Annotated in this window: 200 protein-coding genes, 3 tRNA genes and 3 pseudogenes; 103 read left to right on the forward strand and 103 right to left on the reverse strand. The window is 62.0% G+C overall.

The window, feature by feature from the left end; all coding sequences use genetic code 11:
* The first annotated feature begins 270 nt into the window (after window positions 1–270).
* The 16 genes from aceA (at window position 271) to FW796_RS18560 (ending at window position 18,042) form a co-directional block, all read left to right on the forward strand.
* Entirely contained in the window at window positions 271–1,596 is a 1,326-nt protein-coding gene (gene aceA / locus FW796_RS18485) for an isocitrate lyase (protein ID WP_025126589.1), read from the forward strand.
* Between the two features lie 619 nt (window positions 1,597–2,215).
* Window positions 2,216–2,629, forward strand: a complete 414-nt coding sequence (locus FW796_RS18490; RefSeq protein ID WP_011062185.1) for an NADH-quinone oxidoreductase subunit A — start codon at window positions 2,216–2,218, stop codon at window positions 2,627–2,629.
* A gap of 10 nt (window positions 2,630–2,639) precedes the next feature.
* Window positions 2,640–3,314 carry a NuoB/complex I 20 kDa subunit family protein gene (locus FW796_RS18495; protein ID WP_011062186.1) on the forward strand — a complete coding sequence of 225 codons (675 nt, stop codon included), beginning with the start codon at window positions 2,640–2,642 and terminating at the stop codon, window positions 3,312–3,314.
* 70 nt (window positions 3,315–3,384) lie between these two features.
* A complete protein-coding gene (nuoC, locus tag FW796_RS18500; protein WP_346635089.1) occupies window positions 3,385–5,166 on the forward strand; it encodes an NADH-quinone oxidoreductase subunit C/D in 1,782 nt (593 codons plus the stop codon).
* Between the two features lie 2 nt (window positions 5,167–5,168).
* Complete coding sequence (gene nuoE, locus FW796_RS18505; protein ID WP_011062188.1) at window positions 5,169–5,666, forward strand: NADH-quinone oxidoreductase subunit NuoE; 498 nt, start codon at window positions 5,169–5,171, stop codon at window positions 5,664–5,666.
* On the forward strand, window positions 5,663–7,018 hold the full coding sequence (gene nuoF, locus FW796_RS18510) for an NADH-quinone oxidoreductase subunit NuoF (protein ID WP_253164795.1): 1,356 nt from the start codon (window positions 5,663–5,665) through the stop codon (window positions 7,016–7,018). The genes nuoE and nuoF overlap by 4 nt, the downstream gene beginning before the upstream one ends.
* Before the next feature lie 137 nt (window positions 7,019–7,155).
* Entirely contained in the window at window positions 7,156–9,870 is a 2,715-nt protein-coding gene (gene nuoG, locus FW796_RS18515) for an NADH-quinone oxidoreductase subunit NuoG (protein WP_446439737.1), read from the forward strand.
* Complete coding sequence (nuoH, locus tag FW796_RS18520; protein ID WP_346635091.1) at window positions 9,867–10,874, forward strand: NADH-quinone oxidoreductase subunit NuoH; 1,008 nt, start codon at window positions 9,867–9,869, stop codon at window positions 10,872–10,874. Before nuoG ends, nuoH begins: the two co-directional genes overlap by 4 nt.
* 11 nt (window positions 10,875–10,885) lie before the next feature.
* A complete protein-coding gene (gene nuoI, locus FW796_RS18525) occupies window positions 10,886–11,434 on the forward strand; it encodes an NADH-quinone oxidoreductase subunit NuoI (protein WP_003223795.1) in 549 nt (182 codons plus the stop codon).
* A gap of 9 nt (window positions 11,435–11,443) precedes the next feature.
* A complete protein-coding gene (gene nuoJ / locus FW796_RS18530) occupies window positions 11,444–11,944 on the forward strand; it encodes an NADH-quinone oxidoreductase subunit J (protein WP_011062192.1) in 501 nt (166 codons plus the stop codon).
* 4 nt (window positions 11,945–11,948) lie between these two features.
* On the forward strand, window positions 11,949–12,257 hold the full coding sequence (gene nuoK / locus FW796_RS18535; protein WP_077934490.1) for an NADH-quinone oxidoreductase subunit NuoK: 309 nt from the start codon (window positions 11,949–11,951) through the stop codon (window positions 12,255–12,257).
* Window positions 12,254–14,107 (forward strand): NADH-quinone oxidoreductase subunit L, encoded by a 1,854-nt coding sequence (gene nuoL, locus FW796_RS18540; protein ID WP_253164798.1) that lies wholly within the window; start codon window positions 12,254–12,256, stop codon window positions 14,105–14,107. Before nuoK ends, nuoL begins: the two co-directional genes overlap by 4 nt.
* 39 nt (window positions 14,108–14,146) lie before the next feature.
* Window positions 14,147–15,679: an NADH-quinone oxidoreductase subunit M gene (gene nuoM / locus FW796_RS18545; protein WP_011062195.1), complete on the forward strand. Its 1,533-nt coding sequence runs from the start codon at window positions 14,147–14,149 to the stop codon at window positions 15,677–15,679.
* Window positions 15,680–15,686: 7 nt separating this feature from the next.
* Window positions 15,687–17,150, forward strand: coding sequence for an NADH-quinone oxidoreductase subunit NuoN (nuoN, locus tag FW796_RS18550; protein ID WP_015636299.1), 1,464 nt, complete (start codon window positions 15,687–15,689; stop codon window positions 17,148–17,150).
* Window positions 17,151–17,387: 237 nt separating this feature from the next.
* Window positions 17,388–17,738 (forward strand): toxin, encoded by a 351-nt coding sequence (locus FW796_RS18555; protein ID WP_446439738.1) that lies wholly within the window; start codon window positions 17,388–17,390, stop codon window positions 17,736–17,738.
* Entirely contained in the window at window positions 17,725–18,042 is a 318-nt protein-coding gene (locus FW796_RS18560) for a helix-turn-helix domain-containing protein (protein ID WP_346635093.1), read from the forward strand. The genes FW796_RS18555 and FW796_RS18560 overlap by 14 nt, the downstream gene beginning before the upstream one ends.
* 72 nt (window positions 18,043–18,114) lie before the next feature.
* On the opposite strand, the gene cysS is transcribed toward FW796_RS18560, so the two are convergent.
* Together cysS and FW796_RS18570 are read right to left on the reverse strand one after the other, a co-directional pair.
* Window positions 18,115–19,497, reverse strand: coding sequence for a cysteine--tRNA ligase (gene cysS / locus FW796_RS18565; RefSeq protein WP_092313045.1), 1,383 nt, complete (start codon window positions 19,495–19,497; stop codon window positions 18,115–18,117).
* Between the two features lie 18 nt (window positions 19,498–19,515).
* Complete coding sequence (locus FW796_RS18570; protein ID WP_346635094.1) at window positions 19,516–21,216, reverse strand: glutamine--tRNA ligase/YqeY domain fusion protein; 1,701 nt, start codon at window positions 21,214–21,216, stop codon at window positions 19,516–19,518.
* Window positions 21,217–21,486: 270 nt separating this feature from the next.
* Between FW796_RS18570 and FW796_RS18575 the strand changes: the two genes are divergently transcribed.
* Complete coding sequence (locus tag FW796_RS18575) at window positions 21,487–21,990, forward strand: peptidylprolyl isomerase (RefSeq protein WP_346635095.1); 504 nt, start codon at window positions 21,487–21,489, stop codon at window positions 21,988–21,990.
* Window positions 21,987–22,739: a UDP-2,3-diacylglucosamine diphosphatase gene (lpxH, locus tag FW796_RS18580; protein ID WP_404937309.1), complete on the forward strand. Its 753-nt coding sequence runs from the start codon at window positions 21,987–21,989 to the stop codon at window positions 22,737–22,739. The genes FW796_RS18575 and lpxH overlap by 4 nt, the downstream gene beginning before the upstream one ends.
* Window positions 22,740–22,884: 145 nt before the next feature.
* On the opposite strand, the gene FW796_RS18585 is transcribed toward lpxH, so the two are convergent.
* The 7 genes from FW796_RS18585 to FW796_RS18615 all read right to left on the reverse strand — a co-directional run bounded on the left by FW796_RS18585 (window position 22,885) and on the right by FW796_RS18615 (window position 33,961).
* The gene (locus FW796_RS18585) at window positions 22,885–24,414 is read right to left on the reverse strand and encodes a DHA2 family efflux MFS transporter permease subunit (protein ID WP_346635097.1); all 1,530 of its coding nucleotides are present in this window, start codon (window positions 24,412–24,414) and stop codon (window positions 22,885–22,887) included.
* Window positions 24,415–24,482: 68 nt separating this feature from the next.
* Entirely contained in the window at window positions 24,483–25,682 is a 1,200-nt protein-coding gene (locus FW796_RS18590) for an efflux RND transporter periplasmic adaptor subunit (RefSeq protein WP_346635098.1), read from the reverse strand.
* A gap of 15 nt (window positions 25,683–25,697) precedes the next feature.
* A complete protein-coding gene (locus FW796_RS18595) occupies window positions 25,698–27,167 on the reverse strand; it encodes an efflux transporter outer membrane subunit (RefSeq protein ID WP_446439739.1) in 1,470 nt (489 codons plus the stop codon).
* The gene (locus tag FW796_RS18600) at window positions 27,164–27,637 is read right to left on the reverse strand and encodes a MarR family winged helix-turn-helix transcriptional regulator (RefSeq protein WP_346635100.1); all 474 of its coding nucleotides are present in this window, start codon (window positions 27,635–27,637) and stop codon (window positions 27,164–27,166) included. Before FW796_RS18600 ends, FW796_RS18595 begins: the two co-directional genes overlap by 4 nt.
* A 206-nt stretch (window positions 27,638–27,843) precedes the next feature.
* On the reverse strand, window positions 27,844–31,521 hold the full coding sequence (locus FW796_RS18605; RefSeq protein ID WP_404937311.1) for a translocation/assembly module TamB domain-containing protein: 3,678 nt from the start codon (window positions 31,519–31,521) through the stop codon (window positions 27,844–27,846).
* Window positions 31,518–33,245, reverse strand: coding sequence for an autotransporter assembly complex protein TamA (locus tag FW796_RS18610; protein ID WP_446439740.1), 1,728 nt, complete (start codon window positions 33,243–33,245; stop codon window positions 31,518–31,520). The genes FW796_RS18605 and FW796_RS18610 overlap by 4 nt, the downstream gene beginning before the upstream one ends.
* A gap of 65 nt (window positions 33,246–33,310) precedes the next feature.
* Window positions 33,311–33,961, reverse strand: a complete 651-nt coding sequence (locus FW796_RS18615; protein WP_346635103.1) for a GNAT family N-acetyltransferase — start codon at window positions 33,959–33,961, stop codon at window positions 33,311–33,313.
* 175 nt (window positions 33,962–34,136) lie between these two features.
* On the opposite strand from FW796_RS18615, the gene xthA reads away from it, so the two are divergent.
* Window positions 34,137–34,949 (forward strand): exodeoxyribonuclease III, encoded by an 813-nt coding sequence (xthA, locus tag FW796_RS18620; protein ID WP_346635104.1) that lies wholly within the window; start codon window positions 34,137–34,139, stop codon window positions 34,947–34,949.
* A 48-nt stretch (window positions 34,950–34,997) separates the two neighbouring features.
* Here xthA and FW796_RS18625 read toward each other — a convergent pair whose 3' ends face one another.
* Complete coding sequence (locus FW796_RS18625) at window positions 34,998–35,330, reverse strand: DUF1508 domain-containing protein (RefSeq protein ID WP_123727914.1); 333 nt, start codon at window positions 35,328–35,330, stop codon at window positions 34,998–35,000.
* A 292-nt stretch (window positions 35,331–35,622) separates the two neighbouring features.
* Here FW796_RS18625 and FW796_RS18630 point away from each other — a divergent pair, with 292 nt between their 5' ends.
* Window positions 35,623–37,005 carry a substrate-binding domain-containing protein gene (locus FW796_RS18630; protein WP_446439741.1) on the forward strand — a complete coding sequence of 461 codons (1,383 nt, stop codon included), beginning with the start codon at window positions 35,623–35,625 and terminating at the stop codon, window positions 37,003–37,005.
* 55 nt (window positions 37,006–37,060) lie between these two features.
* Here the strand turns inward: FW796_RS18630 and FW796_RS18635 are convergent, their stop codons facing one another.
* Window positions 37,061–38,290 carry an acyl-CoA dehydrogenase gene (locus FW796_RS18635; RefSeq protein ID WP_346635106.1) on the reverse strand — a complete coding sequence of 410 codons (1,230 nt, stop codon included), beginning with the start codon at window positions 38,288–38,290 and terminating at the stop codon, window positions 37,061–37,063.
* Between the two features lie 180 nt (window positions 38,291–38,470).
* Here FW796_RS18635 and FW796_RS18640 point away from each other — a divergent pair, with 180 nt between their 5' ends.
* The 3 genes from FW796_RS18640 to FW796_RS18650 all read left to right on the forward strand — a co-directional run bounded on the left by FW796_RS18640 (window position 38,471) and on the right by FW796_RS18650 (window position 40,897).
* The gene (locus FW796_RS18640) at window positions 38,471–39,406 is read left to right on the forward strand and encodes a LysR family transcriptional regulator (RefSeq protein WP_221811545.1); all 936 of its coding nucleotides are present in this window, start codon (window positions 38,471–38,473) and stop codon (window positions 39,404–39,406) included.
* Between the two features lie 124 nt (window positions 39,407–39,530).
* Window positions 39,531–39,935: a MerR family transcriptional regulator gene (locus tag FW796_RS18645; protein WP_102864696.1), complete on the forward strand. Its 405-nt coding sequence runs from the start codon at window positions 39,531–39,533 to the stop codon at window positions 39,933–39,935.
* 62 nt (window positions 39,936–39,997) lie between these two features.
* Window positions 39,998–40,897: a hydroxymethylglutaryl-CoA lyase gene (locus tag FW796_RS18650; protein WP_346635107.1), complete on the forward strand. Its 900-nt coding sequence runs from the start codon at window positions 39,998–40,000 to the stop codon at window positions 40,895–40,897.
* Window positions 40,898–41,518: 621 nt separating this feature from the next.
* Here the strand turns inward: FW796_RS18650 and FW796_RS18655 are convergent.
* Entirely contained in the window at window positions 41,519–43,222 is a 1,704-nt protein-coding gene (locus tag FW796_RS18655) for an AMP-binding protein (RefSeq protein ID WP_346635108.1), read from the reverse strand.
* Between the two features lie 227 nt (window positions 43,223–43,449).
* Between FW796_RS18655 and FW796_RS18660 the strand changes: the two genes are divergently transcribed.
* From FW796_RS18660 to FW796_RS18675, 4 genes are all read left to right on the forward strand, one after another.
* On the forward strand, window positions 43,450–44,613 hold the full coding sequence (locus tag FW796_RS18660) for an isovaleryl-CoA dehydrogenase (protein WP_346635109.1): 1,164 nt from the start codon (window positions 43,450–43,452) through the stop codon (window positions 44,611–44,613).
* A 106-nt stretch (window positions 44,614–44,719) separates the two neighbouring features.
* The gene (locus tag FW796_RS18665; RefSeq protein WP_446439742.1) at window positions 44,720–46,324 is read left to right on the forward strand and encodes a carboxyl transferase domain-containing protein; all 1,605 of its coding nucleotides are present in this window, start codon (window positions 44,720–44,722) and stop codon (window positions 46,322–46,324) included.
* A gap of 17 nt (window positions 46,325–46,341) precedes the next feature.
* Window positions 46,342–47,157, forward strand: coding sequence for a gamma-carboxygeranoyl-CoA hydratase (locus FW796_RS18670; protein WP_446439743.1), 816 nt, complete (start codon window positions 46,342–46,344; stop codon window positions 47,155–47,157).
* Window positions 47,157–49,103 carry an acetyl/propionyl/methylcrotonyl-CoA carboxylase subunit alpha gene (locus FW796_RS18675; RefSeq protein ID WP_446439744.1) on the forward strand — a complete coding sequence of 649 codons (1,947 nt, stop codon included), beginning with the start codon at window positions 47,157–47,159 and terminating at the stop codon, window positions 49,101–49,103. Before FW796_RS18670 ends, FW796_RS18675 begins: the two co-directional genes overlap by 1 nt.
* Before the next feature lie 54 nt (window positions 49,104–49,157).
* On the opposite strand, the gene FW796_RS18680 is transcribed toward FW796_RS18675, so the two are convergent.
* On the reverse strand, window positions 49,158–49,823 hold the full coding sequence (locus FW796_RS18680) for a LexA family protein (RefSeq protein WP_346635113.1): 666 nt from the start codon (window positions 49,821–49,823) through the stop codon (window positions 49,158–49,160).
* 133 nt (window positions 49,824–49,956) lie between these two features.
* Between FW796_RS18680 and FW796_RS18685 the strand changes: the two genes are divergently transcribed.
* From FW796_RS18685 to FW796_RS18695, 3 genes are all read left to right on the forward strand, one after another.
* Entirely contained in the window at window positions 49,957–50,304 is a 348-nt protein-coding gene (locus tag FW796_RS18685; protein WP_346635114.1) for a DUF6124 family protein, read from the forward strand.
* A 156-nt stretch (window positions 50,305–50,460) separates the two neighbouring features.
* Window positions 50,461–50,664 carry a hypothetical protein gene (locus FW796_RS18690; RefSeq protein ID WP_346635115.1) on the forward strand — a complete coding sequence of 68 codons (204 nt, stop codon included), beginning with the start codon at window positions 50,461–50,463 and terminating at the stop codon, window positions 50,662–50,664.
* 114 nt (window positions 50,665–50,778) lie between these two features.
* Window positions 50,779–51,933, forward strand: a complete 1,155-nt coding sequence (locus FW796_RS18695; protein WP_446439745.1) for a M14 family metallopeptidase — start codon at window positions 50,779–50,781, stop codon at window positions 51,931–51,933.
* A 46-nt stretch (window positions 51,934–51,979) separates the two neighbouring features.
* Here the strand turns inward: FW796_RS18695 and FW796_RS18700 are convergent, their stop codons facing one another.
* A complete protein-coding gene (locus FW796_RS18700) occupies window positions 51,980–52,426 on the reverse strand; it encodes a winged helix-turn-helix transcriptional regulator (protein ID WP_446439746.1) in 447 nt (148 codons plus the stop codon).
* 103 nt (window positions 52,427–52,529) lie between these two features.
* On the opposite strand from FW796_RS18700, the gene FW796_RS18705 reads away from it, so the two are divergent.
* Window positions 52,530–53,750 (forward strand): MFS transporter, encoded by a 1,221-nt coding sequence (locus FW796_RS18705; RefSeq protein ID WP_404937317.1) that lies wholly within the window; start codon window positions 52,530–52,532, stop codon window positions 53,748–53,750.
* Window positions 53,751–53,779: 29 nt separating this feature from the next.
* Here FW796_RS18705 and FW796_RS18710 read toward each other — a convergent pair whose 3' ends face one another.
* Together FW796_RS18710 and FW796_RS18715 are read right to left on the reverse strand one after the other, a co-directional pair.
* Complete coding sequence (locus FW796_RS18710) at window positions 53,780–54,319, reverse strand: cytochrome b (protein ID WP_102881811.1); 540 nt, start codon at window positions 54,317–54,319, stop codon at window positions 53,780–53,782.
* Window positions 54,316–55,401 carry a catalase family peroxidase gene (locus FW796_RS18715; RefSeq protein ID WP_446439747.1) on the reverse strand — a complete coding sequence of 362 codons (1,086 nt, stop codon included), beginning with the start codon at window positions 55,399–55,401 and terminating at the stop codon, window positions 54,316–54,318. Before FW796_RS18715 ends, FW796_RS18710 begins: the two co-directional genes overlap by 4 nt.
* A gap of 167 nt (window positions 55,402–55,568) precedes the next feature.
* Between FW796_RS18715 and FW796_RS18720 the strand changes: the two genes are divergently transcribed.
* Window positions 55,569–56,075: a sigma-70 family RNA polymerase sigma factor gene (locus FW796_RS18720; protein ID WP_346635120.1), complete on the forward strand. Its 507-nt coding sequence runs from the start codon at window positions 55,569–55,571 to the stop codon at window positions 56,073–56,075.
* Entirely contained in the window at window positions 56,072–56,797 is a 726-nt protein-coding gene (locus tag FW796_RS18725) for an anti-sigma factor family protein (RefSeq protein ID WP_446439748.1), read from the forward strand. Before FW796_RS18720 ends, FW796_RS18725 begins: the two co-directional genes overlap by 4 nt.
* A gap of 4 nt (window positions 56,798–56,801) precedes the next feature.
* Here FW796_RS18725 and FW796_RS18730 read toward each other — a convergent pair whose 3' ends face one another.
* From FW796_RS18730 to FW796_RS18760, 7 genes are all read right to left on the reverse strand, one after another.
* Entirely contained in the window at window positions 56,802–57,791 is a 990-nt protein-coding gene (locus FW796_RS18730; protein WP_446439749.1) for a Csu type fimbrial protein, read from the reverse strand.
* A gap of 32 nt (window positions 57,792–57,823) precedes the next feature.
* A complete protein-coding gene (locus tag FW796_RS18735) occupies window positions 57,824–60,181 on the reverse strand; it encodes a fimbria/pilus outer membrane usher protein (RefSeq protein ID WP_446439750.1) in 2,358 nt (785 codons plus the stop codon).
* A 119-nt stretch (window positions 60,182–60,300) separates the two neighbouring features.
* The gene (locus FW796_RS18740) at window positions 60,301–61,071 is read right to left on the reverse strand and encodes a fimbrial biogenesis chaperone (protein ID WP_404940062.1); all 771 of its coding nucleotides are present in this window, start codon (window positions 61,069–61,071) and stop codon (window positions 60,301–60,303) included.
* Between the two features lie 67 nt (window positions 61,072–61,138).
* Window positions 61,139–61,639: a Csu type fimbrial protein gene (locus FW796_RS18745; protein WP_346635125.1), complete on the reverse strand. Its 501-nt coding sequence runs from the start codon at window positions 61,637–61,639 to the stop codon at window positions 61,139–61,141.
* A gap of 4 nt (window positions 61,640–61,643) precedes the next feature.
* Window positions 61,644–62,180 carry a Csu type fimbrial protein gene (locus FW796_RS18750; protein ID WP_346635126.1) on the reverse strand — a complete coding sequence of 179 codons (537 nt, stop codon included), beginning with the start codon at window positions 62,178–62,180 and terminating at the stop codon, window positions 61,644–61,646.
* 20 nt (window positions 62,181–62,200) lie between these two features.
* Window positions 62,201–62,740 (reverse strand): Csu type fimbrial protein, encoded by a 540-nt coding sequence (locus tag FW796_RS18755; RefSeq protein WP_346635127.1) that lies wholly within the window; start codon window positions 62,738–62,740, stop codon window positions 62,201–62,203.
* Window positions 62,741–62,844: 104 nt separating this feature from the next.
* On the reverse strand, window positions 62,845–63,345 hold the full coding sequence (locus FW796_RS18760) for a Csu type fimbrial protein (RefSeq protein ID WP_346635128.1): 501 nt from the start codon (window positions 63,343–63,345) through the stop codon (window positions 62,845–62,847).
* Between the two features lie 240 nt (window positions 63,346–63,585).
* Between FW796_RS18760 and zapE the strand changes: the two genes are divergently transcribed.
* From zapE to FW796_RS18780, 4 genes are all read left to right on the forward strand, one after another.
* Window positions 63,586–64,716 carry a cell division protein ZapE gene (zapE, locus tag FW796_RS18765; protein ID WP_404937322.1) on the forward strand — a complete coding sequence of 377 codons (1,131 nt, stop codon included), beginning with the start codon at window positions 63,586–63,588 and terminating at the stop codon, window positions 64,714–64,716.
* Window positions 64,713–65,327, forward strand: a complete 615-nt coding sequence (locus FW796_RS18770; protein ID WP_346635130.1) for a hypothetical protein — start codon at window positions 64,713–64,715, stop codon at window positions 65,325–65,327. Before zapE ends, FW796_RS18770 begins: the two co-directional genes overlap by 4 nt.
* On the forward strand, window positions 65,314–65,682 hold the full coding sequence (locus FW796_RS18775; RefSeq protein ID WP_207166242.1) for a hypothetical protein: 369 nt from the start codon (window positions 65,314–65,316) through the stop codon (window positions 65,680–65,682). Before FW796_RS18770 ends, FW796_RS18775 begins: the two co-directional genes overlap by 14 nt.
* Window positions 65,683–65,771: 89 nt before the next feature.
* Complete coding sequence (locus tag FW796_RS18780; protein WP_346635131.1) at window positions 65,772–67,085, forward strand: leucine-rich repeat-containing protein kinase family protein; 1,314 nt, start codon at window positions 65,772–65,774, stop codon at window positions 67,083–67,085.
* A 66-nt stretch (window positions 67,086–67,151) separates the two neighbouring features.
* On the opposite strand, the gene FW796_RS18785 is transcribed toward FW796_RS18780, so the two are convergent.
* The 3 genes from FW796_RS18785 to FW796_RS18795 all read right to left on the reverse strand — a co-directional run bounded on the left by FW796_RS18785 (window position 67,152) and on the right by FW796_RS18795 (window position 70,791).
* Window positions 67,152–67,856, reverse strand: a complete 705-nt coding sequence (locus FW796_RS18785) for a YebC/PmpR family DNA-binding transcriptional regulator (RefSeq protein ID WP_011062247.1) — start codon at window positions 67,854–67,856, stop codon at window positions 67,152–67,154.
* A 118-nt stretch (window positions 67,857–67,974) separates the two neighbouring features.
* The gene (locus tag FW796_RS18790) at window positions 67,975–69,366 is read right to left on the reverse strand and encodes an FAD-dependent oxidoreductase (RefSeq protein WP_446439751.1); all 1,392 of its coding nucleotides are present in this window, start codon (window positions 69,364–69,366) and stop codon (window positions 67,975–67,977) included.
* Between the two features lie 99 nt (window positions 69,367–69,465).
* Window positions 69,466–70,791: an MFS transporter gene (locus FW796_RS18795; RefSeq protein WP_446439752.1), complete on the reverse strand. Its 1,326-nt coding sequence runs from the start codon at window positions 70,789–70,791 to the stop codon at window positions 69,466–69,468.
* Window positions 70,792–71,072: 281 nt separating this feature from the next.
* Here FW796_RS18795 and FW796_RS18800 point away from each other — a divergent pair, with 281 nt between their 5' ends.
* Window positions 71,073–71,960: a LysR substrate-binding domain-containing protein gene (locus FW796_RS18800; protein WP_346635134.1), complete on the forward strand. Its 888-nt coding sequence runs from the start codon at window positions 71,073–71,075 to the stop codon at window positions 71,958–71,960.
* Between the two features lie 113 nt (window positions 71,961–72,073).
* Here the strand turns inward: FW796_RS18800 and FW796_RS18805 are convergent, their stop codons facing one another.
* Window positions 72,074–72,931 carry a LysR substrate-binding domain-containing protein gene (locus tag FW796_RS18805; protein WP_446439753.1) on the reverse strand — a complete coding sequence of 286 codons (858 nt, stop codon included), beginning with the start codon at window positions 72,929–72,931 and terminating at the stop codon, window positions 72,074–72,076.
* Between the two features lie 110 nt (window positions 72,932–73,041).
* Between FW796_RS18805 and FW796_RS18810 the strand changes: the two genes are divergently transcribed.
* The 3 genes from FW796_RS18810 (at window position 73,042) to FW796_RS18820 (ending at window position 75,834) form a co-directional block, all read left to right on the forward strand.
* Window positions 73,042–74,151, forward strand: coding sequence for a 2-aminoethylphosphonate--pyruvate transaminase (locus FW796_RS18810; RefSeq protein WP_446439754.1), 1,110 nt, complete (start codon window positions 73,042–73,044; stop codon window positions 74,149–74,151).
* Window positions 74,152–74,254: 103 nt separating this feature from the next.
* Window positions 74,255–75,082 carry a phosphonoacetaldehyde hydrolase gene (gene phnX / locus FW796_RS18815; protein WP_404937329.1) on the forward strand — a complete coding sequence of 276 codons (828 nt, stop codon included), beginning with the start codon at window positions 74,255–74,257 and terminating at the stop codon, window positions 75,080–75,082.
* A 197-nt stretch (window positions 75,083–75,279) separates the two neighbouring features.
* Window positions 75,280–75,834, forward strand: coding sequence for a cytochrome b (locus FW796_RS18820; protein WP_346635138.1), 555 nt, complete (start codon window positions 75,280–75,282; stop codon window positions 75,832–75,834).
* Here the strand turns inward: FW796_RS18820 and FW796_RS18825 are convergent.
* Both FW796_RS18825 and FW796_RS18830 read right to left on the reverse strand, forming a co-directional pair.
* Window positions 75,825–76,754, reverse strand: a complete 930-nt coding sequence (locus tag FW796_RS18825; RefSeq protein ID WP_446439755.1) for a 1-aminocyclopropane-1-carboxylate deaminase/D-cysteine desulfhydrase — start codon at window positions 76,752–76,754, stop codon at window positions 75,825–75,827. The two genes, FW796_RS18820 and FW796_RS18825, sit on opposite strands and share 10 nt — an antisense overlap.
* A 75-nt stretch (window positions 76,755–76,829) precedes the next feature.
* On the reverse strand, window positions 76,830–78,869 hold the full coding sequence (locus tag FW796_RS18830; RefSeq protein WP_446439756.1) for an oxidoreductase: 2,040 nt from the start codon (window positions 78,867–78,869) through the stop codon (window positions 76,830–76,832).
* Between the two features lie 209 nt (window positions 78,870–79,078).
* Here FW796_RS18830 and FW796_RS18835 point away from each other — a divergent pair, with 209 nt between their 5' ends.
* Window positions 79,079–80,209 (forward strand): nitrilase-related carbon-nitrogen hydrolase, encoded by a 1,131-nt coding sequence (locus FW796_RS18835; RefSeq protein WP_446439757.1) that lies wholly within the window; start codon window positions 79,079–79,081, stop codon window positions 80,207–80,209.
* Window positions 80,210–80,212: 3 nt separating this feature from the next.
* A complete protein-coding gene (locus tag FW796_RS18840) occupies window positions 80,213–81,253 on the forward strand; it encodes an AraC family transcriptional regulator (RefSeq protein WP_446439758.1) in 1,041 nt (346 codons plus the stop codon).
* Between the two features lie 347 nt (window positions 81,254–81,600).
* On the opposite strand, the gene FW796_RS18845 is transcribed toward FW796_RS18840, so the two are convergent.
* Together FW796_RS18845 and FW796_RS18850 are read right to left on the reverse strand one after the other, a co-directional pair.
* Complete coding sequence (locus FW796_RS18845) at window positions 81,601–82,452, reverse strand: DUF2242 domain-containing protein (RefSeq protein ID WP_346635143.1); 852 nt, start codon at window positions 82,450–82,452, stop codon at window positions 81,601–81,603.
* A gap of 92 nt (window positions 82,453–82,544) precedes the next feature.
* Complete coding sequence (locus FW796_RS18850; protein ID WP_346635144.1) at window positions 82,545–83,444, reverse strand: LysR family transcriptional regulator; 900 nt, start codon at window positions 83,442–83,444, stop codon at window positions 82,545–82,547.
* A gap of 124 nt (window positions 83,445–83,568) precedes the next feature.
* Here FW796_RS18850 and FW796_RS18855 point away from each other — a divergent pair, with 124 nt between their 5' ends.
* Window positions 83,569–84,774 carry an MFS transporter gene (locus FW796_RS18855; RefSeq protein WP_404937333.1) on the forward strand — a complete coding sequence of 402 codons (1,206 nt, stop codon included), beginning with the start codon at window positions 83,569–83,571 and terminating at the stop codon, window positions 84,772–84,774.
* Window positions 84,775–84,887: 113 nt separating this feature from the next.
* Here the strand turns inward: FW796_RS18855 and FW796_RS18860 are convergent, their stop codons facing one another.
* The 37 genes from FW796_RS18860 to FW796_RS19040 form a co-directional block, all read right to left on the reverse strand.
* Window positions 84,888–86,759, reverse strand: coding sequence for a SurA N-terminal domain-containing protein (locus FW796_RS18860; RefSeq protein WP_346635146.1), 1,872 nt, complete (start codon window positions 86,757–86,759; stop codon window positions 84,888–84,890).
* Window positions 86,760–86,985: 226 nt separating this feature from the next.
* Window positions 86,986–87,258 (reverse strand): HU family DNA-binding protein, encoded by a 273-nt coding sequence (locus FW796_RS18865; protein ID WP_011062271.1) that lies wholly within the window; start codon window positions 87,256–87,258, stop codon window positions 86,986–86,988.
* A gap of 148 nt (window positions 87,259–87,406) precedes the next feature.
* Window positions 87,407–89,803, reverse strand: coding sequence for an endopeptidase La (lon, locus tag FW796_RS18870; RefSeq protein WP_102864652.1), 2,397 nt, complete (start codon window positions 89,801–89,803; stop codon window positions 87,407–87,409).
* Window positions 89,804–89,965: 162 nt separating this feature from the next.
* A complete protein-coding gene (gene clpX, locus FW796_RS18875) occupies window positions 89,966–91,249 on the reverse strand; it encodes an ATP-dependent Clp protease ATP-binding subunit ClpX (RefSeq protein ID WP_102864651.1) in 1,284 nt (427 codons plus the stop codon).
* Between the two features lie 112 nt (window positions 91,250–91,361).
* A complete protein-coding gene (gene clpP / locus FW796_RS18880) occupies window positions 91,362–91,997 on the reverse strand; it encodes an ATP-dependent Clp endopeptidase proteolytic subunit ClpP (RefSeq protein WP_011062274.1) in 636 nt (211 codons plus the stop codon).
* Window positions 91,998–92,089: 92 nt separating this feature from the next.
* The gene (gene tig / locus FW796_RS18885) at window positions 92,090–93,400 is read right to left on the reverse strand and encodes a trigger factor (RefSeq protein WP_346635147.1); all 1,311 of its coding nucleotides are present in this window, start codon (window positions 93,398–93,400) and stop codon (window positions 92,090–92,092) included.
* Between the two features lie 651 nt (window positions 93,401–94,051).
* Window positions 94,052–95,536 carry a hypothetical protein gene (locus FW796_RS18890; RefSeq protein ID WP_446439759.1) on the reverse strand — a complete coding sequence of 495 codons (1,485 nt, stop codon included), beginning with the start codon at window positions 95,534–95,536 and terminating at the stop codon, window positions 94,052–94,054.
* Window positions 95,537–95,637: 101 nt separating this feature from the next.
* Window positions 95,638–96,126, reverse strand: a complete 489-nt coding sequence (locus tag FW796_RS18895; RefSeq protein ID WP_446439760.1) for a hypothetical protein — start codon at window positions 96,124–96,126, stop codon at window positions 95,638–95,640.
* Window positions 96,127–96,168: 42 nt separating this feature from the next.
* The gene (locus FW796_RS18900) at window positions 96,169–98,733 is read right to left on the reverse strand and encodes a hypothetical protein (RefSeq protein ID WP_446439761.1); all 2,565 of its coding nucleotides are present in this window, start codon (window positions 98,731–98,733) and stop codon (window positions 96,169–96,171) included.
* On the reverse strand, window positions 98,730–100,508 hold the full coding sequence (locus FW796_RS18905; protein ID WP_446439762.1) for a hypothetical protein: 1,779 nt from the start codon (window positions 100,506–100,508) through the stop codon (window positions 98,730–98,732). The genes FW796_RS18900 and FW796_RS18905 overlap by 4 nt, the downstream gene beginning before the upstream one ends.
* A complete protein-coding gene (locus FW796_RS18910; RefSeq protein ID WP_446439763.1) occupies window positions 100,505–102,910 on the reverse strand; it encodes a hypothetical protein in 2,406 nt (801 codons plus the stop codon). Before FW796_RS18910 ends, FW796_RS18905 begins: the two co-directional genes overlap by 4 nt.
* 9 nt (window positions 102,911–102,919) lie before the next feature.
* On the reverse strand, window positions 102,920–103,483 hold the full coding sequence (locus FW796_RS18915) for a virion core protein, T7 gp14 family (RefSeq protein WP_446439764.1): 564 nt from the start codon (window positions 103,481–103,483) through the stop codon (window positions 102,920–102,922).
* Window positions 103,484–103,485: 2 nt separating this feature from the next.
* On the reverse strand, window positions 103,486–103,953 hold the full coding sequence (locus tag FW796_RS18920) for a hypothetical protein (protein WP_446439765.1): 468 nt from the start codon (window positions 103,951–103,953) through the stop codon (window positions 103,486–103,488).
* The gene (locus tag FW796_RS18925) at window positions 103,940–106,282 is read right to left on the reverse strand and encodes a hypothetical protein (RefSeq protein WP_446439766.1); all 2,343 of its coding nucleotides are present in this window, start codon (window positions 106,280–106,282) and stop codon (window positions 103,940–103,942) included. The genes FW796_RS18920 and FW796_RS18925 overlap by 14 nt, the downstream gene beginning before the upstream one ends.
* Window positions 106,279–106,878 carry a hypothetical protein gene (locus FW796_RS18930; RefSeq protein ID WP_306408478.1) on the reverse strand — a complete coding sequence of 200 codons (600 nt, stop codon included), beginning with the start codon at window positions 106,876–106,878 and terminating at the stop codon, window positions 106,279–106,281. The genes FW796_RS18925 and FW796_RS18930 overlap by 4 nt, the downstream gene beginning before the upstream one ends.
* Window positions 106,879–106,937: 59 nt before the next feature.
* Window positions 106,938–107,306 carry a hypothetical protein gene (locus FW796_RS18935; RefSeq protein WP_446439767.1) on the reverse strand — a complete coding sequence of 123 codons (369 nt, stop codon included), beginning with the start codon at window positions 107,304–107,306 and terminating at the stop codon, window positions 106,938–106,940.
* Window positions 107,299–107,691 (reverse strand): Bbp16 family capsid cement protein, encoded by a 393-nt coding sequence (locus FW796_RS18940; protein ID WP_446439768.1) that lies wholly within the window; start codon window positions 107,689–107,691, stop codon window positions 107,299–107,301. Before FW796_RS18940 ends, FW796_RS18935 begins: the two co-directional genes overlap by 8 nt.
* Window positions 107,692–107,726: 35 nt before the next feature.
* Window positions 107,727–108,722, reverse strand: coding sequence for a major capsid protein (locus tag FW796_RS18945; RefSeq protein ID WP_446439769.1), 996 nt, complete (start codon window positions 108,720–108,722; stop codon window positions 107,727–107,729).
* Between the two features lie 29 nt (window positions 108,723–108,751).
* Entirely contained in the window at window positions 108,752–109,480 is a 729-nt protein-coding gene (locus FW796_RS18950) for a hypothetical protein (RefSeq protein WP_446439770.1), read from the reverse strand.
* Entirely contained in the window at window positions 109,477–109,812 is a 336-nt protein-coding gene (locus FW796_RS18955; RefSeq protein ID WP_306408473.1) for a Bbp19 family protein, read from the reverse strand. Before FW796_RS18955 ends, FW796_RS18950 begins: the two co-directional genes overlap by 4 nt.
* The gene (locus FW796_RS18960) at window positions 109,812–111,506 is read right to left on the reverse strand and encodes a portal protein (RefSeq protein ID WP_446439771.1); all 1,695 of its coding nucleotides are present in this window, start codon (window positions 111,504–111,506) and stop codon (window positions 109,812–109,814) included. The genes FW796_RS18955 and FW796_RS18960 overlap by 1 nt, the downstream gene beginning before the upstream one ends.
* Window position 111,507: 1 nt before the next feature.
* Entirely contained in the window at window positions 111,508–111,825 is a 318-nt protein-coding gene (locus FW796_RS18965; protein WP_446439772.1) for a hypothetical protein, read from the reverse strand.
* Window positions 111,826–111,827: 2 nt separating this feature from the next.
* A complete protein-coding gene (locus tag FW796_RS18970) occupies window positions 111,828–113,336 on the reverse strand; it encodes a terminase (RefSeq protein ID WP_446439773.1) in 1,509 nt (502 codons plus the stop codon).
* Window positions 113,308–113,847, reverse strand: coding sequence for a terminase small subunit (locus FW796_RS18975; RefSeq protein ID WP_446439774.1), 540 nt, complete (start codon window positions 113,845–113,847; stop codon window positions 113,308–113,310). The genes FW796_RS18970 and FW796_RS18975 overlap by 29 nt, the downstream gene beginning before the upstream one ends.
* Window positions 113,848–113,862: 15 nt before the next feature.
* Entirely contained in the window at window positions 113,863–114,102 is a 240-nt protein-coding gene (locus FW796_RS18980) for a hypothetical protein (protein ID WP_446439775.1), read from the reverse strand.
* A 2-nt stretch (window positions 114,103–114,104) separates the two neighbouring features.
* Window positions 114,105–114,557 carry a lysis system i-spanin subunit Rz gene (locus FW796_RS18985; RefSeq protein ID WP_446439776.1) on the reverse strand — a complete coding sequence of 151 codons (453 nt, stop codon included), beginning with the start codon at window positions 114,555–114,557 and terminating at the stop codon, window positions 114,105–114,107.
* 12 nt (window positions 114,558–114,569) lie between these two features.
* The gene (locus tag FW796_RS18990) at window positions 114,570–114,926 is read right to left on the reverse strand and encodes a crAss001_48 related protein (protein ID WP_446439777.1); all 357 of its coding nucleotides are present in this window, start codon (window positions 114,924–114,926) and stop codon (window positions 114,570–114,572) included.
* A complete protein-coding gene (locus FW796_RS18995; RefSeq protein WP_446439778.1) occupies window positions 114,923–115,324 on the reverse strand; it encodes a Gp49 family protein in 402 nt (133 codons plus the stop codon). The genes FW796_RS18990 and FW796_RS18995 overlap by 4 nt, the downstream gene beginning before the upstream one ends.
* A gap of 27 nt (window positions 115,325–115,351) precedes the next feature.
* On the reverse strand, window positions 115,352–115,879 hold the full coding sequence (locus tag FW796_RS19000; RefSeq protein WP_446439779.1) for a glycoside hydrolase family protein: 528 nt from the start codon (window positions 115,877–115,879) through the stop codon (window positions 115,352–115,354).
* Window positions 115,876–116,160 carry a holin gene (locus tag FW796_RS19005; protein WP_233322102.1) on the reverse strand — a complete coding sequence of 95 codons (285 nt, stop codon included), beginning with the start codon at window positions 116,158–116,160 and terminating at the stop codon, window positions 115,876–115,878. Before FW796_RS19005 ends, FW796_RS19000 begins: the two co-directional genes overlap by 4 nt.
* Window positions 116,161–116,334: 174 nt before the next feature.
* Window positions 116,335–116,709, reverse strand: coding sequence for a gas vesicle accessory protein GvpU (gene gvpU, locus FW796_RS19010; RefSeq protein WP_446439780.1), 375 nt, complete (start codon window positions 116,707–116,709; stop codon window positions 116,335–116,337).
* Between the two features lie 54 nt (window positions 116,710–116,763).
* Window positions 116,764–117,393: a hypothetical protein gene (locus FW796_RS19015; RefSeq protein WP_446439781.1), complete on the reverse strand. Its 630-nt coding sequence runs from the start codon at window positions 117,391–117,393 to the stop codon at window positions 116,764–116,766.
* Window positions 117,394–117,424: 31 nt separating this feature from the next.
* The gene (locus FW796_RS19020; protein ID WP_446439782.1) at window positions 117,425–117,868 is read right to left on the reverse strand and encodes a RusA family crossover junction endodeoxyribonuclease; all 444 of its coding nucleotides are present in this window, start codon (window positions 117,866–117,868) and stop codon (window positions 117,425–117,427) included.
* Window positions 117,861–118,457 (reverse strand): hypothetical protein, encoded by a 597-nt coding sequence (locus tag FW796_RS19025; protein ID WP_446439783.1) that lies wholly within the window; start codon window positions 118,455–118,457, stop codon window positions 117,861–117,863. Before FW796_RS19025 ends, FW796_RS19020 begins: the two co-directional genes overlap by 8 nt.
* Entirely contained in the window at window positions 118,429–119,313 is an 885-nt protein-coding gene (locus FW796_RS19030) for a DUF1376 domain-containing protein (RefSeq protein ID WP_446439784.1), read from the reverse strand. The genes FW796_RS19025 and FW796_RS19030 overlap by 29 nt, the downstream gene beginning before the upstream one ends.
* Window positions 119,314–119,315: 2 nt before the next feature.
* Window positions 119,316–119,624, reverse strand: coding sequence for a CII family transcriptional regulator (locus FW796_RS19035; protein ID WP_183001669.1), 309 nt, complete (start codon window positions 119,622–119,624; stop codon window positions 119,316–119,318).
* 2 nt (window positions 119,625–119,626) lie between these two features.
* On the reverse strand, window positions 119,627–119,887 hold the full coding sequence (locus FW796_RS19040) for a helix-turn-helix domain-containing protein (RefSeq protein WP_183001670.1): 261 nt from the start codon (window positions 119,885–119,887) through the stop codon (window positions 119,627–119,629).
* 116 nt (window positions 119,888–120,003) lie between these two features.
* On the opposite strand from FW796_RS19040, the gene FW796_RS19045 reads away from it, so the two are divergent.
* From FW796_RS19045 to FW796_RS19100, 12 genes and pseudogenes are all read left to right on the forward strand, one after another.
* Window positions 120,004–120,639, forward strand: a complete 636-nt coding sequence (locus FW796_RS19045; protein ID WP_446439785.1) for a LexA family protein — start codon at window positions 120,004–120,006, stop codon at window positions 120,637–120,639.
* Between the two features lie 9 nt (window positions 120,640–120,648).
* The gene (locus tag FW796_RS19050) at window positions 120,649–120,879 is read left to right on the forward strand and encodes a hypothetical protein (RefSeq protein ID WP_446439786.1); all 231 of its coding nucleotides are present in this window, start codon (window positions 120,649–120,651) and stop codon (window positions 120,877–120,879) included.
* A gap of 425 nt (window positions 120,880–121,304) precedes the next feature.
* A complete protein-coding gene (locus tag FW796_RS19055; protein ID WP_446439787.1) occupies window positions 121,305–121,568 on the forward strand; it encodes a hypothetical protein in 264 nt (87 codons plus the stop codon).
* Between the two features lie 203 nt (window positions 121,569–121,771).
* Window positions 121,772–121,912: a hypothetical protein gene (locus tag FW796_RS19060; RefSeq protein WP_220223001.1), complete on the forward strand. Its 141-nt coding sequence runs from the start codon at window positions 121,772–121,774 to the stop codon at window positions 121,910–121,912.
* Between the two features lie 22 nt (window positions 121,913–121,934).
* Window positions 121,935–122,189: a hypothetical protein gene (locus FW796_RS19065; protein ID WP_446439788.1), complete on the forward strand. Its 255-nt coding sequence runs from the start codon at window positions 121,935–121,937 to the stop codon at window positions 122,187–122,189.
* Window positions 122,186–122,632 (forward strand): hypothetical protein, encoded by a 447-nt coding sequence (locus tag FW796_RS19070; protein WP_446439789.1) that lies wholly within the window; start codon window positions 122,186–122,188, stop codon window positions 122,630–122,632. Before FW796_RS19065 ends, FW796_RS19070 begins: the two co-directional genes overlap by 4 nt.
* Entirely contained in the window at window positions 122,629–122,802 is a 174-nt protein-coding gene (locus tag FW796_RS19075; protein ID WP_220223004.1) for a hypothetical protein, read from the forward strand. Before FW796_RS19070 ends, FW796_RS19075 begins: the two co-directional genes overlap by 4 nt.
* Before the next feature lie 286 nt (window positions 122,803–123,088).
* Window positions 123,089–123,334: pseudogene (locus FW796_RS19080) on the forward strand (hypothetical protein); the annotation flags it as partial.
* Window positions 123,335–123,341: 7 nt separating this feature from the next.
* Window positions 123,342–124,118: an ERF family protein gene (locus tag FW796_RS19085; RefSeq protein WP_446439790.1), complete on the forward strand. Its 777-nt coding sequence runs from the start codon at window positions 123,342–123,344 to the stop codon at window positions 124,116–124,118.
* Window positions 124,102–124,719, forward strand: coding sequence for a lambda exonuclease family protein (locus tag FW796_RS19090; protein ID WP_446439791.1), 618 nt, complete (start codon window positions 124,102–124,104; stop codon window positions 124,717–124,719). The genes FW796_RS19085 and FW796_RS19090 overlap by 17 nt, the downstream gene beginning before the upstream one ends.
* Window positions 124,716–125,231 (forward strand): hypothetical protein, encoded by a 516-nt coding sequence (locus tag FW796_RS19095; RefSeq protein ID WP_446439792.1) that lies wholly within the window; start codon window positions 124,716–124,718, stop codon window positions 125,229–125,231. Before FW796_RS19090 ends, FW796_RS19095 begins: the two co-directional genes overlap by 4 nt.
* 81 nt (window positions 125,232–125,312) lie before the next feature.
* Window positions 125,313–125,624: a hypothetical protein gene (locus FW796_RS19100; protein ID WP_446439793.1), complete on the forward strand. Its 312-nt coding sequence runs from the start codon at window positions 125,313–125,315 to the stop codon at window positions 125,622–125,624.
* A 52-nt stretch (window positions 125,625–125,676) separates the two neighbouring features.
* On the opposite strand, the gene FW796_RS19105 is transcribed toward FW796_RS19100, so the two are convergent.
* The gene (locus FW796_RS19105) at window positions 125,677–126,369 is read right to left on the reverse strand and encodes a hypothetical protein (RefSeq protein ID WP_446439794.1); all 693 of its coding nucleotides are present in this window, start codon (window positions 126,367–126,369) and stop codon (window positions 125,677–125,679) included.
* Between the two features lie 95 nt (window positions 126,370–126,464).
* Between FW796_RS19105 and FW796_RS19110 the strand changes: the two genes are divergently transcribed.
* Window positions 126,465–126,710 carry a hypothetical protein gene (locus FW796_RS19110; RefSeq protein ID WP_446439795.1) on the forward strand — a complete coding sequence of 82 codons (246 nt, stop codon included), beginning with the start codon at window positions 126,465–126,467 and terminating at the stop codon, window positions 126,708–126,710.
* Window positions 126,707–127,465, forward strand: coding sequence for a hypothetical protein (locus tag FW796_RS19115; RefSeq protein ID WP_446439796.1), 759 nt, complete (start codon window positions 126,707–126,709; stop codon window positions 127,463–127,465). Before FW796_RS19110 ends, FW796_RS19115 begins: the two co-directional genes overlap by 4 nt.
* Here FW796_RS19115 and FW796_RS19120 read toward each other — a convergent pair.
* On the reverse strand, window positions 127,433–127,741 hold the full coding sequence (locus tag FW796_RS19120; RefSeq protein ID WP_446439797.1) for a hypothetical protein: 309 nt from the start codon (window positions 127,739–127,741) through the stop codon (window positions 127,433–127,435). The genes FW796_RS19115 and FW796_RS19120 overlap by 33 nt on opposite strands.
* Before the next feature lie 84 nt (window positions 127,742–127,825).
* On the opposite strand from FW796_RS19120, the gene FW796_RS19125 reads away from it, so the two are divergent.
* On the forward strand, window positions 127,826–128,590 hold the full coding sequence (locus tag FW796_RS19125; protein WP_446439798.1) for a hypothetical protein: 765 nt from the start codon (window positions 127,826–127,828) through the stop codon (window positions 128,588–128,590).
* 95 nt (window positions 128,591–128,685) lie between these two features.
* Here the strand turns inward: FW796_RS19125 and FW796_RS19130 are convergent, their stop codons facing one another.
* A complete protein-coding gene (locus FW796_RS19130; RefSeq protein ID WP_446439799.1) occupies window positions 128,686–129,141 on the reverse strand; it encodes a hypothetical protein in 456 nt (151 codons plus the stop codon).
* A 54-nt stretch (window positions 129,142–129,195) separates the two neighbouring features.
* On the opposite strand from FW796_RS19130, the gene FW796_RS19135 reads away from it, so the two are divergent.
* From FW796_RS19135 to FW796_RS19155, 5 genes are all read left to right on the forward strand, one after another.
* Complete coding sequence (locus FW796_RS19135) at window positions 129,196–130,599, forward strand: DNA cytosine methyltransferase (RefSeq protein ID WP_446439800.1); 1,404 nt, start codon at window positions 129,196–129,198, stop codon at window positions 130,597–130,599.
* 349 nt (window positions 130,600–130,948) lie between these two features.
* Entirely contained in the window at window positions 130,949–131,416 is a 468-nt protein-coding gene (locus tag FW796_RS19140) for a hypothetical protein (protein WP_446439801.1), read from the forward strand.
* 85 nt (window positions 131,417–131,501) lie between these two features.
* Complete coding sequence (locus FW796_RS19145) at window positions 131,502–131,819, forward strand: hypothetical protein (RefSeq protein ID WP_446439802.1); 318 nt, start codon at window positions 131,502–131,504, stop codon at window positions 131,817–131,819.
* Window positions 131,820–132,171: 352 nt separating this feature from the next.
* Complete coding sequence (locus FW796_RS19150) at window positions 132,172–132,354, forward strand: hypothetical protein (protein ID WP_246881513.1); 183 nt, start codon at window positions 132,172–132,174, stop codon at window positions 132,352–132,354.
* A gap of 163 nt (window positions 132,355–132,517) precedes the next feature.
* Window positions 132,518–132,739 carry a helix-turn-helix transcriptional regulator gene (locus FW796_RS19155; RefSeq protein ID WP_446439803.1) on the forward strand — a complete coding sequence of 74 codons (222 nt, stop codon included), beginning with the start codon at window positions 132,518–132,520 and terminating at the stop codon, window positions 132,737–132,739.
* On the opposite strand, the gene FW796_RS19160 is transcribed toward FW796_RS19155, so the two are convergent.
* From FW796_RS19160 to FW796_RS19175, 4 genes are all read right to left on the reverse strand, one after another.
* Window positions 132,675–133,997 (reverse strand): tyrosine-type recombinase/integrase, encoded by a 1,323-nt coding sequence (locus FW796_RS19160; RefSeq protein WP_446439804.1) that lies wholly within the window; start codon window positions 133,995–133,997, stop codon window positions 132,675–132,677. The two genes, FW796_RS19155 and FW796_RS19160, sit on opposite strands and share 65 nt — an antisense overlap.
* A 163-nt stretch (window positions 133,998–134,160) precedes the next feature.
* A tRNA-Leu gene (locus FW796_RS19165) sits at window positions 134,161–134,245 on the reverse strand.
* Between the two features lie 57 nt (window positions 134,246–134,302).
* Window positions 134,303–134,378, reverse strand: a tRNA-His gene (locus FW796_RS19170).
* Between the two features lie 32 nt (window positions 134,379–134,410).
* A tRNA-Arg gene (locus FW796_RS19175) sits at window positions 134,411–134,487 on the reverse strand.
* A 280-nt stretch (window positions 134,488–134,767) separates the two neighbouring features.
* Between FW796_RS19175 and folD the strand changes: the two genes are divergently transcribed.
* On the forward strand, window positions 134,768–135,622 hold the full coding sequence (gene folD, locus FW796_RS19180; RefSeq protein ID WP_102864649.1) for a bifunctional methylenetetrahydrofolate dehydrogenase/methenyltetrahydrofolate cyclohydrolase FolD: 855 nt from the start codon (window positions 134,768–134,770) through the stop codon (window positions 135,620–135,622).
* Between the two features lie 293 nt (window positions 135,623–135,915).
* Entirely contained in the window at window positions 135,916–136,854 is a 939-nt protein-coding gene (pbpG, locus tag FW796_RS19185) for a D-alanyl-D-alanine endopeptidase (RefSeq protein ID WP_346635148.1), read from the forward strand.
* A gap of 50 nt (window positions 136,855–136,904) precedes the next feature.
* On the opposite strand, the gene FW796_RS19190 is transcribed toward pbpG, so the two are convergent.
* Window positions 136,905–137,579, reverse strand: coding sequence for a PA2778 family cysteine peptidase (locus tag FW796_RS19190; protein ID WP_346635149.1), 675 nt, complete (start codon window positions 137,577–137,579; stop codon window positions 136,905–136,907).
* A gap of 224 nt (window positions 137,580–137,803) precedes the next feature.
* Between FW796_RS19190 and FW796_RS19195 the strand changes: the two genes are divergently transcribed.
* Window positions 137,804–137,974, forward strand: coding sequence for a hypothetical protein (locus FW796_RS19195; protein WP_346635150.1), 171 nt, complete (start codon window positions 137,804–137,806; stop codon window positions 137,972–137,974).
* A 79-nt stretch (window positions 137,975–138,053) separates the two neighbouring features.
* Here the strand turns inward: FW796_RS19195 and FW796_RS19200 are convergent, their stop codons facing one another.
* A complete protein-coding gene (locus FW796_RS19200) occupies window positions 138,054–138,809 on the reverse strand; it encodes a TerC family protein (protein ID WP_446439805.1) in 756 nt (251 codons plus the stop codon).
* 30 nt (window positions 138,810–138,839) lie between these two features.
* Entirely contained in the window at window positions 138,840–139,088 is a 249-nt protein-coding gene (locus tag FW796_RS19205; RefSeq protein ID WP_123727868.1) for a hypothetical protein, read from the reverse strand.
* Between the two features lie 134 nt (window positions 139,089–139,222).
* Here FW796_RS19205 and nhaR point away from each other — a divergent pair, with 134 nt between their 5' ends.
* Window positions 139,223–140,128 (forward strand): transcriptional activator NhaR, encoded by a 906-nt coding sequence (gene nhaR / locus FW796_RS19210; protein ID WP_346635152.1) that lies wholly within the window; start codon window positions 139,223–139,225, stop codon window positions 140,126–140,128.
* Here the strand turns inward: nhaR and FW796_RS19215 are convergent, their stop codons facing one another.
* On the reverse strand, window positions 140,129–141,286 hold the full coding sequence (locus FW796_RS19215) for an MFS transporter (RefSeq protein WP_446439806.1): 1,158 nt from the start codon (window positions 141,284–141,286) through the stop codon (window positions 140,129–140,131).
* A gap of 349 nt (window positions 141,287–141,635) precedes the next feature.
* On the opposite strand from FW796_RS19215, the gene sstT reads away from it, so the two are divergent.
* Window positions 141,636–142,868 (forward strand): serine/threonine transporter SstT, encoded by a 1,233-nt coding sequence (gene sstT / locus FW796_RS19220; protein WP_346635154.1) that lies wholly within the window; start codon window positions 141,636–141,638, stop codon window positions 142,866–142,868.
* A 91-nt stretch (window positions 142,869–142,959) separates the two neighbouring features.
* On the opposite strand, the gene FW796_RS19225 is transcribed toward sstT, so the two are convergent.
* Together FW796_RS19225 and FW796_RS19230 are read right to left on the reverse strand one after the other, a co-directional pair.
* Complete coding sequence (locus FW796_RS19225) at window positions 142,960–143,469, reverse strand: DUF1993 domain-containing protein (RefSeq protein ID WP_346635155.1); 510 nt, start codon at window positions 143,467–143,469, stop codon at window positions 142,960–142,962.
* A gap of 71 nt (window positions 143,470–143,540) precedes the next feature.
* Entirely contained in the window at window positions 143,541–144,569 is a 1,029-nt protein-coding gene (locus FW796_RS19230; RefSeq protein WP_446439807.1) for an AraC family transcriptional regulator ligand-binding domain-containing protein, read from the reverse strand.
* 177 nt (window positions 144,570–144,746) lie between these two features.
* Between FW796_RS19230 and FW796_RS19235 the strand changes: the two genes are divergently transcribed.
* Window positions 144,747–147,266: a flavin-containing monooxygenase gene (locus tag FW796_RS19235; protein WP_446439808.1), complete on the forward strand. Its 2,520-nt coding sequence runs from the start codon at window positions 144,747–144,749 to the stop codon at window positions 147,264–147,266.
* 222 nt (window positions 147,267–147,488) lie between these two features.
* Complete coding sequence (locus tag FW796_RS19240; protein WP_346635158.1) at window positions 147,489–148,139, forward strand: YceH family protein; 651 nt, start codon at window positions 147,489–147,491, stop codon at window positions 148,137–148,139.
* A gap of 39 nt (window positions 148,140–148,178) precedes the next feature.
* Here FW796_RS19240 and FW796_RS19245 read toward each other — a convergent pair whose 3' ends face one another.
* Entirely contained in the window at window positions 148,179–148,997 is an 819-nt protein-coding gene (locus FW796_RS19245) for a shikimate 5-dehydrogenase (protein ID WP_346635159.1), read from the reverse strand.
* Window positions 148,998–149,252: 255 nt separating this feature from the next.
* Here FW796_RS19245 and FW796_RS19250 point away from each other — a divergent pair, with 255 nt between their 5' ends.
* The 3 genes from FW796_RS19250 to FW796_RS19260 all read left to right on the forward strand — a co-directional run bounded on the left by FW796_RS19250 (window position 149,253) and on the right by FW796_RS19260 (window position 150,345).
* Window positions 149,253–149,612, forward strand: a complete 360-nt coding sequence (locus FW796_RS19250) for a hypothetical protein (protein ID WP_346635160.1) — start codon at window positions 149,253–149,255, stop codon at window positions 149,610–149,612.
* 247 nt (window positions 149,613–149,859) lie between these two features.
* Entirely contained in the window at window positions 149,860–150,054 is a 195-nt protein-coding gene (locus FW796_RS19255) for a hypothetical protein (protein ID WP_123727999.1), read from the forward strand.
* Window positions 150,055–150,162: 108 nt separating this feature from the next.
* Window positions 150,163–150,345 (forward strand): hypothetical protein, encoded by a 183-nt coding sequence (locus tag FW796_RS19260; RefSeq protein WP_346635161.1) that lies wholly within the window; start codon window positions 150,163–150,165, stop codon window positions 150,343–150,345.
* Here the strand turns inward: FW796_RS19260 and FW796_RS19265 are convergent.
* Window positions 150,342–151,403 (reverse strand): AI-2E family transporter, encoded by a 1,062-nt coding sequence (locus FW796_RS19265; RefSeq protein WP_446439809.1) that lies wholly within the window; start codon window positions 151,401–151,403, stop codon window positions 150,342–150,344. The two genes, FW796_RS19260 and FW796_RS19265, sit on opposite strands and share 4 nt — an antisense overlap.
* A 159-nt stretch (window positions 151,404–151,562) precedes the next feature.
* Between FW796_RS19265 and trhP the strand changes: the two genes are divergently transcribed.
* A complete protein-coding gene (trhP, locus tag FW796_RS19270; protein WP_446439810.1) occupies window positions 151,563–152,888 on the forward strand; it encodes a prephenate-dependent tRNA uridine(34) hydroxylase TrhP in 1,326 nt (441 codons plus the stop codon).
* Between the two features lie 48 nt (window positions 152,889–152,936).
* Here trhP and FW796_RS19275 read toward each other — a convergent pair whose 3' ends face one another.
* From FW796_RS19275 to FW796_RS19285, 3 genes and pseudogenes are all read right to left on the reverse strand, one after another.
* Window positions 152,937–153,758, reverse strand: coding sequence for a methyl-accepting chemotaxis protein (locus FW796_RS19275; RefSeq protein WP_372242094.1), 822 nt, complete (start codon window positions 153,756–153,758; stop codon window positions 152,937–152,939).
* An 84-nt stretch (window positions 153,759–153,842) separates the two neighbouring features.
* Window positions 153,843–154,616: pseudogene (locus FW796_RS19280) on the reverse strand (cache domain-containing protein); the annotation flags it as partial.
* A gap of 190 nt (window positions 154,617–154,806) precedes the next feature.
* Window positions 154,807–156,123, reverse strand: a complete 1,317-nt coding sequence (locus tag FW796_RS19285; RefSeq protein ID WP_346635205.1) for a Na+/H+ antiporter family protein — start codon at window positions 156,121–156,123, stop codon at window positions 154,807–154,809.
* Window positions 156,124–157,526: 1,403 nt separating this feature from the next.
* On the opposite strand from FW796_RS19285, the pseudogene FW796_RS19290 reads away from it, so the two are divergent.
* A pseudogene (locus tag FW796_RS19290) lies at window positions 157,527–157,673 on the forward strand (HAMP domain-containing protein); the annotation flags it as partial.
* A gap of 102 nt (window positions 157,674–157,775) precedes the next feature.
* Window positions 157,776–158,531, forward strand: a complete 756-nt coding sequence (locus FW796_RS19295; RefSeq protein WP_404940064.1) for a methyl-accepting chemotaxis protein — start codon at window positions 157,776–157,778, stop codon at window positions 158,529–158,531.
* A 121-nt stretch (window positions 158,532–158,652) separates the two neighbouring features.
* Here the strand turns inward: FW796_RS19295 and FW796_RS19300 are convergent, their stop codons facing one another.
* The 4 genes from FW796_RS19300 to FW796_RS19315 are packed head-to-tail and all read right to left on the reverse strand — an operon-like array spanning window position 158,653 to window position 161,265.
* Window positions 158,653–159,966 carry a sensor histidine kinase gene (locus FW796_RS19300; RefSeq protein ID WP_446439811.1) on the reverse strand — a complete coding sequence of 438 codons (1,314 nt, stop codon included), beginning with the start codon at window positions 159,964–159,966 and terminating at the stop codon, window positions 158,653–158,655.
* Window positions 159,963–160,631, reverse strand: a complete 669-nt coding sequence (locus tag FW796_RS19305; RefSeq protein WP_123727854.1) for a response regulator transcription factor — start codon at window positions 160,629–160,631, stop codon at window positions 159,963–159,965. Before FW796_RS19305 ends, FW796_RS19300 begins: the two co-directional genes overlap by 4 nt.
* Window positions 160,631–160,933, reverse strand: coding sequence for a PepSY domain-containing protein (locus FW796_RS19310; RefSeq protein WP_402887585.1), 303 nt, complete (start codon window positions 160,931–160,933; stop codon window positions 160,631–160,633). Before FW796_RS19310 ends, FW796_RS19305 begins: the two co-directional genes overlap by 1 nt.
* Window positions 160,934–160,944: 11 nt before the next feature.
* Window positions 160,945–161,265, reverse strand: a complete 321-nt coding sequence (locus tag FW796_RS19315) for a PepSY domain-containing protein (protein WP_346635168.1) — start codon at window positions 161,263–161,265, stop codon at window positions 160,945–160,947.
* A gap of 161 nt (window positions 161,266–161,426) precedes the next feature.
* Between FW796_RS19315 and FW796_RS19320 the strand changes: the two genes are divergently transcribed.
* The 15 genes from FW796_RS19320 (at window position 161,427) to codA (ending at window position 175,087) form a co-directional block, all read left to right on the forward strand.
* Window positions 161,427–162,506, forward strand: coding sequence for a patatin-like phospholipase family protein (locus FW796_RS19320; protein ID WP_346635169.1), 1,080 nt, complete (start codon window positions 161,427–161,429; stop codon window positions 162,504–162,506).
* Between the two features lie 130 nt (window positions 162,507–162,636).
* Window positions 162,637–162,993 (forward strand): 6-carboxytetrahydropterin synthase QueD, encoded by a 357-nt coding sequence (gene queD / locus FW796_RS19325; RefSeq protein ID WP_011062303.1) that lies wholly within the window; start codon window positions 162,637–162,639, stop codon window positions 162,991–162,993.
* 34 nt (window positions 162,994–163,027) lie between these two features.
* Window positions 163,028–163,534, forward strand: a complete 507-nt coding sequence (locus FW796_RS19330; protein WP_346635170.1) for a nucleoside 2-deoxyribosyltransferase — start codon at window positions 163,028–163,030, stop codon at window positions 163,532–163,534.
* 146 nt (window positions 163,535–163,680) lie between these two features.
* A complete protein-coding gene (locus tag FW796_RS19335) occupies window positions 163,681–164,535 on the forward strand; it encodes a MurR/RpiR family transcriptional regulator (RefSeq protein ID WP_446439812.1) in 855 nt (284 codons plus the stop codon).
* Between the two features lie 32 nt (window positions 164,536–164,567).
* Complete coding sequence (ddpX, locus tag FW796_RS19340) at window positions 164,568–165,125, forward strand: D-alanyl-D-alanine dipeptidase (RefSeq protein WP_123727847.1); 558 nt, start codon at window positions 164,568–164,570, stop codon at window positions 165,123–165,125.
* Window positions 165,126–165,276: 151 nt separating this feature from the next.
* On the forward strand, window positions 165,277–166,854 hold the full coding sequence (locus tag FW796_RS19345) for an ABC transporter substrate-binding protein (protein ID WP_346635173.1): 1,578 nt from the start codon (window positions 165,277–165,279) through the stop codon (window positions 166,852–166,854).
* A gap of 118 nt (window positions 166,855–166,972) precedes the next feature.
* Window positions 166,973–167,989: an ABC transporter permease gene (locus FW796_RS19350; protein WP_346635174.1), complete on the forward strand. Its 1,017-nt coding sequence runs from the start codon at window positions 166,973–166,975 to the stop codon at window positions 167,987–167,989.
* A 1-nt stretch (window position 167,990) separates the two neighbouring features.
* Complete coding sequence (ddpC, locus tag FW796_RS19355; RefSeq protein WP_446439813.1) at window positions 167,991–168,890, forward strand: D,D-dipeptide ABC transporter permease; 900 nt, start codon at window positions 167,991–167,993, stop codon at window positions 168,888–168,890.
* The gene (locus tag FW796_RS19360; protein ID WP_346635176.1) at window positions 168,887–169,882 is read left to right on the forward strand and encodes an ABC transporter ATP-binding protein; all 996 of its coding nucleotides are present in this window, start codon (window positions 168,887–168,889) and stop codon (window positions 169,880–169,882) included. The genes ddpC and FW796_RS19360 overlap by 4 nt, the downstream gene beginning before the upstream one ends.
* Complete coding sequence (locus FW796_RS19365; RefSeq protein ID WP_346635177.1) at window positions 169,879–170,850, forward strand: oligopeptide/dipeptide ABC transporter ATP-binding protein; 972 nt, start codon at window positions 169,879–169,881, stop codon at window positions 170,848–170,850. Before FW796_RS19360 ends, FW796_RS19365 begins: the two co-directional genes overlap by 4 nt.
* Window positions 170,851–170,951: 101 nt before the next feature.
* Complete coding sequence (locus FW796_RS19370; RefSeq protein ID WP_346635178.1) at window positions 170,952–171,575, forward strand: NUDIX hydrolase; 624 nt, start codon at window positions 170,952–170,954, stop codon at window positions 171,573–171,575.
* A gap of 84 nt (window positions 171,576–171,659) precedes the next feature.
* Entirely contained in the window at window positions 171,660–172,034 is a 375-nt protein-coding gene (locus FW796_RS19375) for a hypothetical protein (RefSeq protein WP_123727841.1), read from the forward strand.
* Window positions 172,031–172,228, forward strand: a complete 198-nt coding sequence (locus FW796_RS19380) for a helix-turn-helix transcriptional regulator (RefSeq protein WP_346635179.1) — start codon at window positions 172,031–172,033, stop codon at window positions 172,226–172,228. Before FW796_RS19375 ends, FW796_RS19380 begins: the two co-directional genes overlap by 4 nt.
* Before the next feature lie 159 nt (window positions 172,229–172,387).
* Window positions 172,388–173,659 (forward strand): cytosine permease, encoded by a 1,272-nt coding sequence (gene codB / locus FW796_RS19385; protein WP_346635180.1) that lies wholly within the window; start codon window positions 172,388–172,390, stop codon window positions 173,657–173,659.
* 171 nt (window positions 173,660–173,830) lie between these two features.
* Window positions 173,831–175,087, forward strand: a complete 1,257-nt coding sequence (gene codA, locus FW796_RS19390) for a cytosine deaminase (RefSeq protein ID WP_404937340.1) — start codon at window positions 173,831–173,833, stop codon at window positions 175,085–175,087.
* Window positions 175,088–175,100: 13 nt separating this feature from the next.
* Here codA and FW796_RS19395 read toward each other — a convergent pair whose 3' ends face one another.
* From FW796_RS19395 to FW796_RS19405, 3 genes are all read right to left on the reverse strand, one after another.
* A complete protein-coding gene (locus tag FW796_RS19395; RefSeq protein WP_404937341.1) occupies window positions 175,101–175,760 on the reverse strand; it encodes a hypothetical protein in 660 nt (219 codons plus the stop codon).
* Between the two features lie 109 nt (window positions 175,761–175,869).
* On the reverse strand, window positions 175,870–176,865 hold the full coding sequence (locus FW796_RS19400; RefSeq protein ID WP_446439814.1) for a diaminopimelate epimerase: 996 nt from the start codon (window positions 176,863–176,865) through the stop codon (window positions 175,870–175,872).
* Between the two features lie 120 nt (window positions 176,866–176,985).
* Window positions 176,986–177,984 (reverse strand): cyclase family protein, encoded by a 999-nt coding sequence (locus FW796_RS19405; protein WP_346635184.1) that lies wholly within the window; start codon window positions 177,982–177,984, stop codon window positions 176,986–176,988.
* A 98-nt stretch (window positions 177,985–178,082) separates the two neighbouring features.
* Here FW796_RS19405 and FW796_RS19410 point away from each other — a divergent pair, with 98 nt between their 5' ends.
* Complete coding sequence (locus FW796_RS19410; protein ID WP_446439815.1) at window positions 178,083–178,973, forward strand: LysR family transcriptional regulator; 891 nt, start codon at window positions 178,083–178,085, stop codon at window positions 178,971–178,973.
* 3 nt (window positions 178,974–178,976) lie between these two features.
* Here FW796_RS19410 and FW796_RS19415 read toward each other — a convergent pair whose 3' ends face one another.
* Window positions 178,977–179,447, reverse strand: a complete 471-nt coding sequence (locus FW796_RS19415; RefSeq protein WP_346635186.1) for an Lrp/AsnC family transcriptional regulator — start codon at window positions 179,445–179,447, stop codon at window positions 178,977–178,979.
* Window positions 179,448–179,689: 242 nt separating this feature from the next.
* Here FW796_RS19415 and FW796_RS19420 point away from each other — a divergent pair, with 242 nt between their 5' ends.
* The 4 genes from FW796_RS19420 to FW796_RS19435 all read left to right on the forward strand — a co-directional run bounded on the left by FW796_RS19420 (window position 179,690) and on the right by FW796_RS19435 (window position 183,686).
* Window positions 179,690–180,841: an MFS transporter gene (locus FW796_RS19420; RefSeq protein ID WP_446439816.1), complete on the forward strand. Its 1,152-nt coding sequence runs from the start codon at window positions 179,690–179,692 to the stop codon at window positions 180,839–180,841.
* A gap of 354 nt (window positions 180,842–181,195) precedes the next feature.
* Entirely contained in the window at window positions 181,196–182,572 is a 1,377-nt protein-coding gene (locus FW796_RS19425) for a hypothetical protein (protein WP_346635188.1), read from the forward strand.
* A gap of 177 nt (window positions 182,573–182,749) precedes the next feature.
* On the forward strand, window positions 182,750–183,190 hold the full coding sequence (locus tag FW796_RS19430; protein WP_346635189.1) for a hypothetical protein: 441 nt from the start codon (window positions 182,750–182,752) through the stop codon (window positions 183,188–183,190).
* 49 nt (window positions 183,191–183,239) lie between these two features.
* A complete protein-coding gene (locus FW796_RS19435; protein ID WP_346635190.1) occupies window positions 183,240–183,686 on the forward strand; it encodes a GNAT family acetyltransferase in 447 nt (148 codons plus the stop codon).
* Window positions 183,687–183,696: 10 nt separating this feature from the next.
* Here FW796_RS19435 and FW796_RS19440 read toward each other — a convergent pair whose 3' ends face one another.
* The 3 genes from FW796_RS19440 to FW796_RS19450 form a co-directional block, all read right to left on the reverse strand.
* Window positions 183,697–184,113: a hypothetical protein gene (locus tag FW796_RS19440; RefSeq protein WP_123727826.1), complete on the reverse strand. Its 417-nt coding sequence runs from the start codon at window positions 184,111–184,113 to the stop codon at window positions 183,697–183,699.
* Between the two features lie 234 nt (window positions 184,114–184,347).
* Window positions 184,348–185,163 (reverse strand): AraC family transcriptional regulator, encoded by an 816-nt coding sequence (locus FW796_RS19445; protein WP_446439817.1) that lies wholly within the window; start codon window positions 185,161–185,163, stop codon window positions 184,348–184,350.
* Between the two features lie 13 nt (window positions 185,164–185,176).
* Entirely contained in the window at window positions 185,177–186,052 is an 876-nt protein-coding gene (locus tag FW796_RS19450) for a LysR substrate-binding domain-containing protein (RefSeq protein WP_346635192.1), read from the reverse strand.
* 226 nt (window positions 186,053–186,278) lie between these two features.
* Between FW796_RS19450 and ampC the strand changes: the two genes are divergently transcribed.
* Window positions 186,279–187,451: a class C beta-lactamase gene (ampC, locus tag FW796_RS19455; RefSeq protein WP_346635193.1), complete on the forward strand. Its 1,173-nt coding sequence runs from the start codon at window positions 186,279–186,281 to the stop codon at window positions 187,449–187,451.
* Window positions 187,452–187,771: 320 nt separating this feature from the next.
* Window positions 187,772–188,494, forward strand: a complete 723-nt coding sequence (gene pcsA, locus FW796_RS19460) for a phosphatidylcholine synthase (RefSeq protein WP_446439818.1) — start codon at window positions 187,772–187,774, stop codon at window positions 188,492–188,494.
* 13 nt (window positions 188,495–188,507) lie between these two features.
* On the opposite strand, the gene FW796_RS19465 is transcribed toward pcsA, so the two are convergent.
* Window positions 188,508–190,955 (reverse strand): PAS domain-containing protein, encoded by a 2,448-nt coding sequence (locus FW796_RS19465; RefSeq protein ID WP_346635195.1) that lies wholly within the window; start codon window positions 190,953–190,955, stop codon window positions 188,508–188,510.
* Between the two features lie 206 nt (window positions 190,956–191,161).
* On the opposite strand from FW796_RS19465, the gene FW796_RS19470 reads away from it, so the two are divergent.
* Window positions 191,162–191,782, forward strand: coding sequence for a LysE family translocator (locus FW796_RS19470; RefSeq protein ID WP_446439819.1), 621 nt, complete (start codon window positions 191,162–191,164; stop codon window positions 191,780–191,782).
* A 21-nt stretch (window positions 191,783–191,803) separates the two neighbouring features.
* On the opposite strand, the gene FW796_RS19475 is transcribed toward FW796_RS19470, so the two are convergent.
* Window positions 191,804–192,586 (reverse strand): sulfite exporter TauE/SafE family protein, encoded by a 783-nt coding sequence (locus FW796_RS19475; RefSeq protein ID WP_446439820.1) that lies wholly within the window; start codon window positions 192,584–192,586, stop codon window positions 191,804–191,806.
* A 298-nt stretch (window positions 192,587–192,884) separates the two neighbouring features.
* Between FW796_RS19475 and FW796_RS19480 the strand changes: the two genes are divergently transcribed.
* Window positions 192,885–195,515, forward strand: a complete 2,631-nt coding sequence (locus FW796_RS19480) for a hypothetical protein (protein WP_446439821.1) — start codon at window positions 192,885–192,887, stop codon at window positions 195,513–195,515.
* Between the two features lie 27 nt (window positions 195,516–195,542).
* Here the strand turns inward: FW796_RS19480 and FW796_RS19485 are convergent, their stop codons facing one another.
* From FW796_RS19485 to FW796_RS19500, 4 genes are all read right to left on the reverse strand, one after another.
* Window positions 195,543–196,073: a DUF3087 family protein gene (locus tag FW796_RS19485; RefSeq protein WP_446439822.1), complete on the reverse strand. Its 531-nt coding sequence runs from the start codon at window positions 196,071–196,073 to the stop codon at window positions 195,543–195,545.
* Window positions 196,074–196,220: 147 nt separating this feature from the next.
* On the reverse strand, window positions 196,221–197,705 hold the full coding sequence (locus tag FW796_RS19490) for a PepSY-associated TM helix domain-containing protein (protein WP_346635200.1): 1,485 nt from the start codon (window positions 197,703–197,705) through the stop codon (window positions 196,221–196,223).
* 53 nt (window positions 197,706–197,758) lie between these two features.
* Window positions 197,759–199,927 (reverse strand): TonB-dependent receptor, encoded by a 2,169-nt coding sequence (locus FW796_RS19495; RefSeq protein ID WP_446439823.1) that lies wholly within the window; start codon window positions 199,925–199,927, stop codon window positions 197,759–197,761.
* A gap of 118 nt (window positions 199,928–200,045) precedes the next feature.
* A complete protein-coding gene (locus tag FW796_RS19500) occupies window positions 200,046–200,429 on the reverse strand; it encodes a DUF2946 family protein (protein ID WP_346635202.1) in 384 nt (127 codons plus the stop codon).
* Between the two features lie 523 nt (window positions 200,430–200,952).
* Here FW796_RS19500 and FW796_RS19505 point away from each other — a divergent pair.
* Together FW796_RS19505 and FW796_RS19510 are read left to right on the forward strand one after the other, a co-directional pair.
* Window positions 200,953–201,471, forward strand: coding sequence for an Hcp family type VI secretion system effector (locus tag FW796_RS19505; protein WP_025129830.1), 519 nt, complete (start codon window positions 200,953–200,955; stop codon window positions 201,469–201,471).
* Between the two features lie 196 nt (window positions 201,472–201,667).
* Window positions 201,668–201,875 (forward strand): hypothetical protein (locus tag FW796_RS19510; protein ID WP_446439824.1); only part of this gene is annotated, 208 nt, incomplete at its 3' end.

Consider the following 201,875-nt stretch of genomic DNA (forward strand, 5'->3'; position numbering starts at 1 on the left):
GGAAGCGTAATTAGGTCGATCGGCAACACACTGATGGAACGCACCAAGGCCCACGACGCCCGCATGCGCACCGCAGCTCGCCTTCACCTGCTCACTTTCCCCTCGAGCCCATCGTTCACCCGTCGCCATCCCCGCCAGACCCGACTTGACCACCTAAGCTTCCTGGTCAGCGAGCAGCCTTCCACGCAACGTTATGCTGCGTGATCGGCGGAGCCGGAATTCTCCAACCAAGAACGACTTTTTACACAAGACGCGACGAGGTTTATCTCCATGGCACTGACACGCGAACAGCAAATTGCAGCCCTTGAAAAAGACTGGGCTGAAAACCCGCGCTGGAAAGGCGTGACTCGCACTTACTCCGCTGCCGACGTGGTCCGTCTGCGTGGCTCGGTCCAACCCGAGCACACCCTGGCACGCATGGGCGCCGAGAAGCTCTGGAACCTGGTCACCCAAGGCGCCAAGCCGTCCTTCCGTCCTGAGAAAGATTTCGTCAACTGCATGGGCGCCCTGACCGGCGGCCAGGCTGTACAACAAGTCAAAGCGGGGATCCAGGCGATCTACCTGTCCGGCTGGCAAGTGGCTGCGGACAACAACTCCGCCGAATCCATGTACCCCGACCAGTCGCTGTACCCGGTGGACTCGGTTCCGACCGTGGTCAAGCGCATCAACAACTCGTTCCGTCGTGCCGACCAGATCCAGTGGAAAGCCGGCAAGAACCCGGGCGACGACGGCTACATCGACTACTTCGCACCGATCGTGGCTGACGCTGAAGCCGGTTTCGGCGGCGTGCTGAACGCTTACGAGCTGATGAAGAGCATGATCGAAGCAGGCGCCGCTGGCGTTCACTTCGAAGACCAGCTGGCTTCCGTGAAGAAGTGCGGCCACATGGGCGGCAAGGTACTGGTTCCGACTCAGGAAGCCGTACAGAAGCTGACCGCTGCCCGTCTGGCGGCCGACGTTGCCGGCGTACCGACCATCATCCTGGCCCGTACCGACGCCAACGCTGCTGACCTGCTGACTTCGGACTGCGACCCGTACGACCAGCCGTTCGTGACTGGCACCCGCACTCAGGAAGGCTTCTACAAAGTAAAAGCCGGCCTGGATCAAGCGATCGCCCGCGGCCTGGCTTACGCTCCGTACGCCGACCTGATCTGGTGCGAAACCGCCAAGCCGGACCTGGACGAAGCCCGTCGTTTCGCCGAAGCGATCAAGAAGGAATACCCGGACCAGATCCTGTCGTACAACTGCTCGCCTTCCTTCAACTGGAAGAAGAACCTGGACGACGCAACCATCGCCAAGTTCCAGCGCGAACTGTCCGCCATGGGTTACAAGCACCAGTTCATCACCCTGGCCGGCATCCACAACATGTGGCACAGCATGTTCAACCTGGCGCACGACTACGCCCGCAACGACATGACCGCCTACGTGAAACTGCAAGAGCAGGAATTCGCTGACGCCGCCAAAGGCTACACCTTCGTGGCTCACCAGCAGGAAGTGGGCACCGGCTACTTCGACGACATGACCACCGTGATCCAGGGTGGTTCGTCCTCGGTAACCGCTCTGACCGGCTCCACCGAAGAAGAGCAGTTCCACTGATTCCAGGCCTCGTGCCTTGATCGAGCGGCCAATGCAGACCCGCTAAAAACAACTGCATTGCTGTAAAGCTGACGCCCCGACCTGGTTCGGGGCGTTTTTTTTGCACCCCCACCCGTAGGAGCCGGCTTGCCGGCGAAGCGGGCTCCCCGCAACACCCACCCTCCCACTGGCCGGAAAATTCAGCGTCAAGCCGACTGCTGCGCAAAAGCCGACAAAAAATTGATCCAGAGCGGTGTTACCCGTAGCGAAACAGGTTAAAAGGTGCGCCCCTGCTACTTGCAGTAACAGGGATATAACAAGCAACTTTCCCACTCCCCGAAGGAAAGCAGATTAAAACAACCTCCAAACAATATTGATTATCATTTAGACGCTGTAACTTTCGTTGCAGCAGCAACAAAACATAATTAACAAAACCTCCCCTAATGCCCACAGGCCGCGGCTTACGGGGCTACAGGGGTGAGCTATGTCCTTATTACGATAAACAATTTCGCTTTAGAAATTTTACTTGCCCGGTGTTTAGCCATAAAATCAGCGCGATTGATTGCGCTGCGACATATCGTCACTGCTTTATTTCTTTATCAAGCTCAGAGACTCTTGCTCTCTGTTAAGGATTACCAGCATGCCCGAAGCGACAGGACTCATGGCCCACAACTGGGGCTTTGCCATTTTCCTTCTGGGTGTTGTCGGCCTTTGCGCCTTCATGCTCGGCGTCTCCAGCCTCCTCGGGTCAAAAGCCTGGGGCCGCAGCAAAAACGAACCGTTCGAGTCCGGCATGCTACCTACCGGTGGCGCCCGCTTGCGGCTCTCAGCCAAATTCTATCTGGTCGCGATGCTCTTCGTGATCTTCGATATCGAAGCCCTATTTCTCTTTGCCTGGTCTGTGTCCGTCCGCGAAAGCGGCTGGACCGGATTCGTCGAAGCTCTCGTTTTCATAGCAATTCTGTTGGCAGGTCTTGTCTACCTTTGGCGAGTGGGGGCTCTTGACTGGGCTCCGGAAGGTCGTCGTAAGCGGCAGGCGAAGCTAAAACAATGAGGCTTTGGCGATGCAATACAATCTCACCAGGATCGACCCCGATGCTCCTAACGATCAGTACCCGATCGGCGAACGGGAAACCGTTTCCGATCCGTTAGAGGATCAGGTCCACAAAAACATCTTCATGGGCAAGCTGGAAGACGTGCTGAGCGGCGCGGTCAACTGGGGGCGTAAGAACTCCCTGTGGCCGTACAACTTCGGTCTGTCCTGCTGCTACGTGGAAATGACCACTGCCTTCACGGCGCCCCACGACATCGCGCGCTTTGGCGCCGAGGTTATCCGGGCATCGCCGCGTCAGGCAGATTTCATGGTTATTGCCGGCACCTGCTTCATCAAGATGGCGCCGATCATCCAGCGTCTCTATGAGCAAATGCTCGAGCCAAAATGGGTTATCTCCATGGGTTCGTGCGCCAACTCCGGCGGCATGTACGACATCTACTCCGTAGTTCAGGGGGTGGACAAGTTCCTGCCCGTGGACGTCTACGTACCTGGCTGCCCGCCCCGCCCTGAGGCATTCCTGCAAGGCTTGATGCTCTTGCAAGAGTCCATTGGCCAGGAGCGTCGCCCACTTTCCTGGGTCGTCGGTGATCAAGGCGTGTACCGCGCCGAAATGCCGTCGCAAAAGGAGCAGCGCCGCGAACAGCGTATTCAGGTCACCAACCTGCGCAGCCCTGACGAAGTCTGATCCAGATCTGTTCTCACGAAGAAACGACACTGGTTTCACTCTTTACGTTGACCGAAAGCGATAAAAAACCATGACTACAGGCAGTGCTCTGTACATCCCGCCTTATAAGGCTGACGACCAGGATGTGGTCGTCGAACTCAATAACCGTTTTGGCCCTGAGGCGTTCACCGCCCAGGCCACCCGCACCGGCATGCCGGTGCTGTGGGTTACTCGCTCCAAACTCGTTGAAGTCCTGACCTTCCTGCGCAACCTGCCCAAGCCGTACGTCATGCTCTATGACCTGCATGGCGTAGACGAGCGCCTGCGCACCAAGCGCCAAGGCCTGCCGGGTGCCGATTTCAGCGTGTTCTACCACTTGCTGTCGATCGAACGTAACAGCGACGTGATGATCAAGGTGGCCCTGTCCGAAGGCGACCTCAGCCTGCCGACCGTGACCGGTATCTGGCCCAACGCCAACTGGTACGAACGTGAAGTCTGGGACATGTTCGGCATCGACTTTGCCGGCCACCCTCACCTTTCGCGGATCATGATGCCGCCGACCTGGGAAGGTCACCCGCTGCGCAAGGACTTCCCGGCCCGCGCCACCGAGTTCGACCCGTTCAGCCTGACCCTGGCCAAGCAGCAGCTGGAAGAGGAAGCCGCGCGCTTCCGTCCGGAAGACTGGGGCATGAAGCGTTCCGGTGCCAATGAGGACTATATGTTCCTCAACCTGGGCCCGAACCACCCTTCGGCCCACGGTGCCTTCCGCATCATCCTGCAGCTGGACGGTGAAGAGATCGTCGACTGTGTACCGGACATCGGCTACCACCACCGTGGTGCCGAGAAAATGGCCGAGCGTCAGTCCTGGCACAGCTTCATCCCTTACACCGACCGTATCGATTACCTCGGCGGGGTGATGAACAACCTGCCGTACGTGCTGTCGGTCGAGAAGCTGGCCGGCATCAAGGTACCGGAGAAGGTCGACGTCATCCGCATCATGATGGCCGAGTTCTTCCGCATCACCAGCCACCTGCTGTTCCTGGGTACCTACATCCAGGACGTCGGTGCCATGACCCCGGTGTTCTTCACCTTCACCGACCGTCAGCGTGCCTACACCGTGATCGAAGCCATCACCGGCTTCCGTCTGCACCCGGCCTGGTACCGCATCGGCGGCGTCGCCCACGACCTGCCCCGCGGCTGGGAAAAACTGGTCAAGGACTTCGTCGAATGGCTGCCCAAGCGCCTCGACGAGTACACCAAGGCTGCCCTGCAGAACAGCATCCTCAAGGGTCGGACCATCGGCGTTGCCGCCTACAACACCAAGGAAGCCCTGGAGTGGGGCGTCACCGGTGCCGGCCTGCGTTCCACCGGTTGCGATTTCGACCTGCGCAAGGCTCGTCCGTACTCCGGCTACGAGAACTTCGAGTTCGAAGTGCCGCTGGCTGCCAACGGCGACGCCTATGACCGCTGCATGGTTCGCGTCGAAGAGATGCGCCAGAGCATCAAGATCATCGACCAGTGCCTGCGCAACATGCCGGAAGGCCCGTACAAGGCGGATCACCCGCTGACCACGCCGCCGCCGAAAGAGCGCACCCTGCAGCACATCGAAACCTTGATCACGCACTTCCTGCAGGTTTCGTGGGGCCCGGTGATGCCGGCCAACGAATCCTTCCAGATGATCGAAGCGACCAAGGGCATCAACAGTTATTACCTGACGAGCGATGGCGGCACCATGAGCTACCGCACCCGGATTCGCACCCCAAGCTTCCCGCACCTGCAGCAGATCCCTTCGGTGATCCGCGGCAGCATGGTCGCGGACTTGATCGCGTACCTGGGTAGTATCGACTTCGTTATGGCCGACGTGGACCGCTAAGCATGAACAGCACGCTTATCCAGACAGACCGTTTCGCCCTGAGCGAAACCGAGCGCTCGGCCATCGAGCACGAGATGCATCACTACGAAGACCCGCGCGCGGCGTCGATCGAAGCCCTGAAGATCGTCCAGAAGGAACGTGGCTGGGTGCCGGACGGCGCGGTCTACGCCATCGGCGAGATCCTTGGCATCCCCGCCAGCGACGTTGAAGGTGTGGCGACGTTCTACAGCCAGATCTTCCGTCAGCCAGTGGGCCGCCACATCATTCGCGTCTGCGACAGCATGGTCTGCTACATCGGCGGCCACGAGTCCGTGGTCAGCCAGATCCAGAGCGAGCTGGGCATTGGCCTCGGCCAGACCACCGCCGACGGCCGCTTCACCCTGCTGCCAGTGTGCTGCCTGGGCAACTGCGACAAGGCCCCGGCGCTGATGATCGACGACGACACTTTCGGCGACGTGCAGCCTGCTGGCGTGGCCAAACTGTTGGAGGGCTACGTATGACCCTGACCTCTTTCGGCCCTGCGAACCGCATTGCGCGCACCGCAGAAACCCACCCCCTGACCTGGCGCCTGCGTGACGACGGCGAGCCCGTATGGCTCGACGAGTACCAGGCCAAGAACGGCTACGCGGCGGCCCGCAAGGCCTTCGCCGACCTGTCCCAGGACGACATCGTCCAGACCGTCAAGGATGCCGGCCTCAAGGGTCGCGGCGGTGCGGGCTTCCCCACCGGCGTGAAGTGGGGCCTGATGCCCAAAGACGAATCCATGAACATCCGCTACTTGCTGTGCAACGCGGACGAAATGGAACCCAACACCTGGAAAGACCGCATGCTGATGGAGCAACTGCCCCATCTGCTGATCGAAGGCATGCTGATCAGTGCCCGCGCACTGAAAACCTACCGCGGCTACATCTTCCTGCGCGGCGAGTACACCACCGCCGCCAAGCACCTGCGGCGTGCCGTGGAAGAAGCCAAGGCCGCGGGCCTGCTGGGCAAGAACATCCTGGGCAGCGGCTTCGATTTCGAGCTGTTCGTCCACACCGGCGCCGGGCGTTACATCTGCGGTGAAGAAACCGCACTGATCAACTCCCTGGAAGGCCGTCGCGCCAACCCACGCTCCAAGCCGCCCTTCCCTGCCGCCGTGGGCGTATGGGGCAAGCCGACGTGCGTGAACAACGTCGAGACCCTGTGCAACGTGCCGGCGATCATCGGCGACGGCGTGGAGTGGTACAAATCTCTGGCCCGCGAAGGCAGCGAAGACCACGGCACCAAGCTGATGGGCTTCTCCGGCAAAGTGAAGAACCCTGGCCTGTGGGAGCTGCCCTTCGGCGTGACCGCACGCGAGCTGTTCGAAGACTACGCCGGCGGCATGCGCGACGGCTTCAAGCTCAAGTGCTGGCAGCCAGGCGGCGCCGGTACCGGCTTCCTGTTGCCAGAACATCTGGATGCGCAAATGTATGCCGGCGGCATCGCCAAAGTGGGCACCCGTATGGGTACCGGCCTGGCCATGGCGGTGGACGACAGCATCAACATGGTGTCGCTGCTGCGCAACATGGAGCAGTTCTTCGCCCGTGAATCCTGCGGCTTCTGCACCCCTTGCCGCGATGGCCTGCCATGGAGCGTCAAGCTGCTGATGGCCCTGGAGAATGGCCAAGGCCAGCAAGGCGACATCGAGACCCTGCTGGGTCTGGTGGGTTTCCTCGGCCCAGGCAAGACCTTCTGTGCTCACGCACCGGGTGCCGTGGAGCCTTTGGGCAGTGCCATCAAGTATTTCCGTCCAGAGTTCGAAGCCGGCATCGCGCCTACCAGCGCCGCCGTCCCGCCTCTGGCCCGACCGATCGTAGTCGGCGCGTAACGCTTAGATGAGGGTGCAGGGTCCGTGCCCTGCGCTCGACGTGCGATGACGCCGTGAACGGCTGTGTTGATTCGCACGCATAACAAGATTCCATTAGCCACGCCCGCTGACACCGGGCCAACGAAGAACTTTGAACCATGGCCACTATCCACGTAGACGGCAAAGCGCTCGAAGTCGATGGGGCGGACAACCTGTTACAGGCTTGTCTGTCACTAGGCCTCGACATCCCTTATTTCTGCTGGCACCCCGCTCTCGGTAGCGTCGGTGCCTGTCGCCAGTGCGCGGTCAAGCAGTACACCGACGAGAACGACACCCGTGGTCGTATCGTCATGTCCTGCATGACCCCAGCCACCGACAACACCTGGATCTCCATCGACGATGAAGAATCCAAGGCCTTCCGCGCCAGTGTTGTCGAGTGGCTGATGACCAACCACCCCCACGACTGCCCGGTCTGTGAGGAAGGCGGTCACTGCCACCTGCAAGACATGACGGTGATGACCGGCCACAACGAGCGCCGTTACCGCTTCACCAAGCGCACCCACCAGAATCAGGACCTCGGCCCGTTCATTTCCCACGAGATGAACCGCTGCATCGCCTGCTACCGCTGCGTACGCTTCTACAAGGACTACGCCGGCGGTACCGACCTGGGCGTCTACGGCGCCCACGACAACGTGTACTTCGGTCGCGTTGAAGACGGCACCCTGGAAAGCGAGTTCTCCGGCAACCTCACCGAGGTCTGCCCGACCGGTGTGTTCACCGACAAGACTCACTCCGAGCGCTACAACCGCAAGTGGGACATGCAGTTCTCGCCGAGCATCTGCCATGGCTGCTCCAGCGGTTGCAACATCTCCCCGGGCGAGCGCTACGGCGAGCTGCGGCGCATCGAGAACCGCTACAACGGTTCGGTGAACCAGTACTTCCTGTGCGACCGTGGCCGTTTCGGTTATGGCTACGTCAACCGCAAGGACCGTCCACGCCAGCCACGCCTGGCCGACGGCACCAAGCTGACCCTGGACCAGGCTCTGGACCAGGCCGCCGACCTGCTGCGCGGTCGCAACATCGTCGGTATCGGCTCGCCTCGCGCCAGCCTGGAAAGCAACTACGCCCTGCGTGAGCTGGTAGGTGCCGAGCACTTCTACAGCGGTATCGAAGCTTCTGAACTGGAGCGCATCCGCCTGGTTCTGCAGGTTCTGAACGACAGCCCGCTGCCGGTTCCGAACCTGCGCGACATCGAAGACCACGATGCCATCTTTGTCCTCGGCGAAGACCTGACCCAGACCGCCGCACGCATGGCCCTGGCCCTGCGCCAGTCGGTCAAGGGCAAGGCCGAGGAAATGGCCGATGCCATGCGCGTCCAGCCTTGGCTCGACGCTGCGGTGAAGAACATCGGCCAGCACGCGCTGAACCCGCTGTTCATTGCCAGCCTCGCTGAAACCAAGCTCGACGACGTGGCCGAGGAGTGTGTACACGCCGCTCCGGACGACCTGGCGCGCATCGGTTTCGCCGTGGCCCACGCCATCGACGCCAGTGCCCCGGCCGTAGAAGGCCTGGACAGCGAAGCCCTGGAACTGGCCAAACGCATCGCCGATGCTCTGCTGGCGGCCAAGCGGCCACTGATCATTGCCGGTACCTCCCTGGGTTCCAAGGCACTGATCGAAGCAGCGGCGAACATTGCCAAAGCCTTGAAGCTGCGCGAGAAAGCCGGCTCCATCAGCCTGATCGTGCCAGAGGCCAACAGCCTCGGCCTGGCCATGCTCGGTGGCGAATCCGTGGACGCGGCCCTGCAGGCGGTGATCGACGGTAAGGCCGACGCCATCGTGGTGCTGGAAAACGACCTGTACACCCGCACCGACGCAGCCAAGGTGGATGCCGCGCTTAATGCAGCGAAGGTGGTGATCGTTGCCGATCATCAACAGACTGCAACCCTCGAGCATGCACACCTGGTGCTGTCGGCGGCCAGCTTCGCCGAAGGCGACGGCACCCTGATCAGCCAGGAAGGCCGCGCCCAGCGCTTCTTCCAGGTCTTCGATCCGACCTACCTGGACGCCAGCATCATGGTTCACGAAGGCTGGCGCTGGCTGCATGCCCTGCGCAGTACCTTGCTGAACCAGCCGGTGGACTGGACCCAGCTGGACCACGTGACCGCTGCCTGCGCCGCGAGCACCCCGCAACTGGCCGGCATCGTTGACGCCGCGCCATCCGCCGCGTTCCGCATCAAGGGCCTGAAACTGGCTCGCGAACCGCTGCGCTACAGTGGCCGTACCGCCATGCGCGCCAACCAGAGCGTGCACGAACCGCGTACTTCGCAAGACCCGGATACTGCCTTCGCCTACTCCATGGAAGGTTACTCGGGCTCCGCCGAACCGCGCTCGCAAGTGCCGTTCGCCTGGTCGCCGGGCTGGAACTCGCCGCAAGCCTGGAACAAGTTCCAGGACGAAGTCGGCGGCCACCTGCGTGCCGGCGACCCGGGTACCCGCCTGATCGAAAGCCAGGGCGACCGCCTCAACTGGTTCGCCAGCGTGCCGCGGGCCTTCTCCCCGGCTCAGGGTACTTGGCAAGCGGTGCCGTTCTACCATCTGTTCGGCAGCGAAGAGAACTCTTCAAAAGCCGCTCCAGTGCAGGAACGCATTCCGGCGGCCTACGTGGCCCTGGCCAAGTCCGAAGCCGATCGCCTGGGTGTCAACGACGGTGCCTTGCTCACAGTGAACGTAGCCGGCCAGACCCTGCGTCTGCCACTGCGCATCAACGAAGAGCTGGGTGCTGGCCTGGTGGGCCTGCCTGCCGGCCTGGCGGGGATTCCTCCGGCGTTCTTTGGCAAATCCGTTGACGGTCTGCAGGAGGCGGCGCAATGAGTTGGTTTACCCCTGAAGTGATCGACGTGATCCTGACGGTCGTCAAAGCCATCGTGATCCTGCTGGCCGTGGTGGTCGCCGGTGCGCTGTTGAGCTTCGTCGAACGTCGCCTGCTGGGCTGGTGGCAGGACCGTTACGGTCCGAACCGCGTTGGCCCGTTCGGTATGTTCCAGATCGCCGCCGACATGCTGAAGATGTTCTTCAAGGAAGACTGGACTCCACCGTTTGCCGACAAGGTGATCTTCACCCTGGCACCGGTGGTCGCCATGAGCGCCTTGCTGATCGCCTTTGCGATCATCCCGATCACCCCGACCTGGGGCGTCGCGGACCTGAACATCGGCCTGCTGTTCTTCTTCGCCATGGCCGGTCTTTCGGTCTACGCGGTGCTGTTCGCCGGCTGGTCGAGTAACAACAAGTTCGCCCTGCTGGGCAGCTTGCGTGCCTCGGCCCAGACCGTGTCCTACGAAGTGTTCATGGGCCTGGCGCTGATGGGCATCGTGGCTCAGGTCGGTTCGTTCAACATGCGCGACATCGTCGAGTACCAGGCGCAGAACCTGTGGTTCATCATTCCGCAGTTCTTCGGCTTCTGTACGTTCTTCATCGCTGGCGTGGCCGTGACTCACCGTCACCCCTTCGACCAGCCGGAAGCGGAACAGGAACTGGCCGACGGTTACCACATTGAATACGCCGGTATGAAATGGGGCATGTTCTTCGTTGGCGAGTACATCGGCATCATCCTGATCTCGGCACTGCTGGTCACCCTGTTCTTCGGTGGCTGGCACGGTCCGTTCGGCATCCTGCCGCAACTGTCCTTCGTCTGGTTCGCCCTGAAGACCGCGTTCTTCATCATGCTGTTCATCCTGCTGCGCGCCTCTATCCCGCGCCCGCGTTATGACCAGGTGATGGACTTCAGCTGGAAATTCTGCCTGCCGCTGACCCTGATCAATTTGCTGGTGACCGCAGCGCTTGTGTTGTTGAACACGCCAGCGGGCGCGGTTCAGTGAGGATTTGACCCATGTTCAAATATATTGGCGACATCGTTAAGGGTACTGGTACCCAGTTGCGCAGCCTGGTGATGGTGTTCGGTCACGGCTTCCGCAAACGCGACACCCTGCAATACCCCGAAGAGCCGGTGTACCTGCCGCCACGCTACCGTGGCCGTATTGTCCTGACTCGCGACCCCGACGGCGAAGAACGTTGCGTTGCCTGCAACCTGTGCGCCGTGGCCTGCCCTGTGGGTTGCATCTCGCTGCAGAAAGCTGAAACCGAAGACGGTCGCTGGTACCCGGACTTCTTCCGTATCAACTTCTCGCGCTGCATTTTCTGCGGTCTTTGCGAGGAAGCCTGCCCGACCACCGCAATCCAGCTGACACCGGATTTCGAGATGGCCGAGTTCAAACGTCAGGACCTGGTTTACGAGAAAGAGGATCTGCTGATCTCCGGTCCCGGAAAGAACCCTGACTACAACTTCTATCGTGTTGCAGGTATGGCCATTGCCGGTAAGCCAAAAGGCTCCGCGCAGAATGAAGCCGAGCCGATCAACGTGAAGAGCTTGCTGCCTTAAGGAAGAACGATGGAATTCGCTTTCTATTTCGCATCAGGTGTTGCCGTTGTTTCCACGCTACGCGTGGTCACCAACACCAACCCTGTGCACGCCCTGCTCTACCTGATCATTTCGTTGATCGCCGTGGCCATGACCTTCTTCAGCCTCGGCGCGCCGTTCGCCGGCGCCCTGGAAGTGATCGCCTATGCTGGCGCCATCATGGTGCTGTTCGTGTTCGTGGTGATGATGCTCAACCTCGGCCCGGCCGCGGCTCAGCAAGAGCGTATCTGGCTCACGCCCGGCATCTGGATCGGCCCGGTGATTCTCGCCGCGCTGCTGCTGGCTGAACTGCTGTACGTATTGTTCAGCCACCAGAGCGGTGCCGGTATCGGTCAAACCACCGTCAGCGCCAAGGCCGTGGGCATCAGCCTGTTCGGTCCTTACCTGCTGGTGGTCGAACTCGCCTCGATGCTGCTGCTTGCCGCAGCCGTCACGGCGTTCCACTTGGGCCGCAACGAGGCGAAGGAGTAATACCATGCCTGTTATCCCTCTCGAGCACGGTCTGGCGGTTGCCGGCATCCTGTTCTGCCTCGGTCTGGTCGGCCTGATGGTCCGCCGTAACATCCTCTTCGTATTGATGAGCCTGGAAGTGATGATGAACGCCTCTGCACTGGCCTTCATCGTTGCGGGCGCCCGCTGGGCGCAACCGGATGGACAAGTGATGTTCATCCTGGTGATCAGCCTGGCAGCCGCCGAGGCCAGTATTGGCCTGGCGATCCTGCTGCAGCTGTACCGCCGCTTCCACACTCTCGATATCGATGCAGCCAGCGAGATGCGCGGATGAACCTTCTCTTTCTGACTTTCGTATTCCCCCTGATCGGTTTCCTGTTGCTGTCGTTCTCCCGGGGACGCCTCTCGGAAAACCTCTCGGCCCTGATCGGCGTCGGCTCCATTGGCCTGTCGGCCATCGTGGCCGCCTACGTGATCTGGCAATTCAACGTCGCGCCGCCCGCGGGTGGTCACTACACCCAGGTGCTGTGGCAGTGGATGTCGGTGGACGGTTTCGCACCGAACTTCGCCCTGTACCTGGATGGTCTGTCCGTGACCATGCTCGGTGTAGTAGTGGGCGTGGGCTTCCTGATCCACTTGTTCGCGTCCTGGTACATGCGTGGTGAAGCCGGCTACTCGCGCTTCTTCGCCTACACCAACCTGTTTATCGCCAGCATGCTGTTCCTGGTGCTGGGCGATAACCTGTTGTTCCTGTACTTCGGTTGGGAAGGCGTGGGCCTGTGCAGCTATCTGTTGATCGGTTTCTACTACAGCAACCGCAACAACGGTAACGCCGCACTCAAGGCCTTTATCGTCACCCGTATCGGCGACGTATTCATGGCCATCGGCCTGTTCATCCTGTTCCAACAGGTGGGCACGCTGAACGTCCAGGAACTGCTGGTGCTGGCACCGCAGAAGTTCCAGGCCGGCGACTTCTGGATCACCCTGGCGACCCTGATGCTGCTGGGCGGCGCCGTGGGTAAATCCGCGCAACTGCCGCTGCAGACCTGGCTGGCGGACGCGATGGCCGGTCCGACCCCGGTTTCGGCACTGATCCACGCCGCGACCATGGTGACCGCTGGTGTCTACCTGATCGCCCGTACCCACGGCCTGTTCACCCTGGCGCCGGAAGTCCTGCACCTGGTAGGCCTGGTCGGCGGCGTGACTCTGGTTCTGGCCGGCTTCGCCGCGCTGGTGCAAACCGACATCAAGCGGATCCTCGCCTACTCGACCATGAGCCAGATCGGCTACATGTTCCTGGCCCTGGGCGTTGGCGCCTGGGACGGCGCGATCTTCCACCTGATGACCCACGCCTTCTTCAAGGCCCTGCTGTTCCTTGCTTCCGGTGCGGTGATCGTTGCCTGCCACCACGAGCAGAACATCTTCAAGATGGGCGGCCTGTGGAAGAAACTGCCTCTGGCCTACGCCAGCTTCATCGTTGGTGGCGCAGCCCTGGCAGCCCTGCCTCTGGTAACCGCGGGCTTCTACTCCAAGGACGAGATCCTCTGGGAAGCCTTCGCCAGCGGCAACCACGGCCTGCTGTACGCCGGCCTGGTGGGTGCGTTCATGACCTCGCTGTACACCTTCCGCCTGATCTTCATCACCTTCCACGGTGAAGCCAAGACCGAAGCCCACGCCGGCCACGGGATCTCCCACTGGCTGCCGCTGGTGGTGCTGATCGTGCTGTCCACCGGGATCGGCGCGATGATCACTCCGCCCCTGCATGGTGTACTGCCGCTGAGCGCCGGTCATGCCGGTGGCGAAGCCAAGCACAGCCTGGAAATCGCCTCGGGCGCCATCGCCCTGGCCGGTATCCTGCTGGCCGCCCTGTTGTTCCTTGGCAAGCGTCGCGTTGTGACCGCCATCGCCAACAGCGGCATCGGGCGTCTGCTCTCGGCCTGGTGGTTCGCCGCCTGGGGCTTCGACTGGATCTACGACAAACTGTTCGTCAAGCCATACCTGGCCATCAGCCATGTACTGCGCAAGGACCCGCTCGATCAGACCATCGGTTTGATCCCGCGTATGGCCAAAGGGGGTCACAACTCCCTGAGCCGTACCGAGACCGGTCAACTGCGTTGGTACGCCGCCTCGATGGCAGCCGGTGCCGTGCTGGTCATCGGCGCCATTGTGCTGGTAGCGGTCTGATATGAACCTTGCGAACTTGCGAAAGGAATTGAGCCCGTCATGATTCTGCCTTGGCTAATCCTGATCCCCTTCATCGGCGGCCTGCTGTGCTGGCTGGGTGAGCGCTTCGGCGCCACCCTCCCCCGCTGGATTGCGCTGTTGACCATGACCCTGGAACTCGCTCTCGGCCTCTGGCTGTGGGCCCACGGTAACTATTCATTTGCTCCGGCGCCTGGCGCCGATCCAACTTGGGCCATCGAGTTCAAGCATGTCTGGATCGAGCGCTTCGGCATCAACGTGCACCTGGCGCTGGACGGCCTGTCGCTGTTGATGATCCTGCTGACCGGCCTGCTGGGTATCCTCTCGGTACTCTGCTCCTGGAAAGAGATCCAGCGTCACGTGGGCTTCTTCCACCTGAACCTGATGTGGATCCTGGGCGGTGTGGTCGGCGTGTTCCTGGCGCTGGACCTGTTCATGTTCTTCTTCTTCTGGGAAATGATGCTGGTGCCGATGTACTTCCTCATCGCGCTCTGGGGTCACAGCTCGGCAGACGGCAAGAAAACCCGGATTTACGCGGCGACCAAGTTCTTCATCTTCACTCAGGCTTCCGGCCTGATCATGCTGGTGGCGATCCTGGGTCTGGTGCTGGTCAACTTCAACAACACCGGGGTCATCACTTTCGATTACGCCCAGTTGCTCAAGACCAAGATGTCCACCGCCACCGAGTACATCCTGATGCTCGGCTTCTTCATCGCCTTTGCGGTGAAGCTGCCGGTGGTGCCGTTCCACTCCTGGCTGCCTGACGCTCACGCCCAGGCACCGACCGCCGGTTCCGTGGACCTGGCGGGCATCCTGCTGAAGACCGCGGCCTATGGCCTGCTGCGCTTTGCCCTGCCGTTGTTCCCCAACGCCTCGGCCGAGTTCGCACCGATCGCCATGACCCTGGGCCTGATCGGGATTTTCTACGGTGCCTTCCTGGCGTTCGCCCAGACCGACATCAAGCGCCTGATCGCCTTCTCCAGCGTTTCCCACATGGGCTTCGTGCTGATCGGTATCTACTCCGGCAGCCAGCAGGCCCTGCAGGGCGCGGTGATCCAGATGCTGGCCCACGGTGTTTCGGCAGCCGCGCTGTTTATCCTCAGCGGCCAGTTGTACGAGCGCACCCATACCCGCGACATGCGTGAAATGGGCGGCCTGTGGTCGCGTATCGCCTACCTGCCGGCCATCAGCCTGTTCTTTGCAGCAGCTTCTCTAGGCCTGCCGGGCACCGGTAACTTCGTCGGCGAGTTCCTGATCCTGATCGGCACCTTCGTCAGTGCGCCATGGATCACCGCGATCGCGACTTCCGGCCTGGTGTTCGGCTCGGTCTACTCGCTGATCATGATCCACCGTGCCTACTTCGGCCCGTCCAAGTCGGACGCGGTACTGCACGGTATGGATGCTCGCGAACTGATCATGGTGCTGGGACTGGCGGTCCTGCTGATCTACATCGGCGTGTACCCGCAACCGTTCCTCGATACCTCTGCCGCCACCATGCATGGTGTGCAGCAATGGCTCAGCACCGCCTTCACTCAACTCGCTTCGGCCCGGTAAGAGCGCTATGGACTTTACGATTCAACACTTTATAGCCCTGGCGCCGCTGCTGATCACCAGCGCCACCCTTGTGGTGGTGATGTTGGCGATCGCCTGGCGGCGCAACCACGCCCAGACCTTCCTGCTGTCGGTGGCCGGTCTGAACCTGGCATTGCTGTCGATCTTCCCGGTGCTGAAAGTGGCACCCCTGGCGGTCACCCCGCTGTTGCAGATCGACCAGTTCGCCTGCCTCTACATGGCCCTGATCCTGGTGGCCACCCTGGCCTGCGTCACCCTGGCCCACGCCTACCTGGGCGACGGCAGCAGCGGTTACCCGGGTAACCGAGAAGAGCTGTACCTGCTGATCCTGCTGGCCGCCGCCGGTGGTCTGGTACTGGTCAGCGCGCAGAACCTGGCTGGCCTGTTCATCGGACTGGAGCTGCTTTCGGTACCGGTCTACGGCCTGGTGGCCTATGCCTTCTTCAACAAGCGCTCCCTGGAAGCCGGCATCAAGTACATGGTGCTGTCGGCCGCCGGTTCGGGCTTCCTGTTGTTCGGCATGGCCTTGCTCTACGCAGAAGCCGGTAGCCTGAGCTTCAGCGGCATCGGTCAGGCCCTGGCCGCCACTGGGCTGCCAAGCCCGCTGGCGCAACTGGGCCTGGGCATGATGCTGATCGGCCTGGCCTTCAAACTGTCGCTGGTACCATTCCACCTGTGGACTCCGGACGTCTACGAAGGCGCCCCGGCGCCGGTCGCCGCCTTCCTGGCCACCGCCAGCAAGGTGGCAGTGTTCGCCGTACTGGTGCGTCTGTTCCAGCTGTCTCCAGTGGCCAGCAGCGGTGTCCTGAGCAACGTGCTGACCGTGATCGCCATCGCCTCGATCCTGGTGGGCAACCTGTTGGCGCTGACCCAGAGCAACCTCAAGCGTCTGCTGGGTTACTCGTCCATCGCCCACTTCGGTTACCTGCTGATCGCCCTGGTGGCAAGCAAGGGTCTGGCCATGGAAGCCATCGGCGTGTACCTGGTCACCTACGTGATCACCAGCCTCGGCGCCTTCGGCGTGATCACCCTGATGTCCTCGCCGTACAAAGGCCGTGATGCCGACGCCCTGTACGAGTACCGCGGCCTGTTCTGGCGCCGTCCGTACCTGACCGCCGTGCTCACCGTGATGATGCTGTCGCTGGCCGGTATTCCGCTGACCGCGGGCTTCATCGGCAAGTTCTACATCATCGCTACCGGTGTCGAAGCGCACCAATGGTGGCTGGTCGGTTCCCTGGTAATGGGCAGCGCCATCGGCGTCTTCTACTACCTGCGAGTGATGGTCACCCTGTACCTGATCGAGCCGAACCTGCGTCGCGTCGATGCCCAACTGCACTGGGAACAAAAAGCCGGTGGCGTCATGCTGCTGGCCATCGCGGTCCTGGCGTTCTTCCTCGGCGTATACCCACAGCCGCTGCTGACCCTGGTCCAGCACTCCGGCCTGGCGGGTTGATCACTTAGGTTTCAACGCAACAAACAGAACGGCACCTTCGGGTGCCGTTTTGCATTTCAGGCCCCTGCCCTCCCCTCTTCCCAGCGAAACTCGGAATCGCCCTTCCTGTCACGTCGGCCCGGTCCGACATTCAGCCCACTGCCGCGGGCATAGACTGTTGCCAGATCAAACGCGGCGCTCAACGGGCCTTGACCAAAGCTGCAGCGTCATCCAGTCTATACGCAGGAAGCGTATGAAATGAATGCTCTGTTTGTTGAACTACCGGCATTTGCACGATACCGAAAGGACTTCCTTGACGACGAGTTGTTCTGCGAACTGCAGATCGAGTTGCTGCGCCACCCGCACGCGGGTGTTCTGATTCAGGGCACTGGCGGCTTGCGCAAGATGCGTTTCGTCGATGAGCGACGCAACAACGGCAAGCGTGGCGGGCTGAGGGTGATTTATTACTGGTGGTCCGGGGGAGCGCAGTTCTGGCTCTTTACCTTGTTCGACAAGGAGCAGATGGACGACCTGCTACCGCAGCAGCGACAACAGCTCAAACAACTGCTGGAACGTGAAATCGAGGCCAGAAGACATGACCAAACGTGACATCTTTTCCGAACTGCTAGAAGGCGTCGATGCCCTCACCCAGGAACGTCAGGGCAAGATCACCCTGCGTAGCCATAAAGTGAAGCTCGACAAGCTGCCGCCCATCACCGCCGCCGAGGTGATGAACATCCGCCAGCAACTCAACCTCTCGCGCTCGGTATTCGCCATGTACCTGCGCACCAACACCCGCACCCTGGAAAACTGGGAACAGGGCCGCGCCACCCCCAATGCCCAGGCCACAACCCTGATACGCCTAGTGGAACGCTACCCGGATACCGTAGAGCGCCTGGCCTCGCTGGCCTGAGCGAGCCTGAGCTTTGCAATGGGCAACAAAAAACCCGCACCAGGCGGGTTTCTTGTTGCTGCGAACCTAGGCCTAGTCAGCCAGACGCCAGGTAGTGCCGCCCTTGCCGTCTTCCAGAATCACGCCCATGGCGGTGATCTGGTCACGGATCCGGTCGGACTCGGCCCAGTCCTTGTTGGCACGGGCCGCCAGGCGAGCCTGGATCAGCGCCTCGACTTCGGCCGCATCGACCCGGCCTTCGGCACCGGCTTGCAGGAAGTCGTCGGCTTCCAGTTGCAGCACACCCAGTACGCTGGCCAGCTCTTTCAGGCGCGCCGCCAGACCGGCCGCCGCATCGATATCGCTCTCACGCAGGCGGTTGATCTCGCGCACCATCTCGAACAACACGGCACAGGCTTCCGGAGTACCGAAGTCGTCGTTCATCACCTGGGTGAAACGTTCGACAAAAGCCTCGCCACCGGCCGGCGCCACTTTCGGCAGGCCCTTGAGTGCGTGATAGAAACGCTCCAGGGCGCCCTTGGCGTCCTTGAGGTTGTCTTCCGAGTAGTTGATGGCGCTGCGGTAGTGGCTGGCCACCAGCAGGTAACGCACCACTTCCGGATGGTACTTGTCGAGCACATCGCGAATGGTGAAGAAGTTGTTCAAGGACTTGGACATCTTCTCGCCATTGATGCGGATCATGCCGCAGTGCATCCAGGCGTTGGCGTAGGGCTTGCCGGTGGCGGCCTCGCTCTGGGCAATCTCGTTCTCGTGGTGCGGGAACTCCAGGTCGCTGCCGCCGCCATGAATGTCGAAGGTCTCGCCCAGGCAGCAGGTGGACATCACCGAGCATTCGATGTGCCAGCCCGGACGACCGTCACCCCAAGGCGATGGCCAGCTTGGCTCGCCCGGCTTGGTGCCTTTCCACAGAACGAAGTCCAGTGGGTCCTGCTTCGACTCGTCGACTTCGATCCGCGCGCCGATGCGCAGGTCTTCGATCTTCTTGCGCGACAGCTTGCCGTAGCCCATGAATTTGCCGACGCGGTAGTACACGTCGCCATTGCCCGGGGCATAAGCGTAACCCTTGTCGATCAGGGTCTGGATCATCTTCAGCATGCCCGGAATATGATCCGTGGCACGCGGCTCCATGTCCGGCTTGAGGATGTTGAGGCGTGCTTCATCCTCGTGCATCGCCGTGATCATACGTTCGGTCAGGACATTGAACGGCTCACCGTTCTCCTTGGCCCGGTTGATGATCTTGTCTTCGATGTCGGTGATGTTGCGCACATACGTCAGGTCATACCCGCTGAAACGCAGCCAGCGGGTAATCAGGTCGAAGGCCACCATGCTGCGGCCATGGCCCAGGTGGCAGTAGTCGTACACGGTCATGCCGCACACGTACATGCGCACCTTGTTGCCATCCAGAGGCTTGAAGACTTCTTTGCTCTTGGTGAGCGTGTTGTAGATCGTTAGCACGTTAGTTCCTTGACTGAATCACTGACCCCAGGAGTCGCGCAGGGTCACGGTACGGTTGAATACCGGAGCACCTGGTTTCGAGTCCTTGATATCCGCGCAGAAGTAGCCTTCGCGCTCGAACTGGAAACGGTCTTCCGGCTGTGCGTTGCCCAGCGAGGGTTCAGCACGACAACCAGTGAGCACTTGCAGGGAGTCAGGGTTGATGTTGTCCAGGAAACTCGCGCTGTCTTCGGCCTTCTCCGGGTTCGGAGAGCGGAACAGACGATCGTACAGACGCACTTCGCACTCGACGCTAGCCGCAGCCGGCACCCAGTGGACCACGCCCTTGACCTTGCGGCCTTCAGGGTTCTTGCCCAGGGTGTCCGGATCGTAGGAGCAACGCAGCTCGACGATATTGCCCTCAGCATCCTTGATCGCTTCGTCGGCACGGATCACGTAGCTGCCGCGCAGGCGCACTTCGCCGTTCGGCTCCAGGCGCTTGTAGCCTTTTGGCGGCTCTTCCATGAAGTCGTCACGGTCGATGTAGATTTCACGGGCGAATGGCAGCTTGCGCACGCCAAGTTCTTCTTTCTGCGGATGACGCGGCAGTTCGAGGTTCTCGACCTGGTCTTCCGGATAGTTGGTGATCACGACTTTCAACGGACGCAGCACGCACATGGCGCGCGGGGCATTCGCGTCGAGGTCCTGGCGGATGCTGAATTCCAGCATGCCGTAGTCGACCACGCCGTCGGAGCGGTTGGTGCCAACCATCTCGCAGAAATTGCGGATCGATGCCGGGGTGTAGCCGCGGCGGCGGAAGCCCGACAGGGTCGACATGCGCGGGTCGTCCCAACCATTCACGTGCTTCTCATCCACCAGTTGCTTGAGCTTGCGCTTGCTGGTGATGGTGTAGTTCAGGTTCAGGCGGCTGAACTCGTACTGGCGCGGGTTGGCCGGCACTGGCAGGTGCTCGAGGAACCACTCGTACAGCGGACGGTGGCTTTCGAACTCCAGGGTGCAGATCGAGTGGGTGATGCCTTCGATGGCATCCGACTGACCGTGGGTGAAGTCGTAGTTGGGGTAGATGCACCACTTGTCACCGGTCTGGTGGTGATGGGCGTGGCGGATGCGGTACATGATCGGGTCGCGCAGGTTCATGTTCGGCGAGGCCATGTCGATCTTGGCCCGCAGTACCCGTGCACCGTCCGGGAATTCGCCGGCACGCATGCGGGCGAACCAGTCCAGGTTCTCTTCTACCGAACGCTCGCGGAACGGGCTGTTCTTGCCCGGCTCGGTGAGGCTGCCGCGGTATTCCTTGGCCTGCTCGGGGGTCAGGTCGCAGACGTAGGCTTTGCCTGCCTTGATCAGTTCCACGGCCCAGTCGTGCAACTGGTCGAAATATTGCGAGGCATAGCGCACTTCACCGGACCATTCGAAACCCAGCCACTTGACGTCGCTTTCGATGGCGTCGATGTACTCCTGGTCTTCCTTGGCCGGGTTGGTGTCGTCGAAGCGCAGGTGGGTGACACCCCCGAACTCCTGGGCCAGACCGAAGTTCACGCAGATCGACTTGGCGTGACCGATGTGCAGGTAACCGTTGGGCTCCGGAGGGAAGCGGGTCACGATCTGTGTGTGCTTACCCGAGTCCAGGTCCGCCTGGATGATCGGGCGCAGGAAGTTGACCGGTACGGCCGGTCCAGTCTTGGAATTCGAGGTAGGGTCGACAGTGGGCTTGCTCATAGGATCCTTGAACGTACAAGTGCGCGGCCAGGTGCGGCCTGATAAATCAAAACGGATATCATAGCCGATGCTGTCAAGTGCCTGACAGAGCGCAGCTTTAAAACTGCGGCTATTAATGGCACCCAAGTGAAAAAACAGCCTCGAAATTCGTGGCGGTCACGCTAAACTGCGCTCCTTGGCTGCAGGATGGCCAAATCGGTGCGGACCCCATGCGTGCCCCGCCACCCAGGATTTTCTTGAAAACGCTTCTCCTTATACAGAGTACCGACCATGACCCAAGTCAAACTGACCACCAACCACGGCGAGATCGTGCTGGAACTGAACGCCGAGAAAGCCCCGTTGACCGTGGCCAACTTCGTCGAATACGTGAAAGCCGGTCACTACGAGAACACCGTATTTCACCGCGTCATCGGTAACTTCATGATCCAGGGCGGCGGCTTCGAACCTGGCATGAAAGAAAAGAAAGACAAGCGTCCAAGCATCCAGAACGAAGCGGACAACGGCCTTTCCAACGACAAGTACACCGTCGCCATGGCCCGTACCATGGAGCCGCATTCGGCCTCCGCGCAGTTCTTCATCAACGTCGCTGACAACAGCTTCCTCAACCACAGCGGCAAGACCGTTCAAGGCTGGGGCTATGCCGTATTCGGTAAAGTGATCGCCGGCACTGAAGTGGTCGACAAGATCAAGGGCGTGGCCACCACCATGAAATCCGGCCACCAGGATGTACCCGCAGAAGACGTGATCATCGAGAAAGCCGAGATCGTTGAGTGATACTGCTGATTTCAGATTTGCATCTGGAAGAGGAACGCCCGGACATTACCCGGGCGTTTCTGGATTTACTCGGTGGGCGCGCTCGCGCCGCCGAGGCGCTGTACATACTCGGGGACTTCTTCGAGGTATGGATCGGCGACGATGCCATGACCCCCTACCAGCTTTCCATTTGCCAGGCACTGCGCGAGCTCAGCGACAGCGGCACGCAGATCTTCCTGATGCACGGCAATCGCGACTTCATGCTCGGCCAGGCCTTCTGCAAGGCGGCGGGCGCCACCCTGCTCAAGGACCCCAGCGTCGTCGACTTCTACGGTGAACCGGTATTGCTGATGCACGGCGACAGCCTGTGCACCCGCGACGAAGCCTACATGCGCATGCGCCGTTACCTGCGCAACCCGTTGAGCCTGTGGATTCTGCGGCACCTGCCCTTGCGCACCCGGCGCAAACTGGCACGCAAGCTGCGCAATGAAAGCCGTGCCCAGACCCGCATGAAAGCCAACGACATCGTCGATGTGACCCCGGACGAAGTGCCGCGGGTGATGCAGGAACATGGCGTGCACACCCTGGTACACGGCCATACCCACCGCCCGGCGATTCACAAGTTGCAGATTGGCGAGCAAGCCGCCAAACGCATCGTGCTGGGGGATTGGGACCGTCAAGGTTGGGCGTTGCAGGTCGATGAGCAAGGCTTTCAGTTGGCGGCATTCGATTTCGTACCGGCTCAGTTGGCGCTGCCCGGTTCGTCTTGAATTTCGCGTCTTTCGCTGGCAAGCCAGCTCCTACAACGATTCCTCAACCGTAGGAGTCGGCTTGCCGACGAAGAGGGCCCTGGGCCTTGCATTAGCCTTGAGGACGCCTTCGCTGGCAAGCCAGCCCCTACAAGGGAGCTGGGCATCAATGCCCCGCCGACGCCGGGCCGGCCTTGGCGGCGAACGGCGGCTTGGCCAGCCAGACCAGCAGAATCAGGCCCATGAACACCCAGCCCAGCAAGGTGAAATAGTCCACCGTCGAGAGCATGTACGCCTGGCTGGTGAGCACTTGATCCAACTGCGCGTAGGCCTTGGTGCTGGCACCGCCGAGGTTGTTCAGTGCATCCCGGGTGACCGGATCGAAGGTGCTCATGCTTTCGCTCATGTAGGCATGGTGCTGATCCGCCCGACGTATCCAGATCCAGGTTGTCAGCGACGCGGCAAAGCTGCCTCCCAGGGTCCGCAGAAAGGTCGCCAGGCCAGCGCCGTCGGCGATCTGGTGCGGCGGCAGATCGGACATCAGGATGCTCAGGGTCGGCATGAAGAACAGCGCCACGCCAATCCCCATGAACAACTGCACCAGGGCGATGTGCTGGAAGTCCACCTCATTGGTGAAACCGGCACGCATGAAGCAGCTCAGGCCAATGGCCAGGAATGCCAGGCCAGCCAGTAGGCGCAGGTCGAACTTGTGGGCGTACTTGCCGACAAAGGGCGACATCAGCACCGGCAGGATGCCAATCGGTGCCACGGCCAGACCGGCCCAGGTGGCGGTATAGCCCATCTGGGTCTGCAACCATTGCGGCAGGATCAGGTTGATCCCGAAGAACCCGGCGTAGCCGCCCACCAGCACAATGGTGCCGATGCGGAAGTTGCGATGGGCGAACAGCCGCAGGTTGACCACCGGATGACGATCGGTCATTTCCCAGATCACGAACACCGCCAGGGCAATCACCGAGATCAGCGTGCCGACGATGATGAAGTTGGACTCGAACCAGTCCAGGTCGTTGCCCTTGTCGAGGACGATCTGCAAGGCACCAACCCCGACAATCAGGCTCAGCAGGCCGATATAGTCCATCGGCTGACGACTGGTCACCACCGGCCGCGCTTTCATTTGCTGCTGCACCACCCAGGCGGCAAACAGGCCGATCGGCACGTTGATAAAGAAGATCCACGGCCAGCTGTAGCTGTCGGTGATCCAGCCACCGAGTATCGGCCCGGCAATCGGCGCCACCACCGTGACCATGGCCAGCAGCGCCAGGGCCATGCCCCTCTTCGCGGGCGGGTAGACGGCAATCAGCAGGGTTTGGGTCATGGGATACAGGGGACCTGCTACCACCCCTTGCAGCACCCGAAAGCCCACCAATTCCGGCATGGAGGTGGAAATGCCGCAGAGAAACGAGGCCACCACGAACAGCAGCGTGGCCCAGATAAACAGCTTCACTTCACCGAAACGCCGGCTCAGCCAGCCGGTCAGCGGCAAGGCAATGGCGTTGCTCACGGCGAACGAGGTAATGACCCAGGTGCCCTGTTCCGAACTCACCCCGAGGTTGCCGGAGATGGTCGGCAACGCCACGTTGGCGATGGTGGTATCGAGCACCTGCATGAAGGTCGCCAGGGACAGGCCGATGGTACTCAGCAGCAGGCTGGGAGGCGTGAAAGACGCATTATTGCTCATCGCGAATCCTTTGGAACTGGGCTGGCACCCTGGCCTCTAGACGAAACCAGGGTTGACGGATTGGCGAATCAGCGCTGGGCAGTCTTGCCGATGGTCGCGCTGTTGTCGTGGATCAGGCGGGCGATCAGGGCGTCGGCCTCACCCAACTGACGGTCATAGACGTTGGTGCTCAAAGAAGCCTTTTGCGGTGGTTGCTGGGCCAGTACCGGACCGCTCTGATCTCGCAGGTTGACGTTCACCAGGGTCGACAGGCCGACCCGCAGTGGGTGCTTGGCCAGCTCATCGGCGTTGACGTGGATACGCACCGGTACGCGCTGCACGATCTTGATCCAGTTGCCGGTAGCGTTCTGCGCCGGCAACAGGGCAAAGGCGCTACCGGTACCGGCGCCGAGGCTATCAATGGTGCCACTGTATTTCACATCGCTGCCATAGATGTCGGCCTCGATATCCACCGGCTGGCCAATGCGCATGTCCCGCAGCTGGGTTTCCTTAAAGTTGGCGTCGATCCACAGCTGGTCCAGGGGAATCACCGCCATCAGTGCAGTACCCGGCTGGACCCGCTGGCCCAGTTGCACGGTGCGCTTGGCCACATAACCGGTCACCGGCGCGATCAGCGTGCTACGGGCGTTGGTCAGGTAGGCCTGGCGCAACTGCGCAGCGGAAGCCTGCACATCCGGGTGATTGGAGACTACGGTGTCGTCTACCAGAGCATTGGTGGTATTGAGCTGCTGCTGGGCATTGGCCAAGGCATTTTGCGCCGAGGTCAGGTCATCGCGAGCGTGGGACAGTTCTTCCTGGGAGATCGCACCGCTGGCCGCGAGGTTCTTGCGGCGATTGAAGTTGTCCTGGGCTTTCTGCACTTCGGCCTTCTGCGCCGCCACCTGGGCCCGCATGCCATCGACGTTGCTGTACAAGCCGCGTACCTGGCGCACGGTGCGGGCCAGATTGGCCTCGGCACTCTGCAGGCCGACCTGGGCATCGTTGGGGTCGAAGTTGATCAGCACCTGGCCTTCATGCACCAGGTCGCCATCATCAGCGCCGATGCTGACCACGGTGCCGGTGACCAGCGGGGTGATCTCCACGACGTTGCCGTTGACATAGGCATCGTCGGTGCTTTCATTCCAGCGTCCATAGAGTTCGTGCCAGGCGAACACGCCCAGGCCGCCGAGGATGACGATGGCCGTCAGCCCCAGGAGCATGACTTTGCGCTTGCGGGAGTTGCTGGCGTCCGGGGTGTTTTCGGTTGTTTGAGTGTCGGCAGTGGCCATGACAAATACCTCGAATTATTTGGTCTGAGGGGCTGGGGCTGGGTTGGCCGAAGCCAGGTTCTGGGCGCCGAAGCCGCCCCCCAACGCCTGCATCAATTGAATCGACAGGTCGATCTGCTGAGCATTCAGCGTGGCCAGCTGGCGCTGGGCCTGCAGCAATTGCTGCTCGATGCTCAGCACGTCCAGGTAGTTGCCGATCCCGGAACCGAAACGCTGGACCACGGTGTTGTAGGAATCCTGAGCGATGTCGGTGGCGTGCTGCTGGGCGACGATCTGCCGTCCGATATCCCGCAGTTGAGAGATGCTGTCGCTGACATCCCCCAGGGCGGACACCAGGGTCTTGTTGTATTGCGCGACTGCCAGGTCGTAGTCGGCATCCCGAGCGTCCAAGTCGGCCCGCAGTCGCCCACCGTCGAAAATCGGCAGCGAAACGGTCGGCGCAATACTGAAGAAGCGACTGGCGGAACCGAACAGCGCATCGCCCAGCAACGCCTCGGTGCCCGCTCGCGCACTGAGGTTGAGGTTGGGATAGAAACGGGTCTTGCTGGCATAGATGTTCTTGCTCGCCGCTTCCACTCGCCAGCGAGCCGCCACCAGATCCGGCCGGCGTCCCAGCAGTTCAGCAGGCAGCGTCGAAGGCAGGGCTACGGCGCTGGCTTGCAGGACCTTGGGCCGGGAGATGTCATCGGCCCGATCCGGAACTTTGCCCAGCAACACGGCCAGGGCGATCTTCGCGCTCTGCAATTGCTTCTCGGCGTCGATCAGGCTGGCCTGGGAGCTGGCCTCCAGACTTTCGGTCTGCTGGTACTGGTACTGACTGTCGATCCCGGAGTCCAGGCGACGGCGGCTCAGGTCGAGCATCTGCCGGGTACGCTTGAGGTCCTCGTTAGCCAGGTCGTAAACGATATGCGCACGCCCCAGGTCGCTGTAGGCACGCGCCACATCGGCGGCCAGGGTCAGGCTTGCTGCCTGGCGATCGACTTCAGCGGCTCGGGCCTGCCCCAGCGCCGCTTCCCAGGCCGCGCGCTGGCCGCCCCAGAGATCGAAGTTGTAATTGAAGCTGGCGCCAACATTGCGCACCGTGGAATAGGCCCCGCCCTGCCCCAGCGGGTCCTGGTCACGGGCCAGGCGCGAACGGCTGATACCTGCGCTGGCATCCAGGGTTGGCATCCGCTCGGCATCCGCGGCATAGGCCGCAGCACTGGCCTGATGGGCACGGGCACTGGCGATCTGCATGTCCGGGCTGTCCCGCAGGGCTTCCTGGATCAGACCGTCAAGCTGGGTATCGCCCAGGCTTTTCCACCAGTCGCTTTGCGGCCAGGCGGCCGGCGACAAGGTCACGCCGTTGAGAGACTGGCCAGTTGCGAGGCTTTTTGCCTCAAGGCTTACGCCGGAGGTATCCAGGCCGCTGTAATTGGCACAACCGGCCAGACTCATGGCCAACAGCACCAGGCTGAGGCGAGTACGCAAGGATTTACTGCTCATTTATCACCAATGCGCAGGACGGTGATCGGGTCACCGGCTGCCAGCAAAATTTTCTTGAGAATCTGTTCCAGGGTGCGCAACTCCTCGGGAGAGATGGCACCGGCAAGCTCGTTCATCGCATTGGCGCCGATGTAGGGCAGCCGATCGGCGAGCTTCTGCCCCTCTTCGGTCAGCACCAGCTGCACTTGGCGGCGATCACCTTCCGAACGCTTGCGAGCGAGAAAATCCTTCTGCTCCAGGCGATCGAGCATGCGGGTCATGGAACCGCTGTCCAGGGACAGGTGGCGACACAACTCGGCCGGCGTATCGACACCGAACTGGGCCATGATGATCAGCACCTTGAACTGCGCGGCGGTGATGCCGTGGGGTTCCATATGGGTGTCAATGATCCGGTCCTTGAGCAAGGCGGCACGCCCCAGCAGCAGGCCGAGATGGCAATTGTGAAAGTCGTCGGGTTCGAAATGCTTCATCTGACCACCAATTAGCTGCCTAGGCAGAGAGTGTGTGTCGAGATGTTACTGCCTAGGCAGCCAATGTCAACGCAATAATTAGCTTGCTCTTTATTTGCTTGATAAACGGTGCAGCGCCGCCGGTTTGAAACCGGCGGGCGTCTTGTTCTGTGGGAGAAAGGTAGTGTGGACAAGAAGGGGGTCATCCCCCCCTCTGACGGCGAGCCTTAGAAGTCGCGCTTGTAGAAGATGTCCAGGGAGCTGGCAAAACCGCTGGCCGCTTCCAGGTAGACCTTCTTGCTCAGTTTGTAGCGCAAGGCAATGGTGCTGGCAGGTTCGAAGACCCCGACGCCATAACGCAGGCTGAGCTTCTCGGAGATATTGCCGCTGGCCACCACGCTGGTGCTGTTGCCGCTGCCTTGGGTATCGAGCTGGAAGTCCTGGATGCCCAGGTTCTTGGCAATGCCGCCGGTAAGCTCGGAACTGCCCATCAACCCCAGGCCCAGGGCGGCCTGGGCCAGCATGTTGTTGTCTTCACCGGTGGAGCTCAGCGGCCGCCCCAGCACCAGATAGGACAAGGCCTGTTCCTGGCTCATGGCCGGCTCGGAGAAGATCTGCGTCGCCGGTTGCTCGGCGCTGCCACTCAAGCGGATGCCGGCAATCACGTCGTCGGTCTGGCGCACCGCTTCGATATCCAGGTACGGCTGGTCGATGGGGCCGGCAAACAGCAACCGTGCGCGACGCACCGTCAGGCGCTGGCCATAGGCTCGGTAACGACCGTCGTTGAGCCACAGCTCGCCACGGGTATCCATGTTGTCGCCAATGTGCACATGCCCCTGCAGGTTGGCGGTGAGGCCGAACCCGGCAAAGCTGAGCTTGTCCTGGCCCACTTCCACATCGATGTTCATCGCCATGGCCATGGGCTTCTTACCCTCGTCGGTCTGCTGGCCGACGATGACCGTGTCATCGGAAACCTTGACCGTCGACGGCGGCAGTTCACGTACGGTGATCTGCCCCTTGGGGATCAGCACTTTGCCGTCGATTGCCAGTTTGTCGTCCTGCAGTGAGATCTTCAGGTCCGGAGCCATTTCCAGCGCCGCATAGGGCTCGACAGTGACGGGTAACTGCGTGCCCTTGAGGCTCAGGTCCACCGCCAGGGCGCGCCCCCAGGCGATATTGCCGTTGAGGCTGCCCTGCCCGGCCTTGCCGCTTTTCCAGCCGCCGTTGAGTTGCACGCTCTCGCCCATGATCTGCGCGCTCAACTGCAAGTCTTCAAGGCTGATGGGCAGCTCGGAACCGGAGACCTGACCGCCACTGAGTTGCAGATTGCCGTTGACCTGGGGCGCTAGCAGCCCACCAGACAAGCGACCACTGCCGTTCAGATTGCCGCTGAGTTTCTCCACCATGGGCACAAACGGCCGCGCCACGGACAGATCAAGACCACTGAGGCGGAACTCCCCGGACAACGGTTTGCTCTTGGGCAACGGATTGATCTGTGCCTGAACCATCAGTTCTCCCAGCTTGCCGCCGTCGAACTGCAGCTGAGTATCGATGCGTCGCGGGTTGAGGCGGGTGTCGAGCTTCAACGCCTGATAGGGGAAGTCCAGCCACTGCCCCTTGTCCTTGACCCGCAAGGTGCCACCACTGGCATCCAGCAGGATCTGGCCTTTGGGACCACTGGCCGGCAGGTCCAACTGCACCTCGGCATTGAGAATGCCCTTCCAGGCGAAGTCCTTGGGCAGCCATTGAGCCAGGCTGTCGATGGGGAAACGCTTGAGGTGATAACGCAGCTTCGGATCAGGCATCAATCGCTGGTCTTCGCCGCACAGACTGGCATCACCGCTGGTCCAGCAATGGGCGCCAAAGTTGAGGGTGCCATTGGCCAGCCGCTCCAGCTTCGCCGGGCTCTGCAGTTTCCAGTCCTGGCCGCCGGTCTGTACATCGCCACTGGCCAGGCGTCCCCGCCAATTGCCCTGATCCAGCGCGCCGTCCAGCCCCAGGGCCAGTTTCAACAGCGGGCCTTGCAGGTCCAATTGCAGTTTCTGTTTCTTGATATCGCCCTGGCCGGCCAGGGTCAGGGTGCCAAGCTGGGTGTCTCCCGCCTGAATCTCACTGCCCTTGAGTTCCACCTGAGCCTGTTGTGCGCTGTCGAGAGTGGCTTCCAGCTTGAGGCTTTGCAGACGGTTGTCGGCAAAGGCCAGTTGCTGCCCCGAGAGGTCCACCTTGCCCTGTGGCGCCTTGAGCGTGCCTGCCAGGTCTACCCGGCCATTGAGTTGCCCGCGCAACTGCGGCCAGAGCTGGCCCAGGCGCGGCAGCTTGATGTCCAGTTGGCCGGCGATTTTCTGCTGCAGGCTGCCGGAGCCGTTGATGCGGTTGTCCCCCAGGCGGATATCCAGGGCACTCAGGTTCCACTGCTCCCCTGCCCCGTCGGCCTTGGCCAGCAGCACGGTTGGCTGCCCCCGCAGGCGCCCCTTGAGGTCGAGGTCGGCCGTGACCTTGAGCTGTTCATTCTTCATTTCACCCTGGCTGCGCAAAGGGCCGGCCAAGGTGCCGGGCAACTCGGCCAGCCAATAGGCCGGGTTGATGGCCGACAACTCCAGGGCCGTATCCCAGGCCACACCGTCGGCAAATTGCAGGTTCAGGTGCCCCTGGGCCTTGCCTTGTCCGGCCGTGAGCTGAAACTGCGGCAGGAAGATCTTGCTCAAGTCGCCGCTGAATGGACTGCTCAGGCTGAAGGCGCCTGCCGGGCCATCCAGATCACCCTTGAAGTTGCCCAGGTAATTGCCATCCCGATACGCCACTTCTGCATTGAAGCTGCGCAACGCCACGGCCGGTTCTTCGATCAATGGGTAAAGGCGATGCCAGGGGAAATCCAGCCAGGCAAGCTTCGCCTCGGCCGAAAAGCCTTGGCTCCAATCAAGCTGACCGCTGAGATTGAGGCTTTGCTTGTCGTTGGCCCGCAGGTCCAGCGTGGCGATCTGCGCGCCCTTGGCGTCGACCTTGCCTTGCAACCGCAGAGCCACCGGCCCTTGCTCCGCCGGCAGACTGGCCTTGCCGTTGAGCTGGTAGCCGTTTTTCAAGTCCCCCTTGCCGGTCAATTCCAACTGGTCCAGTTGCAGGGTATCCGGCAAGTCGGCGCTGGCCTTGAAGCCATCGGCAATGATTCGCACCTGCGCCGGCAGGTTCTCCACCAGGGGTTGCAGCTCACCGCTCAACTGCCCTTGCAGATAACCACTGCTGTCGGCCTTGAGTTTCAAGGTCTTGAGCAGATCGCCTTCGATCTTCATAGCCAGGGCCCAGGGGCCACCGCCAGGAGCGGGCAAACCGAGGGTACCCTGAGCCGTCAGAGGCCAGTCGCCACTGGGTTGCAACAGGCCGGACAGGTCGAGGCTCAGGTCATCGCGCTGCAGGTGCACCGAGTCGATCTGCAAGCCCTGAGCGGTCCAGTGCGCCGCCAGTTGCAGCCCCTTGAGTTCTTCACTGCCGTTGAACAACAGACGGCCAACCCGTACCTGTCCAAGCTCGATGGCCACGGGCAGACGCAGTTCCGGCAGGCTGATGGGCCCCGTGCTTTCTTCGGCATCGTTGCCGGGAGCGAACTGAAGGCTGACCTGATCGGCCTCCAACTGCTCGATGCACAGGGTCATGCGCAACAGGCAGGCAGGAGACCAGGCAAATTTCACCGATTCGAGCTCAACCCGGCTGCCGTCCTGCTGCCAGAGCAGATGGTCTGTGCTCCACTGGCCGCCCAGATGCCCCTGGAAATTGTCCAGGGTCAGTCCCGGCACCAGGCCCAGGGCCCAGCGGCTGCCGGCCTGGGTCCCCAGAACCGTGGTCAGGGCCAGGAGGGTGAGGATCACCAGCGCAAGAATCGCCAGCAGCGTTATCTTCAAAGCGCGCTTCAAAGCTCTGGCCCCATGGAAAAGTGCAAGCGAATACCACCGTCATCATTCATTGCGTGGGCCAGGTCGACCCGGATCGGTCCTACCGGCGAAACCCAGCGCAGCCCTACACCGACCCCGGTCTTGAGGTTCGGCAGTTCCAGTTTGTTGAACGAGTTGCCCTGATCGACAAAGGTCGCGATCCGCCATTTCTCGGCGATGGAATACTGATACTCGACACTGCCCGCCACCATGTAACGCCCCCCGATACGATCGCCGTCGGAGTTCTTCGGGGACAGGGTCTGGTAGTCGTAGCCACGCACGCTCTGGTCGCCACCGGCGAAGAAGCGCAAGGACGGCGGAATGGATTTGTAACCGTTGGTGGCGCTGCCTCCAAACTGCACACGACCGAGAAAGCGATGATTGTCCCAGGCTGTGGTCAGGCCTTTGAGCAGGACCGTTCCGTACAACAGGTTGGTGTCGGAACCCACGCCTTCCTTGGCCAGCTTGGTATCGAATTGAATGCGATAACCGTTATGCGGATCGATGCGATTGTCGCTGCGCAGGTAGGAATAGGTCAGGCCAGGCATCAGCAGATTACTCAGGCCCGAGTCGTCCCCAAGGCGATACTCCTCACGCTGATACTTCAGCGAGACCACGCGCTGCCAGCCGCTGGGCAGCTTGCTGTGCCACTCGGGGCCCACTGTGAGCAACTTACTCAGGGTATCGGTGCCGGAGATTTCTTCGTTCTGATAACCACCGGCAAAGCGCAGCTTGTCGGTCAGGGGCGGGTCCAGAGGAATGTCGTACCACAGACCGACGTTCTGCCGCGGCGCCGAGACTTCCGCCTCCCAGCCATAACTGTGGCCCTGGGGATTGACCCAGTGCCGGGTCCAGTTGGCCTTGACCCGGGGGCCGACGTCGGTGGAGTAACCCAGGCCAAGTCCCATGGTCCGGGGCTTGCGGGTTTCCAGCAGGACCGCTACCGGAATCACCTCATGCTCGGCAGCAGTGGGCGCCGCATCTACCCGAACACCCTCGAAATAGCCACTGGACTGCAGCGCCTGATTGAGTTCGGCAATCAACTCGGAGTCGTAGGGGGCGCCGTTCTTGAAGGGCACCATGCGCCGCAACAGGTCTTCGTCAAACAACGAGTCCCCGGTGAAACTGACCTTGCCCAGTGCGTAACGCGGACCGCTTTCATAAACCAGTTCGATGTCCGCCACCCCGGCCAGGGGATCTACCGACAATTGCTGGCGGGTAAAACGCCCGCTGAAAAAACCATAGCGCGAGGCCTGATTCTGGATCAGGCGCTTGGCATCTTCATAACGGCCATGATTGAGCACAGCGCCAGGCTTGAGCTGGTCACTGTCGGGGGTGCGGAAGGACTTGAGGGAAGCCGCCGGGCCTTCGACCCGGATCGTCACATTGCGCAGATGCACCGGCTCGCCGGGGTCGATACGCAACAACAGGCGGGGTTTCTCGCCGCCACGTACTTCGCTTTCGATATGGGGCTGGTAGTAGCCCAACGCCTGGGCGGCTTTCTTCGCCTGCTCCTCGGCGCCCCGGCTGAACCGCAGCAGGGCTTCTTCATCGCGATCACCGACACCGCCAATGTAACCCTCCACATTGGCCTTCAGCTCGTCGTTGGCGGGCTTTACCCTGACATCCAATTCGCTCTGCGCCAGCGCCGCACAGCTTGTGAACAACAGCAAAAAGCCGCTGGTAAATCTTCCTGGAAACTTCATAGGCGCGGATGCTATCACGAGCTTGGGGGGGCGATAGAGCGCTCAAGTGCTAGGAAAGTTCTATATCAGGCTGTTGCTCTTTGTAAGAGCTGCGGGTTCGCATGAAAGAAAACGTGCTCACGGACCGGCCCTACCGCGATCTCCCCGATCTCCTCATAACCCTGACGTTTATAGAACTCCAGATAGCGCGGATTGCCCGTATCCAGGACCACGCCCTGGGAATGTTCATCCACTGCACACCAATTGTGAACCGCCTGCAGTAACTGTTCGCCGAAATGCTGCCCCTGAAATTGCGGGTGCACCCCCAGCAGCGGCAGCACATGAACCGCATCGCCGGGTAGGCAAGCCTGCACCGCTTCGTGGTACTCCAGATACCGCCGCGTACACCGGAACCCCGTGCTCAGGACCATGCGCAGCCGCCAGGCCCAGCTTTCGGTAATGCCCAGGCGGCGTTGCGGCGGGGCGATCAGGGCAATGCCAATCAAGCGGTCATTGACGAGCAGGCCGATGGCCGGCAGGTCTTGCAGAAAATGTTGCTTTACCAGCTCGCGCACCGTCGCCCGCACCCGCTGTTCATAACCGGCGCGCTCGGATTCGAAAATGAAACCGAACGTCGGTTCATGGCGATAGGCCTGGTACAGCAGCGACCGCGCTTCGCGGGAATAGCCGCTGTCGAGCATATGGATATCGGCGATGGCGTTGGAGGTATCAGGCATGTCGGTCACTCTCCCCTGGACCCGGCTCGAATGGCCGCGCTCTTGTTATTACGAACCTGGCGCGGCGCTGATCGTTCCCACGCTCAAGGACATTAGCAGCGCATTCGCGGGGCTGCCATGCTGGTCGACCCGGGCGTAGTCAGCTAGCATCGCTGTTTTGCCAGGACCGCCGACCATGAAGATCGTCTCGTTCAATATCAACGGGCTGCGCGCCCGCCCCCATCAGTTGGCGGCGCTGATCGACAAACACCAGCCGGACGTGATCGGCCTGCAGGAAACCAAGGTCGCCGACGAGCAGTTTCCCCTCGCCGACATCCAGGCCCTGGGCTACCACGTGCATTACCACGGCCAGAAGGGCCATTACGGTGTCGCCCTGCTCTCGCGCCAGGCGCCACTGGCCCTGCATAAAGGCTTTGAAGGCGATGACGAGGACGCCCAGCGGCGTTTTATCTGGGGCACCTTCGCCGATGCCAACGGCACGCCGGTGACCATCATGAACGGCTACTTCCCCCAGGGTGAAAGCCGCGACCATCCCACCAAGTTCCCGGCCAAGGAACGCTTCTACAACGACCTGCAACACCTGCTGGAAAGCCGCTTCAGCAACGACCAGCCCCTGGTGGTCATGGGCGATGTGAATATTTCCCCGCAAGACTGCGACATCGGCATCGGCGCCGAAAATGCCAAGCGCTGGCTCAAGACCGGCAAGTGCAGCTTCCTGCCGGAAGAGCGCGAGTGGATGGCACGCCTGAAGAACTGGGGCCTGGTGGACAGCTTCCGTCACCTGAACCCCGAGGTGAACGATCGCTTCAGCTGGTTCGACTACCGCAGCCGCGGCTTCGAGGACGAACCCAAGCGCGGCCTGCGCATTGATCTGATCATGGCATCCCAAGGGCTGCTGCCCCGGGTCAAGGACGCTGGTGTCGACTATGAGCTGCGGGGCATGGAAAAGCCTTCTGACCATGCGCCAATCTGGCTCGAGTTGAGCTGATCGACAGGCACAAAAAAGCCCATCACTAGATGGGCTTTTTTCTACTGCTTACAGATGGACCACTTCAACCCGCTCAGTGGTGCCGGCTGCTGCAATGGCGCTGATCGCGCTTTCAAGGGTGGCTTCCGAATCGTACAAGTGACTGACCAGAATCACTTCCTTGCCAGACTTGAGCTTGAAAAAAGGTTTACCGCCCGATGAAATTTTCTTGACGTAACGCTCGGGAGAAGAGCAGTGTGCGCGGAACAGGCCGAGAGCTGCCTCGGCACTGTCCCGGCAAGGGAATCGGTCGCTTTGAAGCATGGTCTGCGCCTCCTTTGTCTTCAGCAAGAATCTGCATGCACCACTGCCATACTGCTTCAGCTCGAACCAGGCACTCATTTGTAACTCCTTTGCTTACTACGAAATAGCAGCACAACACTGCCGAGGCATCCGCGGGGGGATGACGCGTTGGCAGTCGCCCCAATCCCCGCCAGACAAAGTTGCCCACTCTACGCAGCCTTCGAAGACTGGTCTCTAGGACAAGTCTCAAAAAATCTAGAGAAAACAGCTATTTACGATGTAGGACTTTCGCCATTTGTGGTCAGAAAGTGCCACCCGTCACATCCCTGTCACCTCCCTGACTTAATCTCACCAGCACTCTCCTCTTTCTCAATAGAAGGCCAGTGCCGCCATGCCCCGCGCTTCCACCGTCAGCGAACGAGATATCTGGTGCCGGACCATCAGCCTGTTTCTGATCGGCTTCGTTTGCTATGCCCTGCCTTGGTCGGTGTTCGCCGCCTTGCCCCTGGCACCTGAAAATACCGCTGTGTTGCACATCCAGGGCTCCAACACCATCGGTGCCCAACTTGGCCCGGCGCTGGTCAAGGGTTTGCTCGAACAGCAGGGTCTGCGCGACGTCAGGATCGAGGCCGGCGACAAGGACAATGAGAAACGCGTTCTGGGACAGAGCGCCCAAGGTCGGACAGTCAGAGTCGATGTCGCCGCCCACGGTTCGAGCACCGGCTTTGCCGCGCTGAAAAACGCCCAGGCCGATATTGCAGCCGCCTCCCGACCGATCAGGGACAGCGAACTGGTGGAGCTGGAAAACCTGGGAGACCTGAAAAGTCCCGGCGCTGAACAGGTCATCGCCATCGACGGACTGGCAATCATCCTTCATCCACACAACCCGCTGAGCCAGCTAAGCACCGAACAACTGGCCCGCCTGTTCAGCGGCGAGATCAAGACCTGGGAAGAACTGGGGAGCACGGGCGGACCGATCCACCTGTATGCCCGGGATGACCAGTCCGGCACCTACGACACCTTCAAGGAGCTGGTACTCAGCCGTCGCGGCAAGACACTGAACCCCGCCGCCAAGCGTTTCGAGTCCAGCGAGCAGCTGTCCGACGCGGTGAGCCGAGACCCTCAAGGCATCGGCTTCATCGGCCTGCCCTACGTACGCCAGGCCAAGGCCGTGGCGATTATCGACGGCGACTCCCAACCCATGCCGCCCCTCAACAGCCTGATCGCCACCGAAGACTACCCACTGTCGCGGCGCCTGTACCTGTACCTGCCGCCCAATGGGCAGAACCCCTGGGCCGACGCTCTGGTCAGTTTTGCTCAGAGCGCCAAGGGCCAGGCCATCGTCGCCGCCAACGGTTTTATCGCCCAGACCGTACAGGCCATGAAAGTGGCACCCAGTGCGCAGATGCCCAAGGCCTATCAGGCGTTGAGCCGAGAGGCCCAACGTCTGACGGTGAATTTTCGCTTTGAAGAAGGCAGCGCCAATCTGGACAACAAGGCACGCCAGGACCTGAATCGCGTCCTGGATTACCTGCGCCAACACGGCAAGATGAACCGGCAAGTCACTCTGGCCGGATTCGGTGATGCCAAGAGCGACCCGGCACGCGCTGCGCTACTGTCCAAGCTGCGGGCCATGACCGTGCGCAGGGAACTGGTAAAAAGCGGGGTAGTGTTTCGCGAGATCCGCGGTTTCGGTGCTGAACTGCCAGTGGCAGCCAACAACGCCGACGAGGGCCGGATCAAAAACCGGCGCGTGGAAGTCTGGGTGTACTGAATACACAGCAATCGGCCTGCCACAGGCGTCGCCCGGCAGGCCGGCTGCATGACCATCAATGGCCGCTGCGCAGCATTTCCTTCGGCACATACTTGCCGATTTCGTACTTGCCGATGGCCGCGCGGTGCACTTCATCCGGGCCGTCCGCCAGGCGCAAGGTGCGCTGCATGGCGTACATGTAGGCCAGAGGGAAGTCATTGGATACCCCGGCCCCACCGTGAATCTGGATCGCCCGATCGATCACCCGCAGGGCCACGTTCGGCGCCACCACCTTGATCTGGGCAATCTCGCTCTTGGCCACCTTGTTACCCACGGTGTCCATCATGTAGGCCGCCTTGAGGGTCAGCAGCCGAGCCATGTCGATCTCCATCCGCGAGTCGGCGATCTTGTCGATGTTGCCACCCAGGCGAGCCAGCGGCTTGCCGAACGCGGTGCGATTCACCGCGCGCTTGCACATCAACTCCAGGGCTCGCTCGGCCATGCCAATGGAGCGCATGCAGTGGTGAATGCGGCCCGGGCCAAGACGGCCCTGGGCAATCTCGAAACCACGTCCCTCTCCCAGCAGCACGTTCTCATAAGGCACTCGAACGTTGTCGAACAGCACTTCGGCGTGACCATGAGGCGCATCGTCGTAGCCGAACACCGGCAGTGGACGAACGATTTTCACCCCAGGGGTATCCACCGGCACCAGGATCATCGAGTGCTGCTGGTGACGCGGCGCATCCGGGTTGCTCAGGCCCATGAAGATCAGGATCTTGCAACGCGGGTCACAGGCGCCCGAGGTCCACCACTTCTTGCCGTTGATGACCCACTGGTCGCCATCGCGTACCGCGCGGGCCGCCATATTGGTGGCGTCGGACGAAGCCACATCCGGCTCGGTCATGGCGAATGCGGAGCGGATCTCGCCCCGCAGCAGCGGCTCCAGCCAGCGCTGCTTCTGTTCTTCGCTGGCATAACGCACCAGCACTTCCATGTTGCCGGTATCCGGCGCCGAGCAGTTGAACGGCTCGGGGCCCAGCAGCGAACGGCCCATGATCTCCGCCAATGGAGCATATTCAAGGTTGGTCAGGCCGGCACCCAGTTCCGACTCAGGCAGAAACAAATTCCACAGCCCTTCAGCCTTGGCCTTGAGTTTCAGCTCTTCCATGATGGCGGTCGGCTGCCAGCGATCGCCTTCGGCAACCTGACGCTCGAAGACCGCTTCAGCCGGATAAACATAGGCATCCATGAACGCGGTGACGCGCTCACGCAGTTCCTGAACCTTGGGGGAATAGGCGAATTCCATGGGCAGTTCTACCTTTGTGAAGAACGGGTGTTTGGGGACTGAAATCGATGCTAGATCAGCTACGAAAATTTACCTAGCCTATTCTCGGCGTGTATTAACATTCATCACCGATATATGATCGGCTGATCCGAAAGGCTTCCGAGCCTCCCTCACAGGCCCTAACAATAAGAGTGCAGCGCCATGAATCTGAGCAAGGTCGACCTCAACCTCTTCATCGTTTTCGACGCGATCTACACCGAAGCCAACCTGACCCGCGCCGGGCAGATCGTCGGCATCACCCAACCGGCCGTGTCCAACGCGCTGGCGCGTCTGCGCGAGACCTTCAACGATCCGCTGTTCGTCAGGACCGCCCAGGGCATGGTGCCCACGCCCATGGCGCAAAACATCATCGGCCCGGTGCGCAACGCGCTGTCGCTGCTACGGGTTTCGGTGCAGGAAAGCCGCATCTTCAACCCCCTGCAAGCGGTCAAGACCTATCGCATCAGCATGACCGACCTGACCGAGGCGGTAATCCTGCCGCCACTGTTCCAGCGCCTGCGCCGCCTGGCGCCAGCGGTGATCATCGAGAGTTTCCTCTCCAAGCGCCGGGAGACCACCAAGGAACTGGCGGCCGGACGTCTGGACTTTGCCGTGGATGCCCCCCTCAACACCGACCCTCAGGTGCGCCACGTCAAGCTCATGGAAGACCGTTACGTGTGTGCCATGCGCAAGGGCCATCCCCTGGCGGGCAAGGAAAAGTTTACCCTGGACGACTACCTGTCCCTGACCCACATCCATATTTCCAGCCGCCGCAGCGGCCTGGGCCATGTCGACCTGGCGCTGGGCAAGATGGGCATCCAGCGCAAGATTGCCCTGCGCTCCCAGCACTACCTGATGGCCTCGCAAGTCCTGCAACAGACCGACATGGTCATGACGGTGCCGGAACGTTTTGCCCGACGCCATGAACTGCATGCCTTCAATCTGCCGGTCAATGATGTGCCACCGGTGGAAACCCACCTCTATTGGCACGAAAGCACCGACCAGGACCCGGCCAACCGTTGGATGCGCGAGCAGATGATCGAGCTGTGCCAACAGGTTACCGCCTACGAAAAGAAGCTCGACCAGCAAACAGCCTGACCCCTTCGCCGGCAAGCCCTCTCTGTAGGAGCCGGTTTGCCGGCGAACGGGATCGACTCGGATTGCTTGACGTATACGTAAACCTGCCTTTAGCTTAGCGCCAAGTCCCACCTTGAGCGCCTCCATGAGCAGCCAGACCTACAGCATCTCCGACCTCGCCCGCGAGCTCGACATCACCACCCGGGCCATACGCTTCTATGAAGAACAGGGCCTGCTGGCCCCTGAGCGTCGCGGTCAGGAACGCATCTACTCTCCCCGGGACAAGGTCAGCCTGAAGCTGATCCTGCGGGGCAAGCGCATCGGCTTTTCCCTGGCCGAATGCCGTGAACTCATCGAGCTCTACGACCCCAGCAGCGGCAACCTGAAGCAGTTGCACAGCATGCTGGCGAAAATCGGCGAGCGGCGTGAGCAGCTCGAACAGCAGTTGCTCGACATTGAACAGATGAAGCTGGAACTGGACACCGCCGAAGAGCGCTGCACCCAGGCACTGGAACAAACCATCCAGAACCAGAAAAGCACCGCACAATAATCCTTGGGACACCTGCGCCGCTCGCGCCGGCATCCGCCATCCCTCATAGAAGGTGAACCTGAATGTCACTCCCCAGCCATGTACGCCTGATCGAAGTCGGCCCCCGCGACGGTCTGCAGAACGAAGCCCAGCCCATCAGCGTCGAAGACAAGGTGCAGTTGGTCGATGCCCTGACGGCGGCAGGCCTGGGCTATATAGAAGTCGGCAGTTTCGTCTCGCCCAAGTGGGTGCCGCAGATGGCCGGCTCGGCCGAGGTCTTCGCCCGCATTCAGTGCAAGCCGGGGGTGGTCTATGGCGCGCTGGCGCCGAACCTGCGGGGCTTCGAGGACGCGCTGGCGGCGGGGGTCAAGGAAGTCGCAGTGTTCGCCGCCGCGTCGGAGTCCTTCTCCCAACGCAACATCAACTGTTCCATCAGCGAAAGCCTGCAGCGCTTCGTGCCGATCATGGAAGCCGCCAAACAGAACGGCGTCAGCGTGCGCGGGTATGTGTCCTGTGTGCTGGGCTGCCCTTACGAAGGTGAGGTAGCCCCGGAGCAAGTGGCCCTGGTGGCCCGTGAGCTGTACGCCATGGGCTGCTACGAAGTGTCCCTGGGCGACACCATCGGCACTGGCACCGCCGGCGCCACCCGCAGAATGTTCGAAGTGGTGGGCGCCCAGGTGCCACGGGAGAAGCTCGCCGGCCACTTCCACGACACCTATGGCCAAGCCTTGGCCAACGTCTACGCCAGCCTGCTGGAGGGCATCGCGGTGTTCGACAGTTCGATCGCCGGCCTCGGCGGCTGCCCCTATGCCAAGGGCGCCAGCGGTAACGTCGCCACTGAGGATGTGCTGTACCTGCTCAACGGCCTGGGCATTCACACCGGTATCGACATGGATCGCCTGATCGACGCTGGCCGGCAGATCTGCACGGTACTGGGACGCCCCAGCGGTTCTCGTGTGGCCAAGGCACGTAACGCCGGGTGAGCCAATGTGCGGCCGGGTGTTACCGGCCGCTCTAAACGGCGGCGGGAACGAGTAACACGGAAACAGTTTGTCGATTTTCTTGCGATACAGATTGTCCTACAAAAACATCAAGTCGTTGAATTTAAAGGATTTTAAAAAGTTGGCACGGCTTCTGCTATCTCTATGGCATAACAAGAATAAAAAGCAGCAAACCTAATAAGAATAAGACGTAACGACTCTGACATAACAAAAACAACACGGCAGAGACGCAGCTAACAGATTTTTTTGGAGAGGATGTAATGTGCAGGAGGGCTTGCAAGAGCCACCCGCAACCGGTCAGAGAACAATAAAACTACCCTGAGGTAGCTCCCGAACTGGTTGGATCGCCCTGGCGACACGTTAGATCAGCGCTCAAAAAAATACGTTTGCTCTTGATCCCGGATGGGGATCGCCAAAAACAGCAGTAAAGGGCCACGGTTGCCAAAAACAACAATAGACCGCCCCTCAATAATAAAAAAAGAGCACGCAACGACAAATTAAAGGGGAGCTTCGGCTCCCCTTTGTGCTTTCTGCGATTCGGCTTTGGCCTGCCCTTCTCGCCCATAAAGCGTGCCCCCGTCCCGATGCACGCTCCAGCAATGCTCACACTCTGCCCACCTGCTCGCGCAGCTCCTCAATGCTGATTTCGCGCATGCGGAATTTCTGGATCTTGCCGGTCACCGTCATCGGAAACTCCTCGACGAACTTGAAGTAGCGCGGCGTCTTGAAGTGGGCGATGCGCTCCTTGCACCAGGCTTGCAGTTCCAGCTCATTGGCGCATTGCCCAGGGTGGAACTTGATCCAGGCGACAATCTCCTCGCCGTACCTGGCACAGGGAATGCCGATCACCTGCACATCGGCCACCGCTGGATGAGTGAAGAAGAACTCTTCCAGCTCCCGCGGGTAAATATTCTCGCCACCGCGGATGATCATGTCCTTGTTGCGCCCGGCGATGCACACGTACCCCTGCTCGTTCATGGTGGCCAGGTCACCGGTGTGCATCCAGCCGGCCTGATCGATAGATTCGCTGGTGCCCTGGGGGTTGTTCCAGTAACCGAGCATGACGCTGTAACCCCGGGTGCAGAGTTCACCGATGGTGCCCCGGGGCACCAGATTGCCGGCCTCGTCGATGATCTTGCTCTCCAGATGCGGCTGGGTCCGACCCACTGTGGTGACGCGCAACTCCAGATCGTCGGCAGGACCGGTCTGCAACGATACCGGACTGGTCTCCGTCATCCCGTAGGCGATCTGCACCTCGCTCATGTGCATCTCGCTGATGACCCGGCGCATCACCTCGATCGGACACGTGGCACCAGCCATGATCCCGGTGCGCAGGCTCGACAGATCAAACTCGCCGCGCCTTGGCTGGTCGAGCATGGCGATGAACATGGTGGGTACACCATACAAGCCGCTAGCCCGCTCCTCGGCCACGGCGCTCAGCGTCAGCAACGGGTCGAAGGCATCGTTGGGGTAGATCATGGTGGTGCCGTGGGTGATGCAGCCCAGGTTGCCCATGACCATGCCGAAGCAGTGATACAGCGGCACCGGGATCACCAGCCGATCTGCCGCGGTGAGGCCCAGGCTCTCCCCCACCATGTAACCGTTATTGAGGATGTTGTAGTGACTCAGGGTCGCGCCCTTGGGGAAACCGGTGGTGCCGGAGGTGTACTGGATATTCACCGGCTGATCGAAATCCAGGCTGTCCTGGCGCACCTGCAATTGCTCGGCGGTAGCTCCAGCGGCAAGGGCCGTCAGTTGCGACCAGGGCAGAAAACCGGATGGGGGCTGAGCATCCAGACTGATCACCCCACGCAACTCGGGCAGGCGCTCGCAATGCAGTTGACCGATGGATTGCTCCGCCAATTCGGGGATCAGCCCCTGCAGCATGCCGTGATAGTCGGAAGTCTTGAACGCCCCGGCACAGATCAGCCACTGACAGCCGGATTGCTTGAGCACATATTCCAGCTCGGAACTGCGATAGGCCGGATTGATGTTCACCAGAATCGCGCCGATCTTGGCACTGGCGAATTGGGCGATGCACCACTGGGCGCAGTTGGGGGCCCAGATCCCCAGACGATCACCCGTCTTGAGACCCAGGGCCAGCAGCGCCCTGGCATGCAAGTCGACGGCCTCACGCAGTTGCTGCCAGCTGTAGCGCAACTGCTGATGACGCACCACCAGGGCTTCACCCTGGGGATAGGCAGCGACGGTGTTGTCGAAGGCCTGGCCGATGGTCAGCGCCAGCAATGGCTTGTCTTGCATACCACGGGTGTAACTGCGATCCGGCTGGAAACCCGAGTGTTCCATGACGACCCCTATTGTCTTTATTAGTGGGTGTTCAGGAGCCTGGCCGATGGTGCGAAAGAGCCTGGCTCCAATCGAAAGCCCTGCTACTCTGGCGCAAGTTGACGTTTACGTAAAGGGCGATTGACAGCCATCGGTCGCAGGTTTACGTTAACGTAAAGGTGAGAGCCCGACAGCCCGTTCTCTTCCGCCTATTCCCTCAATAAAAACAAGTTTGAAGGTGCCCCGCCATGAGTTACCCGACCCTGAACTTCGCCCTCGGTGAAACCATCGACATGCTGCGCCAACAGGTCCAGGCCTTCGTCAGGGCGGAGCTGGCACCTCGGGCGGCACAGATCGATGTCGACAACCTGTTCCCCGCCGACATGTGGCGCAAGTTCGGCGACATGGGCCTCCTGGGCATTACCGTAGCGGAAGAATACGGCGGCGCCGGGCTGGGTTACCTGGCCCACGTAGTGGCCATGGAAGAGATCAGCCGCGGATCGGCCTCGGTGGCCCTGTCCTATGGTGCCCATTCCAACCTCTGCGTGAACCAGATCAACCGCAACGGCAACCATGAACAGAAGAGCAAATACCTGCCCAAGCTGATCAGCGGTGAACACATTGGCGCCCTGGCCATGAGCGAACCCAATGCCGGTTCCGATGTGGTGTCGATGAAGCTGCGCGCCGACAAGCGCGGTGACCACTTCGTACTCAACGGCAGCAAGACCTGGATCACCAACGGCCCCGACGCCAACACCTATGTGATCTACGCCAAGACCGACCTGGAAAAGGGCCCCCACGGCATTACCGCATTCATCGTCGAGCGTGACTGGAAAGGCTTCAGCCGCAGCAACAAGTTCGACAAGCTGGGCATGCGCGGCTCCAACACCTGTGAGCTGTTCTTTGATGACGTCGAAGTCCCGGAAGAAAACATCCTTGGCGTGCTCAACGGCGGAGTCAGAGTGCTGATGAGCGGCCTGGACTACGAGCGCGTGGTGCTCTCCGGCGGCCCGACCGGGATCATGCAGGCCTGCATGGACCTGGTCGTGCCCTACATCCACGACCGCAAGCAGTTCGGCCAAAGCATCGGCGAGTTCCAGCTGATCCAGGGCAAGATCGCCGACATGTACACCCAGCTCAACGCCAGTCGCGCCTACCTGTATGCCGTGGCCCAGGCCTGTGAGCGTGGCGAAACCACCCGCAAGGACGCCGCCGGGGTGATTCTCTACAGCGCCGAGCGCGCGACCCAGATGGCCCTGGATGCGATCCAGATTCTGGGAGGCAACGGCTACATCAACGAATTCCCCGCGGGCCGCCTGCTGCGTGACGCCAAACTCTACGAAATCGGCGCCGGCACCAGCGAGATCCGCCGCATGCTGATCGGTCGCGAACTGTTCAACGAAACCAAGTAAGAACAGCCGCAAGTTGCGAGCTACAAGCGGCAAGCCACAACTGCCGTAACACCGACTTACTCTTGCAGCTTGAAGCTTATGGCTTCGAGCTGCGCTGGGAGCACCGATGATTCTGAAGTCTCAGCTCAACCCTAAATCACCCGAATTCGCGCAGAACGCTGCCAGCATGCTGGCCCAGGTCGACGCCTTGCACACCCTGCTCGCCCAGATCCAGCAAGGCGGCGGCGCCAAGGCCCAGGAACGCCACACGTCCCGGGGCAAACTGCTGCCTCGAGAACGCATCAACCGCCTGCTCGACCCTGGCTCGCCATTTCTCGAAGTCAGCCCCCTGGCCGCCTACGAGGTCTATGGCGAAGACGTGCCCGCCGCCGGCGTGATTGCCGGCATCGGCCGGGTAGAAGGCATCGAATGCATGATTGTGGCCAACGACGCCACGGTGAAAGGCGGCTCCTACTACCCGCTGACGGTAAAAAAACACCTGCGGGCCCAGACCATCGCCCAACAGAACCGCCTGCCCTGCATCTACCTGGTGGATTCCGGCGGCGCCAACCTGCCCCGCCAGGACGAAGTATTCCCGGACCGCGAGCACTTCGGCCGGATCTTCTTCAACCAGGCCAACATGAGCGCTCAGGGTATCCCGCAGATCGCCGTGGTCATGGGTTCCTGCACCGCCGGCGGCGCCTACGTGCCGGCCATGGCCGACGAAGCCATCATGGTCCGTGAACAGGCCACCATCTTCCTCGCCGGCCCACCCTTGGTGAAAGCCGCTACCGGCGAGGTGGTGAGTGCCGAAGAGCTGGGCGGTGCCGACGTGCACTGCAAGATTTCCGGCGTTGCCGACCACTACGCCGACAGCGACGAACATGCGTTGGCCCTGGCCCGACGCAGCGTGGCCAACCTCAACTGGCACAAACAGGGCCAGTTGCAGCAACGCCCCCCGATCGCCCCGCTGTATGCCCGTGAAGAGCTTTACGGCGTGGTGCCGGCCGATCCCAAGCAACCCTTCGATGTACGCGAAGTCATTGCCCGGTTGGTGGACGGCTCGTTGTTCGATGAGTTCAAGGCCCTGTTCGGCACCACCTTGGTCTGCGGCTTCGCCCACCTGCATGGCTACCCAGTGGCCATCCTCGCCAACAACGGCATCCTCTTCGCCGAAGCCGCGCAAAAAGGCGCGCACTTCATCGAACTGGCCTGCCAGCGCGGGATTCCCCTGCTGTTCCTGCAGAACATCACCGGCTTCATGGTGGGCCAGAAATACGAGGCAGGCGGCATCGCCAAGCACGGCGCCAAGCTGGTCACTGCGGTGGCCTGCGCCAAGGTGCCGAAATTTACCGTGATCATCGGCGGCAGCTTCGGCGCCGGTAACTACGGCATGTGCGGCCGCGCCTACGATCCACGCTTTCTGTGGATGTGGCCCAACGCGCGGATTGGCGTGATGGGTGCCGAACAGGCGGCCGGGGTGCTGGTACAGGTCAAGCGCGAGCAGGCGGAACGCGGCGGACACCCTTTCGACGCCACCCAGGAAGCCGAGATCAAACAGCCGATCCTCGATCAGTACGAGCACCAGGGGCACCCTTACTACTCCAGTGCGCGGCTGTGGGACGACGGCGTCATCGACCCGGCACAGACCCGTGACGTCCTGGCCCTGGCCCTGTCCGCGGCCCTCAATGCCCCCATCGAACAGAGCCGCTTCGGCGTGTTCCGCATGTAATCCTGCGCGAGAAGAACATGAGCGACTTCAATACCCTGGAACTGCTGCATGACCCTCGTGGCTTCGCCACCCTGTGGCTCAGCCGTGAAACCAAGAACAACGCCTTCAACGCCGAGATGATCCGCGAGCTGATCCTGGCCCTGGATCAGGTGCAGGGCGACCCGAGCCTGCGTTTCCTGCTGCTGCGCGGACGCGGCAAGCATTTCAGCGCCGGCGCCGACCTGGCCTGGATGCAGCAGTCCGCCGAACTCGACTACCAGACCAACCTCGACGATGCCCGGGAACTGGCGGAGTTGATGTACAACCTGGCCAAGCTGAAGATCCCGACCCTGGCCGTGGTGCAAGGTGCAGCATTCGGTGGCGCCCTGGGCCTGATCAGTTGCTGCGACATGGCAATCGGTACCGACGACGCCCAGTTCTGCTTGTCGGAAGTACGCATCGGCCTGGCGCCGGCGGTCATCAGTCCCTTTGTGGTCCAGGCCATTGGCGAGCGCGCCGCCCGACGTTATGCCCTCACCGCGGAACGCTTTGGTGGCCAACGGGCACGGGAAATCGGCTTGCTGGCGGAGAGTTACCCGGCTGCCGAGCTGGAACAGCAAGTGACCCAATGGATCGACAAGCTGCTGCTCAACAGCCCGCAGGCCATGCGTGCCAGCAAGGACCTGCTGCGAGAAGTGGGCAACGGCGCCCTCACCACGGCCCTGCGCCGCTACTGCGAAAATGCTATCGCGCGGATTCGGGTCAGCGCCGAAGGCCAGGAAGGCCTGCGGGCCTTCCTGGAAAAACGCCCGCCCAGTTGGCAGTCCGAGACCGCGACCAAGGAGTCCCGCTGATGAACGCCCCTGTTCTAGACACTTTGCTGGTGGCCAACCGTGGCGAGATCGCTTGCCGCGTGATGCGCACCGCCAAGGCCTTGGGCCTGACCACCGTGGCCGTGCACAGCGCCACTGACCGCAATGCCCGGCACAGCCGCGAGGCAGATATCCGCGTCGACCTGGGGGGTAGCAAGGCCGCCGACAGCTACTTGCAGATCGACAAGCTGATCGCTGCGGCCAAGGCCAGCGGCGCCCAGGCCATCCACCCCGGTTACGGCTTTCTCTCGGAAAACGCCGGTTTTGCCCGAGCCATCGAAGCGGCGGGCCTGATCTTTCTCGGTCCGCCCGCCTCAGCCATTGACGCCATGGGCAGCAAGTCGGCGGCCAAGGCACTGATGGAAACCGCCGGCGTTCCTCTGGTGCCGGGTTATCACGGCGAAGCCCAGGACCTGGAAACCTTCCGCAGTGCCGCCGAGCGCATCGGCTACCCGGTGCTGCTCAAAGCCACCGCTGGTGGCGGCGGCAAGGGCATGAAAGTGGTCGAGGAGGTCAGCCAGTTGGCCGAAGCCCTGGCTTCGGCCCAGCGTGAAGCCCAATCGTCCTTTGGCGATTCACGGATGCTGGTGGAAAAATACCTGCTCAAGCCCCGTCACGTGGAGATCCAGGTGTTCGCCGACCAGCACGGCAACTGCCTGTACCTCAACGAGCGCGACTGCTCGATCCAGCGGCGTCACCAGAAGGTGGTCGAGGAAGCCCCCGCTCCCGGCCTCAGCCCCGAGTTGCGCAAGGCCATGGGCGAAGCCGCTGTGCGCGCGGCCCAGGCCATCGGCTACGTCGGCGCCGGCACCGTGGAATTTCTCCTCGATGCTCGCGGTGAATTCTTCTTCATGGAAATGAATACAAGGCTGCAGGTGGAACACCCGGTTACCGAAGCCATCACCGGGCTCGATCTGGTGGCCTGGCAAATACGCGTGGCCCAGGGTGAAGCCCTGCCCATCAGACAGGAACAGGTCCCGCTGCTGGGGCACGCCATTGAAGTGCGCTTGTATGCCGAAGATCCGGGCAACGACTTCCTTCCCGCGACCGGGCGCCTGGAGTTGTATCGCGAATCCGCCGCCGGCCCGGGCCGTCGGGTGGACAGCGGGGTCGAGGAAGGTGATAGCGTGTCGCCCTTCTACGATCCTATGCTGGGCAAGCTGATCGCCTGGGGCGAGAACCGCGAGCAGGCTCGTCTGCGCCTGTTGAACATGCTCGACGAGTTCGCCATCGGTGGCCTGAAAACCAACCTGGCGTTCCTGCGGCGCATCGTTGCCCATCCGGCGTTCGCCGAGGCGCAACTGGATACCGGATTTATCCCACGCTATCAGGAGCAATTACTGCCAGCGCCCAGCGAACTCGGCGCGGACTTCTGGCAGGCAGCTGCACAGGCATTCACACAAAGCCAGCCAGAGCGGGTGCGCAGCGACGACCTGCAGTCCCCCTGGTCGGCAGTCAATGGCTGGCGCAGCGCGTTGCCGGCCCAGACCAGCCTGCACCTGAGCTGTGCCGGACAGGATCAGGCCATCAGCCTGGGCGCTCGCTCGCCGGCCTTCCAGTTGCAAGGTGAACGCCTGTGGGTAGAGCAACAGGGGCTGCGCCGTGAACATCGCGCCATCCGCCGTGGCGACACCCTCTACCTGCACTGGCAGGGCGAGATGCACAGCGTCACGGCTTACGACCCGATTGCCGCAGCCGATGCCAGTCACAGCCAACAGGGCGGGCTTACTGCGCCCATGAACGGCAGCATCGTGCGGGTGCTAGTCAGCGCCGGGCAAAGCGTCGAAGCCGGTGCGCAACTGGTGGTGCTGGAGGCGATGAAGATGGAACACAGCATCCGCGCGCCCCAGGCAGGCGTCATCAAGGCGCTGTATTGCCAGGAAGGCGAAATGGTCAGCGAAGGCAGTGCATTGGTGGAGTTGGAATAAGTCCACCAATAAGAAAGCCCCTTCCTAACTGTAGGAAGGGGCTTTTCAAGGAAGTTAAAACTTCGCAGTAGCTTGTACGACTACACCAATAACCCGGCACTCATCGCTGTAGAGCATCTTCGGATAGGTGGGATTGAGGGGAACCAGATAATGCTGACTACCCTCTTTCACCCACTTGCGAAAGATCGCCTCGGCATTACCGGGACACTGTACGACCACCAACTTTCCAGGTTCGGCGGTAATAGCCGGATCCACCAGAATCAGCATGTCCTGACTGATGCTCAAGCCGCTGGGCGCGATCATTGCGTCACCCACTACCACCAGCCAGAACGCCGCGCCTTGAGCCTGATAATCGGAAAGCTCATAGCGCTCCGGCACATAGGCTGACTGGCCATCTTCACGCACTTCCCCTGCAACCCGCCAATCGCTCACCGGGTAACGGAAATACGGATTGTACTTGTGCAACAGTGAAGGCTCGTTCACCAGGGGTTCGCCATCGTCACCCAGCATGGGCTTTTCGCGAACCACCAGGGCGACTTCCAGAAAGCCCATGCCGATCTCTTCAAGCACCCGGTTCATGTCTTCGATCTTTGGCTGACGGCGTTTGCTCAACCAATGACCGATACCACCCTGAGACATGCCCAGACGCTCGGCGAGTTTTTCCTGTGTGACCTTGCGGCCTTTCATGTTGGCTTTGACCAACTCGATCCATTTGTCCATGGACTGAACAATACGTTGTGTATTTCCCGCCTCAACACACAACTTGTAGTATTTGAAATCTCGTCACAATTACAATACGTATTAACCTAGTTCATACCCCTCTTTCCTTTTCTCAAACAGGACGGAACACTTTATGAACGCAAGCAGCAAGGACGTGCCGGAGCTCGATACAGAGACCACATTGAATTCACTCAAGGGCAGCCACGCAGCACGACGGGCGATGGACTATTACTTGAAGCCCGCGCTGACCGCATCGGACAAGGAAGAGAAGTTCTTCGAGGTCAGGCGCAACCTCAGCAGCGAGGAAGCCATGATCCATGCATCCGATCTGCTGCGCTGTGCAGCAGCCACCGCCTATGACGCGGCCGACAATCTGCGGGGGGCCAATCGCGACCTGGCTTTTTCCGTGGTGCACATGATCGACCTGGCCAAAGCCCTGGTGGACAAGTCACTGGAAAGTCAGCGCTTTGAGTCCAGCTGAGACGCTGGCAAGGAATAAACAGCGGAAACAGGAGAAATGGAAAAATATTTTCCAAAGGGCGGGGAAAAACATTTGACTTGCAAATGATAATGATTATTATTGCAAGCAACTGGTCGCGAGATCAGTCGATAGCCCAAAGGACCTTAGGTCGGACCTTTGGATTATCTCCTCATCAGGCTAATCACGGTTTTTGACCCGGCTTTTTGCCGGGTCTTTTTTTTTGCCAGTTTTCTGGCTTGGCTTCAGGCTAATGAAGACGTGGGTGCTGCTAAAAATAATGGCGGCGATGATAGCAAAAGAATGTCCTTTTGCAAGGGAACACCCGTGGTAAAAGGCCAGGAAAGACAAAGTAGCGCTTGAGAATCAATCGCATAGCCACTAAGCTTCGTCTGCGTCAAGGACGACGCCCCCCCTTCTATTACCCCCCTCAGTGTGTAGAGTAGCGGTCATAACAATCCTATACAGGGACCGACCATGACCGTGGGCAATCACACTTCGTTTCAAATTACTGCCGACTTCGACAGCGGCAATATCAACGTACTGGACATCAGCAATCCGCTGCAGGCACTGCTGGCCATCCGCCCGGATACCCAGAGTCCGCATTTCCAATGGTTTCACTTCAAGGTCAGCGGCCTGCATGTCGGCCAGGAACATTGGTTCCGCCTGACCAACGCCAGCCAGTCCTCCTACAACAAAGCCTGGACCGGTTACCAGGCCGTCGCCTCCTATGACCATGTGAACTGGTTCCGCGTGCCGACGATCTTCGAAGGCGACGCCCTGCGCTTCAATCTGGAAGCCACCCAGACTCACGCCTGGTTCGCCTACTTCGAGCCCTACAGCCGCGGGCGCCACGACTGGCTGATCGATCAGGCCCTGAGCAAGGCCGACACCGAACTGCTGGCGGTGGGCAAAAGCGTCGAAGGCCGAGACATCCAGCTCCTGCGCAAGGGCAACGGCAAGGAAGGCCAGCGCAAGATCTGGATCATTGCCCAACAGCATCCCGGCGAGCACATGGCCGAATGGTTCATGGAGGGCGTGATCGAACGCCTGCAGCACCGCGATGACCCAGAGCTCAACTCGCTGCTGGCCAAGGCCGATCTGTACCTGGTGCCCAACATGAACCCGGACGGCGCGTTCCACGGCCACCTGCGCACCAACGCCAAGGGCCAGGACCTGAATCGCGCCTGGCAGAACGCCAGCCAGGAGCTCAGCCCGGAAGTGCTGTTCGTCCAGCAGCAGATGGAAAAGTACGGCGTCGACCTGTTTCTTGATGTGCACGGCGATGAAGAGATTCCCCACGTGTTCACCGCCGGCTGCGAGGGCAACCCGGGCTACACACCACGCCTGGCGGGACTCGAAGAACATTTCCGCAGCCACTTAAAGCGCCAGACCCGGGACTTCCAGACCACCCATGGCTACGCCCGGGACAACCCCGGAGAAGCCAACATGACCCTGGCCTGCAACGCCGTCGGGGAAAAGTACGACTGCCTGGCATTGACCCTGGAGATGCCCTTCAAGGACCACGACGACGCGCCCAATCCGCTAACCGGCTGGTCCGGAAAACGCTCCATGCAACTGGGCAAGGATGTGCTGAGCACCCTCGCCGACCTGGTGGACAGCCTGCGCTGAGCCCAGGCAACGACTGCGGGAGCCGATCCCGCAGTCGTCCCCCTGCTCACGAAGCCGGTACCCGCAGGCAATCCTCCGGGCCCAACAAACGCCCGTCCGCCGTACGCAGTTCCAACGCAGGCAGCGGCTGCCCGGTTTCCCGGTCCAGCATGCGCGAATGCGCCTCACCCTCTTCGTAGAAAAACGCCTCGCCCCATTGGCGCAAGCCGATGATCAGGGGAAACAGCCCCTTGCCCTTTGGCGTCAGCACGTACTCCTGATAGGCACTGCCATCAGAGGCCGGCACCACTTCAAATACCCCATGCTCCACCAAGGTCCGCAAACGTGTGGCAAGAATGTTCTTGGCCATGCCGAGGTTGCGCTGGAACTCGCCAAAGCGACGGATACCGTCGAAGGCATCCCGCACAATCAGCAGCGACCACCAATCGCCTATAGCGTCCAGTGAACGGGCCACCGGGCACTCGGCATCTTGCAGGCTGGTGCGTTTAACCATGCTGGGCATTCTCCGTTCGGGTCACAGGAAAGTGGTTGCAATATAAAACCATGATCCTTACCGTACAACTGGTTTCATAACGAAACCATAATCGGAGCCCGACATGTCACACGATCCTTCCCCTCCTGCCACATCGACTCTTTCACCACGGGTGGTGCTGCTGTTCGCCATCGCCTGTGGCCTGGCGGTGGGCAACGTCTACTACGCCCAGCCGCTGCTGGACGCCATGGCCCGGACCTTCGACCTGCCGCCGGCCACGGTGGGCATCGTCATCACCCTGACCCAGGTGGGCTACGGCCTGGGGCTGCTGTTGCTGGTGCCCTTGGGCGACCTGCTCAACCGCCGGCGACTGATCGTCACCCAGACCCTGCTTTCAGTGCTTGCCTTGCTAATGGTGGCCCTGGCCCCCAGCAGCGCCTGGCTGCTGTTGGGCATGGCCAGCACCGGCCTGCTGGCAGTGGTGACCCAGATTCTGGTGGCCTATGCCGCGAATCTGACGCCCACAGCCCAGCGTGGACGGGTGGTAGGCATGGTCACCAGCGGCATCGTGGTGGGCATTCTGTTGGCCCGCACCGTGGCCGGGACCATGGCCGATCTGGCAGGTTGGCGCTCGGTCTATCTGTTGTCGGCCGGCTTGACTCTGCTGGTGGCCCTGAGCCTGTGGAAAGTGCTGCCGAGGGTTGAACAGCCACCCGCAGTGCAACGCTACGGGCAATTGCTCGGCTCGCTGCTGCAACTGTTCAGGGAAGAAAAAGTGCTGCGCGACCGTGCAGTGCTGGCCATGTTGATCTTCGCCGCGGGCACCGTCTTGTGGACCCCATTGGTGCTACCTCTGAGCGCCCCGCCGCTGTCGCTGTCTCACACCGAAATCGGTCTGTTTGGCCTGGCCGGGGCCGCGGGCGCCCTGGGCGCAGCACGAGCCGGGCACTGGGCGGATCGCGGCCTGGCGCAGTGGACCAGCGGCCTGGCCCTGGCGTTGATGTTGCTGTCCTGGCTGCCCATCGCCTTTACCCAATCGTCCTTGTGGGCCCTGTTACTGGGGGTGATCACCTTCGACCTGGGCCTGCAGGCCGTTCACGTCACCAGCCAGAGCCTGATCTACAGCGTGCGCCCGCAAGCCCAGAGCCGCTTGGCTGCCGGTTACATGCTGTTCTACTCCCTGGGCAGCGCCGGCGGCTCGATTGCCGCCACCGCCACCTACGCCTGGGCCGGCTGGAGCGGGGTCTGCCTGCTGGGAGCCGCTATCAACAGCCTGGCACTGGTCTATTGGCTGTGGAGCCTGAACCCCGTAAAAACCCGGGCCGAGGCTCGCTGTGTCACTTGAGCGACACAGCAGGCTCGCTTAAGGGGGACTCAACCACGCCCCCGCAGCATGCTCTGCAATACCCCGTCTCGGCGGACCCAGCCATGGAACAGTGCCGCCGCCAGATGCAGCAACACCGTCAGGAACAGCAGATAAGCCAGGTAGCCATGGGCCTTGCGCAAGAGAGCGAACACCTGGGCATTGGCCGGCAGGATCGCCGGCAACTGCAACGAACCGCTCAGCATCACCGGGTCCCCGGCCGCCGAAATCATTGCCCAGCCCAGTACCGGCAAGCCCAGCATCAGGGCATAGAGCAGCACATGGGAGGCTTTGGCCGCCAGCACCTGCCAGCCCGGCAAGTCTGCCGGCAGCGGCGGTTGCCGAGTGGAAAAACGCACAAACAGGCGCACCGCCGCCAACAGCAGAATGGCGATGCCCAGCGGCTTGTGCAGGTGGATCAGCCACTCATGGCGGGCGGACACCGAGGTCACCATGCCGGCACCGATAAACAGCATGGCAATGATCATCAGCGCCATCAGCCAGTGCAGCAGACGCGCCAGCGGGGCGAAGTGTTGAGGTTGGCTATTCATGGACGCGGTTCCTGGGCGGAGGGCAATTGACTGACTTCACTGGTGCGACGCAGGTAGGAACTGGCGTAGGCGGCAGAGCGTGCGGCCAGCAAGGGATCATCGGAGGCCTGGATGCCATTGGGCAGGATCAGCGGGTCGTAATTGATGTCCCGGCACTGGCCACTGCTCTGCGGCTGGGTGCCTTGCAGCACCAGGGTCCCGGCATTGATCACCGGACGCTCTGCGGGCCAGGCCTTGCTGGCGTCATTGGTGGGATCTCCCGGTGCCGCCAGGGTGATCTGCAAGCGCCAGCGCAAAGGCCCTTCGGCCAGCCGCCGGAGCAGATCCTGCTCCAGGTAGTCGGCACCCGCTGCGGCGCTGCCGACGGCCTGGGCATCCTGTACTAGCGGCACCACCCCCCAACGCACCGCCTGGCGCTGGCCACTGGCGTTGACCAGGTAGAACGCGTTGATCCCGTTGTAGCTTTCACTGGCGTAGCTGGTTGAAGGCTTGGCGCTCTTGACCCATTGCAGGAAGGGCCCGGCCTCGGGGTGGGCGGCAAAGAACGCCGGCACCTTGGTCGGGTCCGGCTTGCCCGTGGACGGATCGGGGGAACTGGCCTGCTGCAGTTGATAGAACGCTTCGGGAGTGCCCACCGGAAACACCGGCATGCTGTTCATTCCCGTGCGCCACTGCTGGCCGTTGGCCTGGAGGAAACGCAACGCCAGGCTGCGGATCGGCACGCTGCTGTCCGGCGCATAGGGGTTGCCGCTGGGCAGGGCAAAACGCCCCACCACCGGCGTTTGCGCCTCGCTGAACACCTGCGCCGTGGAGTAGGCCCGGGCCTCGCCACTGCTCTGGAAGTAACCGATGACACACACGCCCTTGGCGTGGTTACGGCGAAAGCCCGGATGCACGCCGTTATTGGTCTCCAGCACATCCACCAGGGCCTTGGGAGTCAGGCGTTGCGGGTCGAAATTGCCGTGCACGTAGGCCAGCGCCGCAGCAGCGGCGGCCACTACCCAGGCAATGGCCCCCAGGCGCAAGGTCAGGCTGACAGCACTCAAGGGCGGACGATCGGGTGGCGAGGATGGGGCAACCATGGACATCTCCAGTACGCGGGGCCACAAGGACCAGGATCAGTCAGACGTAGCCCGGTACCGGTTATTCCAGACCCCGATATTTATTTTTCCGCGACTGGAATAACCTGCAGCACGGCGCGTCTTCCTAGTCCCAAGCCTAGTGACTGGCCCAGCACCTGCAGGACTTCATGAACGATTTCGACGAACAGCTACGCCTGCTGCTCCCCCGCCTCAGGCGCTTTGCCCTGTCCCTGACACGCCAGCCCAGCAGCGCCGACGATCTGGTGCAGTCCTGCCTGGAGCGCGCCTTGTCGAGTCGGGCCCATAAACGCCCCGGGGGCGATCTGCGAGCCTGGCTGTTTGCCATCCTCTATCGGCAGTTTCTCGATGCCCACCGACGCTCCCGGCGCTACGCACGCATGCTCGAATTCTTTACCGGACGTGACGACGCCCAGCCTTCGGTGGAGCGCACCGTAGTCGCCCAGTCGACCCTGGCAGCCTTCGACCGCCTGAACGCCGAGCAACGCGCCCTGCTGCTCTGGGTCTCGGTGGAGGGCTTGAGCTACAAGGAAGTGGCAGAGATCCTCCAGGTCCCCGTCGGCACCGTGATGTCTCGCCTGTCCAGGGCCCGCCAGGCGCTGCGCCAACTCAGCGACGGCGAAATCAACAGCCCCTCTCTACGGATACTCAAATGATCAGCCTGCCCCCCAGCGACAGCGACCTGCACGCCTACGTCGATCACCAACTCAGCGAAGCGGACCGCCGGGTGCTGGACAGCTACCTGGCCAACCATCCGCAAACGGCGGCCCAGGTCCAGGCCTGGCAGCAGGATGCCCAGCACCTGCGGGCCGCCCTGGGTGGAGCCCTGCTGCAAGCGACCAACCCGGCGCTGGAGCCGACCCTGATCCGTGCGCGCCACAAGCAGCGGGGCTTGCGGCGCCTGGCCAGTGCCGCGGCGCTGCTCGTGGCGGTCGGGGTTGGCGGTCTGAGCGGCTGGCAGGCCCGGGAACTGACCCTGGCCGGCAACACCGTGCTGCCGATGACCGATGCCCTCCAGGCGTATCGCCTGTTCGCCGAGCAAGGCATCCTGCCCGCGGACTTCAAGGTCCAGGACAACGACGCCATGCAAGCCTGGCTGGATCGCTACTTCACCCAGGCCAGCCCACTGCCGGACCTGCACGACGCTGGCTTCAAAGCGGTCAGCGGGCGCCTGTTGAGTACCGAGCAAGGGCCTGCGGCAATGGTCCTGTACCAGGATCGCGAGGGGCGCAAAGTCAGCTTCTACATCCGCCCGCCAGGACCGCAGAACACCCTGCTGCCTCGTGGCAGCCGCCGTGACGGCTCATTGCAGACACAGTACTGGTCCGGCGGGAACTACAACTACGCCATGGTCGGCCCGGCGGAAATTCCCCTGTAGGTCTTCAGAACCCCACGTCCAGCACCACGTTGTCGATGTAGGTGCCCGCTGGCGGCGTGTTCTGGTCGGTGTAGATCCTGGCGTTGTAGTTGAAGATCTGGCTGCCGGTACCCAGGCCATTGCCCGGGTTCACTTCGGCATCGGTGCTGGAGCGCCGGGCACTGCCGACGCTGCCCCAACGGGTGTTGCCGGCACTTTTGAAGATGTCGTAGGCCAGGTAGTTGCTGCCGGATATCATCTGCCGTCGCCCTCCTGCGCTCACGGGGTGCTGGCCGTCGCTCAAGCCCACGGTATAGGCGCTGCCCTTGGTGCAGGACAGGTTGATGGTCTGCCCGGTGACCGTGGCGAATGCGCTGACCACCGGCGCGCTGCCGAAACTGATGTTCGGCGCGGTGATCACGCAATCGTTGGACACCATCATGTTCACCGTGAGGGCCTGAGTGCCGCTGCCGATGTCCCGTCCCAGGCAGATCCCCAGGGCGCCGATCCCGGCGCAATAATTCCAGCTCCAGAAGATGCTCAGGTTCTCGGTGTAGACCCCTGCCGCTACGTTGCTGCCGGTGATGGTCCCCATGTAGATAGGCACGGTCTTGGCCACGGTGGAACTGCCCAGCAATCCCAGGACATCGATGATCGAGTTGCGGGCGAAGTCGAACTGCACCCCCCGAGTGATCGGATAGCTGGTGCTGTTGTTGGCGTACAGGGTGTAGCCGATGACATCGCCCGTGGGGCCAACCATGCCGCTGGTGCTGGAAGTGATGGTGGCGTAGAAGTGGTCGTTGCTGGCCAGCAGGCTCAACAGCGAGCCGGTGCAACTCAGGCCCGCATTGGTGGTGGAAGCCGGCTGCGAAGTGGTACGCACCAGGATCGAGCTGACGGTGCCGAACCCCGCCGGTGCGGTGCTGACGGCGTTGCACAGCGCCTGAGCCTGCAGCGCCAGCAGACTCGCCAGCAACCCCACTATTGCCTGTCGCCATCCCTTGAAGCTGTCCACCCTCAGCACTCCCTTGCCTCGTGACGCCACGACTACTGGCAGACCAGCGGGCCGATCAACGGCACCTGCTGCTGTTGCAGATCCATGTCGAACTGCGCACGGCAGCTCTGGCCATCGGCCAGGCTGACGTGCAGGCTGTTGTGTTGCGAAAGGTTCTCCAGATACACCAGCCCATCCCAGCCGACCACCGCCCGAGCCCCACTCTGCTGATGGGTCACGGTGCTGCCCAGGGGCAGTTCCCGTTGCTGGGCGTCCACCAGCACCACGCTGGCGGCGACGATCCGGGTCAGTGGGAACTCCAGCAAATAGCCACTGCCGCGACGCACCGCCACTCGCTGCTCCACATTCGGGGTCTGGACGTTGGCCGGCAGGTTCAACGGATCGATCTCGTACTTGCCCCGGTAATAGGCACTGCTCCACGGCACCAGCAAGTGTCCGTTCTTGTCGGTCTGCCCCACCAACTGGTTTTCATAGCGCACCGGAATGTCCTGATAGCCATCGGTGCTGACCACCACGAAGGCATCGTCAATCTGGTTGGCGGCGAACACCTGACGGTCCATCCACACCAGCGAGCCACTGGCATCGGCCCAGCGGGTCTCGGCATCGCGGGAGCCATAGACCCCGGCCTGCAGGCGCACCGACTGCAGGCGCCAGGTGACATCCGCCTGACGATAGTCGGCGCCGCTGCCCGTGGCATAACCCAGGTTGTAGCCAACCCCGCCCTCCAGGGGCACCGAGCGACTGAAATTGAGCCGCTGGCGGTTTTCCCCCGTCTTGCTGCGTTCGTTGCTCAGGCTCAGGCTGCCGTGCAAGTCGAAGGGAATCACCAGCTGCGCCTGCATCGCCCACTGGCTGTCGCCGATCTCCCGGTTGGCCGACAGGTAGAAGCTGCTGTTGTGCCACAACGGCTTGCTCCAGGTCAGGTTCAACAACCGGGTGCGGCTCGAGTCGGCGGCACGCACATCGAAATAGCCGGCCCCCAGGCTACCGTAGCGGTCCAGGTTGAGGCTCAGGGTCAGTTGCTCGCTGCGCTGGCTGAGGCTGATGTATGGGCTGTCGACCACCGTCAGGTCGGCATACTGGTCACGACGTTGCATCCGTTGGTACGCCAGGCTGAAGCGCTGGTTGTTGTACTGGTAGCCAAAGCTGAACTGCTGGCCGCCGCTGCCGTCGAAACGGCTCTGGCTGAGCGCCGTGTTGAGCACGCCAAAGTTGCCCAGGCGCATATTGCCGCCCACCCCGCCCAGTGTCAGGGAGTCCGAGGCTTCGGCATGCGCTTCCAGGGTCAGGCTGTCGCTCAGGCCATGGCGCAGGCTACCGGAGGTGACACCCGGGCCATAGCCAAAATCACGCAGGGTGTAGTCCCGGCGCAGGTTTCCCGCGGCCACCGAGAAGTCCGTCAGGCCCTTCTGCAGCAGGCTGCTGGTGACGTAGAACGGCACCGTGGTCGACACTTGTCGCCCCAGGGCGTCCGTGGTCACCACCACCGCCTCCCCGGCCCCGTTGATAAAGGGAATGTTGGTCAGGGTATAAGGCCCCGGCTGCAACTCGCTGCTGCTGGACTTGTAGCCATTGATGAACAGGTCCAGGGACGAGGGCACCGCCGCTTCACCGGCAAACTGCGGCAAGGGATAGGTCACCAGATCCGGACGCACGGCAAAATCCCGAGACAGCTGGACCCCACCCAGACGCACCGAACTGCTCCAGGGCAAGGCGCTGCTCACCACGTCACCCGCCTCATAGGTCAGCAGGCGTTCTTCATCGGAAAAACGCCAAGTGGTGTCATAGCGCCGATACCCATTGTTCAACGAGCCGCTGGCAACGCCGGACAAGGTCCGCCGGTACTGCCCGGTATTGGACAAAGTGCCCCAGGTGTCAAACAGCCGCACTTCATTCCAGGCCGCCAGGTAGGTGCCGCCGTCGTCGGTGTCATTGAGGTACAGATCGTAGTTGAGCAGCGCGCCAAAACTGCTCAGGGCCGGCGTCCGCGGATAGGCCTGGCGACTGCCGATGAACTGCTCCGGCAGCCAGTCCGGCGGCACATCAATCAGCAGGCGCTGGCCCTGACTGTCGTAATCGCTGTGCAGGCCCGGCAGGCTGTCCAGATCGACTTCGCTGCCCAGCCCCTCCGGCAACTTGATGCCGGTTTCCCGCAGCGCCTGCACCGGCATGAACAATCGTCCGGCACGCTGATCCACCGCCACCACCTTCCCTGTGTTCATCTGATTGATCACCAGCTCCAGAAACAACTGTGCATCGGCCAGCGACTCCAGGCTGCTGGGCGGTGGCGGCAGCTCGCCAGCCTGGGAGAGAGGGGCCAACAGCAAACCGCACAGGCCGGCCATCAGCCCTTTCCAGCAGCACAAACGACGAGCCGCGTCCTGGCTCATGGCGGGTTCAAGTCCATCTATGGACATCTCCATCCCAAGGCGGATGCGCCACCGCGCTCACATCCGTCCGTACCTCTTCCCGACCGCCACCTGGCAGGCGCCTGCCTGACGCCTCTGGATCAGTGCGCAGGCGCCAGACTCTGCACCTGCGGCGCCCCATTGACCCGCAGTTGCAGGGTCGAATCCATCGTCAGGGGGTCCGTCACCGGCCAGCGCATGACCGCCCCGGGCAGCACGTAACCGAGCAAGCCCGGCGCCAGCGGCCGAGTCTGCCCGCCCTGCTTGAACGCCACATCGGTCAGGCGCGCATGCACCGCCCCCTGGTTACGCAGCTCGAAAAACGTCTTGCCGTCCACCGCCACTTTGCGCCAGCTGAGGTCCGGCACCCCGGCGCCCTTGGGATCGCGAGGGCGGGAAGTGTCTTCCTTGCTCCAGAGCCCGGCGCCATAGGCGAACAACGGCACCGAGTAACGCATCTGGAAGCGAATCGCCGCCGCGCTCTTGGCCCCCTCTTCCGGGGTGATGGGCTTGGCCGAAGGAATCTCGTCGATGATGATCCGGTACGCCAGCTCCTGCCCCGGCGGCACCTCACGGGTTCGGGTCAGACGCACCAGTTGCTTCTGACCGGGTTCGATCTTCGCCACTGGCGGGCTGCCGATAACGTCGCGCTGGTTCTGGTACTGGTCGGCAAAACCGCTCTGGCTCCAGGCGAACACCCGGATCTGCAGGTTGGCGGTTTCCGTGCCGCGGTTTTCCAACCACAGTGCGCTGGCTTGCTGATCCGCCTCCAGAACCGGGTCGATTGGCCAGATCAGCACCGAACTGGCGGCCTGGACCCTGGGTGCAACCGACAACAGCCCCAGCACCATCAGATATCCAATCCCCCGCATGCCTCGCAAAGGTAAATGCATACTGCTACTCCTTGTCCGCCTGCCGACTGGTTGTCGACTCGCCCCATCACCACGACAGCTGCACTTGCAGCACATCGCTGTACGTCCCCCCAGGCTGATTGCCCGGCAACTGCACCTGCCCGTAGATCGGCAGGCTGATGTTATTGGCATCGCTGTAAGCCACGGCCACGCTCTGGCCTATGCCCAAGCTCTGGCTGTATGCCGCATCGCGAAACAACTGATAGGCCACCCGGGCACTGCCGCTATTGAGCTGCATATGTCGCCCGCTGCTGTTGTACTGGCCTCCGTCCACGGTCATGTTCAGGGCCACCCCCGGCGTGCACTGCAATTGCACGCCCCCGGTCAACGCCACTTTCACGGTGCTGGTGGACAGCGCCGACTGGCTGCCGAACGCCAGGCTGCCGTAGTTGCTGACACCGCCCACCACCAGGCACCCGGCGGTGATGGTGGCGCTGACCTGGAAGCTCTGGCTGGTGGCCGCCGCGATCCACGCCGGCCAGGCACTGGCGCAGATCAGGGCGAACAGCGCAAAACCTTGGCTGGCCATGACATCAGAAGGTCAGCTGCACCGACACCGTATCGGTGTAGGTACCGGCCGGTAGCCCTGCCTTGCCCACCGCCTGGCCATAGAGGTTCACCGTCTGTGCAACGCCGGTGCTCGGCGCCAGGTTGATCACCCCGTTGATCGCCACAATTTGCGAGTGGCCGGAGTCGGTGTACAAGTCGTAGGGCACATAGTTGGCCACCCCGTCGAACAGTGCCCGAGTGCCGCCGGTGGACTTGCCGTCATTGGCGCCGCCCTGAATGGTCAGCGAGGGCGTGGTGCCCGAGGAGCAGAGGATCGACAGCGCGCCGCCTCCGCCCCCCAGCACCTGGCCAGTGGCGGTGGTGAACAGGCTGTTGGTGGTGCCGAAGTTCAAGGCGCCGAAGTTCAGGCCGGTGCTGCCGCCCACCCCGTTGACCTGACAACTGCTGGTGAGAATCAGGGTCGAGCTGATCTGACCGGTGACCGTAGTGGCAGCGTTGGCCGTGGAAACCATGACCAGTCCCAACAAGGGCCAGCCAATCCTGGATACAAGCGCGTGCATGATGTGCGTCCTCTCGTGATTTACCAATCCAGCGTGATGGTCAGGGTGTCGGTGTAGACCCCTGCCGGAACCGCGCGGGTATTCGCGACCACAGAGCCGAACACCGGAATGGGAATCCGCCTGGCGCTGCTCACTGCGAAATTGCGCTGCTGGCCGATGCTGTAGCTGTCGCTACCCGATGCATCGACAAACAATCGATAGGGAATGGTCTGGCGTCCGTTGCTCAAGCGTCGGGTCGTACCGTCGCCGTTGAGGCCGCCATTGATGGTCACGGTGAAGCCGGTGACCGAGGGATTGCAGGCCACCTGCAGCTGGCCTTCGGCGCTGTCGGTGAGGCTGGCCTTGATCGGGTTGACCCAGGTCGGGCCCTGTTGCCCGAAGTCGAGCATGCCCAGGTCGCTGATCGGGCTGGTGGAGGGCGCGCTGCCGCCACTGCTCACCTGACAGCTGGCAGTGATCACCAGACGCGCCTGGATCTGCCCGCTAATCGCTGCCTGGGCATCCTCCGCCAGCAGACACAGCGAGCCCAGAGCGACGATCGTCCAGGTCCTGCCTTTCATTGCACCCATCCCGGTTCCATCAGGACTCCTACGTGAGCCGTTCACCATGAGCGGCTGTCCCTGCTCTGCCCGGGTCCCCCGTGGCAGCTGTCATGGCCCCGACCTCACCAGGTCAGGGTCACCTTCAATACATCGGAATAGCCCCCGGCCCGGGGAATCTCGGCCAGGGGTTCAATACGTCCGTACAAGGGCAGATCCACGGTGCCGGAGTTCGGCACCCGGCCACTGACCGGAACATTCACTGGCAGCGCAATGCGCCGGGCCGGGTCCTGGTAGAGGCGATAGGGAATAGGCTTGCCCAACGAGTTGTTGCTGGCCAGATAGCGCACTTCGCCGACACCGCCGTGCAGGCCGCCATCGATGCGCATCTGATAAGGGGTATCGGGATTGCACTCCAGGCGTGGCTGACGACCACTGACCAGTGCCGCAGCCAAAGGCCCGGCCGGATCATTCAGGCGCGCGGTACTGCCGAAGTCCAAAGTACCGAGTTGCTCGATACCTGCCTCCCGCTGCTGACCCACCAACTGGCAGCCGCGCTGCACATCGACCCGGACCTGCACCTGCAAATCCGCAGCCCCTGCCGTCGCACTGAGCAACGCGCTCATGACTGCCAAACCCTTATATCCATTCAAGGCCTCAATCCTTATGAGGAGCATTCGCTGAAATCAGGTTAGCAACCGCGGGCGAAACCGCCAGTTAGCGTATTAATCGGCCTGCCCGTTGTGAATGACCGTCCATCGCCGCCGCCATGCTTTTTCGAGATCACTGGTCGTTGGGTTTTCTATTGGTTAAATTGTCGCGCCGCTTTTAAGGTAGGCGGCCTGGAATCATCGGGGTAACCACCATTGGCCGCTTTACCGCCAACACCTGCACAGACTCGATCATCCTGGCGACGCCTGTTCGCCCGAGCCTTGCGCCGCCCGAACAGCGGCGCCGGCGTGATCCATGACTACTTTCGCCACAAGGCCCTGGAGCTGGGATACACCCTCAGCCACAGCCAATTGCGGGTGATCGACTGCATGGCCCGGCAGGCCGATGACCTGACGCAATCCCCCGGCAAGGCCCAGAGCCTGTACCTGCACGGCGCCGTCGGCCGGGGCAAGAGCTGGTTGCTGGACGGTTTCTTCCGCGCCTTGCCCATCGCCGAAAAACAGCGCCTGCACTTCCACGACTTCTTCGCCCAGTTGCACCAGGGCATGTTCCGCCATCAGCAGCAAGCCGACGCCCTGGAAGCCACCCTGGATGAACTGCTCAACCAGTGCCGGGTGCTGTGCTTCGATGAGTTCCATGTCCATGACATTGGCGATGCGATGCTGATCACCCGACTGTTCAAGGCCCTGTTCAAACGCGGCATCACGCTGTTGTTGACCTCCAACTACGCCCCCGAGGGCCTGCTGCCCAACCCGCTGTACCACGCCCGCTTCAAGCCGGTGATCGAACTGATCAACGGGCGCATGCAGGTGATGGAGGTGGGAGGCCCCCACGACTACCGGAGCCAGGCCCGCACCCACGATCAGCAGCTCTTCACCCAGGGTCACTATGTGTGGCCCGGTACCCAGGCCCAGCGCCACGCCCTGGAACTACCCGAGCGCCATGCCGCGGCGGCGCAACTGACAGTGGGCGCCCGACAGTTGACCGTGCGGCAGATTCAGCAGCGCAGCATTCGTTTCGAATTCAGCGATGTGTGCGAACAGCCCACGGCGGTCATGGACTACCTGGAACTGAGTCGCCGCTTCGACACCTGGATCATCGACGAACTGCCGGAGCTGGGAGAGTGCTCGATTGCCGCCCAACAACGCTTCATCAACCTGATCGACGTGCTCTACGATCAGGACAAGCGCCTGCTGCTGATCGGCCAGCGCCCGCTGCACGAGTGCCTCGGCGGCCACGCCATCGACCTGGCCCGCACCCGCAGCCGCCTCGGGCAGTTACAGGAAATCGGCCCCGAGCACCCGCTTGAGCGAGTAGCCACATGAGTTCGATCAGCTTTTGCGAGCTGGTGTGCCTGCACCTGCAAGATTCAACCCTCAAGCACTCCCGGCTATTTGGCCTGGAGAGTTTCTCGGCAGCCGAACTGGCGGCCAAAGGCTATGAGCGGGTCGGCGAGCCCCAGGACTTTCACCAGTATGAAAAAAGCTGCACGACGCGCTACCACCAGCGAACCCTGGAGGTGCTGTTCAAGTGCTACTTCCTTGACCGGCAACGGGTCGGCAGTGGCTTCAGCCTGGCCCCTGGGGCCCGCCTGACGTCCGTGCTCAAGTACAGGAAACGCCTTGCGGCCCAGCAAAACCTGCCCCCTTCGCAGTTGGCTTTCCATTTCTCGGATGACAAGCAGGAAGGCGCGGTGATTCTGGATGACCGCCACGTCATGCGTTTCAACCAATGGAGCCGCCAGGGCGCCTACTTGCTTGCAACCCTGGAGAGCGACTTCGACCTGGAAAACCCGCTGGGCAGAGCCGCCACCGGATCGGTAAAATACACCTTGGAGCACCACAGCCTGGAGTCGATGCTGGCTGAAGCCAGGAACCCCAGGCACCCCGCGGCATTTCGCCGGTTAGCTGAAGCACTGCAAGATGCAAGAATTTGACCGCAAAGAGATTTATCGACTGGCAGCGGCGCTCTTGCGCGCTATTGAAAATGCCCAGCCAACGGTATTGGCGGCATTTGGCGTAAGCCCGGCCATTTATGCAGAAATCCTCGAAGAGCTGGACAGCTCGGGAGAACAGGCCGTGGACCTGGCCCTTGCGCCCTATGATCGGGCATTCCAGCCGGACCGCAGCGGCCGGGTCGCCCTGGACCTTTACCCGCTGGACACCGAGCCATCCGTCATGAGAGTGGCCTGCCAGCTGTGGTCCAAAGGCCGCAAGACCGACCTTACCCTGATTGCCGACTACGTACAGGGAGCGGGCGCGTTGACCTTCAGGTTGCTGGAAACCCAATAGCACTCATCCCATGGCCGCTCAGGCAGCCAAAACCACCGAACTGCTTTATTCTGCCCGCCTTTTTCTTCTTTCGAGTACTGACGCTGTTCATGGATACCCTTGCCCAACTGCGGGCCGGCCAATTGGCCGGCATCAAGCGCCTGGACCTGTCCTGCGGGCTGACCGAGTTCCCCCGGGAGATCTTCGATCTGGCCGACTCGCTGGAAATCCTCAACCTCAGCGGCAATGCACTGAGCAGCCTGCCCGACGACCTGCACCGGCTCACCCACCTGCGCATCCTGTTCTGCTCGGACAACCAGTTCAGTGAACTACCGGCCTGCCTCGGCCATTGCGCGCAACTGAGCATGATCGGCTTCAAGGCCAACCGCATCGAACGGGTCCCGGCCGCCGCCCTGCCGCCGCAGTTGCGCTGGCTGATCCTCACCGACAACCGCATCAGTGAACTGCCCGAAGAGCTGGGCAAGCGCCCGCTCCTGCAAAAGCTCATGCTGGCCGGCAACCGCCTGACCGCCCTGCCCCAGAGCCTGGGCCAGTGCCAGCGCCTGGAGCTGCTGCGGGTCGCCGCCAACCGGCTGCGCGAACTGCCGCCGTTTCTCCTGGCCCTGCCACGCCTGACCTGGCTGGCCTATGCCGGCAATCCACTGGAATCCGAGGCCGACGCCCAGGCCCTGGAGTCCACCCGCACCATCCCCTGGCACGAACTGCGCCTGGAGCAACGCCTGGGCGAAGGCGCCTCCGGGGTGATTCACCAAGCGTGGTGGCAGCCGACGGGAGAACCCGCCCGCGCGGTGGCGGTCAAGCTGTACAAGGGCGAGATGACCAGCGACGGCTCGCCGCTGCATGAAATGAACGCCTGTATCAGTGCTGGGCTGCACCCGAACCTGATCCGGGTCGAGGGTCGCATTGTCGATCACCCCCAGGGCCAGAACGGACTGGTGATGCAACTGATCGACCCCAGCTACCGCAACCTCGCGGCGCTGCCGAGCCTGGACTCCTGCTCCCGGGATATCTACCCGGACAATGCGCACTACAGCGCCAACGTGACGCTGCGGATCGCCCGCGGCATCGCTGCGGTAGGCGCCCACCTGCATGCCCAGGGCATTACCCACGGCGACCTCTACGGCCACAACACCCTGTGGAATGAACAAGGCGACTGCCTGTTGGGGGATTTTGGCGCGGCGTCCTTCCATGCCAAGGACGACACCCTACAGAGCCGGGCGCTGCAACGCCTGGAAGTACGTGCTTTCGGTGTCTTATTGGAAGAATTGCTGGAGCGTGGGAATGGCTCGCTGAGCCCGGGGCAGCGGCAAAAACTGGCGGCGCTGGTGCAGCGCTGCTGCCAGCCGGAGGTGCTGGCGCGACCGGATTTTGTTCAGGTCTGCGAGGAATTGGCGGGGCTTTAAAACAGCTTCGCCCACCAGCCGGCTCCTACAGAGGTATGCAGGAGCCGGCTGGCCGGCGAATCGCGCTTAGCCCGCCAGGCCGACGAACATGTCCTGCACGTCGTCATGGTTGTCCAGGCCTTCGAGGAAGGCCTCGACTTCAGCCATCTGCTCATCGCTCAGGCCGCTCACCGGGTTCTTCGGCTGATAGCCCAGCTTGGCCGACAACACAGTGAAACCTTGCTCGGGCAATGCCTTTTGTACGGCATCCAGGTCCGCAGGCTCGGTCAGGAACAGGGTCGCGCCCTCTTCGCCCGGCTCGAAATCCTGGGCACCGGCCTCGATGGCCGCCAGTTCCGGGTCGGCGTCCGGGCTGTCCGGCGAAGCTTCGATCATGCCCACGTGGTTGAAATCCCAGGACACCGAACCCGAAGCGCCCAGTTGGCCCTTGCGGAACGCCACGCGGATTTCCGCCACGGTGCGGTTGATGTTGTCGGTCACGCATTCAACGATCAGCGGTACCTGGTGCGGGGCAAAACCTTCGTAGGTCACGCGGTGGTACTGCACGGTCTCGCCCAGCTGACCCGAGCCTTTCTTGATGGCACGCTCAAGGGTCTCGCGAGGCATCGAAGCCTTTTTCGCCTGCTCCACCACCAGCCGCAGGTGGGCGTTGGTGGCGGTGTCAGCGCCGTTACGTGCGGCAATGGTGATCTCTTTCACCAGCTTGCCGAAAATCTTGCCCTTGGCGTTGGCTGCCGCTTCTTTGTGTTTAACCTTCCACTGTGCGCCCATTACTCACTCTCTTGATCTATGGCGTCGAGTTGGATTTGGCCGACGCGATGGGCAAGTTTATACGTCCTCAGGGCCCTGATCGACCAAAAAGTCAGCGACAGTCCTACCCCGCCAGGCTTCAGCCCTTGTCGGCCTTGCCAGCGGCCGCGGCGAACCGCGCCAGACGCACATCCAGATGCCGCGGCCGACGCCCATGATCCTCGGCCCGCTCCTTGCGGCGAATGGCGTTGCGCACCATCAACGAACCCAGGTAGCGGATCGGTTCCGGCGGGAAGTAACCCAAGGGACCGTTGACCAGGGGCGAGCGGGTCCAGGGGTTGTCCAGGCCCTGGACCAGGGAGGCGAGGATCTGCCCTCCCATGTGACAGGGGCCCACACCGCTGCCGGAATAGCCGAACCCATAGAAGAGGTTGCCGGCGCGGCTCATCTGGCCGAAGAACGGCAACCCGGTGACCGAGCGATCCGACGGACCGTTCCAGGTCGCGGCCACCGGCACCTCGGCAAAGGCCGGGAAGAACTGCCCCAGGCTCTTGTGCAGCAACCCGGCATAGGGCGACGGTTGGTCGAACACCGGCAACATGCGCCCGCCGTAGGCAAAGGTGTTGCCGCCCTTGCCGAGCATGATCCGGCCGTCCGGAGTGTTGTGGTAGTAGTGCACGAAGATCCGCGAATCCAGCACCGTCACCCCGCTGGTCAAGCCGATCTGCTGCAGCAACTGCGGACGCGGCTCGGTGATCAGCATGTCACTGGACACAATCGCCACACTGCGTTCGAACTGCGGGAAGGCCCGGGCCATCCAGGCGTTCATCGCCAACACCACGCGCTGGGCACGAATCTGTCCCAAAGGTGTGCGCAACAACGCCGGGCGCCCCTCTTCCAGTCCGGTCATGGCGCTGTGCTCATGGACTCTGACCCCCAATTGCAAGGCCACCCGGCGCAAACCTCGCACCAGCAACCCCGGCTGTACACTGGCGGCGGCTGGCGAATACCAGCCTTCCAGGTGCTGGCTGGAACCGGCCATGCGCTGCACATCGGCCAAGGGGCGCTTCTCGAAGGAATTGATGCCCCGGCGTTCCAGGGCCGCGATCACTCCATCGGTGGAACCGACCTGGGCCTGGTTGGTGGCGGTGTACAAAGTGCCGTCGAGGCGGTACTGGGCATCCACGCCATAACGCTCGCAGAAGGCGCCGATGGCATGGATGCTGCGCTCCGACTCCTTGACCAGGCGCACCGCCTCCTCGATGCCAAACAGACGCTCCAGGGTGAAGTACTTGGCCGACCAGGACAGCGCACAGCCGCCATTGCGCCCACTGGCACCGGCGCCGCAGATATCCGCCTCGATCAGCAGCACATCCAGCCCGGGGTTCTGTTCCTTGAGCATGATGGCCGTCCACAAACCGGTGTAGCCGCCGCCGACAATGGCCACCTCGCAGGTGGTATCGCCTTGCAGTGGCGGACAAGGATCCGGGGTTTCCTGTTGCAGGGCCTGTTCCAGCCAGAAAGGTCGCATGGGTGAGTCTCCAGGGAAAAAACGGCGAGTGGGTTTGCCAGCCAACCAGCGCCTACAACACTGCGTAGGAGCCGGCTGGCCGGCGAAGAGGCCGGACAGTCAGGAACGCAATGGCTTGATCAACAAAGGTCCATTGGGAACGAGCCCGCGCACCGGCTCGACCCCATGGGGCCGGCTGTTCCAGAACGGCATCAGCAACAGCGCCGAGACCAGGACGCAGCCGGCAAACACGATGAACACCGTCACCGTGTCGAAATAGCCCGGCAACAAGCCCCCCAGTACCGCTCCCACCGAGCCGCAGCCATTGACGAACCCTGCCGCCGTGGCCCCGGCCTTGGCCGAACCGAAATCAATGGCCGCCGCGCCGCTGATCATCGAGTCAGGCCCGTACAAGGTCAGGCCCATGAAAAACAGCAGCAGCATCACCAGCAGCACGCTGCCGGTGTGCAGCGCCCCCATGAACAGCGCCAGGGACACTGTCAGCGCCAAGAGGCTGAGGACACAGGCCGGCATGCGCCGGGCACCGAACAGTTTGTCCGAGGCCAGGCCGATCATGATCGGCCCCAGCAGCCCGGCCAGCTCGAAGGTGGTGGGCACGATCGCCGCCCCCACCTTGCCCACCGACGGCATCTGCTCATAAACGATCACCGGTCCCCACAGCAGAATCGCGTAGCGCGCCGGTTTGAGCAGGAAGTACGACAGGCCGAGGACCAGCACCGTGCGATTGCGCAGGATCTCCCGCAGCGGCTCCCAGACACTCAGGCGGCGCTCGGCGGCCTCCTCTTCGGCACTCTGTTGCGCCAATGCCTCCACCGCCGGCAAACCCACGTCCTGCGGGGTGTTGCGCTGGAAGACAAAGAACAGCACCGCCGTCAGCCCCACCACCACGGCGCTGGAGATGAACGCCGCATGCCAGGTGCCGATCAGGGTATAGGCCCACCAGCCGGCAAAGGGCGACGCCACCAGCCCGCCAAAAGCGTAGCAGGAACTCCATAGCCCCAGGACCCGGCCACGCTCGCGGGCCGGAAAGAAACTGCCCATGTTCTTGCACAGCCCGGACCAGCCGGTGGACTGCGCCAGCCCCTGGATCAGCATGCAGGTGGCGAACACCGGCAAGGTGGCGAAGCTGCCCATGACCAGGGCCGCGGCCGCGGAGATCAGCAGGCCGCCCAGCACTCCCACTCGCGGGCCGAAACGGTCGGCGAAGATCCCCCAAGTGAACTGGCCCACGGCATAGGCCGCCAGATAGATGGCGTCGAGGTTGGCCATGGCCATCTTGTCGAGGGTGAAATCGGGATCGTCGGCGATCCCCAGTTTGGCCACGGAAAAGGCTTTGCGGGTGAAGTAGAACGCCGCGTAGGCGATCCAGGTGATGGCGAAAATCTGCACGCGCCAACGTTTGATGGTGCCGTTGTGCTTGTTCATTGTGGTTCTGACCTCAGGGTGAGTGTGCCGGCAGAATGAGGAGCAAACGCCTGTGTTTTTTATTGTTGAGCACTGCAGCAGAGCCCTTGAGGCAGGCACTGCTGGTCAGATGAGTCCTGTTGCTTTCCCTGTTTCGGGATTTGCAGGTGCACGCACAGGCATCAGGGCCGGGTCGACTGACGGGTCACCCGGCCTTGAAAGATGGAAGCAATTACCAACTAATAAATGAAATCGATTTATCGTATTTCAAATATAAGTTCAGCTTGTAAGAGGATCTGCCCATGTCGGTTTCCCACGCACAGTTGAAGGCCTTTCATGCGGTGGCCGTGCACGGCAACTTCACCAAGGCCGCCGAACGCCTGTTCCTCACCCAGCCGGCGATCTCCGATCAGGTGCGCAAGCTCGAAGAGCGCTTCGGCGTCATCCTGTTCCACCGCAACAAGCGCTCGGTACGCCTCACGGATCTGGGAGAGCGCCTGCTGGCCATCACCCAGCGCCTGTTCGTGGTGGAGGCCGAAGCCAAGGAACTGCTGCAGGATTCCCAGGCCTTGCAGACCGGCAGCCTGGTACTGGCGGTGGATGCCCCGGTGCATGTGCTGCCGCAGATCGCCCGGTTCTGCGAGCTGTACCCCGGGATCAACGTGAAGATCGAGACCGGCAACACCGATGAATCCCTGCTACGTCTGTTCAACTACCAGGCCGACCTGGCCCTGCTGGGACGCGAGGTCGACGACGAGCGCCTGCTGTCCTTGACCCTGCGCAACGACCCGATGGTGGCCTTTGTCTCGCGCAATCATCCCTGGGCCGATCGCCAGTCCATCCGCCTGGCCGAACTGGATGACACGCCTCTGGTGCTGCGGGAAGTCGGCTCGGTGACCCGCCAGACCCTGGAAGAGGAAATGAATCGGGCAGGCCTGCGGATTCGCCCGACCATTCAGGTGGAGGGCCGGGAAGCGGCGCGCGAGGCGGTAGTGGTGGGGATTGGTGTGGGGGTGGTCTCGGCGGCGGAGTTCGGCGCCGACTCCAGGGTCTGCGCCCTGCCGATCGTCGACTGCCAGCGGCGTCTGACCGAAACCCTGGTGTGCCTGCGCGAACAGAGTTCACGGCGGATCGTCGCGACCTTCCTTGAGCTGGTACGCGAAAGCCTGGCCTCCCCCACCGCCCCGTAGGAGCCGGCCTGCCGGCGAAAGCAACCTCCAGGCACCACTACCGTAGGAGCCGACTTACCGGCGAAGGCAATCTCTCGGGCCTCTTCGCTGGCAAGCCTGCTCCTACGAGGTGGTCAAGGAGCCAGGGCGAAAAACGCCTGGATCAAGCGCAGGTCACGGCGCCGTTCCATGCAACCGATCATGTGCCGGTTGATCAGACCAGCGCCACGAATCGGCACGGTGCACACCCGCGGGTCGTGCCCCACCTCCACCGAACTGACGATCCCGACGCCCAACTGCGCCGCCACCGCTTCGGTCACCGCCTCGCGGCTGTCCAGCTCCAGCAGCACCCGGGGCTGGACCCTGGCGAGCACGCAAGCCTCATCGAAGGTGCGCCGGGTGATGGAACTGGGTTCGCGCAGCACCATGATCACCTGATCCAGTTGTTCGATGGCAATGCCTTCAGGCAGCTCCAGCCAGGGATGCCCCTGGGGCACCAGGGCACACATCCGCGACTCCCCCAGGCTTTGCAGGTGCAGGCCCTTGCGCGGCTCGACTTCGGTCAGCACCGCCACGTCGGCGTGTTCCGACAGCAGCGCCGCCAGGGTTTCCTGGGCATTGCCCAGGCGCAGATTGACCGTCACCCCCGGATACTTCGCCCGCAGGCGGGCCAGCATCGGCATCACCATATGCGGGCCGTCCGCCGCCACTTCCAGACGCCCGGTCAGCAATTGCCGGTTGGCCTCGAGCATGGCCTGGGCCTCTTCCGCCAGGCCGAACATGGCCCGGGTGATGGCCGCCAGCTTGATGCCTTCCTCGGTCAGCTCCACCCGGCGTGCGGTGCGCCGCAGCAGGGTGATCTGGTAATGCTCTTCCAGGGCCTTGATATGCCCGGTCACCGCCGGCTGGCTGATAAACAGCCGCCCGGCGGCCCGGGTGAAGCTGCCTTCACGGGCCACGGCGTCGAATGCGCGGAGTTGGAACAGGTTCATAGCTATCGGCCTCACTGATGACTGGCATAACAACAAACAATTTGATTGATGACAAGGCAAACTGCAATTTAGTCCCCGTAGCTTCATCCCATCATTTTCGAGGACACAGCATGAGCATCGCCGAGCCAATCCTGCTTACCCCCGGGCCCCTGACCACGTCCGCCCGCACCCGCCAGGCGATGCTGGTGGACTGGGGTTCATGGGATGAGCGCTTCAACCAACTGACGGCCAGCCTGTGCCGGCAACTGCTGGCCATCGTCAACGGCGCCGACAGCCACCACTGCGTCCCCCTGCAAGGCAGCGGCACCTTCGCCGTGGAAGCCGCCATCGGCACCCTGGTGCCCCGCAACGGCAAGGTCCTGGTACTGATCAACGGTGCCTACGGCAAGCGCCTGGCGAAAATCTGCGAAGTGCTCGGCCGCGACTTCAGCACCTTTGAAACCGCCGAGGACCAACCCACCACCGCTGCCGATGTCGAGCGCCTGCTCCAGGCCGACCACCGCATCAGTCACGTGGCCCTGATTCACTGCGAGACCAGCACCGGCATCCTCAACCCGCTGCAGGACATCGCCCAGGTCATCGCCCGTCACGGCAAGCGCCTGATCATCGACGCCATGAGCTCCTTCGGCGCCCTGCCCATCGATGCCCGGGAAATCCCCTTCGAGGCGCTGATCGCCGCCTCCGGCAAATGCCTGGAGGGCGTGCCCGGCATGGGTTTTGTCTTCGCCCGCAAGCAATCCCTGGCCCAGGCTGCGGGCAACGCCCATTCCCTGGCCATGGACTTGCACGATCAGCACAGCTACATGGCCAAGACCGGCCAGTGGCGCTTCACCCCACCGACCCACGTGGTCGCCGCGCTGCATGAAGCCCTGCTGCAATACAACGAAGAAGGCGGCCTGCCGGCACGCCATGCGCGCTACGCCGACAACTGCCGGACACTGCTGGAAGGCATGGGGGAATTGGGCCTGCGCAGCTTCCTGCCGGAAGCGATCCAGGCGCCGATTATCGTCACCTTTCATGCCCCGCAGGACCCGCGTTACCAGTTCAAGGACTTCTACGAGCGGGTCAAGGCCAGGGGCTTCATCCTCTACCCCGGCAAGCTGACCCAAGTTGAAACCTTCCGCGTGGGCTGCATCGGCCACGTCGACCGCCGCGGCATGCAGGCCGCTGTCGCCGCCATCGCCGAAGTGCTGCAGGAAATGGAAGTCCTGAACCTCTGACGCCCCACCCTGCCTGTAGGAGCGAGCTTGCTCGCGAAACAGGCGACACGACCCCCGAACCCTTTTTTGCGAGCAAGCTCGCTCTTACACAGGCATTGAAACCATGAACTACAACAACCCTACGCAGCTGCAAGCGGCGATCCTCGACTGGGCCGGCACCGTGGTGGACTTCGGCTCCTTCGCTCCGACGCAGATCTTTGTCGAAGCCTTTGCCGAGTTCGATGTCCAGGTGTCCATCGAAGAAGCCCGCGGCCCAATGGGCATGGGCAAGTGGGACCACATCCGCACCCTGTGCAACCTGCCGGAGGTGGCCGAGCGCTACCGCAAAGTCTTCGGCCGTACGCCCACCGACGCCGACGTCACAGCCATCTACGAGCGCTTCATGCCGTTGCAGATCGAGAAAATCGCCGAACACTCGGCACTGATTCCCGGTGCCCTGGAAGTGATTGCCAAGCTGCGCGGGCAGGGCATCAAGATCGGCTCCTGCTCCGGTTACCCCAAGCAAGTGATGGACAAGGTCGTGGCCTTGGCCGCCACCAACGGCTACGTCGCCGATCATGTGGTGGCCACCGACGAGGTGCCCAACGGTCGCCCCTGGCCGGCCCAGGCCCTGGCCAATGTGATCGCCCTGGGCATCGACGATGTCGCCGCCTGCGTGAAGATCGACGACACCGTGCCGGGGATTCTCGAAGGTCGGCGCGCCGGCATGTGGACCGTGGCCCTGATCTGCTCGGGCAACGCCCTGGGCCTGACCTATGACGGTTTCCGTGCTCTGGCCAGCGACACCCTGGCCAGCGAGCGCAAGCGCATCCACACACTGTTCGAGGCTTCGCGCCCGCACTACATGATCGACACCATTGCCGATCTGCCCCAGGTGATCGCCGACATCAACCAGCGCCTGGCCCGGGGAGACATGCCCCAGAGCCATTGATCAGGCCCCTGGCCGAAGAAAAACGGCGGTGCCACTGGCTCCGCCGTTTTTTTATCGAGCATTGGCCCACCAGGGCCCTGGCACGGGCGATAAAAGCCCCTGGCGGCTCAGGCAAACCCGAGGAAAGCGGATTACAGTTACAGCACTCCGTCATTCAAGAACGGAGGCTTCAGACCTGATGACCGAGGATGGCCCGTATGCCCTGGAAAAACACTGAGTCTCGCTACAGCACCATGACAATCACCCTGCACTGGTTAACGCTGGTGCTGCTGGCGGTGGTTTACGCCTGTATCGAATTTCGCGGCATCTTTCCCAAGGGCAGCGGCGGTCGCACCCTGATTGTCGAAGCCCACTTCATGCTCGGCCTGACAGTGTTCGTGCTGGTCTGGCTGCGCCTGTTCGCGCGCACCCAGGGCGTAGCACCGAAGATCGTGCCCAACCCGCCTCAGTGGCAAAGGCTGCTGGCGACGCTCATGCACTGGGCGCTCTACCTGTTCATGATCGCCATGCCGCTCCTCGGTTGGCTGACCACCAGCGCCAAGGGCCATCAAGTGATGTTCTACGGTTTCGACCTGCCGCTGTTGGTGGCAGAGGACAAAAGCCTGGCCAAGCAACTCCAGGGCTGGCACGAACTGCTGGGTACCTTCGGCTACTGGCTGATCGGTCTGCATGCCCTGGCCGGGCTCTATCACCACTACGTGATGCGCGATAACACCCTGCAACGCATGTGGCGCAAACCGGGTCAGGCCTGATCGGCGAATCCACGGCGGCCCTGCAAGCCGCCGGTATGCACGAAGATCAACCGTGTACCCGCGGCAAAACGCCCGGCCAGGACCTGCGCCTGCAACGCCAGCAGGGCCTTGCCGGTGTACAGGGGCTCCAATGGCAAGCCGCTGTGTCGCTCGCTCAGTTGGATGAACTCCCGCAGTCCTGCATCGACCTTGGCAAAACCGCCACGACTGCTGTCCAGCAGCTCATAACGGCCACTGTTCAGCCCGGCTTCCTGCAAAATATCCGCGACCTGCTGCGCCACCCCGTGATCCGTGGGCACCGCCAGTGCGCCATACACCGGGTGCGCGCCAGCCTCCGCCAGCACCAGTCCGGCCAAGGTGGTGCCGGTACCGGCGGCCAGCCACCAAGCGTGATAGTCGCTCCAGCCCAAGGCCGGCAATTGTTGCAGCACCTGCTGTAGCAACGGCCGGCAGCCTGACGCCCCCGCCAGGCCACCGCCCCCCTCGGGCACCGGATACAGCTCGGGGTACTGCGCTTGCCAAGGCGCCCAGAAGCCGGGGGCATGGCGCTCCCGGTAACCGGCGTAACCCAGCCAGTGCACCTGCATACCGAAACGCTGCAGGTCGAGCACGGTCGGGGTGTCTTGTGGATGGCCGCGCAACAGCCCGACCGTGGGGAAGGCAAAACGCCGACCGGCAGCGGCCAGGGCATGCAGATGATTGGAATGGGCACCGCCAAGGCTGATGATGCCCGCGGCGCCGCGCTGGCGTGCGGTTGCCAGGTGTTCGGTCAGCTTGAACCACTTGTTGCCGCTGATCAGCGGATCGATCAGGTCCAGGCGCAGCACCGCCACCTCGACCCCGGCTCGGGACAGCCAGTCCAGGTCCAGCCGTTGCAGCGGGGCCTGGGGCAGCCAATCAAAGGAATCGGGAAAGGACATCGGCGTCAGGTTCACAATGCAAAGAGGCGCAGTCTACCAGTGCGCCTCTTTGCTCGCCGTGTGCCGCTGACGCCGTTACAGCTGTGCCGCCAGGCGCGAGCCCTGGTTGATGGCACGCTTGGCGTCGAGCTCTGCGGCCACGTCGGCACCGCCGATCAAGTGCACATTCTGTCCCGCCGCCAGCAGGCCGTCCTGCAGCTCACGCAGCGGGTCCTGACCGGCGCAGATGACGATATTGTCCACCGGCAGCACCTGGGGTTCCCCTGCCTCGCCGATGCGGATGTGCAGGCCGGCGTCGTCGATCTTCAGGTATTCGACGCTGTTGAGCATCTGAACCTGCTTGTTCTTCAACCCAGTGCGGTGAATCCAGCCGGTGGTCTTGCCCAGACCGTCGCCGACCTTGGTTTTCTTGCGTTGCAACAGGAACACCTGACGGGCCGGTGCATGGGGTTCAGCTTTGATTCCCGCCACGCCGCCACGGGCTTCGAGCTGGGTGTCGATGCCCCACTCCTTCCAGAACGCTTCACGGTCCTGGCTGGTAGCCACGCCCTGGTGCACCAGGAACTCGGAGACGTCGAAGCCAATGCCGCCAGCGCCGATCACCGCCACGCTCTTGCCCACCGGCTTGCGCTCCAGCAGCACGTCCAGGTAACTCAGGACCTTGGAATTCTCCACCCCGGGAATCGCCGGCAAGCGCGGGGCGATACCGGTGGCCAGGATGATTTCGTCAAAACCGCCGGCCACCAGTTGCTGCACATCCACCCGAGTGTTCAGGCACAGCTCGACATGGCTGGTCTGCAGCTTGCGCTTGAAGTAACGCAGGGTCTCGAAGAACTCTTCCTTGCCCGGCACCCGCTTGGCGATGTTGAACTGGCCGCCGATCTCGCTGGCGGAGTCGAACAGGGTCACCTGATGGCCACGTTCGGCGGCCACGGTGGCAGCGGACAGGCCCGCCGGGCCGGCTCCCACTACGGCAATCTTCTTGATCTGCGTGACCGGCAGGTAGTTGAGCTCGGTCTCGTGGCAGGCACGGGGGTTGACCAGGCAGCTGGTGAGTTTGCCGCCAAAGGTGTGGTCCAGGCACGCCTGGTTACAGCCGATGCAGGTGTTGATCTCGTCGGCGCGGCCGGCAGCGGCTTTATTGACGAAGTCCGGATCGGCGAGGAACGGCCGAGCCATGGAAACCATGTCGGCATCACCCTCGGCAAGAATCTGCTCGGCGATTTCCGGGGTGTTGATGCGGTTGGTCGTGATCAGCGGAATGCTCACCGAACCCCGCAGCTTGGCCGTGACTTTGCTGAATGCGGCGCGAGGCACCTTGGTGGCGATGGTGGGAATCCGCGCTTCGTGCCAGCCGATGCCGGTATTGATGATAGTGGCGCCGGCCTGTTCGATGGCCTGGGCCAGTTGCACGATTTCTTCCCAGGTGCTGCCGCCTTCCACCAGGTCAAGCATCGACAGGCGGAAGATGATGATGAAGTTCGGACCTACCGCCTCACGCACCCGGCGAACGATTTCCACTGGCAGGCGCATGCGGTTTTCGTAGCTGCCGCCCCAGCGGTCGGTGCGGTGGTTGGTGTGGGCCGCCAGGAACTGGTTAATGAAATAACCTTCCGAGCCCATGATTTCGACGCCGTCGTACTCGGCTTTCTGAGCCAGGGTCGAGCAGGTGACAAAGTCGCGGATCTGCTTCTCGATGCCCTCCTCGTCCAGCTCCTTGGGCTTGAACGGGTTGATCGGTGCCTGGATAGCGCTGGGGGCGACCTGCTTGGGGCTATAGGCATAACGCCCTGCGTGGAGAATCTGCATGCAGATCTTGCCGCCCGCCTCGTGCACCGCACGGGTGACGATCTGGTGCTTGAGGGCCTCATCCTCGGTGGTCAGCTTGGCGGCGCCGGAATACACCCCGCCCTCATCGTTGGGGCCAATGCCGCCGGTGACCATCAAGCCCACACCGCCACGGGCACGCTCGGCAAAATACGCCGCCATGCGCTCGAAACCGCCGGGCTTCTCTTCCAGACCGGTGTGCATAGACCCCATCAGGGTGCGGTTGCGCAGGGTGGTGAACCCCAGGTCGAGGGGGGCCAGCAAGTGCGGGTAAGGTGCGGCAGCCATGGTGTCACTCCAGATCGGGCAATCACGGAAAATGTGGAAGCTCTGCGTCTTCCATCGGTAGTGCTCCACAGACTAAGAGCACAGTACCCGGCGCTCAATGACCGTAACTGACAACTTATTGATCCAAACGCACAGCGCCCCTTGGCAAGCGTCGGCCCGGGCCCTACCCTAGTCGACGAATCCTGCACACGGCCCCTGACTGTTTTCCCATGCGCAAACTTCTCTACATCACCCTCGCCCTGGCCCTGCTTGCAGCCACCACCCGCTACGCAATCTGGACCCGCGACCGTCCAGGGGCGCACTACCTGTCGGACCTGCGCATCCAGCTTGCGGTGGATCAAGGCGTCCCAGCCGATCATGGCAACCTGTTGGCGATCCAGCCCGAACTGTTTCCTACCGACTACCAGAACATCGAACGCCTGCATCGCAAACTGGCGGCCTACTTGCAGCAAGCCACTGACAAAGGCCTGGTCAACGCCAAGACCATCGTCGTGTTGCCGGAACATATCGGCACCTGGCTGATGGTCAGTGGTGAAAAGAACGAGCTGTACCAGGCCACTTCCTTGAAAGAAGCGATGAACTGGCTGGCCGTGAGCAACCCCCTGCTGTTTCTCAAGGCGTTGATCAGCGCCAGGGGCGAAAGCCGCCTGGACGATGCCTACTTGCGCATGAAGGCGAAGAAAATGGCCAGGGACTATCAGTGGCTGTTCGGCGGCCTGGCCAAGGAGTTCCAGGTGACCCTGGTGGCCGGCACCATCATTCTGCCGGAGCCCAGTGTCAGCCAGGGCAACCTGCAGATCGGTAGCGGCGCCCTGTACAACAGCAGCCTGGTGTTCGGCAGCGATGGCCTGCCCATGGGCCAGCCCCAGCGGCAGATCTACCCGACCTATGCCGAAAGCGGCTACCTAAAGGGCGATACCGATAAAGCGCTACAGGTGATCGATACCCCCGCCGGACGGCTCGGCGTACTGATTGGCAGCGACAGCTGGTACCCGGAGAACTATCGCAAGCTCAATGAGCAGAGCACTCAATTGGTGGCCGTTCCGGCCTTTGTCATGGGCCGCGACGGCTGGGACAAACCCTGGCGCGGCTACAAGAGCATCGCCACACCCAGTGAAGTCAGCCTCAAGCCCGAGGAAGCCAGCGAAGGCGAGGCCTGGCATCGCCTGACCCTCACGGCCCGCCCCCCCAGCAGCCAGGCCAGTGCCGGGGTCAGCGTGTTCCTGCGGGGTCAGTTCTGGGATCAACGCAGCAGCGGCCAGAGCTTCATCAACAGCAATGGCCAGACCTTTGCCGACGAGGGCACCCGGGGTGCTCGCTTGCTGAACATCTGGTTGTAGTCGATGAAGACGTCGACGATGCGCCTGGGAGACCTGTCGGTGGGGTTCGTCCACAGCCTGGCGGACGCAGTGCGCAGCTATGGGCTGGATCCGGCACCGTTGCTGGAACAATACGCACTGGATGCCGCCCGACTGGGGGAAGCCGGGGCACGATTGTCGATCCCCCGCTACATGCGCCTGGGCCACGGGGCGATCCAGCTGACCGGTGATCCGGCACTGGGCCTGCGCATGGGCCGTCTGAGTCGCCTGAGCCAGGCGGGCCTCGCCGGGGTGACTGCCGCGCAAGCCCCCACCGTGCGCGAAGCAGCTCGCTGCCTGACCCGTTTCGAGGCCTTGTACGGCTCCAACTATCGCGGCCAGTCGAGCTTTCACGAGGACGCCAACGGTGCCTGGTTGCGCTTTTATTCCATCAGTCCCTACAACGCCTACAACCGCTTCGTAGTGGACTCGATCATGTCTGGCTGGCTTCAACAGCTGTCGAGCCTTTGCGGCCAGGCCATTCATGCCGAGCAGATCGACATCGAGTTCGAGCGCCCGGACTATCACGACGCCTATGCCCTGCTCGGCCCAACGCCCATACAGTTCGGCGCTGAACAGAACCAGCTGCGCTTGAGCCAGGCCAACCTGGCCCTACGCAACCCGGAGCATTGCCCAAGCACCTGGCGGCATCTGCTGCAGTTATGTGAAAGAGAACTGGAACAACTGACCCGGACCCGCAGCCTGCGCGAACGCATCATTCAGTTGCTGGGCCCCCTGCTCAACGGTGGCCGAGAGCCGGACCTGGAAGAAGTGGCGATGCGCCTGAAGCTGCCGACCTGGACCCTGCGGCGCAAGCTGGCGGAAGAAGGGACGCAGTTTCGGGCGATTCTCAACGACACTCGCCGCGACCTGGCCATGACCTATATCCGCGATACCGAACTGGCATTCGGCGAGATTGCCTATCTGTTGGGCTTTGCCTCAGCCGAGGCATTTCAGCGGGCTTTCAAGCGTTGGAACGGGCAGACCCCGGGGGAATTCCGGCGTAGCCACCGACAATTCGGCTAAAAAAAACGCCACCGGCGTTACAGCTCGGTGGCGTCTTCTGCTGGTTCCAGGGGATCGAGCTCAAAAGCTTGATACTCCAGCAGTTCCTCTTGGTATTCGTCCATGGCGGACTCCTTTTCCGTTGATTGAATAACCCTGTGCCTAATGACTATCGGGACCAGCATAAAGTGCCGGGATGACAGAAAAAATACTACCCCCCCGGTCAAGATTTATGTCGTTAAAACGTAACAGCCCGTGAGAAATTTAAACGGTGGATACCCATACAACGGCAACGATTGCAGTCGAGGCCAGCGCGACGTAAATGTCGGGCCGACTTTAAAGAGTCGACCCGAGCGCCCTCGAACCGATCAGTGCCCGCTGCCCGGCAGAGCGGGAATCGGCTCGGTCGGCGGCGGCAGACTGCTGGCGGGGGGTGGAGTGACGGCTTGATTGGCAGGCGCCAGCTCACTGCTGGCAGCCGGCACAATCGGCGCGGCCTCCGCCGGTGGAGCCAATGGCTGGGAGAGCGTCGGCTCAGGCTCGCTGGCGGGCACCAGCGGCGCGGCCGCCGCACTCGGCTCGATCACAGCGCTCTGTGGCTTGGATTCGGGAGTGGGTTGCGCCTCGGGCTTGTTTTCGGGAACGCCCAGATCAGCCTTGGGCTTCTCTTCTATATGTGCGGCCTTCTTCACTTCCTGGGGCAAAAACAGCTCGACCAGGGCGAAGTAGCGTTCATAGAACTTGGCGGACGACACCGTCTCACTGGCCACCTTGACCATGGAATCGTCGGTGGAACCGATCGGCATCGACACCGAACCCAGCACACCCACGCCAAGGCTGGCCGAGTTGTTCACCTTCTTCAGTGCATAACGGTCCTGCAAGGCGTTGGCAAACACCGTCGAACGCTGGTCGCCGCTGCCGTCCTGGGCACAGACCACATTGAAGCTGATCTCCAGATGGGTCTCACCGGTCTGCTGGAAGCTCTTGTGGCCACTGACCAGCTTCGGGTCGTTGCTGGTGATGATGTAGCCCTGGCTCAGCAGAGCCCGCCGTGCGGCCTCACAGGAAGCGGCATCACTTACCGGGTAATTGCGCGAAAAAGTGCCGGAATCATCGAAGCTTTCATGCTCGTAGATGGCGGTCTTGTGCGACGAACAGCCGGCAACAGCAGACAACAGCAACGCCGCGGCTGCGGCACGCAGATGAAATGATCTAAACATCGAAAATCCTGAGGAAAACGCTCCGGCGCATATTGTGCAACAGATCAACGCCGCACCGCGCAGGTAATTGGTGTCTTAAATTTCACACAAGTTTACTGACCGCTGTTTGCCGGAAAAAGTCGCTCGCTCAAGTGCTCGATCAACACCCGCAGCTTCGCCGCCGCGTGCCGGCTCGATGGCCACAGCACCCAGAACGTGCCGTTGTGTTCCAGGTACTCGTCGAGCACGGTCTGCAACGCTCCCCGGCGGACCGCCGCCTGCACCATGAAATCCGGCAGACAGGCGATACCCAGGCCGCTGCGGGCGGCGTGTTCCACGGCCTCGATGGAGCTGCTGGTCAAACGGGTCGGCAGCAGCGGTTCAGGCACGTGGGCCTGGGGCCTGAACGGCCACGGCTCAAGTTTTCCGGTGTGGTGAAAGGTGTGCCGCAGGCAGGCGTGCTCGCGCAGTTCCTGGGGAGACTGCGGCAAGCCCCGCTGCTGGAAATATTCGGGACTGCCCACCAGCACCATGCGAAAGCGCCCCAATTGTCGGGCCAGAAGCCGGGAGTCCTTGGGATTGCCCGTGCGCACCACCAGATCAAACCCCTCCTCCACCACATCCACCATGCGATCGGAAAGGTCGACGTCCAGCTCGATCTGCGGATAACGCTGCATGAACTCCGCCAGCACCGGCATCAACAGTCCGTGAACTTGGGGAGCACTGATTCGCAACTTGCCTACGGGCGCACTGGAGGAATCGCACAGCTGAAACTCTGCGGCCTCCGCTTCGGTGGCTATCCGGCGGCAGCGTTCGAGGAGCCCGGCCCCCTCCGCGGTCAGGCTGATACTGCGGGTGGTGCGGTGGAACAGGCGTGTCTCCAGACGCTCCTCCAGCCGCGCGATGCTCTTGCCCACGGCTGAGGAAGACACTCCCAATAGACGCCCTGCTTCGGTAAAGCTACGCGTCTCGGCCACCTGCATGAACACCGGAATACTGCCCAGCCAGTCCATTCTGTCCTCCTGCAATTAAGGACTTCTATGTCCGATAAGTTCGGAACCTTAGCCTATTTTTCCGCCATGCGCAGAGCCCTACCCTGTGAGCTTCATTTCTGCCCCTGCGCAACGGTGCCCGACCATGAGCAACTCCGCCAATACCTGCGAACTGTTACAAGCGCCCGTCGAGACCCGCGAACGCCTGCCTGTCGGCGGCCTGCTGGCTCTCGCCAGTGCCGGTTTCATTACCCTGATGACCGAGACTCTGCCGGCCGGCCTACTCCCACAAATGAGTGCCAACCTTGGCGTCTCCCCCGCACTGATTGGCCAGCTAGTGACCTTCTATGCCCTGGGATCGCTACTGGCCGCCATTCCGCTGATCATCCTCACCCAGGGTTGGCGGCGGCGCCCCTTACTGTTGCTCGCCATTGCCGGCTTTGCCGTGGTCAATAGCGTTACTGCCCTCTCCAGTGACTACAACCTGATCCTGGTGGCACGCTTCTTCGCCGGGGTCTTTGCCGGCCTGCTCTGGGCCTTGCTGGCCGGATATGCCAGCCGCATGGTGGCGCCCCACTTGCAGGGCCGGGCAATCACGCTGGCCATGCTCGGCGCGCCGGTGGCTCTGTCAGTGGGAATGCCCGCCGGAACCTGGCTGGGCAATCTGGTGGGCTGGCGCATGAGCTTTGCAGTCATGACGCTGCTGACCCTGGGCCTGATAGGCTGGGTGCTTGCGCAGGTGCCCGACTTCCCCGGTCTGCGTGCGCAGAAACGCTTGTCGCCACGTCGAGTCCTGGCCCTGCCAGGGATCAAGCCAGTGCTGTTCGTGACCTTTGCCTATGTGCTGGGGCACAACATTCTCTACACCTACATCGCCCCCTTTCTCCAGCCCCTGGGACTTGCCGGACAGATCGAACAAATCTTGCTGGTGTTCGGCCTAGCGGCGCTGCTGAGTATCTGGATCGTCGGTCTGCTGATTGACCGCTGGTTGCGTCGACTGGTGCTGCTCAGCTGCCTGCTGTTCATGGCGGCAGCGCTGCTGTTGGGGTTCCTCAGCCAGTGGCCGATGGCAACCTATGCCGCGACAGCGATCTGGGGATTGTCTTTCGGTGGCATGGCCACCCTGCTACAGACCGCGCTGGCCAAGACTGCCGGCGATCATGCCGACACGGCGCAATCGATGCTGGTCACTCTGTGGAACCTGGCCATCGCCGGAGGTGGCCTGGCCGGCGCCCTGCTACTGCAGGGACCGGGCGTGGCCACCTTCCCCTGGGTCGTTGGGGTCTTGTTGCTGATGACCTTGCTGGTGGCGTCCTGTGCCAGGCGCCAGGGTTTCCCTTCCAGCTACTGAGGCCCTGCGCACCAGGCTGCCGACGCCCCCTGGCCAGGGGCCGATGCAACCAGCAATGCAAAAAAAGACCCCGGCGTTTCGGCCGGGGTCTTTTCAACACTGCGGTTCAGGCATTAGTAACGCTTGATGTCCGCCTGGTTCTCCAACTGCTTGCGGTAGGCGGCAAAGTCTTGCTGCCCTACACGCGAGGCCAGGAAGCGACGGTATTGAGCCTTCTCTTCCTCGGTCGGCGCAGCGGCTTCATTGACGCCATTGAGCTGCAGCACCAGCAGATTGCCGTTAGGCAGGGTCACGCTGGTGAAGGTCGGCTTGTCCTTGGACTCCGGCTTGTTCATGCGGAACAACGCCTGCAGAACAGCCGGGTCGATACCGTCCTGACCACGGGTCACAGCTTGTGCGACTTTCCAGTTCTGGCCATCAACCGGCTTGTTCAGCGCGGTCTTGCCATCACGCAGGCTGGCAATCAACTCTTCAGCCTTGGTCTTGGCTGCAGCACTGGCGTGCTCCTTGGCCAATTGCGTGCGAATGGCGCTGGCGACGCTTTCCAGCGGCAGCTGCTCAGGCTTGCGGTGCTCTTTGGCACGCAGCACCACGACAGTTTCCGGGTCCAGTTCAATGGCGGTGCTGTTGGCACCCTCGTCGAGGACTTCAGTGCTGAACGCGGCTTGCACCACTGCACGGTTGGCGGCGATGCCGTCGCCACCCTCACGACCAAATGGCGCGGAGGTGTGAACAGTCAGCTTCAGGTCCTGAGCCGGTTGTGCCAGATCGGAGGCCTCGAACGACGAGTCCTCCAACTGCTTGGTCGCCTCGACAAAACGCTGCTCGACCTGCTGAGTTTTCAGGTCGCGGGTCAGCTTGTCCTTGAGACTGGCAAAGCTCGGTACTTCCGGAGCTTCGATACCCAACAGTTTGATCAGGTGGTATCCGAAGTCAGTACGCACCGGTGCCGAGACCTGATCCTTGTTCAGCGCATACAGCGCCTTCTCGAAGGTTGGGTCATAAACACCTGGACCGGCATAGCCCAAGTCACCACCGTTATTGGCCGAGCCTGGATCCTGGGAGAACTCCTTGGCCAGTGCCTCGAAGCTTTCGCCCTTGGCCAGACGGGCCTGGATCTCTTCGATCTTGGCCTTGGCCTGAGCCTCGTTCACCTTATCGTTGACTTCGATCAGGATGTGCGCGGCACGACGCTGCTCGGACAGGTTGGCAATTTCTTTCTGATACAGCGCTTGCAGGTCCTCGTCCTTGACACTGACCTGATCAAAGAAGGCGGCCTTCTTCAGCTCGATGTAATCAATCACCACTTGGTCGGGAGTCATGAACTCCTTGGCGTGCTGATCGTAGTAGGCCTTGACCTCGTCATCGGTCAGTTTGACCGCTGCCGGATCGGCCTTGATGCTCAGCGAAGCGAAATCACGGGTCTGTTTTTCCAGACGAGCGAACGCCAGTACCTGAGCGTCGGTGACGAAACCACTGCCCGCCAGACCGGCACGCACTTGGCCGATCAGCATTTCCTGAGCCAGCATCTGACGGAATTGCAGACGGGTGTAGCCCAGCTGACGAATCACTTGATCGAAACGCTCAGGGCTGAATTTGCCTTCAACCTGGAACTCCGGCGTCTGCAGGATCACCTGGTCCAGCGCGCCTTCGGAGAAGGCAAACTTGGAATCCTGTGCACCTTGCAGCAACAGCTTGCGGTCGATCAGCCCTTTCAGAGCGGCTTCGCGCAGCATCTTCTCATCCAGCAGGGAGGCATCGAAGTCTTTGCCCAACTGTTGCATCAGTTGACGACGTTGCATGTCGACGGCCTGGCTCAACTCGTTCTGAGTGATTTCCTCGCCGTTGACCTTGGCCGCGTCCTGGTTATGGGTAGTGGCCTTGAAAATGGCATCGAAACCGGTCAACGCCAGCAGTGCGACGATGACCCCGATGATGGTTTTGGCAATCCAGCCTTGTGAATTGTCCCTGATATTCTGCAGCATGCGTCCCCCAGAAACGGCTGTACTTCAATTTAAGCAACCGTGGAGCGTGGGTAGAGTCCGGATAGAAGAAAGGCGCATCCGAGGATGCGCCTTCTCGTAACTGGCGGAGCGGACGAGAGCTGAACCTGCGACCCTCGGCGTTGGCCGGTGATGCACCGGCCTACTGGCGCCCCGCTGCCAGATCAGGCATGACCCCGACCCGGATGGGCAAAGACCCTGAAGAAACTTAGTTTACGGCTTCTTTCAGTGCTTTACCGGCTTTGAAACCTGGCTTTTTAGCGGCAGCGATTTCCAGAGTCTTACCGGTCTGTGGGTTACGACCGATACGAGCTGGACGATCAGTTACGGAGAAAGTACCGAAACCAACCAGAACAACAGAGTCACCGGCCTTCAGAGCGCCAGTAACGGATTCGATTACTGCGTCCAGCGCACGGCCAGCAGCAGCTTTCGGGAGATCAGCAGATGCAGCGATAGCATCAATCAGTTCCGACTTGTTCACTCTAAGTCCCCTTATATATCTATGAGTATGATTCTAAGTTTTTTGGTGAAAGCAAAAACGAGTGCTGAATGGCCTACAGACACTTAAGAGCCGCTTTATAACAAGGGCTCTAAAAAGCTGTCAAGGAAGCCCCCCAGGCTAATGCGTACTAATGCGTGCTAATTCTTTCCTTAGAGTCAGACTCGCGTTTTTCGTCCTTTGCAACTATCTCGGGAGCCACATCCGGCAAGGGCTCCGGCGCGTATTGCAGCGCAATTTGCAGGACTTCGTCAATCCATTTAACTGGTTTAATCTGCAGATCCTGCTTGATATTGTCAGGAATTTCTTTCAAATCGCGAACATTCTCTTCAGGAATGATCACCGTCTTGATTCCACCCCGATGAGCTGCGAGTAATTTCTCTTTCAGCCCGCCGATGGCCAATACCTGACCACGCAAGGTGATTTCCCCCGTCATCGCCACATCAGCCCGCACCGGAATGCCGGTCAGCGCTGAAACCAACGCCGTGCACATGCCTATGCCCGCGCTAGGACCGTCTTTAGGGGTGGCCCCTTCAGGCATGTGGATGTGGGTGTCGCGCTTCTCGTGGAAGTCCAGGGGGATGCCCAAGCTCTTGGCACGACTGCGGACCACGGTCAGCGCCGCAGTGATCGACTCGACCATGACATCTCCGAGGGAACCGGTCTTGATCAACTGGCCCTTGCCTGGAACCACAGCGGCTTCGATCGTCAGCAACTCACCACCTACCTGAGTCCAGGCCAGACCGGTCACCTGACCGATCTGATCCTGCTGCTCAGCCAGACCGTAGCGGAATTTACGCACACCCAGGAAGTGCTCCAGCAGGTCGGAAGTGACCTTCACCGAGAAGCGCTTTTCCATCGCATGCTCTTTCACCGCCTTGCGGCAAACCTTTGCAATCTGACGCTCCAGGCCCCGTACACCGGCTTCGCGGGTGTAGTAGCGGATGATGTCGCGAATCGCATCAGGGTCGAATTCCAGCTCGCCTTTCTTCAGCCCGTTGGCCTGAATCTGCTTGGGCGACAGGTACTTGACCGCGATGTTGATCTTCTCGTCCTCGGTGTAGCCCGGCAGACGAATCACCTCCATCCGGTCCAGCAACGCTGGAGGAATATTCATCGAGTTGGAGGTGCAAAGGAACATCACATCAGAGAGGTCGTAATCGACTTCCAGATAGTGATCGTTGAAGTTGTGGTTCTGCTCAGGGTCCAGGACCTCCAGCAACGCCGACGCCGGATCACCGCGCATATCACTGCCCATCTTGTCGATTTCATCGAGCAGGAACAGTGGGTTGCGAACGCCAACCTTTGTCATCTTTTGAATCAATCTTCCTGGCATCGAACCGATGTAAGTCCGACGATGCCCACGGATTTCCGCTTCATCACGTACGCCACCCAGAGCCATACGCACAAACTTACGGTTGGTCGCGTTGGCGATCGACTCTGCAAGGGAGGTCTTACCCACCCCAGGAGGACCAACGAGGCACAACACCGGACCACGAATCTTCTTAACGCGCTTTTGTACGGCGAGGTATTCGAGAATCCGCTCTTTGACCTCTTCCAGACCATAGTGGTCGGCATCGAGAATATCTTCGGCGCGGGCCAGGTCGAGACGCACCTTGCTCTGGGCCTTCCAAGGCACCTGAACCAGCCAATCGATATAGGAGCGAACCACAGTCGCCTCGGCAGACATCGGCGACATCTGCTTGAGCTTGTTGAGCTCGGCCTGAGCCTTGGTCATGGCGTCTTTTGGCAAGCCGGCGGCATCGATGCGCTTCTTCAGCTCTTCGATTTCATTGTGACCTTCGTCACCATCGCCCAGCTCTTTCTGAATGGCCTTCATCTGCTCATTCAGGTAGTACTCGCGCTGGCTGCGTTCCATTTGCTTTTTGACGCGGCCACGAATGCGTTTTTCCACCTGCAGCAGATCGATCTCGGCATCCAGCAATGCCAGGACATGCTCGACCCGAGCAGACAAATCGATGATCTCGAGGATTTCCTGCTTCTGCTCGATCTTCAACGCCATATGCGCGGCCATGGTATCCACCAGGCGGCTTGGCTCGTCGATGCTGTTGAGGGAGGACAACACCTCGGCAGGAACTTTCTTGCCCAGTTGCACATATTGTTCGAACTGGGACAGCAAGCTACGAACGAACACTTCCGACTCACGATCAGGAGCATCCACTTCATCAATCAGGGAGACTTCTGCGCGGCAATGGCCATCAACTTCGCTGAAGCGCTCTACAGCACCGCGCTGTTCACCTTCAACCAACACCTTGACGGTGCCGTCAGGCAGCTTGAGCAACTGCAAGACAGTCGCAATGGTACCTACGCGATAGAGTGCATCTTCACCGGGATCGTCATCAGCAGGGTTTCTCTGTGCCAGCAAGAGAATCTGCTTGTCGCCCGTCATCGCTGCCTCAAGGGCTTCGATAGACTTCTCGCGCCCCACAAACAGCGGGATAACCATGTGCGGATAAACCACAACATCACGCAATGGCAGGAGAGGCAATTCGATGGTTGTCTTCATGATTTCGCCTCTACGGCGGCCGTACGGCCGTAAACAGATGGAAGTAAGCTTGAAACCAAGATGGGGGCTGCCTGTAAAAAAAACAAGCTTAAAGACAGCACTTTAAGACGCTAAAAGCAAAGGGGCCCGAAGGCCCCTTCTTTCAATCCAACAGCGCAACGCTTACGCGTCTGGCGCCGCCTTGGCCGTCGGCTCACTGTTTTCATAGATGTACAGTGGCTGGGACTTACCTTCAATAACGCTTTCGTCGATCACTACTTTACTCACCTCGGATTGCGAGGGGATCTCATACATAGTGTCGAGCAGAACACCTTCGAGAATCGAACGCAGGCCACGAGCGCCTGTCTTGCGTTCAAGTGCGCGTTTGGCGACCGACTTCAGGGCGTCGGTACGGAACTCCAGGTCGACACCTTCCATCTCGAACAACTTGGCGTACTGCTTGGTCAAGGCATTCTTCGGTTCAGTGAGGATCTGAATCAACGCTGCTTCGTCCAACTCATCAAGGGTTGCAAGAACCGGCAGACGGCCGACGAATTCCGGGATCAGACCAAACTTGACCAAGTCATCAGGTTCGACTTCACGCAGGGACTCACCAACTTTCTTGCCCTCTTCCTTGCTGCGCACCTCGGCATTGAAACCAATGCCGCCACGGGTGGAGCGGTTTTGAATAACCTTTTCCAGCCCGGAGAACGCGCCACCACAGATGAACAGGATGTTGCGAGTATCGACTTGCAGAAATTCCTGCTGCGGGTGCTTGCGACCACCTTGCGGCGGAACGGAGGCAACCGTGCCTTCAATTAGCTTCAACAGGGCTTGCTGAACACCTTCCCCGGAAACGTCCCGGGTGATCGAAGGGTTGTCAGACTTGCGGGAGATCTTGTCAATCTCATCGATATAGACAATGCCCATCTGGGCTTTCTCTACGTCGTAGTCGCACTTCTGCAGCAACTTCTGAATGATGTTCTCGACGTCCTCCCCCACATAACCGGCTTCGGTCAGGGTGGTTGCGTCGGCGATAGTGAACGGTACATTCAACAGACGAGCCAGGGTTTCCGCCAACAGCGTCTTACCCGAACCTGTAGGGCCGATCAGCAAGATGTTGCTCTTGCCAAGTTCGACGTCGTCACTCTTCTTGTCACGCTGGTTCAGACGCTTGTAGTGGTTGTACACCGCTACCGCCAGAACCTTTTTTGCACGCTCCTGACCAATCACGTATTGATCAAGGATGCCGCTGATTTCTTTAGGCGAAGGCAATTTATGCGCGCTGCTCTCGGCCTGTGCTTCCTGCACCTCCTCACGGATGATGTCATTGCACAAGTCGACGCACTCGTCGCAGATAAAGACCGAGGGGCCGGCAATCAATTTGCGTACTTCATGCTGGCTTTTGCCACAGAAGGAGCAATAAAGCAGTTTGCCGTTGTCCTCGCCGTTGCGGGTGTCAGTCATTCGTTCGATCCAAATCCGATAGGCTTGCAACACAAGATGAAGGCTATTGCGGGCTTTTTCAAGCCCGCCACTGATCAGAACAACTGACCAAGCCTATTTTGAGCTGCTTATTTTAAGCGGGGCGCTGGTTGATTACTTCATCGATCAACCCGTACTCACGCGCTGCTTCGGCGCTCATGAAGTTATCGCGATTGGTATCGCGCTCAATTTCTTCCAGAGTACGCCCGCTATGCTTGGCCATCAGCGTGTTAAGACGCTCACGGATGAAGAGGATTTCCTTGGCATGGATTTCGATATCCGACGCTTGGCCTTGGAAACCGCCCAGTGGCTGGTGAATCATCACTCGGGAGTTTGGCAGGCAGAAACGCTTGCCAGGGGCACCGGCCGTCAGCAAGAACGCGCCCATGCTGCATGCCTGACCAATACAGGTGGTTGAAACGTTAGGCTTGATGAACTGCATGGTGTCGTAGATCGACATGCCAGCCGTCACCGAGCCGCCCGGGGAGTTGATATAGAGATGGATGTCCTTGTCCGGGTTTTCCGCTTCAAGGAATAGCAGTTGCGCACAGATCAGGTTGGCCATGTAGTCTTCTACGGGACCTACCAGGAAGATCACTCGCTCCTTGAGGAGGCGCGAGTAGATGTCGTAGGCGCGCTCGCCACGAGCAGACTGCTCGACAACCATCGGGACCAGACCGCCTGCGGCCTGGATATCAGAGTTCTGCTGAATATACGAATTACGGAACATGCTCTGCAGTCACTCCCAAATAGTCACGTCTTGAATACGCATAAGCCAGCGCGAAGGCTGGCTTATGGTGTGTGCTTCGAACGAGAAGAAAATCAGTCGGCTTGAGGTGCTTCTACCGGCTTGACCGCTTCTTCGTAAGAGACCGATTTGTCGGTCACGCTAGCTTTCTGCAGAACAGTATCCACAACTTGTTCTTCCAGCACAACCGAACGGACTTCGTTCAATTGCTGCTCGTTCTTGTAGTACCAGGACACGACCTGCTCAGGCTCTTGGTAAGCCGAAGCCATTTCCTGGATCAGCTCGCGAACACGGTCTTCATCAGGCTTCAGATCGAATTGCTTAACAACTTCAGCAACGATCAGGCCCAGCACTACGCGGCGCTTGGCTTGCTCTTCGAACAGCTCGGCAGGCAGTTGGTCCGGCTTGATGTTGCCACCGAATTGCTGGACAGCCTGAACGCGCAGACGGTTAACTTCGTTTTCCAGCAGTGCCTTCGGCACTTCGATCGGGTTGGAGGCCAGCAGACCGTCCATAACCTGATTCTTCACCTTGGACTTGATGGCCTGGCGCAGTTCGCGCTCCATGTTCTTGCGAACTTCGGCACGGAAACCTTCCAAACCGGCTTCCTTGATACCGAATTGAGCGAAGAACTCTTCAGTCAGCTCTGGCAGCTTAGGCTCGGAAACGCTGTTAACAGTCACGGTGAACTCGGCAGCCTTGTTGGCCAGATCCAGGTTCTGATAGTTCTCAGGGAAGGTCAGGCTCAGAACACGCTCTTCACCGGCCTTGGCGCCGACCAGACCGTCTTCGAAGCCAGGGATCATGCGACCGGAACCCAGTACCAACTGGGTACCTTTAGCCGAACCGCCTGCGAAAGCTTCACCGTCAACCTTACCTACAAAGTCGATGTTCAGTTGATCATCGTTCTGCGCAGCGCGATCAGCAACTTCGAAGCGAACATTCTGCTTACGCAGGATTTCCAGCATGTTGTCCAGATCAGCATCAGCCACGTCAGCGCTCAGACGCTCAACAGCGATGTTTTCGAAACCGGCAACCGTGAACTCTGGGAAAACTTCGAAAGTGGCAACGTATTCCAGATCCTTGCCCTTCTCCAGCACCTTAGGCTCGACCGAAGGAGCGCCAGCCGGGTTCAGCTTCTGCTCAACAACGGCCTCATAGAAGGAAGCCTGGATCACATCACCTACTGCTTCTTGACGCGCATCAGCCTCATAACGCTGACGAATCACGCTCATTGGAACCTTGCCAGGACGGAAGCCCGCAATTTTGGCCTTTTGGGCAGTCTGCTGCAGACGCTTGTTGACCTGGCTCTCGATGCGCTCAGCCGGCACGGTGATGCTCATGCGGCGCTCAAGAGCAGAAGTATTTTCAACAGAAACTTGCATGGATATTCCTCGTTGCACAGACGTTAGCCGGCCGTTTTCCGACCCCAGAATCAAGGGCATGCATTCTAGTGGGTCAAACTCAAGAAGTCACCCTACTGAAAACGGGTAAAAAACAGCCGACAATGTGAAGGCGAGGACAAAGGGTTGAGCCTCGCCATGAGAGCAAATACTACGAATCCAACCAGAGCCTCTACACCAACCCTTCTATATATAGAAGGAGTCGCTCAGAGCACCCCTGACAAACACCAACCAATAGCCAAGATCCGAGCACCCGGCGACCAAAGGCCAACCATTGCCCAGCCCAGCCACCCCATTATTTGCGGAACCACTGGACATACCGGACCCAGAAACGAAAACGGCGCAGCCCTTTTCAGGTGCTGCGCCGTAATCTGCTATTAACTAGCTACTTTATTGGTGCGGACGAAGAGAACCGAATCTGATCCGGAAACTCCCGCCACACAAGGGCTGATCGATAGTGATCCCACCCAGCGTACTAATAGCTGTACTAATCCTGTGACGCTGGACCAGTACCGATAGCTTCAAACGGGCGGCGATTCTACACTGCTTCGAATCTGACGCCCGCATTTTTTGCCTTCTCGATCAATGACCTATCTTTTTCTGCATCCTGCCGATTCGCCCCGGCTCAAGTGATCACCCGATGACTGTTACAGTCGCAGAGGCCTGTGATGTGTTGAGAACGACGTTTGCTCCCGCAGTGTTGAGGATTACACCGGCAACGCCTGAACTGTTGATCTTGATTCGGAATGAGTTCACCGCGTTGTTGAGCACTTGGATGCCACGGGAATAGTTGGTCTCCGTGATGTTTTCCATCACAAGCACCGTTCCCACCGGCCAGCCACCGACAGACGCATTTAGAGTCCACTCCCAATGGAAGCTAATGGCCTTCTTACCCATGTTGTGGGTGATGTCCGTTTCCGAGCTCGCAGCAAGTGACATGGGAGCACTTGTCCATCGCCTGGTAACTGCCTGGTTCCCTTCGACAATACTGAGGCGGGACGCAAGCGAGGCATATGCGGTTGCAAGGGATGAGGCCTCAGCAGAGCCCAGTGGAGTAATCAAGCCATATAGCCGCGTCATCCAGGCGCCGAGAGCAGCAGGTATCCCACCTGTATAGTCGAGCGCCATTACACGCGTCAGCTCCTGGCCATACGGCGGCTTTGATCCGAGCTGGAACGCTGCACCAAAAGTACCGACAGACCCGCCATTAAGATCGCGCATCCGGAACTTGCCGGCCGACGATAGCGCAACGAAGCAGGCCCGCTTAGAAGGGGTTGATTGCCATACAGCTTCGGACACGACCGGGAGCAGGCCAGCATCCAGAGCAGCGGCAAAATCTGGATACAGTGCACGCTCAAGCTCCTGGCCGTCATCCAAAGCGAAGCCCTTGAACGGTTGGGCACGGTAGCCCCAGGTCGACATACCCAACTGAAGCCCCGCGTCTGCGGCTGCCTGGGCCGACCCAGCCGCTGCGCTTGCAGATCCTGCTGCTGCAATCTTCGAAGCATTCGCGCTTGAAGCCGATCCGCTGGCGCTGTTGCTCGACGCCGCAGCAGCATCCGCCGAGGCCCTCGCGGCGGCCGCTGACTCCAATGCCAGGGCCGGCTGCTGTTCCAGAGTTTCCAGGCTCAAGTTAGAGGCAATTGGCTGACCCCGTTCATCGAAAGCCAGGATCTTGTCAGCCCGGGCTACCGAGCTGGGCAGCTGCAGATTGATATCGAGCGGATCGGTAGGCGAGATGGTCAGCCCCCGGCCCTGGTTATCGATCGTCTGCTGAACAAGCATGATCAGGCGATCGAATGCATCCTCGTGGATCTCAGCAAAAAACTCGCCCTGGTTCCTGAACGAGGTCAGCTGTGTGGCGATCATCACGCGGGCCACCACCAGGGTGCCGTTCGGCAGAGGCGCGCCAGTTGTGTCGATGGCGCCGCCATCCTCGGCCCCTGCCCCCTGCACCGCGTAGTCGCTGTTCAGCTTCAACAGCTCAATGTTCCCCATCAGATCCTGCCAGAAGACCTTTAAATCGGAGTTCTGGAAGAAGCGGAAACGGAAAGGAAAGTGGGTGGTAGCGCCATTGGGGAAGAACTGGGCGCTGCTGCCAGTGGTTGAAACCGTCATAGTGGGTCACCTTCTGCTATCAATAAAAAGCCCCGCACATGGCGGGGCCCTGAAATCCAGGCGAAAAAAAACCCGCCTGAGCGGGTTCTAGGTTTATTGCCTCAGGATCTGCGCGTCCTGAGGTACTCCAGCGCATCGGCAAAACGTTCGGCCTTTTCCAGGCTTCGGGTTTTGATAATCCGCAACTCACCACCATCAGAGCCGCGAATCACTACGGCATACTGCCCCGACTTCATTCGGCGTTGATAAACGTTGATCACGGCCATTGAGTTGAAATACAGGCGCTGGCCAACCTCTCGGGTTGATACGCTGGAAGAGCCAACAGCAATAGCTCCAGTGCCAACTGGGGCGGCACTGCCAAAGCTAGCGCCCCTAGAAATAAGCCCTTCGGACAGAGCAATAAACTGATCAGTAACTACCACGGATTGCGGCCGGGTCTTGCTGAAGTCCTCATAGAAAACCTGCTCCACGATGCTGACCGCCTGCTGCCGATCCATCCCTGGTGCTGGTTTTGGCGTGTAGTCGAGCTGCTTGTGCCCGCACCCGGTCAGCACCAGCGCCACCAACAAGCCTATCCATATCCTTTTCACTGTGCCCCTCCTAAGATCCTTTCGTGTCAGATGGATGGTAGGTTACCGCGCAATGCCAAGCGGATCGACATAGCTCTGCGATGGCCGCACCAAGAACTCTTGGCCGTTCTCTTTCTGGATTCGCTGTTCGGTCCTGCGCAATGACCCAGGGTTCAGGGCTTCCTGGACCGAGTAGAGGAACAGGTGGTCCATGGCAATGCGGCTGTAGAAAAGGTTCAGGAATGGCGTGTTGTTCTGGGCCAGGCGCAGCGCAGAGGATGCGGCGTCGTCGCCTTCGCGTACCCTGTTCCATAGGTTGATCAGCTCAAACGCTGTGCCGAACGACGGGCCAGCCGCCGTTTCTGCAGCGGAGTTTCCAAACCGGTTTGCCGCACCGAACATGAAATCCCCGTAGATACCGAAGCCCCCACCCTGGACCATTGCAGCGATCCAGGTTTTAGGGTCGTCCGCCGGCCGCGGCTCCCGTCCTTTGAACACGTCTTTCGACGCCATCGACAGATAGCCGAATGCTGTGGACCAGAGCAGCAGCTGCGCGATGCCGGCCATTTCGCCGTTACCCTTGCCGAGCAACCCCTTGAGCGCTACCCCAGCAAGATCTCTGCCGCCGCGAAAGCTCTGCCCCAGTGGGGTCGGGGCATACCCCCGACCATAGAGCTCCCGGCCGAGGGTCTTCTGCATGAAGGCTGCGGGAAAGCTCTTGAACTGCAGCAGGAACCGATTGAGGTCGCCCATCATGGTCCCCGGCTGGGTGCCCTGGTTCATAATCGAGCGCGTTCTTGCGTCGGGCTCCAGCACGGCATAGCTGACCCGGTCGTTCACATATGCCCGCAGGCTTCGGTCCAGGCCTTCGCGGGTTTCACGGATAGCTGAATCCGAAACCTTGCGCCCCTGGGCGGTCAGGTATTCGCCGATTCGCTCCGCGGGAATGTCGCCGATGCCGTCGGCGGTCAGGTAGTTCTGCCCGTCGGCCATGCGGCTATCCATCCCCCGCAGCAAATCCCACTTTCCTGCATCTATGTCGTAGAGGCTCAGCGTTCGGCGCAGGCTCTCGTCCATAGATCCCCAAGCCCGGCCTTTGTTCTGCGCCAGGTGGTGGGCCATCATCAGACCCGCGCTGGCCTTGTTCGCGTCAGTCCACCAGGAAAGCCCGTTGAACTTGAAGAACAAGCCCATGCCGCGGCTCATCCTTCCCCCCATTGAGTCATCGGCCGAGAAGCGCCGCATGATCTCCCCCCGCATCGAGTCAGCATAAACACCGAAGCTCGATAGGATTTCGCGCTGTTCCAGGCTGCCGCGCCCCTTGGCCAGACCGCCGACCATTTCAGCCAACGACCCGAGGAAGCTCTTGCCCTGGTAGCGCATTTCACTGGCCGCCACCGGCAAGTCGCTGAAACTGGACAGAAGCGCACCGCCGAGCTTTGACATTGACTGCCAGGCCCGCACGTTGGCGGCGATGCGGGCTTGCGTCGCGTTCCCTGGGATTCGGGTCTGGCCGCTGACCTCCTTGAACCGATTGTCGATCATGGTGTTACGTGCGGTATTGAAGTTCTGCAGTGCCGAGGTATCACCCGACTTGCGCAAATCCTCCTTGAGAATGTCCATGGCCATGTTCAAGTTGGCCTCAGGGTTGGTGCCCAGGCGGCGCATCAGCGCGGTGTTCTGCCCGGACAGGTCCAGGCCCCGCAGGACTGCCTCGCGCAAGTTGCCGGTGCCATAGAGCTGGTTGTACTCATGCCACGCCACCCCGTCCTTAAAGTGCAGCACCCGCTCCTGGCTCATTTTCTTGGCAATGTTGGCCGGCCCCTTGAACCCGTTGGGCTTGGCGTCGGGATTGAATTTCAGGTGATCCCCGGAAACCAGGCCATCAAACACCCCGCGCAAGAACTTGCCCTCGTCGCTGACACCGTCGAAGGTGCGCGGATCGAGGCGCGGCCGGATCTCTTCCACCCATTTACCGAAGCCCGCCGCGCCGATCTTCTCGCTGTCATGGCTCTGCCGAGCGATGTAACCCGGCATCTTGCCAATGCTCGCCCCGGCCCGGTTCGCATCGATGCGCGCCGCCTCCTGGTAGCGCTGGATGATCCGTGCGATATCGACGACCTGGTCATTGAGCTTTGATGTGTCCAGATCATTGCCAATGCGCCAGAGTGCGTCGGCGATATCGACGTCAGCGCTACCCTTTGCCAGCACGGCGGTCAGGTCCGCCCGCTCCAAGTCGTGGATCAGCCCACCAATATAGGCATCCCCCAGCGACTTCTGCTCAGCTGCGACCGACAGCCGGGATCCCTGACGGGCCAGGTTGGTACCCACCAGCAGCGACTCAATACCCAGGTCTGGCCGGTCGGCAAAGTTGTTCCGCACAAAAGAAACGATCTCGCCACGGCGCCGAAGGTTGATCAGCGCATTGCGCCGCTCAATCAGAGCTGCCTGGCGGGCTTGCTTTCCCAGCTCGTCAGCGGCGCGAAGCGTGGCCTGCTCCATACCCAGGGCGCCCTCCCGGGCCATGATCTCCTTGGCCCGCCCTCGCAGAACCTCAAAGATTTCAGCAATTTCCTGGTCCTCAAGTTTTCCAGCGGCAGCGCGCACCGCATCTATACAAGGGTTCATTGTCCGTTCCTTATGTCGCACACAGCAGCAGCGCGGTATGCATGGGAGTATTGTTCTGCGCGTTCGGCCTGGGCCTGGGCAGCGGCGGTTTCCTCGCGACTCGCTGCGATCACCGCGGCGCGATCCTGCTCGGGCAGTTGCTCCAGCATTTCCCGCACCAGCGCGTCGTCCTCTTCAAACGCCAGGCGGGCTGAATCCAGGTCGTCCTGGCCAGTGGTCTTGCCCTGCTGGTCGACGCGCATGCTTTCGGCCCGGCCCTCCGGGTCCAGGCGCCTGGGTGCCGGGCGCTTCACGTACTCCAGAGCCGAGGCCGCCTTGCTTGGCACCTCCAGATCGAACAGGGCCTGCACGTCGATATCCCGGCCACTCACAGCCTGGGCCACCGCAGTGCGCAGTGCGCTGTCGCGCACCGTCCAATCGGCATCCTCTGCCGTTTCCCGAGCGGTACGGACAGCTGCACCAAGCGGCCGCTGCTGATACCCCGCCATGATTTGCTTGGCCCGGGCTTCAATCTGCGGCCGCAGCCGGTCGGGTATCTCGCCGCGGTCCAGCAGCCCGAGGTCCCGCCGGTCGAATTCGCCGGCACGGTTGCGCTCCAGCGCTGTATTGATCTCGGCCTGGCGGGCGCGGATCTGCTCACGCTCCAGGGCAATCGAGTCACGCGCCTGGCGTTCGGCCTGCTTGCGGCTCACCCGCGGGCCCTGAAATTCCTTTGCCCGGTCCCGAAAGGTGGCGTTTAAGGCCATGTCCCGCTGGGTCAGGCCCAGGCCCTCAAGCCTCAAATCAGCGACATTGCCCACGCGCTCGCCTGCCAGCGTCGGACGGATCTCGTCGATAGCCTGCCGCTGAGCTGCGCGGGCGAGCGTTGTCTGGTCCGCCTCCAACTGCCTGGCCATCGAGCTGCGTAGCGCCGTCTCCGGGTCCTGGTCGAATAGCCTTTGAAAGTCAGCAGCCCGCAGCGACTGGCCCGATGGCAGGCCCTGGCCCACCTGGCGCTCTCCCGCATTCAGCACTGTCTCAACGGCCGGGGGTTCGCTGGCGATGCGCCGACGCAGAGCATCGGAGACAGCACCGCCAACGGTATGCAGGCCGCCGCCGAGAATCCCACCCAGCGCGATGTTGGCCAGGGAGTCGGAAAGGCCATACTCCGTTTGGTCCAGGCTGGCGGCCATCAGGGGCAGAGGCTCAATGATTGCAGCCCCCACAGCCCCCTCAACCGCACCAACACCCGCCCGCACGCCTGCCCGGGCAAGCGGCGTTGCAGCCCGCCCAAGCATTGCCGCATAGCGTGCTTCGCCGACCACTGGCACAAACGCCGACGCGATGTTGAGCGGATCGAGAATGGATGCGGCCAGCCCGGCGGCAAGCTGCGTCCCGAATGATCCACCACCCGCCCGGGCCAAGACCTGCTGACGGGCCGCCTGCTCACGGTGGCGGTCTATCAGGATATCCAGGGCCCCCTGCCGAATGCCCTGATCAGGAATCTTGATATCAAGCCCCGCCGAGGTGACCCGAGCTCTTGCTTGGTCTGCATCGACCAGCGGGGAATCAGGCTCAAGCCGGCCGGCATCGGGGGCAAAGTAGGACTCTGGCCCCATGACCATGGCCCGCCCTTCCACCTGCTGGGTCAACTCTTCGCTTCGGTAAAGCGAGGTAGTGGGGTTGGTTGACAGGTTCCCGCCAAACGCGGCATCGAACACTTCCCCGGCACCCGCGGGGATATCCAGCATCGTGCGCCGGTCGAGTACCGGCGCGTCCCCTGCATAAATAGTCATGGCATCAGCCCCATCGGTGCGACGCGGTACTTATCAGGCTCTTGCAGCCCTTGCTGCTGGAGCTCGGCCCAGGTCCTGACGATTGGTTTGCCGTCCTTGTCGCGTACTCGATACCCGTTCAGGGTCAGTGCCAGACCACTTTCGTCATTGGTAGGAACCCACTCGCCGGAACTTTGCAGAGCTGAATGCAGCTGCGCAGCATTGTCCTTGTCAGTAACGCCAGATATTCCCGGTAGCATCATCAGGTCGTCGGGCTTGATCGTCCCGAGTGCCTTGGTTGCCCCCCGGCTCACCGCCTGAGTGTCGAGGGTCTTAGGCACCCGGTAGGTGCCGAAAAAGTCATACTTATCATTGACCATGCCGTTGACGACCTTCTGCGCGGCATCCTTGGGCTTATCTCCCTGCAGCACGTAGGAGGTGGCGGTCCGTACCGCTGCCTTGTACATGGTGCTAAAGGTATTGATCCCACCGGCCTGGCCATGCAAGGAAGCTGCAAAGGGTTGCATTTCGTCCTGCACCGATTGGCTGATCTCGTCTTTCTGGCCTTTCTGCAAGCCTGCATCCAGCTCGCTGTCCTTGAGCCTGGCCACCGATGCCATCCGTTCCGCGAGGTCCTTCGGCAGTTGGGTAGCAATTACCTGGGCCTCTGCCGGCAGCTTCTTCCCGACCTGCTGCAGCACAGTCCCGAAGTCTTTACCCCAGAGCGCTTGCTGCTGCTCGATCAGGACCGCAGCGTTTTCACCGCCGTTCACCTGGTTGGCGAAATTGGCGGCCAGTTGATCCGCAGCAGCGTCTGGCAACAGCTTCGGCTGGGCCACGCCAAGCCTCTGCTGCTCGGCCACCGTAGCCTGGACATAGGCTTTGTAGGCCTCAGGTGTGCCCTGCTCCTGGGCGGCCTGGAAGGACCGCTGCACAGCCGGGCTGTACTTGGCGACGTAGGCAGCCGGGTCGGTTTGCTGTTGCTTCATCAGCCCCACCGCCACGCTGGTCAGGTGTTGGTAGAGCTGGTTGTCCTGCTTGAACCCTTTCCCCACCGTAGCCGCGCCGTACTGCTTGGCCTGCTGTTCGTGCAGCGACTCGGCGTAGGCGGTTGCATCCTCTGGGCTATCGAACTTGCCCAGGTGCTTGCCGGTGCGCTGGTAGGTTTTGATCGCGTCTTCATCGCTCAGAATCTTGCCGTCATCGCTGACCGTCGGTATCAGGACCTCCTGGCCGTCGAAGTTGGCGGAGATCGATCGCACGGTGCTGATAGAACCGTCGGCGCTTTTCACAGTGGGTCGAGCGTTCAGATCAATGTTGCCCTGCTCAAGCATGCCGGCGGCCTGGTCGCCGAAGTGCGGGCCCGAGCTGCGTTTGACTGGGTTGAAGCGGTCGAGAATAGATTGACGCTCTTCCGGGGTCGCGGTCGCGAACTCCCGGATAGCGGGGGCCACGGCCTGAACCTTCGCAAACGACTCATACTCTTTTGCACCGTGCTCCTTTCCATAGGCGGCATTGAAGTCAGCCCTAGACGGCGGGTCTGAAAAGTCCAGCCCCTGGGAATAGGCGGCCGTGGCGTCCTGTACCCGCGACGACAGCTCAACCCGGGCGATGGCCTGCAACTGCCTTGCCTCGATCTGCCGTTGACGGGCCTCGGCCTCAAGCCGGCGAAACCCCTGATCGATGCCGTTGCTGGCACGGATCTGGTCCTCGGCGGTCATGGTGTCCTTGTAGGCTTCAAACAACCCCTTTGCCTTCTGCGGCGAGTCGATCAGCATTCGCTGAATCACCGCAGTGGACATGCCGCTGTTCACCTTCAAACGCTCGGCCTGTGCGGCCTCCGGCGACAACCCGAGACGCTCGGCCCTGCTGGCCAGCACCGCGTCAGTCTTTGCCCGGTATCCCGCAACCTTCGCCGGGTCCTGGTAGTCCAGGGCCGCCCCCTGCATCGAAGTATCCAGCTGCCCCTGCTCGACCTGTCCGAAATAGCTCTGGCGCTCGTTGTACTCGTACCGGTTCAGGTCGTTGGAAATGGAGTTACGCCGGCTGGCCACGATCTGCGCATACCGCGCACGCTGCTGGTCAGTGGTCAGGCTCTTGGCGACCTCCTGCTGGGCCTGTTCGAACTGCTCCAACGTCTGGTTGGTGATGTTCAGGGCGTTCTGTCCCTTGCGGGTATAGACGCCCTGCTCTCCGAACATGGCCTGCTGCTGCCACTTGGTCAGCTGGTTGTCGGCGTCCATCACCGCCGCGGTGTCGACACGCTCCCGCTCCCTGTTGACCATGATCTGCGCGCCGCGCTGAAAGCTCTGCACACCTTGAGCAATCGGCGAGTAGGTATCAGGCGCAACACCCTGCAGGTGAATTGCCCGGCCCGGCTGCTGCTCGACCTGGGCTGTGTCATAAGTTGGAACCCGTGGCATATCTCCCCCTTAAACCAGCGCCTGGTTGTAGTTCAAGCGGCCAGTGCCGCCAGCTTGTGCAACCCTCGTTCCCGCACCGGCGCCGCCGGCACCTCCGAAACCACCACCGCCGCCGGCAAACGACCCAAACGCACTGCCGAGCCCGCCCAGGATTGAGCCCATGGCTGCCGACTTGGCGTTTTTCTTGATCTGCTTGGCGTTCTGCAGATCCTGCTCTGCCTGGACGCGATAGCCGTATGCCTCGCGGGCTGCGTTGTTCTGGATGGTCAGGGCATCCAGCTCGCCGATCATCGCGGTGTCATCCTGCAGCTGGGCTGCACTGCCGCTGTTCACGTCGATGCCGTTGCCTGCCTGAGCAGTTCGCTGGGTGCCCACGGCCTGCCCTGTCCGGACACGCTGCCAGTCGGCGCTGGTATCGCCGGCGAAAATGGTTTCATCGGCTGCCCGCCGTTTGAATGCGGCGTTCTGCCCGAGCAAGTCGGACTGATAGGCGCCACTTTCCTGGGCCCCCTTCGCTTGCATCAGGCCGCCAACCAGGGCCATGCCGATTGGAATTGCTGCCATCCAGCACATAGTTATTCCCCACGACTCAATGTGAATTTATGGAACTTGAACCGCCGCGCGCCGTATGGGGCGGCTGGTGAAAAGTGGAAGCCGAGCCACTGCAGCCACCGGATGGCGGCTGTATTGCGGGCGTCGACGTAGTTCAGAAGGTGGCGATGGCGGGTCAGCATTCCCTGCACCTCGGGCTTGCAGACCTTGAGGAAGGCCCGGGCGTGCTGCTCAACATGCACGGTGCTAATCAGCCAGGGAACGCCGACCGAGCCCAGGAGGCTGTAGACCGCGTCCCCGAAGACCGCCACGACCTTGCCACCGGCGACAATCTTCCGGGCGTTCAGGCTGCCGGTGATGGCGTCATAGAGCGCCCGTTCCATGGGCACCCCCAGGGCCTCGCTGATCTCGTCGATATCGGCCTGGCGGACGAAGGGCAGGATCTCGGCGATATCGTCCACGAACACCGGCAACACTTCAGCTTCCGCCATAGGTCACCTCTGGAATCACCGCCAGGACCGTAAGCGGCAGCGGGTCAGCCTGCCGGATGAAGATCCGGCCCTTGCCGCTCCAATCGTTTCCGATCGTCACCGCCGCCTGGCCGGTTAGCAGCTCGATGGGCAGTTCGTAGTTATCGCGGCTTGGCTTGTACTCGTAGAGGTGTTTTTTATCAGCTCCCGCGAAAATGCCCCGCGAGGCCTCGACCAAGATCGTCAACGAGGTGACGGCGATTTTCTTATCAAGCAAGGTTTCCCGGGCGTCCCGACTTTCGATATCGAGCGTTTCCATGTCCGACAGGTACGGCAGGCCCGCATGCACGATGCCGGCCGCTGACTGGAGCGTGATGCTCCCGCCGCTGACGACTGCCTGGGGCTGGACGTTGCCGTCTGCCAGGACAGACACTTTCTTGCCTTCCAGGTGGTCCAGTCCGGAAAGAACTTTGACCTGCCGGGCCCAGGTGCTGGTGGAGAACCCCCGCAGTTCCTCGGGGCAGACAATCAGCAGCTTGGCGGTCACCACCGTAGGGCTGACGTATGCCACAACCTCAACACGCACAATGCTGGTGACGGGGTCGCTGTCGTATTCCTCGATCACCCTGGTGAGCGAATAGCGATTGCCCACGCTGCTGGTGGAAAAAGGAGCATGCCCCGCGGCCGTGAGTGTCACCGCCTCGGGAGACTTCCAGGAAACCCCGCCCGTCAATGTCAGGGACTTGGTGCTGTCCTTGTTGCGCCCGTCGTAAGTCAGGCCTGAATCGACAAAGAATGCCTCTTCGACGGCCTCGACCTGGCGGCTAGCCATGCGCTCAATGTACCGCCGCTGTACCCCGTTAATAGTTCGGCGGACCACCATGTAAAGGGCGTCCTCCTGCCCTTCCGGGATGCAAGCAATGGACTCGACGAACCCGTCAGTGTCGTGCCAATGCCAGCCCACCAGCTGCTGCTCGGGGAGATACGTCAAGCCCAGCAGCTTCCCGTCATCCCGGACATACCAGACGATGGAGTCGGGGATTTTCTGATATGCCACGTTCGTGAGCTTGCGCCCCCTGAACAGGTGAGCGCTGAAAATGGTCAGGTCTGTTGCCTTGAACCCATCGGCGTCGAGCGAGTAGCCAAACGAGGAAACGCGATTGCCGCGGGCCTGCAGGTACACCGCGCTGTTCCCCACCACCACGGGGGGGACAAGCGCGGAACCGTCGTAGCCTTCCTGGTCGGCACGGATGGTTTTCGCACTCAGGCCTGAATCCGCCCCGGTAAAATTCCACTCCCCGCCAGACGTCAGGCCCAGCAGCCGTTTCAGACCCAGCAGGTGCCGCATGCGGTTCACCTCCTTGCTGGCAATGGTGAAAGTGATCGCGTCGTCATCCTTGTTCGGCGTGGAGAAACCGAAGTTCTTGAACAGCCCGGTTTTACTCATCCAGACGGTTTGTGGCTTGTTGTCGCTGCCGGCGAACACCAGGCGCTGCTGGTAGTAGCCAACGGCCCCAGGGTAGTTACCGGTACCGACGAAGGGGTCATTGCCATTCGGAGGGGTGTCGGTCTTGATGGCAGTGACATTTCGGTCTGTGAAGGTCAGCGCCGTTGCCCGGCCGATGAAGCCATAGATACCGGCGCCGGCGTTGTCCTTGTACACGATGTAATAGCTGGCCCCCGCCACCGCTGGCCAGACGACCGTCGCGGCCATCGTGTCCGCGAAAACGTTGATCGCGTTGGAGGTCACTGGCAACGACTCATCGATGGTGTTGCCATCGTCGAGAACCGCCGTGATCTGGTATCGCCAGGACTGTTGGACCCCGGAGCCGCCCAGGCTGGTAGCGGTCGCGGATGCCGGCGCCACGATCCGCGGCGCCAGGCTAAGCTCGGCAGTGGTCCAGTTGTCGTGGGCAAGGCGACTGAGCTCACGCGGCTTATAGCCAGGGTGCGCGAACGTCATCACGTCGGCCGACTGCGTGAAGTTCAGCGGGCCCAGGTCGGCCTGGGTATAAGGCACAGCCAGCTCAAACGGTTGCCCAGCATTCGGGCCGGAGCTGTACAGCACCTGCCCGCCGTCCTTGATCACCCGCATGTTCAGGTCGCCGAACTCCAGAATGTACGTTTGCACATCGTTGAACTGGAACGGGATGATTCGGCACTTCTTCGTCGAGTCCTTCACCTCGCAAACAAAGCGCGTGCCAGGGCGGTTTCGGACGCCACCGTATGGCATCACCATGAAATTCCTGCACAACTTCAGGCCGGTGAAATAACGGGCTATGTCGGTTCGCGCGCTGGCCGACGGTGAAAGCTCGCCGGCGGCAAAGGTTGGCTGCAGAACAGAAGTCATGAGCGCACCGCCACAAACTCCGACTCAGGCTCGGGGCCGTCCTGCGACTCGCGGAATGCTGCCCCCTCGGCCAACGTCAGCGCCTTCTGATACTCCTGCTCACAGAAGGCCCGGTACTCAGGCTTCGAACTGGCCGGCAGTGCAAGATCCATTGCCAGGCGCCACGTCAGAGCATCGACAAACAGCGGATCGAATTGCGTAGGGTCCTCGACCTTGAAGGTGTATCGCACCGATGCGTCGGCCTGGTCGGTATGGATTACTCGCCCACCAGCGTCATAGCCGATTTGAAAAGGGATCTCTGCATCACTGGTTGGAGCGTTGCGCCAGGACGGGCTGACGATCCCCCGAACCAACAGGCAGTTGGCTGGGTAGCGATACCGAAAGCGCCAGCCCGGCGCCGGGCTCCCAACATCAGCCAGCGCCACATGAGCCCCTGCAAAGGGCCAGGGGAAGTCCTGCAGCACCTGCTCCCGCAACGGCGCGTAAAAAGTACGGCACAGCTCAGCAAACTTGCTGCGCTCTGTCAGCGAAGCAATGGGTTGGGTTTGGGCGACCCTCGCCAGTGCCATGTTGCAGATCTCAACGTCGCTTGGCATGAGGAAACCTCAGAAAAGAAAAAGGGCCCCGAAGGGCCCTAGAGGGTTGTTGCTATGGGTCAGGCGTCTGGCCCGTTGTCGTCGTCCTGGTCACCGTCACCAGGTGGTGGCGCGTCAGAGGCTGGTGGTGGGTTGAGCTCGCCGCCGGCATTGAGGCGAGCCGCTTCTGCTTCGGCTTCTGCCTTGGAGCCGGTGAAGTCCCCCGCCACTCGGCCCTGGTCGTCCTTGACCAGGAACTTTCCGCCACCGGTACGCGCGGCGGCGAAGCCGCTACCCTGCGAAGCGGGAGCCTTACCAGAGCCCCCGCTAGCCGTAATCAACTTTAGATTGGAGCCTGGGCTGTCAATCTCCAGCACCACGGACTCGCCAGCCTCGTAGAGCCGACCATTGATAAACGATCGCTCCAGCACCTCGTAGCGCTTAGCCATTGGTCTGCACTCCTGCAACCACGCCGGCGGTGATCTTGCCCTGGGTCGGGGCCGTGCCGGTCACGGTGTAGTTGAGCCGCAGAAAACGCTCGGTCTTCTGCGGCAGGGTGATTACCGGGGCCTGGTAACCCAGCTTCAAATCCGCAAGCGGGATAACCACGGAGTAGAGCGAGCGGGGGGAACTGAATGCCGAATTGTCGTCGGTCTGCAGTTCTACGGTGAGGCTGGTCAAGGTGTTGAATGCTTCAACGACCTGGATAACCAGAGGAATGTCACCAGCACGGCCGACGTCCTTGTTGTCGCCGCGGTCAATGACGTCGGTCGATGCCGCCGAGGCAGTAATTGCCTGGGCATTCGACATGAGCAGCTTTGCATCAAAAAGCATGGTGGTGTCTCCGAGAAGAGGAAACCGCGCAGTCGTCAGACTACGCGGGCTTCGGTGTTGAGAATCGCGTCGTTGCGCTTGATCGGGATGCCCAAGAACTCTGGGATCTTCTTGCCGCCGTACTCGCCGATGGTGAGGTTGACGTTTTTGGAGTTCATCGCCTGCTTGTGCAGCCACGACTGGATCGTGCGGTTGGCGTAGATGATGGTGCGACCTTCGCCCTGCTCGGGGTTGTCGATGCGATACAGCGCGTCAATCATCAGGTCGATGATGTTGGCACCGGTCGCACCGTCGCGGGTCAGTGCAGTGACATCGATGTTCGCGATACGGGCGTTTGCGCGCCAGTCGCGGACGGACATGCCGATATCCCACTTGAAGTGGTCGCGGTACGCCTCGAAGTCGCCGCCGTTCTCCGCACGGGCGGTTTGCTGGCCGAGGAACTTGTGCTGGAAGCCCGCCACGCTGCCCTTCGGATAGAGCAGGTGCGTGGTCATCTCGCCCCAGGTGACGAACCAGATGGAGGTGTTGGTGGAGCCCGTGCCGCCGGCGTCGACGATGTTGGCACCAGACTCAGCCGATTTGTCGTTGTAACGCGGCGCCAGGCCCAGGAAAGCCTGCGGCTCTGCCTGGGTATTGCCGTAGATCATGTAGCGGGCAGCTTTGTTGTTGAAGCCCTGCAACTTGGCCATGTTTTCCGAGGTGCGGAAAGCGTCTGCGTTACCGCTCAGGTCAGCCAGCGCTTTATCGACCAGGCCGTAATCCTCCATCATGCCGGTGGTATCAAGTACCGGCACAGTTTGGGATTTACTTGGCTGAATGCCCTGGTTGAACATCCGCCAGGTTGGTTCGGGGATGCCGGAACGCATGGTGGTCTTATGCTTGGAGCCGTCATTGCACTCCTGGTACTCAGCGTCCATGAGGATGTCGTTACGCTTAGCCATCAGCTCGACGATCTTCATGATTTTCTTGCTGCTGTCCTCCCGACTGAACTTGTCGATCAGGGTCGGCATGGTGGAAGTAAGGATGCCCATCGGTTTTTCTCCTGCGGTTTATAAGTGCCTTAACGAAAGGCGTCGACAATCGTCATTTCTTGGGGTGCGTCCGCTTGGGTGCCCGGCATGACGAACTTGTCTTCCGAGATAGCCGCGCTGATGCGATGACAGAACTTGAACAGCGCCGGGTGGTTGCCCAGGCCGGACTCGTTCAAAAGGTGGGAAAGGGATTCGTCACCGAAGGCCTGAATGACCTTCACAGCGCTGGCGACGCTCTTGTCGTAGTTCTCGCCGCCCAGCTGGGGGTCGTTCTTGATCTCGGCTGCCCACTGCTGACCCTGGGCAACGACCGCCGCCTGGTAGGCCTCTGCCTGCTTGGTAGAAAGCGCGGTTTGCAGATCGATCAGCTTCTGCGCGGATGCCTGGGGAATGTTCAGTTCCTTGGCCAAGCCCTTGAACGCATCAAGGGTGCCGGCATCCATCTCGTAGCCTTCTGGCAACGTGAAGTCGGCGTAGGCCTCCGGCGCGCTGTTGGCCGCCTTCTCGTCTGCCAGCTTCTGGGCTGCTGCCTCGGCTTCTGCTTTCTGTTCAGGGGTCTGCTGAGCGGCCTGGGCGGCAGGGTCAGCGGCTGGTGCAGCCTGGCCCAGCAGCGTTGTATCCGCCGCCGGCGCGGCTGCCGCTGGGGCTGGGGCTGCCTGGGGAGCAGCAGCCGGGACCGCGCCACCAGCTGGTGCACCATCGGCCCCGGCCTCGCTCATCACCACAAAGCCCATCAGTTTCATCATCAGGCGATTCATTGATCAGCCTCCTGTGCGTAGTTCATTGGTGGTTCCTCTACTGGTTGCTGGGCGTTTTCCGCAGCCATCACGGAGAACAGCGCCGGACAGAGCTCGTTGATCTCGCCCAAAAGAAAAAGGCCAACATTGCGTTGGCCTTCGTTGAAGTTCGTTGCGGCATCGGTCGGGCCGATTGAGGGCTGAAACACTCGACAGCGTCCCATCGATCGCCACATGAAGCGGCGGCCGCGGGGATCGTTCATCAGCCAGCGAAAGTCGGCGACCTCCTGCGCCCGGGCGATCTGCTCGGCCAGGGTCTGCTCGCGTTGCTGCTGCTCGTCCTGCTGATCCATCACAGCGCCCCCGCGAGCTGGGTCAGCGCGTTGTTGCCGCCGGTGTCGGTCTGGCTCAACAGCTGCGCGCCTTCGATGGCGCTACCGAGCTGCTGCTGAATTGCCGCCTGCTGTTCTGCCTCAGCGCGTTGCCGGCGGATCTCAGCAACCATGTCGTCAGCACGGACCATCGTTGGCGGTGTACCGATAAGGTCGAAGTACTGGCGCATGGCCTCATCAGCGTCGAGCAGGTCCAGGGGTTGGGTGCTCTGGGTCGTGGTGGCCACCGTGCCGGCAAAGCCAATCGCACGCTCAATGCTCGACACCCCGATGGCCTTCTGGGCCTGGGCCAGGATGCTGGTGAACTCGACACGCAGCTCAAGGGTTTGCAGTTCCTTGGGCGGCGGCGGGATCAGCGGCGCCCCGGGCAGCAGCCCCATCCAGCGCGGAATGGACTGTTCCAGCATCTTGTTGAAAACCATATCGACAAGCGGGTCCAGCAGGTCATCGGTCTGGCGCTCCAGCACCGGGCCCAGCATCAGCAACTTCTCTTCCTTGCGTGTCGCGATCTCGTACGCCGTCCGGACGCTGTCCATTTGGCTGATCATCAGGAACAGATCGACGAAAAACGCGGTATCGATGATGCTGCTGTCCGCCTGGATCTCGCCCCGCAACTGGGTGATCCAGGCCGGGTTGACCATGTAAAGCGGCTCAAACTTGGCCCCGAGCTGCTGGTCATTCAGGTAGGTGATACCACCTGGCAGAATTGATGCTCGCTGCCCCTTGAGGCTCACAGGGGCACCCATTGGCGGGCGCACCCCCTTCTCTATCATTTCGGCCTTGCGCCGCTCCATCAGCTGCACAGCCTTGGTGGAGCCGATGCAAATCGACCCTGGGCCAGAGCCATAGACGTCCTCACCCAGCACGTCCCAACGCGGGGCCATGCATGGGAAGGTTTTGAACCCTGACTGCCGCAGCACCGAGTCTTTATCGCTGCCCTTCTCCCAGTACACGGAGCGGAAGGCCATGTTGGTGTTGTCCTGGCGGCCGGGCTCGCGCATGTCGTTTGGCTCAACCGCATGGACAATGTCAATCCAGGCCTCTGGGTTGTTGCTCAGGACGTTGCGGGCCGTTGGACTCAACGCAGCTTCGCCGAACTGCTGCGCCATCTGGCGGGCCGTCATCCGATAGTCGCGGTGCAGCGTGTCCACCTGGTTGCGGCTGTTGTTCGCCAGCATGTAGCTACCTACCGCCAGGGGGTAGGCGCGGATCAGATCCTGCTCATCTGGCAGCACCACCATGGGCGCAGTACCAAACACGCCCTCTTCCGAGTAGCGGTTTGGCAACACGCTGTACAGGTTCGACCTGGCCATGACTTCGCGCATGGCCTTCTCGACCGAGTACAACCAGGCTTTGACCGGGGCGAACTCGGCCATGCCAGGGTCCGGCGGCCCGAACTTCACCCAGGGGGATGCGGGGTTAGTCATACCCGTATGCATGCCGGCGCCGAGCGTCCTTGCGGCGAACGTGGCCTGCGGGTTGATGATCTTCTGATCACGCCGCCTGCCGTTGTTGGTGTCGGTGCTGGACCAGCGGCCAGAGCGCGGGCTCATGAAGTCGCCCAGGTCGCGCCACTCCTGGAGCCAATTGCTGTCCCGCTCGTTCCGTAGTCGGGCGTTCGTCTTCTCCAGACGCTCGCGGAGGGAGTCGGCCAACTTACACCCCCAGCAGGGTTTTCTGGCTGGTGCTGGCATTGCCCAGCAGGCCGGCGGACCCCGTCAGAATTGTGGAGTTCTGGCCGGACTGGGCAAGCCGCCGGCGGCGCTCAGCCTCGACCGCCGCCTGCACAGAGTCGCTAGAGGTGGTAGGGGCTGCAGCTGTGCTTCCCGTAGTCTCTGCGATTGCCGCGGCGGCCTTGGGCTCGTCCTGGATCAAATCCAACGAGGTCGGCAGGCCGGCCTTCTTGAACAGGTCCAGCGGGTCACTGATTTTGTGGATCGGTTTAATGATCTTCTTGAGGGAGCTACCGCACATGTTTATGCCTCCTGGGCGTATGGGTCATAGTCGGATTCCAGCTCGCTGCCGCGGCCGCCTCCGGTGCTGGTGAATTGGTTTTTCATCACCGGCATTGCGTAGGTAAGGGCCAGCGCGTCGGCGTCATCCGGTGAGATCCCGAGGCGTTTTTTGATATCGGCCTTCTTCTCCAGCTGGATCTGGTCACTGGCGTTATGGGTGTACTCCGGCGACGTCAGCTCAGCCTCAAGTTCTGTTGACACATCCAGCGCCAGGCCGGCGCGGATGCCTTCGCGCATCTGCCACCACATGTAAGTCCGCATGTTCGCGTAGTGCCGGTCTGGGGCTGCGCTGGCGAAGTTGATATCGATGATCACCACGCCCGGCATCAGCCGGCGCAGTTGGTCGGCCACTGGACCACCTACCCCCGTTGAGTCAACAAACACCGCATCCGGCCGGCGCTCCTGCACCACTGTGCAGACCTTGGCGATGAACAGCGTTGTGTTCCGGGTTTCGCTGCCGGGAATCTTGATCGTTGGGATCGACTTGGAGTCGAGGCCGCGGCGGAACCTGATCACGTTGTTGTCAGCGCCGCCCCGGGCGATATCGATGCCGCAGACCAGGGCGTCGTCCATGCCATAGACGGGATCGCGCCGCATCGCCTCGGCGACCCAGTCGGTCGGAATCAGTTGCAAGTCGGAAGCCCTCGGGAACATGCCGCGCACACGGATGCGGAAAAAGTCGCTGTCTTCGCCGTAGTCTTCCAACCACTTGGCGATCTGCGTTTTGTTGGTGCCGTCGACCGTGCGGCTGTCGACCTGGCGGTGCGTCCAGCGGTGGCCGTACTTGGTGAAGCACTCCCGGAAACGTCCGGTTGTCTTTGTCGGGTTGCCGAAGGCCGTCCAGATGATTTCTGTGCCCTCGTCCGTCAGGGCCCCCTCGGCAACCTCCCATACCAGATCGGCGATGGCTGACGCCTCGTCGAACACCAGCAGGATTCGTTTGCCCTCGTTGTGAAGGCCGGCGAATGCCTCGGTGTTGGTTTCCGACCAGGGCACCGCGTCCACCCGCCAGTTCTTTTCGTGCTCGGGGTCAGTGCTGATCAGCGCCGTAGCGGTGAGCCGGAACCAGTGGCTGGTGATCGATAGCCGGTTCCACTTCGCGACCTCGGGCCAGGTCTTGGTGCGCAGCTGCGTCTCGGTGTTGGCAGTGACCACGCCGCGGGTGTCAACGGCTGTATCGAGTGACCACTTGATGATCCAGGACACGAGTGCCGACTTGCCGATGCCATGACCGCTGGCCACCGCTTCATGGATGATCTCGCCCAGGTCCCTGGCGCCGGCCCGGATCTTTTTGCCGATGGAATCGAGAACCTTGATCTGCCACTGCCTCGGGCCGGCCTTGTTCGCCAACTCGGTGCCCGGCTCCCCCCAGGGGAAGGCGTACCAGACATACCCCAGGGGGTCGTCGGCGAATCTAAGAATGTCCTCGACCAGCTGCTGCTCAAGATCGATTTTTGCTGGCGCGTTCACTGGCCTTTGCCATCCGTTCCGAAAGGGTGAGGCTGACGTCGACCGCCACCTGGTCGCGGAAGGCATTCACATTGACGTGCTTGCCCAGCAGTTCCAGGTTCCTGACCTTGTCAGGCCATTTCAGCTTTTTCAGGATGCCGACCATTGACCGGTCTTTGCCCTGCCCTTCGAACATCTCGGCAAGATCGAAGCCCGCCAGGTACTGGCGCCAGACCTTGGGCCACTGCGAAAGCGGCTTGACCGACATGTCGTCGTCGAGAATGTCCAGGACGTCCATCTGGTCGATCTCAGTAAGCCGGTGCAGCACGTAGTCTGCGTCTACCTGCGTGCGCTTGTTCCGAGCCTCCATTGCCGCCTTGATGGCTGCAGTGATCTCGGGGTTCTGCATGTTCTGCCAGGCCTGGTCCTTGGCCCCCTTGGCGCTGTAACCGGCCCGGACTGCTGCCTGCGTTGCGTTGAGGTCCACCAGGTATTCGGCGACAAAACGCTGCTGCTTTGCTGTCAGGGCCATAGGTGGTGGTCTTCCTTAGGTTGCGTCGACCAGATCAGCGCTCGGCTCTGGCACAGGTTCTGGCGCGACTGGTTCGGTCGGAGCAACTGGCTCAGGTGCTGGGGCCTGTTCCTGAATCCAGAGGTAGCGGGAGAACGCCGAGGTGATGCGGTCGCCCGAGTAGAAGCGCGCCCCGACATCGAGAAACTCCACGCGGTCGGCAGTAACGTCGAGGGTGTCCTCGAAAGTCCGGACTTTGAAATTGATCTTTCCCATGTTCATTTCCTCTTGAGGCAAACGGTGTTGACGTAGTCCTGCAGGCCGGCCAGCGCCCTTACTGCGTCGTCGCCGTCGTTGGCGATTCGGACAATTCGTTCAGCAGCCGCTGGGTTAAGTTCGGCTCGCGCTTCTGCAGCATCCAGGCCGGTGGCGCCGGCGGCGGTTCGCACAGAGGGGCAACGGGCTGGGACTGACAGCCGGCGCTCGCCAGCAGCGACAGCAGCACGAATGCCGGAATTGGTCTGGTTCGCACGTTCGCGCTCCTGGGTGTGGTCGGTGTCGAGCTGGGCCAGCAGGCGCTGGGTGTTGCGGCGGGATGCGGCGGCGGCTTCAAGCTGCGTGTTGCGCTCTGTTGCAGCATCGAGCGCAACGGACTGGGCCTGGATGCGCTGCCAGCCGCCATAGATCAGGAACAGGCAGGCCACCAGGGCGGCGATCAGGTAGCGGATCATGGTGGCCACCAGTTAGGCGAACTTGGCGGAGCGCGTGTTGATGATGCCCAGGTAAAGCACCATTGCATCGGCCTGCATCTTCAGCAGTTGCTGCTCGTCCTCAGGCAGGCCAGCAAACAGCGGGGTGTGCAGGAATGCTTCCAGCTTCTTGAGCCGATCCGCCAGCTGCTCCTGCTCGGCAATCACACGCTGCTGGTGCGGCGCCAGGTGACCGACATGCCCCATGGGCACATAGGCAGCTTCGAACACGTCTTTCGGGCTCCAGCTGGTGTAACCATCCTGGTACTGCACTGCATAGCCTTCGCGGCCATCGGCGTGCGCTTGCGGCCACGCGGTGACTTGTTTGGTGCCAACGTAGCTCTGGGTCATTGCTGGCGCTCCTGCGTAGCTTCGTGCAGTTGCTGCTTGAGCGCGTAGCCCATCAGCGGCCACACCTTCTGCTCGGCGTTCTCCCGGGCAATCTTGCGACCAATCTCGGCGTCGAAGTTCTCGGGGCTGGCACAAGCCGACTCGCCGGTGACGGTGAAGCCGTTGCGCAGCACCAGGACGCAGAAGGTCAGCGTATTCAGGTGGTCTTTGCCGAACGTGGAAGTCATCGACTCGCCGCCGACGTTGGAAAGCTTGCTGTGCGCAATGGCACCTTCCAATCCCTCCCTGGCCGTGAAATACCACTCAGCAGCAACGTTGGCGCGTAGTTCGCCAAGACTGATGCGTGGCGCGGTCAGGCCCTTGGCCTGGATTTCCTGTTCGATTGCTTGGTCGTTCATGGGTAGTGCTCCGGGGTTGGGGATTGGTTACTGGGCGGCCTTGCACTTGGCGTTGCGCTCAAGCTGCCGCTGCCAGACGCCCCAGCAGCGGTTGTTGGGCTTGCCGTTGATCTTGGTGCTGCAGTCGTAGCCGGCGGCGAATCGGTACAGCAGCAGCGCCTCGCATGCGCCGACGTAGTTGCCTTCCAGCAGGTAGCGGCGCGGGGAACCCTTGCGCCAGGTGCCACCGCCGTACTGGCCGACGAAGTCGAGATAAATGTCGAACTCTTCCTGATGCAGGCGGACTCCCGGCAGGCTGGCGGCGAACTCCTTTTCCGCCTGGCTGTTCAGGTTCCGGGCCAGGATCTCGGCCCGGGGCCGGGTGATGGTGTCGCCCATGCGGACCGGGGTGCCGTCCTCCCAGCGCGTGGAGCCGTAGCCCAGGGTAGGCACGTCGCCTTTCGTGGGGATCACGGCGTGATCGGTGAACCCCTCGCTGGCCTTCCAGGCTCCGAAGCCGGCGGCGCTCATGCTCAGCAGGCCCACGGCAATGCGCTGGCGCAGTTGCGGGCTCATACATCGCACCGAGAGCGGTACATTTCGATGCGGGCGGCACTTTCGGCAGACTCCCGAAGCTCTCTTGCCTCGCGCTCTGCGGATTCGCGCCGATCCTTGCGCACTTGGAAGTAGAGATTGATCAGCAGGCCCAGCACGGCAACCGCCACGCCAGAAATCCCGATCCAGTTGACTTGGGATATCCAACCGATGAAACCGGCAGCGCCGCCGGCGATCATGCCCTTGTTCGCGACGGACGCACCCACCACCTCAAAAAGTCCCTCTGGTGCAGGGTTGGGCATTTGTGAACTCCTGGCTGGGGCTGTCATGGGGCCTCCAGAAACGAAAAAGCCCCGCACGATGGCAGGGCTCAGGATTGAAATTTGGGCAACAAAAAACCCGCTCTAGGCGGGTTTCTGGGTTTCGGGTGCGACTTCACACCGTGGATAAATCATGCCGAAACCCGCACATCGGTGTCAACTCACTTCGCATGCGCCCAGCGAGAATCCAGTAACCTCGGACAACTTCCCGCGCCACAAAATGCCAATCTTTCCGTTCGGCGTCAGCTGATTGCCGTAGACATATCGAGCGTTTTTCAGGTGGATGAACTCGTCATGCTCGTCGTCGTCCTTCTTCCGGAACTCACTCCATGCGGCGAAGCCTGAACGCACGTCCTCACTGGGACCGCCAGGCCAAGCATCGGCAATTGAGTTGGCGAAATCTTCGAAGTACTCCTTCGTCGAGATCATCTGGCCAGATATCACACCACCTTGAGTGATAAGGGTTATACCGAACGACAAACTATTCTCATGAACACTTTTTACCAATGTCGCCAAGAATGGATCTTTCACGTTTCTCTCCTAGAAATTGAATTACCGCTTGGCTAAGGACTGGTAACCAAACAATCAAGCGGCCTCCCTCTCCTCGATCAGAACGCGCCCGACTGGAGCAAGCACAAGCCGATCGATCTTGCCGAGCGTATCGAACATCAGCTGCACCAGCCAGCCCCAGTTGCGGGTCCAATTGCGGCTGTCCAGCTCGACGCCGTGGTGGTCGGCCAACCAGCCGCGGAACACCCACGGGTTTGCCATCGGGTCGGGGTTAGCGCCCATGCCCCCCTGGACCATGTGGCGGTAGCGCACCAGGACACCCCGGGCGACGTAGTATTCCCGGCTGTAGTCCAGGCACCGCCGCTTCTCGCCGCGCTCACGTAGCGCCAGATCAACACCGCCGGCCAGCAGTCCGTGGGCGGCCTCTTCCCATGCATTCGACTGTTCGGTGGTGATAACCGGGGCGTACAGGTGGTGGCCAAAGGCCTGGTGCTCCAGCGGCAGGCTGGCAATCGCGTTCTGCACCCGACCGGCGATGGCCATGTGGGCGCATTTGCCCAGGTTCTCCCAGCGATCAGGCCGCGTTTCGTTCGCCACGTAGCCGCGCTTCCCCAGCTTCGCCCCCTCCAGGCCGTGGTGCATGACGCTGTCCCATGGCGTGTAGTAGCAATCGTGCCAGGCCATCCGTGCGCTGGTCAGTCTCATGGCCACCCCTTACCGCGTAGTTTTGCGTAGTTCACGATGGCAGGCCCTCCAGCGGCACCACACGTACCAGGACGCCGGGCTTTTCGGCAAAGCGCTTGCTCATGGAGACGTTGACCACCTGCACGTCGTCCTTGAAAACGATGCCGTTGATCCCGTCGCAGATCGCTTTCAGCACGTTGTCGGCGTCGGGCTTTTTCGTCGGCATGACTTCACCGGCCAGGGCCTGAGCGGTTTTCTTCTTCGACCAGGACACGGCAATGCCCACGGCGATTTTCAGTTCCACCAGCACTGGGCCGGTGATCAGCTCGCGGCCCTGCATGGCCTGCTGCGCAGCTACGGCAATAAGCGATTCGTAATTGGCGGTCTTCTTCGGCGTGAACATACGGGCATGGCCGCCGATGGTGGAAACCCTGGGCCTGCCCTTCCCCACAGCTTCCCCAGGCACGACGAACGAAACGGGTTTGTGATCAGACATGGGTGCCCCTCCTGATACCAAGCTTGGCCAGCAGCATGGCGCGGCAGGCCTTGGGGTCCTTGGGGATCTCCAGGATCTCGACGATGCGGTCAGCCTCGGCCTGGGATTGCTCCAGCTGGACCTGTTCGCGTGGCCGCATGCTGTCGTGGGTGATGCCCTTGGCAATTCGCCCTTCCAGGGGCTGGCCTGTCTGTACGCGGCGCATGACGATGGCGTAATTGCGTTCGAAGCGCTGGAACAGGGCTTTGTCGCCGTGATCCGCGGTACTCAGGTCAAACTTGCTGGTGGCCTCGGCGGCGACGTCGACGGCTTTGTGGCTGTACGTTCCGCGCAGTGCTTCGTCCCAAGCCTGGGCCGTACTCGGCAAGCCCTTGACCTGCTGGCACATTTCCCGGAAGACGTTCGCAGGCGGCGGCCAATCGAACTCTGCCCCCTTCTCTGCCAGGGTGTTCAAGCCGTTGGCGAGCTGCGCACCGGTGATCCCCTGCAGGACCTTGGACCAGGTGTGGTCCGGATCAGCGATCACGCCAAAGCTCGACGTCCAGCGGTGCCCGTAGAACTCAGCCATCTTGATCCAGAGCTTGTCCATCAGCGCTTGCGGCATTCTCTCGGGCTTCGATTGCGGCGCGGACACGGTCTGGAGCAGAGAGGGGGCCCGGCTTAGCAGGTCGTTGGTGGCCACCTTGGGCACCCTGGCCTTGATGGTCTTGGGCATTTCGCGATGGGGGTTGCTGGGTAGCATTTCCGTTTCTCCCGCTTGCTTGGTCGCTGCGCATACCGCGCCTCAGGTGCTGGGCGAGCGCGTGCTCCCACTTGGCCTGGGTTCGGTGATCGTCTGGGGAAGCGATCCAGAAGGATTTGAATTCGAGGAATTGGTCTTGATCGAAGACCTGGCCCGAAAGGCCGTTGCGGGTCAGCACCGCGGCGAATGACTTCGCGTCGGGCTCCCAGTGTTCGTGCATGGCGAACTTGCAGCGCGAATCCGGAAAGTCCTCGCGCGGTGGTGGTGGTGTTTCTTTATCTGTATCTGTATCTTTATTCGTTGAGTTCTCGTTCAACGGTTTTTCAACGGGCGTTGAACGGGCGTTGCCTTTTTGTTGCTGTTTCGCTGCGTTTTTGTTCTTTCTGGCCTCTGCCGAGGCCTTACCCGCTGCACTGCGCTGGTTCTGGGTGGCATGAACAGCCTCAAGGTCACGCTCGATGCGCTCATGCACCCACGCTTCCCCGTTGTCGTTGAAAAACTCGTTCAACGACTGTTCAACGTCCGTCCAACGCTCGTTGGAAAGCCGCGCAATCCGGGCCAGTCGGGCTTTCGGAATCGCCCGCCCCGTCTGCCAGTAGTTGAAAATCAGCAGCAGGTAGGCACCGTGTTCCTCGGTGGTGAGGTGCATGGTGTCGGCCAGGTAGTCGGCAACGTAGAGCTGCATGTACGGCAAGGCGGCCATGATCAGTCCCACTCCAACTGGTGAACGCCTTCGATCTGCTCCATGTGCAGCTTGGCCATGTGCAGATAGGCGGCGATATCGCGCTCACGGAAGCAACGGGCATCAGTCGGCACCACCTTGAGGTCGAGAACCGCCAGGATCTGCGTGAACTGCTCAAACCTTTCGGGCTTCATCCGGCTAATCGTTGCTTCATCGCAACCGACCGCATGCGCCACAGGGGCATTCCCCACAGACGCAAGGCGCTGCATGAGAACTGAGTAGTTCTTGCGGGCCCTTGCGTCCTGCTCGGGGCTTAATTTGTTCGCGCTCATGATCAGGCCGCCACTTCAGCGGAGCCTTTGAAGCGCTCCGGGTAGAGGATGTGGATTTCGGTCAATTCCTTCTGGTCGTCGGCAAGTTCGGTGTTGAACACCCGGCAAAGGCTCTCGGCGAGCGAAACAGAGGCGCGCTGCTCTCCTCGCTCAATCCGAGAAAGGTTGCCGGTATCGACCTGGCCGCCGAGCTGTGCAAGGCGTGCAGACACGTCCTTGAGCGTCCAGCGGCGCTGTGTACGAGCAAGTTTTAAGGGAGTCATGGCGTTGGCCCTGAGTGAATGTCAAAAAATATTCTGCGCATAGCGCAGATTTAAAGCAAACAAAATCTGCGCATGGCGCTTTGCGTGCCACGCAGTAAGTAATGAGAATTGCGCTCATGGAAATTGGACAGAGCATCAGAAAAGCGCGGAAGGCCAAAGGCTGGACGCTGGAAGAACTTGCACACCAGGTCGGGTCCGACACTGGCAACTTGTCGCGCCTGGAGCGCGGTCTGCAGGGTGCAAGCCATGAAATGCTTAACAAGATCGTAAAGATCCTGGGCATTTCCTTTGAGCTGCCCCAGGACCCGGCACTGGCCAACGTATCCATGGCGCTGCAACCAGTGCGCGCCGAAAAGTCCTACCCACTGATCAGTTGGGTAGTTGCTGGGAGCTGGGCAGAGTCCCCGGATCTATATCAACCTGGAGATGCAGAGGCGTGGTTGCCATCTACTGAAAACGCTGGAGATAAAGGCTTCTGGTTGACCGTGCGCGGCGACTCTATGACCTGCATCGGCAACCCCTCTTTTCCAGAGGGCTCTAAAATCCTGGTCAAGCCGGAGTCTGATTTGATCAGCGGTAAGTATTACGTCGCTAAGCTGCTAGACAGTGGCGAACAGACATTCAAGCAATACGTTGAGGACGCAGGACACAGGTACCTAAAACCCCTGAACCCCAACTACAGAACCATTGAAATCAACGGTAATTGCCACTTTATCGGGCGTGTCGTCGACACGAAGATGACCGGACTTTGAGGCTTCCCCATGAATCGCGAAGCCCAAGCAGCACACCGAAAGCATGCACAGACCCTCGCGCTAATTTCATTCTTTGTGCTCGGCGGCATTCTCTACTGGCTGACAACACTAGCGGAGCATGTCCATAACAAGAACTGGCGAGATGTGCTTGAGTTCGTTCTTTATGCGGCATGCTTCTTCGCTGTGTTCACAATCGGCCCCATGACCGAGTTCTTTTACGGCCGCATAACTCGCAAATAACTCCCTCACTTTCGAAAACAGCCCGCCCTGCGCGGGCTTTTTTTCGTCTCCATTTTAAAAAATCTGCGCTTGACGCAGAAATAATTCTGCGCATAATGCAAATCACTTTCTGCGCATTGCGCAGATTTACAAACCGCTCTTTAGCTCCACCGCATCACCTTTGCCGGATCACCACCGGCGGCAACAAGGCAGCGATGAACCGGCCTCAACGGTTCAGAGGGTTGGCAACTGACCCGGGCGTGCAGCGTAAAGCGCCAGAAGCAGTTATCCAGCGGGAGAACAAGCCGAAAGGCCCGCGGCTGGAGGAACAACACGAAGGAGGCCGGCGAGAACGTAGCCAGTAGCTGATCGCCGGCCAGCAAGGAGTTTTCACTGATGCACCTGGTTACCCGGGTGCATTGGGAAAACAACCGGAGAACCACCAAGTGACCTACTACCTGAATGACTACATCCGGCTCTGCCACGAATGCAGCACCGACCGCAGGAACATTGGAAACATGCTGTCGATCGTGATCCCAGAGGTTCAACGCCGGGCATGCGAAATACGGGAGGCGCTGAGCCAGTTCCCAGCCGTCTGGTTGTGCTGGCAAGACCTTGAGCGCGACGCGGTCGAGCTTGAACAGGCAGTTGCTGCGGGCCTGGCGCGCTGCACGCTTGAGCCAGAGCAACAGGACCTGTTCGCAGCATGACGATTTTGGCCGAATCGCGCAGAACCTGATTCCCCCTTCTAGCCGGTGCCGAGCGGTGAAATACCGACTGATTCGATTGTGGATCACGCACCGGCTACCTATCCCCTCCCCCGAATCCATCCGAATGCACTCACGCCGCGCCCACCGGCAACCAGCGGTGCCTGAGTGCATCCAGCTGAATTTGAACCAACCGGAGCAAAGCCATGAACAAGCAAGTACTCGTGCAGAAAGCCCGTTCCGCTAACCGGGACGTCATTGCCCACGTTCGCGCTCGCCGTTTCTGGGCCGCCGACCTGGCAGCCGACACCCGCGATGCCTGCATGGCCGAAGCGCGCCGCGCCTGAAACCCACCGCCTGGAGACGGCTATGCACCCAAGTATCGAACTCGGAAAGCAAGTCCGCGCAGCCCTGCGCACCCGCTCGCGTATTGCCACGAAAGACCTCTACGAACTGATCGGGCGCCCGTCTCCAGTGGAGAAACCGCGGTTCATCGTGAAGCCCGCCGGCGTGGCGTTCTTCCACGTAATTGACAGCAGCACAGGCAAAGCCCAGGGCTTTCGCCGTGATCACAACGAAGCCTGCGCCGTTGCTCGGCGCCTTGAAGCGGAGAATCGGCCATGATCGACTTTCTGGAAACACCCGAGGGGCCGGACTGGCTCCATGATGCGATTAACACCCTGATCTGTGGCCAGAACGTGACGGCGCCACGGGCGCACGGCAAGTCTGTTGCCCTGGTCACCCCGCAGTCGCTCTATGAGGCGCTGGCGGAGCACCTGGGCGCCCAGGAACATATCGCTCCGCTGCTTACCGACAATCGCGAGTACCCGATTGAGCGGATGATCTGCGAGGTGATCGCCGACGGGCGTCGGATCCATCGGAAAGCCTACGATCTGGCCATTGAGGCGATTGGAAACCCAAAGGATGAGCACCCAACGGTCCTTCATGGCATCGCCGATTCGCTGATCAGGCCCTGGGCCAACGAGTACGGACGAGCACGCGCCGCCGAAATTGCTGCAGACACTGCTGCTGATCAGGCGGAGCAACGAAAGGCAGACGCAGCATGAGCGGCACCGGCGCGCACAAACGCGGCCAACATCTGGCGATCCGCTGCGCAAAACTCCGTCGCGAAGGCCTGTCCCTTTCCGAAGTCGCCCAGGCCACCGGCATCAAGAAAGAGCAGGCCAACGCCAAGATCATCCTGGGCGAGCGGCTTCTCTCGCTGGTCGAGTCGTGATCGCCCTTCTCTACTGGCGTAGCTCCTTCCCTGCCCTCGCGCTCTGCACCGCCGCAATGCTGATCGGCACCCTCGCCGATCACCTCACCCAGTAACCCTTCTGATAAAGCGCTGCGAGATTCGCGGCAAGGAGCTCCCGTGTCCGCACAAACTGAACTGGCCGCGGTGCCGCCACAAGAAACAGCCCTTGCTGTTTACAGTGCGCCGAATGGCCTTGAGCCTTGGTTGCAACAGATTCGCGCCGAGATCGACGGCTTCACCCCCGATATCAGCACCCGCAAAAGACGCTGCGCGCCGGGCCGAGGAAGCCGTCGAGCAGGCACGCCTGGAAGAGCGCCACCGGGCGGATGCTGCAGCAGCCGAGACCGTACGCCAGCAAGAAGTGCGCGAGCGCAACGAAGCACACCGTCGGAGCATCAACCGTGCCGCCCTGGACGCCTTTATCGCCGAAGGCATGCCCGAGGAATGCGCCAAGCAGGCGATCACCCTGATCGCTCAGCGCAAGATTCCGAACATCGCCATTTCCTACTGAGGTCGCCATGAGCCAAATCGCCAGGGTCGAAACCCAATCCCAGACGCCTGCCATCGCCGCGGAGACGGTGACCATCTTGCAGATCATCCAGCAGGTGGCCATGTCCCCAAACGCAGACATCGACAAGATGGAGCGCTTGATGGTCATGCATCAGAACATCCAGGCGCTACAGGCCAAGCAGCAGTTCGACGAGGCCTTGTCCTTGATGCAGGAAGAACTGCCGGTGATCGGCGAACGCGGCGGTATCAAGGACAAAAATGGCCGAATCCAGAGCACCTACGCGCTCTGGGAGGACATCAACGAGATGATCAAGCCGGTGCTCGCCCGGCACGGTTTCGCGCTCTCATTCCGCACCCCGCGCAACGAGCGTGGCATTGAAGTCGAAGGCGTGCTGAGCCACCGGGCCGGTCACCGCGAAACCACCTCTCTGGTGCTTCCCGCCGATACCACCGGCAGCAAGAACGGCGTCCAGGCCGTGGCCTCTAGTGTCAGCTACGGCAAACGCTACACCGCCGGCGCCCTGCTCAACTTCACCACCACCGGCGAGGACGACGACGGCAACGGCGCTGTGGTGACACCGCGAGTCACCTCGGTACAGGCCACCCAACTGGCCATGCTGCTGGATCGCTGCAGCGACAAGGCCAAGGCCGCATTCGCCAGCATCCACGGCACCCCATCCGCAGTTGAAAAGGCCGCATTCGACCAGGTGCTTGGAATGCTGACCAAATCCGTGAAACAGCATGAAGCCGCGAGCAAGGAGAGCCAAAATGCAGATCATCACTGACATCGAGCAAGGCACCCCTGAGTGGCTGTCCCTACGCCTGGGCATCATCACCTGCTCGGAGCTGGACTGCTTGCTGGTCAGCGGCAAGGGTGAAGCAGGTTTTGGCGTGGCCGCCTTCACCTACATGGACCAACTCATCGGCGAGCGCATCACCGAAGAGGCCGCAGAGATCCCTTTTCAGACCAAAGCAACTATCCGCGGCCATGAGCTGGAAGGTGTCGCGCGAGGGCTTTATGAGGACCGCGAGAGCCTCAAGACTCGTTCAGTCGGGATCATCTTGAACCACGGCATCGGTTATTCGCCTGACGCACTGGTCGGCGACAAGGGCCTCACCGAGATCAAGACCAAGCTACCCAAATTTCAGGTGAGCGTGATCCTGGCCGGCGAAGTCCCAAAAGAGCACGTCGCCCAGTGCCAGGGCGGCCTGTGGGTTTCCGAACGCGAGTGGCTGGACTTCATCAGCTACTGGCCGGGAATGCCGCTCTTCGTCAAGCGCGTGTACCGCGACGAAGCCATGATTCGCAAGCTTGCCGAACGAGTGAAGACCTTCTACGAAATCCTTGATGAGCGTATGAACAAGGTGCTGGGGATAGCAGCATGACCAACAACTACATCCTGGTCCGATCCGATCGCCAGGCAGAACTGGAGGCAGCTAAGGCTGCCTTCTTCATGTCAGGCAAGAAAGTTGAGGTGCTGGAATCTAAATTCGAGCCCCGCCGGCCGCGCAAGGACCTTGATAGCCTGCAGGGCAAGAGTGCCGCCCGCCCGCAGCCCAAGCGCACCTACGAAGACCACTTCGTCCAGCGCAAGGCCTACGTCGACACGATCCGAGAGCTCGCCAAGACCATGACCATCGACCAGGCCATGGTCGCCACCGGGAAGTCGGAATCAGCCATGCGTCGGGCCTCCCATGAAGGCGGCTTCACGTTCAAGAGCAAGATCGTGGATAGGGAGCGGGATTTGAAGCTCATCGAGCGCCTGGCTGCTCTGCGGGACGCTGGAGTGTCACGCATTGCTGCATGCAGGAAGGTCGGGATCTCTGACACCCTGCTGAACCGCCTTGTGCTCGACTACGACTTCAACTTCCCCAAACGCTGGGAGAAGCAAGCTTGAGGCGCTTCAGCAACCGCCCGCAACAGCGCAAACGTCAAACCTGGTCGACAATACCGGCCAGCGGCATCGAGGAGGTAGGCCATGGCCAAGAGCAATGCGGATCGCTCAGCGAAAGCCTCGGCGAAGAGGAAGGAGCGCGGCGAAGAGGAAATCAGGCTGCACTGCCTGCCCGGCACTCGCCAAGCCCTTGCTGAGCTGATGGCCTGGAGCGGCATCGAGGAACAGGGCGAGGCGATCACGCTGATGATTCACCACCTACACGCCCTTGGCCCGGGCGGCGCCCTACCGCTCATCACTCCGCCGCGACACGAATACGTAATGCCCGAAAACGTGTCGCGGAAATTGAAGTTCGCCTATGACCGCGAAGCTCTTCGCATTTGTCACGACGAATAACCATCACGACGTTGCATCCGTTCACGGATCTCGATGCTTGAAACAGAATGAGCTACCTAAGAAGCTTTACGCTTAAAAGCGAAGATAAGGGAGAAAACATATTTTCGATCCTGAGAGTTGCTTGATCGGAGTTCGCCTCAGGGCCAAAATCAATTTTCTTCCAATTCATATCAAAAGTGCCTTTAGCTGATGCAATTGAAAGCGCGTTACTAGTCGGTGATACGAACCTAATACAGGAGCTTACACACCCTTCGCAAATCGATGAAAAGATGAATAATGCATTAAGATCCTTCTCCAACAACCCATCCCACATCGCCTTACACTCTAGAGCAACCGCCTTTAGCTCACCGCGTGAACTATTTAATTTATTCAAACTGCTCGAGAATCTCTCGACAATCATTTCAGCCAATTTACCCTCAACCCGTTCATCATCCAATACAAGACTCGCGGCTATCCTGGCGTCGGCCCAAACATTAATAACTTCTGTTTTGTACTTTTCTAATGATATCGCCATTCTTCTTGCAAGCTCATGATCAGCAGTACTCTTTACCTGGCTTTTCCAAGTATTTAGCCCTGATGCCGCGACTATGACAGCTGCACATGTAGCGATCACACCAACAATATCGAAGAAGTCATGAATATTGGGAGCCTTGAAAAATTCAGTACCAAGGGGCGCTTGTCCAATGAGAATCCCTAAAAATACCAGCAATATGCAACCAATCCAAACAACCGAATCCTTACTCAAGCCAAGCCCCTTGCTCTATGCGTCAGCACGTTGCTGTCGCCTGCATAAACAAATACCCCACTTATACGAATCACGCCAGCTGACGAGGATCACATATGAACACGTATCGACACACGTTCGCCGCAGTCTGTCCGTCCGACGGAGAGACCATTGTTTATCGCCTTGAACTCAAATCCTTGTCGATGATCCATGTCGAGCATATCCGAGCAGCCACCGCGCTGATTAAAAAAGGCTGGCATGAACAGATCGCCGATCGCCTGTCCGAATCGTTGGGTGGCGATCAAACTATCATCGCCACGCACCAGAGTGTCGAGATCGAAACAGTGAGGCTCAGCGGATGATCCATTACCACGGCACGCCTGTCAGCGGTAAGCGAGAAGATGCGGCAAAGTTCCTGGCAGGCCGGCACGCACTTGTGCCGTTCCCGCGCAAGGACGATCTTGGGATTGTCGCCGATGTGTGCAAATCGTTTGTTTTCGATAACGGCGCGTTCACGGTTTGGAAAAAGGGTGGCCAGGTAGACGTAGAAGGCTACACGCGCTGGGTCGAAGACTGGCATCGACACCCTGGATTCACTTGGGCACTCATTCCGGATGTCATTGACGGCGATGAAGAGGCCAACGATGACCTTGTTCGGCAGTGGCCAGAGGAACTACGTGGAGTGCCAGTTTGGCACTTGCACGAATCGACTGAGCGACTGCAGCGACTGGCGAGGTTTTGGCGAACCGTTGCCCTTGGCAGTTCTGGGCAATGGTCTACACCGGGCACTTGGTCATGGTGGAAGCGGATTGGCGCCGCGATGGACGCTGTCTGTGACGACCAGGGCCGGCCGATGTGTAGGCTGCACGGGTTGCGAATGCTCGACCCCGCGATATTCCAGCACCTACCCTTCGCCTCTGCAGACTCCACGAACGCCGCGGTAAATGGCGGAAGCATCAGCCGATTCGGGATGTACGCGCCGCCCACTGCTGGTCAGCGCGCAAATGTGATCGCCGACCGGATCGAGGCTCACAATAGTTCACCAATCTGGCAGCCGGAGACTCAGGTTGAGCTCGCGCTTCGATCAGCCAGCTGTGATTTCAATCTTGTGGGTTAGCCACTTAGCACTACTAATGGTCGCTTTGTCTCGGATAAGAGTCGGATTGCTGAGCAATTTTCCCCGAATACTCTCAAGCGCTTCATCATCCGTTCGATCTACCGAAGAGAACGCAGATCTTTCGTACGGGGCACGATCATTAGAAAGACGCTGATCTTTGATATTCAATGCGCGCAGGATCGTCACGCCTGGATCCTTCATGGGGCCGACATGAACAAAAACCTGTTCAACATTTGTCAAGTCGGCACTGCTCAATTCACTGCTCAGTAATAGCATTTCGATCTCCTTGATCCGGCTCCATACCGGGCCGAGCATAAATACCCCACTTCTACGAATCACGCCAGCCGGCGAGGATCACCTATGCACGTCTTGTTCTGCAGTTACGGAAATGACTCCATCGCCCTGATCCAGTGGGCGCATGAGCTCGGCCTGAAGGATGTCGTGTGCCTCTACTCTGACACCGGCTGGTCCGCAAGCTGGTGGGCCAACCGTGTAGCCAAGGGAGAGGCGCTGGCCCAGGGCTACGGATTCACCACCGCCCGCACCAAATCGGAGGGGATGCTCGAACTGGTCAAGCGTAAACGCGGCTGGCCGGGCGCTGGCGGACAGGGTCAATTCTGCACCGCGGAGTTAAAAGTGATTCCAGCATTGGAATGGCTCGACTCCAACGACCCAGACAAAGAGGCAACAGCCATGACAGGCGTGCGGCGCAGCGAAAGCAGGCACCGTTCGGACGCCGAGGAGCACGTTATGGAATCAGAGCGGCATGGCCGGAGGGAGCTGTGGCAGCCCCTTGTCCGGCACGACGATGCCATGCGTGACGCCCTGCTCCATCGCGCGGGCTTCGACGTGCTACCTCACCGGTCGCTCGAGTGCTACCCGTGCATCAATGCAAATATCGATGACATTCGGTTGCTTTCCGAGGACCGGATACAACTGATCGACATTACCGAGAAAGACCTGGGCTTCACCAGAAAAGGAAAGCCCCGAGTGATGTTTCGCACTGGGCGCCGCAAAGGTGCCGTTGGCATTCGCGCCGTTGTGCAGTGGGCAGCAGCGCCCAGGCCACGTGACCAGATGGAAATGTTCCCAGCTGATTGTGACTCAGGCTATTGCAGCGGATGAACTAGCTACCAGCAGATATTCGACTACTCCGAAACCAATTCGGCATGTTCGCCGGCCACGACGAGGCCATTGCCTGTTTCTGTGGTGATTAATCGTCAGTCCTTAAAGGCCGAAACAAGCCCCGTCAAGGCACCGATCAACCCGACAGCTATACCAAACCAATAACCTACCGCTTCGCGCCGATGCTTTCGCTCCTCTCGAATAGCCGTGCGGAGCTGGCGTACCCCCTCTGGCAATAGATATTGGGGCATTGCCTCATCGTTATCGTAATCAACTCTGCCATATAAATTCTTATCTTCATGGTCTGGCATTGAAATAGACAGTTTTTGCGCGACTTGCCGAAGGTGGCGCGTCTGAATCAATTGGCGCCACTCATAAAGAGCGTCGCTATCTCGAATGTAATTCATTCGAGCTCCACTCCAGTATTCGTCTTCGGTATTTGGCGGTTCTTTTAGATCCAGTTTATTTTGCGCTCTCTCGCATCGTCTGAGCTCCAAAAAATACTGTAGAACCTCAGGGATAAGCGACTTAATCCTCTCTGAAAGATCCATCCCTTTTTAACTCCTTAATTAACTGGTCCCGCAATATACAGGCGAGGAATCCCCATGCCCATTACCTATGGAAGCGTGTGCAGCGGTATCGAAGCCGCGACACAGGCCTGGCACCCGCTGGGCATGCGCGCCGCCTGGTTCGCCGAGATTGAGCCGTTCCCCTCGGCGGTCCTGGCCCACCACTACCCCGACGTGCCGAACCACGGCGATATGACAAAGCTGGCCGCCCTAGTGCTGGCCGGCAAGATCCCGGCGCCGGACGTGTTGGTCGGTGGTACCCCGTGCCAGGCCTTCTCGGTTGCCGGTATGCGCGAAGGCCTAACCGACCCGCGCGGTGCCCTCACCATCAAATACGTGGAGCTTGCAGATGCAGTTGACTATGTTCGCGCCGGTCAGCGAAAGCCCGCCAGCGTTATCGTCTGGGAGAACGTCCCCGGCGTCCTCAGCGACAAAGGGAACGCCTTCGGATGCTTTCTTGGCGCGCTTGCTGGGGAAGACTGCGAGCTGCAGCCTTCAGGGAAGAAATGGCAGGACGCTGGTTGTGTGTATGGACCCAAGAGAACAATCGCGTGGAGGATCCTGGACGCCCAATATTTCGGCCTGGCCCAACGACGCCGTCGTGTGTTCGTTGTCGCAAGTGCTCGAAACGGGTTCGATCCCACCGAGGTACTTTTTGAGCGCGAAGGCGTGCGCCGGGATAGTGCGCCGCGCCGAGGCGAGGGGGAAGACGCTGCCGGAACAATTACAGGCGGCGCTCGAAAGAACGGCGGATACAGCACCGATGATATTCCGCTAGCCGCTCCAGCACTCCGAGCTCAGTCGCAAAGCAGTCATCGAGCCGACTCGGAAGTATTCATCCCCGTGTCAGTGTATGGGGGGAATAACACCAGCGGCCCAATAGATATCGCTCCAGCACGCAACGCATGCGCCAGCGCCAGCGGAAGAATGGATTTCGAAAGCGAAGCCTTCGTAGTGCACGGAACGCAGGATCCGTGCATAAGCATAGGCCAGGCGCACACGCTGGGCCGGAACAATGGCCAGGAGAATGCTGTTCTTGCATTCTCCTGCAAGGATCAGGGGTCAGACTTCGGGGAGATCGCCCCTACCCTGCGTGTAATGAGTCACTCAGGCAGTCACGCCAACGCCGGTGGCCAGGTCGCCGTCTGCATAACCGGCGACATCACCCACACCCTGAAAGCCGATGACTTCGATGGCTGCGAAGACGGGGCAGGGCGAGGCCAGCCAATCACATCGGGGGCGTCAGACGTCCGGCGCTTGACTCCAACTGAGTGTGAGCGCCTCCAGGGCTTCCCTGACGATTACACACGCATCTCCTATCGCGGCAAGCCCGCGGAGGAATGTCCGGATGGACCTCGCTACAAAGCCATCGGTAACAGCAAGGCCGTGCCAGTCGTTCGCTGGATCGGTCGGAGGATACTAAAACAGCTGGCTACCTAACCTCCGCCATCTCCCGTGCCTCCACCAAACAACTGATAGTTGTTGATATCAACGGGCGTTATCCACGGTGGCTCTTTGTTCTCGACTCGCATTTTGAGGTACTCCCTCGTTCGGCCGACGTGGAAACGTTGCTGACGATCTCGCATCTCCTTAACCAGAAGCTTTGGAAGTCCGTAGCTCCCACACTTCGTGCATACCAGCTCAAAAAAGTGCCCTCCAGATGGCACCTCTACCGCCGGCCCCTCGCAGATATAGCAAGCCATGCTCACCTCCGTGTTACTGACAGCTGAACTGTAGTTGATCCCCAGCAGATCTCTATCACCCGGGCAAGCCCCGGATAGGACTCCCCATGCCCACAGAAACCCAACACCTGGAACAGCGAGTTGCTGCCCTTCAGTCAGATCTGAACGAAAGAGATCAGCGCATAGACGACTTGGAGTTCAGCGACAACGATCGCGAGCTGTCGCGGCGCAGCTGGTTCGACGAGGCCAAGCGGCTGGAGAAGGAGAACGAAGGGCTGCGCGCAAAGCTGGCCCAACAGGTCGCGCCGGCAGCACCGGATGGCTACTGCATCATGCCCCGCCACCTTACAGCCGAGAATGGCGCAAAGGCCCTGCTACTCGGCGAATTCAAGTTGCAATCCACGCACGAATGCCCGGAATGCCGGGAGCTTGAAGAACCGTCGGAAGGCTGCGAAATCTGCGACGGTGAAGGCGAGTACGGGCAGAAACACACCATCCCGTGGGACCAGATCAAGCTCATCTACAGCAAGGCAGTAGAGGGCCTGGCCGTGAAGGCTGAACCAGCCAAATTCTGACAGGAGTACATTTGTACTCCGCCCACGAAAACCTCACCCCTCCCCCACATTCAAGTCAGCCGCTATAGCGGCCAAGGATGAAGTCATGCCTGAAGAAATCAAACTGATCCAAGCAGCACCGGTCGTTCGCGACGAAATGGGCTCGTTCCAGCACCCTGATATGCCCGACTTCGACGAAGGCGACGGCGAGAAGTGCAAGGCTTGGGTGGCCGAACAAGGGCTTGCGGTGAAGCAAGTTCGCCTTGAGTGCGCTGACGAATCAGTTGCGGATCGCTACTTCGAATCCGGGGCCCCAGACTTCAGCTACTGGGAACCTGAGCGTCCAGATGGTGAAGGCTGGTTCTGTCTGGCCATCCACGACACCGACGATGGCCCCGTCTGCTGGTGGGCACGACGCAAATAGTCGGGAAACCGACACCCCAACCGCTTGACCATGTGCCTTCCATAACCAGCGAGAAGATCCTCATGAGGCAGTTTGCAGAGTCAATGGTTGCGCTTGCACCGGTCAAATCCCGCAAGGCTAGAAATCAATTTCTTAGAGGTTGCGATCTATGGGCCGAACGTTTGCGGAAGAAGGGTTTTATCAATGTCGAGGAAAGGCAGGTGCTACGACGTCGTATCGCTGACGCCTGCATCGCGGCCCTGATGTAAACCATTTCGTTAACTCAAGCCCGCTACAAGCGGGCCTTTGGAGGCTGAATAGTGATAGCTCCCCTCGCCTACATGCTCTATCTGATCTACAGGGGGCCAAGGCCATGAACAGGTTTTTTCGCAGAAAGGCCGAGGCCTGGTTAATCAGGTTGGCTGCATGGATCTTGATCGGCCGCAACGTTGCCCGTTGCAAGGTCGTATCCCGCCGCGACAACAACGACATGTGGGGAATGGCTGAGAGCCTGGAGGGGATCGCCGACCGCATCAGTAGCGGCTACAAGAACTGAAGAGTCCGCCCGGCCCGGGAGCAGTCAGCCGGCAGTAGGCAAGACATAGACCGGGCGAACACCCGCACAGTGCCACGGCGCAACGCCGGCGGCCAATCAGCACCATCTGAAACACCCCACTCAACAATCGGAGCCTGCCGGTGATGGCGGGCGAGGAATCCCTATGCAAACTCAAGAGCAACACATCGAACACATCGAATACATCAAGCTGCCAGAGGTGAAAAACCTCACCGGCATGGGCACTACCTTTATCTACATGAAGGCCAAGGCCGGCGAGTTCCCACGTCAGGTCAAGCTTGGCAGCCGCTCGGTCGCCTGGATCAAGTCCGAGGTTCTGCAATGGAACCTAGCCCAGGCCCAGGCGTCCCGTGCTCAGCAGGCTTGAAGCTGTAGGCGGGGTTCGGCCAGACGTCACAATCCCCCCCTGCCTCCAGGTGGTCGAGATAATCGGCCCAGTCCTGCATCATCCGCCGGCGCTGCTCCACATACTCCGCATGGTTGTACGACCCCCGCACCTTGTTGTCGTCAGCATGCGAGAGCTGCGCCTCGATCCAATCCTTGTTGTAGTCCAGCTCATTCAGGATCGTCGACGCGGTGCCACGGATTCCGTGGCCCGTGAGTCGATTCCTGAACCCCATCCCTTTGATTGCCTGGTTCACGGTGTTCTCGCTCATTACCTTGCTCGGGTCGTTCCGGCCGGTAAATAGAAGCTTGCAACGCCCCGTGACCTGCATCACCTCCCGCACCACCACCACCGCCTGCCGCGACAGTGGCACCAGATACGGCGGAATCTCCCCACTCTCAGTTCTAACCCTGCTCTGTAGCTGCTTGACGTCGTCAGGCGGAATGCTCCAGAGCTTGGCCTCCAGGTCGAAGTGCTTCGGCGATGCCCTGCGCGCTTCGATAGTGCGCACCATCGTTAACAGCATCAGGCGAATTGCCGACTTCGTGAGCATGCCCATGCCGCTGGCGCGTAACTTCACCAGGAAATCGGCAAGCTCATGCCGGCGCAATATCGGGTTGTGCTCCACCGGCGGCTGGATGGCGGCCACCACGTCGATATCGGACGCAGGGTTCATCTCAATAAGGTCCTCTGCTATCGCGTAGCGGAAGATCTCGTTAAGCCACCCTCGGCACTTCTCTGCGACATGCAGCGCACCCCGGGCCTCAATCTTGCGGACGGCCTTGAGCACGTCGGCCCGGCGTACCTGGTCAATCGGGATAGGGCCCAGGGACGGGATCAAGTCCTTGTCCAGGTAGCGGCGAGACTGCTCCGCACTTCCCTTCTTTGCGTTAGTCAGGCGCAGGGCCTTGAAGTTGTGCCAACGACTGGCCACTGCCTCGAAGGTGTTTTCAGCGCTGACCGCTGCGGCGTGTCGCTCCTGCCGGCGTTCCGCCCTGGGGTCGATGCCCTTGGCCACCAGGCTGCGGGCCTCGTCGCGCATCGTCCGTGCATCCCGCAGGGACAGCGCCGGATAGGTGCCGAGGGAGTAGCGCGACTGCTTGCCGTGCAAGGTGAAGCGGAAGTGCCAGGACTTGGTGCCCTTGGCAGCAACGAACAGCGACAGGCCGTCGGTATCATTGAGGCTGTAGTCTTTCTCTTGGGGCTTTGATTGCCGGACGGCGGTGTCTGTGAGGGGCATCAGTACATCCAGTACAGTCGAATTCACGGGTGTACTTGCGAATGTACTAGATAAATGCGGAAGACGGCGAAAGATGGCGGAACTACACGCAATAAAAAAGCCGCTCTAGGCGGCTTCTTTACTGGGCTTCGCGGAAGTTATTGAAACTCGGCGAAACTTGATTTGGTGCGGACGAAGAGACTCGAACTCTTACACCTTGCGGCGCTGGAACCTAAATCCAGTGTGTCTACCAATTCCACCACGTCCGCTTAACAAGCTTTTAAAGCAAAGGCGCCAGACTATTAATCTGGCGCCTTCTTCGAATATGGGGTGGACGATGGGGATCGAACCCACGACAACAGGAGTCACAATCCTGTGCTCTACCAACTGAGCTACGCCCACCATATTGCGTTACTTGTGCCAAAGCTGCCTAATGGCGCACCCGGCAGGACTCGAACCTGCGACCATCCGCTTAGAAGGCGGATGCTCTATCCAGCTGAGCTACGGGCGCCTTATTAATCTGTATTCTTTAACGATTACAAACTAATTGCTTTCAGTCGTTACGAGCTAAACATCAACTCTGCCCGACCTTCTTAACCAGTGCTAGGCTGTGCCCGACAAGTGCGACGAATGTTATAGACGAGCCTTTAGGTCGTCAACTCTTTTTTGAAAAAAATTCATTTAATTAAAGGAGTTAGGGGAATTTGCAGACCAAGCGCCTTTGCCCTCACGTTCCGACATGCGAGAATGCGTTCTCTTTTTCTCTCCCTCTCGATGGTTAATCACGCGTCATGACTGCACAACTAATCGACGGCAAAGCGATCGCCGCTAGCCTGCGCCAGCAGATCGCCAAACGTGTCGCCGAGCGTCGCCAGCAAGGCCTGCGTACTCCGGGCCTTGCGGTGATTCTGGTCGGCAGCGACCCGGCCTCTCAGGTTTATGTCTCGCACAAGCGTAAAGACTGCGAAGAGGTCGGCTTCCTCTCACAAGCCTATGACTTGCCCGCCGACACCACTCAAGAAGCCCTGGCTGGCTTGATCGATCGCCTCAACGATGACCCGAACATCGACGGTGTCCTGCTACAGCTGCCACTCCCTGAGCACCTGGATGCCTCTCTACTACTAGAACGCATTCGTCCGGACAAAGACGTGGATGGCTTCCATCCTTATAACGTCGGGCGTTTGGCCCAACGCATTCCCCTGCTGCGACCCTGCACTCCGAAAGGCATCATGACCCTGCTGGAAAGCACCGGTGCCGATCTGTATGGCATGGATGCAGTAGTAGTCGGCGCATCCAATATCGTCGGGCGCCCGATGGCCATGGAGTTGCTGTTGGCTGGTTGCACCGTGACCGTCACCCACCGTTTCACCAAGGATTTGGCCGGCCACGTTGGCCGTGCCGACCTGGTAGTCGTTGCAGCAGGCAAGCCAGGCCTGGTCAAGGGCGAGTGGATCAAGGAAGGCGCTATCGTCATCGACGTCGGCATCAATCGCCAGGAAGACGGCAAGCTGGTGGGCGACGTGGTTTATGAAACCGCCCTGCCCCGCGCAGGCTGGATCACTCCAGTACCGGGTGGCGTAGGCCCCATGACCCGCGCCTGCCTGCTGGAAAACACCCTGTACGCCGCCGAGTCGCTGCACAGCTAAGTTTTCGACAGCGTATAAAAAACCCGCCAATGGCGGGTTTTTTTATGCGCCAACGCTACACCGCCCCGGAGCTCTTTATCGCACCTGAATCTTAGCGCTCAGGATCGCCCCCGGCCTATTCTGAAACCGCAGTACCGCTCAGGAAAAAACGGTGTTTTTTCTTGGTTTTTAAGGGTTTTCGACTGACCGCTGAAGAACAATCGACAGTACCTCAGCTATATTCATAAAATGTAACGTTTTCCCGAAAAAGCCCGTTGCCAAACGGCATATCCATCTTTATTGAGTCCGCCCGCGTGAAAATTCGTCTCTCCATCCTCAGCTTGTTGTTTGCTGTGTCCGGCACCTTGATCGCGCACAGCGTCGACGCCAGCGAAACCACCGCGGCGCCAAGAGACACTTCACAATTGCATATTGCATCCGGCAGCGCCCTGCTGCTGGACCTGCAAACCAACAAAGTCATCTATTCCAGCAATCCCGACGTCGTAGTGCCCATCGCTTCGGTGACCAAACTGATGACCGCTATGGTGGTTCTGGACGCCAAGCTGCCCCTGGACGAATACATCTCCATGAACATCAGCGACACCCCGGAAATGAAAGGCGTGTTCTCCCGGGTCAAGCTCAACAGTGAACTAAGCCGTCGGGATACCCTGCTGATCGCCCTGATGTCCTCGGAAAACCGTGCCGCCGCCAGCCTGGCCCATCACTACCCGGGAGGCTACCCGGCCTTCATCGCAGCCATGAACGCCAAGGCCAAGTCCCTGGGAATGACCCACACCCGCTATGTGGAACCCACCGGTCTGTCGATCCATAACGTGTCCACGGCTCGCGACCTGAGCAAATTGCTGGTGGCCGCCCGCAAATACCCGCTGCTGAGTGAACTGAGCACCACCAAGGAAAAGACCGTGGCGTTCCGCAAGCCCAACTACACCCTGGGCTTTCGCAACACCGACCACTTGGTCAACAAGGAAAAATGGGACATCAAGATCACCAAGACCGGCTTTACCAATCAGGCAGGTCACTGCCTGGTGCTGGTCACCAGCATGAGCAATCGCCCGGTAGCCCTGGTGATTCTCGATGCCTTCGGCAAGTACACCCACTTCGCCGACGCCAGCCGCATCCGCAACTGGGTAGAAACCGGCAAGAGTGGCTCGGTACCGGACGTAGCCTTGCGCTACAAGGCCGACAAAAACCTCAAGAACCGTCAGACCGCGGCCCCTCAAGCCTCGCACTGATACTCAAGCACAACAACGGCGCCCCATGGCGCCGTTGTTGTCTGCAGGCTTCAGTGGCTGTCGAGCGCTTTGCTGGCCCTGGCCGCCGCCTGTTCCTGACCGGCCTGCCCCAGTTCATTGGCGGCTTTCAACCAGCGTTGGCGATCGACCTTGGCCGGCAACTGATCGGGCGCCTGAATCAGTACCGCAAAGCTCCCGGCGTTCTTCCAGGAAGACTCGAACTCACTGAAACTCATCAGTTGCCGACGGCTTTTCGCTCCGCGCAGCAGCACTGTTTGCTTGTCCCGGTTATAGCCGGCCAATACCGCATAACGCGGTTCAGCCCAGAACGTCGAACCTTCGGTAAAGCGCACCAGTACCGGATAACCCGCCGCCACCTGGGTCAGCAGGGCTGCTAAATGCTCATCCAGGGGATAGACCACCATCCCGTACTCACGCGCCAGGCTCTGCATGTTCTGCTGCAATTGCGCCTCGGCGCCAGGCAGGTGCAAGGGTTTGTCCAACAGCCCCGGAGTAATCACGATGCCCTGTTGCGACAGCATGCCAGCCAAGGCTCCGGGGCCACTTTGATACATCTCTCCACGGAAAAACGGCACGCTGTTGAGCTCCACCCGCTCCGGCAGGCGCTGGATCTCGGGTTGCACGCTGCCAGCACAACCGGCCAGGCTCAAGACACAGGCGCTGACCAGCAACGCCGCTCGAAATCGAGGAAATACCCGCACCATCATCGCTCTCTATATTCAAACGCCGGACGACCCGGTCCCGGCTGGGGACTTGATCATAGGGTGCTCACGGGCAAGGGTATAGCGTTAGGCGGCAGTTAATTGCAAACCATAGAGCGAAGTGTTCGAAGACTCTCGACTATTGGTCAATAGCCTGAAACACAGAGGCTACTAGACTGTCCATTGGTAAGAGTGTGTGCCCTGGACAGGGCATCAAGGAGGCACTTATGAGCCTGACAACGACGATAGTGATGCTGATCCTGGGCTGGCTGGCCGTAGCCGCTGCAATGCTCTGGGGCGTGCTGCGCATCACCCGCCGCCACCATCATCAGCCCCAGCAGTCCACCCCCGACATCAAGACCGCAAAAGCCGCCCGGCGCCCCGCCCCTGCTCACTGATCAGCATTTGCGCTCTCCCGAAAACAACACGGCCGCCTGACTCCAAGGAGTACAGACGGCCGTTTGCCATGATTGCGAATCAGCCCTCGGCCTGCGCCGCCTGACGCTTCTGCCGAGCCCGACGAGCCAGCATGTTCAGGCTTTCAATGGCCGCCGAGAACGCCATCGCCGCATACACATACCCTTTGGGCACATGAGCGCCGAAGCCTTCGGCGATCAGGGTCATGCCGATCATGATCAGGAAACCCAGGGCCAGCATCACCACGGTCGGGTTGTCATTGATGAACTTGGCGAGCGGCTCGGCAGCCAGCAGCATCACCAGTACCGACACCACCACGGCAATGATCATGATCGGCAAGTGCTCGGTCATGCCCACGGCAGTAATGATGCTGTCGATGGAAAACACCATGTCCAGCAACAGGATCTGACCGATCGCAGCGGCAAAGCCGATGGCCACGCCCGGTGTCTGGGGTTTGTCCGCCTCAGGCTCCGGAACCATGCTGTGGTGGATCTCGGTGGTGGCTTTCCACACCAGGAACAAGCCACCGGCAATCAGGATCATGTCTTTCCAGGAGAAGCTCTGCCCCATCACGTCGATCACCGGCTCGGTGAGCTGGACAATGAAGGCGATGGTGCTGAGCAGCGCCAGACGCAGGAACAACGCCATGCCAATACCGATGCGCCGCGCCTTGGCCCGATGCTTTTCCGGCAACTTGTTGGTGAGGATGGAAATAAAGATCAGGTTATCGATGCCGAGCACGATTTCCATCACCACCAGGGTGGCCAGGGCGACCCAAGCAGTGGGGCTGGCAGCGAGTTGTAAAAGGTAATCCATGGGTCAATCCTGAATCGGTTGTATGAAAGATCAGATTTCCTGGGAAGACTCCGGCTTCTTGGCCGCGTCTTCCTGTGGTTTTTCCTTACCGGTCACACTTTGCGTGGCGTCACTCAACGCTTGCTCTGCGGCCTTGTGGGTATCGTCGATGGCTTGCTTGGCAGTCTCGGCCGCCTTGTCCAGCACCTGTTGAGCGCTTTTTTCCGCCTGATCACAACCCGCCAGGGTCAGCATAGACAGGGCCAGCAGCGACGCTGCGCCCAGGGTTTTGAATGACATGCCGTATTCCTCGATAGAACGGACGGGGCCAAGTGGGGCCCCGTCGATAGCGAGGCATTCTAAGGAGAGTAATACTTCAGGAAAATTCGTATTTTTAGCAGTTATACTTCGGTTTTAACGAACTGACAGTCACCATGCTCAACTACCGCCAACTGCATTATTTCTGGGTTGTAGCCAAGACCGGCAGCATCGTCCGCGCCTGCGAGCAGCTCAATCTGACCCCACAAACCATCAGCGGCCAGATCAGCCTGCTGGAGCAGACCTATGGCATCGAACTGTTTCGCCGGGTCGGACGCCAGCTGGAGCTGAGCGAAGCCGGGCGCCAGGCCCTGCCCTACGCCGAACAGATGTTCCAGCTCGGCGGCGAACTGGAAGCCATGCTCCGGGCCCGACCCGACGAGCAACAGATCCAGTTCCGTGTCGGCGTGGCAGACGTGGTGCCCAAGTCCATTGTCTATCGCCTTATCGCGCCGACCATGGAGCTCAGCGACCCGATTCGCCTGACCTGTCGCGAAGACAAGCTGGAACGGCTGCTGGCGGACCTGGCCATTCAGCGCCTGGACCTGGTGATCTCCGACAGCCCCATGCCCTCGCACCTGGACATCAAGGGTTACAGCCAGAAACTCGGAGAATGCGGCGTCAGCTTCTTCGCCACCGAGGAGTTGGCGCGATTGCACGGTGCGGACTTTCCCCGAGGCCTGCACGGCGCCCCGCTGCTGATCCCGGGCCAGGAAACCGTGGTTCGCAGCCGCCTATTGCGCTGGTTCGCCGAACAGCAGTTGCAACCGCGGATCATCGGCGAATTCGATGACAGCGCTTTGATGCAGGCCTTCGGCCAGTCCGGCAGCGGGATCTTTATCGCTCCCAGCGTGATTGCCGATGAGGTCCGGCAACAGTACGGCGTGCAACTGATTGGCCAGACCGATGCCGTGACCGAATCGTTCTATGCCATCTCCGTGGAGCGCAAGGTCAAACACCCCGGCATTGTCGCCATCACCGAAGGGGCGCGCCGGGAACTGTTCACACCCCTGAACCACTGATCAGGAAGGACAGGCGTCCGGTGCCTTGAGGTTCATCAGCAGCAACGCCAGGACGATGGACAGCAAAATGAAGCCGGACGCCGCGAACCCCAGGCTGCCCAGCCCCAGGGTATCGATCACCCGGCCGCCGACCATGGCCCCCAGGCCGATTCCCAGGTTGGCCCCGGCGATGTTCAGCGACGCGGCGAACGCCGGTGCTTGCGGTGCCGCCTTGATCAGCCGCACATGGCTGACCAGGAACAACGCTGCCTGGGTCACACCCCAAACGCCCATGGCTGCCGCCAACCCCAGGGTCGAATGAATGCTCGGCACCAGGGCCACCATGCCGCCGATCATCAACCCACAGAACATCATGGACGCGATCAGCGGATGCCGGTCCACAGCTCGCCCCCCCAGAGAGTTGCCAATCAACCCCACCGCGCCGAAGCCCATCAGGCACCAACCCACCAACGTGCCATTAAAGCCCGCGAGGCGCTCGAGAATATCCGCCAGGTAGGTGTAGGCAGTGAACATGCCACTGAACACCAGGATCGACAGCAGCACATGCCCCAGCATCAGCGGGCTGCGCAGGATGCGGAACTGCGAACGCAGGCTCGCCTGTTCGTTATGTGGCTTGGTAGTCGGCAGATAGACCCACAGCAGCAGGGCCTTGCCGAAGGCCACCAGAGCCAGGAGGCCGAAAGCACTGCGCCAGCCAAAGGCGTCAGCAATCAGAGTGCCCACGGGAATCCCGAACACCGTGGCGCAGACAATGCCGAAGCCGATCTTGGCAATGGCGCGCCCGGCATAGTCCGGGCCGACGATGTCCACTGCCGTTTCGCTGGCCAGGGCCCAGAACACCGGCAACCCCAGGGCCGGCACCAGTCGCGCCAGGGACATCACCCAGATGTTCGGCGCCAGGGCGGCCAGGGTATTGGCCAGGCCAAACATCAGCAGCACGCTGATAAACAGCTGCTTGCGCGGAAAACGCGCGAAATAGGCGGTCAGGAAGGGCCCGAAAGCGGCGACGGTGAACGCGAACAGGGTCACCAGCAAGCCGGCCTGGGACACACTGACTTGCAAGTCCCGGGCAATCGACGGCAACAGGCCGACGATGATGAATTCCGTGGTCAGCACGGTAAAACCCGCGGCCGACAACAGCAGGATGGGCAACAACATCAAGAACTCCAGAAACGGCGACAGCAGCGACAGCCCGAAGGGCCCGCTGACTGGATAGGAAAAGGGGATGGCGAATATTAACAGAGTGAGTACGGGTCAGGGCAACCGCCACGTCGTCGCTTTTCTTGCAGCGGCAAGTGGCAGATCGTCACATCGACGCGGGAAGCCCTGGTTGCTGTGATAAAGTCCGCCCCCTGCCAGAAACAGGCCTGATCGCGCGCTGCCACTCAAGCGGCCCGATCGCCGGTTGCCATTGACCACCGCAGCCATGGGTGCCGCTCCAGCCCGGACCACTTCCGGCCCAGGGTACCCGGCATGCACTGCACATTAAAAAAATAGAGATACCGCTATGAGCGCTTCCCCTCCTTCCCTTCTGCACACCCTCAAACGCCTCAGCCTGGTGACACAGATCGTCATCGGCCTGCTTGCCGGGATCGCCCTGGCCCTGTTGGCACCTGAAGTGGCGAAGTCCACCACCTTCATCGGCAAGGTCTTCGTCTCGGCGCTCAAGGCCGTGGCACCGATCCTGGTGTTCGTGTTGGTGATGGCCTCCATCGCCAACCACAAGCACGGCCAGGAAACCCATATCCGGCCGATCCTCGTGCTCTACCTGCTGGGCACCTTCGCTGCCGCGGTGGTAGCCGTGATCGCCAGCAGCCTGTTCCCTTCCGCCCTGGTGCTGTCGACCCACGACGTCGCCATCACCGCTCCCGGCGGCATCACCGAAGTGCTGCAAAGCCTGCTGCTGAGCGTGGTGGACAACCCGGTCAGCGCCCTGATGAACGCCAACTTCATCGGCATCCTGGCCTGGGCCATCGGCATGGGCGTGGCCATCCGTCATGCCGGCGAGACCACCCGCACCGTGCTCGATGACCTGTCCAATGGCGTCACCCTGATCGTGCGCGTGGTGATCCGCTTCGCGCCCCTGGGGATCTTCGGCCTGGTGGCCTCGACCCTGGCCACTTCCGGCTTCGATGCGCTGCTGGGCTACCTGCACCTGCTGGCGGTACTGATCGGCTGCATGCTGTTCGTGGCCCTGGTGATGAACCCGCTGATCGTGTTCTGGAAGATCCGCCGCAATCCCTTCCCACTGGTACTGACCTGCCTGCGCGAGAGCGGCATCACCGCGTTCTTCACCCGCAGTTCGGCGGCCAACATTCCGGTGAACCTGGAACTGAGCAAGCGCCTGGGCCTGCATGAAGACACCTATTCGGTGTCCATCCCCCTGGGCGCCACCATCAACATGGCCGGCGCGGCGATCACCATCACCGTGCTGACCCTGGCCGCCGTGCACACCCTGGGCATCGCCGTCGACCTGCCGACCGCCGTGCTCCTCAGTGTGGTGGCAGCGATCTGCGCCTGCGGCGCTTCCGGTGTCGCCGGTGGCTCGCTGCTGCTGATTCCGCTGGCCTGCAGCCTGTTCGGCATCCCCAGCGAAATCGCCATGCAAGTAGTGGCCGTAGGCTTCATCATCGGCGTGCTGCAAGACTCGGCGGAAACCGCGCTGAACTCCTCCACCGACGTGCTCTTCACCGCCGCGGCGTGCATGGCCCAGGAAGACAAGGCGCAAGCCTCAGCCTGATTCACGGCCACTAAAAAGCCCGGCCAGGGTCAACCTGGCCGGGCTTTTTCATGTGCGCTGAAAGGGTCGTGCCGCTCTTCAGCGGGACAGCTTAGAACGCGCCCATGTAGTCGCGCTTGCCCACTTCCACACCGTTGTGACGCAGGATCGCGTAGGTGGTGGTGATGTGGAAGAAGAACTGCGGCAGGCCGTAGGTCAGCAGGTAGGACTGGCCACTGAAGCGCTTCTCTTTCGGAGTGCCCGGACGGGTGACGATCTCGATGCCTTCCTTGCCATCGATCTGCGAAGGCTGGATGCCCTCGATAAAGGCCAGGACCTTGGCGATCAGGGCCTGCAGGTCAGCGAAGGTGACTTCAGTGTCGTCGTACTTGGGCAGCTCGACCTCGGCCAGGCGGGCCGATACGCCCTTGGCGAAGTCCACGGCGATCTGCACCTGACGCACCAGCGGGAACATGTCCGGGTACAGGCGCGCCTGGAGCAAGGCATTGGGTTCGATATTCTTCGCCGTGGCGTGAGCTTCGGCCTTGTGCAGCACATCGCTCAAGGCGTTGAGCATTTGCTTGAAGACAGGAACGGAAGCGGCGTACAGGGAAATAGTCATGACAGTCTCGACATGGATGGCGGAAATACAACGAGCAGGGATTATAGCCACAGCGGCCGGCCCCGGGGCCTTTATCCCGGAGGCCCTTGGCGATAAGCGCTGGGCGCGACGCCAAACCAGCGCTTGAAGCTCTGGGAAAAACTCGACAGGTCGCTGAAGCCCAGCCGTTCGGCGATCTGCGTCAGGCTCAAGGCCGGGTTGCCCAAGAGCTCCAGGGCCCGGGCGCTGCGCTGCTGGCTCAGCAATTGCCGGTACGACGTGCCCTCCTCCTGCAAACGACGCTTGAGGGTGCGCACGCTGGTCCGGCTCAACCGCGCCATGCTCGGCAGGTCCGGTACGCTGCCGACGGGGGCGGCCTCAAGATGCTGGCGCACCAGGGCCGCAGCCCCCTGAGGCGCCGAGCGACGCTCCAGCAACTGTGCACACATCTGCTCGCACATCGACACCGTCAGTGGATTGGCCTGGGGCAAGGACCGGGTCAGGAAGCGCCGGTCGAAGGCCAGGTCATGCTGCTGGGCCCGATAGGCGGGACTCAGGCCAAGGATCTGCTCCACCTCCCCCGTGCTGCGCGCCACAGGACGGCCATTGCACCGGGTAAACCGCGCCAGGCGAAAGTCCGGGCCCACAATCTCCTTCATCAATACCGCCGCAGCGGCCATGTCCCGCTGCAGCAGAAACTCCCGTACCGCCGGGTCCGCCACCGCAGGCTCAGCAAACGTCAGCACTCCCAGCTCCTGCTCCAATCGATAGCCGATCGTGGCAAAGGCATAAGTCAGGGGTAAAAAGCGCAAGGCCAGGTTCAAGGCATCCGCCGCAGTCGCACTGCTGATCAGGCCATAGCCAAACAGGCCGTAGCTGGAAAAGTGATAGCGCGCGCCCACGGCGTAACCCAAGCCCCGGGGATTGCCCAGCAAACCCAGCAGATTGCTCACCAGCTGCAGTTCCTGAGCCGCCGTCAACAGGCTGTTGGGGTCCCGCAGCTGCTCCAGGGACAACCCCGAGCCGGCCAGCAAACTCACCGCTGGCAAGCCCTTTTCACGGCCGAAGTTCACCAGCAGCAAGGCGCTGGAAGGTCCTCGGGTATAGGTCTGGAAACTCATGGGCCGGGCTCATGAACCGCTGATTTGGCCCAAATACTAAAGCACTTGTCCCGTTACAGCATGGGGCCTGCGTTTTATTCCCTGCATGCTTCACTGATCGGGGCTGCACCACAGAAACAAGGACGTGGCCTCGGGTGGATCAACCCAGTGCCGCACAACAATAACAACGAGGTCGTCATGCCCCAATCAGCACCTGCCTGCAACCCACCCTCCAGCCCAACCGCGCCCCTTGAGGCCCTGATCATCGGTAGCGGCTTCGGCGGCCTGGGCATGGCCATCGCCCTGCGCAAGGCCGGGGTCAGTCAGTTCATCCTTCTCGAGAAAGGCCAGGACGTCGGTGGCGTCTGGCGCGACAACACTTACCCTGGCGCCGCCTGCGACGTGCCTTCGCACCTGTACTCGTTTTCCTTCGAGCCCAACCCGAACTGGTCCCGGGTGTTCGCCCCTCAGGCAGAGATCCACGGTTATCTGCAGCATTGCGCCCAACGCTACGACCTGCTGCGCCACATCCACTTTGGCAGCGAAGTGCGCCACGCCCGGTTCGATGAAGCCGGCAGTTACTGGCAGGTCATCTGCAGTGATGGCCAGGAACACTTCACCCGCCTGCTGATCAGCGCCACTGGCCAACTGAGCCGCCCCGCCCTGCCCAATCTGCCGGGTCTGGACAGTTTCCAGGGCCATGTATTCCATTCCGCAGCCTGGGACCATCACTATCCCCTGGCCAACAAGCGGGTGGCGGTGATCGGCACAGGAGCCTCGGCCATCCAGTTCGTTCCGCAGATTGCCGATCAGGTGGCCGCGCTCAAGGTCTTCCAGCGCTCCCCGGCCTACATCATGCCCAAGGCCGACCGCGCCTACCGCCCGGAGGAAAAACAGCGATTCGCCCGCCATCCGCTATGGACCAAGCTGGTGCGCGCCGCTCACTACCTGCATTTCGAATCCCGGGCCCTGGGCTTTACCCGCCTCAAGGACCTGACCAAATGGGTGGTCGGCATTCCTTTTCACAAGCTGCTGAACGCCTCGGTGCCCGATCCCGAACTGCGCCAGCGCATGACCCCGGACTACCCCATCGGCTGCAAGCGCATCCTGCTGTCCAACGACTACCTGAAAACCTTCGCCAGACCCCATGTCGAGCTGCTGACCCAGGGCATCGAACGCATTACCGAGCACGGCATCGAAACCCTCGACGGCCAGCAGCACCCGGTGGATGTGATCATCTATGGCACCGGTTTCGCCGCCACCGAATTCCTCTCGCCGATGCGCATCAGCGGCCGCGGCGGGGTCGACCTGAACCAGGCCTGGCAACATGGCGCGGCAGCCTACCTGGGGCTCAGCGTGCCCGGTTTTCCCAACTTCTTCATGCTCTACGGGCCCAACACCAACCTGGGCCACAACTCCATCATCCACATGCTGGAAAGCCAGATCTCCCATGTGATCAAGGCCCGCCGGGCGCTGCTCAAAAGCACGGCGAAAACCCTGGAGGTGGACGAGGCGCCCCACCAGCGTTTTCAGTTGCGCATCCAGCGCCGCCTGGCCACCTCGGTGTGGAGCGGCTGCCAGAGCTGGTATGTCGACGCACGGGGGCACAACAGCACCAACTGGCCCGGCTTCACCTGGAGCTACAGATGGCTGACCCGCTATGCCGGGCTGTCCGCCTACCGGTTTGCCAGCCCCTTGGACGCGCCGTTTTCGCCCAGCGATGGACAGCGAGTGGCCCCACCCGGGGATTGGCTGGAACGGGGTAATGCGGCTTTCTTGCGGCTTTTCCTGAGAGCCAGTTTCAGGACCCTGATCGGCCCGCCGCGGGAACTGGTGAGCCAGCGCCAGCTCGTCAACGCTCTCTCCTGGCTGATGCCCGGCGGCCTCGGCGTAACCCGACAGCGCACGGACCTGGGTCAGTTGAGGGTGCAGACAGTCGAACCCAAGGCCCGGACCTCGAACGCGGTCATCCTCTACCTGCACGGCGGCGCCTTCTGCCTGGGCAACCCGGACACCCACTACAGCGTCACCAGCCGCCTGGCCAGGGAAAGTGGCTGCCGCGTCTGGGCACCCGACTACCGACTGGCACCAGAGCATCCCTACCCGGCCGCGCTGGACGACTGCCTGGCCTGTTATGACGCCATCCGTGCCCAGGGCTGCCCGGCGCAACAGCTGCTGATTGCCGGCGACTCTGCCGGTGGCGCCCTGGTGCTGGCACTGGCACTGGCCTTGAAGCAACGCGGCGAGCCGTTCGCGGCCGGGCTGATACTGCTCTCGCCGGTCACCGATCCCGACCTGGGCGCAGACAGCATTCAATCCCGAGCCGCCGTCGACCCGATGATCCGCCGCGACTGGCTGGAACAGGCCCTCAAGGCCTACGCCATCCCTGCGCAGACGCCTTCACATCGCCCTCTGGAAGCGGACCTGCACGGCCTGCCGCCGATGCTGATTCAGGTCGGCGACCAGGAGCTACTGCTGTCCGACTCCCTCCGCCTGGCGAAACGCGCACGGGCCTGCGGCGTGCCCTGCCAGCTGGAGATTCATGATGGCCGCTGGCATGTCTTCCAGCTGCAGGCCTTCTATCTGCGCTCTGCCAGGAACGCCCTGCGCAGCATCGCCCGATTTGCCCATCGCTGCCTGGAAACCGCTGCCATTCCCGCAGCGCCGTCCGCGCCGCTTGCCGCGGCCGAACCGGCACAAGCCCCGCAACCCAGCTGAAACACCCGCCGCCGCGCTGACTGCGCGGCGGCATTACCCCCTTGAAAGCCGCCGCCCGATCCCCGCTCCACCAAGTTCTGATGGCCAGAACCGGCTTCTGAAGGTAAAACAGAGCCCCTCGAAGAGGGCCGACTCGGCCACGGAAAACTCAAGACCGCCCTAGCGCGCCATGCACCGGGTTTTCCACGACCCCATCCATCAGTGACCAAGGGACCAGCACTTATGAGCAGCGAGCACGACACCCCCAACGAAGCACTGCGCCTGAGCAGTACCGACATCCGCGTTCTGGGTTCGTTGATCGAAAAGCAGGCCACCAGCCCGGAAACCTATCCCCTGACCCTCAACGCTCTGGTGATCGCCTGCAATCAGAAAACCAGCCGCGAGCCGGTGATGAACCTGACCCAGGGCCAGGTCGGCCAAAGCCTGCGCGCCCTCGAGGCCCAAGGCTTCACTCGGCTGGTCATGGGCAGCCGCGCCGACCGCTGGGAACAGCGCCTGGACAAAGCCCTGGAACTGGTGCCGGCGCAGTTGATCTTGTGCGGCCTGATGTTTCTGCGGGGCCCGCAGACGGTCAACGAACTGCTGACCCGCAGCGGGCGCATGCATGACTTCGAAGACAGCGAACAGGTCCTGCACCAGCTCGAGCGCCTGATTGCCCGGGGCCTGGCCCTGCATATCCCGCGTCAGGCCGGCCAGCGCGAAGACCGCTACACCCACGCCCTGGGTGACCCGGCGGATATCGAAGCCATCCTCGCCGCCCGGGGCAACCCGGTGGAGCGCAGTGCCGGCGGCGCGGTTTCGGTGGAGCGCATCGAAGAGCTGGAAGCGCGGATTGCCGCCCTGGAAGAACGCCTGGCCCTGCTTGAAGGCTGAGCTGACGCACGCCCATGGGCCGCTAACGAAATTGCCGGCTCAAGCCCGGGCGAAGGCCACCGCCTTGTGGAACTGCTCCTCGCTCGGGCGCACGCCGGTATACAGCACAAACTGCTCCAGGGCCTGAATCGCAATCACCTCCAGCCCGGTGATGACTTGCTTGCCCTCGGCCCTGGCCCGCAGGATCAACGGCGTCTCGGGCGGTACGGCCACCACATCGAACACCCGATCCGCTGCAGCAATCGCCTCGGCCTCGAAGGCCAGCTGCTGCGCTTGCGGGCCACCGCTCATGCCGATCGGGGTCACGTTGATCAGCATCTGCGGCCGCAGGCTGCCCAACTCCGCCTGCCACTCATATCCCAGCGCACCTGCCAGGGCGCGCCCGGTGACTTCATTACGCGCGACGATCACGCCCTGGGAATAACCGCCATCACGCAAGGCGCTGGCCACCGCCTTGGCCATGCCGCCGCTACCGCGCAGGGCGAAGGTCGATTCCCGTGGCACGTCGTGCTCGGCCAGCAACTGGGCCACGGCAATGTAATCGGTGTTGTAGGCCTTCAGGTGGCCGTCGGTGTTGACGATGGTGTTGATCGAAGCAATGGCCCTGGCCGAGGCATCCAGCTCATCCACCAGGGCGATGCAGTCCTCCTTGAACGGCATGGACACGCCGCAGCCGCGAATCCCCAACGCACGAATCCCCCGCACCGCACCAGGCAGATCCTGACTGCTGAAAGCCTTGTAGTAGAAATTGAGCCCCAACTGCTCGTATAGATGATTGTGAAAACGCAGGCCGAAGTTCCCGGGACGCCCGGAAAGCGACATGCACAACTGGGTGTCTTTGTTGGGGTTCATTTGCATATACATCTCCTCGCTGGGCACTTTCGGATAGACGGGATTGGTCAGCCAAGCCCCTTGTGCCTGATCATATCGGCGCTGGTTTGCAGACCTCTTCAGCGCCCAGGGATGACGGTAAAGAGGCCGATACAGACCTTACACAACATTTACTCAGCGGCTGTGCAGATTTTCCAGAAACCGCTGTCTTAGAAGTATCCCCGCGTCAGTTCTTGAGTCTGGTGCAGACCATAAACGCAGGGGTTGAACCGAGGAACAACCATGATTTCCAAAATCCCCAAGATTGCCCTGCTCATAGGTGCGCTGGCTGTCGCCGGCCAGGCATCGGCTCACGGTGGCGGCTGGGCCGGCCCCGCAGCGCTGGGCGCAGTTGTCGGTGCAGCCGTTGTGGGCTCGGTGATGGCCAACCAGGATCGCACGGTCTACGTGCAGCAGGCGCCGGTCTATGTGCAACCCCAGCCGGTGTATGCCGCACCACCGCCGCCGGTCTACTACCAGCCGGCACCGGTCTATGTACAACAACCGGTCTATTACCGCCCGGCGCCGGTGTATTACGGCCCACCACGGGGCTACTACGGCCACCCGCATTACTACTACGGCCCAGGTCCCGGCCGCTGGTAACAGTCCGCTGAAACAGCCACAGGCCCCGCCCCCGAAGCGGGGCCTGTTGCATTTTGCCATCACCCGAATGTCTGAATAATTCTGAACAATGTCGCGACTGGAACAGTATTTGCGTTCAAATCCGGGAATAGTGTACTGATCCCACGACGGCCCTGAGCAACATGGGACTGTCATGTTTGTGTCATTCAAGCACTGCAAGATCGACCCAGTCCGCTCGCCACAGGCCCATAACAACAAGGACGACCCCATGCCCACGCAAAACCCCCATCGCGTCGAAGGCCTCTGCACTTCCAGCCGGGTGTACGACGCCCTGACCGAACTCAAGCATCTGGAAGGCCATCGCAGCGCCAAGTTTCTCTCGCTGCTGGCCCAGAATCTGGTGCGCAAAGGCCTGCTCAATGAGCAGGAAGTGCTGCACATGCTCGATCAGGTCGTGGACTGAACGACCGTTGCCGCTAGCACCGGCATCAATGTCCACTATCAGACTGGGTGATTTTTCGTAGCACTTGGGGCTTTGTAAGGTAACTCCTCGCAAATCGAGGAGCTTGTCATGCCCAAGGTTCAGATCATGTCCGTCATCGGCAGTGCCGTCCCCGCGTCGCTCAGGGAACTGGGTTTGCTGGCCTGCTGGTACCTGGTACGCGACGGCGAAGCCGTCAGCGGCCCGCTGACCTCCCTACCCGCCGCCCAGGCCCTGTCCAGGCAACTCGATCTGCAGAGGGTCCACTTCTAAGGCAACTGCACCCGTGGCCGGGTTTCGACGAACAGCGCCCAGCTGGACATGAACAGCGCGGCGATCAAGGGCCCGATGACAAAGCCATTGAGGCCGAAGATCGCCAGCCCGCCCAGGGTCGAGATCAGGATCAGGTAATCCGGCATCTTGGTGTCCTTGCCCACCAGGATGGGCCGCAGCAGGTTGTCCACCAGACCGATCACGAATACCCCGAACAACCCCAGCACCACCCCTTGCCAGATCGCTCCGCTGATCAGGAAGTACGCTGCCACCGGCCCCCAGACAATCCCCGCCCCCACCGCCGGCAACAAAGACAGAAACGCCATCAACACCGCCCACAACAGGGCGCTGGGAATGTCCAAGAACCAGAAGATCATTCCACCCAGGGCCCCCTGGGTCACCGCCACCAGCACATTGCCCTTGACCGTGGCCCGCACCACCCGATTGAACTTCAGCTGCAGCCGGCGTTTCTGGTACTCGGCCAGGGGCACGGCAGTACGGATCTTGCGCGCCAGTTCGGCGCCATCGCGCAAAAAGAAGAACAGCAGATAGAGCATGATGAAGAAGCTCACCACGAACTCGAAGGTGCCCTGACCAAAGCTGAACGCCTGGGTCGCCAGGTACTGGCTGCCCTGCATCGCGCTCTTGACCACCTTCTCCTGCAAGCCCTTGAGTTCGCCAAGGCCGAAGCGATCCAGCAGGTGCTGAAAGTAGGGTGGCAAGCTGTGCTTGAACTGGGCCAGGTAGCCGGCGATGTCCAACTGACCGCTTTCGATTTTCTTGTACAACTCGGCTCCCTCCTGGACCAGCAACACACTGGTGATGATCACCGGCAGGATGGCGATCAACAGGCAAACCAACAGGGTGCACAGGGCCGTGAGATTGCGCGGCCAGCCGAACTTCAATTGCAGACGGCGCTGTAAGGGAGCAAAGACGATGCCCAGGATCACCGCCCAGAACAGCGCCCCGTAGAACGGCAGCAGAATCCAGATGAACGCCACCGTCACCAGGGCCAGTAACAGCAGCAGGCTTTTGTTTTGCAGGTTGTTTTGATTCATGTCCGATCCAGGTCAGTCAACGCCCAATCACGGCGTCCTGAGGGTTAGTCCACAGCCGCGATGCCGAGTGCGTTTTTTTCTGCGCCAGACATAGATCCAGATCAATGAATGCCCGCCAGCACTGGCTTACCCTCGCGACCTTTTGCGACCGACAGCCCCATGACGCTCCTCGCCAAGCCCGAACTCCTGGCCCCCGCCGGCACCCTGAAAAACATGCGCTACGCCTTCGCCTACGGCGCCGATGCGGTGTACGCCGGCCAACCGCGCTACAGCCTGCGGGTACGCAACAACGAATTCGACCACACCAACCTGGCCCTCGGTATCCGCGAGGCCCAGGCCCAGGGCAAGCGTTTCTACGTGGTGGTCAACATCGCCCCGCACAACGCCAAGCTCAAGACCTTTCTCAAGGATCTGGAGCCTGTCATCGAGATGGCCCCGGACGCGCTGATCATGTCCGACCCAGGGCTGATCATGCTGGTGCGCCGGCACTTCCCGGCCATGCCGATCCACCTCTCGGTGCAGGCCAACACGGTGAACTGGGCCAGCGTCGAGTTCTGGCAACTGCAAGGGCTGACCCGGATCATCCTGTCCCGGGAGCTGTCCCTGGAAGAAATCGAAGAAATCCGTCAGAAAGTGCCGGCCATGGAGCTGGAGATCTTCGTCCACGGCGCCCTGTGCATGGCCTATTCCGGACGCTGCCTGCTCTCGGGCTACATGAACAAGCGCGACGCCAACCAGGGCACCTGTACCAATGCCTGCCGCTGGAAATACAAGGCCGAGGAAGCCACCGAGAACAACCTCGGGGAAATCGTCCAGACCTTCCAGCCGGAGCCGACCCTGGGCCTGGGAGCGCCCACCGACCAGGTGTTCCTGCTCCAGGAAGCCAATCGTCCGGACGAGCTGATGCCGGCCTTCGAGGACGAACACGGCACCTACATCATGAATGCCAAGGACCTGCGGGCGGTGCAGCACGTGGAACGCCTGACCCGCATGGGCGTGCACTCGCTGAAGATCGAGGGCCGGACCAAATCGCACTTCTACTGTGCCCGCACCACCCAGGTGTACCGCCGGGCCATCGACGACGCCGCCGCCGGACGCGAGTTCGACCGCAGCCTGATGAACGACCTGGAGTCCCTGGCCCAGCGCGGCTACACCGAAGGCTTCCTGCGGCGCCATGTACATGACGAGTACCAGAACTACCAGAACGGCAGCTCGGTGTCGGAACGCCAGCAGTTCGTCGGTGAACTCACCGGCGAACGCCGTGACCGGCAGGCAGAAGTGAAGGTAAAGAACCGCTTCGCCCTGGGCGATCACATGGAACTGATGACCCCCAAGGGCAACTTCCACTTCGACCTGCACGAACTGCAGAACGCCAAGGGCCAAGCCATCGAAGTCGCTCCGGGGGATGGCCACACCGTGTACCTGCCGATCCCCGATCAGGTGGACCTGCGCTTCGGCCTGTTGATGCGCGACATCAGCGCCTGAGGTACAGCGCTCTGGCCAGCCGCCCCGGGCGGCTGGCTGGGCACAGCATCAGATCCGGAACTGCCCCACCAACCGACCCAGGCGCTGCCCCAGGTCCGCCAGGCTGCGGGAGGTCTGGGCGCCACGCTGGGTTTCATCGGCCACGCTGTCCACCGCTACGGCGATCTGGTGCACGCTGCGGTTGATCTCTTCAGCCACCGCGGTCTGCTCCTCTGCCGCACTGGCGATTTGTGCGTTCATCGAATTGATGGTGCCGATCAGCTGGGCCATGGTGTCCAGCGAGGCACCGGCCTCGTTGGCTTTCACCGAGGTGCCATCGCCGGCATCGCTGGAGCGGCGCATGGCATCCACCGCCACCCGGGTGCCCTGCTGCAGGCGATCGATCATGCCCTGGATTTCCTGGGTGCTTTGCTGGGTACGGCTGGCCAGGGCGCGCACTTCATCGGCGACCACCGCGAAACCACGCCCGGCCTCCCCGGCCCGGGCCGCTTCGATGGCGGCGTTCAAGGCCAGCAGGTTGGTCTGCTCGGCGATGGAGCGGATCACATCCAACACGCTGACAATCGACGACACGTCCTGCTGCAAGCTGTCCAGGGACGTGCCGCTGTTGCGAATATCGCTGACCAGGGCATGGATCTGCTGGATGCTGCCATCCACCACGCGCTTGGCCGCCTGGCCTTCCTCATCGGTCTGTTGCGCCGCCACCGCCGCACCTTGAGCACTGCGGGCCACTTCATGGGCCGCGGAGGACATTTCATTGATCGCCGTGGCCACCTGATCGGTCTCGTGACGCTGACGCTCCATGGCCTGTTCCGAACGCTGGGCCTGATCCGAAACCTGGGTCACCAGCTCGGTGAGCTGCCCGGTCATCTCGGTGATCTGGCGCACCAGACCGTGGATCTTGTCGACAAAACGGTTGAACGAACCGGCCAGATCCCCTAGCTCGTCCTGGCTGGTGATCGCCAGGCGCCGGGTCAGGTCGCCTTCACCGGCGGCGATGTCATCGAGGTTGGCTTTCATCAGGTTCAGCGGCCGCAGCATGGTATTGGCCACCAGCATGCCCAGGGCCGCAATCACCAGCAGCACCACCGCAGCGATCCCGAGAATGCTCAGGACCATGCCTTCCATGCGCTGGTTGACGCTGTCCTGGACTGCAGCCACCTGGGCGTCGATGCCATCGAGATTGACCGAGGTGCCCAGCACCATGTCCCACTTGGGCAGGTACTCGGTGTAACCCAGCTTGGGCACCAGCACGTCGCTGCCCGGCTGAGTGGAGCTGTATTGCACGTAATGGCTGCCGTCCTTGCCCACGCGCACCAGTTCGCGGTTGACGTAAACGCCGTTGGGGTCGCGATTGTCCTTGAAGCTCTTGCCCACGCCGTCCGGGCTGTTGCCCTTGAACAGGCGCACGGTCTCGGAGTCGTAGCCGAAGAAGTAGCCGTCCTTGCCGTACGTGATGTTCGACAGCAGCTTGACCACCTCGGCCCGCGCCGCCTGATCCCCAGGCGCCGCCGCGTCGTACAGCGGCTTGACCGTGTTCAGGGCCACTTCGACATAGCTCTGCAGCGTGGCCTTGGCCTCGCCCAGCAGCCGATGACGGGTTTCCTCGACTTCTTTCTGGGCCTGCTGGCGCAGCATGAACACCGTGCTCAGGCTGATCACCAGCGCAAACAGCAGTACCGGGAGCACCGCCAGGGACAGGACTTTGGCCTTCAGGCTCAAGCGCATAAGGGACTCACTCTTGGTTTTTTATTGGCGTGATAACCGCGTTAACGGCACGCCAAAACAAAAGTTGAGCCTGAACCCGTAGGAGCCGGCTTGCCGGCGAAGAGGCCCTTGAGCCTTGCACCGACCTTGCCGACGCCTTCGCTGGCAAGCGGGCTCCTACACCCCTCCGACTTCTACGAGAGCGAGATAATCAGAGGACCATGGCCGCGACCCAGCCAAAGGCCAGCAGCGGCAGGTTGTAGTGCAGGAAGGTCGGGACCACGGTGTCCCAGATGTGATGGTGCTGGCCGTCGATATTCAGCCCCGAGGTCGGGCCCAGGGTCGAATCCGAGGCCGGCGAGCCCGCGTCACCCAGCGCCCCGGCGGTGCCCACGATGCAGACAATCGCCAACGGGCTGAAACCCAGCTGTACGCACAAGGGCACAAAGATCGCCGCCAGGATCGGCACCGTGGAAAACGACGAGCCGATGCCCATGGTCACCAACAGGCCCACCAGCAACATCAGCAAAGCGCCCACGCCCTTGCTGTGGCCGATCCACGCCGCCGAGGCTTCCACCAGGCTCTTCACCTCGCCGGTGGCCTTCATCACTTCGGCGAACCCCGAAGCGGCGATCATGATGAAGCCGATCATGGCCATCATCTTCATGCCTTCGGTGAACAGGTCGTCAGTCTCGCGCCAGCGCACGATGCCCGACACCGAGAAAATCAGGAAGCCGCACAAAGCCCCGATAATCATCGAGTCCAGCAACAACTGGATCACGAACGCAGCGATGATCGCCAGGCCCGCCACCAACAGGGTCCGCGGGTTGTACTGCACCGCCACCTGCTCGACTTTCTCGATCCGGTCCAGGTCATAGATGCGCTTCTTGCGGTAGCTGACAAAGGCCAGCAGCAAGCCGCAGAGCATGCCCAGGGCCGGAATACCCATGGCGTGAGTGACATTGACCTGGCTGATGTCCACGCCGCTGCGGGCCACGTTGGCCAGGAGGATTTCATTGAGGAAGATGTTGCCGAAACCCACCGGCAGGAACATGTAGGGGGTGATCAGGCCGAAGGTGATGACACAGGCGATCAACCGCCGATCCAGCTGCAACTTGGTCAGTACATAGAGCAGCGGCGGCACCAGCAGTGGAATGAAGGCAATGTGGATCGGCAGGATGTTCTGCGAGGCAATCGCCACCACCCACAACAGGCCGATCAGCAGCCATTTGACCTGGCCGCCGCCGTGGGCGTCCTGGCGATCCACCAGTATCAGGATCTTGTCCGCCAGGGCATGGGCCAGGCCGGACTTGGCGATGGCCACGGCGAAAGCGCCGAGCAAGGCGTAGGACAGGGCCACGGTGGCACCACCACCCAAACCGCTGTTGAACGCCTTGAGGGTGGCCTCGATCCCCAGGCCGCCCGTCAAACCGCCCACCAGGGCACCAATGATCAGGGCGATCACTACATGCACGCGGGACAGGCTGAGCACCAGCATCACGCCAACCGCGGCAATTACTGCGTTAATCATCGTTACCTCATTACTGCGCCGCTAAAAATGGCGCAAAAGCCTGTGACCGACCGGAAGGCAGCGGACTGCCGACATCGAAATGAAAGAGGTTCTTATTAGGGGCGCGCACTTTGCAGCAGCAGGCCCGGCTTGTCAAAACCCCAATCCCGGTGAAGCCCAAGACAGCGCGGCTTATTTCGAACAAGCGTTTAAAGAACACCGTTCGTCGGCCGTTACAGTGCAAAGTCTCAGATATTTATCGAATAAAGGACGCCTCCATGTCGCTCAGACAACTTTCCATCCAATGGAAGATCACCCTGCTGGCCGGACTCTGCCTGTTGGGCATCGTGTCGCTGTTGGTGGGACTTTCGCTGTATCGCATGGAGCACAGCTCCGAGCGGGTGAAAGCGTCGAGCATGGAGATGCTCAATGAAGCGGCCCAGGCCCGGATCGAAGCCCAGGGTGAAGTCCAGGCACTGGGCATTCGCCAACAGTTCATGGACGCCTATCAATACGGCCACGGCTTTTCCCGCCAGGTGCTGTTCCTGCGGGAACAGGCCGAGAAACGCTTCCTTGACGCCTTCGACCTGCGCGAAGACCTGACCCGCCAGGTCAAGTCGGCGTTGCAGGCCAATCCCGACCTGCTGGGCCTGTCCCTGGTGTTCGAAGCCAACGCCCTGGATGGCAAGGACGAGTTGTTCAGCGGCCAGAGCGAGCTGGGCAGCAACGAAAAAGGCCGCTTCGCCCTGTACTGGTCACAGCCCACCCCAGGCAAGCTGACCTCCATGTCGCTGCCGGAAAGCGACATGAGCGACACCCGCAGCGGGCCCAGCGGCCAGCCGGCCAATGCCTGGTTCACCTGCCCGCGCAGCACCCTCAAGCCCTGCGTGATCGAGCCCTACTTCTATGACATCGACGGCCAGAAGGTGCTGATGACCAGCATCGTCTTCCCGCTCCTGGTGAACGGCAAAGTCATCGCCTCGCTGTCGGTGGACATCAACCTCAACAGCCTGCAGGCCATCAGCCGCAATGCCAGCCAGAAGCTCTACGCCGGCCAGACCAGCGTCAGCATCCTCAGCCCGGTAGGCCTGCTGGCCGGCCATAGCCCGGATGCCGGCAAGCTCAGCCAGCGCCTGGACAGCGTCGACAGCGTCAACGGCGCGCAACTGATCCGCCAACTGGCCAGCAGCCCAGAGACCCACAGCCTGCACAGCAATCAGAAACTCAAGGTCCTCGCCCCCTTCACTCCGATCCCTGGCGGCCAGCCCTGGGGCGTGCTGCTGGATGTGCCGGAAAAGGTCCTGGTGGGTCCGGCCGAAGCCTTGAAAAGCGAACTGGACGCCAGCAACAGCAGCGGCACCCTGATGGAACTGGGCCTGGGCCTGCTGGCTGCCTTGGTGGGCCTGCTGCTGGTGTGGCTGATGGCGCGCAGCGTGACCCGGCCGATTCTCGGTGTGGCCCACATGCTCGAAGACATCGCCAGCGGCGAAGGCGACCTGACCCGGCGCCTGGCGTACAACAATAAGGACGAGCTGGGGCAACTGGCCGGCTGGTTCAACCGTTTCCTCGACAAGCTGCAGCCGATCATTGCCGAAGTAAAACGCTCGGTGCAGGACGCCCGCGGCACCGCCGACCAGTCATCGGCCATCGCCACCCAGACCAGCGCCGGGATGGAACAGCAGTATCGTCAGGTGGATCAGGTGGCCACTGCCTCCCATGAAATGAGCGCCACCGCCCAGGACGTGGCCCGCAGTGCGGCCCAGGCGGCTCAAGCGGCGCGGGATGCCGACCAGGCCACGCAACAGGGCCTGAGCGTGATCGACCGCACCACCCGCAGCATCGACCAACTGGCCGCCGACATGAGCGCCGCCATGACCCAGGTCGAAGGTCTGGCTGCCAACAGCGAACAGATCGGCACGGTACTGGAAGTGATCCGCTCGATTGCCGAGCAGACCAACCTGCTGGCCCTCAACGCCGCCATCGAAGCAGCCCGCGCCGGGGAAGCCGGGCGCGGTTTCGCGGTGGTCGCCGACGAGGTGCGCAACCTGGCCCGACGCACCCAGGAATCGGTGGAGGAAACCCGCCAAGTGATCGAACAACTGCAAACCGGCACCCGGGACGTGGTGGGCTCCATGAACAGCAGCCATCGCCAGGCCCAGGGCAGCGTCGAACAAGTGGGGCAGGCCGTGACCGCCTTGCGCCAGATCGGCGACGCGGTGACGGTGATCAGCGACATGAACCTGCAGATTGCCAGCGCCGCCGAACAGCAGAGCGCAGTGGCCGAGGAGATCAACAGCAACGTGGCGACCATTCGTGACGTCACCGAATCCCTGTCGGAACAAGCCAATGAATCGGCGCGGGTCAGCCAGTCCCTCAACAGCCTGGCCAACCAGCAACAGAGCCTGATGGATCAGTTCCGCGTCTGAACAGAGGCAACGGGCTTAAGGTGACGGTGGCCGCAAAGCCCACTGTCACAGGAAGGCGCTGACGGTGGCACGAGGACTTGCTCGCGCCGGACCGCACAGCAGCCCTCCCCGGCCCGTCGACCTAGCGCCTGGGCAGTGCGATTTCGACCCGCAAGCCACCCAGCGCGCTCTCCTCCAGGCTCAGGGTTGCGCCCCACGCTTCAACGATATCCCGCACGATGCCCAGGCCCAGGCCGTGGCCATCGGTCTGCTCATCCAGACGCGCTCCGCGACTGAACACTTCACTGCGCCGCTCCTTGGGAATCCCCGGGCCATCGTCGTCCACCGCCAGGAAGAACCCCGTGGCCCGCTCCTCGACACTCAGGCGTACCTGGGCATCGGCCCATTTGCAGGCGTTGTCCAGCAGGTTGCCCAGCAGCTCCAGCAGGTCCTCGCGATCCCAGGGCAGGCGCAACCCGGGCGCCGCCTGAAAACTCAGGTCCAGATGCTCGCCGTGGATCATGTTCAAGGTGGCCAGCAATCCCGGCAGTTCGGCATCACATTCAAACAAGGCGCCGGGCAAGGCATCGCCGGCCAAGCGCGCACGATTGAGTTCGCGATTGAGCCGTTGCTGCACCTGTTCCAGTTGCTCCTGAAGCATCCGCTGCACCTCAGGATGCCCTTGCAGTTTCGCCCCGCTGGCCAAGCTCAGCAGCACCGCCAACGGCGTCTTCAACGCGTGCCCGAGGTTACCCAGGGCATTGCGTGAACGCTTGAGGCTGTCCTCGGTGTGGGCCAGCAAATGGTTGATCTGCGCCACCAGCGGCTCCAGTTCAACCGGCACCTGGGCATCCAACTGCGAGCGCTGGCCTTGCTGCAACTGGGCAATCTGCTCCCGTGCGGTCTCCAGGGGGCGCAAGGCGCGGCGCACGGTTATCCGCTGCAGCAACAGGATCAGCAGCAACCCCGCCAGCCCCAGGCCAAGGCCGACCTGACGCATGCGCTGGAAGCTCTCGCGTACGGGGGTGTAGTCCTGGGCCACGCTGATGGAGATCGATTGCCCGAGGCGCTTGTAGTCACTGCGCAACACCAGCAGTTGCTGCCCTTCCGGCCCCAGTTGCAGGTTGCTTTGCAAGCCGGCGCGCTCCAGCTGCGGCAGTTCCTGATCCCACAGGGATCGGGAACGCCAATGCACATCGGCGAAATCGATACGGAAGTAATGCCCGGAAAAAGGCCGTTGATAGGCGGGCGACAGACGACGCTCGTCCAGTTGCAAACCTTGAGGACCTCTTACCAGCGCCAACAGCAGACTCTCGCTGTCTTCCCGAAGACCCGCCTCCAGGTAGCGTTGCAGGCCCACTTCGAACAGCCAGAGGCTGGTCTGCGCCAGCACCAGGCCAACCACCACCATCACCGTGATCAGGCCCAGGCTCAGACGGCGCTGGATCGACCTCACGAATCACTCCCGCCGAACAGGTAGCCCTGGCCACGGCGGGTTTCGATCACACTGCGCCCCAGCTTGCGCCGCAGGTGATTGACGTGGACTTCAAGGACATTGGAATCGCGTTCGGTTTCACCGTCGTACAGGTGTTCGGCCAGGTGGCTTTTGGACAGGATCTGCTGCGGGTGCAGCATGAAGTAGCGCAACAGGCGAAATTCCGCGGCGGTCAGCAACACGTCCTGGCCATCGCGGACCACGCATTGGCGGCCTTCATCCAGATGCAGCCCGGCGGCCTGCAAGGTCTGCTGATTGGCCTGGCCGTGGGAGCGACGCAACAGCGCCTGCACCCGCAAGTGCAGCTCCTCGGGGTGAAAGGGCTTGCTCAGGTAATCATCGGCGCCGGCCTTCAGACCTTCGATACGCTCGGCCCAGGAGCCGCGGGCGGTGAGGATCAGCACCGGGGTCGCCAGGCCACCGGCACGCCATTGACGCAGCACATCGAGTCCCGGGACCCCGGGCAGGCCGAGGTCGAGAATGATCAGGTCATAGGGTTCACTGGCGCCCTGGTACAGGGCATCGCGGCCGTCGGCCAGCCAGTCCACCGCGTAGCCCTGAAGTTTCAGGCCCTCCAGCAGTTCATCCGCCAGGGATACGTGATCTTCCACCACAAGCAGGCGCATCAGTCATCTTCCTCATCTTTCAACAGGCGCCCAGTGGCGGCATCCAGATCCAGCTCGCGGACCACGCCGTCCACGGTCAACAGCTCGACCTCGTAAATGTACACATCATGTTTTTCTTCCAGTTCGGCTTCCAGCAGCCTGGCACCGGGATAGCGGTCCATGGCCTGCTGCAGCAGTTGCTCCAGAGGCAGGATCACCCCCCGCTGGCGCAGGCGCAGGGCCTCGTCCTGGTCCAGGTCGCGGGCCACGGCCAGGGAGCAGAATAGCAACAGCGCCAGGGCCGCCCGGCTGCCGGCGCGCATCGTCGAGTTCATTAAGTGTCCTGATGGTCCTTGAGTACCTGGCCGGTCACCGCGTCCAGTTCCAGGTCCCACTCCAGCCCTTGCGGATCGCGCAGTTCAACCTGGTAGATGTACTTGCCGTACTCCTCTTCCAGCTCGGTTTCACTGATGCTCGCCCCAGGATGCCGGGACAGGGCCGTGGCATTGAGTTTTTCAAAGGACACAATGGTACCAGCGTCGCGCAGCCTCAGGGCTTCGTCCGGGCCCAGGTCCCGGGCATGGGCGAGGCTGGCGGCCAGGCTGGTGGTCAGAGCAATCAGGCTGGCGCCGAACAGCGCGGTCAGGGTTTTCATGGCAGGTCTCCAAGGTCAGTGGCCAAAGGCCGATGACGCCGACGATACCCAAGGCAACTTAATTGAAACTGAATGGCCATCATGGGCCTGACACAAGTTTCACTCGGCCCGCAGCGGCGGGGTTCTCTATACTCGGCGGCTGATTCAAGAGTGAGCCCGGTATGACCGCCATCCATATCAAGTTTCCCGCCCTGTCCCTCAAGGCCGGCCCCCGCGCCCTGGCCCGCATCCGTCGTCAAGGCCTGCACGCCGGCGAAGTCGGCACCTTGCCGGGCGCCGCCGGCGGGCCCAAGGCCCTGGGCATTCAGGGGCTGGACCTGGCGCTGTTCGGTGAATGGTTGCCCGCAGTCCCCCGTGAGCGTTCGTTGATCGGCGCGTCGGTGGGTTCCTGGCGCTTTGCCAGCGCCTGCCTGCCGGACGCCGCCGAAGGCATCCGCCGCCTGGGCCAGCTGTACAACGCCCAGAGTTTCGCCAAGGGCGTGACCATGGCGCAGATCAGCCAGAGCTCCCGGCGCATGCTCGACGACCTGCTCGATGGCCGCGACGCTTCGATCCTCGACAACCCCCACTACCGGCTCAACATCATGGTGGTCAAGAGCCACGGCCTGCTGGCGGACGATCACCGCGCACGCCTCGGCCTGGGCCTGTCCTCGGTGATCGCCGACAACCTGCGGGGCCGCGCGCGCCTGTCCCGGCACTTCGAGCGCCTGGTGCTGCACGACCCGCGCCTGGCGCCGCCGCTGCTGGCCCTGGAAGACTTCCCCTCGCGCTTTGTGCCCCTGGACCGCGGCAACCTGCGCCAGGCCCTGCTGGCCTCGGGCTCGATTCCCATGGTCATGCAGGGCGTGCGCGAACTGCCCGGCGCCGGGGCCGGCACCTTCCGCGACGGCGGCCTGCTGGACTACCACCTCGACCTGCCCTACAGCGGCAGCGACATCGTGCTCTACCCGCACTTCACCGACCGGGTGATTCCCGGCTGGTTCGACAAGACCCTGCCCTGGCGCCGGGCCAGCCCGGAGCGCCTGCGGGACGTCTTGCTGCTGGCGCCGTCGAAGGAGTACCTGGCGCGCCTGCCCTATGGCAAGCTGCCGGACCGCAACGACTTCAAGCGCTTCATGGGCGACGACGCCAGCCGGCAGAAATACTGGCGCAGCGCCATGGACGAAAGCCGGCGCCTGGGGGACGAGTTTCTCGAACTGGCGGCGCAGAACCGCCTGGGCGAGCGCTTGCAAAGCCTGTAAGTCCAGAGCTGCGCTGCGCACTGACCCTTTAGTCAGGGTTTTTCCGCAGCCTTGGGGCCAAGCTGATAAACTCGCCGCCTGCCTCAACTCGCCCCCCGGCGATCGCCATCTGACAGAGCTGACCGACACTGTGGAAATCTTCAAAGAGTTTACCTTCGAATCCGCCCATCGCCTGCCTTTCGTGCCCGAGGGCCACAAGTGCGGTCGCCTCCATGGCCACTCGTTCAAGGTGGCGATCCACCTCAGCGGCGAGGTCGACGCGCACACCGGCTGGATCCGCGACTTCTCGGAAATCAAGGCCATCTTCAAGCCGCTCTACGAGCGTCTGGACCACAACTACCTGAACGACATTCCCGGCCTGGAAAACCCCACCAGCGAGGTCCTGGCCAAATGGATCTGGAACGAGCTCAAGCCCCTGCTGCCGGAGCTTTCGGCGATTCGTATCCACGAAACCTGCACCAGCGGCTGCATCTATCGCGGCGAATAAGCCGAACCATCTGCAGGTCGCAAGGAAGCTGGCCATGAGCCCACGTATCTACCTCGCCGGGTTCGATGTGTTTCGCAGCGACGCCCAGGCCCATGGCGAGTACCTCAAGCGACTGTGCAGCGTTCAGGGCCTGCACGGTCTGTTCCCCCTGGACAACCAGGCCCCGCAGAACCTCTCGCCAGACGCCACCGCGCAGTGGATCTGCCAGCAGAACCTGGCCATGATCCGCGACTGCGACGCCCTGCTGGCCAACCTCAACGACTTTCGCGGCCTGGAGCCGGATTCCGGCACCGCCTTCGAAGTGGGTGCGGCGATCGCCCTGGGCAAGCCGGTGTGGGCCTACTTCAGCGGCCCCGCGACCCTGCGCCAGCAGGTGCCCCACGATGACGCCGGGCGCGACGCCCAGGGTTTTGCGGTAGAAGACTTCAACCTGCCGCGCAACCTGATGCTGGCCTGCAGCTGGAGCGGTCGCAGCACCTGTGTGGAAGCCGCCATCAGCGACCTCGGGCGCTGGCTGAACGCTTCCCCTGCACCTCGCTGAGATAGCCAGCAACGTCACTTTCTGCCGAAAACGACCACCCCGGACAAAAGCCTTGTTTTGTCGCGAAAGCCGATGTTATGTTTCTAACACAGGCTACAAAAATGAAACCTTGATAACATTTTCCGCGAACGCCTTGCGAGATCGTCATGGACAAGAACAGTTTCCAAGTCACCCTGGAACAGCAGTTTGCAAGCCTGACGCCCACCGGCAAGCGCATCGCTACCTATCTGTTGGCCAACCTCCAGCAACTGCCCTTCGAGACCGCTGACAGCATCGCCCAGCAAGCCGGCACCACCGGCATTTCCGTGGGGCGCTTCCTGCGTTCGTTGGGCTACCGCAACCTGGATGACGTCAAGCAAGGCCTGCGCGGCGATGCCCCGGCCTCCTGGCTGATCACCGACCGGCTTGGCGCGTTTCGCAGCGAGGCCCATCAGGACGATGCCCTGGAGCGCTCGATGCATCGTGAGATCGAAGCCATCCAGCACGTCTACGGCCTGGCCCGCAGCCAGCCGTTCGCCGATATCGTGTGGCAGATCGTCGAGGCCGACGCGGTGTTCATCATCGGCATCCAGTCGACCCGGGGCATCCTCAACGCCTTCCACAGCCACCTGGAATACATCCGGCCCAAGGTCTACTACGTCGATGGCCTGTCGGGCATCTATGCCGAGACCCTGAACTCGGGCTTCGCCAAGCCCTACGCGATCATTTCCGACTTCCGCGCCTACTCCGCCATCACCCAGACCTTCTGCGAAGTAGCCAACGCCAATGCCCTGCCCCTGGCCCTGGTCACCGACCTGCAATGCCCTTGGGCCCGGGATTACCCACTGGACCTGCTGCAACTGAAAACCGATGTCGGCCAGTTCTGGGACTCCCTGGCGCCGCTGACCTGCCTGTTCAACCTGATGGTGTCCGCCGTGGCCGAGGGCTATGGCGAACGTCTGGACCAGCGCCTGGCGAAGAACCGTCAGTTGCAGGAAGCCTTCGGCCAGTTCGAGTCCTGACCTTCAAGCGTTAACCCAGATGGAGTGAGTGAGTGAACAACAGCCCCCTTGTCGAAATCGACGCCCAGCGCCACCAACTTGAAATCGACCTGATCTACGCCAGCGCCGACAACCTGGCCGGTCAGGTGATCTACCGCAACGCCCGCTGCCTGCTGCACAAGGACGCCGCCGCCTGCCTGTACAAGGCCAGCCAGCTGGCGCGCATGGCCGGCCTGGGCCTGCGCATCTACGACGCCTATCGCCCGGCCTACGCCCAGCAGCTGCTGTGGCAGGCCCTGCCCAATCCGGACTACGTGCGCGACCCACGCCTGGGCTCGCACCACACCCGGGGCGTGGCCGTGGACCTGACCCTGGTGGATGAAACCGGCCAGCCCCTGGACATGGGCACCGCCTTCGATGCAATGGAGCCCAAGTCGCACCAGTTCTACAGCGACCTGCCGCCCCAGGTGCAGCGCAATCGCCTGCTGCTGCTGGGGATCATGCTCAGCGCCGGCTTCGAGGCGATCCCCACCGAATGGTGGCACTACGAGCTGCCCAACGCCGAGGACTTCCCCCTGATCCAGGAGCACGACCAGCCCTTCGAACACTGATCTCCCGTTCCCCAGCCGGCCACAACAACAGGCAGCCCACTGCCCCAAGCCGGTCGTTACCCGCCACACCGCTTCAGCTCCAACTGCCCGGTTATAGCTTTTATAAAAAACCTGACGAACTTCCCAACATCGAATGATCAAGGAAACCGGCATGACCCCAAATCTGCGCAATTACCCTGATGTGCGTCTGTCCACCCGTGTCGCCCTGTCGCTGCTGTGCGCCGCCCTGAGCCTGGGGGCCTGGCAGGCGGCCAGCGCCGCTGCGCCCAAGGACACCCTGATGATCGGCAAGGCCGCCGACCCGCAGACCCTCGACCCGGCCGTGACCATCGACAACAACGACTGGGCCGTGACCTACCCGGCCTACCAGAAGCTGGTGACCTACAAGGTCGAGAACGGCAAAGGCAGCACCGAAGTCCAGGGCGACCTGGCCGAGAGTTGGAGCACCTCCGCCGACAACCTGACCTGGGACTTCAAACTCAAGCCCGGCAACAAGTTCGACGACGGCAAGCCGGTGGACGCTGCGGCAGTGAAGTTTTCCTTCGAGCGCCTGATGCAGCTCAAACAGGGCCCGTCCGGGGCCTTCCCGGATGACATGAGCGTGGCCGTGGTCGATCCGCTGACCGTGCGCTTCACCCTGAAGAAGCCCTATGCGCCCTTCCTCTACACCCTGGCCCACAACGGCGGCGGCATCATCAACCCGGACGTGGCCAACAAGGGTGAGGACGTCAATGCCTACCTGTCGACCCACACCGCCGGCTCCGGGGCCTTCCGCCTGAGCAACTGGCAGAAGGGCCAGTCGCTGACGCTGGAGCCCAACAGCTATTACGCCGGCCCCAAGCCGAGCCTGAACAAGGTGGTGATCAAGATCATCAGCGAAGCCTCGGTGCGCCGCCTGCAACTGGAACGCGGCGACCTGGACATCATCGAGGACATGCCCGAAGACCAGCTCGGCACCCTGGCCGGCAAGTCCGGGGTGGTGATCCAGACCTTCCCCTCGCTGCGGGTCAATTACCTGTACCTGAACAACCAGCGCGCGCCCCTGGACAACGTCGAGGCACGCCAGGCGCTGGTCCAGGCCATCGACTACAAGGGCATCGTCGACGGCATCCTCAAGGGCCAGGCCAAGCTGATGAACGGGCCGATCCCAGACGGCATGTGGGCCCACGACCCGAGCCTGCCGCTGATGCAGCAGAACCTCGACGGCGCCAAGGCCAGCCTGGCCAAGGTCCCGCAGAAGATCAGCAATCTGACCTACCTGTACTCGGACAAGGACGCCAACTGGGAGTCCATCGGCCTGACCCTGCAAGCGGGCCTGGCGCCCCTGGGCATCAACCTGAAGATGGAGAAACTGGCCAACGCCACCATGCGTGAACGGGTCGGCAAGGGTGACTACGACGTGGCCATCGGCTCCTGGAGCCCGGACTTCGCCGATCCCTACATGTTCATGAACTTCTGGTTCGACTCCAGCCTCCAGGGCTTGCCGGGCAACCGCTCGTTCTACAGCAACCCCGAGGTCGACAGCCTGATCCGCGAGGCGGCGGCCACCAACGACACCGCCAAGCGCATCGAGCTGTACCAGAAGGCGCAGAAGATCGTCCTCAAGGACAACGTCTACGCCTACCTGTACCAGAAGAACTACAGCCTGCCGATGCGCGATTCGGTGAAGGGCTACGTGTTCCATCCGATGCTGGAGCAGGTGTTCAACATCGCCGAAATCAGCAAGTAGGACCGGCCCTGCGATCCCCGTCGCCGGCCCCTGAACCGGGCCGGCGACGGGCTGCCGTGTCCCCGCTGCGGGGCTGCTGTCGCCCCTGCCGTTCGTCAAGCGTTAACGAGGTTGCCTCATGGCCTTCCTGAATATGTTGCGCAAACGCCTGCTCGGCCTGTTGCTGGTCGTGGTTGGGGTTTCGCTGATTACCTTCACCATCTCGCACCTGATTCCCGGCGACCCGGCGCGGCTGATCGCCGGCGACCGGGCCAGCGATGCGATCGTGCAGAACATCCGCCACCAACTGGGCCTGGACCTGCCGCTGTACCAGCAATATGGCCGCTACATGCTCGACCTGCTGCACGGCGACCTGGGCACTTCGATCCGCACCAGCCGCCCGGTGCTGGAGGACCTGCAAGCGTTCTTCCCGGCCACCCTGGAACTGGCCCTGGCGGCGCTGCTGCTGTCGGTGCTGGTGGGCGTGCCGCTGGGGGTGCTGTCGGCGGTCTATCACAACCGTTTTATTGACCAGATCGCCCGCACCCTGGCGGTCACCGGGATCTCCACCCCGGCGTTCTGGCTGGGCTTGGGACTGATCCTGCTGTTCTACGGCCACCTCGGCTGGCTGCCCGGCAGCGGCCGTCTGGACGAAGGCCTGGAGCCGCCGCCGACGATCAGCGGTTTCTACCTGATCGACTCGTTGCTGGCCGGGGATATCCCGCTGTTTCTCAATGCCCTGCAGCACCTGATCCTGCCGGCCGTGACCCTGGGCTTCGTCAACCTCGGGGTGGTGGCGCGGCAGATCCGCTCGGCGATGCTCGACCAGTTGGGCGAGGACTACATCCGCACCGCCCGGGCCTATGGCCTGTCGCGCTGGGCGGTGATCCTGCGCCACGCCCTGCCCAACGCGCTGATCCCCTCGGTGACGGTGCTCGGCCTGACCCTGGGCGACTTGCTGTACGGCGCGGTGCTGACCGAGACCGTGTTCGCCTGGCCGGGCATGGGCGCCTATGTGGTGAAGTCGATCCAGGCCCTGGATTTCCCGGCGGTGATGGGCTTCGCGATCCTGGTGTCATTCATTTATGTGCTGCTGAACATGGCGATCGACCTGTTGTACCGGGTGATCGACCCGCGCATTGGCGAGGTAAATTGAGATGTCCGCTCCCTTGAACATTCCCCTGCCGCAGCCCGTGGTCCAGGCCAACGGCTGGCGCGCGCGTCTGGCCTACCTGGGCTACCGCGTGCGGCAAAGCCCGCTGACCATCGCCGGGCTATGCATGACCCTGCTGGTGCTGCTGTGCATGGCCTTCGCCCCCTGGCTGTCGAGCCATGATCCCAATGCCCTGAACCTGGCCGAACGCCTGGCCGCCCCCAGCGCCAGCCATTGGTTCGGCACCGACGAAGTCGGCCGCGACCTGTTCAGCCGGGTGCTCCACGGCAGCCGCCAGTCGGTGGGCGTGGGCCTGTTCGTGGCCTTCGCCTCGTGCCTGGCCGGGGGCCTGTTGGGCTGCCTGTCGGGGATCATCGGCGGGCGCTTCGACAGCCTGATCATGCGCCTGATGGACATCATGCTCTCGGTGCCGTCGCTGGTGCTGATCATGGCCCTGGCCGCCGCCCTGGGCCCGAGCCTGTTCAACGCCATGCTGGCGATCACCCTGGTGCGCATTCCGTTCTACGTGCGCCTGGCCCGAGGCCAGGCCCTGAGCATCCGCCAGATGGGCTACGTCAAGGCCGCCCAGACCTACGGCGCCGGGCGCTGGCACATCGTCAGCTGGCACGTGGGGCGCAACGCCATGCCGCCATTACTGGTGCAACTGAGCCTGGACATCGGCAGCGCCATCCTCATGGCCTCGGCCCTGGGCTTCATTGGCCTGGGCGCGCAGCAGCCCACCGCCGAATGGGGGGCGATGGTGGCCACCGGGCGCAACTTCATCCTCGACAACTGGTGGTACTCGACCTTTCCCGGGCTGGCGATCCTGTTCACCGCCACCGGGTTCAACCTGCTGGGTGACGGCATCCGTGACCTGCTCGATCCACGGCAACAGGGGAAATGACCATGAGCTCATCCGCCGTTCTCAACATCGATAACCTGAGCCTGGAATTCCCCGCCTACCGCAGCAACGTACAGGCGCTCAACGGCGTGTCGCTGCACGTCAACCCGGGGGAGATCGTCGGCGTGGTCGGCGAGTCCGGCTCGGGCAAGTCGGTGACCGCCATGCTCAGCCTGCGCCTGCTGCCCGAACGCAGCTACCGCATCACCTCCGGCAGCCTCAGCCTGCTGGGCCGCGACATGCTCGCCACCCCGGAAAAACAGCTGCTGCAGATCCGCGGCCGCGACGCGGCGATGATCTTCCAGGAACCGATGACCGCCCTCAACCCGACCCGGCGCATCGGCCGGCAGATGCTCGACGTGATCATCCATCACCAGCGCCTGAGCCAGGAGCAGGCCCGGGCCAAGGCCATCGCCCTGCTGCGAGACATGCACATCGCCGACCCCGAGCAGGTGCTCCAGGCCTACCCCTTCGAGCTGTCCGGGGGCATGCGCCAGCGGGTGATGATCGCCCTGGCGTTTTCCTGCGATCCGCAGTTGCTGATTGCCGACGAGCCGACCACCGCCCTGGACGTCACGGTGCAGCGCCAGGTGCTGCTGTTGCTGCGCGAGAAGGCCCGGCAACGGGGCACCGCGATCCTCCTGATCACCCACGACATGGCGGTGGTCTCGCAGTTCTGCGACCGGGTCTATGTGATGTACACCGGCGCCGTGGTCGAGCAAGGCAGCACCGCCCAGGTCATGCTCGACCCGCAGCATCCCTACACCCGCGGCCTGCTCAGCGGCCTGCCGGAACAGGTGCCCCCCGGCGCACCGCTGCTGACCATTCCCGGGCAAGTGCCCAACCTCGCCCACCTGCCCGGCGGCTGCACCTTCCGCGAACGCTGCAGCCAGGCCATGGCGATCTGCGCCGAGCGTCCGCCGCTGCATTCGATCAACGCCTGCGAGCAGCGCAAGAGCGCCTGCTGGCTGGCTGCCCCGGAGTCCGCCCAATGACCGCCACCCACTCCCAAACCGGTAGCGCGCCGCTGCTGCGCCTCAACGATGTGCAAGTGCGCTTTCCCCTGAGCAATGACTGGCTGGGGCGGCCCCGGGCCTTTGCCCATGCCCTCAACGGCATCGACCTGGAACTGCGCCCCGGGGAAACCCTGGGCATCGTCGGCGAATCCGGCTGCGGCAAAAGCACCCTGGCGCAACTGCTCATGGGCCTGGTCAAGCCCAGCAGCGGCGACCTGCGCTGGGCCTACGCCAGCGACCGCGAGCGCCACAGCCACGTGCAGATCGTGTTCCAGGACCCGCAATCGTCCCTCGACCCACGCCTGCCGATCTGGAAGATCATCACCGAGCCGCTGTTCGCCCTGGGCAACACCCCGGCCGGGCAGATGCGCGAGATCGCCGCCAAGGTGGCGCAGCAGGTGGGTATTCGCGGCGAATACCTGGAGCGCTACCCGCACCAGTTTTCCGGTGGCCAGCGCCAGCGCATCGCCATTGCCCGGGCCCTGGCGTCGAACCCAGACATCATCGTCCTCGACGAACCGACCTCGGCCCTGGACATCTCGGTGCAGGCGCAGATCCTCAACCTGCTGGCAGACCTGCAACGCAGCCGCGGCCTGACCTTTGTGCTGATCTCCCACAACGTTTCGGTGGTGCGGCACATGGCCGACCGGGTGGCAGTGATGTACCTGGGGCAGATCGTCGAACTGGGCAGCGCCGAACAGGTGCTGGAGCGGCCGCGCCATCCCTACACCCAACTGCTGCTGGATGCGGTGCCACGCCTGGGCGCGCCCCTGGCGGACAGCCAGGTCTCGGCCCCCACCGAACTGCCGGGCAACCGCAAGCTGCCCGCCGGCTGCTTCTTCTTCGACCGCTGCAGCCGGCGCGGCCCGGGCTGCGAGCTGCCACAACAACTGCTGGGCGATGCCGACCAGCAGGTGCGTTGCCACCGGCAGGATCTCGCGGGGTAATCCAACAGCACCACGCCGCCTGGCGCGGCGTGGTGCTTGCTCCCTGCTCGCCAAGGGCTTAAAACAAGCGCCTTCTCTTTGACGTTGCAGGAACCTCTCTTATGGAAAGCAGCTGGCTGACCCACGCCAAACGCTTGCAAGCCATCGCCTCGACCGGCCTGCACTTTTGCCAGGACGTGCACGACCGCGAGCGCTACCAGGAAATCGCCGACATCGCCCACGGCATGCTGGCGCAATTGGGCAACGTGCCCCTGGAGCGCATCACCGATCTGGTCTCGGACTTCGCCCAACGCTATTCGACACCAATGGTGGAAGTGCGCGGCGCGCTGATCGAGGACGGTAAGATCCTCCTGGTGCGCGAGCAGCACGACGGCCTCTGGGCCCTGCCCGGGGGCTACGCCGATGTGGGCCTGTCGGCGGCGCAGAACATCATCAAGGAAATCCACGAAGAAGCCGGGCTGCAGGTTTCGGTGCGCCAGCTGTACGGCCTGCGGCACAAGGCCAAGGGCCCCTACAAGCCGGATCACCGGGACTTCTACAAGCTCTACTTCCTCTGCGAACGGCACGATGGCGAAAGCCCGGTGGCGGGCAGCGAAACCAGCGACGCAGCGTTCTTCGCCCCGGACCAATTGCCGCCGCTGTCCCAGGGCCGCACCGTGGAACGGGATATCCAGGAAGCCTTCGATTTCCATCAGGGACGGCGCAGCGTGACCCTGTTCGACTGAGCAGAGCACCAGATGTAAAGCACCCTTGACACAGAAAAGACTCGCGCCTAATGTAAAGGACACTTTACTTCAGGAGATCGCCCCATGGGCAGTAAACGTTATTTCGTCGAATTCGGCCTGGCCTTGCTGGCCTACATCGCCTGCGTGCTGCTGAGCAGCCACTGGCTGGCGGACCTGAACCCGGGCCCGGGCAAGATCGCCCTGGCCCTGGTGCCGGTGATCCCCATGGTGGCCATGGCCCTGGCGGTGGTGCGCCAGTTGCGGCGCATGGACGAACTGGCCCGGCGCATCCAGCTCGAAGCCCTGGGCCTGTCCTTTGTCTGCACCGCGCTGATCACCTTCAGCTACGGCTTCCTGGAAACCGCCGGCCTGCCCCGGCTCTCGATGTTCTACGTATGGCCCGTGATGGGCCTGGTCTGGGCCCTGGCCACGGTGGCCGGCGTGCGGCGCTACCGATGAACAACCAACTGCGCGAACTGCGTACCCGGCAAGGCTGGTCCCAGGCCGAACTGGCCACCCGGCTCGAGGTATCACGGCAGACGGTGAATGCCATCGAGACCGGCCGCTACGACCCCAGCCTGCCCCTGGCGTTCAAGATTGCCCGGGCCTTCCAGCTGCCCATCGAAAGCATTTTCAGCCCCGACCAGGACTGAAACCGGCCACGCGGCAGTGCACCACTTTCGCCCCGGTGCCGCCTGCATCCGGTGCAGACCCACGGGCATCGGCTATAACTGCTGGGGCGCCCGCCCCGGCGGTACCGGTTTGGCACGGCGCCTGCAACGGCGAGGCACCACTGCGACCAGGGACAGGCCATGACCCAGCACGAACCCGGCAACGACTACCCCTTGAGCGAAGTTCCGCAGCACGCCCGCAAGGGCCTGGCCTCCATGGCCATGGTGCTGCTGGGCTTCACCTTCTTCACCGCCACCATGTTCGCCGGCGGCAAGCTGGGGGTGGCTTTCGACTTCCCGACCCTGCTGGCAGTGATCCTCGTCGGCAATCTGCTGCTGGGGATCTACGCCGCAAGCCTGGGCTACATCGCCTTCAAGAGCGGGCTGAACACCGTGCTGATGGGGCGCTTCTGCTTCGGTGAACGGGGCAGCAAGCTCAGCGATTTGATCCTCGGCCTGACCCAGGTCGGCTGGTACGCCTGGGGCACCGCCACAGCCGCGGTGGTGCTGGGCAAGTATTTCCAGCTGGATTCGGGCGCGGTGCTGGGGCTGATGCTGCTGTTCGGCATGGCGTTCTGCGCCACCGCCTATATCGGCTATCGCGGCCTGGAGATCCTGTCGTGGATCGCGGTGCCGGCCATGGGCCTGTTGCTGGTGCTGTCGATGGCGGTGGCAACCACTCAGGTCGGCGGTCTCGACGGCCTGCTGGCCCTCACCCCCAGCGCCACCATGGACCTGTCCACGGCCCTGACCCTGGTGTTCGGCACCTTTGTCAGCGGCGCGACCCAAGCTACCAACTGGACCCGTTTCTCCCGCTCGGCGCGGGTGGCGGTGAGCGCCAGCCTGATCGGTTTCTTCATCGGCAACGGCCTGATGGTGCTGATCGGTGCCTACGGCGCCATCGTCTACCAGCAGCCGGACGTGGTGGAGGTCTTGCTGCTGCAAGGCTTCGCCATGGCGGCCATGGCCATGCTGCTGTTGAACATCTGGAGCACCCAGGACAACACCATCTACAACTTCGCCGTGGCTGGCTGCAACTTGCTGCGCACCCGTCGACGCAAGACCGTGACCCTGGTGGGCGCGCTGATCGGCACCTTGCTGGCGATGCTCGGCATGTACGATTTGCTGGTGCCCTACCTGGTGCTGCTGGGCACGGTGATTCCGCCGATTGGCGGGGTGATCATGGCCGACTTTTTCTATCGCTGGCGCGGCCGCTACCCGCGCCTGGCCGACAGCCAGTTGCCCGCCTGGAACTGGTCCGGGCTGTGCGCCTATGGCCTGGGCACCCTGGCGGCCTTCTGCTCGCCCTGGGTCGCGCCCCTGGTGGGCATCGCGGCTGCCGGCCTGAGCTACATCCTGTTGAGCGCGATGCTGGGCGCGCGCGTCCCCCAGGCCGTCGACATCCAGGCCTGATTTGCTCACCCGGCACCTTCCGGGTCTATCATGGCCCGGTCACGCAACACCCTGCCCCCTGCCCCACGGCGCGTTAACGCCTGGTCGGGAGCAGTCCAACGACCGTGGGACAAGGACCTGCCCTGATCCGACGGCTGAACCACTGATTGCCCGACCCGAGGAACTGCTCCAATGCTGATCACCAACGCCCGCCTGCGCCACCGTGAAGGCCTGCACCAACTGCACCTGGAAAACGGCCGCATCGCCCGCATTGTCCTGCAAAGCGCCGACACCTCTGACGCCGTCCCGGCCTTCGGCCCCGAACACCTGGATGCCGGCGGCAACCTGGTGGTGCCGCCCTTCGTCGAGCCGCACATTCACCTGGACGCCACCCTCACCGCCGGCGAGCCACGCTGGAACATGAGCGGCACCCTGTTCGAAGGCATCGAGTGCTGGGGCGAGCGCAAGGCCACCATCACCGCCGAAGACACCCGCACCCGCGCCCACAAGACTATCCGCGCCCTGGCGGCCCACGGCATCCAGCACGTGCGCACCCACGTCGACGTCACCGACCCGGACCTCACTGCCCTCAAGGCCATGCTCGAAGTGCGCGAGCAAAGCGCGCACCTGATCGACCTGCAGATCGTCGCCTTCCCTCAAGAGGGCATCGAATCGTTTCGCAACGGCCGCGAGCTGATGGAAGAAGCCATCCGCCTGGGCGCCGATGTGGTGGGCGGTATTCCACACTTCGAATACACCCGGGACCAGGGCGTGAGCTCGGTGAAATTCCTCATGGACCTGGCCGAACGCACGGGTTGCCTGGTGGACGTGCACTGCGACGAAACCGACGACCCGCACTCGCGCTTTCTCGAAGTGCTGGCCGAGGAAGCCCGCAGCCGCGACATGGGTTCACGGGTCAGCGCCAGCCACACCACCGCCATGGGCTCCTACGACAACGCCTACTGCGCCAAGCTGTTCCGCCTGCTGGGGCACTCGGGCATCAGCTTTGTCTCCTGCCCCACCGAAAGCATTCACCTGCAGGGGCGCTTTGACAGCTTCCCGAAACGCCGTGGCGTGACGCGGGTGAATGAGTTGCTGGAAGCGGGAATGAACGTGTGCTTTGGCCAGGACTCGATTGTCGACCCCTGGTACCCCTTGGGTAACGGCAACATCCTGCGAGTGCTGGAAGCCGGCCTGCACATCTGCCACATGCTCGGTTACCGCAATCTGCAGAACGCTCTGGACCTGGTCACCGACAACAGCGCCAAGGCCCTGGCCCTGGGCGAGGGTTACGGCCTTGAAGAAGGTCGACCGGCGAACCTGCTGATCCTCTCAGCCGACAGCGACTACGAAATGATCCGCAGCCAGGGCCTGCCGCTGTATTCGATCCGCCACGGCAAGGTGCTGATGCAGCGGCAGATGGCTCAGGTGCAACTGGCCGGCGACTGACCCGTGGCGATGCTTACTTGACCCGAAACGGCTGGGCCGCCATGAACGCCACCGGCAACAGCGGCAGGGCGAGGATCGTCAATACGCCGTCTGCGGTGAGGGTCACCGGCGTCAGCAGCACCTGGCCAACCTTGCTCTTCTCCCGGTACGCCGAGAAGTTCAGGGTGTAGGTGCTGTTCAACGCGTTGGCCTGATAGACGCTGATATCCCGCTTGGACTCAAAGCGGCTGCCGCGAATGGCATAACGGTGCAACAAGGCGTTCTGCGACGTCGCCACGACGAAGCCCAAAGCCTTGGCTTCATCGATCTGCTGGGCGTCAAGCTGGTCCAGCCCGGGAATCCTCAGGACCAGCTCACCCTCCAGGTTCTGCCACGCATTGACGAGGATCTGCGAAAACTCGGCCTGCATTCTTCCATGCAGGCCCGACTTGATGGCCTGTAGCAACTCCGGATCGACCATCACGAAGTAGTGGTACTTCTTGCCCAGGATGACAAAGCTCTTCGCGTCCGCCGTGAGATAGAACTGGCTGACGGTTTCCGTATAGACCTCATTGCTGGCTCGGCTTTCGTACAGCTTGCTGGTCAGACAACCACCAAGACTGCCAGCGACCGCAGCCCCCAGGGCCATAACCGTGCCTTTGAGCAAAGCTCGGCGGGGCGTTCCTTTTTGCATGTCGAGTCCTTTACGTAAATGTGGGCTGTGTCGAGAGACGAGCCGCGACTGCCGCCACGCTATAGAAACTCCAGCCGTTTTGCACTCTGCCACCGCAACTCCGACGTCCTCACTCAGCCAGTGCCAGCGCCGTGCCGAACAGGCTCACCCGGGTTAACACCCCGTCGGTCTCTTGCAACATCAACGGCGCGGTGCCGCCCGGCATCAGTACTTCGACCCGCCCGGCCTGGACCCAGCCAACCCGCCAGGCCGCGCAAGCCACGGCGCTGGCACTGGTGCCGGACGACGCGGTGGGACCTTCGCCGCGCTCGAAGACCCGGGCCGCGATGCGCCCTTCGCCTGCGCGCATGGCCCATTGCAGGTTGACCCCGGCCGAGCATGGCTCGCCGCTGCCGAAGGGCCGGGCGAACGCGGTACGGGTCAGGCCCTCCAACAACGGCGGTTCGAGCATCTGCCGATTGCTCGGCAAAGCGTCGGCGTGATCAACCAGGCTCACACAGTGGGGATTGCCGATACGCACGAACTGGCTGTGCTGCCACTGTGGATTCAGCGCCTGCAAGGGCGCGACCCGGCTCAGTTGGCAGCCATTGAAGGTCACGCTTTCGACCCCAATGGCAGCCACCGCCTCAGGCCCGAAGCTCGGCTGCCCGAGATCCAGCCAGAACCCCTGCACCCCCGCCACCCGCGCCGGCTCCACCGCGGTGATCACCGGCGACTCGCCACCGGGCTGGTCATGATGCACCCGCAATAGCGTCTCCCCCTCCGCCGCCAACAGCCCCTGTTCGGTGAGGGCCTGGGAAAAAATCGTCAGGCCATTGCCGCTGCGCTCCGCCAGGGTACCGTCGGTATTGATGATCAGCAGATCGAAAGGCGCGCTGGCCTGAAACGGCCCCACCAACAAACCGTCACTGCGATGAGCCTTGGCCCCTGGCGGCCGGGTACCCGGCGCCCAGTCACACAGCGCGGCAATGGCCTGCACGGCCCACCGGCGCCGGTCCAGGGCCGCCTGCGCCGCCGTGTCGGGCAAGGCAATGCCCAGGCTGCGCAGCGCCTCGGGCGACACCACGCCATAGATATTGCCCCGGGCATCGTAGAACGCCGCCATCACCCTGCCTCCAGAAAAAAACGAGCTGCTGACATTACGGACAATCCAGCGGCTCGACCAGAGGGGACTAAGCAACCTGGGTGGACATCGCGCGCTGCTGAAGAAAAACCATCCGCCAGGCTAGCGAATGGGCAAGGCCATAGGCCGGATCGGCGCCGCGTCGGCACCCCGCAGTTTGAGTGAGGCACCGATAAAGGCGAACTGATAGACCTTGTCCCGGGACAAGCCTTCCAGATTCACCAGCTCCAGGATCGGCGCGCCCTGCATCGCCAGCAGGTAAGTGTGCAACGGCAGGTAATTGCCCTCGACCTCGGAAGGGAAGGTTTCAAAGCTGAGGTTGTCCGCCCCCACCACCATGGCCCCGCCCTCTTCCACCAGGAACTTCGCCGCATCCAGGCTCAGCCCCGGCGGGTTGGCCATGTAGCGCTGGGCATTGTCGTAGTCGCGCATGCGCCCGGTACGGATCAGCACCACATCGCCCTTCTCCAGGGCGACCTGCTGTTTGGCCAGGGCCTGTTGCAGGTCGGCGCGGGTGACCCGGTAGCTGTCCGCCAGCTGTTCCAGGCCCTTGGCCGCGGCGACGTCGATCAGCACCCCGCGAGCAATGATCGGCGGCAGTTTTTCCGCGCCGGTGACGTTCCAGCCGCGGTCCCCCAGGTGCTGGTCGGCACGGTAGCCGTTCCAGATCTTACCGTTGAGGCCGAAGTGGTTGAGGGCGTCGATATGGGTGCCCATATGGGCGTACATCGACACCGCCGAACCGCTGTAGCTGACGTGCTGGTTCATCGGTTCGCCGACCTGCATCGGATCGGCGACCACATTGCCGTGGGGCGTATGGGTCATCCACATCTGATAGGGCGGATCTCCAGCGGCCTGCCAACTAGGCATGCCGACAAAGTAATCCACTGCTAGGTCGTAGGCCTGCTCGCCGCTGACCCGGGCCATGATCGCCGCCCGGGACTCGGGGGTGATCAGGTTCAAGCGACCGATCTCATCCTTGGCCCCCCAGGGGCTGATACCCACCTCGGCTCGGGCCGCAGTGGCGGCATTGCAGCCACCGCTGAAAAGGGCCAGGGCTAGCACCCCGGGAAGGATCTTCGACATTGCGCGATGGGCCATGACAACACTCCTGTGAAATGAAGTGCTCATGGTATTGAGAGATCAATCAGAGATAATCAGCCGAATCGTGGATAGATATTCAACCCTGAGGAAACAATATGGACGTACTGATGGCCATGCGCACCTTTCGCCGGGTGGTGGAGCGGGCCAGCTTCAGCCAGGCCGCCGCCGACCTCGGACAATCCACTGCCGCCGTCAGCAAGCAGGTGCGGCAACTGGAAGAGCGCCTGGGCAGTCTGCTGATCCTGCGCACCACCCGACGCATGAGCCTCTCGGAAGCCGGACAGAGCTACTTCAATGAGTGCTGTCATCTGCTGGATGAGCTGGACACCCTGGAGCGCGCCACCCAGGCTGGCAGCCGCGAACCCGGAGGCCGCCTTCGGATCAATGCGCCCCTATCCTTTGGGCTCAAGGTGCTGTCGCCGATCCTGGTGGCCTTTATGCAGCGCTACCCGCAATTGCAGGTGGACCTGACCCTCAACGATCAGGTGCTGGACGTGGTGGGCGAAGGCTTCGACGTGTCCCTGCGAATTCGCCGGCAACTGGAGGACTCGACCTTGATCGCTCGTCACCTGGGTCAGGTTGAGCAGGTGATCTGCGCCGCGCCGACCTATCTCCAGGCCCAGGGCACGCCCAGCGCCATTGCCGACCTGCATCGCCACCGTTGCCTGGCCTACCGGTTGGCGGAGCATCCCGGACGCTGGCAGCTGGAGGGCCCGGAAGGCCAGACGCGACTGGAACTGCCGGTGCACTTTGCCGTGGACAACAGCCTGCTGCTGAGCGAGATGCTGGTGGCCGGCCTAGGCATCGGCGCCCTGCCCGGCTTTGTCGCCCAACCGCTCCTGGACAGCGGCCAACTGCTGCGAGTGTTACCGGAACATCGCCTGCCCAGCCGCCAGATCTACGCGCTCTACCCCAGCCAGCGCCACCTATCCCAGAAAGTCCGGGTGTTCGTCGACTTCCTGGTGGAGGCGTTGCAGACCCCTTGAACCTCAACCGTCGGTGGGCACCTGGAGCCCGACCTTGACCCGGTTCATCGCCACCAGGGTCTTGAAGCGCTTGACGTTGTCATTGCCAAAGAACAGTTCGCGGGTCAGCTGGGTGTACTGGGCCATGTTGCGCACGCAGAAAATCAGCACGAAATCGCATTCGCCGGCCACGTAGTAGCACTGCTGGACCTGGGGACAGGCCTGGAAATTGCGCTTGAGGGCATCGATCTGGTCGATGCGCTCACTCTCCACTTCCACCTCGACGATGATGCTCAGCTCATGCCCCAGGGCATCCGGGGCGACGATGGCACTGTAGCGCTCGATCACCCCCTCATCGCAGAGGCGCTTGAGCCGCCGGTTGACCGCCGCCGTGGACAGGTTGACCCGCAGGCCCAGTTCGCTCTGCGCGGTACTGGCATCGCGTTGCAGCTCGGCGAGCAGCTTCAGGTCGTAGGCATCGAGACTGGCATTCATGGGGGGGCGAAACTCCGGGGATGGATGGCGCGCGCTGCAACGTTTTTGTGCAAAGCCGGCGAGTATGCGAAACAAACCGCCGACCTGTGCAAATTTATTTCACCCGCAACTCACTGCGCAAACGCCGCGCTGGCGATTACTGCAACCTTCGAGGGCTAGATTTGTCACAATCCCCACCCGGCCGCCATCACGCCATGGGGGCATCAGGTGGCCGGCAGCGAGTTTGATCGCCAAGGATTTTTATGACTGCCAGCAACACCCACTTCCAGGCCACCCTCGGCCGCCTCGAACAGATGTCCACGCGCATCGCCTTTTTCATCGCCGGTTTCGGCATCGCCGCCTGGGCGCCGCTGGTGCCCTACGCCAAGGCCCGGGCCGGGCTCGACGAAGGCACCCTGGGCCTGCTGCTGTTGTGCCTGGGCGTGGGCTCGATCCTGGCGATGCCGATCGCCGGAGCCCTGGCCGGGCGCTTCGGCTGTCGCCGGGTCATGGCCGGCGGCACCCTGCTGATCTGCCTGGCCTTGCCGCTGCTGGCGACCCTGACCTCGATCCCGCTGTTGATGGCGGCGCTGTTCATGTTCGGTGCCGGGCTCGGTGGTGTCGATTCCACGGTCAACCTGCAAGCGGTGATCGTCGAGCGCGCCAGCGGCAAGACCATGATGTCGGGCTTCCACGGGCTGTTCAGTCTCGGCGGGATTGTCGGCGCCGCAGGGGTTAGCGCCCTGCTGGGCCTGGGCCTGTCGCCACTGGGCGCGACCCTGGTGGTGATCGCCCTGATGCTGGTGGCCCTGCTCAAGGCCGCGCCGCACATGCTGCCCTACGGCAGCCAGAGTTCGGGCCCGGCCTTTGCCGTGCCCCATGGCGTGGTGTTGTTCATTGGTTGCCTGTGTTTCGTGGTGTTCCTCGCCGAAGGCGCGGTGCTGGACTGGAGCGCGGTATTTCTCACCGCCGAACGCGACCTGGATGCCGCCTACGCCGGCCTGGGATACGCCGCTTTCGCCCTGACCATGACCCTGGGCCGCCTGACCGGGGATGCCATCGTCCACCGTCTGGGCGCACGGCGGGTGATCGTCATCGGCGGCAGCACGGCGGCGGCCGGCCTGCTGCTGGCCACCCTGGCCCCGGCCTGGGAAGCGGCACTGGTGGGGTACGCCCTGGTGGGCGCGGGTTGCTCGAACATCGTGCCGGTGCTGTACACCGCCGTGGGCAAGCAGAACGTCATGCCCGAGAGCATTGCCGTCCCGGCCATCACCACCTTGGGCTATGCCGGCATCCTGGCCGGCCCGGCGGTGATCGGCTTCATTGCCCATGGCAGCAGCCTGAGCCTGGCCTTCGGCCTGATCGCGGTCCTGCTGCTGGCGGTGGCCGCCAGCGGCAAGGTGCTCAAGGTCTGAGCCACTCAAGCAACCCAGCGGCCACGCCCTGCGTTGCACCCGGGATTCGCCGCCGGTTGCTGTAGGCGCTGGCTTGCCGGCGAAGAGGCCGCCGGCCATGCCCCATCGTCCAGAACCTGCGCCGCTCTCGGGATTCGCCGGCAAGCCGGCTCCTACACCGGCGCCACCGTCGGTAGTGGGTAAAAATACCCCCAGTCGAAGTAGGTTATTCAGCTACTGTTCTGGAGTGCATGGACGTTCGCAATCGGCACCTAGCTCCCCCCTACCTATCGCTGCCAATGCCAGGAGTAGCGCGCCCAAGTAGTCCTGTGCAGTCAAGCTTGATCGTAATGACTCATGGCCAAGGAGAGTCCTATGTCATCCAGATCCTTGTTGCTTTCCATCGTGATGGTCCTACCCACCGCCTACAGCATCAACGTTCACGCGCTGTCCGGTGACGACGGCTATGACCAGGCCGCCATCAAGCAATTCAACACCTCCGCCAGGGCGCCCTGCATCCCCGGCGCGCCCTGCTTCGCTATCAACAATCAATACCCCGCCAGCCCGCCGGCCCATGTCCCGAACTTTCCCTGGAGCGGCACTAACTACAAGACCGATCCACAGAAGTACATGGCCGAGGTCCTGAGTTATGTGATCGAAGGCAATACCGGGGTCGACTGGGAAGTGCAGAAGAACAGCGTGCGTCGCTGGTACCACGCGCCCTGGATGCACGCCAAGCGCGAACCCGTACATGGCCTGACCATGGAAAGAGGCAGCCGCCTGCATGAACTGGGACCAAACCAGACCCGGCGCACCAGTAACTGGGCGGTGGGTTTCTATAACGATTTCGGCGGCAGCACCTTCGGCAAGGTGTGGAAAGGCTCGGTGCGCCCGACCACTACCAACGCCTCATTCCCGGTAGGCACGGTCACTGCCAAGCTGCTGTTCACCGATGCCACCGATAGCGAAGCGCCCTACCTCAAAGGCCACAACCTGGAATGGCAAGCGGACATCACCAACAACGGTCAGTTGAAAAAGCTACGCCTGCTGCAGATGGATATTGCGGTCAAGGAACAGGCCGATGCCACCCACAGCGGCTGGGTATTCGGCACCTTCGTATTCAACGGAGCCCGGGGCTCCGCCAACTACTGGGAAAACCTGATTCCCGTGGGCCTGGAGTGGGGCAACTCACCGGGATTCACTTACGCTGACTACCGGACAGGCAAGCGCCCGGAGGAAAGCTGGATCAACCCCGAGGCCAAGGCGTTGTTCGCCAACCGTGCACCAGACGACCAGATGGGCTACCTGGGACGCATGAACGGCCCCGTCGACAGTCCGCTTTCCGGTTGCATGAGCTGCCACAGCCGGGCCATGGATACCCGGGGCAAAGCCGGACCGGATTTCAATCCCAAAACCAAGGACAATTGCCTGGAAGTGGTCAAGCTCGCCGACAACAGCAACGAAACCTACAAGCGTTTGCCCGGCTGTGTGGTCAATGAAGCAGCGGTGGCGCCGTTCTACCGCAATCTCAAGTCCAACGAGCCCTTCACTCCCGGCTTCAATTCCCTGGACTACTCGCTGCAAATGGCCCTGGGCGTGGCCAGCTGGAACACCTGGACCCAGCAGAACTACCCGACGGTGTTCAAGGCCAACAGCATGACCTTCAAGCTCAAGAGTTTCAGCCTCGACGCGCCGGCGTCGATGACCATCCCTCTGCTACCTGCCGAACAGGCCTACCATCGCGGCGATTGATCGCTCTGGCTGCCCATGGCGCTTTCTCCTGCAAGCGCCATGGGCAGCGTCTCAGACCGTGGATGGCTTAAGCAGGTCAGGTGACTGCCAAGTCTCCGCTAAACGCCTGCCGCGGGTATTTATCTGCTCACCCGAGTCTGGAATCATGCCCACTCGTCTCGACAGGAGTGAGCCCCGATGAACCATGTCTTACGCCTGGGCCTTGCCCTGGGCACGCTGCTGGCGAGCGCCTGGCTGCAGGCCGCAGACCCGGCCGAACCCCATGTCTACTACAGCCTGGTGCCCGGCCAGTTCATGCTGATCGGCAAGGAGCCGGATGGCGGCCCGACCTACTCGGGCACGGCGGTGATCCGCTTTGAAAACCAGGCCCTGACCCTGGTCAGGACCATCGACGGCAAGACCACCACCGCCATCGGCAAGGTGGAGCGGGCCACCATGGCCGAGGCCGATGTGCTGCGCTTCAGCTGGCCAGGGCACGACGCCACCTGCCTGGTGCGCGGCGATCTGGACAACTACTCGCGCTTGAGCTGCTACTGGACCCGGGACGGTGTGGATCACAAGGAACCGGGGCTGGAGGCCTACTTTCCCACCGAAACCTGGCCCGGCCACCAGGACTGAAACCCGGCCACCGCCCCCCCTATGCCCCCCTTTTTAGCGAGCCCACGCCTTGATCCAACTCGTCGAATACAGCAACGCCCACCATCGCCAACCCGTGATCGATCTGTGGAACCGCGCCTTCGGTTATGACACCGCCCACAACACCCCTGACCTGGCCATCGATCGCAAGCTCGCGGTGGATGACGGGCTGTTCTTCGTCGCCCTGGACGAAGAACAGGTCATCGGCACCCTGATGGCCGGCTACGACGGCCACCGCGGCTGGCTCTACTCTCTGGCGGTAGACCCGCACCAGCGCCGGCTCGGCACCGGCCGGGCGCTGGTGCACCATGGCGAACAGGCCCTGCAGGCCCGCGGTTGCCTGAAGATCAACCTGCAGATCCTCAGCAGCAACGTCGCGGTGCAGGGTTTCTACCAGGCCCTGGGGTATCAGGTTGAACCACGGATCAGCATGGGCAAGGTGATCACCGCGAACATCCCCGAACACCTGCGTCATTGAAGCCAAAGCCCTACCAGTTGTGCTGGTTGACCCGGGCTGTGACCAGCAATTGCTGGGCCATAGCGGCGGCGGCCTGCTGCGAGGCACTGTGCAGCAGCGGGTAACCCCAGAACTTTTCATAGGTATCGGCAAACGCCTCGACCCCGGCCTGGGCCTCAGGCTCCGGGGCGATGACGATCATTGCCTTGATCCAGCGGCGGATCGCCGCCTTGTTGCGCTTCATCCACAACGAACCCTGCTTGAGCCGTTCCTTGCTCTGCACACTGTTGCGCTGCGCGGGGTCAGGCATGGCATCGCTCATCAGGACAAAAGCCTGACCGCGCTGCATTAGTGCCTCCAATTGCTGGAAAGGAGTGTTTCCAGGCTGCTCGACGCCCTCGGCGCGACGCATCCAGACCAGGGGGAAATGCTGATGATCGAAGTACATGGGAACACCTCAAGAGAGCTGACAAACAAGAATGCTTATCATCTTCCTGAAAAGAACTGTCCGCATCAGTCGAGATTGACAAGTTATTGACCAATCCAGCCAAGCGATTACAGCGTCAGGTGTCACCGCTGCCGCAGGCTGCGCACGAGCGCGCAACGGCCGCGGCAATCTTGAGAGCGCGGGTGCTCGACATCTCCCCAGGGCCTTTGCGCTGCCTCGCAGGCTTGGCAGCAGCTACAGGGGTTGGTCGTTCTCCAGGGCTTGGCGGCGTTCGGCAAAGAAACGCCCGGGCGGCTGGCCGACGGCTTTCTTGAACATGCGGATAAAGGCGCTGGCACTGTCATAGCCCAGGGCCAGCGCCACACGTTCCACCGCGTCGCCCTGGCCCAATTGCTTGAGCCCCAGGAGGATGTGCAACTGGCGCTGCCAGCGACCGAAGCTCAGGCCCGTCTCGGCCACGATCAGGCGGCTCAGGCTGCGTTCGCTGAGGCCGATCAGCGCCGCCCAATGCTCCAGGCTGTGGCGCTGCCCGGGCTGTTCGAGAATCTGCTGGGCCAGGCGCCGCAGCTGTTCATGCCGGGGCATGGGCAGGTGGATCTGCTCCCGCGGCGCAGCAGCCAGCTCGTCCAGGGCTACGGCCATCAACCGCCCTTCGGCGCCCTGCTGGTCATACAGAACGGGCAATTGCGCACAACGCCGCAGCAGCTCCTGCAACAGCGGCGACACTGCCAGGGTGCAGCAGGCCAGCGGCAGAGATCGGGCATGCTCGGGTTCGACGAACAGGCAGTAGCCCTGAGCGTTCTCCAGCCCCTGGACCCGGTGTTCGATGGCGCTGGGAATCCACACCGCGCACTGCGGCGGCGCCAGCCACAGGCCCTCGGCGCTCTCGCAACTGAGTACCCCGGACAGGGGGAACAGCAACTGCGCCTTGCGGTGGCTGTGCCACGGCCGTTCCCAGCGCTTGTCCTGGCTTGAAATGCGCAGAGCACAGACCGGCCGCGCGATCGCATCCGGGTCATGCTCCTGCTCCTGGCCTTTGAACACCGACATCCTCGTCTCCCTCCTAGGCACCAGCAGTTTCCAGCAGCCAGCCCTTGAACGCACCCATGGCGGCGGTTTCGGCCCGGGACTGCAAACGGGTCAGCCAGTAGCTGCCGGTGACAATGCCGATCTCGAACGGCTGGACCACCGCCCCGCTGGCCAACTGTCGCTCGAACATCAGCGGCGGCGCCAGGGCCACCCCCAGTCCTTGCAGCGCCGCTTCGAGCATGCCCAGGGAAGAGTCGAAAACAATGCTCTGGGGCAAGGGACTGCCGCCGCCCAGTCCCGCCTCCTGGAACCATTGCGGCCATTCATCGGTGCGGTAGGAGCGCAACAGGGTCTGGCCCAACAGGTCCGCCGGGCTGTGCAACTGATGGGCAATCTGCGGTATGCACAACACCGACAGCGGCGCCTGCAACAGCTCCAGGGCCTCGATGCCGTGCCAGGCTCCCGTGCCAAAACGGATGGCGTAGTCCAGGCCCTCGGCGGCCACGTCGACACGGTTGTTGTTGGTACTCAGGCGCAGGTCGACAAAGGGATAGCGCGCCTGGAAATCCCCCAGGCGCGGCAACAGCCAGCCCACGGCAAAGGTGCCTACGGCCCCCACCGTCAGCACTTCGCGGTAGTGCCCACCCTCGAAGCGTCCCAGGGTCTGAGCGATGCGGTCGAAGCAGTCCCGCAGCACCGGCAGCAGGGTCTCCCCTTCGCTGGTCAGCATCAGCCCCCGGGGCAAGCGCTTGAACAGGGTGACGTTGAGCTGGGCCTCCAGGCTCTTGACCTGATGGCTGACCGCCGCCTGGGTCACACAGAGCTCGATGGCGGCGCGGGTGAAACTCAAATGACGGGCCGAGGCTTCGAAAGCCCGCAGCGCGTTCAAGGGCAGATGTGGACGGAGCATGGGCATTCCCTAGTTTTTCTAATGGCTCCTGCGAAATATCGTCGTTTGCCGATCCTGCGCAGACTGCCTACATTGGCCTCGCTCGCGCAGTGCTGACCACCCTCTCCCTTATCGGGAAGACTTCGCGAGCACTGCGCTCCGGGGTTCCGGCAAAGAACCCCAAGGCCGAAAAGCCGCTGGGAATAGGCGGCAAAAAAAAATCAGAACCCATGGAAAACAAACCATCATGCGCCAAAGAACCTTAACCGGATTGGGCATCATCAGCGCCTGCGTACTGCTCCTGGGCAGCGTCGACGCCCTGGCCGAGAACACCCAGGACAGCCGTCTGAAAACCACCGTGGACGCCACCATCCGTCCGCTGATGCACCAGCAGGGCATTCCCGGCATGGCGGTCGCGATCATCGCCAACGGCAAGCGACATTACTTTAACTACGGCATTGCCTCCAAGGACAATCAACAGCCGGTGGACAACGACACCCTGTTCGAAGTGGGTTCGGTGAGCAAGACCTTCAGCGCGACCCTGGCCGGCTACGCCCAGGCCAGCGGCAAGCTGGCCCTTGAGGACCACGCCAGCCAGTACTGGCCGGCCCTGCGCGGCAGCGCCTTCGACGGCATCAGTCTGTTGCAGTTGGGCACCTACAGCGCCGGCGGCCTGCCGCTGCAGTTCCCCGACGACGTCCAGGGCGAGGACAAGACCCTGGATTACTACAACACCTGGAAGCCCACCTTCAGCCCGGGCACCCAGCGTCTGTATTCCAACCCCAGCATCGGCCTGTTCGGCTACCTCGCTGCCCGCAGCCTGGGCCAACCGTACGCTCAACTGCTGGAAAAGAGCCTGTTCCCCAAACTGGGGCTCAAGCACAGCTACCTCCAGGTGCCCAAGGACCAGCAGGCCCACTACGCCCAGGGCTATGACAAGCAGAACAAGCCGATCCGGGTCAGCCCCGGCCCCTTGGATGCCGAGGCCTACGGGGTCAAGACCAGTGCCCCGGACCTGCTGCAGTTCGTTGCCGATAACCTGCAACCGCAGCCGTTGGACGACACCCTGCAAAAAGCCATCGCCAGCACCCAGAGCGGCTATTACCGGGTCGGCGACATGACCCAGGGCCTGGGCTGGGAGCGCTACGCCTACCCGGTGCCCCTGGCACGGCTGCTGGCAGGCAACTCGACGCCAATGGCCCTCGAACCGCACCCGGTGCAGTGGCTGACTCCGGCCCAACCGCCCAAGGCCGACGCCTTGTACAACAAGACCGGTTCCACCAGCGGCTTCGGCGCCTACGTGCTGTTTGTCCCGAGCCAACAGATTGGCATTGTCCTGCTGGCCAACAAGAACTACCCCAACGAGGAACGGATCAAGGCCGCCCATGCGCTCCTCAGTGCCCTGGAGGCAACGAAGTAACCGAGCAGCGCAGCATCACGCCCCTCGGGGGCAGCCAATAAAAAACGCCACCGGTGTTCAGCGCCAGGTGGCGTTTTTCTTGTCGCTTCGGCCATGGCGCCTAGACTCAGGAAATCCCCCTCGACCGTTGACCTCGGCCAGCTGTGCAACGCCCGCCTTCCTGGATAGCGACAAGGACCGCAAGGCCCGCATCGAGCCTGATTCAGGGGTGGCGCTGAACCTTCTGCCAGGCTTTCCGGTCGATAACTGCAACCTGGACCAGCACCGCCGCGTGCACACCGCTGGTCGTCCGGGAACCACAGCCGCCGGAGAAACGCCCCGTGATATCGACCCTGCAAATCGCCAGAATCAAAGCCTGGGGCGCCCATGGCTTCACCGCCACCGGAGTGGTCAGCGCCCTGCTCGCCACCCTGGCACTGTTCGACAACCAGCCCAAGGCCTGCCTGTTGTGGCTGGGGGTGGCGCTGCTGGTGGATGGCGTCGACGGCTCCCTGGCGCGCAAGGTCAACACCCGCTCGGTGCTGCCCAACATTGACGGTTCGGTGCTCGACCTGGTGATCGACTACCTGACCTATGTGTTCATCCCGGCGTTGTTCATCTACCGCTACATTCCTCTGCCGGAGTACAGCGCGCTGCTGGCCACCTCACTGATCCTGCTGTCGTCGCTGTTGTGCTTCTGCAACGTCAACATGAAGAGCCACGACAACTACTTCCAGGGTTTTCCCGCCGCCTGGAATGTGGTCGCCCTGTGCTTCTACCTGATCGAGCCCGGCCCCTGGCTGAGCTTGCTGAGCATCTTCGCCCTGGCCCTGCTGACCGCCACCCGGGTGCAGTTCCTGCATCCATTCCGGGTGCGCAAGTGGATGCCGCTGAACATCATCGTGACGTTCGTCTGGCTGCTCAGCGGCGCGCTGCTGATCCTCAGCCACCCGTTGCACAGCCCGCCGATCATGGGCCTGTGGCTGGCGGCTTCGGCCTATTTTCTGGGGATCTGCCTGTGGCGCTCGGCCCAGGAATGGATGAAGGGCAGCCACCAGCCCTAAGCGGCGGCCTGTGTCACAGCGGCAGGTCGTTGCCGATCGCGGCACTCAAGGCCTGGGCCAGGGCCGCCACCGAGTAGGGTTTCTGCAGGAACACGAACTCCCGGGTCTGGCCCTGGGCCAGGGCCGGGCTATAGCCGCTGGTGAGGATCACCGGCAGTCCGGGGTAATCACTGCGGATGCGGGTGGCCAGTTCGATGCCGCTCATGCCGGGCATCACCACATCGGAAAACACCGCCTGGAACACCCCCGGTTCCTGGCTCAGGCGACGCAGCGCCTCGATGGCGCTGGTGGCCCATTCGGTCTGGTAGCCCAGCTCGTTCAAGGCCTGGGCCAACAGCACGCCCACCTCGGGATTGTCTTCCACCACCAGCAGCGTGGCGCCCTGGCCATCCACCAGCAGCGGCCCCGGGCAAGCGGGTGCTGACGGGCTGACCACGGCTTCGGAGCGCGGCAGGTACAAGGTAAAGCGCGTGCCCTGCCCCGGCTGGCTGTGAACCACCAGGCCGCCGCCGGACTGCTTGGCAAAACCGAACACCTGGGACAGGCCCAGCCCGGTGCCCTTGCCCACCTCCTTGGTGGTGAAGAAGGGCTCGAAGATCCGCTCGATCTGCTGCGGGTCGATGCCGGCGCCGGTATCGGTCAGAGACACCGCGACAAAGTCACCGTTCTGGGCGCCCTGGCTGGTGCTGGCGGGAATCTGCCCGACCCGTTCCACGGCTATCACCAGCAGGCCCTCGCCCTGCATGGCATCCCGGGCATTGACCGCCATATTGATCAGCGCGGTATCGAACTGGCCGGCATCGGCATGGATGCAGCACGATTGCTGCGGCAGTTCGATACGCAGTTCGATGCAGGCGCCGATCAGCGGATTGATCATCTGTGCCAGCAGTTGCACGCTGACGCCGACATCGAAGGTTTCCGGGCGCAGATTCTGCTGGCGGGCATAGGCCAGGAGCTGGCCGGTGAGTTTGCTGGCGCGATCCACGGTGTCGGAAATGGCATCGATGTACAGCTGCCGGCGCTCCTCGCTGAGGTTGCGCCGCAGCAAGTCGGTGGACGAGCGGATCACCGTCAGCAGGTTGTTGAAGTCGTGGGCGACACCACCGGTCAGTTGCCCCACCGCCTCCATCTTCTGTGCCTGGCGCAGGATGTCTTCGGTCTTGCGCAGCGCCTGCGCGGCTTCACGCTCGGCCTGAATGTCACGCCCCACGGCATGCAGGTGCTGAGGGTCGGGCACGGCACTCCAGGACACCCAGCGATAGCTGCCGTCCTTGTGCCGAAAGCGGTTTTCCACCCGTGAAAAACTCTGGCCCAGAGCCAGTTCGGTACAGGCGTTGACCGCCGCCACGCTGTCCTGGGGGTGGATAAAATCGTAGAAGCTGCTGCCTTCGAGTTCGTGCCGCTGCCAGCCCAGCAATCGGGTCCAGGCCGGGTTCACGGCGACGATGCGCCCGTTGAAATCCGCCACCAGCATCAGGTCGGTGGACAGTTGCCAGATCCGGTCGCGTTCCTGGGTACGCTCCTGGACTCGCTGTTCCAGGGACTCGTTGAGGCGGCGCAATTGCTCCTCGGCCTCGCGGGTAGCGGTGATGTCCCGGGAAATGCAGAGGATCTTCTCCGGCTGACCGGCCTCATCGAGCATCGGCGTGACTTGCACATCCCACCACTTGGCGTTGCCGGCCAGGGTATTGGCGGCGCCCTGGAACCGCGCCGACTCCCCGGCCTGGGCGGCGGCGATGGCGGCCTGGGCGTCGAGGTTGCCCTGGCCCTGCCAGAAGTCCGGCCAGGGGCAGCCGGCAATGGCGTTGAAGTCACTGACCTCCATGACCCGCAGGCCACCCTCGCTCATGAACGACAACTGACCATCGAGGTCCAGCACCTTGATGCAGTCATTGCTGCTGGCCAGCACCCGGGTATTGAGCTCGCGGGTCTCCCGCAGGCGCGCCTCGGTGAGCCGGGCATGCAGCCCCAGGCGCACCCGTGCGGTGGTTTCCACGGTGTGGCAGAGCACCCCCAGCACCTGCTCCTGGCGCTCGTCGAATACCGGGCTCATGGAAAACGACCACCAGGTCAGTTCCTCTCCGGGATAGCGCTGCATGTTCACCGGCAGGTCTTCGTGACGACAGGCCTGGCCGCGAAACGCCTGCTCGACCATGGGCTGCACATCCGGCCAGGCATCGGCCCAGAGCGTCTCGATGGTCTGCCCCAGGGCATTGGCCAGACGCGGCCCCAGTACCGGACGATAGGCGTCGTTGAAAAAGAACTGCTTCTGCGGGCCCCATAGCAGGTACAGACTTTCAGGGGATTCGAGCACCAGGCCCAAGGTGCTGTGCAGCAGGCTCGGCCAATGCTCCCGGGGGCCCACCGCAGTCTGCGACCAATCGAACTGGCGGATGGCGGCACCGGTCTCGCCGCCACGCCAGGTCTGGGGAGCTGCACCATCAGAAGAGGAAATAGTCATGGACCGCATCACACAAGGAAAAAAGGGGCAGCACTGCCAAACAAAGGCCTGCGCAGGATAACTGACCCCTGGAATCCACGGAAGTTAGCTGCCTCGAAGGCCGTTTCAGATCTGTCACCGGGAATCCTCCTGATGCCTTTAAACCACGCCGGGCTTGGGGCATCCTCCGTCAACGCAACGCCCATCGGCCTGACGAGAACGCCTCGATGAACACCACGACCCTGCTGCTCTACACCTCAAGCTGCTTTATCGGCGCCGTGATCCCCGGCCCCACTTCGCTGCTGGCCATGGCCAACGGCACCTCGCGCAATCGCCAGCTGGTGGCGGTGGGCATGGCCGGTGCGGCGCTCTCGGATGTGCTGATCATTGCCGCGGTGGGCCTGGGCCTGGGGGCCATGCTGATGGCCTCGCAGCAGTTGTTCATGGTCTTGAAGTGGGTCGGCGTGTGCTACCTGGCCTGGCTTGGCATCCAGATCTGGCGCAGCACGCCCCAGGCCCTGGGCGAGCAGCAGGTGCGGGCCGGCTCGCGACGTGGCGAGGTGTTCCGTCGTAGTTTCTCGGTGGCCATGACCAACCCCAAGGTGCTGCTGTTCTTCACTGCCTTCCTGCCGCAATTCGTCGATCCCGCCCAGCCGGTCTTCGCCCAGTACGCCACCCTGGCGCTGGTCACCGCGCTGGTGGAAGTGCTGGTGATGGGGCTGTATGCCGCCGGCGGAGTGCAGGCGGCGAAGTTCCTCACCCAGACCGGCATGCGCCGGCTCAATCAATGCTGCGGCGCGGCCATGCTCTCGCTGGCGGGGTTTCTGGCGCTGTATCGCCGGGCCTGAACTGGCCCGGCCGCAGAGGAATCAGAAAGCCAGCTTGTAGCCGATGGAAAACAGCATGACCGCCAGGCACGGCCGCAGGATCTCGTCGGAGATCCGTCCGGTCATGTGGCTGCCGATCCAGATCCCCGGCAGCGAACCCACCAGCAGGAACCCCAGCAGGTGCCAGTCCATGTTGCCCATGCTGGCATGGCCCAGGCCGGCCACCAGGGTCAGGGGCACGGCGTGGGCGATTTCGGTGCCCACCAGGCGCTTGGTGGCCAGGAACGGATAGAGGATGAACAGCGCCACAGTGCCCAGGGCGCCGGCACCAATGGAGGTCAGCGCGACCATGGTGCCGAGGATCAGCCCGGTGACCACCGTCAGGCCATTGAGACCGCGGGGGCTTGGCTGATAGTCGCTACCGTGGCGCTGGGCGAAGGCCATGAGCTTCTTCTTGAAGACAATGGCCAGGGCCGTGAGCAGCAGGACGAACCCCAGCCCCTGCTTGATCACCGCGTTCAAGGCCTGGGGATCGGAGTCCAGGTTGTTCAAGAACCATAGGGTGGCCAGCACCGCCGGCACGCTGCCCAGGGTCAGCCAGCCGGTGATGCGCCAGTCGATATTGCGGTTTTTCTGATGCACCAGCACCCCACCGGACTTGGTGATGGCGGCGTACAGCAGGTCAGTGCCCACTGCGGTGGCGGGGTTGATGCCGAACCAGAGCAGGATCGGGGTCATCAGCGAGCCGCCGCCCACCCCGGTCATGCCCACGATGAATCCCACTACCAGGCCTGCGATTACAAAACCGAAATTACCCACATCCATCAATAAAACCCTACAAATCACACGGCCAGGTCAAAAACTGGCGGCAGCATAGCGGCTAAAGCTTATGTCCATTTATATGAATAAAATCTAACGTTATAACCAGGGTTGTTTTTTCCATGCGCCAGACGCATCAAGCGCCTTCACCCCTTGCATCCGCCACATGCCCGGTCAGCCCTCCCGACTTGCGCCGGTGTCGCCCACCGGAGCCAGCGCATCCGGTATTCTGCTGGGCGCTCGCCGGGGCAACCGATCCAGGGCTCCCCCAGATCCTGCCCCCTCCGTCTCCCAAGGAAGGCCCATGACATCCGACGCGAACCCGTACCAGATCGAGCAACAGCGCATTCGTTTCAGACGCCTGAGCCTGCATCAGCAAGCCCCCGGGCAAACCACGCCCCAGCGTGGCAACTGGGGCCTGGCACTGTCCGGTGGCGGCATCCGCAGCGCCACCTTCTGCCTCGGCGTCCTGCAAGCCATGGCCCGGGCGCCGGCACCGGCGACGCCCTCCACGCCCCCACTCCAGCCAGTACCCGAAACCGCCACAGAGCACAGCCTGCTGTCGCGCATCGACTACCTGTCCACGGTCAGTGGCGGCGGCTATATCGGCAGTTTCTTCTCCAGCCTGTTCCTCCCCGGACGCCTGCGCGACCGAGACCTCCAGGACCCCGTGGGCCAGGCCGCCCGCGATGCCTACCAGGCACTGCGCTTCGAGCCGCCGGGACGTATCAGCACCGGCGTCGACTACGCCCAGCAGCCCGTGGGCCGGGGACCGGGAGCCTGGCTGCGGGAAAACGGCCGCTACCTGACGCCCACCGGCTCCGGCGACATGCTCTATGCCCTGGCCATGACCTGGCGCAACTGGCTGTCGCTGCACGCCATGATCGGCATGCCGATCCTGTTGATGCTCAGCCTGCTGACCCTGTTCCAGGTGCTGAGCCAGGCCAGCCTGCTGCTGTGGCCGCTGATGGCTGCCCTGCTGTTCGCCCTGCCCTGCGCCGTGGCGTACTGGCTGGTGATCCCCCAAGGCGACCTGGACCAGCCACCCAACCTTGGCAACCCGGCATTTCGCTTCATGCTGGCCATCGTCACCGGCCTGTGGATCGGCGGCGCCCTGGCCTATGACCTGGCCCAATGGCAGGTGGTGGGCACCCTGGCCCTGTCGGCCGCGCTGGTCGGCAGCAATGCGCTGCTGATCACCCACCGGCTGGTCCGCCGGCTGGCGGATCACCGAGACCCAGCCAAGGACAGCATCTGCAACAACTGTGTGCGCAACTACCGGGTGCAGATCACCCGCGCCCTGGGGCGGGCCATGGCGGCGGTGGCCATTCTCGGTTTCCTGGCCTTGCTGGTGACCGGTGCCCAGGCACTGTATCGCTACCTGCTGGACTATCAGGCCCTGGCCACGCCCCTGCTGCTGGCGGTGCTGGTGTGGCTGGTGCGCCGCCTGGTGCTGCTCAAGGATGAAAAACCGCTGCCCGACTGGATGCGCAAACTGCCCCTGGATGTACTGGCGCTGGTTGCCGGATGCCTGCTGTTGAGCCTGCTGTGCCTGTGCTGGGCGCTGCTGGTGCAATGGATCGCCCATGACGGTGGCGCCATCAGCTACAGCGCCGCTGCAGTCTGGCGCCTGCTGGCCTTGAGCCTGGTGACGGCCTTGCTGGTTTGCGTCAGTGGGCGCTTCATCGGCTTTCTCAACACCTCGTCGCTCCAGGCCTTCTACAGCGCCCGGCTGACCCGCGCCTACCTCGGCGCGTCCAATGGCCGGCGCTTCAACGGCCCGCCACAGCAGCGCCGCACCTACCTCAGCGTGGCCGAGCCGATGTCCAGCGACGACCTGTCGCTGCAGCAGTACTACGCCACCCCCAGTGCCGGACCGGTGCACCTGATCAACGTCACCATGAACCTGACGGTGGACCCCGCCGAGCAACTGGTGCAGCGCGACCGCAAGGGCAAGCCGCTGTGTATCGCGCCGAACTGGGCTCCCGCAGCCGAAGGCGGCGTCGCCAGCGACGGTCCGGCGGAACGCTACACCCTCGATGGCAAGCCCTACCGCCGTGACCTGAGCCAGGGCCCGACCTCGGAAATCATGAGTCCCCTGAGCCTGGGCCAGTGGATTGGCGTCTCCGGCGCCGCCTTCAGCACCGGCCTGGGGCGAGCCAACAGCCTGGGCATGTCGCTGATCCTGGGACTGGCCAACATACGCCTGGGCATCTGGTGGCCCAGCCACTTCGTCGATCCCGGACAGCAACATTGGGTGCCCCGTGACCTGACGCCCTGGACCTACTTCAGCACCCAGGCCTATCTGTTCTATGAGCTGACCTCGCGCTTTCATGGGCATCGGCGCGACTACCAGTACCTATCCGACGGCGGGCATTTCGAAAACACCGCCACCTACGAGTTGCTGCGTGAGGGGCGCGGGGTGGAACTGATCGTCACCTGCGACAGCGGCTGCGATCCGGATTACCAGTTCGACGACCTGGCCAATCTGGTGCGCCTGGCGCGCATCGACCAGGCCCTGGAGATCCGCGAAGACCCGGGGGTGCTGGCCCATCCCCAACTCAAGGCGCTGTTCGCCAGCCAGCAAGAGTTTCGCCAGCCACCGAGCGCCGACAGTCAGAAGTGCGCCTTGCTGCTCAACGTCTATGCCCATAGCCCCGACACCCAGGCGGACATCGCAGCCACACCCCACTGCCGGATCCTGGTGCTCAAGCCGCGGCTGATCGCCGGGCTGACACCGGACGTACTCAACTACGCCCGGGCCAACCCGGGCTTTCCCAACCAGAGCACGGTGGACCAGTTCTTCGACGAAGCGCAGTTCGAGAGTTATCGCCAGCTGGGGCTGAATATCGGCCAGAAGCTGTTTGGCCGCAGTGGCCAGTCCAACGAAATGGCCGAGGCCTTGTGGCGCTACCTGGATGATCCGCAGCCCTGAGGCAGGGCTAGCGGATCAACCTGAACGTCAGCGCGGCTGGTGCACCTTGACCGCTTCCAGCCACTGCGCCTCCAGGCGCTCCTGTTGCGGGTCGATGCCCTGCTCGGCCAGCAGCGCCAGGTGGCGCTCCACTTCGCCATGCATCTGCCCGTGGGCGCTGGAGTTGGCGTCCAGCTGATGCATCTGGGTCAGCCCCAGGTGATAGAAACGCAGCAGCTTGAGGGCCGCAGGGTCTCGCGCCGCCACCCCGGCGGTGACCTGATGCATGACATTGGTCACCCGCATCAGGCTGCGCTTGAGGCGCCAGCCATAGACCGCCGAGACCATCCACGGCTGGGTCCAGAACACCGTGCGCAACAGCACGGCGCTGATCACCAGCCCGGTGAACACACCACCGGCATTCCACACCAGGTTATCGCCGCCGGGCTGGCCGAACACCGCCACCGCCGCGCTGGAAAACAGCATGGCCAGGGCGATGAACACCAGGGCGATGATCAGGGTGCTGCGGCGGGTTTGCCGGCGATAGAGTTCGGGGTCCTGCGGGGTGATGACGAACATGGGCGCGACGGGCTCCAGAAGCAGTAGGGAAATGAGCAGGCGGGCATTATCACCGCTGGGGCCGGGAGCGGTGGCTTAAATCGTCGGGGAGGGACACAAATACTGCATAACCCTGATCCAGGTCGCGGTATTGCGCCCTCCCCCCGTTCACCGCCGACGCGCACGCAATGAACGCCCCAGGCGACGCCAGCCCAGCACCACGCCGCTGACGCTGATCAGTAGGCCTGCGGCGCTGAACAGGATCATCCACAGGTCCCACAAGGGTCGGTTGGCCAGCAGCGGCAGCCAGTCCCAGCTGTGCAACAGAGCGAACAGCCAGCGCGAAGCGCGGCGCGGCTGATCCAACTGCCCGGTGATCGCCCCGGTGTGAAGATCCAGGTGCAGCCAGGTCTGGGCCGGGTCGTCGAAGCGCACCCGCAGCACCGGCAGGCGCTGCTGCAGGTGGCCCATCATGCTCTGGGGCTCCCGAGCGTAGTAATAGAAATCGTAGGCGGCCAGTGGCTGGACGATCATCGGCCGCTCGGGGCGAATGGCCCAGGCCGCCTGCCGCAAGGTGTCGGGGTTGAACTGACGCAGCACTTGGTTCTCGGCCATGGCCAGAATCCGCGTGCGCCCGGCACCGTCGTAGCCAATCACATACCCCTGGCCGCCGATCATCCGCCACTCCAGCTCCCGGGCCTGCAGGCCGTCATCGGCAAAGCGCTGCAGGGCCTGGGCCGCACTCAGGGGGAAAGCCGCCGCGTGCAGCGATCCGCCCTGGTAGGCCGTCACCGACAAGGGCTGGGCACTGCTGAAGAGCTTCCACGGGTTCATCGACATCAGGCCGCTGAAGATCCAGGTGACCAGCAGCACACCGAACAGCATGCCGCCCAGGTGATGCCAGCGGGCAAAACCCTGGTACGGCGAGTGCGAGCCGTTGCGATAGGTGCGTTTGAAGCGCCAGCGCAGCACGCCCACCGCCAAGCCGAGCACGGCCATCAGGGTCGCGGCCAGGGACAGGTAAGTGACGATCGGCCCCCAGGCGCCATCGATGCCGATGCCCCGCAGCGGGTACAGCCAGTGCAGCCAGGCACCGATCCAGTTCCAGCCACGTTCGGTGGCGGTGGCATCGCGCACCACCTCGCCCGTGGTGCCGGAAACATACAGCAGACGTCGTTCGGCATCGGCGGTGGCCACCCGCAGCAAGGGCCGATCGGCGTCCAGGGCTCGGGATTGGCTCCACATGTCGCCGTTCACTGTCCCGCGATCACGCACCGCCACGCCCGGCGCAAACTGCCGGGCCGCCGCCAGAGCCTCGACCCGATCGGTGGGCAGCGCCTGCAGGCCGCTATCAGCCTCGATCGCCACCTTGCGCGGCCCGGGGTATTCGAGAATGTAACGGGGCGCGCCGGCCACCGTGGTCAGGCGGATGCTCGAAGGCGGATGTTGCGGGTCGGCGGCATGCAGCACCTGTTCCAGGTCGGCGCTTTGCTCGTCCAGGACCAGCGCCGGCAAGTGCGCCAGATGCTCGGCGGGGGTCAACTTGGGGTAGCCGACATACAGCATCACCACCCCGGAAATAAACCACAGGGCCATGAACAGGCAGGCCACTATGCCCAGCCAACGGTGCCAGAGGTACAGGTAACGCTTCATCACAGGCTGCTCGCAAATGCGCGGGGCGCCATCGGACGCCCCGCTGTCTCAGGTTAAAAGCGCGTTTGCAGCGCCAGCTCGAAGGTCCGCGGCGCCCCCAGGTACAGCTGGGTGGGCGCAGTGGTACGGGCGTAGACCTGATCGGTGAGGTTGCGCACCCGACCGGTGATCCGCGTATCGGCATTCAACTGGTAGCCGACGAAAGCGCCGAAGATCGTGTAGGCCGGGGCATAGCGAGTATTGGCTGCGTTGGCGTACATCGACGACACGTAGCGTGCATCGGTCCCGACCTGCCAGGACGGGGCAATGTCGTAGGTCAGCCACAGGTTGCCCACCTTGTCCGGGGTGTTGGTGGGGCTGTTGCCCTTGCGCGACACCGGCCGCCCGCCGACGTTTTCATAGAACTCATCGTATTGGGCGTCGACGTAGGCGAAGTTGCCTTCGGCCAACAGCTTGGGCGTCACCCGCAACGAGCCCGCCAGCTCCACGCCCCGGGACGATTGCTGGCCCACCGGCTGGCTGCTGCCGGGGTTGCTCGGATCGGCGGTGGACAGGTTCTTGCGTTCGATGCGGTAGGCGGCCAGGGTCGCCGAGCCGCGGCCATCGAGGAAATCGAACTTGCTGCCGATCTCCCATTGATTGCCGGTGCTGAGGTCAAAGTCGCGCACCTGACCGTAGCTGGCGGTGGTCAAAATCCCCGCCGGTGGATCGGCGGCGGTGCTGTATTGCACGTAGACGTTGGCCGCCGGCGTCAGCTCATAGACCAGCCCCAGGCGCCCGGTGGTGGGCCGGTATTTACGCTGGAAGAACGCCGGGTTGGCCTCGGTGACCGCGCGGTAGTTGGTCACTTGCAGGTCGATCTGGTCGTGGCGCAGGCCACTGAGCAGGGACAGGCGATCGGTCAGTTGCAGGCGGTTTTCCAGGAACAGGGCCCAGGTGTCCACCTGGTTGCGGCGGTTCTTCTCGAAGCCGCGCTGCATGCCCGGCAAGTCCCAGAAGCTGCCCGGATCGAAGGCGTCCGGATCGACCCCAGGCAGCGAGCCCGACACCGAGCGCGGGTAGTTGCTCATCACGTTGTGGCTGTAATCGATACCCGCCGACCACTGGCTGTCGAGGCCGAACAGGCTGTTGTGATGCAGCAGTTCGAAGCGATTGCCATTGAGCTCCTGAGCGTGACGCTGGAGCAGGATGCCGGAGCGGTTCACCTGGGTGTTGCTGCTGTTGTAGGCGTAGGTTTCCAGGTTGCGGTATTCGCGGTCGGCGTTGTAGTGGTACAGGGTGTTGCGCACGGAAGTACGGTCATTGACCTGATAGTCGATGATCGAGCGCAGCCATTGCACCCGCTGTTCATAACGACCGTCGCTGACGTTGTAGTTCTCGAAGCGCCGGCTCTGGTCCACCTCCATCTTGCCCCCCAGCGGATTCAGCGCCGGCGTGCCCCAGTAAGGGCTGTCGACGCTTTCGTTCTGGTACTCGTAAGCCAGGGTGTGGGACAGCTGGTCGTTGAAATCCGTCAACAGGGAAAACGCCGTGGTCCAGGCATCGCGCTGCTCGCGGTCGACATAACCGTTGCTGGTGGTGTGACTGACATCGAAGCGCGCGTAATGCCGCGGCCCTGCCCCGTCGTTCAGCGCATGGTTGAAACCGAAGGAGGTTTCGCGGCTGTCGTAGGAGCCATAGCTGACCCGCCCTTCATTGAACGACTCGGTGCGCGACGGCAACTTGGTGATGTAGTTGATCGAACCGCCCACGGCGCCGGCGCCATAGAGAAAGCTCGACGGCCCGCCGACGGCCTCGACCCGGTCGTAGATCCAACTGTCCACCGGGCGCGCCGCAATGGAGTCGTATTGCACGCTGATGCCGTTGAACAGCTGGGTGATCTGCGAGCCGGAAAACCCGCGATACGAGACGAACCCGGGCACGCCCGGTGACGCGGCGGCGTTCATCCCCGGCACGCTGGCAAGCATGTCCTGGGTGTTGGCAGCGCCGCGCTGCTCGATCTGCTGGCGGTTGACCACATTGACCGTCGCCGGGGTTTCCCGCGGGGTCAGGCCCAGGCGCGAGCCGGTGCTGGTCTGGGTATCGAGTTGCAGACCGGTTTGTGGCGCTTCATCGGCGCTGATGCGCATCTGCGGCATTTGCAGCGGGGCATCGGCCAGGGCATTGAACGACAGGGCACAGCACAGCGCCGCGCAACGGGGAGAGCGATACAGGAACTTCATGGACTCGGACTCGAAAAAAAATCATCGAACAGCGTCCGGCAGCCGTCGCCACAGCGACCGTGCAGCTAATGCCGGAGGACGAGAAAGCGCGACCGTCTGATGCGGTCGCCAGGGCGAGTCAGCCCAGTGGCGGTGCCCGGGGATTGAGCGCAGGCCAGGAATAACGTGGCGGCGCCTTGCTGCGCTGCTCGCCCCCCAGCCGTGGCGGGCGTTGGCGGCGCAGCATCCAGCCCAGGCAAAACAGCAGCGCGATGCCCAGGCTCACTGCCGAGCACAATGGGCACATGAACGTGCTCAGCCCGCCGGCGGCGGCCTGATCACTGAAGTCAGCGTCCAGCGCCGGGCCCGGGTTGCCCATGGCGGAACAGAACTGCCCGCCGACGCCATTGAGCTCCAGCCCGACCATCTGCCCATGGCCCAGACCGCAGACGAACACGTTGAACAGCACGCAGAAATACAGCGTCCAGGCAATGTGGGGGCGGTGGGAGGAGGCATGGGTCATGGCGGCAAGATTAACAGCGAAAAAAGCACTGGAAAATCACCAATGCATGGCAAGCGAAACTCATCGGCCTGCCCGCGGTGAGGTTGTGGCGAGCTTTATAGCCGACTCCCGAAGCGCGGAGGATCGGACCAGAACTAAAGTCGCCGGGTGGCGGGGACGGCAGCCGCCGGGTGAGCCCGTGCCTTGGCCGCCCCCGGTTACCTGCATTGCCCCTGATGGCTTTTGGCCTTGATGCGCAAGAAGTTGCGCACTCAAATGTGGATAAGCCTGTGGGCACATGGCTGTAGGCCTGATGGCCTGGGCTGTACAGAGGAGTGCGCAAGAAGTTGCGCAGTACTGCGCAACTTCTTGCGCACTTTCTGTGGGAATTTCGGCTGGAAACAGCCTGTTGAACCCTGCATTTTCTTCAAGTGATTGATTGGCAAGGGTTATTGGCAAGTTGGCATGACTCTTGAGATGTCCCTGGAGCCCGGCGGCCATTCAGGCCTCCGGTTTTCCGTATGTCCAAGCAAGGAGAGCAACAATGGCAACCCCAGCGTACATGTCCGTCACCGGGACCAAACAAGGTCTGATCACCGCCGGTGCCTTCACCGCTGACTCCGTTGGCAACACCTACCAGGAAGGTCACGAAGATCAGGTCATGGTCCAGGGCTTCAGTCATGAAGTGATCATCCCCCGCGATCCGCAGTCCGGTCAGCCCACCGGCCAACGGGTACACAAACCGGTGAAGATCACCAAGGTTTTCGACAAGGCTTCACCGCTGCTGCTCGCGGCCCTGACCTCCGGTGAGCGCCTGAGCAAGATCGAAATCCAGTGGTTCCGCACCTCTGCCGCCGGCACCCAGGAGCACTACTTCACCACCACCCTGGAAGACGCGATCATCGTCGACATCAAAGACTACATGCACAACTGCCAGGACCCGTCGAACGCGCATTTCACCCACCTGGAGGACGTCGAGTTCACCTACCGCAAGATCACCTGGACCCACGAAGTCTCCGGTACTTCGGGCTCCGATGACTGGCGTACCCCGGTCGCCGGCTAAATCCAGCGAAACGTTGCAACCCATCGGCCTGCCAGGCGGGTCGATGGGGTCGCGCGCCCCTGGCAGACCTGGGGAAGGCGCACCGCTCATCCGTTGGAGAGGGTGAAACTCGGGAAAGCCGAGTGCCGGATGCGCAATCCCTGATCGGTCATGTTGTCAGGGGGGATGAGCACTTCACGAAGTGGAGATGTGTGTCATGCGGCAAAGGGATTTGAAGTTCACTTTTTCTGTGCTGACCGCGCAGGTGGCGTTCGAGGTGGTCGAGTTCACCCTGGAAGAAGCCTTGTCCGAGCCTTTTCGCTTGACGCTCGAGCTGGCCAGCGACAACGGCGCTATCGACTTCGGCCAGATCCTCGACCAGCCGGCCTTGCTGACGATCTGGCAAGGCGGCCTGCAGGTGCGGT

It is taken from the genome of Pseudomonas sp. 910_21 (assembly GCF_052850735.1).

Coding starts and splice junctions, on each gene's coding strand:
- aceA (WP_025126589.1), top strand. CDS start 271: ATGGCACTGACACGCGAACAGCAAATTGCAGCCCTTGAAAAAGACTGG.
- FW796_RS18490 (WP_011062185.1), top strand. CDS start 2,216: ATGCCCGAAGCGACAGGACTCATGGCCCACAACTGGGGCTTTGCCATT.
- FW796_RS18495 (WP_011062186.1), top strand. CDS start 2,640: ATGCAATACAATCTCACCAGGATCGACCCCGATGCTCCTAACGATCAG.
- nuoC (WP_346635089.1), top strand. CDS start 3,385: ATGACTACAGGCAGTGCTCTGTACATCCCGCCTTATAAGGCTGACGAC.
- nuoE (WP_011062188.1), top strand. CDS start 5,169: ATGAACAGCACGCTTATCCAGACAGACCGTTTCGCCCTGAGCGAAACC.
- nuoF (WP_253164795.1), top strand. CDS start 5,663: ATGACCCTGACCTCTTTCGGCCCTGCGAACCGCATTGCGCGCACCGCA.
- nuoG (WP_446439737.1), top strand. CDS start 7,156: ATGGCCACTATCCACGTAGACGGCAAAGCGCTCGAAGTCGATGGGGCG.
- nuoH (WP_346635091.1), top strand. CDS start 9,867: ATGAGTTGGTTTACCCCTGAAGTGATCGACGTGATCCTGACGGTCGTC.
- nuoI (WP_003223795.1), top strand. CDS start 10,886: ATGTTCAAATATATTGGCGACATCGTTAAGGGTACTGGTACCCAGTTG.
- nuoJ (WP_011062192.1), top strand. CDS start 11,444: ATGGAATTCGCTTTCTATTTCGCATCAGGTGTTGCCGTTGTTTCCACG.
- nuoK (WP_077934490.1), top strand. CDS start 11,949: ATGCCTGTTATCCCTCTCGAGCACGGTCTGGCGGTTGCCGGCATCCTG.
- nuoL (WP_253164798.1), top strand. CDS start 12,254: ATGAACCTTCTCTTTCTGACTTTCGTATTCCCCCTGATCGGTTTCCTG.
- nuoM (WP_011062195.1), top strand. CDS start 14,147: ATGATTCTGCCTTGGCTAATCCTGATCCCCTTCATCGGCGGCCTGCTG.
- nuoN (WP_015636299.1), top strand. CDS start 15,687: ATGGACTTTACGATTCAACACTTTATAGCCCTGGCGCCGCTGCTGATC.
- FW796_RS18555 (WP_446439738.1), top strand. CDS start 17,388: ATGAATGCTCTGTTTGTTGAACTACCGGCATTTGCACGATACCGAAAG.
- FW796_RS18560 (WP_346635093.1), top strand. CDS start 17,725: ATGACCAAACGTGACATCTTTTCCGAACTGCTAGAAGGCGTCGATGCC.
- FW796_RS18570 (WP_346635094.1), bottom strand. CDS start 21,216: ATGAGCAAGCCCACTGTCGACCCTACCTCGAATTCCAAGACTGGACCG.
- FW796_RS18575 (WP_346635095.1), top strand. CDS start 21,487: ATGACCCAAGTCAAACTGACCACCAACCACGGCGAGATCGTGCTGGAA.
- FW796_RS18585 (WP_346635097.1), bottom strand. CDS start 24,414: ATGAGCAATAATGCGTCTTTCACGCCTCCCAGCCTGCTGCTGAGTACC.
- FW796_RS18590 (WP_346635098.1), bottom strand. CDS start 25,682: ATGGCCACTGCCGACACTCAAACAACCGAAAACACCCCGGACGCCAGC.
- FW796_RS18595 (WP_446439739.1), bottom strand. CDS start 27,167: ATGAGCAGTAAATCCTTGCGTACTCGCCTCAGCCTGGTGCTGTTGGCC.
- FW796_RS18600 (WP_346635100.1), bottom strand. CDS start 27,637: ATGAAGCATTTCGAACCCGACGACTTTCACAATTGCCATCTCGGCCTG.
- FW796_RS18610 (WP_446439740.1), bottom strand. CDS start 33,245: ATGAAGTTTCCAGGAAGATTTACCAGCGGCTTTTTGCTGTTGTTCACA.
- FW796_RS18615 (WP_346635103.1), bottom strand. CDS start 33,961: ATGCCTGATACCTCCAACGCCATCGCCGATATCCATATGCTCGACAGC.
- xthA (WP_346635104.1), top strand. CDS start 34,137: ATGAAGATCGTCTCGTTCAATATCAACGGGCTGCGCGCCCGCCCCCAT.
- FW796_RS18625 (WP_123727914.1), bottom strand. CDS start 35,330: ATGAGTGCCTGGTTCGAGCTGAAGCAGTATGGCAGTGGTGCATGCAGA.
- FW796_RS18630 (WP_446439741.1), top strand. CDS start 35,623: ATGCCCCGCGCTTCCACCGTCAGCGAACGAGATATCTGGTGCCGGACC.
- FW796_RS18635 (WP_346635106.1), bottom strand. CDS start 38,290: ATGGAATTCGCCTATTCCCCCAAGGTTCAGGAACTGCGTGAGCGCGTC.
- FW796_RS18640 (WP_221811545.1), top strand. CDS start 38,471: ATGAATCTGAGCAAGGTCGACCTCAACCTCTTCATCGTTTTCGACGCG.
- FW796_RS18645 (WP_102864696.1), top strand. CDS start 39,531: ATGAGCAGCCAGACCTACAGCATCTCCGACCTCGCCCGCGAGCTCGAC.
- FW796_RS18650 (WP_346635107.1), top strand. CDS start 39,998: ATGTCACTCCCCAGCCATGTACGCCTGATCGAAGTCGGCCCCCGCGAC.
- FW796_RS18655 (WP_346635108.1), bottom strand. CDS start 43,222: ATGGAACACTCGGGTTTCCAGCCGGATCGCAGTTACACCCGTGGTATG.
- FW796_RS18660 (WP_346635109.1), top strand. CDS start 43,450: ATGAGTTACCCGACCCTGAACTTCGCCCTCGGTGAAACCATCGACATG.
- FW796_RS18665 (WP_446439742.1), top strand. CDS start 44,720: ATGATTCTGAAGTCTCAGCTCAACCCTAAATCACCCGAATTCGCGCAG.
- FW796_RS18670 (WP_446439743.1), top strand. CDS start 46,342: ATGAGCGACTTCAATACCCTGGAACTGCTGCATGACCCTCGTGGCTTC.
- FW796_RS18675 (WP_446439744.1), top strand. CDS start 47,157: ATGAACGCCCCTGTTCTAGACACTTTGCTGGTGGCCAACCGTGGCGAG.
- FW796_RS18680 (WP_346635113.1), bottom strand. CDS start 49,823: ATGGACAAATGGATCGAGTTGGTCAAAGCCAACATGAAAGGCCGCAAG.
- FW796_RS18685 (WP_346635114.1), top strand. CDS start 49,957: ATGAACGCAAGCAGCAAGGACGTGCCGGAGCTCGATACAGAGACCACA.
- FW796_RS18695 (WP_446439745.1), top strand. CDS start 50,779: ATGACCGTGGGCAATCACACTTCGTTTCAAATTACTGCCGACTTCGAC.
- FW796_RS18700 (WP_446439746.1), bottom strand. CDS start 52,426: ATGGTTAAACGCACCAGCCTGCAAGATGCCGAGTGCCCGGTGGCCCGT.
- FW796_RS18705 (WP_404937317.1), top strand. CDS start 52,530: ATGTCACACGATCCTTCCCCTCCTGCCACATCGACTCTTTCACCACGG.
- FW796_RS18710 (WP_102881811.1), bottom strand. CDS start 54,319: ATGAATAGCCAACCTCAACACTTCGCCCCGCTGGCGCGTCTGCTGCAC.
- FW796_RS18715 (WP_446439747.1), bottom strand. CDS start 55,401: ATGGTTGCCCCATCCTCGCCACCCGATCGTCCGCCCTTGAGTGCTGTC.
- FW796_RS18720 (WP_346635120.1), top strand. CDS start 55,569: ATGAACGATTTCGACGAACAGCTACGCCTGCTGCTCCCCCGCCTCAGG.
- FW796_RS18725 (WP_446439748.1), top strand. CDS start 56,072: ATGATCAGCCTGCCCCCCAGCGACAGCGACCTGCACGCCTACGTCGAT.
- FW796_RS18735 (WP_446439750.1), bottom strand. CDS start 60,181: ATGAGCCAGGACGCGGCTCGTCGTTTGTGCTGCTGGAAAGGGCTGATG.
- FW796_RS18740 (WP_404940062.1), bottom strand. CDS start 61,071: ATGCGGGGGATTGGATATCTGATGGTGCTGGGGCTGTTGTCGGTTGCA.
- FW796_RS18745 (WP_346635125.1), bottom strand. CDS start 61,639: ATGGCCAGCCAAGGTTTTGCGCTGTTCGCCCTGATCTGCGCCAGTGCC.
- FW796_RS18750 (WP_346635126.1), bottom strand. CDS start 62,180: ATGCACGCGCTTGTATCCAGGATTGGCTGGCCCTTGTTGGGACTGGTC.
- FW796_RS18755 (WP_346635127.1), bottom strand. CDS start 62,740: ATGAAAGGCAGGACCTGGACGATCGTCGCTCTGGGCTCGCTGTGTCTG.
- FW796_RS18760 (WP_346635128.1), bottom strand. CDS start 63,345: ATGAGCGCGTTGCTCAGTGCGACGGCAGGGGCTGCGGATTTGCAGGTG.
- FW796_RS18770 (WP_346635130.1), top strand. CDS start 64,713: ATGAGTTCGATCAGCTTTTGCGAGCTGGTGTGCCTGCACCTGCAAGAT.
- FW796_RS18775 (WP_207166242.1), top strand. CDS start 65,314: ATGCAAGAATTTGACCGCAAAGAGATTTATCGACTGGCAGCGGCGCTC.
- FW796_RS18780 (WP_346635131.1), top strand. CDS start 65,772: ATGGATACCCTTGCCCAACTGCGGGCCGGCCAATTGGCCGGCATCAAG.
- FW796_RS18785 (WP_011062247.1), bottom strand. CDS start 67,856: ATGGGCGCACAGTGGAAGGTTAAACACAAAGAAGCGGCAGCCAACGCC.
- FW796_RS18790 (WP_446439751.1), bottom strand. CDS start 69,366: ATGCGACCTTTCTGGCTGGAACAGGCCCTGCAACAGGAAACCCCGGAT.
- FW796_RS18795 (WP_446439752.1), bottom strand. CDS start 70,791: ATGAACAAGCACAACGGCACCATCAAACGTTGGCGCGTGCAGATTTTC.
- FW796_RS18800 (WP_346635134.1), top strand. CDS start 71,073: ATGTCGGTTTCCCACGCACAGTTGAAGGCCTTTCATGCGGTGGCCGTG.
- FW796_RS18805 (WP_446439753.1), bottom strand. CDS start 72,931: ATGAACCTGTTCCAACTCCGCGCATTCGACGCCGTGGCCCGTGAAGGC.
- FW796_RS18810 (WP_446439754.1), top strand. CDS start 73,042: ATGAGCATCGCCGAGCCAATCCTGCTTACCCCCGGGCCCCTGACCACG.
- phnX (WP_404937329.1), top strand. CDS start 74,255: ATGAACTACAACAACCCTACGCAGCTGCAAGCGGCGATCCTCGACTGG.
- FW796_RS18820 (WP_346635138.1), top strand. CDS start 75,280: ATGCCCTGGAAAAACACTGAGTCTCGCTACAGCACCATGACAATCACC.
- FW796_RS18825 (WP_446439755.1), bottom strand. CDS start 76,754: ATGTCCTTTCCCGATTCCTTTGATTGGCTGCCCCAGGCCCCGCTGCAA.
- FW796_RS18830 (WP_446439756.1), bottom strand. CDS start 78,869: ATGGCTGCCGCACCTTACCCGCACTTGCTGGCCCCCCTCGACCTGGGG.
- FW796_RS18835 (WP_446439757.1), top strand. CDS start 79,079: ATGCGCAAACTTCTCTACATCACCCTCGCCCTGGCCCTGCTTGCAGCC.
- FW796_RS18840 (WP_446439758.1), top strand. CDS start 80,213: ATGAAGACGTCGACGATGCGCCTGGGAGACCTGTCGGTGGGGTTCGTC.
- FW796_RS18845 (WP_346635143.1), bottom strand. CDS start 82,452: ATGTTTAGATCATTTCATCTGCGTGCCGCAGCCGCGGCGTTGCTGTTG.
- FW796_RS18850 (WP_346635144.1), bottom strand. CDS start 83,444: ATGGACTGGCTGGGCAGTATTCCGGTGTTCATGCAGGTGGCCGAGACG.
- FW796_RS18855 (WP_404937333.1), top strand. CDS start 83,569: ATGAGCAACTCCGCCAATACCTGCGAACTGTTACAAGCGCCCGTCGAG.
- FW796_RS18860 (WP_346635146.1), bottom strand. CDS start 86,759: ATGCTGCAGAATATCAGGGACAATTCACAAGGCTGGATTGCCAAAACC.
- lon (WP_102864652.1), bottom strand. CDS start 89,803: ATGAAGACAACCATCGAATTGCCTCTCCTGCCATTGCGTGATGTTGTG.
- clpX (WP_102864651.1), bottom strand. CDS start 91,249: ATGACTGACACCCGCAACGGCGAGGACAACGGCAAACTGCTTTATTGC.
- clpP (WP_011062274.1), bottom strand. CDS start 91,997: ATGTTCCGTAATTCGTATATTCAGCAGAACTCTGATATCCAGGCCGCA.
- tig (WP_346635147.1), bottom strand. CDS start 93,400: ATGCAAGTTTCTGTTGAAAATACTTCTGCTCTTGAGCGCCGCATGAGC.
- FW796_RS18890 (WP_446439759.1), bottom strand. CDS start 95,536: ATGACGGTTTCAACCACTGGCAGCAGCGCCCAGTTCTTCCCCAATGGC.
- FW796_RS18900 (WP_446439761.1), bottom strand. CDS start 98,733: ATGAACCCTTGTATAGATGCGGTGCGCGCTGCCGCTGGAAAACTTGAG.
- FW796_RS18905 (WP_446439762.1), bottom strand. CDS start 100,508: ATGACTATTTATGCAGGGGACGCGCCGGTACTCGACCGGCGCACGATG.
- FW796_RS18910 (WP_446439763.1), bottom strand. CDS start 102,910: ATGCCACGGGTTCCAACTTATGACACAGCCCAGGTCGAGCAGCAGCCG.
- FW796_RS18915 (WP_446439764.1), bottom strand. CDS start 103,483: ATGTGCTGGATGGCAGCAATTCCAATCGGCATGGCCCTGGTTGGCGGC.
- FW796_RS18920 (WP_446439765.1), bottom strand. CDS start 103,953: ATGGCGGAAGCTGAAGTGTTGCCGGTGTTCGTGGACGATATCGCCGAG.
- FW796_RS18925 (WP_446439766.1), bottom strand. CDS start 106,282: ATGACTTCTGTTCTGCAGCCAACCTTTGCCGCCGGCGAGCTTTCACCG.
- FW796_RS18930 (WP_306408478.1), bottom strand. CDS start 106,878: ATGCCAAGCGACGTTGAGATCTGCAACATGGCACTGGCGAGGGTCGCC.
- FW796_RS18935 (WP_446439767.1), bottom strand. CDS start 107,306: ATGGCTAAGCGCTACGAGGTGCTGGAGCGATCGTTTATCAATGGTCGG.
- FW796_RS18940 (WP_446439768.1), bottom strand. CDS start 107,691: ATGCTTTTTGATGCAAAGCTGCTCATGTCGAATGCCCAGGCAATTACT.
- FW796_RS18945 (WP_446439769.1), bottom strand. CDS start 108,722: ATGGGCATCCTTACTTCCACCATGCCGACCCTGATCGACAAGTTCAGT.
- FW796_RS18950 (WP_446439770.1), bottom strand. CDS start 109,480: ATGAATCGCCTGATGATGAAACTGATGGGCTTTGTGGTGATGAGCGAG.
- FW796_RS18955 (WP_306408473.1), bottom strand. CDS start 109,812: ATGGATCAGCAGGACGAGCAGCAGCAACGCGAGCAGACCCTGGCCGAG.
- FW796_RS18965 (WP_446439772.1), bottom strand. CDS start 111,825: ATGTGCGGTAGCTCCCTCAAGAAGATCATTAAACCGATCCACAAAATC.
- FW796_RS18975 (WP_446439774.1), bottom strand. CDS start 113,847: ATGGCCCTGACAGCAAAGCAGCAGCGTTTTGTCGCCGAATACCTGGTG.
- FW796_RS18980 (WP_446439775.1), bottom strand. CDS start 114,102: ATGGGAAAGATCAATTTCAAAGTCCGGACTTTCGAGGACACCCTCGAC.
- FW796_RS18985 (WP_446439776.1), bottom strand. CDS start 114,557: ATGATCCGCTACCTGATCGCCGCCCTGGTGGCCTGCCTGTTCCTGATC.
- FW796_RS18990 (WP_446439777.1), bottom strand. CDS start 114,926: ATGACCCAGAGCTACGTTGGCACCAAACAAGTCACCGCGTGGCCGCAA.
- FW796_RS18995 (WP_446439778.1), bottom strand. CDS start 115,324: ATGAACGACCAAGCAATCGAACAGGAAATCCAGGCCAAGGGCCTGACC.
- FW796_RS19000 (WP_446439779.1), bottom strand. CDS start 115,879: ATGAGCCCGCAACTGCGCCAGCGCATTGCCGTGGGCCTGCTGAGCATG.
- FW796_RS19005 (WP_233322102.1), bottom strand. CDS start 116,160: ATGCCCAACCCTGCACCAGAGGGACTTTTTGAGGTGGTGGGTGCGTCC.
- FW796_RS19015 (WP_446439781.1), bottom strand. CDS start 117,393: ATGAGACTGACCAGCGCACGGATGGCCTGGCACGATTGCTACTACACG.
- FW796_RS19020 (WP_446439782.1), bottom strand. CDS start 117,868: ATGTCTGATCACAAACCCGTTTCGTTCGTCGTGCCTGGGGAAGCTGTG.
- FW796_RS19025 (WP_446439783.1), bottom strand. CDS start 118,457: ATGGACAAGCTCTGGATCAAGATGGCTGAGTTCTACGGGCACCGCTGG.
- FW796_RS19030 (WP_446439784.1), bottom strand. CDS start 119,313: ATGGCCGCCTTGCCGTACATGCAGCTCTACGTTGCCGACTACCTGGCC.
- FW796_RS19035 (WP_183001669.1), bottom strand. CDS start 119,624: ATGAGCGCGAACAAATTAAGCCCCGAGCAGGACGCAAGGGCCCGCAAG.
- FW796_RS19040 (WP_183001670.1), bottom strand. CDS start 119,887: ATGACTCCCTTAAAACTTGCTCGTACACAGCGCCGCTGGACGCTCAAG.
- FW796_RS19045 (WP_446439785.1), top strand. CDS start 120,004: ATGGAAATTGGACAGAGCATCAGAAAAGCGCGGAAGGCCAAAGGCTGG.
- FW796_RS19050 (WP_446439786.1), top strand. CDS start 120,649: ATGAATCGCGAAGCCCAAGCAGCACACCGAAAGCATGCACAGACCCTC.
- FW796_RS19060 (WP_220223001.1), top strand. CDS start 121,772: ATGAACAAGCAAGTACTCGTGCAGAAAGCCCGTTCCGCTAACCGGGAC.
- FW796_RS19065 (WP_446439788.1), top strand. CDS start 121,935: ATGCACCCAAGTATCGAACTCGGAAAGCAAGTCCGCGCAGCCCTGCGC.
- FW796_RS19070 (WP_446439789.1), top strand. CDS start 122,186: ATGATCGACTTTCTGGAAACACCCGAGGGGCCGGACTGGCTCCATGAT.
- FW796_RS19075 (WP_220223004.1), top strand. CDS start 122,629: ATGAGCGGCACCGGCGCGCACAAACGCGGCCAACATCTGGCGATCCGC.
- FW796_RS19085 (WP_446439790.1), top strand. CDS start 123,342: ATGAGCCAAATCGCCAGGGTCGAAACCCAATCCCAGACGCCTGCCATC.
- FW796_RS19090 (WP_446439791.1), top strand. CDS start 124,102: ATGCAGATCATCACTGACATCGAGCAAGGCACCCCTGAGTGGCTGTCC.
- FW796_RS19095 (WP_446439792.1), top strand. CDS start 124,716: ATGACCAACAACTACATCCTGGTCCGATCCGATCGCCAGGCAGAACTG.
- FW796_RS19100 (WP_446439793.1), top strand. CDS start 125,313: ATGGCCAAGAGCAATGCGGATCGCTCAGCGAAAGCCTCGGCGAAGAGG.
- FW796_RS19110 (WP_446439795.1), top strand. CDS start 126,465: ATGAACACGTATCGACACACGTTCGCCGCAGTCTGTCCGTCCGACGGA.
- FW796_RS19115 (WP_446439796.1), top strand. CDS start 126,707: ATGATCCATTACCACGGCACGCCTGTCAGCGGTAAGCGAGAAGATGCG.
- FW796_RS19120 (WP_446439797.1), bottom strand. CDS start 127,741: ATGCTATTACTGAGCAGTGAATTGAGCAGTGCCGACTTGACAAATGTT.
- FW796_RS19125 (WP_446439798.1), top strand. CDS start 127,826: ATGCACGTCTTGTTCTGCAGTTACGGAAATGACTCCATCGCCCTGATC.
- FW796_RS19130 (WP_446439799.1), bottom strand. CDS start 129,141: ATGGATCTTTCAGAGAGGATTAAGTCGCTTATCCCTGAGGTTCTACAG.
- FW796_RS19135 (WP_446439800.1), top strand. CDS start 129,196: ATGCCCATTACCTATGGAAGCGTGTGCAGCGGTATCGAAGCCGCGACA.
- FW796_RS19140 (WP_446439801.1), top strand. CDS start 130,949: ATGCCCACAGAAACCCAACACCTGGAACAGCGAGTTGCTGCCCTTCAG.
- FW796_RS19145 (WP_446439802.1), top strand. CDS start 131,502: ATGCCTGAAGAAATCAAACTGATCCAAGCAGCACCGGTCGTTCGCGAC.
- FW796_RS19150 (WP_246881513.1), top strand. CDS start 132,172: ATGAACAGGTTTTTTCGCAGAAAGGCCGAGGCCTGGTTAATCAGGTTG.
- FW796_RS19155 (WP_446439803.1), top strand. CDS start 132,518: ATGCAAACTCAAGAGCAACACATCGAACACATCGAATACATCAAGCTG.
- FW796_RS19160 (WP_446439804.1), bottom strand. CDS start 133,997: ATGCCCCTCACAGACACCGCCGTCCGGCAATCAAAGCCCCAAGAGAAA.
- folD (WP_102864649.1), top strand. CDS start 134,768: ATGACTGCACAACTAATCGACGGCAAAGCGATCGCCGCTAGCCTGCGC.
- FW796_RS19190 (WP_346635149.1), bottom strand. CDS start 137,579: ATGGTGCGGGTATTTCCTCGATTTCGAGCGGCGTTGCTGGTCAGCGCC.
- FW796_RS19195 (WP_346635150.1), top strand. CDS start 137,804: ATGAGCCTGACAACGACGATAGTGATGCTGATCCTGGGCTGGCTGGCC.
- FW796_RS19200 (WP_446439805.1), bottom strand. CDS start 138,809: ATGGATTACCTTTTACAACTCGCTGCCAGCCCCACTGCTTGGGTCGCC.
- FW796_RS19205 (WP_123727868.1), bottom strand. CDS start 139,088: ATGTCATTCAAAACCCTGGGCGCAGCGTCGCTGCTGGCCCTGTCTATG.
- nhaR (WP_346635152.1), top strand. CDS start 139,223: ATGCTCAACTACCGCCAACTGCATTATTTCTGGGTTGTAGCCAAGACC.
- FW796_RS19215 (WP_446439806.1), bottom strand. CDS start 141,286: ATGTTGTTGCCCATCCTGCTGTTGTCGGCCGCGGGTTTTACCGTGCTG.
- sstT (WP_346635154.1), top strand. CDS start 141,636: ATGAGCGCTTCCCCTCCTTCCCTTCTGCACACCCTCAAACGCCTCAGC.
- FW796_RS19225 (WP_346635155.1), bottom strand. CDS start 143,469: ATGACTATTTCCCTGTACGCCGCTTCCGTTCCTGTCTTCAAGCAAATG.
- FW796_RS19230 (WP_446439807.1), bottom strand. CDS start 144,569: ATGAGTTTCCAGACCTATACCCGAGGACCTTCCAGCGCCTTGCTGCTG.
- FW796_RS19235 (WP_446439808.1), top strand. CDS start 144,747: ATGCCCCAATCAGCACCTGCCTGCAACCCACCCTCCAGCCCAACCGCG.
- FW796_RS19240 (WP_346635158.1), top strand. CDS start 147,489: ATGAGCAGCGAGCACGACACCCCCAACGAAGCACTGCGCCTGAGCAGT.
- FW796_RS19245 (WP_346635159.1), bottom strand. CDS start 148,997: ATGCAAATGAACCCCAACAAAGACACCCAGTTGTGCATGTCGCTTTCC.
- FW796_RS19250 (WP_346635160.1), top strand. CDS start 149,253: ATGATTTCCAAAATCCCCAAGATTGCCCTGCTCATAGGTGCGCTGGCT.
- FW796_RS19255 (WP_123727999.1), top strand. CDS start 149,860: ATGCCCACGCAAAACCCCCATCGCGTCGAAGGCCTCTGCACTTCCAGC.
- FW796_RS19260 (WP_346635161.1), top strand. CDS start 150,163: ATGCCCAAGGTTCAGATCATGTCCGTCATCGGCAGTGCCGTCCCCGCG.
- FW796_RS19265 (WP_446439809.1), bottom strand. CDS start 151,403: ATGAATCAAAACAACCTGCAAAACAAAAGCCTGCTGCTGTTACTGGCC.
- trhP (WP_446439810.1), top strand. CDS start 151,563: ATGACGCTCCTCGCCAAGCCCGAACTCCTGGCCCCCGCCGGCACCCTG.
- FW796_RS19275 (WP_372242094.1), bottom strand. CDS start 153,758: ATGACCGGGCAGCTCACCGAGCTGGTGACCCAGGTTTCGGATCAGGCC.
- FW796_RS19295 (WP_404940064.1), top strand. CDS start 157,776: ATGGAACAGCAGTATCGTCAGGTGGATCAGGTGGCCACTGCCTCCCAT.
- FW796_RS19305 (WP_123727854.1), bottom strand. CDS start 160,631: ATGCGCCTGCTTGTGGTGGAAGATCACGTATCCCTGGCGGATGAACTG.
- FW796_RS19310 (WP_402887585.1), bottom strand. CDS start 160,933: ATGCGCGCCGGCAGCCGGGCGGCCCTGGCGCTGTTGCTATTCTGCTCC.
- FW796_RS19315 (WP_346635168.1), bottom strand. CDS start 161,265: ATGAAAACCCTGACCGCGCTGTTCGGCGCCAGCCTGATTGCTCTGACC.
- FW796_RS19320 (WP_346635169.1), top strand. CDS start 161,427: ATGACCGCCATCCATATCAAGTTTCCCGCCCTGTCCCTCAAGGCCGGC.
- FW796_RS19330 (WP_346635170.1), top strand. CDS start 163,028: ATGAGCCCACGTATCTACCTCGCCGGGTTCGATGTGTTTCGCAGCGAC.
- FW796_RS19335 (WP_446439812.1), top strand. CDS start 163,681: ATGGACAAGAACAGTTTCCAAGTCACCCTGGAACAGCAGTTTGCAAGC.
- FW796_RS19345 (WP_346635173.1), top strand. CDS start 165,277: ATGACCCCAAATCTGCGCAATTACCCTGATGTGCGTCTGTCCACCCGT.
- FW796_RS19350 (WP_346635174.1), top strand. CDS start 166,973: ATGGCCTTCCTGAATATGTTGCGCAAACGCCTGCTCGGCCTGTTGCTG.
- ddpC (WP_446439813.1), top strand. CDS start 167,991: ATGTCCGCTCCCTTGAACATTCCCCTGCCGCAGCCCGTGGTCCAGGCC.
- FW796_RS19360 (WP_346635176.1), top strand. CDS start 168,887: ATGACCATGAGCTCATCCGCCGTTCTCAACATCGATAACCTGAGCCTG.
- FW796_RS19365 (WP_346635177.1), top strand. CDS start 169,879: ATGACCGCCACCCACTCCCAAACCGGTAGCGCGCCGCTGCTGCGCCTC.
- FW796_RS19370 (WP_346635178.1), top strand. CDS start 170,952: ATGGAAAGCAGCTGGCTGACCCACGCCAAACGCTTGCAAGCCATCGCC.
- FW796_RS19375 (WP_123727841.1), top strand. CDS start 171,660: ATGGGCAGTAAACGTTATTTCGTCGAATTCGGCCTGGCCTTGCTGGCC.
- FW796_RS19380 (WP_346635179.1), top strand. CDS start 172,031: ATGAACAACCAACTGCGCGAACTGCGTACCCGGCAAGGCTGGTCCCAG.
- codB (WP_346635180.1), top strand. CDS start 172,388: ATGACCCAGCACGAACCCGGCAACGACTACCCCTTGAGCGAAGTTCCG.
- codA (WP_404937340.1), top strand. CDS start 173,831: ATGCTGATCACCAACGCCCGCCTGCGCCACCGTGAAGGCCTGCACCAA.
- FW796_RS19395 (WP_404937341.1), bottom strand. CDS start 175,760: ATGCAAAAAGGAACGCCCCGCCGAGCTTTGCTCAAAGGCACGGTTATG.
- FW796_RS19400 (WP_446439814.1), bottom strand. CDS start 176,865: ATGGCGGCGTTCTACGATGCCCGGGGCAATATCTATGGCGTGGTGTCG.
- FW796_RS19405 (WP_346635184.1), bottom strand. CDS start 177,984: ATGGCCCATCGCGCAATGTCGAAGATCCTTCCCGGGGTGCTAGCCCTG.
- FW796_RS19410 (WP_446439815.1), top strand. CDS start 178,083: ATGGACGTACTGATGGCCATGCGCACCTTTCGCCGGGTGGTGGAGCGG.
- FW796_RS19415 (WP_346635186.1), bottom strand. CDS start 179,447: ATGAATGCCAGTCTCGATGCCTACGACCTGAAGCTGCTCGCCGAGCTG.
- FW796_RS19420 (WP_446439816.1), top strand. CDS start 179,690: ATGACTGCCAGCAACACCCACTTCCAGGCCACCCTCGGCCGCCTCGAA.
- FW796_RS19425 (WP_346635188.1), top strand. CDS start 181,196: ATGTCATCCAGATCCTTGTTGCTTTCCATCGTGATGGTCCTACCCACC.
- FW796_RS19430 (WP_346635189.1), top strand. CDS start 182,750: ATGAACCATGTCTTACGCCTGGGCCTTGCCCTGGGCACGCTGCTGGCG.
- FW796_RS19440 (WP_123727826.1), bottom strand. CDS start 184,113: ATGTACTTCGATCATCAGCATTTCCCCCTGGTCTGGATGCGTCGCGCC.
- FW796_RS19445 (WP_446439817.1), bottom strand. CDS start 185,163: ATGTCGGTGTTCAAAGGCCAGGAGCAGGAGCATGACCCGGATGCGATC.
- FW796_RS19450 (WP_346635192.1), bottom strand. CDS start 186,052: ATGCTCCGTCCACATCTGCCCTTGAACGCGCTGCGGGCTTTCGAAGCC.
- ampC (WP_346635193.1), top strand. CDS start 186,279: ATGCGCCAAAGAACCTTAACCGGATTGGGCATCATCAGCGCCTGCGTA.
- FW796_RS19465 (WP_346635195.1), bottom strand. CDS start 190,955: ATGACTATTTCCTCTTCTGATGGTGCAGCTCCCCAGACCTGGCGTGGC.
- FW796_RS19470 (WP_446439819.1), top strand. CDS start 191,162: ATGAACACCACGACCCTGCTGCTCTACACCTCAAGCTGCTTTATCGGC.
- FW796_RS19475 (WP_446439820.1), bottom strand. CDS start 192,586: ATGGATGTGGGTAATTTCGGTTTTGTAATCGCAGGCCTGGTAGTGGGA.
- FW796_RS19480 (WP_446439821.1), top strand. CDS start 192,885: ATGACATCCGACGCGAACCCGTACCAGATCGAGCAACAGCGCATTCGT.
- FW796_RS19485 (WP_446439822.1), bottom strand. CDS start 196,073: ATGTTCGTCATCACCCCGCAGGACCCCGAACTCTATCGCCGGCAAACC.
- FW796_RS19490 (WP_346635200.1), bottom strand. CDS start 197,705: ATGAAGCGTTACCTGTACCTCTGGCACCGTTGGCTGGGCATAGTGGCC.
- FW796_RS19495 (WP_446439823.1), bottom strand. CDS start 199,927: ATGAAGTTCCTGTATCGCTCTCCCCGTTGCGCGGCGCTGTGCTGTGCC.
- FW796_RS19500 (WP_346635202.1), bottom strand. CDS start 200,429: ATGACCCATGCCTCCTCCCACCGCCCCCACATTGCCTGGACGCTGTAT.
- FW796_RS19505 (WP_025129830.1), top strand. CDS start 200,953: ATGGCAACCCCAGCGTACATGTCCGTCACCGGGACCAAACAAGGTCTG.